The sequence below is a fragment of the Aeromonas sp. 6P genome, from assembly GCF_051919525.1.
In the GTDB taxonomy this organism is placed as follows: domain Bacteria; phylum Pseudomonadota; class Gammaproteobacteria; order Enterobacterales; family Aeromonadaceae; genus Aeromonas; species Aeromonas veronii.
In genome coordinates this window covers 2831736-3062421 of the sequence record NZ_JBQBEO010000002.1, presented here as the reverse complement: position 1 = coordinate 3062421, position 230686 = coordinate 2831736, and the positions used below count along the sequence as shown (strand labels likewise).

Sequence of the window (230686 nt, the reverse complement as noted above, 5' to 3'; positions counted from 1 at the left end):
ATCCCCGTTTGTTCAACGCCAAGGGGCAAAAGCTGCAACTGGCCATCAGCGCCCCCCTGCTGCAGGTGGTGGCCACCGAGCAGGGGATGAGCGCGCAGCTCTGCCCCGATGCGGCCGCCCGCGGGGCCCATATCATGCCGCTGGCGCAGGACCTGTGGCAGCTTATCCTCACCCCGCAGCCGCTGCTCGACCGCTTGCCAGCGCTCGAATCCATCCCGCTGCTGCCCGCCGAGGGGCTGGCCGAGCTGCAACGCACCCTGGACGCCATTCCCGAGCTGCCCTGGCATAGTCAGGTTGCGGGGCTTAGCGGCAACGCCGAACTGGCTCCCTGGCCGGGCATTCCTTCGGTGCAACTGGATTGGCAGGATGGTCAGCTGTCGGTCAAGCTGGTGACCCGTTTTGAGGATCTGCCGCCCCAGCCCCTTGGCAAGGGGGAGGCGATCGTGCGGCAGGGGATCAAGGCGTATCACTACTGGCAGCGGGATCTCGCGGCCGAGAAGCTGCAGGCCCAGTTGCTGCGCAATCAATTGCCCATCGGCCTGCCCGGCAGCGAGTGGCTGCTGCAGGGGGAACAGGCGCTGGCGCTGGTCAATGCCCTGCCCGAGCTGGTGGATGCCGGCGTGGTCATTCACTGGCATCAGGACAGCGCCCGCCTCAAGAGCCTCGATGAAGCTGCCCTCAGCCTGCGCATCGAGCGGCGGCAGGACTGGTTCCAGGTCGAAGGGGCGCTGGCGCTCGATGAGCACCAGATCCTCGACTTGCGCCTTATTCTGCGCCAGATGACCCCGGGGCAGCGCACCGTTCAGCTCGACGAGAAGACCAGCCTGATGCTGAGCGACAAGCTGGTGGAGCGGCTCACCATGCTGGGGGCCATGCTCGATGAAGAGCAGCGCATCAACAACAAGCTGGCCTATCCGCTCACTCGCCTGCTCTCGGTCATTACCACCGAAGGGGATGCGGCGTGGCAATCCCTGCAGCAGGAGTGGCAGCAGGAGGTCGATTGCCCTGATGAGTTGCTCACCTCCCTGCGAGACTATCAGAAAGAGGGGGTGCGCTGGATGGCGACCCTGGCCCATCACGGTTTTGGTGCCTGTCTGGCCGATGACATGGGTCTGGGCAAGACGCTGCAGGCGCTTATCGTGCTGCGGATGCGCCAGCACCTTGGCCCTGCGCTGGTGGTGGTGCCCAAGTCAGTGGTCACCAACTGGCAGGAGGAGGTGACCCGTTTCGCCCCCGAACTGGATGTGGTGGTGTTCGAGAATCCGGCCGAGCGGGAGGGGATTATTCGCGAGGCCAAGGCCGGTCAGGTGATCCTCATCAACTACGGCATGCTTGGCAGCCTGGCGGAGGCGCTCAAGTCCCGTCGCTGGTCCAGCATGGTGCTCGATGAGGCCCAGCAGATCAAAAACGCCGGTACCCAGCGTGCCAAGCTGTTGTTCCAGCTCGACGGCGATTTTCGCCTCGCCCTCTCCGGCACCCCCATCGAGAACCATCTGGGGGAGCTGTGGAGCCTCTTCACCTTTATCAACCCGGGGCTGCTCGGCAGCCTTGGCGAGTTCAAGCGTCGCTTTGGCAAGGCGGTCAAGGATCCCCAGCACATGGCCTTACTGCGGGCGGTGATCAGCCCCTTCATCCTGCGCCGTCTCAAGCAGCAGGTGCTGACTGAGCTGCCGGACAAGACCGAGATCATCCACCACATCAGCCTCTCCCCCGAAGAGCGCCAGCTCTACGAGGCGACCCGGCGGGAAGTGGTGCAGCAGGTGCAAAGCGCCGATGGCCGCGCCTTGATGCATGTGCTGAGTGGCCTGACCCGGCTGCGCCGTCTCTGCTGCTCGCCGGAGCTGGTGATGCCCGAGTGGTCGCAGACCAGCAGCAAGCTGGACGAGGCGATGGCCCTGCTGGAAGAGGCGATCGACGGCGGTCATCGGGTGCTGGTGTTCAGCCAGTTCGTTGATCTGCTGAGCCTGCTGCGGGCCCGCATCGAGCAGAAGTCCTGGGACTACTGCTATCTGGATGGGGGCTGCTCCGCCAAGTCCCGTCAGGACTCCATCCTGCGTTTTCGTCATGAGGAGGTGCCGCTGTTCCTCATCAGCCTCAAGGCGGGGGGGACCGGCCTCAACCTCACCCAGGCCGATACCGTGCTGCACCTCGATCCCTGGTGGAACCCGGCGGTGGAAGATCAGGCGAGCGATCGGGCGCACCGGATGGGCCAGACCCAGCCGGTGACCGTGTACCGGCTGGTGTGCGAGCAGACGGTGGAGGAGAAGATCGTCGCTCTGCACGACGAGAAGCGGGCGCTGGCCGATGGCCTGCTGAGTGGCCAGTCCGAGGTGCGCGGGCTGGATGTGGAGAGCCTGCGGGCCCTGCTGATGGGCTGATTGGCGACGCCACCTTTCATACCGCCTATCGAGACAGAAAAGGGGAGAACATCCAGAGATGTTCTCCCCTTTCTCGTTTGGGACGCAGATATGGGGTACTCGTTTATCGCGGCAAGGCGGCCCAGCTATCCCTGATCCAGCTATTTCTGATCCAGTCACCCCTGATAGAGATAGAGGTGCAGCCGCTCGATGATGGGCTCGCCGCCAATCTTGCGATCTCGCCGCGCCTGCCGGCTCTTGGGGGGGTAGTTGCCCAGATGGGTGACTGCAGGCGGGGTATCCGAGCAGAGCAGCAGAGGCAGGCTCGCCTTGATCTGCTGCTTGCGCGGGGTGCGCTCCAGCCAGAGCAGGTTGATCATCGGGTGGGTCTTGACCGGGCGGCGGATCCGCAGCTCGGCATCGGCGGGCAGACGGCGAATGTCGTACACCTCCTGATCCACCATCTTGCTCCACTCCTCGTTGTTGGAGAGGGCCGGTATGTAGCGGCGGCTGCGCTCCAGCATCTCAAGCACCTGCTCGCGACTGAGGCGATTGATGGTCTGCTTGTCAGCCCAGGTAAAGCCGAGGGATTGCAGCTCACCTGTCAACAGGGTCAGCTTGCGGTAGACCTGCAGGGTGATCACGCCGGGCAGGGCAGTATGTACCAGCTCGAACTTCTCGTCCCGTCCCCCCGCCTGCTGCACCAGCGCCTTGAAATCGAGTTTGTGCTGGTTGATTTGGTCGATCAGCGGTTGCAGCAAGGGGGCTGCGGCGGCAGGAAAGCGCAACCAGCCGGGCAGCCGATGAGTCGCCTTGGTGGAACAACCGGGACGGGCGCTGTGGTCCCGATAGGCGGCGAGGGTGGCCGCCAGCGCGGCTTCACCGTTGAGATAGCCCACCTCAATTTGCTCGATCGGGTCGTGCTCTTCCCCCTGTGCAACCGGGGGGAGGGGATAGACATGAGCCTCCTGCAGGTCGAGCTGGCAAAGCAGATCGGCCAGCTGGTTGAGAGCGGCTTCAATGGCGGCCATCTGTTGACGCAGGGCGGCGGTCGGGGTAAAGGTATCCATCGATGATCCTGTGGTCTGACCCGCTGTTGACGACATCAGGTATGACATCGCTGCGGGTAGCAAAACTACTGTATAAATAAACATACCAGCATGCGGTTGGAGTGCCAAGAGGCACTTTGAGGAGGGGGCAATGTGCGCCTCTGAATGGGGATGTGGTGATGGTTTTATTTATGTTTCAGGGTGTTAAATAAAGATCGCCACAAGATCATTAAATTAACAATCACGTGTAACTCCGCTGTTGCCAGCTGTTCACACCCTGTCCATCCCTGCATATGTAAAGCAGTAAAATGCATATATAGATGGGTGCCATGCAGCACAATATGCTGCGGGCCGTTGATGGTCGAATAGTGACTTAATTATTCTTTATAAATCAAGGCATTAAAATTGTATCAGTCAGTTTTTTACTATTAGTTTTCCTAATGTAACGTATCAAAATTCGTCAATTGAGTCGGCCCTGCTCCCTGACTAAGCTTTGCGCATCAAATAAAGCCCAGTGCGTAAACAAATATTCAGAGGAGCCACATCATGGCCAACATGACTTATACCGAAACCGGTTACCAGCATTCCAGCCAATTGAATCTGGCTGCTCGCGTTAAAATGACCGTTCTGACCTGGCTGGAGCGCAGCCGCAGCCGTCGCCAGCTCTCCGAACTGCCTGAGTACCTGCTCAAAGACATCGGCCTGAACGAAGCTGACCGTTATCAAGAGACCACCAAGCCGTTCTGGCGTGGTTAATCAACCGGGCATGGATGCCTTGTTTTTCTGCTGAGTCGCTTGCTGCTCTGCCCCTGTGGGGACCAGCCGCCAAGTCTGTCACTGTCTGTTTTATCTCTCCCCGTTTTACGTTAATCCTTTTTCCTCTCCTCTTTATTCCATATCGCTACCGTCATTGCTGTCATCGTTCGATTGTTATCACACTTGTATCGTTAATGTTTGAATTTGTTTAAAAAACGATTTTAAGCCGCGATGCCTTGCGTATAATCCGGCCATAGTATTCCAGAGCGAGAGGGTGAGACGGATGATTCCCCAGCACGATTTTTTGGCCTTGACCCGCAGCCATGAGTGGCAGCTTGAGCCCTTTGAATTTGCCCTGCCCGATGGTGCACGGGTCAGCGTCTGGGATACGGGCGTGCTCTGTCTGGAGCCTGCCAGTGGCGCGGGCGACCAGCCGGGAGGACGCAAGGATATCGTCCTCTCCTGCGGTATTCACGGCAACGAGACAGCCCCCATCGAGATTTGCAACCAGCTGCTGAGCCGTCTGCTTTCAGGCGAGCTGAGCGCCCGTCATCGGGTGCTGTTCCTGTTTGGCAATCCGGCGGCGATGAATCTGGGGCTGCGGGAGGTGGAGGAGAACATGAACCGGCTCTTCTCCGGCGCCCACAGCAAGGGGGAGGGACTCTGCAATCGGGAGCGGATCCGTGCCATGCGTCTCGAGCAGTATGTGAGCCGCTTCTTTGCCGATCCGGCTCGTCCTCGTTACCACTACGATCTGCACACCGCCATTCGCGGTTCGCGCCACGAGAAGTTCGCCGTCTACCCCTTCCCCCACGAGCGGCCCCACTGCCGCGAGCAGGTGCAGTTCCTCGGTGCCTGCGGGGTGCGTACTATTCTGCTCTCCGCCAGCCCGACCACGACCTTCAGCTACTACAGCTCCCGCCAGCATGGTGCCCACGCCTTTACGGTGGAGCTGGGCAAGGTGCGCCCGTTTGGTGAGAACGACATGACCCGCTTTATCGAAACCCGTCAGGCGCTGCAGGAGCTGGTCACTCAGGATGAGGTTGCACTGGAGCCGTGGCGGGCGGATGATTTCACCCTGTTTGCCATCGATCGGGTGATCACCAAAAAATCGGCGGACTTTCGCTTCCTGTTCACCAGCGATGTCGACAACTTCACCGAGTTCCCGCAAGGGTTCGTGCTGGCCGAGGATGGCGAGCTGCGCTACACGGTCGAGAAGCCGCGTGAGGCGGTGGTCTTCCCCAATGCCAATGTGGCGATCGGCCAGCGCACCGTGCTGATGGTGGTGCCGACAAGGCTCTGGGAATAGCGGTGATAGTTTTGCCTGCAGAGCGGTGATGCATCCGCAGGCGGCGCCAAGCCATTGTTTTAGTCGGTGGCTCAGACACAGCAGCGGTTAGCCGCAGTAATAAAAAACGGGGCCAGTCAGATGACTGGCCCCGTTTTTTATCGGGTTCAAGTGGTGTGGCTTAGCTGTTGTTCTTCACAAACAGGGTCAGCTCCTGACCGGGCTTGAGGTAATCCCCTTTATCCAGCTGATTCCAGCGCATCACATCGTTGATGGCCACCTGGAAGCGAGCTGCGATGGAAGAGATGGAGTCGCCACGGCGAACCTGATACACCATCGATTTGTCGCTCTTCTTCCCTTGCTTGGGATAGACCACCAGCTTCATGCCTGGCTTGAGCGCCGACTTGGCAGTCAGACCATTCCACCTGGCGAGCTCTTCGTGGGAGACGCCGTGTGCCTGGCTGATGCTCCACAGGTTGTCACCCGAGCGCACCTTGTAACTGACCTTGGCCTTCTGGCTGCTGCCACGGCTTGCCAACTGCTGCGGTTTGCTGGCAGAGCTGGCCTTGCTGCTGACCTGACCGTGGGTCGGGATCACCAGTTGCTGACCGCGACGCAGGTTGTTGCTGCGCAGATTGTTGGCCAGCTTCAGCTCGTTCACGCTGACGCCATGATTCTGGGCGATGCGCGACAGGGTATCGCCACTGGTGACCTGATAGGAGCGGGTACGAATACGCTCGCTCTTGGGCAGATCGGCCAGTGCCAGCTCCAGGGTATCGGCATATTCTACCGGTACCAGCAGGCGGTAAGGGCCACGGGGCGACATCACGCCACGGCTCAGGGCCGGATTGACCTCCTTGAGCTGTGAGGTGCGCAGACCTGCCAGTTGGGCGGCCACATTCAGATCGATCTGGCTGCCGGTCTCCACCACTCGCAGCTTCGGCTCGTTGGCGAGCACCGGCAACTGGATATTGTACTTGTCCGCATTGCTGATCATGTCAGCCATGGCGAGGATCTTGGGCACATACATCCGGGTTTCGCGGGGCAGATCGAGCGACCAGTAGTCGGTCGGCTTGCCTGCGCGCTGGTTACGCTGGATGGCGTTGCGCACCCGTCCTTCACCGGCATTGTAGGCGGCCAGCGTTTGCAGCCAGTCACCGTCAAAGAAGCGGTTCAGGTACTCCAGATAGTCGAGCGCCGCATTGGTGGAGGCCAGCACATCGCGCCGTCCGTCATACCAGTTGTCGTGGCGCAGACCGAAGTTTCTGCCTGTCGCTGGCACAAACTGCCAGAGTCCGACGGCATTGCTGCGGGATCGGGCATGGGGATCAAACATGCTCTCGATCATCGGGACAGTAATAAGCTCCATTGGCAGCTCACGCCGTTCAATCTCCTCTACCATCAGATAGAGGTAGGGTTCAGCCCGGCTGGCAATGGTCGCCAGATGCTTATCATTGCGCAACAGCCACTCACGTTGCTGGCGGATGGGCGGATTGTCCGGAGTTTCCAGTTGCATATCATCGCTGATACGCACCCACAGATTGTCCGTATCTTCCATTTCGTCCAGCTGTTCATCGCCAAACAGGAAATGGGAAGAGTGTTTTTTATGCGCTTTTTTCTTGACCTGGGGGGACTTGATCGGCTCGATTGCCGTTAGCGCCCGGTCATCCTGATGGCTCAGGTTTTGGCAGCCGCTGAGCAACAGCGCTGCCAATAAGGCCGTTCGTACCTTCATCTCGTTCCGGTCATTTTTAGGAAAAACAGCCCGCATCATAAGGGGCAATGGCCCCCTGATCAAGGTTTGTTCAAAAAACGTCCTTCCACTGACGCAGGATGGTGAAGGTATCTACCGGATTTTCCACGCATTTTAGTCCATGTTTTTCAGCAGAAAATTTCACTGAATCCTGTTCGCAGCGCAGAAAAATGTTGAAAGTGCGTTCGTCACCCAGCCGGGTTGGCAGGCTTGGCAGCCCTTGTTGCCGTAGTTTGCTGATCAGCCCGATCTGGCGGCGGATCGCCGGGTTGTCCGGCTCGACCGCATAAGCAAAACGCAGGTTTGAGAGGGTGTACTCGTGGGCACAATAAATGAGTGTCTCATCGGGCAGGGCGGCGAGTCGTTGCAGCGAGTGGTACATCTGCTCCGGCGTCCCTTCAAACAGGCGGCCACAACCGGCCGAGAAGAGGGTATCGCCACAAAACAGCATGCCGTTGCCGTGGTAGGCGATGTGGCCGCGAGTGTGCCCGGGCACATGGATCACCTCGAGGGCGAGGCCGTGCCAGTTGATCTGATCGCCATCTTCCAGCCACTGACCGTGGTGATCCGGCATCGGGTCAAGTTTGGGGCCATAGAGCCGGGCGTGGGGGAAGTGGGCAAGCAGGTCGGTGACGCCCCCGACATGGTCGTGATGGTGATGGGTCAGCAGGATGGCATCGAGCACCAGCCCCATTGCCTCGAGCCGCTCCAGCACGGGGGCCGCATCGCCCGGATCGACCACCAGGCAGTGATTTTCGTGGCGGATCAACCAGATGTAGTTGTCATTAAAGGCTGGAACTGTGATCACTGGATACATGAGTCTGCTTCTCTTTAGGGAGGGTATCTTATATAACAGGATGGCGTTCGAAACCCCGAGTTGAGCCCTATTATGCAGGTGGCACGTACCGAACAACAAATCGAGATCCCGACCAGCTGGTCTGCATTGCCTATGGGGGACTGGGTGGCGGCCGAGATCCAGGATCGGCTCGACAACTGGTGTCCCAATCTGTTTGGGTATCATCTGCTGAAAATTGGCGCTCTGAGCGCTGAACTCTCCTGCAAACGCTCCTCCATTCGTCACCAGATCGGGGTCGCCCCCGGCGGGCGGCTGCTCGACATGTATGGCGACCCCCTCGATCTGCCGGTACGGACCGGCAGCGTCGATGCCTGCCTGCTGGCCCACTGCCTCGATTTCTCCGCCGATCCCCACCAGGTGTTGCGCGAAGCCGAAAGAGTGCTGACCGACGATGGCTGGCTGATCATCAGTGGCTATAACCCCATGAGTCTGGTCGGGATCGGTCATTGTGTGCCGTTCTTGCGGCGCAGAATGCCTTGGTCAGCACGGATGTTCACCCCGGGGCGGGTGACGGACTGGCTGCATCTGCTGGGATGCGAGGTGATGTTCGACGAGCGTTTCGGTTACTCGTTTATGGGTAAACAGAGCTGGCACAGTTGGTGGCGGGAGAGTATCGGGCGGGATTATTGCAGGGCATTTGCATCGGTATACGTGATTGCGGCCCGTAAAAGGCGCTTTCCACTGATCCCGGTGCGGCGGCGCTGGCAACTGCCAAAATCCCTCGCCACACCGGGAATGGCCCGTCAGGGCTGGTAGCCGGTATCCTCGGCCAGATCCTTGCCGCAGGCGGCCTCTCTGGCCAGCTCGTCGCACCGTTCGTTCTCCGGGTGGCCGGAGTGACCCTTCACCCAGAGCCACTCAATCTGGTGGCGACCCACTTCCGCATCCAGCTCCTTCCAGAGATCGACGTTCTTGACCGGTTGCCGGTTGGCGGTCATCCACCCTTTCTTCTTCCAGCCGATGATCCACTGGGTGATCCCCTGGCGGACATACTGGCTGTCGGTGGTGAGGCGCACCTTGCACGGTTCGTTGAGGGTGCGCAGCCCCATGATGGCGGCCATCAGCTCCATCCGGTTATTGGTGGTCAACTTGAATCCGGCGGAAATCTCTTTGCGGTGCTTGCCGTAGACCATCACGGCCCCGTAACCACCCGGGCCCGGATTGCCGAGGCAGGAGCCGTCGGTATAGACATCAATCTGTTTTAACATGAGCAATCAATCTGTTTTAACATGAGGCTTGGGGTAAACTAGCGAGTAAGTAAAGCCGAAGTTTGACATAGATTGGATCATGAACACACCCCAACTGAATCGCCAGATCATTCTGGATACTGAAACCACAGGTATGAATACGGCGGGTGGCCCTGTCTATCTGGGGCACCGCATTATCGAAATCGGCTGTGTGGAGGTGATCAACCGCAAGCTGACCGGTAACCACTATCACGTCTATATCAAGCCTGATCGTCTGGTCGACCCGGAAGCGATCCAGGTGCACGGTATCACCGACGAGTTCCTGCGTGACAAACCGTCGTTCAGCCAGATTGCCGATGAATTCCTCGAGTTCATCCGCGGCGCCGAACTGATCGCTCACAACGCACCGTTTGACGTGAGCTTCATGGACTACGAGTTCAGCAAGCTCGGACTCAACTTCAAGACGGCGGATATCTGCACCATCACAGATACCCTGGCGATGGCGCGGGATCTCTTCCCCGGCAAGCGCAACAACCTGGATGTGCTGTGCGATCGTTACGGTATCGACAATTCCCACCGTACCCTGCACGGGGCTTTGCTCGATGCGGAGATCCTGGCGGACGTCTACCTGCTGATGACCGGCGGCCAGACCAAACTCAATCTGGCCACCGAGAGCAACGAAAACGAAAACAATCAGGACACCAGCATTCGCCGGTTGGAGAGCAACCGACCTGCCCTCAAGGTGGTGCGTGCCAGCACCGAGGTTCAGGCCCTGCACGAAGCGAGACTGGATCTGGTACAGAAGAAGGGAGGAAGTTGTTTGTGGCGGCAATGAGCAAGTGGTGTGCCGGTCTGCTGTTGTTGCTCTCGCTGGGGGCGACGGCGACCGAGGTATTTGCCCCTTCTGATATCCCGCTGCTGGATAACCGCTTTCGCATCGATTACGGCGTGAAGGAGATCACCTTCATCATCAAGCGCAAGCCGGGCACCCCCTCGGTGATCCTGGTTCGCCCCGATGGCAGCAAGCTTTACGTGGGCAAGGTCAAACCTGCCGATGTGGGTTGGCTGGCGCTGCCGGAGCATGATCTCATTACCCTGCGCAATCCCATGCCGGGCCCCTGGCAGGCGATTGGCGAGGTGGATCCCGACAACCGGGTGCGCATTCTCTCCGATATCCGACTCGATATCGCCGCCCTGCCGATGCAGCTCTATCAGGGGGAGGTGGTCAAGCTCAAGGCGTGGTTGCTGATCAATGGTCAGCCGCCGAAAGATAAATACTATCTCTCTGATCTTGGCATGACCGTCAAGCTGCAATCGTTCAGCGATGCCGATAAGAAAGAGGTCGTGCTGGATCAAGTACTTGGCCACTATCGCGATGATGGCAAGGGGCTAGATGAGGTGCCAGGCGATGGCATCATGACGGCGGAAGTGACGCTGCAGGATATTCCCGGTGGCAAGTACCGCGCCATGTTCAGTACGGGCAATCAGGTGTTTGTCCGTGCCCGTTATCAGGATGTACTGCTTTACCCCTACCCGTTCAGCTATAACTTGTCGCCGCCTTCGGATGAGCTGGGTGCCAAGCTCTCACTGCTAATCGACCGTGATGAGCTGGATCCCGCTTCCGTGGTGGTCAAGGGGAGTGTGACCAGCAATGTGGGCGGCCTCTACGAGTTCAGCGAGACCGCCAGCGATCCCAAGCTTGATATCGATCTCTCCAACATCAAGGAGGTCGGTCAGCATGAGGTGAAAGCAACCCTCTATGGCACCACTCGCCTCGGCCGTGAGCTGAAAATCGAGTTGCCGGTGAAAACCTTCAATGTCTTTCCGCCACCGCCGCCTCCTGTAGAGGTGGTGTCGGCCGCCGCACCGGCCTCCAGTGCCGAGGCGACCCATGAAGCTCCGGCAGAGGAGGAAATGGGCTGGCTGATCTGGGCATTGGCGGGTGGTGGTGTGCTGCTGGCGGTATTGGGTGGGGTCGGGTTTGTGGTGATACAAAAACGGCGTGCCCTGAAGCGTGCTCTGGCCGCTGCGCAGGCCGAGAACCAGCAAGCCGGACAACCTGCTGCCAAGCTGGATCTCAATCTGCCAGAGCAGTAACCCTCGTACTTCTCGCTCTGAAGTGACGTGATGCCAGATATAGAAAACCGCCCTGATAAGCAGGGCGGTTTTTTTAGTTCATAAACAGAACATGCTGGCTATCAGTGTTCGCCGATATAGACATCCTTGTTCTGCTCGCGGATCTCGAGGAACTTGTCCAGATTGGCCATCATCAGCTCGACCAGCTGGGGGTCGAAATGCTGCCCCTTCTCCTCTTCAATCAGGGTCAGCACCTTGTCCAGCGGCCACGCCTTCTTGTAGCAGCGATCCGAACCCAGGGCATCGAACACGTCAGCCAGCGCCACAATCCGCCCCTCCAGCGGAATATCCGTCCCTTTCAGACCGCGGGGATAGCCACTGCCATTCCATTTCTCATGGTGATTGCCAGCGATGGTGGCACCAATCTGAAACAGCGCCAGATCGCTGCCGGAGAGCATATCCTGCCCGAGCTGGGCGTGGGTTTTCATGATCTCCCACTCTTCCGGTGTCAGCTTGCCCGGCTTGTGCAAGATGGCATCGGGAATTCCCACCTTGCCAATGTCATGGAGCGGCGAGGCACGTTTCACCAGCTCGCTCTGCTCTTCGCTCATGCCCATCAGGTGGCAGAACTGTTCTGTATAGAGCGCGACCCGCTTGACGTGCAGCCCTGACTCTTTGGAACGGGTTTCGACCAGTTCGCCGATGCGATAGATGATCTCCCGCTGGTTGTCGGCGATCACCTCATTGAGCCGGATATTCTCCAGCGCCACTATGATGTTTTCAGTAAACAGGGTCAGCAGACTGGTATCGATCTGGCTGAGCTGGCGGGTGGTCTCGATGTGGAATAGCAGGTGGTGGCGCGGATTCTGGCAGTAGAGCACCATCTGGGTGGCGTTATAGACGTTGCTGCGCTTGCTCATAGCCTGGCGCAGGATCTCCGGCGCTTCTGTGAGGAGCATGGCGGGATGGCCGGGGAGCAGGGGCTCCAATACTTGATCCTTCACCTCATAGGCGTATTGCTTGACGTCGTATATCTGGGTTTCCCCCAGATGGAGCAGGGCGCTGAGCTGCTCCTGGGCGCCTTCGACAAACTGGCGCAGGGCCCGTTTCTCAAAGATCCCCTTGGAGGCTTCGATGACTTTTTCCAGCCCCTGACGGTTACTCTCCAGGGTGCGGATATCCCGATAGGATCGCAGGCTGGCCCGCAGCAGGGTGCGCAGCTTCTGGGAGGTGAGCTCGGTTTTATCCTTGTAGTCGTTGATGTCGTAGTTGGTGACCACGTCATCTTCCGGCGCCTGGCCGGGTTGGCCGGTACGCAACACGATGCGTACCATCTTGTTTTGCAGATCTTCACGGACATATTTGACGACATCGAGGCCGGCGTGGTCGACCTCCATCACCACGTCCAGCAGCAACAGAGCAACGTCCGGGGTGGTGGCCAGCAACTCCTTGGCCTGTGCCGCGGAATAGGCATGCAGAAAATCGATGGGGCGATTGTCAAACTCGAATTTGTTCAAGGTGATTTTGGTGATGCGATGCACTTCAGGCTCATCGTCAACAATCATCACCTTCCAGCCCGCTTGCTGTGCGTCGGGGAGGGAGAGATCGTCATCATCAATAATCAGGATCTGGTCATCCATCATACAATCCTGTTTGGCATCCTGTGCTTACATTAACTGCTTCACTAAGGATAGGAAACTTATTGGGAAATAAAATTTGATCTCGAAAAACTATGGTCGAAATAAGCAAATGGAACCCTTTGTGACTATGGCGTTGTCCGGCTGCTTTCTTTGCCCAATCATGGAGCTAGCGTGCATAAAGCCTATTTCTGGATTGGGGGGTGGACGCGAGTGGTTGGGGATGTTTGAATCCAGCTTGTAGCTACTAGACGAGAAATAATCTTATTTGATAGTGATTCCTATTTGCGTGTAGCATGGGCGACACACTCAACGAGGAGCCCCATCGTGTCCCCATCTCTGCCTCCCAATCGCCCCCGTCTGCTGACTGTCAAAGCCATTACCCAGGTCACCCCCCATTTGCGTCGCATCACCTTTGGTGGCAGCGAACTGGCTGACTATCCCTTTACCTGCGGTGGGGCCCATATCAAGGTGATGCTGGCCCAGCCCCATCAGGTAGAGCCGGTGCTGCCTGCAATGACCCCGAGCGGCCCGCGCTGGAGTGACCCGGCGGACAAGCCGGTGATCCGCACCTACACCATCCGCGCGTTTCGCCGTGATGAGCAGGAAATTGATATCGACTTCGTGCTGCACGGTGAAGGCGGGCCCGCCAGCGCCTTTGCTACCCATGCCAAGCCGGGAGAGAAGGTGATCCTCTCCGGGCCGGGTGGCCCCAACCCCATGCTGCAATCGGCCGAGCATTACTGCCTGGTAGGGGATCTCACCGCCTTGCCCGCCATCATGGCGATGTGTGAGGTGATGCCTGCCGAGGCCAGAGGGGAAATTGCGATTCTGGTGCCGGATCAGGCCGATGCTCAGCCGTTGATGCTGCCGGTCGGGGTGCGCTGTCACTGGTTTGTCGGCGAGCCCGAGTCCAGCGGCCTGCTGGAGCATGTGATTGCTCTGCCGCTGGTGCGCGATGGCGGCTTCTTCTGGCTGGGTGGAGAAGAGGCGCTGGTGTTGCCGCTGCGCCGCCATTTTCGCTCCGTGCTCGAGGTGGATCGCCAGTCGCTCTACGCCGTGCCGTACTGGCGCCGGGGCAAGAGTGAAGAGGCCTATCATCAGACCCGTCACGATGTGATGGATAATTAAGCGGATGCGAAAGAATACCTGATTCACCCTTGCAAATAAAAATGATTTGCATTTAGTATTGCGCCGTCCGGGTATTCGTCCGGGCGGCGTTTTTATTTCCGTTGACACAAGAGCGCCCTGTTTTCACGTCGGTTTGGCTGCATGTTGTCAGACCCAACGCAAGGAGTCGTAAAGGGTGGTTAAGTACCAGACCCCCCTCTGTTCTGGCTGGGATTGTTCCTCCTGTTCATACTGCTTTCTCTTTCGCTCGCCACCGGTGCGGGCGTCTATGGTGCCCGCGAGGTGTTCGGCTACCTGATGGGTTACGCGCCTTGGGCGAGTGACGAGAAGCTCGCCATGGTGCTCAATACCTTGCGACTGCCGCGCACCCTCTGCGCCATGGTGGTCGGCGCCTCTTTATCTCTGGCGGCCTCCTTGTTGCAGAGCGCGACCCGCAACCCGCTGGCGGAGCCCGGTCTGCTCGGGGTCAACGCCGGGGCCGTCTTTGCGCTGGTGGTGGGGCTCACCTGGTTTGGTGTGGAGTCCGCCTATGGTTATCTGCTCTGGGCCGGCTTCGGCGCGCTGCTTGGTAACGTTATTGTGCTGGGACTTGGCATGATGATTGGCCGCTCCAATCCGCTGAAGCTAATTCTGGTCGGGGTGGCGCTCTCCGCCACCTTCGGCGGTCTCTCCAGCTTTCTGCTGCTCTCCAACAAGATGGTGCTGGAGCAGTACCGCTTCTGGAACCTCGGCTCCCTGTCGGCGGCCAATCTCGATGCCATCATAGCCGTGCTGCCCTTCGTGTTGGCGGCGTTTGTCATCACCCTGCTGCTCTGTCGCCAGCTGACCCTGATGCAGATGGGGGACAGTCAGGCCCAGGCGCTCGGGATCCGCCCAAACCGGGTGCGAATTGGCGTGCTGCTGGCCGCTACCCTGTTTACCGCCAGTGCCATCGCCATCGCCGGCCCCATCGGCTTTGTCGGCTTTCTGGCCGCCTACTGTGGCCGACTGGTAGAGCCGGTGAAGCTGTCGGTGCAGGTCTGTTTCTCCGCCCTGTTCGGCATGCTGTTTCTGCTGTTGGCCGACATTCTGGCGCGCTGGCTGATCCAGCCGTTCGAGCTGCCCAACGGGGTTATTCTGGCCCTGATTGGCGCGCCTGTACTGATCGCCATTGTTCATCGCGGGGGCTTTCGTACCCTGCTGACCGTCAAGTGAGGGGCTGATGCGCACACCTACCGATATGCTCTGCCTGCGGGCCGGCAACCGCTCTTTGCTGATCCATCTGCCCAGCTGGCGTTGGCTGGCTCTGCTGGCCATGGCGCTGCTGGCGCTTGCTCTGCTGGCCCTGAGCGTTGTCGGCGGCAAGCTCGGCTTTGCCGGGGTGGTCAACACCCTGCTGGGGGAGGGGACGCGGCTTGAGCAGCTCACCCTGTTCAAGATCCGGCTGCCGCGCATTCTTGGGGTGGTGGTGGCGGGGGCGGCCATGGGGCTCTCCGGCTGTCTGGTGCAGACGCTGGTGCGCAACCGGCTGGCCACACCCGACATGGTGGGGGTCAACAACGGCGCCTCTCTGGCCATCATCGTCTTCTCCCTCTACCTGACCGTGGGCAGCTGGCCCTGGTGGGCGGCCCCCATCGGCGCCATCTTCGCGGCGCTGGTGCTCTATGCCCTCTGCCGCAAACCGGGTGAGCAGGGCTATCTGTTCGTAGTGATCGGTATCGGCCTCTCCGAGCTGTTCGAGGCGCTCGGCCAGTTTGTGATGTCCACCCAGGCCCTGCTGCACCTGAGCTCCCTCTATTTGTGGAATATGGGCAGCTTTATCGCCGTGGGTTACAGCACTATCACCCCGATTGCCATCCTGTTGCTGCTGCTCTGCCCGTGGATCGTTTACCTCTCCCGCTCGCTGGCGGTGCTGCGCTTTGGCCCCGAGATGGCCAGAGGGCTTGGCGTCAACGGCGATCGGGTACAACTGGGCATTCTGGCCCAGGCCATTCTGGTGGCGGCGCTCGGCACCGCCATCGGCGGCCCCGTGGTCTTTATCGCTATGGCGGCCCCCATTCTTGCCTCCTGGCTGGTGAAAGACCGGGTGGTGCCGCTCTGGCTGGCGGCGCTTAGCGGCGCCCTGCTGCTGCTTGCCAGCGATACCCTGGTCCGGGTGCTGGCCAGCCCTCACGAGGTGGCGACCGGTATCATGACCCGCATTCTCGGCGGCCTGTTGCTGCTGTTTCTTCTTGTTAACGATCGCCAGAGGGCTGACTGATGACGCTCACCGTAAATCGCCTCCATTTCGCCTATCAGCAGACCCCCATTTTGCGGGACATCTCTTTCAGCGTGCCGAGGGGCAAGCTGGTGGGGATCGTCGGTCCCAACGGCTGCGGCAAATCGACTCTGCTCAAGCTGTTATCCGGCCAGATGAAAGCCCAACGCGGCGAGATCCTGCTCAAAGGCAAGCCGCTTGCCAGCTACCCCATGAAGGGGCTGGCGCGGGAGCTCGCCTATCTGCCCCAGCGGCCAACCCTGCCTGCCGGCATTCTGGTGGAGCAGTTGGTGCAGTATGGCCGTCACCCTCATCAGGGCTGGTTCAATCAGTGGGGTGAGGAGGATGCCCGCATGGTGCGTATTGCCTGCGAGCGGATGCAGCTTGAAAGCATCTGGCAGCAGAGCGCAGCGTCCCTCTCCGGCGGGCAGGCACAGCGGGCGTGGCTGGCGATGATCCTGGCGCAGGACAGCGACATGGTGCTGCTCGACGAGCCCACCAGTGCCCTCGATATCGGTCACCAGACCGAGGTGATGGAGGCGATCCATCGCATCACCGCCGAGGGCAAAACCGTGCTGCTGGTGATCCACGATTTGGCGATGGCGGCCCGCTACTGTGACGAGCTGATCGCCATCGGCGAGGGGACCATTGCTGCCATGGGCCCGGCCCGGGAGGTGGTGACCAAGGATCTAATCGACCGGCTCTACCAGACCAGTGTCGACATTCTGCATGCCCCCGGCGACGGGGCGCCCATTATCGTGCCCCGTCGCCACGAACATGGCCGCACCCTGCGTTCGGCGAGTTGATTCATATTGGCCTGTTCTGTGGGCCCAACGAGTATATTCACGCGGCCGATTATCCGGGCCGTGCAACGAGAAGGAGTGAGATGATGAAGCGTTTTGCCGCCCTGGCAGCAGCCATCCTGATGCTGGCCGCGCCGCTGGTTCAGGCGCAGGAGATGCGTGAAGTGACTGATGCGTTTGGCCAGAAGGTGCAGGTGCCAGTCCAGCCAACGCGGGTGGTGGTGCTGAGCGAGCTCGAACTCGACAGCACCCTGACCCTGGGGCTGACCCCCATCGGCGCCGTCAATGGCCGTGGTCAACCCACCTTGCCTCGCTATTTGCTGAACAAGGCGGGCATGGGGATCCAGGTGATCGGTGATCTCGACAGCCCCAATCTGGAGTCGCTGATTGCGCTGGAGCCCGACCTTATCCTGACCGGCCAGACCCGTCCCGAGCTGCTGACCTTGCTGGGGGAGATCGCGCCGACCGTGGTGACCAGCAAGTGGGGTGAGCCGTGGCAGGATAGCTTCCGCCGCACCGCCCACACCCTCAACCGCGACCAGCAAGGGGATACTTTCTTGCTGCAGTATGCCGAGCGGTTGACTCAGGCCCGCAGCAAGCTGGCCAAACATCAGGGGGAGAGCATCAGCATAGTGCGCTGGAACCCCAAGGGGCCGAGCTTTATGTATCAGGGCACCTTTGCCAGCAGCGTAGTGGAGTCGATGGGGCTGGTGCGTCCGAGCAAACAACAGGGGACTGGCGCGCCCCACTCACCGGCGCTGAGTCTGGAGTCTCTCAACCTGCTGGATGCTGACTGGCTGGTGGTCGGTACCCTGAGCGCCACCGGTGATGCGGTGGATGCCATGCGTCAGGCGGAGCAGACCCCGGCGTTCCAGCAGCTGCCGGTGATCAAGGCCAAGCGCTTTGGCGCCGTGGACGGGTCGCTCTGGACCTCCAGCGGTGGCCCGCAGGCGGCCCTCAAGGTGATTGAGGATGTGGAGCAGTTGCTGGCAACGCGCAGCTGAGCCCATCGCGCACTTGAAAAAGATTGACCAAAAGAAGAGGGAGGCTGATGCCTCCCTCTTGTGTTGTCACTGTCTATCGTGACCTTTTCGGCGAGCCAGAGCCGTTTATTGCGGTTGGATGGCTGTCACTGTGAGCTTGCCGCTCTGGCTTTCGGCATGAAAGTGGATGGCATCCCCCACCTTGAGCCCCTTGAGCTGGGCTGGATCTGCCACTCGAAAGACCATGGTCATGGGGGGCATCTTGAGATTCTCGATCGCCTCGTGCTTGATGCCGACCTTGCCGCTCCCCTCATCGAGGCGGGTAATGACCCCCTTGGTCATCACCATTGCGGCCTGTTCGTTCATCTCACCCGTCTGACTCATATCGTGCCCTTCATGGTGCATCATCTCCTCGGCTTGCAGGCTGGTGTGGGTGGCAAGGCCAAGCAGCAGGGTCAGGGTCAGCGTTTTGTAGTTCATGATGGTTTCCTCATCGTTCAGTCAATATGGATCGTGAAATCGGGTTATTCGGATTGCGGGTTCGCGCTCTTGCCAAGGCTGCGACTGCGCCACAGGTAGTAGGCCGCGGGCAGCACCAAGAGGGTCAGCACCAGCGCGCTTACCATGCCGCCAATCATGGGGGCGGCGATGCGCTGCATCACTTCGGAGCCGGTGCCGTGGCTCCACATGATGGGCAACAGGCCGGCGATAATGGTCACCACCGTCATCATCTTGGGGCGCAGGCGCAGGGCGGCGCCGTGGATCACCGCCCGGTGCAGGCCCGCCTTGTCCGGCTTGCCGCTGGCCACCAGGTCATCCCAGGCGTGGTTGAGGTAGACCAGCATCAAGACGCCGGTCTCCACCGCCACCCCCGCCAGGGCAATAAAGCCAACCCCGACCGCCACCGAGAGGTTGAAATCGAGCAGCCAGAGGGTCCAGATCCCGCCCACCACCGCCAACGGCAAAGTGGCGAGAATGAGCAACACCTCCTGAACGCGGCGAAACGCCAGATAGAGCAGCAGCACGATAATGGCGACCGTGAGCGGCACCACGTAGGCGAGGCGCGCCTTGGCCCGCTCCATGTATTCGTATTGGCCAGACCAGGTGAGGGCGTAGCCTGCCGGCAGCACCAGCTGTTTGTTCACCTCGACCTTGGCCTCATCGACGAAGGAGCCGATATCGCGGCCGCGAATATCGACGTAGACCCAGCCGTTGAGCCGCGCGTTTTCACTGCGCAGCATGGGGGCCTCGTCGCTGATGTAGACCCGTGCCACATCCGCCAGCGCTATACGCGCACCGCTTGGCGTCACCACCGGCAACAGCTCGAGGCTGGCCACCGAGTCGCGATAGCTCTGGGGGTAGCGCAGGTTGATGGGATAGCGCTCGCGCCCCTCGATGGTCTGGCCCACCTCCATGCCGCCCACCGCGGTGGCGAGCACCGCCTGCACGTCGGCGATGTTGAGGCCGTAGCGGGCTGCTTTGAGCCGGTCGATATCCACCTTGACGTAGCGGCCACCCGCCACCCGCTCGGCGTAGACCGATGAGGCGCCCTCCACCTTGCCAACGATCTGTTCGAGCTGTTGGCCGAGCTGCTGGATCACCTTGAGATCCGGCCCTGCTATCTTGATTCCCACCGGGGTCTTGATGCCGGTGGCCAGCATGTCGATGCGGGTCTTGATGGGGGGCACCCAGGCGTTGGTGAGACCGGGGAAGCGGATGAGGGAGTCGAGCTCCTCTTTGAGCTTCTCCGGGGTCATACCGGGGCGCCACTGGTCCCGGGGCTTGAGCTGGATGCTGGTTTCCATCATCACCAGGTCGGCGGGGTCGGTAGCGGTTTCGGCGCGCCCCGCCTTGCCGAACACGTTTTGCACCTCGGGCACGGTACGAATGAGCTTGTCGGTCTGCTGCAAAATCTCCCGCGCCTTGCCCACCGAGATATTGGCTGCGGTGGTGGGCATATACATGATGTCCCCCTCGTCCAGCGGCGGTATGAACTCGGAGCCGAGGTACTTGAGCGGCCAGAAGCCCGCCACCGTCACCACGGCGGCGACAGCCAGAGTGGTTTTTGGACGGGCCAAGACGGCTTTGAGCAGTGGCACATAGCCCTGGCTTAAGCCACGGTTCAGCGGGTTGGCCTGCTCCGCCAGCACTTTGCCACGGATGAAGTAACCCATGATCACCGGCACCAGCGTGATGGCGAGCGCGGCCGCCGCCGCCATGGCGTAGGTCTTGGTGTAGGCGAGGGGGTGGAACATCCTCCCCTCCTGCGCCTCCAGCGCGAACACCGGCAGGAAGCTGATGGTGATGATCAGCAGGGAGAAGAAGATGGCGGGCCCCACCTCGATGCTCGCCTCTGTGATGATGCGCCAGCGGTTCTTGTCGGTGAGCGCCTCCCGCTCCATGTGTTTATGGACGTTCTCGATCATCACGATGGCGCCATCCACCATGGCGCCGATGGCGATGGCGATGCCCCCCAGCGACATGATGTTGGCGTTGATCCCCTGCAGATGCATCACGATAAAGGCCACCAGAATGGCGATGGGCAGGGTGATGACCACCACCAGTGACGAGCGCAGGTGGAACAGGAAGGCCAGGCAGACCAGTACCACCACCGCGAACTCCTCCAGCAGCTTGCCGGAGAGGTTGTCGATGGCGCGCTGGATAAGGTCGGAGCGATCATAGACGGTAACGATCTCCACCCCTTGTGGCAGGCTGCTCTTCAGCTCCGCCAGCCGCGCCTTGACCCCGTTTATGGTGTGTTGGGCATTCTCGCCATAGCGCATGACGATGATGCCGCCCACCACTTCCCCTTCACCGTTGAGCTCGGCGATGCCGCGCCGCATCTGGGGGCCGGTGAGCACATCTGCCACATCCCCCAGCAGCAGCGGGGCACCGCGCACATTGGTACCGAGCGGGATCTGCTTCAGATCCTCGACGCTTTTCAGATAGCCATTGGAGCGCACCATGTACTCCGCTTCCGCCATCTCGATGACGGAGGCGCCGGTCTCCTGATTGCCCTGCTTGATGGCGGTCTCGATAAGGGAGAGCTGGATGCCGTAGGCGCGCAGCTTGTCCGGATCGACCCGCACCTGATACTGGCGCACCATGCCGCCGACGGTGGCGACTTCGGAGACCCCCTCAACCGTCTGCAACTCGTACTTGAGGAACCAGTTCTGCAGCGAGGTGAGCTGGCCGAGGTCATGCTTGCCAGTTCTGTCCACCAGCGCGTACTGATAGACCCAGCCCACCCCGGTGGCATCGGGGCCGAGCTGGGGACGGGCGGAGGCGGGCAGATTGGGCGCAACCTGGCTTAGGTACTCCAGCACCCGGGCGCGGGCCCAGTAGAGATCTGTGTTGTCGTCAAACAGCACATAGACGAAGGAGTCGCCGAAGAAAGAGTAGCCGCGCACCGTGGTGGCCCCCGGTACCGCCAGCATGGCGGTGGTGAGCGGGTAGGTGACCTGATCTTCCACCACCTGTGGCGCCTGGCCCGGATAGGAGGTCTTGATGATCACCTGCACATCGGAGAGATCCGGCAGGGCGTCCACCGGGGTCTGTTTGACCGACCAGAGCCCCCAGGCGGTGAGCATAAGGGTCAATAGCAGCACCAGAAAGCGGTTGCCTACTGACCAGCGAATAATCGAGGGGATCATGGCTTGGCTCCCATATCGTGCTGGCTATGGTCCATGCCTTCCATCTCATCCGCTGCGGGTTTGGCTGAGTCGCCGATAGCGGGCGCTTGCTCCTGATGGATGGTAGTGATGCGGTACTCATCCCCCTCCTGCATCACTTGCAGGTGCAGGGTCTGCCCCTCGACCAGCTTGCTGATATCGACCCCGTCGGCGACGGTGAACTCCATCTCCATGGCGGGCCACTGCCACTCGGGGATGGGCTGGTGGGAGACCATCAGGGTTCGGTTGGCCAGATCGATGCTTTCAACCTCGCCCTGGGTCCACACCTGGGCGGGGCGCACCGCCGTCATACGCTGGAAGTCCGAATCGATGGCCGACTCGGAGTCGAGCAGGAACTGGGCCGAGCTGACGATGTTATCCCCAGCCTCTACCCCTGCCTTGATGGCAACCTTGTCGCCAAACTGGGGGCCGAGAGTGACGGCGACCGACTTGAAGTTGCCATCCCCAAACGCCAGCACCAGCCGATCCTGACTGCCGGTGCGGATCACCGCTTCGCTCGGCACCACCAATTGCGGCTCTCCCTGCCCGGTGCGAATGCTCACCTTGGCAAACATATTGGGTTTCAAAAACTCGTCCGGGTTGTCAAAGCGCAGCCGCACCTTGAGGGTGCGAGTAGCGGCATCGAGGGTCGGATAGAGGTAATCCACCTTACCTTGCCAGCTGCGGCCGGGGGCATAGTCGAGGGTCATGGTGACCGGATCCCCCACTTTCAGCTGGGCGGCTTGACGCTCGAACACCTCGGCACTGACCCATACCTGCTGGAGGGGGCTGATGTTAAAGAGCGCCGCAGCGGGCTCCACATACTGGCCCTCGCGCACCTTGAGCTCGGAGACATAACCGCTGCTGGGGGCGTAAATGCTGATGGTTTCGCGCACCTGACGACTGCGTTTGAGGGCCGCTATCTGATCCGCCGGCACCTGCAGGGACTTGAGCTTGCCCTCGGCGGCGCGCAGCAGCAGCGGGTTGGCGGTGTTGAGGGCCAGCAGGTATTCGTGCTGGGCGTTGACCAGATCTGGCGCGTAGAGCTCGTAAATAAGGCTCCCCTTGCTCACCTGCTGCCCTTCACTCTTGATGGCGAGGGTGCGGATCCAGCCCGCCATGCGGGCGTTGATCGCCTCCAGCCGATCCTCGTCATACCCGACATAGCCCACCGTCTCGATCTGCTGGTGGATAGGCAGTCGCTCGACCTTGGCCAGTCGCACCCCCAGGTTCTGCTGGATCTCGGGGCTGATGGTGACTGTGCCCGGCGAGCCGTTTTTTTGTTCCTCATAGACGGGGATAAAGTCCATCCCCATGTTGTCCTTGGCCGGGCCGTCGCGCTTGTCGCGGGGATCCATGGGGTTGACCCAGTAAAGGGGCGTCTTCTCTTTGGCGCTTGCGCCATCGGAGGTCTGTTTGGCGGCCCAGTAGCCGCCACCGGCGCCAAGGGCGAGCAGCAGGGCCGACATCAGGACGGTCTTGTTCATGACTGGCCTCCGGCGCGGGTCTGCATGCAGAAAGTGCAGGAGGATAAGGCGCCCGCAAAGGCAGCAAGCTTGGACGGTGAAAAGTGGGCTGGTGACATAATACGTCTTCTCTTTTGCAGGCCGCCGGTCGGGTGAGGTGCAAGGCATCACCAAAGGGGCTGGCGGCAAACGGGGCGCAGCTGTATCAGTGCGCACGGCTCCCTGTGAGCGGACCGGTTTGGCCGGGGCACAGGGTCAGGCAAGGCGGCAGAGAACGGGCAGTTGAAGCTTGCCTGTGCCGCAAGAGAAGGACTTTCTAGTGGCGTAACACCGACAGCATCAGATGTCGGCGCGGCCAGGAAGGAGGGTGAGTACCGCGCGAGCGCAGGAAGGGATCCCGCAACCAGTTATCAAGCAGTGACGCTGCGACGTTGTTGCCAAGTAGCAAGGGAAAGAGCAGCAGAGCGACCAGTACCCCAAGCAGAGTCATCGCGCCGAAGGAGGGGGCATTGATGCCTGTCTGCATCTGGCACTCATCGCCCATGGTTGACCCCTCGCCTCCCTGATGGCAGGAGAGGGGCATGACATCGCCCGGGTGATCCATAGCGGGCATTGCATGAGAGATATCGCCATCCGCCATCGCCATGGATGAATCTAACATCACCATCGACTGGGCGCTGTTTGGGGTCGGTTCGGAGGAGAGGGGAGAACCATGCCAGCTGATGCAGAGGGTCAGATTGCAGACGAGCAGCAGCGCCAGCAATAGCCGGGCCAGAGCAACAGAGGGCAATCTTGCAGCAAGCTGGGTGAGTGACAATCCGGGCATCCTTAGGGAGCAGATGGCGGGACTGTAAACCTTGCCACGAGGTGAAGGTCAAGGCTTCTGCTGGCGCTGCTGTTGCAGGTAGAGGTCACTGTACTTTTCCAGCAACTGGTCTATCCATTGACTCATGCCGGGCGCTTGCAACATGGGCTCCAGTTGTTCGAGGGTGTCAAGATGGGTGGATTGCAGTGAAACAGAAATATAGAGCTCACCGCGCTGCAGTGGCCACTGCAGATCAGCCAGCCCGCTGTCCGGGTAATTGTCGCTCAGAAACAGGCGACCGGAAGAGCGGCCATAAGGAACGAAGTCGACCCGGTCACTGGCCAGCAGGCCAAATACCTGCTTGAGGGAGTTGACCCTGTAGATGCGGGTATTCTTTTGCAAAAAACCATCCATCTCGCTGCCAAGGCTGACGCCTATCATCATGGCGCCCCGCAGTCCGGTCAGATCCTCCCGTCGTTGCAGCAAGCGGCTGCCGGGTTGGCGCACGAATACCGCCATGTCATTGATGGCCATGGGGGTTCGGGTAAAGCGGGAGTAGTGCGCTCTCTCTTCGTTGCGCAGCGCACAGATATTGATGTCGACCTCTCCTTTCGCCACTTTCTGCTGACAGCGGGCCCAGGGGCCCACATAGGAGAGATCCACATTGAAACCCAACCGTTGATAGAGGGTACTGACGACTTCGGCACAAACGCCGATGATCTTGCCATCGCTCAGCCAGTTCCAGGGGGGATAATCGTGATGACCACAGGCGGAGAGGGTAGTGGTCGTCAAGGTCGTCGCGAGCCAGAGCTGAGCCAGCATATCCGGATCCTGTGCAAAAAAGTCTCGATGTGTGTCATTGAAGCACACCGCAGACAAAAAAATACCCCCGCACGGGCGGGGGTAGTTTGTTATCGGTGGAACGCTTGGGGAGAGCGTTACTGCTTGGCGCGCTTTTCCGATCCTCTCATGATGAGCCGGAAGAAGAGCGGGATAAAGAAGATGGCGATAAAGGTGGCCGCCAGCATGCCGCCGATGACCGGCCAGCCGAGGGCGTGACGGCTTGCCGCACCGGCCCCGCTGGAGGTGACCAGCGGCACACAGCCGAGGATGAAGGCGAGCGAGGTCATCACGATGGGACGGAAACGCAGGCGCGCCGCCTCCAGTGCCGATTCGATGAGGCTCATCCCCTCTTCGTGCTTCATCACCGCGAACTCCACGATCAGGATGGCGTTCTTGGCGGCAAGGCCGACCAGGGTCACCAGCCCGATCTGGAAGTAGACGTTGTTGGTCAGCCCCACCAGCCAGGTGGCGAGCAGGGCACCGAACAGGGCGAACGGTACCGCGGTGATCACCGCAAACGGCAGGCTCCAGCGCTCATACTGGGCGGCCAGAATGAGGAAGATCATCACGATACCGAAACCAAAGGCCATGCCTGCGCTGCCTGCGGCCGCTTTCTCCTGATAGGCGGAGCCGGTCCACTCCAGCTTGGCGTCGTTGCCAAGAGCTTCATTGGCGACCTCTTCCAGCGCGGCGATGGCTTGACCCGAGCTGTAGCCTGGGGCGGGCTGGGCCATGATCTTGGCGGCCTGGAAGATATTGAAGCGTTCGACCAGTTCGGGGCCGGTGGCATCACGCACCGTCACCAGACTGCTCAGCGGGATCATCTCCCCCTTGTCGGAGCGGACATAGACGTTGCGGATGTCGCTCTTCTTGGCGCGATAGTCTGCCTCGGACTGCAACTGCACTCGGTAGGTTCGGCCAAACTGGTTGAAGTCGTTGACATAGACCTGGCCGAAGGTGGCCTGCATGGTGTCGAACACCGCGTTGATGGGCAGCCCAAGCGCCTTGGCTTTTTCGCGATCCAGATCGAGATAGACCTGCGGCACGTTGGCGCGGTAGGTACTGGTGACGCTGGCAAACTCCGGGCGCGCCTTGGCTGCTTCGAGGAAGCGCTGTACTTCGCCGGAGAAGGCCTGGGCGTTGCCGGTGCCACGGTTCTGCAGATAGGCCTCAAGGCCACCTGTGGTGGACATCCCCTGAATGGGAGGCGGGTTGAAGGAGGCGACAAAGCCATCCGCCAGCCCCATCAGGCTCAAGCCCTGGAAGGTCTTGGCCAGCGAGAAGGAGTCCTGTCCGGCCCCCTGACGCTCACTCCAGTCCTTCAGGGTAATGAAGGTCATGCCGCTGTTGCTGATGATGGCATTGGAGAGAATGTCAAAGCCCGAGAAGGTGATCACATCCTTCACATGGGGGTTGGCCATGGCGATCTTGTCGAACTGATCCGCCACCGCCTGGGTCCGGCTCATCGCGGCCGCATCCGGCAGCATGACGGCGGAGATGAGGTAGCCCTGATCTTCGTTCGGTACCAGTTCGCCCGGCACTTTCAGGAAGAGGCCGTAGATGGAGAGGATCAGCACGGCGATGATGGCAAAGGCGACCCCCACCCGACGGTTCAGGAAGGCCACACCCCGTACATAGCCGCGGGTCAGCTGGTCAAATTTTTCGTTGAACCAGACGAAGAAGCGGGCGGGTTTGTGGTGTCCCTCTTTCAGCAACACGGCACAGAGGGCCGGGGAGAGAGTCAGTGCCACCAGACCGGAGATAGCGACCGAGACTGCGACCGTGATGGCGAACTGCTTGTACATCACCCCGGTCATGCCGCCCATAAAGGCGACTGGCAGGAACACGGCGCAGAGTACCAGCACGATGGCGACCACCGGACCGGAGACCTCCTGCATGGCGAGGATGGCAGCCTCTTTGGCGGAGCACTTCTTCTCGCTCATGATCCGCTCGACGTTCTCCAGCACCACGATGGCGTCATCCACCACGATGCCGATGGCAAGCACCATACCAAACAGGGTCAGCAGGTTGATGGAGAAACCGAGCACCAGCATGCCGGCGAAGGTCCCGATAAGTGACACCGGCACCGCAATACAGGGGATCAGGGTGGCGCGGAAGTTCTGCAGGAACAGATAGACCACCACGAACACCAGCACGATCGCCTCGAACAGGGTGTGTACCACCTCTTCGATGGAGATCTTCACGAACTCGGTGGTGTCGTAGGGGATCTGGTACTCGATATCCTGCGGGAAGCGCTCCTTGAGTCGCTCCATGGTGGCGTGTACCGCATCGGCAACCGCGACGGCGTTGGCGCCCGGCTGCAGATAGGTGGCGATACCGATGGCCGGTTTGCCGTTGGCGCGGGCGACCAGATCATAATCCTTGCCCCCCAGCTCGACCCGGGCGACATCGCGGACCCGGATCTTGGAGCCATCGGGCATGGAGCGGACGATGATGTTTTGGAACTCCTTCACATCCTCAAGGCGCCCCTTGGTCTGCACCGTGTAGGTGAAGTCGATGGGGGCCGTGGTGGGTTGGGCACCGATCTTGCCCGCCGCGAACTGGGTGTTCTGCTCGCGAATGGCGCCGATCACGTCGCTCGGGGTGAGCTCGAGCTGGGCCAGTCGATCCGGCCGCAGCCAGATACGCATCGCATAGTCGGTACCGCCAAACAAGGTAGTATCACCGATGCCGGGAATCCGCTTGAGCTCGTCGATGATGTTGAGCAGGGCGTAGTTCGACAGATAGGTGGTATCAAACGAGCCGTTCGGTGACTGGAGGGTGACCACCTGCAGGATGGAGGTCGATTTCTTCTTGACCGTCACCCCCTGCTTTTTCACCTCTTCCGGCAGCTGGGCCATGGCAGCCGAGACCCGGTTGTTGACGTTGATGGTGGCCTGATCCGGATCGGTGCCGATCTCGAAGTAGACGTTGAGGTTCATCTGGCCGTTGGAGGCCGACCCCGATTGCATGTAGATCATCCGCTCGACGCCGTTGATCTGCTGCTCCAGTGGCGCTGCCACGGTCTGGGAGATCACCTCCGGGGTTGCGCCCGGATAAAACGCCGTGACCGAGACCACCGGCGGGGTGATCTGGGGATATTGCTCGATGGGGAGCGCTCGCATCGCCGCCAACCCGCCCAGCACGATAATGATCGAAATCACGCTGGCGAAGATGGGGCGTTCTATGAAGAACTTGGAAAACATACGGGCTCCTTACTTGGCCGCAGACTGGCTGACCACCTTGCCGGTGATCGCCTTCATCTCGTCGGCAGAGACAGGTTTTACCACGGCGCCGGGACGAGCCTTCATCAAGCCTTCGACGATATAGCGCTCACCTGCCTGCAGGCCGCTCTCGATCAGCACGCCGGAGTCGACTGCCGCGCCCAGGGTCACCGGACGGGGCACTACCTTGTTGTCGGCATCGACCACCATCACCATGCGGTCAGCCTGGGACTGGACGATGGCGCGCGGCGGCACCACGATGGCATTTTTGCGGGTGCCCAGATCGATGGTCATGCGGACAAACTGGCCGGGCAGCAGTACTCCGTCCTTGTTGTCGAAGATGGCGCGGGCACGGATGGTGCCGGTTTGGGGATCGACCCGGTTGTCGGAGAAGTTGAGCTTACCCGCCTCCGGATAGAGGGAGCCATCGGCCAGACGGATATGGGTGCGCCAGGTGGTGGCATCCTTCGCCTCAATCACCCCTTTCTTTACCGAGTTTTCGAAGTTGAGGCGATCCTGCTCCGAGTAGGAGAAGTTGACGTAGAGCGGATCAAACTGGGTGATGGTAGTGAGCAGGCCGTTGTCGCCGCTGGTGGAGATAAGGCTCCCCTCGGACTGGGAACTCTTGCTCGCCATGCCGTTGATGGGGGCGGTCACCTGGGTGTAGCTGAGGTTGAGCTCCGCCTCTTTCACCTTGGCCTGAGCGGCCTGATGACTGGCGATGGCCGCTTCATAGTTGGCGATGGTGTCGTCATAGTCCTTGCGACTCACCACCTGACGCTTGAAGAGGGGAATGATGCGATCCCGATCGGCACGGGCCTTGTTGAGACGGGCCTGCTCCTGAGCCAAAGTCCCTTTGGCCTGCTCCAGTGCCACCTTGTAGGGCTCCGGGTCAATCAGAAACAGCTCCTGACCGGCGGTAACCGGCTGGCCTTCCACATAAGTGCGCTTGAGCAGGATGCCACTGACCCGAGAGCGCACATCGATCTCGCGAAAACCGGCGGTCTCTCCCACCATCTCGGTGGTGAGCGGCACATCGGTCAGCTTGACCTCGGCGACCACCACAGGGACGGCGGGCATGGTCTGGGCCGTCTGGGTCGTCTCGCCGCCACAGGCACTCAGACCGCTGATCAGCGCCAGGGTCAGCAAGCTGCGTTTGTAAACCTCTCTTCCGGCATTGGACACCTTCATCATCACACTCCTGTTGGATCGATTTCGGCTGCTGCGTTCAGCATGTTTCTCCATACACATCATTAACTTCATGATTAAAAAAACAACTTCTTTATGATTGGAATGGGAGATGATAGGGCGGCAACCTTGAACACAACCTTCTCAAAGTGGCAATTAGGGTTGCCGATTGACGAAAAAAGCCTGACTTTTCCGATATGGGTGGGGGGCTTCGGGGATGTTCATCCCGGGCCAGGGCTCTTCGCAACCGTATCACGCCAGCCACTCCTTGCTGCAAAAAATAAGGTGCCATAAGGCACCTTTTCTGGATGGGTTTTTTACGCCCTTTTATCGCGGGCAACCGCGAGCCGCTTCACAGTTTAGGAATTCGTCGCAGCTCATCGGTTAATCTTGCGCCGAATCAGGCGAAGCAGGCCCAGATGGGGGCGTGGTCGGAGGGTTTCTCGATGCCGCGCAGCTCGTAGTCGATACCGGTCTCGGTCACCTTGTCCTTGAGGGCGTCGGAGGCCATGATGAGGTCGATGCGCAGACCGCGGTTCTCGTCAAAGCCCTTGGAGCGGTAGTCAAACCAGGAGAAACGCTCGCACTCGGTGGGATTGGCGGCGCGGAAGGTGTCGGTCAGGCCGAACCCTTTCAGTCGCTCCATCCATTCGCGCTCGATGGGCAGGAAGGAGCATTTGCCATCCCGCAGCCAGCGCTTGCGGTTCGCCTCGCCGATGCCGATGTCGAGATCGGTGGGGGAGATATTCATATCCCCGATCAGCACCAGCTGGTCGTCCGGGGTGTGGTTGGTCTCGAGGTAGTGCTGCAGATCCTCGTAAAACTTCTGCTTGGCCGGGAACTTGGTCTCGTGATCCTGGCTTTCACCCTGCGGGAAGTAGCCGTTCATCACCTTGATGAGGGAGCCGTCTTCGCGCTCGAAGGTGGCCATGATCATCCGGCGCTGGGCCTCTTCGTCATCGGTGGGGAAGCCTTTCTCCACCTTGACCGGCTTCTGCTTGCTCATGATGGCGACCCCGTAGTGGGCCTTCTGGCCGTGAAACTCCACGTGATAGCCCATGGCCTCCACATCGGCCAGCGGGAAGGCTTCATCGTGCACCTTGATCTCCTGCAGGCCGATCACATCGGGCTGGTGCTTGTCGATGATGGCTTGCAGCTGGTGCAGACGGGCGCGCAGGCCGTTGATATTGAAAGAGATGATCTTCATGTCCGGGATGCTCATGTCATTTTTATTAGTGGCTATTGGACTAGGAATCGGCGGTGGATGCAAGTTTGGCCGCGGGCCTACATCAGTGGCAGGCACCGCGGGGTGGGCAGAGGTGTCAGCGGGTCATCTTTTTGACGAATACCACCACAAACAGCGCCAGCGTAAAGCTGCCGGTGAAGGCTTCGAAGGCGGCGAAGATCCTGGAGAGGCCGACCGGAGTGAAGTCGCCGTACCCCAATGTGGTGAAGGTGACCACGCTGTAGTAGAGGCATTCGAGCAGGAAGATGGCATTTTGCTCGAGCGGGGCACCGGGCTGGTAGATGAGGTGCTCGCCTTGAAAATGCAGTCCGCAGAAGAAGTAAAAAATGCTGCAGATAAAGATGAGCAGCAATGAGAAGAGCACCACCCGCATCGGGGCCTCGCCATAGCCGCAGAAGAGATCGACCACCCAGGAGGTAAAACGCTGGGTCGACCAGAACGGCAGTTGCAGGCGGCGCATGGTGAGCTCCTGCTGGATATAGTTGCCGGACATGGTGAAGATCCCCTGTGCCTCGGAGGCTTTGCGCAGATCCCGGTAGGTCTCTTCCGCCTCCTTGAACCAGATGCGCGCCTGTTTGGGATCCCGTTCGCGGCGCCCCTTGCGATCCTGCATCACCCGTTTGCCGGTCTGCATGTTGTCGAGCCGGGTGTTGTGCCAGCGGATGCCGAGCAGGTTGACGTCATCGAGGGTGGCGCACTGGAGGTTGGCATCACTGAGATCGGCCTTCATCAGGCTGCCGCCCTTCATGCGCAGGCCGTAGAGGTGACCACCGCGCAGGTTGGCGCGATAGAGGTTGCACTGCTCCAGCAAAAATCCCTGATCGGACTCCTTGTTGACCAGATTGAGGCCAGCCAGATTGGCCCGTGACAACTGCAGGCCGTGGCAGAGTCCGCCAGCGCGGACGTACTGTTCAAGCGCCTCGGCGGTGTGAGCTCCCTGATGGGTATGGTGGGGATCATGCCAGTGGCAGAGATCGTGCTCGCCAGCCTCTTCACTGCAGTGGCGGCCATCGGCCACCAGATAACGACACATCGCCATCTTCATTTCCCTCGCATTGCCGAACTGGTTTCAGCATAGGCGGGGAAAGGGGGGCGCGGCGGCGTCTTAGCTGAACTGGTTGAACTCCTGACGCAGCTTGCGAAAACGCTCCTGCTGGGCCGGGTTGAGGGGGATGCCGTCGAGCACGTCCAGGGTGTCTTTGCACTCGGCACCAAATTCCGGACTCTTGCGGTTTTTCTGCATCAGTTGCAGCAGCACCTGGATCTTGTTGAGAGCCGCACCGGTATTGGCGGGGGCGCGGCGCAGGGCCTCGCGAAAATGGCCGAGGGCCTGCTCCAGCTCGCCGCTCTGATAGGCCTTGATCCCCAGATCGTTGAGCTGCTGGTAGCGCTGACGCCGCTCCAGCACCGTCTTGTCATCCCGGGTTGCCTGAATGCAGGTGGTGAGCAGCCGATCTTCGTCCTCCGCCAGCAGCCCTTGCAGGCTTTCGGCATATTCAAACTCGCCGAGCTGGTAGAGGGCAAGGATGGTCTCGCCAAGCAGGGCGGGGGGCATGGTGGCCGGTTCATCGAGCCAGTTCTGGTTGGCGCGATAGAGCATCTTCTTGCCCTTGAGCAGCTCGCCCAGCGCAATCTGCACCCGGGCCTGACAGATCTGCTCGAACACCGGGTAGTTGAACTCCGACATCATCAACGAGTCGCGGATGCGCGACAGGGCGGAATTGACCTGCTTTTGCAGGTTGGCGATGTGGTAGCTGTCGTTGCTGTTGAGGGCGTAGAGGGTCAGGGTCTGGATATAGGCCCCCAGATAATGGGGCGTGCGGTGAATGGAGTTGCGGGACAGGTCGATCAGCGACATCAGTACATCCTTGGCCTGGGCGTAGTCGTGGCGCTGCAGGCACACCTCCGCCAGTCGTCGGGATAGTTGCACCGACTGGGGGGAGATGTCCACCGCCCGTCTGAGCTCCTGCTGCGCCTGCTCGTCATTGCCAAGGGCCAGCAGGGATTCTGCCAGCCAGAGGTGAGCCTCCACCATCAGTGGGGTATTTTTGAGGGTCGCCTGCAGATGGCTGACCGCCTCTTCGTGGAGCCCCAGGGTGTTGCACGCCTTGCCCAGCGTCAGGCGGGCCCAGCTGTTCTCCTGCCCGGCCAGCAGCTGGCGCATCAGGGCGCGCGCCTCCTGCGCCTGACCCAGCTTGAGGTGGGTATCGGCCTGCAGGCAGCGGCAGTAGTTGGCAAAACGGGGCACCGCATCGGCCCGCTCGGCACAGGCGGTAATGAGGGCTGCCAGATTGTCATCGGCCAGCGCGGTAAAGACGCTGGCCAGGGCGTTGCGCCGGGCGAGGGCACGCTTCAAGCGAAACGAGAACTGCTCCTGAGAGAAGGGCTTCATCAGGTATTCGTCGGGCTCGGCTTCCAGCGCGCTCAGTACCATGGCGCGGGAGCTGTCGCCACTCACCATGATCACCACGCTCTGGGGCGGGATCAGATCTTTGTCGCGCAGGCTTTCGAGCAACTGGCGGCCATTCTCGCCAACCCCGAGATCGTAATCGATGAGATAGATGTCGAAACTGCCCTTCTGGCAGCGGCGCCGCGCATCCTCGGCGGTATTGGAGTAGGTGATGTTGCTGATACCCAGATTGAGCAGCATCGCCTTCATCATCACCTGAAACGAGCGCTGCTCATTGACCATCAGAATGCGTTGTGGCTTTGCTGGGCTCTTTTTTTCTGGCTCTTGTTCAGGTGTCTGCATCTGTCTGGGTCGAGGCGCTGCGGGCTGATGGGAGAAAGTGTGCCACCAAAGCGCCCGAAGAGGCAATTGGCCAAGTTGTCGATTGCGAACCATCTCCGTTTGTCCGCCTTTTGCCCGCGATGAGTGAAAGAAAAAGGCCCTGTTGCCAGGGCCTTGAACTTACCGTTTTTTTTCTGCCAGATAGGGAGCAAATTGCGGCGTGTACTCGGCCTTGAACCCCTGTTCGGTCTTGATGATGAGATAGACCGCCAGCTGGTGCTGTTTGGCAAATGCCAACCCCGCTTCAGGCCCCATCACCATCAGCGCGGTATCGAGGGCATCGGCCTCCAGCGCGGTCGGGGTGATCACGCTGGCGGAGACCAGCTTGTGGGTGACCGGCTGGCCGGTGGCGGGGTCGATGATATGGGAGTAACGCTGGCCATCCAGCTCGTAGTAGTTGCGATAGCTGCCCGCAGTGCTGAGCGCCATGCCGTTGGGGATGACGATATCGGAGAAGGCCCCCGGCTGATCGGAAGGTTCGACGATGGCCACTTTCCATGGCGAGCCCTTGCTGTTGTTGCCCTTGCTGCGCACCGCACCGGCCACTTCGATCAGATAGTTGTGTACCCCCTTGCCCTCGAGCAGGGTGGCGATTTCATCCGATGCCGCCCCTTCGCCAAGGGTGGAGAGGTCGAGATAGAGATCCGGGATCGTTTTTTCGAGCAGGAAGTGATCCCCTTGCGGGGTCAGGCTCAGCTTGTCGATCCCTACCTTGTGGCGGGCGGCGGCGATGGCTGCCTCATCGGGCCGCTTGACCGGCCGTTTGTCCGGGCCAAAGCCCCACAGATTGACCAGAGGCCCCACGGTCACATCCAGCTTGCCGTCGGTCAGCTTACCGGCATCAATCCCCTGCTGGACTATGATGGCCATGGCGGGCGGGATGGCAAACGGGGTGTTGGCGGGTCCCTGATTGAAACGGGAGATGAGCGAGCCCGGATCGTAGGTGGAGATCTCCTTGTTCATCCGGGCCAGCAGGCTCTCTACGTCGCTTTTGAAGGCGGGCTCCCCACCGGGGTAGCTATCGCTCAGGGTCACCACATAGTAGGTGCCCATGGTCTTGCCCTGAATACGGGTCTGGGCAGGCGGGGTGGGCTGGCAGCCGGCCAGCGCCAGCAGCAGGGTCAGCAGCAGGCCGCGCAGGGCCGCCACGGGGGTTATCGCAATCATCCGGCGCTCTCATCTGGAGAAGGTTCATATCGGGGCGCTAGCTTAGCCAAGGGGCGCCCGCCGGGCGAGCCCTGATAGGGGCAATCGGAGGGAAAAGAGCAGAAAAAATTAAACAGTTTTGAACCTGTGGCGGGAGCGGGTCGTATCGTCCATCCGTGAGGGAGAGAGTGGCGAGTAGAGCACCGTCTGGTGACCTGGCCCGCAGCTTTGGCCAAAAGCCATAGCCGATTGAAGACAATTGAGTAAAATGAAGGTCGATTTAGACGGCATCTTTGCGAAGCGTTCACCGCATCCGCCAAGTCGTTGCCATCCATTGCCAATCAAAGGAGAAGATGATGAAAAAGGCGATTACCCTGCTGTTTCTGAGTACCCTGGCTGCCCCCGTGCTGGCGGATGAGTGTGCACTGGTCATCGAAGGCAATGATGCCATGCAGTACAACCTCAAAGAGATGAGCGTGCCGGCCACCTGCAAGGAGGTGACGGTCACCCTGAACCACACCGGCAAGCTGCCTGTGACCGCCATGGGTCACAACTGGGTGCTGGCCAGCACCGCCGACTATCAGACCGTGGCGACTGCCGGGATGAGCGCCGGGGCCGAGAACGGCTATCTGCCCAAGGATGATCCCCGTGTGCTGGCTCACACCAAGCTGATCGGCGGCGGCGAGAGCAGCAGCGTCACCTTCAAGACCGACGGTCTGGCGGGCAAGGATCTCACCTTCTTCTGCTCCTTCCCCGGCCACTTCGCCATGATGAAGGGCTCCTTCAAGGTCAACTAAGGTGCTGACCGGCATCGAGCCGGTTGCCTCAAAAGCCGGGATTTCCCGGCTTTTCTATTGAGCTATATATCTGACAGAATTGGCTGGCATCAGACGAGGTTTTTGTTCTAAAGACGCTGGAAGATACACGGAAATGCAATTAGTAAAATTGGTTCTCAGTTGTTGTTTACTCTTGGTGTGTACCATCGCCTTGGCAGCAGAACCTCCGGTAAAGAAAAGTCGTAGTGGTATATGTCATCCGAAAGGGGGGACTTATTACAACCGAACCAAGCATTATATCCCTTATGACACAATGCAAGCATGCCTCGACAGTGGAGGGCGGCACCCAAACGTTAATCAAATTAGAGCCAGAGTGAAAACTCAGACAAGTCATAGCATTTGACATTTTTGGTAGCGCATTTTTTCGCCTCGGATTTTAGCCATTCAAATGCAGCTTTTTTATGGCCTTGGCCTTCAATCAAAATGATGACATTTTGTTCAGGAGCTTTGTTTGCGCTTTGTAAAAAGAAAGGAAATTTACGGTCTACAGAGCCGGAAACTTGTTGCTGATGAGGTTCAATACGAGTTAACCCATCAATTGGATGGTTAATTACAAAAGCACTGATTGCTTTAAGCCCATAGAGATCCTCGTAAGGAACTCTGCATTTGAATGTTTTGGCGTTAACTAATTTATTATCCTCAACATAACCAAATTCATTCAAAATCTCTCTAATTCTTTTCTGTAGTTGTTGATTACTTTTTTCTTCTTCAGTGGTGAGTTCTGGTGGTGCTTCGAATCCATCAAGTGTGTATTGCATAGGATCTCTCATCACAAAAGCTATGAGAGACCCATATTACTCCGAGATATATAACTTTCAATATTCGTGAGTAATTTTTAACCGCGGCAGATCCTATTTGAGAACATCCTGCAGGGTAAAGAAGGCGATGGAGGTCTTCTTCTGGCATTCGAAGTGAATGCTCTCTTCCCCGGTCACCACCAGCGTCTCGTTGATGGCCACCTCTGTGCCCTGCACGGCCAGCTGGCCGTTCAGCAGATGGCAGAGGTAGGTCTTCTCTGGCTCGAGGGTAAGGGTCAGCGGGAAGGGGAGGTTCAGTACCCGCACGTTGGCGCTGATGCGATCCGGATGGTAGATAAGCCCCAGATCGGTCACCTCTTTTTTCAGCAACTCGCAGTGGGTCTCCTCATCGCCGCTAAAGTGCGCCGCCTCGAAGGTGGCGTAGGGGTGGCCGTTGAGCACAAAGCCTGCCCCGCTCACCGGTAGCAAAATGCGCTGATAGCCGGGAAAGGGGGAGAAGGGGCCCGCGCTCTTGATGGGGGCCGAGCTCAGTCGATAGTCAAAGTCGAGTTTGGCAAGGCTGCTCCCCTTGGGGGAGATGAGGATCTGGCTGGTAGTGCCCTGCTGGTTTTTCCAGGGCATCTTCTGGTGGTCAGACTCTTTAATCAGGGTGATCACGGGCACTTCCTCACGATAAAAAAACGCAGGGAGCCGGGGACATCAGCCCCGGCTCCCTGATAGAGATTGGCGATGGTAAAGGCGGTCAGCCCTGACCATCCAGCGCAGCCAGCCGCGCTTCCATGGCGGCGAGACGGCTCTTGAGCTCGTTTACCTCCTGCTCCAACTCGCTCAGACGGTCGGCGGCAGGGGAGGCATAGGCCGCGGCGGGGGCGGCATCCATCATCGCCTGAATATCCACTTCGCCGCTGAACAGGTGAGCGTAGCGGGATTCGCGCTTGCCCGGTTCGCGCGGCAGCTTGACCACGTAGGGGCCACGCTCGATGAGTTGAGTCAGTACCGCATCTACCTCGGTGACATCATCGAAGCTGCAGAGGCGGTTGGTGCGCGAGCGCAGCTCCCCCGGGGTTTGCGGGCCGCGCAGCAGCAGTTCGCAGACAATGCCAAGTTCCTGTGCACTGAATTTCAGCTCGCCAAATTCGGTGTTGCAGAATCTGTGCTGATAGCGGGGCACCCGGGCGTTGAAGCCTGCAGTGTTGACCACCAGCCGCTTGCGGATCAGCTCGTCCACCACGGCGCGGATATCGAGCTCGGAGAGCTCCAGCACCGGCTCGCGGTTGCTCTTCTGGTTGCAAGCGTTGACCAGTGCATTAAGGGAGAGGGGATATTGATCCGGGGTGCAGATCTCTTTTTCAATCAGACAGCCGATGACGCGGGCTTCCAGCGGGCCAAGTACTAACTCCATTTCCTACTCCCTTCCAAATCGAGACATCAAGAGCCCCTATCTTAGTCATGGTCCGCGCCGCGTCTAGCGTTGCGCGCCATTTTTGCGAGCTGATCAGGGCGTTGGCGAAAGGCTCGCCAACGCCACAGACCTCCGCTTTTTATCGCTGCCCCTGATAGAAGCGCGCCTTATTGGCATACATGGCGTCGTCCGCCACCCGGCTCAGCTCCGCCAGCGGGGTCTGGTCGCTGCTGCTCCAGCCGATGGCAAAACGCAGCGGGAAGCTGTGCTCCCCATGCTGCACGATGGCGTGCTGCTGGCTTGCCTCCAACCTGCCTGCCAGCAGCTGGCTGGCGAGGTGATCCGCCTCCGCCAGCAAGACGAACTCGTCGCCGCCGATGCGGAAAATCTTCTCATCCTGACGGCAGAGGGTGCGCAGCTGGCGAGCCATCTGGATCAGCAGGGCGTCGCCAGCCTCGTGCCCATACTGGTCGTTGGTACGCTTGAGGCCGTTGAGATCGAGCATGAAGAGGGCGAGGTGACGCTCCGGATGGCGCGCCAGCACTGCTTGATAGTGGTGGAAGGCCTCTTCGAACGCCTGCCGGTTGGGCAGCCCGGTGAGGTTGTCAGTGCGTGCGACCCGCGCCAGCTCGTCGGTGAAGAGGCGCCCCTCGATGCCCACCGCCAACTGCTTGGCAAACAGCCGCAAGATGGCCCTGTCTTCGGACTCCAGCCCTTCTGCGCTCACCATCAGATAACCAAACAGCACGCCACTTTGGCTACCGGGCAGAGTCATGATCTTCCAGAGTGCGTTATCCCACTGGCATTCGGAGTGTTTGACCTCCTCATCCATCAGTTGAGCCAGTTTCTCCTGCAGGGCATCCCGCAAGGGGGCATCGACCCCCTGGGTCAGGGAGTAGTGAGGCTGACCATCGCGGCGGATCACCAGCCCCCAGCGGTGGCCGGGATAGAGCTGCGAGAGCTGCAGCAGGGCGGAGCTGGCCAGCTCGGCAATATCGATATCCAGCTGCTGGTGCAGACCGAACTGCAGCCAGGATTGCAGGATATGGCGGCTGCGCTCCTCCCGGCTCAGGGCCGAGCGCAGGGCGGTCGTTTGCGAGGCAACCTCTTGCTCCAGTTCGTCGTTGAAGCCGAGCAGCCGCTGGTTGAAGGCCTCTTTCTCGCTATTGGCCTGTTGCAGTTGTTCATTTTGTTGATAGAGCGCCCGCACCTGATCCGAGATGGTGCTGGCCATCTCCTGCAGCAACTGGCGCACCTCGTCGTACTCCACAAAGCGCAGCGGTGCCTGCCGTTGCTGGTAATTGCCCTTGCCATAGCTGCGCACCAGCGCGGCCAGCGAGCGCAGCGGTCGGGTGAGCCAGCGGGTGAGCCAGACGCAGCCGATGGCCACCAGCAGCAACATGACGGCGATGCTGACGGTCAGCAGCTGTTGGGATTTGTTGAGCTCGCTGACCCTGTCATTGCTGTAGCTGTAGAGGGTGATGGTGGGGGTGATCTCCTGCTCCAGCTGGGGCCAGCCAATGGCCAGGGGCTGCGCCATCTTGCTTGGCTCCCTGTCATCCATGGCGTTGGCGCTCTGGTGAGCCCCTTCGTAGAGACGGTTCTCGCCCTGGGAGATCACCAGATATTCGCTCCCCTTGAGATAGGGTTCCAGCAACTGGGCCATCTGCCGCCAGGGGAGAATGGTCATCACGAAGCCGGAAGGGGTCTGCATCACCCCTGCGCGCTGGTGGTTGCGATAGATGGGGGCCACCAGCGCCAGCCCGCCGCTGCGGTTTTGCTCCATGTCGTCGACCAGCACGGGATCATCGACGGGCAGCAGCAGATGCTTGCCCTGTTTTGCCTCGCGGGTCTTGCCCCAGGCCATCAGCTGCGGCATCAGGTTGCTCGACTCGAGGTGGGAGGCCTGGCCATTGATGTACTCCACCACCAACCCCTTGTCATCGATGAGGTAGGCCGAGGTGAGCAGGCTGTTGGATTTGACAAAGGTGGCCAGCGCCAGCCGGGCATGGCTGGAGAAGAGAAAGTTGTCGAGGGCCTGATGGAGTACCCGATCCTGGCTGAGCTGATTGAGCTGGGTGCCGATCAGCTCGCTGCGAAAGCGGGCCTCGCGGGTCATGCTGGTGAGGGCTCGCTCCAGCTGCGACTGCTCGCTCTGGGCGATGATTTGGTGCTGGCGGATCAGCAGCACAGTGCTGGCCAGCAGCGCCGGCAGCAGGGCGACGGTGAACAGGATGATGATCAGGGTCGGGCCGAGCCGAAAGGTGCGATGTTTCATGGTGCTTTGACCTGCCGGTACTGCTGATCGGCCAACTGCTGCATATAGCGGGCGGTGTCGGCGGCACTGATCCCCTCTTTAAAGCGCTCGAACCCTTTCTCCATCGCTTGCCAGGCGATGGACATGGCGCTGTCGGAAGGCATGGGGGTACTGAGGGTGAACTGCTCCAGGAGCACTTTTTCCTGAGGCGTGGGACGGCGGCTGATGGCGGTAAAAGCCTGCTGATTGACCGGCAACAGCGCCCCCTGATGATAGATGAACTGCTGAATATCCTGACGCTGGATAAAGGCCATCAGTGCCTTGATGACGGGCTGGCGATCTTCATCATCCATCGCCCAGCGGGAGGCTCCCATCACGTAGGCGCCGCTCATGGAGTGCATGGGATGGCTTTGCCAGCGGGGCAGCAGGGCGACGCCCAGCTTATCCCCCATATTCTTCACCAGATCATTGAACGCCCAGTCCCCATTGATGAGGTAGGCGCTCTTGCCCTCATTGAAGCGGGCGAGGGCGGTGTCATAGTCGCACTCGGGATCGACCCACTGTTCGCTGGCGACGGTGCGGTAGGCCTCCAGCGCCTGCACCATGGCCGGGCTGTCGAGGGTGATGCGCCCTTCGGTCACCGGCGAGCCGCCAAAGGTGTGTAAAAAGGCGGCGAAGTAGTACATGTCGTGATAGGGCCAGCTGACGGGGTAGACCCCCTTGGCCTTGAGGGCCGGGGTGATAGCAGTCAGTTGCTGCCAATAGCTCACCGGAGTCGAGACCAGCGCCTTGTTGTAAAACAGCATCAGATGGTTGCCCTGCATCATGGGCATGCCCCAGCGTTGCCTATCCAGGGTGACATAACGCAAGGCGCTGGGCATCAGCGCGGGGGAAAACCACTCGGCCGGGAGTGGGGCGAGGGTCATCTGGCGATAGAGGCCGATAAAATCGGAGGGGATCAGCATCAGATCGGGCAGCCCCCTTGCCTGAGCCGCCAGCAGGAGATCCGCCTTGATCTTGCCCGGCTCAATCTGGGTGACCCGTACTCTGTGGTGCCCCTCCTGATTGAAGCGGGCGATCACGTCGTCGATCACGTAACCAGCTTGCTGGGAGTGCCACAGCTCCAGTTCAGGCTCCTGGGCCTGCAGGGGGTGGCTCAATGCGAACAGGCAAAGCAGCAAGAGATGATAAAAAGATCGTTTTCTGCTCATGTTATCATCACCGTTATTCCCTGAATTCCAAGGGAAAAATGTAACAAACTACCGGCAAGATCGGTAGGCTCGGGTGTCAACTAATTGACTGAAACAACAAAAAGCCCGGCGCGTGGGCCGGGCTGGGGGATAAATTGCTTATCCGCATATTCTTCGAGGCATCTATTGTGGATGTTGTTTGAGGATGTCGTATATCTCCTCTTTCAGTTTGAGTTTCTGTTTTTTCAGATCTCTCACCTCGGCGCTATAGTCGCTGGCGTGATGCTTTTCCAACTTTCTAATCTCCGCATCCAGGTCGTTGTGCAAGTCAAACTTCTTCTGGAAATGGACATCACTGCTCTTCAGTTTCGAGATGAGTTCTCTGTACTCTGGGAACATGTAATGGAGCCTCCTTGGTTTCGTTTGATTGTGCCTGTAAGACCAAAGCTACCCCTTAGTGCCGGGGATAAATGTGATCCTGATCGGATTTGGGGGCAATGATTTGGAGTATTCGGCGGGATATTTATAACTTGTTGAATCAAAACAAGATAAGTGATTTATCAATCTGAATGGTGAGCCAAACTGTGCGACAAGTCACAACAGGGGCAGTGTTGGCGTGAGGGGGGTAGGATCAAAAAAGGGGCCGACTGGCCCCTTTTATGGATGCAGGCAACGTTACTCTTTCTCTTCGTCCGCCTGCTCTTTTTTCTTTTTCTTCTCGGGCAGCGGCTTGCCGTCGCGGTGGATCACCTTGCCCGCTTCAAAGCCAATCTGGGCGGCCAGCTCCTCCAGATCCGCCGACTTGGCCTGATCCCCGATGGCGTAGCGATAGTTGGCGATGGAGAGTTTGTCAGCCACCGGCGTGCCCGGGACAATAGGCTCGCGCCAGCCCTGGCCGATGTGGGCCACCAGGGTGCCGTTCATCAACAGCTCGCCGACGATCTCCTGGGTCGGATTGCCCTTGCCGTAGGTGAGACCCTGCGGGTGCTTCTTGCCGACCAGCGGCTCGTTGCTGGCGGGGATCAGCTTGGTGCGGATCAGCCACTTGGGCTTTTTGGTGTTGCCCACCGCCTTGCCGGTCTGGTACTCGTTGATCTTGATGGTCTTGATCATCTGGGCCATGAAGTCCTTGGTCAGCGCCTTCTGGGCGTCGCTGGTTTCATCGATGGCGATGGGGGCCACATACCAGGTCTGGGTGGCTTGAGCCTTGGGAGCGGCAGGGGCAGTTTGCGCCATGGCCAGGGGGCTGAGCAGGATGGCAGCCAGCAAGAGTCCTATCTTCTTCATTGTGATTCCGCTTTTGTTTCAACAAGAATTTTGTTTTGCCAGCGACGACTGCGCCAGCGCCAGAACATGGCCAGACCGCGCACCCACTCGTCGCAGGCCAGCGCCAGCCAGATACCGACCAGTCCATAACCCTGCATGATACCGAGGAAATAGGAGAGTGGCACGGCAATTCCCCACATGGAGAGCAACGCCATGTAGAGGGGGAAACGGGCATCCCCGGTGGCCCGCAGGGCGTTGATCACCACCAGATTGAAGGTGCGGCCGGGTTCGAGGATGAGGCTGATAAGAAACAGTTGCGCCACCTGGGTGATGATGTTGGCATCATCGGTAAAGAGGCTGATGATGGTGCGGCCATTGAGGGCCGCCGCCACGGCGATGACGCAGGTAACTGCCAACCCCAGCTTGAGGCTCTTGAGCAGCTGTTGATAGGCGCGATCGAACTGCCTGGCACCTGCCAGATGACCGATGATGATCTCGTTGCCAAGGCCGATAGAGAGGCCAAACAGCAGGATAAACAGGCAGATCTGGAAGAAGTAGGACTGGGTCGCCAGCGCCTTGTCACCCAGCAGTCCGACAAAGGCTGTCACCACCATAAACTGCAGCATCCAGGAGAGGTTCTCTCCTGCCGCAGGCAGGCCGATATGGAGCACCTTGCCCAGCATCTCCCGGCTGGGGTGGACGATATCACGCACCACCAGTCGAATGCCGGTCTTACGGGCTACCAGCCACACCAGCAGCACCACGCCGATCAGGCGGCCCGCGACCGTGCTGATGGCGACACCGGCGACGCCAAGTTGGGGCAGGCCGAACCAGCCGTAGAGCAGCAGCAGGTTGCCGACGAAGGTGATGAGGTTGACGATGAGGGTCACATACATCGCCTGACGGGTGTGGCCGTGAGCGCGCAGGGTGGCAGCCAGACAGAGGGCCGCGGCCTCCGGTAACAGGCAGAGACCGATGATCTGCAAGTAAAGCGTCCCGTCGCTCATCAGATTGGCAGGCAGGTTCATCAGCGCCAGCATGGTGCTGGCCCCCGCCATCACGCCGATGGCCGCTACCAGACCGATCAGCAGATTGAAGCCGATAGCGGTGTGGATCACCACCCGACTCTTCTCCCGATCGCCCGCCCCCAGATACTGGGTGATCACCACGCTGGTACCGATACTGACGAAGCTGAACAATGTGATGGCGAGATCGAACACCTGATTGCCGACCGCCAGCGCCGCCACTCCCTGATAGGAGACATGACCCACCATGAAGGTATTGAGGGCGCCCGTCAGAAAGTGCAGGGCGAGATCGATAAAGAGCGGCCAGGTCAGCGCAAAGAGGGTGCCCGGGCCTGCGTGGGATTGAGATTGCATGGCATGTCCAACAGCTGGGAGGGCACGGGGGAGTGCCCTCTGGGGGCGCATTTAACACCAAGGCCAAGGCCGGTGCAATCCTTGTGCAGGATTGCATCGGCCAGGGGATCAGGCTGGCGTGGCGCCCGCCTCCTGTTCGCTTGGCAGGGTGAGGCGAGCCGAGTCGGGCAGGGCATCATCCTGCGGCCAGTTGGAGCGGATGACATCAGTGGTGCTCTCCACCACCGCATCATCCTTGAACACCGGCTCGCGGTAGCAGCGGGTCAGGCGCAGCGCCTGATACATGTCGGGGCAGAGGATGATCCCCTCATCGCCTACCCGCACGCCCGCCTGCTTTAACCAGTGAGTCATCTGGCCGTGGCGACCCGCCATCACCATATGGATGCCGCGCCGTTTCAGCTCTTTGTGCAGCTCTCCCACCATGCTCATCACGCTGATGTCCTGATGGGTGAAGCAGGCGACCGCATCGATCACCAGACACTTGGGAGCTCGGGGATCCTGCACCAGCAGGGCCAGCACCCGCCGCTTGAAATAGGGGGCATTGAAGTAGGTGAGCGGCGAGTTGAAGCGATAGACCAGAATACCCGGGATCGCCTTGGCCTGTTCGTTGTCTCCCAAGGTGCGCACCACCCCTTCATCATCCATGCCGAGTAGTTGATCGGTGGGACGCATCACATTGCGCAGGAACTGGAACAGCCCCAGCAACACGGCGAGGGTGATCCCGGGGATCACCCCCATGGTGAGCACGCTGATAAAGGTGACCAGAGCCAGCCAGAAGGCGGAGCGATCGGAGTGACGCAGGGCCCAGAGGCCACGAAAATCGGTGAGCGACAGGGAGGCCACCACCAGCACCACCCCGAGGGCAGCGGTCGGGATGTATTGCAGTGGCGCAGTCAGATAGAAGGTGATGAGGGCGATCACCGCAGCGGCGATGATAGAGACCAGCTGGCTCTTGCCGCCGTTGGCATCGTTGACCGCAGTGCGCGAATCCGCCCCGCTGATGGCAAAGCCTTGCGAGACTGCGGAGGCGAGGTTCGCCATACCGAGGGCCCGAAACTCTTTGTCTGCGTCGATTTCGTAACCGTTTTTGGCTGCAAAGCTGCGAGCGGTCAGCATCATGGAGACGAAGCTCACCATGGCCAGGTTAAGGGCGGGCAGCACCAGCTCCCGCATCAGACCGGGGGGAAATTCCGGCATCTGGAACGCGGGCAGGCCGGAGCCCACCGTCCCCAGGGTGGCAATATCAAACTGGCCGAGATTAAAGCCCCACACCAGCGCAGCGGTTACTACCATGGCCACCATGGAGGAGGGCCATGCCGGTTTGTAGCGCTTGGCCAGCAGCAGGGTGAGCAGGGCCACCAGACTCATGGCCAGAGTGGGCAGATGGGTCTGGGTGATATAGGTAGCCCCGCTGGCGATCCGCTCGATGAGGTAACGTTCGCTGAAAGTGAAGCCGAAGATCTTGGAGAGCTGGCCCACCATGATGGTGATGGCCACACCATTGAGCAGCCCCATCAGGATGGGTCGGGAGAGAAAGTCCGCCAGCACTCCCAGCTTGAAGCGGCTGGCAATCAGGCACCAGAAGCCGGTCATGGCGGTCATGGTCATCACCAGTTGCCAGTGACGGGTGGGGTCGCCTGCGGCCAGCGGCGTCACCACGGCGGCAATGACCGCGCAGGTGGCGGCATCGGGGCCGACAATCAGCTGGCGGGAGGTGCCAAACAGGGCGTAGACCAGCATGGGCAGGATGCAGGAGTAGAGACCGACGATGGCACCCACCCCGGCAAGCTCGGCATAGGCGATGGCGACGGGCAGCGCCACGGCCGCCACCGAGAGTCCGGCGCGAAGATCTGGCATCAACCAGGCGCGCTGGTAATGCAGCAGGGCGGCGAGGCCCGGTAGCCAGCGTTCGAGAGAGAAGAAGTCGCGCATTATTTAACCCATTGAGTTACAACCAGCTTTTCCCCTAGTGTGCCCAAGGTTATCGAAAGATTGCAATCAGGTTATGGCCAGTTTACCTGAAGGTCAGGCCAGATAGCCTGCCAGCGTTTCTCCTTGATGCGCTGGGTAAAAATCTGTTTGTCCTGACGACATCTGGGGTTGGCACTCACTTGCAGCGACCAGTTGATGGTAAAGCCGTAGGGGGCGAGCCACTCGAACTCGCCATCTCGGGTGAGGCGTACGCCGATGCAGGTGGGCACCTCGACCCAGTGGCTGAGCGCCTCAAGGCTGCTGGCAAACGGCGCTACCAGCTGGCGAGTGTGCATGCGGGCCTGATTGCGCACTTCCCACTGCTGGCCGGGCAGGCGTTTGGCGAGCCAAGCTTCGTGCTCCGCTTCGGCCAGCCCTTGCGGGTCGCTTTTATCGAGATAGATAAGGTCGATATCGTTGAGCGGGGTGGGCGCCGCCTTGTGGTGAAGGTGATCCCAGATGAGGTTGCGGATAAAACCGGCTCCCAGCGCCCAGTCGGGCAGATTGAGCTCGGCCGCGGCTTGCAGGCAGGCCATCCGCTGCGGATCGGCCCGCAGCAGGGCTTCTGTTTTGGCTTGGAATTGCTGTTCGAGGACGGTGTTCAGAGGTTCAGTTGTTGGCATTGCGGCGTAACCAGACATCAATGTAGCGGCAGCTCGGCACTATAGTGAGTCCCTCCGCCTGAGTCCAGTTGAAGAAGGCACGCGCCAGCTGATCGGCAATCCCCTGCACCCGCAGCTCGGGGGGCACGAAGGTGCTGTAGGCGTCGATGGTCTTGGCATCGAGCCGCCGGTAGCGCAGTCTCGACTCTTTCCCCTCCACTATACAGATGAACTGCTGCTGGTTGGCCTGATGGATGATGTCGCTCATGGTGGGCACCTCTGGCATAAAGTTGGGTCTCTCGGCACAACATAACTGTTAGCCAAGGTATAGAACAGATAATGAGAGCCCGTGGTCAATATCATCCCCCTTTGACAGAGGGCGCATCGATATCGCGATGCAGATCAAGGTGCCCGATGGTGAGTCGGGCACCGCGTTAGTGTCAACACAAGAGTGTTGGCAAAGGGGCGGGATCAGGCCCAGGCTCGCTCCAACAGAGTGAGTAACTGCTCACGGTCGGCGTCCTTGCGATTGAACAGAAGGGCGCCGTCGTTGATCGCAAGATCGCGGATCTCGGTCAGTAGCGAGCGATCGCTTACCCCTGCCTCGCTCATGGTGCGCGGCAGGCTTGCCACAGCTTGACCGCTTGCCACAAGGTGTCGCGCAGGGTGCGAATGGCTGTGATGGTCGCCTCCGCCCGCTGATGGGCCGGGGTGGCAGCAAAGCGCTCTGCCCCCACCAGCGGCAACAGCAGCCGGGCCAACTCGCTATCCACCTCGGGGCGGTTGTAGTCGAGCACGGTCGGCAAAAAGAGGTTCATGCACAGCCCGTGGGGCAGATGGCAGCGGGCTCCCAGACTGTGGCCGAGGGCGTGCACCAGCCCCACCATGGAGTTGGAGAATGCCATGCCAGCCAGCGTGGAGCCTTCCGCCAGTTGCAGCCGCAGCTGTTTGTTTTGCGGGTCGTGGATGATTTGCGGCAGGGCGCTGGCGATCTTCTCCACTGCCATCAGGGCCAGCGCATCGCTCACTGGGTTTTTCGCTGTGCCGATAAAGGCTTCGATGGCGTGGGTCATGGCGTCCATGGCGGTGGCGGCGGTGATATTGAGGGGCAGCCCCTGGGTCAGGCGCGGGTCGAGCACCGCCAGCTGGGGAAGCAGGAAGGGGGAGGTGAAGGGCACCTTGCGCCCGCTCGCCTCATCCTTGATCACTGCAACCAATGTCACTTCTGATCCTGTGCCCGCCGTGGTGGGCACCACCGCCAGCGGCTTGAGGGGACGGGTCAGGCAACCGGCACCCGAGTAGTCGAGCAGATGCTCCCCCCCCATGGAAGTGAGAATGTTGACTGCCTTGGCGGTGTCGATGACTGAGCCGCCCCCCAGCGCCACCAGACTGTCGCAGTCGAGCTCACGATAGCGTTTGGCGATCCGCTCCACCACGGCGGTGGAAGAGTCGGCCGGGATCTCGTCCCAGATGGCGGCGACCGGCAGCTCCCCTTCGGCCAGCACATTGGCCAGCAGGGTGGCAAGGCCGGTAGCATTGACCCCCTTGTCGGTCAGCAGCAGCGGGCGACGGGCCCCGAGGCTGGCCAGCTCGCTGGCCAGCTGCTCCAGCGCCTGTTCACCGGCCAGCAGTTTGACCGGGCAGAAGAAATCGTAATAGCGGCTCATTTCAAGGCTCCTTGCGCGTTAGCCGGTCACCAGACCCAGATAGATGTTGCAGGCCCGGCCGATCTTGTTGGTCGGGGCGGGATAGTGGCGCAGCAGCGGCCGCGCGATAAAGGCGGGCAGGATCAGGGACTGCAACTGCTCAAGCCCCCGTACCAGATGCATGGCAACGGTCAGGTCTCCCTCCACCAGCAGCCGGTTTTCGCCAAATGCCTGATTGACCCCGAGCCGAAAACTCAGGGCGCGAAAGGCGATATTGGGATGCTTGAAGCGCACCCGTAGCGGATGGATGGTGGCATGAGGGGCGACTGGCGCGCCGGGATACCAGCGCCCCCCCTGCTTGTGCATGTTCATGGCATAGCCGATGCCGCCCACTTCGAGGCGAATAGCCAGCCCGTCCGGCAACGGCGCCAATTCGCGGCGTACCGCCTCATCGGTGCGGGCGGCGCGGCAGAGGGTACGACCCACCACCCAGAGCAGAGTGGTGATCCAGAGGCGGCGGCCAAGGGCTGCCGCAGGTTCAAACATCCGTGTTTGCATGAGGATTGGCTCCTGAGATGGCTGACCAGAAGAGGGCGAACGCACTGGCTTGCCAGTAGTCGTCCTGTCCCAGCTCCGGTTGATCGACAAACAGTGATGCGCAGGCGAGGAACTGGCCCTGACACACCTCCAGCAACAGTGGCGCGGGGGCCTGCATCAGCTCGCCGCTGGCCTGCCCCTTTGCCAGCAGGGCAGGCAGAAAGCGCAGGGCATCGTTCAGGATCTGGCTGCGGGCCGGTCTGGCCAGCAGCGGAGAGTGAAAGAAGCCCAGCACAAATTTGAGCTCATTGGGGTTAGCCTGCATCCACTCCATCGCCAGCTGCCAGTAGTGGCGGGTCTGGTCGTACAGCGGCAGGGCGGGATCCGCTTCATGGATGGCGCTCCCCATCCGGGTTTTCACATCCTGATAGAGGGCGAGGATCAGCGCCTCCTTGCTCGGAAAGTGGTGGAACAGAGTACCGTTGGCCACCCCGGCCGCCTTGGCGATACGGGCGGTGGCAGCTCCCTGCAGGCCATCTTCGGCGCAGAGGGCGAGGGCGGCATCCAGGATCTGGCGGCGCTTGTCGGTCATGTTTTGTGGCTGCGGGATAGCCTGGTTCATGGTCATCTCCATCAGCGCAGGAAGAAGGCCATCATCAGCTTCTGGATCCAGCTGTGGTAGGGGGGATGGATCAGGGAGCCGGTGGTGAACTTGCCGCGGGTCAGCACGGTTTTTGCCTTGGAGAAAGTAAGAAACCCCTCGTGGCCGTGGTAGTGGCCCATGCCGGAGGCGCCGATGCCGCCAAACGGCACATCGTCGGCCGCCACCTGAAACAGGCTCTCGTTGATCGCCATGCCGCCGGAGTGGGTCTCCCGGGTCACTCGCGCCTGCAACTCGGGGTCGAAGCTTATCAGATAGAGGGCCAGCGGGCGGGGCCGCTCGGCCACATAGGAAAGCGCCTCCTCCAGGGTGTCGTAGGGGATGAGCGGCAGCAGCGGGCCAAAGATCTCCTGCTGCATCACCTGACACTGGCCCGGCACCCCGGTCAGCAGGTGGGGCACCAGCAGGCGACGCTGGTCGTCGCGGGCCGGGTTGCCACAGGGGTGGAGCTGGGCACCCGCCTGCTCGGCTTCATCCAGCCAGCTGACGAGACGTTGATACTGGCGGTCGTTGATGATGGCGCCGTAGTCGGCACTATTGAGCCCCTGTGGGTAGAGCTTGCTGAAGTGGCGGCGATAGGCGGCGATAAAGTTATCCACCTCGCTGCGGGGCAGCAGCACATAGTCGGGGGCGACGCAGATCTGCCCGGCATTGAGGCTCTTGCCGAAGATCATCCGCTCGACCGCGGTGGCGACCGGCATGTCGGGGGCGATAAGACAAGGGCTCTTGCCACCCAGCTCAAGGGTGAGGGGGGTGAGCTGGGGCGCGGCGGCGGCCATCACCAGCTTGCCCACCATGGTGGAGCCGGTAAAGAGCAGGTGATCGAACGGCAGTGAGCTGAACGCCGCCGCCATCTGGGCATCCCCTTCGATGATGGCGATCTCGTTTTCGTCAAATACGCTGGTGAGCATGGTGCGCAGCACGGCATTGGTATGGGGAGTGAACTCGGAGAGTTTCAGCATCGCCCGGTTGCCCGCCGCGATGGCGGTGATGAGGGGGCCAAGGCTCAGCATCACCGGAAAGTTCCACGGCACGATAATGCCGACCACCCCGAGCGGCTGGAAGTGCACCTCTACTTTGGCGGGGGCCAGCAGCAGGCCGGTGTGACGGCGGTGGGGCTGCATCCAGCGCTTGAGCCGCTTCTGGGTGTAGTTGATCTGCATGATGCAGGGCAGCACATCGGCGATCAGGCTGTCGTAGTGGCTGCGCTGGCCATAATCTGCTGCCAGCGCCTTGCACAGCGGCCCCTTGTGGGCGAGCAACGCCTGTTTGAGTTTGGTCAGCTGCGCCCGGCGCTCGGCCAGGGTAGGCATGGGATTAGCCAGACTCGCCCGCTTGAGCCGTGCCAGCTGATCCGGCAGGGACAATTTGATGGCGAGGATATCCTCAGGAGTGTGTTGAAGCTGCGCTGCACCCATGTTGTTCTCCGCATGAAAAATGACCGACTGATTAGTCGGTCTAAATCTAGTTGTTTGTTACCGGAATGTAAAGCTGGCAAGCTCTCTCCCGTTCACCTCGAGCCAGACGCAAGAGAGAACTGTGTGTCTCCCCACACTTTTGTGGTTTGCTCGTTGGTGACTTATCTAATAAGGGGTAGTTTTTGGCTATTAACCTACACGGAGAGAGCACTATGACCAGGGAACTGAACAGCTTGTTGGCCCGGCTTGAAGATGTGGTTGAGCGGATGCCGGATTGCTTCAACACCTACGAATTCGCCCAGAAGCTGGCATTGCAATATCAGCCGGAATTCTTTGCCGCGGGCCACTCTCTGGCCGAGCACGAGGGCAAGGTACTGCGGGTGCTGCACCAGAAGATCGCCGAAGCGCTGGCAGGCAGCGAGATGGTGATTGAAGGGGCACTGCTCCCCTGCGTCACCCCTTGGGGGGAGAAGGCGACCTCACCACGCTGGCACCGCAAACACTGAGGATCCGGTCAGGCAGATCACTGCCAGATAGCAGATAACGAACAACGATAAAGGGCGCGGCGCTGGCAACAGGGCCGCGTTTTTTATGCTAATTGTCGCCAGCAGCGCCCCCGCTGCCGGGAGCAAAGGCCCGCTCTGTGATCCCATGCCGGGATACGAGGCCGTCAGCCGGGTAGACTCTCCCTTTTGTCGCAGGGTTTGTCACCGTAGGAATTTATCATGACCCATAAAATCATTCTGGATACCGATCCGGGTATCGACGATGCCATGGCCATCCTGTTTGCCGAGGCCCACCCCGCCATCGAGCTGCTCGCCATCACCACAGTTTTTGGTAACGCCACCATCGACAATGGCACCCGCAACGCCCTCTGGCTCAAGCAGAAGTACGGCATGAAGGCGGATGTGGCCAAAGGCGCTGCCGCCCCGCTGCTACGCGAGCCGGTCGGCCCCACCACCATAGTCCACGGCCCGAGCGGCTTTGGCGACATGGAGGCGGGAGAGGTGACTATCGCTCCGGATCCCCGTCCCGCCTGGCAATATATTGTCGAGGCGGTCAAAGCCGCGCCGGGGGAGATCACTCTCGTCACTATCGGCCCGCTGACCAATCTGGCGCTGGCGCTACAACAGGCGCCCGAGATTGTCTCGCTGGTGAAACAGGTGGTGGTGATGGGGGGCGCCTTTGGCGTCAACGGCCATCGCGGCAACGTCACCCCCTATGCCGAAGCCAATATTCACGATGATCCCGATGCCGCCGACCGGGTCTTTACCGCCGATTGGCCTGTGGTGATCATCGGGCTGGATGTGACCCAGCAGAGCTTCTTCAGCAGCGCCTATCTGGATGAGCTCAGGGACAAGGCGGGGGAGCCGGGCCGCTTCCTGTGGGATGTGAGCCGCTTCTACCTGCGCTTCTACTCCGAGAAGCTGGGGCTCTCCGGTTGCCACGTTCACGATCCGTCCGCCATCGCCTATGTGATTGATCCGACCCTCTTTACCCTGCGCGAGGGGCCGGTACGGGTGATCACCAGCGGCCCGGCCATCGGCCACACCCTGCAAAAGTTCGATGGCAAACGCCACTCCCACGATGACTGGGCAGCCTATCGTCCGCAGCAGGTCGGGGTGGCGGTGCGCGATGAAGCCTTGCTGGCGCTCTATCGCGAGACGCTGGTGGGCTGGGGCAAGGATTGCTGAGCAAAGGGGCGCTATTGCGCTGAGGCGGGGGCTGTGATCGGCGCCAAACAATCGGAGCGCACGGCCGCTTATACTGCCTGATATCAAGAGCTTGGGAGGGATGAAGATGGCCTGGATTTCCTTGATAGTTGCGATTGCGCTGATCTGGTGGTTGATGAAGCTGGGGCGTGGCGCCCTGTTCGAGATCCGTCTTGCCCCCGGCAAGGTAGTGGTCAAGCAGGGCAAGGTGTCACCCGCCTTTATTGAGCATGCCAAGCAGATCCTGCGCCACGACACGGTGCGCGGTCGCATTGTGGGGCAGCGTGATGGCGATGGCGTGAAGCTGATCTTCTCCCGCTCCATCCCCGAGCCGGTGGCCCAGCGTTTTCGCAATATCTTCCCCTATGGCGATTACCGCCAGCCAACGGCGCCACTGCCGGGGCCAAAATCCCGCAAGGGATAAGCACCGGAACCTGGTTCATCAATAGCAAACGGGCCTCCAGTGGAGGCCCGTTTTTTATGGCACTTGGCCAAGAGAGAGCTGGCAGCCCTTACTCCTTGCCGTGCAGCTCGCGCTGGGCCTTGACCGCCGCCGCCTTGACGGCGGTGCCTTCATTGCCCCAGGAGGCGCGCAGGGTGTTGACCAGCTCGGCGAGCCGCTCGTCATCCATGGTCCAGCCATAACCCGGCATGTGGTAACCCAGATGGCCGTGGGTGACCGGGGTCTCGGCGCCGTGCAGCAACACGTTGATCAGGCTCGACGGATCGCTCGCCAGCACGGTGCGGTTGTTGACCAGCGAGGGGATGACGTGGTCATTGCCCTGGCCGTTGACCCCGTGACAGGTGGAGCAGTACATGGCGTAGTCCGCCTTGCCGCTGGCACTGGCGTAGGCGCGGGCCCCTTTCTCCGCCACCGGTTCATCTTTCAGATCGGTGAGATAGGTGGCGATGCTGGCCAGATCGGCGTCGCTGAAATACTGGCTGCTGTGAGTGATCACTTCCCCCATGGGGCCCGCGACCGCTTCATGCTGGCTGCGGCCGGTTTTCAGCAGATCGATCAGCGCCTGCTTGCTGTAACGGCTGCCGCGAATGTCGGGGGCATACCAGCCATCCAGCGCCGCCCCGCTCAGGTAGACAGGGTCCGCCTCGGTAAGCGCTTTCTCCTGCATGCCAAGCCCGCGCGGAGTGTGGCAGCTGCCGCAGTGACCGGCGCCCTGCACCAGATAGGCGCCACGGTTCCACTCTTCGCTCTTGCCCGCCACCGGGGTGAAGCGGCTGTCATCGTGGTAGACCCAGTTCCAGCCCATCAGCGGCCAGCGCATGTTGAGGGGCCAGGGGATGTCACTTTCCTTGTTGGCGATGGCCAGCGGCTGTACCTCCTTCATCAGATAGTGATAGAGATCTTCGAGATCCTTATCGCTCATCTTGGCGTAGGCGGTGTAGGGCATGGCCGGATAGAGGCGATGACCGTCGCGGGCCACCCCTTCACGCATCACCTTGATGAACTCCGGCAGGCTGTAGTTGCCGATGCCGTGAGTCTTGTCGGGGGTGATGTTGGTGGCAAACACGGTGCCGATGGGGGTCGGGAACCCTTTGCCGCCCGCCAGCGGCTTGCTGGTTTCGCTGGTGTGACAGGCGGCGCAATCGCCGAGCTTGGCCACGTATTCCCCCGCAGACATGGCGGGGGCTGCGTTGGCGGCAAGGGCGGGCAGGGCCAGCAACAGGGCGCTGGCGGTCAGTGACAGGGCGCGGCTCATTGGGCACCTCCCTTGCTCATGGCAACCAGCTCGTTGACGGCGCGCCACGCTTCGTCGATGGCGGCGTGGGCGTAGGGGCTCCAGCCTGCATCCGAGTTGGCGATGGTGATGTTGCCGATCGGTTGGCGACCCAGTTCAATCCATTTTTCACACTGCGCTTCGTCATCAAACAGGGTGTTGGTGACATAGGAGTAGCCGTGAGACCAGCGGTTGACCGTGATGGCGAGGATATCCTGCTCATGGTTGAAACCGGCGCTGCCGAGCATCCCCTGCAACTGCTCGCGGATCATCTGTTCATGCTGCTCGAACGGCATGCCGAGGATCATGGCGCGCCCCTTGCGGGACTGCTCGCGGGCCGAGAGGCCGCTGCCCGGCAGGGTCGGCACATAGACCATGTGCAGGCACATCGGCTGATCCGGGCTCTTGGGATGCTCGTAGCCACCCATGCTGACCGGATAGTCGAGCTTGACCCGGCTGTAGGGTGCGGCGGGGGAGTAGACCTCGTGTACCCCTAGCTTGACGAAGGCTTGCCAGTTCTTGATCACCACCTTGGTGTAGACCAGCGGCGCCTTGGCATTTTGGCGCAGCGCCTCCTTCTGGGGCTCCGGCATCTCGGGCACCATGTAGGGGATCATCATGTTGTAGCCAGCCATGATCGACTGCTTGGCCCGCACCCGGTGCAGTTTCCCCTCCTTGATGTAGGTGACATCCACCGCCAGCTTGCCGTCGGCGAGGCGCACGTTTTTGGCCTGCAGCGCCGTGCTGCCAAGGCGCAGTTGCACCTTGTGCTCCGGCAGGTCGAGTTTGCTGTAGTCAAACTTGGCCAGCACCACATCCTGCATGGTGTGACCCGGCGCCACCTGCGGAATGAGCTTGCGTACCATCAGGCGGGTGAGACCGGCGTTGCCATCGGGGAAGTGGAAGATGTAGGGGTCGTCCAGCTCCGCCTGCTCCTCGGCATCCAGCGGCGTCAGATTGAGGCCGTCGAACCCCGGCAATGCGCAGAGGCGCGCATCGGCGCAGGCGGTGGCGTCGATGCCGACCGCCTGGAAGTCGTTGGTGCGCTGCTGGAAGTAAGTGATCGCCCGCTCGCTGAGGCCCACTTTATCGCGCAGGAAGGTGGTGTAGCTGTTGCGAGTCACCCACTTATCCTGCTGCTCGCGGGTCATGCCGCTCAGGTAGTCGATCTTCGATTCGTGCAGGGCCAACAGGGCGGCCTTGTCGGCATCATCGAGGGGGAAGTCACCGATAAACTCTGCCAGCGGCCGACCGTTCAGGCGATCGCGCGGGATGTCATCCGCCACGTTGTGACCCGGATCGCCGTTCACTATCTTGTTGACGCCAAAGTGCTTCTCGTCGAAATAGACGCCGCGGCTCAGCCCCAGATCCGGATAGAAGGTCTGCTGGAAACCGGCGGCCAGCTCGTCGATGTTGACCTCCAGCGCCTTGAGCAGCCCGAGCGCCACCGGGCTGTAGACCGAACGCGGTGATTGCAGGGACTCACTGCCGCCGTAACCCAGACGCAGGCCATCGGGGGTGGTGAACTCGTTGCGCTTGGCGTGGCCGCCGAAGTCATCGTGGTTGTCGAGCAGCAGGATCTTCTTATCCGCGCCGAGCAGTTGCTGATAGAAGCAGGCAGCGGCCAGACCGCTGATCCCGGCGCCGACGATCACCAGATCGACCTCTCCCTCTAGGGGAATATTGGCAAAATCATACTGCTTGCCATCACGGGCGATGCTGTGGGCCGGTTCGAAAGAGCCCGGGTGGTTACCGCGCAGGCCGGTGAGGGCGGGCGGGTAGGCCAGGGTTTTATCCGCCAGCGTGCTGCCGCCTTCGGCAGCTTTGAGCAGATTGATAGGGGCGACGCCTGCCGCAATGGTGATGGCAACGCCGTTGAGAAAATCTCTGCGTGTAATACTCATGGCTATCCCTGTGTTAGGAGAAGTAATGAATAAGTGGATTCATTATGGGAGGGAGACACAGATCCTGTTCAGGATTGGGCGCCGAATCTACCGCTATCCTCACGCTGAGTCCATACGATTGCTAATGGATTATTAAGCACCATTTTCCTGCTTGTGACGAGAGTGATGCGCTGATGGGGGTGATTTGCCCTGTTGCAGGGCAAATTATCTTCCGGAACGGTCGGTCAATCATTGCCGCAGCTGATTAGTTTGGGAGGCGTTCGGGCATCATTGTCGATTCGGGGGGATGATCGCGCTAAGCTCTTAACTACTTGTTTTATCGACTCTCTTTTTATTCATAGGCATAAAGGCCACTCAGGAGGCGCAATGAACTGGTATATCTCGGTCCTCAAGCAATATGCGGTATTCAGCGGGCGGGCCCGTCGCACCGAATACTGGATGTTCGTGCTGTGCAACGTCATCGTCATGCTGTTGCTCGGCATGGTGGACAAGCTGATTGGCGGCGACAATGAGCTGATAAGCTCCATCTATTCGCTTGCTGTGCTGCTGCCATCGCTGGCGGTGGCGGCCCGTCGTCTGCACGATACCGACCGCAGCGCTTGGTGGCTACTGCTCGGGCTTATCCCCATTATCGGCACCCTGGTGCTTATCTACTTTATGGTTTGCAACGGTCAGCAGGGACCAAACCGCTTCGGTGATGATCCCAAAGCGGCCCCCTCGCAGGGCTTTATCGTCAGCTAACGGGCGCGGCTTGGCCAATCATCGGTCAATAAAAAGAGAGGGAGGCATCACGCCTTCCTCTCTTTTTCGTTTTGATGGCCGATCAACGCTCAATCAGCGGGGCTGAGCGGTAGCTCCACATGCCGTAGGTGCGCAGGGCGTCGCGGTAGATGCCGAGCAGCTCGCTCTCGCTCGGGGTGGCCAGCTCCTCGAGGGGCTTGTCAGGGTAGCTGACGCTCGCCACCTTGATGTTGGCTGGGCCAATCTGGTCGCAGGCGATTTCCAGCACCGTCTGACCGCGGCGCACATGGCTGGCGGAGCTTACCAGCACCGCATAGTCAATCTGGTGGCGGGCGAGGGCATAGGCGCTGTAGAGGGCGTTGTCCACCGTGCTGGTGGCGTAGTTCTCTTCAATCAGGCGGCTGCGGTCGATGCCGTGGTTGGCCAGCCAGTCAGCCATCAGCTTGCCCTCGGTCTGGCGGTTCTGGGGCACGCCGCCGGTCAGGATGATCAGCGCTTCCGGGTCGGCCTTGGCCAGCTCAAGGGTGGTTTGCAGGCGGCCCAGCAGGATCTTGTCCATGCTGCCGTCGGGATTGAGGGCGTAGCCCAGGGTGACGATGGCGCGTTTGCCCTCCCTGCTGGCCTTGACCTGATCCTCGGTCAGTTCGGTCTGCAGCGGGGCGGCGGTGATCCGCTGCACCCGGGCGATGATCTCCTCCAGATCGGCGGCGCGGCCACTGTTGCGATCCGCCACTTTCGCCAGATAGCTGCGGGAGGCATCCTTGTTACCCTTCACCAACTGCCAGATGGCGAGATAGCTGTTGATGTCGAGATCATCGGGGGCGACGGCCTGCGCCTGCTCCAGCAAGGTGATGGCGCGGCTCAGGTTGCCGTTGTAGATCTGGGCGTTGGCAGCCGAGATGAGCAGGTCGGTGCGGTAGGGTTCCAGCTGGTAGGCGGCCAGCAGCCGCTCGGTCACCAGCTCCATATTGCTCGGCATCTTGGCGGTAAAACCGGCGTGGGAGATCTTGGCAGGCGACTTGTAGATTTGCAGCGCTTCGCCGAGCAACATGTCCACCGCCTGGCGTTTGCTGACCAGGGTATTGAGGTCGTGCTCCATTTGCATCGAGCTCTCGGCCGCTTGCAGGGCGAGGGGCGAGAGCGCCAGCAGGCCGCCGAGGGTGAGGGCAAGAAGGGTCTGTTTCATCAAAAGGTCCTCTGTCGGGCTGAATCGCGCCGTGGCGCAGCGATTTGCGGGCCGATGGGATAAGGCAAATGTGCGTCAATTCAGTCTGTTAGTGCCAAAGAGAGGCAATATACCAGTTAACGGCGTGGCAAACTGTGAGTCGGGGCGGGTCGTCGGGCGATGCCACACCTGTGGCCGCAAAAATGGCCGCAATGGGTCAGCAGCCATCTGAAAGGGGCAGGGGGGGCGTGACTCCCCCTGCTGGGAGGGGCGCGGGCCCCTCCCTCTATCGCGATGTAAGACTGATGGCGTCTCAATCTATCTACTGATGAGTATTCGCGGTCAGTTCCACATCTGGGAGACGCGGGCTTCCAGCGTCTCTTGCTGCTCTTCGGGCATATCGCTGAAGAAGTTGAGTTGGGTCTGCTCCTCCACCTCGCGTACCGAGACCCGGTAGTCGGCGATCTGGCTGATGGGCACCTCTTCCTGCGGCATGATAAAGGCGATGGCCTGCAGTCTGGTTGGGTCCATCACGATCTTGTAGTAGGCGCTCGGGATCGCCACACCCTGACCGATGGACTCTTCAGAGCCGGTAAAGATGGGGCCGGTGATCACCTGCACATCCTTGCGGGAGACCGCCCACTTGTTCACCTTGTCCTCCAGCACGCGCCACGCCTTCTGGTTGAGCACCCCGATCTGCGGTGTCATGTTGCTCAGCAGGAAGCTCTCTTTCATGGTGTTCTTGTTCGATTTCATGTCCCCCGCCGGGGCCTGATGGCCACGGTCGTAGCCCGAGCCCTTGTAGTCGGAGAGGGTGGCGCGATAGGCAACCGGGATCTCCCTGTCCTCGGCGAAGGCATCCTTGCGGGGCACTGTGCCCTGTGCGCTCTGGGCGGTCATCCGGTAGGAGACCCAGTCCGCCACCTTGTAGTCGTAGTTGTAGCCGACCGCATACCCTTCACGGCAGAGCTTCTGATCCGATTCAGAGGGCAGACCAAAGCGCACGTGGTCGCCACACGTCCAGTGGGCTGCCAGCAAGGGGGTGGCAGTGAGGGTGAGGGTAACAGCTAGAACCAATTTATTGATTTTTATCATTTTTATGATGCTCCAGTTTAGTAGGCGGAGCCATTTGACATGAGATCTGACCAGCGCTTCAATTGCTGTTTTTTTACACGTCACCGTTCTGTGACGGCTCGCCAAGATCCGTGATGTGAGTAGTTAATATGTTTTAAATCAGTGGCTTGGTCGGTGGGATGATGTGCGGTTGCTCGGCAGGCAACGAAAAGGGGCCCGTGATGGGCCCCTTGTGATGAGCTGTCTGACTGCTATCAGGCGGCGTTTGCCTTGTTGCCCAGCGTGCGGGCCAGCAGTGCTTCCGGATTGTGAATCGCCTCCTTGGTCTTCACATCGATGACTTCGATATCAGTGAAGCGCTCGCGGTTCTTGATAGCCACGTCGTGGGCGAAGATGACGCAGCGGGCGTTGGCGACATCCTTGGCGGTAATGCGGTTGATGATGCCGTTGGCGCCCTGGGTCTCGACCTTGATCTTGATCCCCTGCTTGGCGGCGGCCTTCTGCAGGCTCTTGGCGGCCAGGAAGGTGTGGGCAACGCCAGACGGGCAAGCAGTGATGGCCAGTACGTCTGCTTCCCCTTCCGCTTCAATGACTTCGAAGCTGGTTTGGGGGGCGGTCACGTCATCTTCTTCGCTCACCGGCTTTTTCAGCAGGTTGACGATGATGGCAGTGGTCAGGGCGCCGAGGATGGTACCCAGGATGTAGCCCATCTTGCCTTCAACAACCGGCAGGACAATCCAGCCACCCCAGGGGGCGTGGTTGATACTGTGCATCATGAAGCCGGTGATGTTGCCGACGATGCCGCCTGCGACGATGGCCGGGATAACTCGCATGGGGTCAGCAGCGGCGAACGGGATAGCACCTTCACTGATACCGATCATGCCCATGATGGCGGCCGCTTTACCGGATTCACGCTCCTCTTTCTTGTAACGCTTCGGAGACATGAAGGTCGCCAGTGCCATACCCAGCGGCGGTACACAGATGGCGATACCGACGCCGCCCATCAGCCAGGGCTGGGTGTTGACCTGAGTCTGGGCAAACAGGGTTGCAACCTTGTTGACCGGGCCGCCCATATCGAAGGCGGTCATACCACCCAGAATGGCACCCAGCATCACTTTACCTGAGCCCGCCATGCTGGAGAGCCAGTGGTTCATCCCTTCCATCATGGCGGCGATCGGGGCACCGATCCCCCACATCACGATGCCACACACCAGGAAGGTACCGATCAACGGATAGATGAAGATGGAACCAAGGGAGGTCATGGAGTCAGGCAGCTTGATCCGTTTGAGCTGATTGACCACGAAACCTGCGATAAAGCCCACCAGAATGGCGCCGAGAAAACCGGTCTGATAGTGCTGTACGGCAATCCAGGAGCCGATCATGCCCGGGGCCAGGCCCGGTTTGTCAGCCAGCGAGTAGGCGATGTAGCCGCCCAATACGGCAGTAAACAGGGTCAGGCCGGCGATACCCATGGTCGCCATATCCTTGAGGAAGCCCGCTTCCGGCACGGCGCCCTTGCCGCTCATCATGACCGACAGGGAGAGCAGCACACCGCCCGCCACGATAAAGGGGATCATGTGGGAGGTACCAAACAGCAGGTGCTGCTTCATGGTGTTGAGGCGATCCTTGAAGGTGCGATCGGTGGGTTCAACCGGAGCAGTGGCAGCCGGTTTGGCGGTTGGCGCCGTTTTTTCTGCTTTCGGGCCTTGCTTGAGCAGGGTCAGGGCTTGCTCGACGGTAGTGGCCGCCTTCATCTGCTCGATAAAGCCCGGCTCCAGCAGACGGGTAGATAGTTCGGCCAGCACTTCGATGTGGTGGTTGGCGCCGCCATCCGGGGAGGCGATCATGAAGATCAGCTGGGTCGGCTTGCCATCTTCGGCGCCGTACTCGATACCCTGACGGCTGACACCGATGGCAATGGCCGGACGGCTGACCGCCTTGCTCTTGGCGTGGGGCAGGGCGACACCCTGCTCGAAGCCGGTGCAGTCCAGCTGTTCGCGGGCCCAGATATCCTTGACGAATTGCTGTTGATCAGACACGGCGCCATCGCGCGCCAGCATCTGTGCCATCTCGTCGAACAGAGCCTCCTTGCTGGTGGCCTTCAACTCCAGGCAGATGAGTCTGCCGTTGGTCATGGTGGGTAACATATTACACTCCTGGCTCCGTTGCCGAGCCGCATGATGGGGGGAACAATTGACCTGGATATTGTTCTCCCGTTGGCGCGGTGCCGAAATCGGACAAATGTGCCGTTTACTGGATTTTTGTGCTGGCAAGAATGAGCTGTGATTCTCATCTCGTTTTGGCGTGATGATTGAATTCGATGTGAATATTAATTTAATTATTTGGTATCAATCACTTACTTTTGTTTCGTTCGTGCGAAATCTTATCTTAGTGTCCAGGTCGATGATGGGTTTTCTGTGATGGAATGGATATTTGTGTGATTTGTTATGGGTCAATAGTGTGAGCTGGTTGGCAAATAGCAGGCGCCTCAAGTGATTTTATTGTCATTAATTGGGAGGGAGATAACTCTGTGAGTATGGTCAACCGTGTTGTCAAGAGATGAAAGGGGATGGATGGGGATAAAAAACAAGGGCCATCATTGATGGCCCTTGTGCATATTCGAATGGGGCATAGCCTCAGGATGTGCCCGTTAGCAGCTGTTGCCGGCGCGGGCGACCCGCCCTTCGGCCAGCAGTTGATAACTGCCAGTCGCTGCAGGAATAAAGGCTGATTGCCCTTTATCCAGACGCAGTGACTGTTCGCCTTGCTTGAGGGTCACTGTGTCATCGATGGCAAACAGGATCTCGGCGCTGGCAGTGGTGAGCTGATGCTCGCCAGCCGGGTAGACGCTGAAAGTGAAGTCAGGTACCGGCACGTCGAAGTGCTGTACCGCACCATCACAGCGGGGGGCCAGCAGGATCTGGTCATCCGGCTTGGGCAAGCAGCGGGTGCAATCCAAGAGCTCTGCCACGTCGATGTATTTGGGGGTGAGGCCGGCGCGCAGCACGTTGTCGGAGTTGGCCATGATCTCGAGGCCGGTGCCGCGCACATAGGCGTGCGGGGTACAGGCATCGAGGAACATCGCCTGACCTGGCTCAAGCGTCACCACGTTGAGCAGCAGCGGCGAGAATAGGCCCACATCTCCCGGGTACTGGGCCGCCAGACTGGTGATGAGGGCAAACGTCTCCTCATCCTGATGGGCGGCGGCATAGGTTAGCAGCCCTTCCAGCGCCTCCTCCTTGCGTGCCCCTTCCAGTACCAGCAGCTGGTGGAAGAAGTGCTGCAGGCCGGCTTCATTCTGGCTGGCGGCAAGGGCTGCGGTCAGATCGGCGATGGCCGCCAGATTGACCCGCTCGAACAGTGCCAGAATGGCGGGAATGGCGCGAAAACCGTTCATTGCCTGATAGGGGGTGAGGGCAAAGACCAGCTCCGGCTTGTGGTTCGGGTCCTTGTAGTTGCGATTGGCTGCCTTGGCATCGATGCCGGCAGCCTCTTCCTTGGCAAAGCCCGCTTCGGCCTGAGTCTTGCTCGGGTGCACCTGAATGGAGAGCGCCTGCTCGGCGCAGAGCACCTTGAACAGGAAGGGGAGTGAGCCGAAACGAGCCTGGGTAGCTTCGCCCAACATGGCGACGGGGTTGGCGTCAATCAGGCTGGAAAGCTTCACGGTCTCGCCTGCCAGGGTCACTTCGGAGCAGCCATTGGGGTGAGCACCCATCCACAGTTCAGCTTGTGGTTTGCCTTCGGGATTTTTGATGCCAAACAGCGTGGTCAGGGAATCACGACTGCCCCAGACATAATCCTGGATCGGGTTGCACATTAGAAAAAACGGCGGGTAGCTCATGGATGGCTCCTTGTATCAGAACGATTTTTTGGAAATTTCAGTCTGGCGCGGACTATAGCATGGCAGGGGCAGCGCACCGCAATCGGTTGCTCTCTGCATCTTGATCAGGATCATTCATGAGTATCATCTTTACCCAGCTGTTGGACGGCTTTCTAAGTGAGGGGGGCGGCTTTGAGAAGGTGTTGTTTGCCTCTGACAAAGGGGTGCCTCCCTGCTTCAGTTATCAGGTCAATTTTCCGCGTCTCGAGCTGGTCTTCAGCGGCCACTATCTCAACCAGATCTGGTCCCCGGAAGGGGATGTGCAGTCGGTACAGATGGGGCCACGGGAGGCGATGTACATTCCCCCCAACGGCTGGAACAAGCCGGATTGGGACAATGATTGTTCCGTGCTCAGCCTGTTGTTCGGCAAGCGTCAGATAGGGTTCAGTCTGGTGAGCAAGCACAAGGGAGACACCGGCTTCTTCGATGTGCAGAAGCACAGTATTCAGGCCGGTGCCGGACGGGCGCTCGATCATATACTGCTCTCGCTCAACACCCTTGCGCAGGAGCCGATAAGGGCACCGATGGACAATCACCTGCTGCAGGCGCTGCTCAGTTACTCACGGCAGTTGCTGGTGGAGTCGGAGAACGGTCGTCCTCGTGGCTCCGATCTTTTTCACGGCATCTGCATCTACATTCAGGAAAATTTCCACCGCCCCATCAGTCGCGAATGCATCGCCGCCCGCTTCAATCTCTCCCCAAGCCATCTCTCACGCCTGTTCCGCCAGCAGGGGCACATGCGGCTGGCGGACTACATCAGCTGGGTGCGGCTGGAGCGGGCCAAGTTCATGCTGAAAAAGTATCGCTTCCGTCTCGAAGAGGTCGCCAATCGCTGCGGGTTTACCGACGTGAACTACTTCTGCCGGGTGTTCAAACAGAAGACCGGCTTGACCCCTTCCCAGTATCGTTCCCTGAGTCAGCCGCAGGCGGTGGCCAGCGAGCTGGAGGGATAACTGGGCGGGGTCGGAGAGGCGTGGTGACGGCGCACTGGCGGGTGGCTACCTCTTTGGTCTGACATGCTTTCTTGTCGTTTTATTATGAAAATGAATGGGCTAAGATGGCCGCGCGCAACAAACAAGTTGATAACAAACGGAAGTTAGGAGATGCCGATGGAAAGCAAAGTAGTAATCCCGACCCAGGGTCAGAAAATCACAGTCGATGCCAACGGCAAGCTGCAGGTTCCCAACCATCCGATCATTCCGTTTATTGAAGGGGATGGCATCGGTGTTGACGTAACCCCTGCCATGTTGAATGTGGTGAATGCTGCGGTCGAGAAAGCCTACAAGGGCGAGCGCAAGATCGCCTGGATGGAGATCTATACCGGCGAGAAATCGACTCATGTCTATGGTGAAGGTGCCTGGCTGCCGGCCGAAACCCTGGATTTCATTCGCGAATACTGCGTGGCCATCAAGGGCCCGCTGACTACTCCGGTCGGTGGCGGTATTCGCTCCCTCAACGTAGCCCTGCGTCAGGAGCTGGATCTCTACATCTGCCTGCGTCCGGTTCGTTACTACGACGGCACCCCGAGCCCGGTGAAGCGTCCTGATCTGACCGACATGGTGATCTTCCGCGAAAACGCCGAAGACATCTACGCCGGTATCGAGTGGAAGGCCGACAGCGCCGAAGCAAACAAGGTGATCGCCTTCCTGCAAAACGAGATGGGCGTGAAGAAAATTCGCTTCCCGGAGTCCTGCGGTATCGGCATCAAGCCGATGTCCAAAGCCGGTACCGAGCGTCTGGTGCGTGCCGCCATCGAGTATGCCATCGACAATGATCGCGACTCCGTGACCCTGGTGCACAAGGGCAACATCATGAAGTTCACCGAAGGTGCCTTCAAGGATTGGGGTTATGCTCTGGCTCAGAACGAGTACGGTGCCCAGCTGATTGACGGCGGCCCCTGGTGCTCCTTCAAAAACCCGAAAACCGGCAAGACCATCGTCATCAAGGATGTCATCGCCGACGCCTTCCTGCAGCAGATCCTGCTGCGCCCGGCCGAGTATGACGTCATCGCCTGTATGAACCTCAACGGCGACTACATCTCCGACGCGCTGGCCGCTCAGGTAGGCGGTATCGGTATCGCGCCGGGTGCCAACATTGGTGACGGCGTGGCCCTGTTCGAAGCGACCCACGGTACTGCACCGAAGTATGCCGGTCAGGACAAGGTCAACCCGGGCTCCCTCATCCTCTCCGCCGAGATGATGCTGCGCCACATGGGTTGGGTCGAAGCGGCCGATCTCATCATCAAGGGGATGGAAGCGGCGATCCGAAACAAGACCGTCACCTATGACTTCGAGCGTCTGATGGAAGGGGCCACCCTGCGCTCCTGCTCCCAGTTTGCTCAGGACATGATCGACCAGATGTAATCTGCTGCTTGCCAGAAACGCAAAACCGGCGCCATGTGCGCCGGTTTTTTATCGTGAAATAGTGCAGGGGCTTATTGCGCCTGCTCTACGTGTTGCTGATAGCGTTGCTGCCATTTGCTGGTTTCTGCTTCATCACCCTGGGCCTTCCAGAAGGCGCAGATGGTGTTGGCAAGTTCCGAAGCCATCGCGTGATCTCCGTCACGTCGACTCATCAGATAATCTCCCAGCCAGCTTTGATATTGTTTCATTACCCGATCTCCTTATCTCATGTGCCCTTGAGGGTGCCCACCTTGACGGAAGCCTGTCGGCTGATCCTGGGGGGAACATCATCAGGCATGATGGTGCAAAGTCACGACCCGGGCAGAGAGCCCGATGGGCCATCTGGCGGCGAACGTGACGCGAGATGTCAAAAAATGAGCGCCATTTTAGCACAAACTGACCAACTTGGGGAAATTGTCGCCATGGATTGCGACAGAACTGTCCCATCCCCTTGTTCCCAAAACAGAAAACCCGCCGTGATGGCGGGTTTATTTGCAGATAAATGTGGCAAAACAGCCTAGATCTTGGCGCTGGCCAGGTACTTTGCCATCTCTTCTGCGGGCACCATGCCGCCGCCGGTGGCCCACACCAGATGGGTGGCGCGGGCCATGGTTGCCGCGTCCAGTCCCTGCGCGGTTTGCCATGCCGGATCGGCGGCTACACGCCACGGGCCAGCCATGCCGGCCAGCGCCGAGGGTTCCAGCTTGATCTGCTCATCGCGCGCCAGCAGTCCCAGCAGGTCATACATCTCCTGATCGCTCAGGGTGTAGAAGCCATCGAGCAGCCGCTCCATGGCGCGACCGACGAAGCCGGAGGCGCGCCCCACCGCGAGGCCGTCGGCCGCGGTGAGGTTGTCAATGCCCAGATCCTGCACCGCAATGGCATCGTGCAATCCGGTGTGGACCCCCAGCAACATGCAGGGGGAGTGGGTCGGCTCGGCAAACAGACAGTGGACATGATCACCGAACGCGAGCTTGAGACCAAAGGCCACCCCGCCCGGGCCGCCGCCCACGCCACAGGGCAAATAGACAAACAGCGGGTGGTCGGCATCCACCTTGATGCCCATCTTGTCGAACTGCTTTTTCACCCGCTCGCCCGCCACCGAGTAGCCGAGGAACAGGGTGCGGGAGTTCTCGTCATCGATAAAGAAGCAGTTGGGATCCCGCTCGGCCTCTTTGCGCCCCTGTTCCACCGCAACCCCGTAATCTTCGGCATATTCGACCACGATGGCGCCATGTTCACGTAGTTTGCGTTTCTTCCACTCCCGCGCGTCGGCAGACATGTGGACGGTGACGGTAAAGCCCAGCTTGGCGCTCATGATGCCGATGGACATGCCAAGGTTGCCGGTGGAGCCTACCGCGATGCTGTACTGGCTGAAGAACTGGCGGAACTCGTCCGTGAACAGTTTGCGGTAGTCATCTTCTTCCCGCAGCAGACCAGCCTTGATCGCCAACTGTTCGGCGTGAGTCAGCACCTCGTAGATACCGCCACGGGCCTTGATGGAGCCTGAGATGGGCAGGTGGCTGTCTTTTTTCAGCAGCAGCCTGCCGGTGACCTCAACCCCGTAGCGCTGGTTGAGCGTAGCCTGCATCGCCGGAATGGCTGCGATGTCGGACTCCAGAATACCGTTGCTGGCGCGGGTCTCGGGGAAGGCTTCGCACATGTAGGGGGCGAAGCGGGCCAGCCGAGCGGAAGCGTCTGCCACATTGTGGTTATCGAGCCCCACATAGGGCAGACCGGTAGCCAGAGTGGTGGTGTTGGGGTTGAACCAGGTGACTGGCTCAAGCGCGATCAGGGATTGCACCAGTGGAAATTGCGCTGTGAGCTGTTGTACGTCGATGTTTTTCATAGTGTTCTCGGTCTTGTTACAAGATAAAGGAGAGTAGGAAGGTACCGGCCAGCGCCATCAGGGAGGCGACAAAGGTGGCGGTGGTGTAGTACTTGAGCGTTTCGTTCAGGGTGGCGCCGCAATACTGCTTGACCAGCCAGAACAGAGAGTCAGTCACCATGGTGCAGCCAATGGCACCGGAGCCGATGGCCAGGGTCATGATCTCCGGGCTGATGTTCGGGTAATGCACCATGATGGGGGAGACGATGGCGGTTGCGCCCATCATGGCGACGGTGGCGGAGCCCACGGCGGCGTGCAGCACGATGGCAACCAGCCAGGCGAGCAGAATGGGGTGCATATCCAGCTGGGAGAGGATGGTGGCCAGGCTATCGCCCAGCCCGCTTGCCTTGAGCACCCCGTTGAAGGCGCCACCGGCACCGATGATGAGCAGAATGTTGGCGATGGAGGAGAAGCACTCCTCGGTCTTGTTAAGCAGTCCCTCCATCTTCATTTGCTGGCGGATCCCCAGCACGTAGTAGGCGGTGAAGGCTGCGATAAACATGGCGGTGATGGGGTTGCCGATAAATTCCAGCACGGTATAGAGGTGGCTGGCGTGGTCCATATTGAGCTCGGCGACCGTCTTGGCCAGCATCAGCAGGATGGGCAGCAGCACGGTAAAGAGCGAGGCGCTCAAGGTCGGGAGAGTGGCCTCATCGCGCGCCTTGATGTCGGCAAAGGCATCGGGTACCCCCTTGAACGGGAGCCGGTTGCCCAGCAGTTTGAGGAACAGGGGGCCGCCGATAAGGGAGGCAAAGAGGCCGACCGCCAGACCATAGACGATGACGGAACCCACATCGGCGCCCAGCTGATTGGTGACATAGAGGGCAGCAGGGTGCGGCGGTACGATGCAGTGCACGGCCATCAGGGCGGTGCAGAGCGGAATGGCCAGCTTGAGCAGCGAGGTGTTGGTCTTGCGGGCGATGGAGAAGGCCAGCGGTATCAGCAGCACCACGCCGACTTCGACAAACAGGGTGATGCCACATACCAGACCAACCAGCACCATGATGACATCCGGCGAAAGCCAGCGGCATCTTTGCAGGGCGAGGCCGATGCGCTCCGCCGCGCCCGACACCTCCATCATCTTGCCGAGTATGGTGCCAAGACCGATGACGGCGGCGAGAAAGCCTAGCGTGCCGCCAATGCCCGCTTCCATGGTGCTGACCATCTTGAGGGGCTCCATCCCCATCAGGGTGCCCACATAGAAGCTTGCCAGCAGCAGGGCAAGGAAAGGATGCACCTTGCCCTTCACTATGGTGACCACGATAAGAACGATGCTACTTAGCAAGGTAGCGATGACCCATACCTCTGAACTCATACTGCGCCTCGACATCTGTTGTGTGTGATTGTTTATGCGCTTATTGAATGAAAATGGGGCGGGGCTGACAAATGATGAAATCGACTACTTGGGTGATCTGAGGTGATGCAAAGGCGCTACATTGGTCACAATTTATCGAAATCACACTCTTTGGGTCTTTTGGTTTCATCTTTAAGGGGGCCTGTGGGTGTATCATCGGTGGCCATTGCGAAGAGGGGGATGAATGTATAACGGGGATAATTACATATCGCGCAACAAGCTGCTGAGTGGCTACCAGCTGGCCAAGCTGCACACCTTCGAGGCGGCCGCCCGCCACGGATCCTTTGCCATGGCAGCTGATGAATTGTCGCTGAGTCCCAGTGCCGTGAGTCACCGGATCAGCGCGTTGGAAGAGGAGCTGGGGTTCAAGCTCTTTGAACGTTTTCACCGCAAGGTGGTACTGACGGCGGATGGGCAGCGGGTGTTCTGGGCGCTCAAATCCTCGCTGGAGTTTATCAATCAGGAGATCCTGGAGATCAAGAATCAGGAGCTCTCCGGTACCCTGACCATCTATTCGCGTCCCTCCATCGCCCAGTGCTGGCTGGTGCCCAGGCTGGCGGATTTCTCCCGCCTGCATCCGCAGATCGAGCTCAATATCATCACCGGTAACGAGAACATCAACCTGCATGGTTATGGCATCGATTTGACCCTCTATTTCGATGAGAAGAGCCCGGAGCGGCTTGCCATCCACCCGCTGATGGATGAGTTTATGCTGCCGGTCTGCAGCCCGGAATATGCCGAGCAGCACGGGCTTGTCGGCAATCCCGCCAACTTGTCCTTGTGCCGGCTGCTCCATGATCGGCAGGCATGGGGATTTGACTCGGATACTGATGAATGGAGCTGCTGGGCTCGCCACGCCGGGGTCAGCCTCGAGGCATGCCAGCTGAGCATGGGTTTTGATCGCTCGGATCTCGCCATCATCGCCGCCATGAATCACGCCGGGATCGCCATGGGGCGCAAGAATCTGGTGAGCAAGCGACTGGCACGCAACGAGCTGGTGGCCCCTTTTGCCGGGCTGGAGGTCAAGTGCGAGCAGCGTTATTACATGGCGACCCTGCCCAACCGCGAGTGCCCCAAGATCCAGGCCTTTATCGACTGGGCACAGGGGATGGCGGCCGAGATGGAATGAACCGAGGCCGGTGCGCAAGAGCAACATGAAGATGGTAAAGCGCGAGTGAACGAAGGTTGCGGTTTAACGTAGCGGGAAAATTGGGGGAGAGGGGTTGGCTGATGGTGGTTGGTCGCGAGTTGCCTTGCTGCCAACCGTGGCTGGCAGCAAGGCAACGGTCGGGATCAGGTGGTCTTTTCCAGATGGTTCTGGTAAATCTGCTGCCACTTGTCCAGTTCGTTTTCATCTCCCTGCTGCTGCCAGAACTCGCAGATGGAACTCGCCATCTCGCATGCCATGGCGTGGTCACCGTCACGGCGACTCATCAGGTATTGCCCCAGCCAGCTTTGATACTGTTTCATTGCACGATCTCCTTATCTATTTAACCCTTGATACTGCAGCTGTGGGCCACCCGTCCGGCAGTGTTGCGCCACACTCCACTTTCGCCGCGCGCTGCTTGTTATCGCCTCGCTTGTTGTCAATCAGGACAGAGAGCGTATGAGAAAAAGGCAAAAGTGTTAAAAATTGGCCACCACCTTATCACAAAATGGTGTGATATGCAGGCTTTGGGGCCAATTGAGTTATAAGCGTGGGTTGCTTGTCCCGACATAGCGACAGGGATTGACGGAGAGTATCGGCACGCAACTTGTACCGTAAGCAGGCGTTTGAGCGGTTACTGGGTCACCCGACGTGCCTGCCAGTAGCGGCTGTTCCAGTAGACGTTGTCGAGGCGGGAGCGGATCACTCCCTTACTGGTGGAGGCGTGAATAAACTCGCCGGCACCTGTGTAGACCCCCACATGGTACTGTTGCCAGCCGGTTTTGAAGAAGACCAGATCCCCGTGTTGCAGCCGGTAGCGATCCACCGGTTTGCCAATGCTGGCCTGAGATTCGGTGGTTCTTGGCAGGTTGAAGCCCAGCACCTGACTGTAGGCGAGCTGGGTGAAGGCGGAGCAGTCTAGCCCGGCACGGCTGGCGCCGCCCATGCGGTAGGGAACACCGCGCCATTGTTGGTAGAAGCCATCAAAGGCACTGCTCTGCCGGGGGGCCGGAGGCGGCTCCGGCGTGCTGGAACAGGCGGCCAGCAGCAGAGTCAGCAGGGATAGCAGCAGCTTGCGATACATCGGGCTCTCTCCACGGACAGGTCTACCAAACGAGACATTTATCGAACGCCATATCCTGCCAAATCGTTTTGGCGGTAGGGGGCGCGACAACTTTTCCATCATAAACAAGGATCTGGCTCCAGACCTAGTCTCCGAGAGGAAAAATGTGGTGGGGAACTGAAAAACGCCAACCCGAGGGCTGGCGTTTGTTGTCACTCGTTGTGGCTGATCAGCGGTTTAAGCAGCTCGGCCAGCTTGTAGAAGGTCTGCACCCGGGTGGTGCTGGGGCGCCAGACCAACCCGATTTCGCGATAGGAGGTCTCTCCCGGCAGCGGGATGGCCACCAGATCGGAGTTGGCAAGAATGCCTGCATCGATGGCCATCTGCGGCAGGAAGGTGGTGCCAAGACCCGCTTCCACCATCTGTACCAGGGTGTGCAGGCTGGTGGCGGCGAACGGGTTGATCTTGCTCTTGTCCCGCAGGCGACAGGCGCTCACTGCGTGCTCGGTGAGGCAGTGCTCCCGCTCCAGCAGGAAGATGCTCTGGTTGGGCAGCTCCTTGTAGTCGAACGGGGTATGCAGACCGGCCGCCATGCTGGCGGGCATCACCATGTGGAACGGATCCTGACCGACGGTCTTGCAGTGAAATCCACCTATCTCGATGGGCAGGGCGAGGATCAGCAAGTCGAGCTGACCCTGTTCCAGCTGCTTGAGCAGATTGCTGGTGGTGTCTTCACGCAGCAACAATTCGAGGTCAGGATAGGTTTTGCTGCACTCTTTCAGCAGCTTGCTCAGCAAGAAGGGGGCGATGGTGGGAATGCAGCCCAGACGTACCGTCCCCTGCATCACGCCACCCTGATGTTGCCCGAGCTCCATCAGATCCCGCGCATCGGAGAGCAAATTGCGAGCGCGCTCGACGATTTCCATGCCGACCGGGGTCATAATGAAGCTCTTGTGGTCCCGCTCCACCAGTTGCAGGTTCATCATGTCCTCCAGCGTCTGGATCCCGGTACTCAGGGTCGACTGGCTGACATGACAGGCCTTGGCGGCGCGGTTGAAGTTCTTGTGCTCATCGAGAGCGACCAGATATTGCAGCTGTTTGAGGCTGGGCCAACGTTGCATAGAAAAACCCGATTAATGCTATCTATTTAATTTGATTTAACTAATCTACCACCGGGTCTATAGTTTGTCGCTTGAATTAGATGGACTTGGCTCTAGGTAGCCCAATCCTCACCGGATTGTTCACTTCACATAAAGAGGAATTGAATATGGTATTGGTAGGCCGTCCCGCACCCGATTTTACCGCCGCAGCTGTTCTGGGTAATGGCGAGATCGTTGATTCATTCAACCTGTCATCCCACATCAAAGGCAAAGCTGCCGTTGTCTTCTTTTATCCGCTCGATTTCACCTTCGTCTGCCCGTCCGAGCTGATTGCCTTCGATCACCGTTATGAAGAGTTCCAGAAGCGTGGCGTGGAAGTGATTGGTGTTTCCATCGATTCCCAGTTCTCCCACAATGCATGGCGTAACACCAAAGTGGAAGATGGCGGTATCGGTCAGGTCAAGTACCCGCTGATCGCCGACGTGAAACACGAAATCTGCAAAGCCTATGACGTTGAGCATCCGGAAGCCGGTGTGGCGTTCCGTGGCTCCTTCCTGATCGACAAGAACGGTGTCGTTCGTCACCAGGTTGTCAACGATCTGCCGCTGGGCCGCAACATCGACGAGATGCTGCGCATGGTCGATGCCCTGCAATTCCACGAAGAGCACGGCGAAGTGTGCCCTGCTCAGTGGGAAAAAGGCAAAAAAGGTATGCAAGCCTCTCCGGACGGCGTTGCTAAGTACCTGTCCGAGAATGCTGACTCCCTGTAATCGGGTCGTACTCTCCTTGAAAAACCGGTGCCTTGGCACCGGTTTTTTTTATATCTGCGATTTATCTATCCCCTGACATTGCGGCCACACTCTTCTCGTTCCATCGTTCCATCGTTCCATCGTTCCATCGTTCCATCGTTCCATCGTTCCATCGTTCCATCGTTCCATCGCTATTCCAAGCAGCCGTTCGCTGGCGTACTCGTTGTTTCGAAATGAGGTGCTGATCCGAATGGCTGGGTGGGATATGCCGACAGACAATCGCCATAAAAAAAGCGCGCCACAGGCGCGCTTAGTTCACAAGCGAAGAAGTTATTCCTCAAAGATCCCGAAGTGATCCTTGGCGAAATTGACCCGCTGCTCCACGTTCATCTTCACCTGGCCCAGCTTCTCGATAGTTTTGAGATTGGGCACCAGGCCGCGACCGTTGGCGATCTGGATGGCAAGGCCGGGACGGGCGTTGAGCTCCAGCAGCATGGGGCCGCGGAACTTGTCCAGCACCATGTCGGTCCCGATGTAGCCCAGACCCGACATCTCGTAGCAGGAGGCGGCCAGGGTGAGCAGGGTATCCCAGTGTGGGACCTTGAGCTCATAGAGGTCGAGGCCGGTATCCGGATGGTGGCGCAGCGGATTGCCAAACTGCACCGCCCGCAGGGCACGACCGGTACGCAGGCACAGACCCACCCCCACGGCGCCCTGGTGCAGGTTCGCCTTGCCATCGGAGGCTGCGGTGGAGAGGCGCATCATCGCCATCACCGGGAACCCCTTGAAGATGATCACCCGGGCATCGGGTACCCCTTCAAAAGAGTAGCCGTCGAACACATCATCAAAGTTGATAAGGCCTTCGACCAGTGCCACGTCTGGCTTGCCGCCGAGCGAATAGAGCCCCGCCAGAATATTGGAGACATGGCGCTCCAGATCCTGACCGTTGGAGGCGCTGCCGTTGGGTTTATAGAAGAGGCCATCTTCCTGACGCAGGATCACCAGGATCCCCTTGCCGCCCGAGCCACGAGCTGGCTTGATGCAGAAGCCCGGCCAATCTTTTACCAGCTCGGTGATGCGACCCACATCGTGCTGGGCACGGATGGTACCGATCAGTTCAGGCACGGTGACCCCTGCATCCAGCGCAATTTGCTTGGTCTGCAGCTTGTCATCCACCAGCGGATAGAGGCTGCGCGGATTGTAGCGGCTGATGTAGGAGTGGTTGCGTTTGTTCATGCCGAGGATGCCTGATTGGGACAGGCTCCACGGGGTGGTGTATTTTTCCCAGAACCACATCGGTTACTTGTCCTTACCCGGGGTGACGCCAGATTTCATCTCGTCCACCAGCGGCTTGAAGCGCTTCAGTTCGCTCAGCTTGTAGCCGGTGTAGTTACCCATCAACAGCACGGTCGCCATCAGCACCAGCTGCAGGCCGAGGAAGTTGAAGGTGAGGTGACGGATCAGTTCATTATCCATCAGATAGGCGATGACGGCAACCAGCAGAGAGCCGCCGCCCTGGCGGAACACCTCTTTCGGGCCCTCTTCTTCCCACAGGATGGACATCCGTTCGATGGTCCAGGAGAGGATGATCATCGGGAAGAAGGTGATCTTCATACCGTCGGTCAGCCCCAGCTTGAAGGCGAACGCGGAGAAGATGCCGATCATCGAGATAACCATGATGATGATGGCCGATATTCGGGCGACCAGCAGCAGGTTAAGCCGAGACAGATAGGAGCGAATGATGAGACCGGTGCCGACGATCAGCAGGAAGCCGATGAGACCGGTGACCAGCGAGGTCTGGATAAAGGCGACCGCGATCAGCACCGGCATAAAGGTACCTGAGGTCTTGATCCCCACCAGAACCCGCAGGAACACCACCATCAGCACGCCGATCGGGATCAGCAGCAAGCCCTTGAACAGGGTCTGCTCTTCCAGCGGCAGGCTGTGGATGGAGAAGTTCATCATCTCTGATTTTTCGAACTTCTGCGCGAGAGCAACGCTCACCGGCTGCTCCTGTTCGATCATCGAGAAGCTGACACGGGAGTTGTGACCACCGGTCACGTCCAGCAGGGCGCCGGAGTTGTATTCCCACAGCAGCAGGTTGGCCGGACGACCCTGTTCACCGGTTTGCGGGTTGAACAGCTTGTAGTCGGTCGGGCTGTTGAATACTTGCAGGTAATCCACCAGCTCCTGACGACGGCGGCCATCTTCCAGATTCAGGGCATGCACCACGCGGGTGGGGACGTCAGCATTGTTGAGCAGCTCGGCGATCAGGTTGGCGCGGCTCTTGTGCTTTTTCAGCAGCTCGGCGTTCTGCTCCTGCTTCTCGATCTCCTTGATGATCTCGCGAGTCAGGGTGTAGCCGTCGGCAGAGCGCTCCTGCGCCCGCTCGAGGATCTGCTTCATCGCGGTGGCATAAGGCTCACTCTCGATCTGCTTCTCGATGGCAGGCGGCTGCGGATTGGCGGCCGGTTTGGCGTGGGCATCCGCCATCATGTCGACGCGGTAGTAGAGCTCCTGACGGCCGGAGGCGGTGCGGATGGACCACTCGGCGCGGGCATCGCCATCTTTCTCGACGAAGGAGAGGCCGTAGCCCGGGCTGGCTGCGTTCTCGTTCATCAGGGTGAAACCGGGCTGGGTGCCCGGAATAGCCAGGGAGGCGATCACCGGCTCACCGGTCGCCTCAAACTCCAGCTTGGCTTCGATGGACCAGATCTGGCGCTTTTCACCGGGCGTCAGCGGTACATCCAACGCGATATGGTGATAGATCGTCATCCCCAGGCCGACAATGTACAGCAGGGCTACCAGCAAATAGAACGGCTTACGGGAAACCATGGATTATTTCACATCCTTGAGCTTGGGTTTGGGTTGGATATATTCGCGGGCCACATCAACCACGGCGATGTCTTTCAAAAATTCGCGACCCAGCAGCACAGGGAAGGTCATGTCGCTACGGTCTTTCAGGGTAAATTCGGCTTTCTCGGTCATGTCGCCAATGCGCACGGCCAGACGCACTACCGGACGGCGGTCCAGATCGTCGGCAGAGGCCTGACGCACCCGCACATGGCGTACCAGCGGCGCTTCGATCTGGATCTTGTCGTCCACTTCCTGATGGCTCAGGAAGAAGCGCACCCAGTTTTTGCCGTTGCGCTCGAAAATGGTGATCTCCTGCGCACTGATGGAGGAGGTGGTCGCACCGGTATCGACCCGCGCCTGGAAGGCGTCGTTGGCTGCATCAACCCAGATCCACTCGGCTTCACCGACCATCAGTTTGCCATCGATGGTGTGACCCTGATTGGGGGCCGGGCACTTCTCGGTGGGGATGGCCATCGGCTTGGGCGGCTCGGAGGGGAGGGTGGCGAGCTTGTGGTCTACTTGCTTGACGGACTCTTTCATATTGGTGACATCTGTGTTGAGCTGAACCAGCAGGTGCTGTTGCTGCACATACTGCTTCTGTTGCTGTTCCATGGATGTTTGCAGGCGTTGCTCGCTCTGGCTCAGCTCGCTACGAAGCTCGGCCAGCGTCAGAGCAGGGACCTGAGGCGCTTTTTCCATATTGACACACCCGCCGAGACTAAGCAGGGAGAGCAGGGTCATTCCTTTTAATTTGCTTTTCATGTCATTCATTTAACTGTGCTTCCTGGAATTGGGTCAGTGTAACTTCCTGAATCGCCATCGGCTAGTCTTTGGCCTTGCGGGCAATCAGTACGGCACGTTTCGGCGCCGGGTGTCCTTCTACCGTGAGTGCCGGATTGTCTGGATCCAGATAGTCACTCAGGGATTCATTAATCATCCAGTCGGTACGACGCTGTTCGTCGGTGCTGGTCATATTCTCGTCTACTATCCGCACGTCGGTGAAGCCGCAGCGCTCGACCCACAGCTTGAGGGCGCGGCTTGAGGGAATAAACCAGACGTTGCGCATCTTGCCGTAGCGGTCGGTGGGCATCAGCACGTCGTTGACCCCGCCGTCAATCACTAGCGTCTCCAGCACCAGCTCGCCATCATCTTTCAATTGATTGCGCAACTGCTCGATGTGCTCGATGGGGGATTTGCGGTGATAGAGCACCCCCATGGAGAAGACGGTGTCAAAAGCACGCAGCTCAGGTAGCTCTTGAATACCGAGCGGCAACAGGTGGGCGCGCTGATCATTGCCCGCGAAGTGGCGAATGGCCTCGAACTGGCAGAGGAACAGCGGGCTAGGGTCGATGCCGACCGCCAGCTTGGCCCCTTCACCTACCATGCGCCAGAGGTGGTAGCCGCTGCCGCAACCCACATCCAGCACGTAACGCCCTTCGAGCGGGCTGATATGGGGCAGCACCCGATCCCACTTCCAGTCAGAGCGCCACTCGGTGTCGATGTGGATGCCGTGCACGGTGAACGGCCCCTTGCGCCAGGGCATGAAGTGGCGCAGCAGGCTCTCGACCTTCTTGCGCTCACCTTCGCCAAGGCTCTCGGCCGAGCCAATCTCGACCCGGCTTTTCAGCTCGATGTTGCCGGGGGGGACCACCGGCAGCTTGTTGAGGGCGCGGTTCCAGCGCGGCAGGTCGCCATGCTGGTTGTCATGTTGCCAGGCGTGCAACTGGGCGGGCAGGGTATGCAGCCAGTGGCTCAGCCGGTTTTTGGCAATCAGTTGATAGAAATTGGCAAAGTCGATCATGGCTGGGCGTCGCTGGATTTGATGGCAATCATGGAGCCGAAGTTAAAGCACTGGAACCAGAGATCCTGATGGACGAAACCGGCGTCCCGTAGGCGAGCCTGATGCACCGGCAGGCTGTCGGTGTGCATCACGTTCTCAAGGGCGGTGCGTTTCTGGCTGATCTCCAGCTCGCTGTAGCCATTGGCCCGCTTGAAGTCGAGGTGCAGATCGATGAGCAGCTCGTTGACTGGTTCATCTTCGAAGCGGAACTTTTCGCTCAGGATCAGGATCCCGCCCGGGCGCAGCCCATCGTGAATGCGCTGGATCAGGGCGGCCCGTTTCTCTGGCTCGACAAATTGCAGGGTGAAATTGAGCACCACCACGGAGGCGTTCTCGATCTCGATGTCGCAGATATCCGCCTCCACCAGCTCCACCGGCACCTCGGATTTGAAACCGGAGAGGTGGGCGCGGGCGCGCTCAATCATCGGGTGGGAGAGATCCACCGCGGTGATGCGGCAGCCGGACTGGCTGACATGGCGACGCATCGCCTGGGTCGCGGCGCCCAGTGAGCAGCCGAGATCATAGAGTCGGCTCTCGGGTTGGGCGTAGCGGGCGGCCATCATGCCGATGGCGGAGATGATGTTGCTGTAACCCGGCACCGAGCGCTGGATCATATCGGGAAACACGTCGACGACCTGTTCGTCAAAACAGAAGTCTCCCAATCGGGCGATCGGGGCGGCAAAAATTTGATCTTTGGTATGCATGCTGGCGCAACCTGACAGCCGGGACATCACCCGGCTGTATTGTTCAATTGAGTCGTTGGGTGACACCCATCAGAGTAGATTTATCACCTGTTTACGAACGGGTTGGCTGGTCGTGAAATCCTTTGGACCTGTCCTGTTCGTACGGGCCATGTTCCGGACCCTTACTTGGGGCGGTAGTGTAGAGGATTGATGCCCGTTTGTCTTGACGCCAGGGCTTGCCACGCCACAAAAAAGCACTTTTTTTGCAGCGAAACGATGGCCGCAGAATGGGTTGGCTAAAAGCGCAGCACTCCCTGCCGTGCGCGATCGTTTTCCCCCGGCCAGGGGGCCATCTCCTGCTCCAGCAAGCGGGTGATCTGACGGGCCAGCTCAGGTGCCTGGGCGTTGTCGGCAGTATGTATATAGAGGTAGAGATCTTTCCCCTCCGCGAGCCACTGGCGCCAGTGGGGGAGCCAGCTGGGCAGGAAGGGGTGATTGGCCGCCGGATCCGGAAGGCCGATAAAGCGCACCATGGGGGCGTTGGCGGTGGCCAGCAGATGTACCGGCAGGCGTGGCTTCTTGCCCTGGGCATCGACAAGGGCTGGCGTGGTTGCTGGCACCGAGAAGAGTGGCCGGCTGTCGAGCATCACCCGGTTCACACCCTGTTCCATCAGCAGTCGGTTCAATGCCCGCTCGGCCTCCCCCTTGGCGAAGAAGTCGTGGTGGCGCACTTCGAGGGCGTAGCGAAAAGCCCGCGGCAGCCGATCGATGAAGGCCGCCAGTCTGGCCAGCCCCTGTGGCCCGAAACGGGCGGGCAACTGCAGGGTGAGCAGACCCAGCTTGTCGTGCAGCGGGGCGAGCAGGCGAATAAAGTCGGCGACTTGCTTGTCTGCGCTCACCAGATCGCTCTGGTGGCTGATGGTTTGCGGAAACTTGAAGTTGAAACGAAAGTGATCGGGCACCGCATCGGCCCAGCGCTGTACCGTGTCCGGTGTCGGCAGGGCGTAGAAGGTAGTGTTACCCTCCACCGAGTTGAACACGGTGGCGTAGTGGGCGAGGTGTTCGGCAGGCTTGGCGCCAAGGCCCAGCAACTGGCCGGGCCAGCTGGGGTGGGACCACTGTGGCATGCCCAAATAGAGGCTCATGATGGCTATTCTCTTCGCTCTTGGTGCATTCGTGCCGATTTTTTGCCCGCTTTTTGCCATCGAGTGCAAAAAACTGGCGAAAGGAGGCTGCTGGCCATTTTACCCAAAAGGGGGTTTTCCTCTATAATGCCAGCCCTTTTGTTTTTCAATTTCTTGTGACCCATGCCTATCTACGAATATCGTTGCGACGTCTGTGGCCATGAATTGGCAAAACTGCAAAAGCTTTCCGATGCCCCCCTGACCGACTGTCCGGCCTGTAGCAAGCCGAATCTGGTCAAGCTGATATCGGCGGCAGGCTTCCGGCTCAAGGGAACCGGATGGTACGAGACTGATTTCAAACCGGGTAAGAAAAAGAATCTGGCCAGCTGTGAGACAGACGGTGCTTGCCAGTCGTGCCCGGCGGCCCAAGGTTAACCGTCTCTCTACAATTTCGAAGGAAGAAGTCCATGCGCTCTATCTATTGCGGACAGGTCAATGAGGCCCATGCAGGGCAGACCATTACATTGTGCGGTTGGGTTCATCGTCGTCGTGATCTCGGCGGTCTGATCTTTATCGATATGCGCGACCGGGAAGGGATCGTTCAGGTGTTCTTCGATCCGGACAAGCCGGATGCGTTCGCCCTGGCCTCCGAGCTGCGCGGCGAGTTCTGCATCCAGGTGACCGGCGTGGTGCGCACCCGTCCCGAGTCCCAGCGCAACAGCGACATGGCCACCGGTGCCATCGAAGTGTTCGCCCACGAACTCAACATCATCAACCGTGCCGAGCCGCTGCCGCTGGACTTCAATCAGGTCAACAGCGAAGAGATCAGCCTCAAGTATCGTTACCTGGATCTGCGTCGTCCCGAGATGGCCAAGTACCTGAAGACCCGTGCCAAGGCCAGCGCCTTCGTACGCCGCTTCATGGACGAGCACGGCTTCCTCGATATCGAGACCCCGATGCTGACCAAGGCCACCCCGGAAGGTGCCCGTGACTATCTGGTGCCGAGCCGCGTGCACAAGGGCAAGTTCTACGCTCTGCCGCAATCACCCCAGCTGTTCAAGCAGTTGCTGATGATGTCCGGCTTCGATCGCTACTACCAGATCGTCAAGTGCTTCCGTGACGAAGACCTGCGTGCCGACCGCCAGCCGGAATTCACCCAGATCGACGTGGAGACCTCCTTCATGACCGCGCCGCAGGTGCGTGAAGTGATGGAAGAGATGATCCGCAAACTGTGGCTGCACATCCTGAACGTGGATCTGGGCGACTTCCCGATCATGACCTTCGACGAAGCCATGCGTCGCTACGGCTCCGACAAGCCGGACCTGCGTCTGCCGATGGAGCTGGTTGATGTGGCTGACCTGCTGACTGCTGTCGAGTTCGCCGTGTTCGCGGGCCCCGCCAACGATCCGAAAGGCCGTGTGGCTGCCCTGAAAGTCCCGGGCGGTGCCGAGCTCTCTCGCAAGCAGATCGACGAATACACCAAGTTTGTCGGCATCTACGGTGCCAAGGGCCTGGCCTGGATGAAGGTCAACGAAGCGGCCAATGGTATCGAAGGCGTGCAGTCTCCGGTTGCCAAGTTCCTCTCTGACGCCATCGTGCGCGAGATCCTGGCCCGTACCGGCGCAGCCGACGGCGACATCATCTTCTTTGGCGCTGACAGCAAGAAAGTGGTCTGCGATGCCATGGGCGCCCTGCGTCTGAAAGTGGGTCGCGATCTGGGCCTGCTGGAGAACAGCTGGAAACCGCTGTGGGTTATCGACTTCCCGATGTTCGAGGAAGATGGTGAAGGTGGTCTGGCTGCCATGCACCACCCGTTCACCGCGCCGAGCAACATGAGCCCGGCCGAGCTGAAAGCCAATCCGGTGGGTGCTTACGCCAACGCCTACGACATGGTGATCAACGGCTACGAAGTGGGTGGCGGCTCTGTCCGTATCCACAACAGCGAGATGCAATCCACCGTGTTCGATATCCTGGGTATCACCCCGGCCGAGCAGCGCCTGAAGTTCGGCTTCCTGCTGGATGCCCTGAAGTACGGTACCCCGCCGCACGCCGGTCTGGCCTTCGGTCTGGACCGTCTCAGCATGCTGCTGACCGGCACCGAAAACATTCGGGACGTCATCGCCTTCCCGAAAACGACCGCGGCCGCCTGTCTGATGACAGACGCCCCCAGCCTTGCCAATGCCGCCCAACTGGGTGAGCTGGCGATTGCAACCACCGTCAAGGGCGACGAGTAAGCCGATACCGGCACCGGAGGCCGCCGCCGTGCGGCCTCTGTGTTTCCCTTGGGTTAGTCATGATCAGTGTTACTGACATTTAAAAAATAACGGAGAGTCTCTATGGCAGGTCACAGTAAATGGGCCAACATCAAACACCGCAAGGCCGCTCAGGACGCCAAGCGTGGCAAGATCTTCACCAAACTGATCCGCGAAATCACTACCTCCGCGCGTCTGGGTGATGCCGATCCCGCCAACAACCCGCGTCTGCGTGCTGCGGTGACTGCCGCCCTGACCAACAACATGACCCGCGACACCATCAACCGTGCCATTCAGCGTGGCGCCGGTGGTGGCGATGGCGAACAGCTCGAGACCATCGTATACGAAGGTTACGGCCCGGCTGGCTCTGCCGTGATGGTAGAGTGCCTGACCGACAACCGTAACCGTACCGTAGCCGAAGTGCGCCACGCCTTCAGCAAGTGCGGTGGCAACCTGGGCACCGACGGCTCCGTTGCCTATCTGTTCAGCAAGAAAGGTCTGCTGACTTTCGTGGGCGTAGACGAAGATGCTCTGATGGATGCCGCGCTGGAAGCGGGCGCCGATGACGTGGTCACCGAAGAGGATGGCACCATCGAGGTGTACACCACCCCGAACGACTTCGGTACCGTGCTGGACGGTCTGGAAGCTGCCGGCTTCAAGGCCCAGAGCGCCGAAGTGACCATGATCCCCTCCACTGAAGCGGAGCTGGATGCAGAAACTGCACCCAAGCTGATGCGTCTGATCGACATGCTGGAAGATCTGGACGATGTGCAAGAGGTGTATCACAACGGCTCCATCTCCGATGAAGTCGCTGCGACCCTCTGATCGCTGAATCGTGCTCTCCCGATGGCAGCCTGATGGCTGCCATTTTTTTATCTTTGCATCGTGGCAACTGCTGATGTGTCGGTTGAGCAACTGGTGCTGCAACTCTCTTCACTGACAGGATTTCCCGCTTTCTCTGCGCATTATCATTGCTCTATTCATGCCAGTCGGTTGGCCCTGTACGTACGCCAGTCGGCAGTTCTGCTGCGTTGCGATAGCGAGGCTCCGCTTATCCTGTTTATCACCCCTATAGCTCTTGAGATGGCGTTGACTGCTCACATCTGCCCGACAGGGTAATTGCTTTGCGGGTAGGGGAGAGGAGGTGATGGAGCGTGCTCTTGTTATCACTGGTGCCCATCAATACAGAGTGACAGGTTGGGATGTCGATAACGGATTGGCTGGGGCACGCTGGTTGGTTGGGAAGTTAGGGGCTGCACTTGCGCAATCGTCAGGGAGATGATGGCTGTGATTAGTAGCAGATAAAAAAAGCCCGCGCAGTGCGCGGGCTTGTTATCTCAGGACTGGTTATCAGGCCTTGGATTTCTTCTTGCCTTCAACCTTGGCTTCAACCGGGGCAGCAGTTACCGGAGCGGCTTCGGTGAACGGACGACCGTAGTAGGAGTCCAGCAGAACCTGCTTCAGCTCGCTGATCAGCGGGTAGCGCGGGTTGGCGCCGGTGCACTGGTCATCGAAGGCTTCGATAGCCAGCTGGTCAACCTTGGCCAGGAAGTCAGCTTCAGTCACGCCAGCTTCGCGGATAGAGGCCGGGATACCCAGGGTAGCCTTCAGCTCGTCCAGCCAGGTCAGCAGCTTCTCGATCTTGGCAGCGGTGCGGTCACCGGCAGCAGTCAGACCCAGGTGGTCAGCGACTTCGGCGTAACGACGACGAGCCTGCGGGCGGTCGTACTGGGAGAACGCAGTCTGCTTGGTCGGGTTGTCGTTCGCGTTGTAGCGGATGACGTTGCTGATCAGCAGGGCGTTAGCCAGACCGTGCGGAATGTGGAACTCGGCACCCAGTTTGTGAGCCATGGAGTGGCACACACCCAGGAAGGCGTTAGCGAACGCGATACCGGCGATGGTGGCAGCATTGTGCACCTTCTCACGAGCGATCGGGTCGTTGGCACCGTTCTGGTAGCTGGACGGCAGGTACTCTTTCAGCATTTTCAGGGCTTGCAGCGCCTGGCCGTCGGAGTACTCGTTAGCCAGTACGGAAACATAGGCTTCCATGGCGTGAGTCACGGCATCGATACCACCGAAGGCACACAGGGACTTCGGCATGCCCATGACCAGGTTGGCATCAACGATGGCCATGTTCGGGGTCAGCTCGTAGTCAGCCAGCGGATACTTCTGACCAGACACTTCATCGGTTACTACCGCAAACGGAGTGACTTCAGAGCCGGTACCGGAAGTGGTGGTGATACAGACCAGTTCGGCCTTCACGCCCATTTTCGGGAACTTGTAGATACGCTTGCGGATATCCATAAAGCGCATGGCCAGATCTTCGAACGCGGTGTTCGGGTGCTCGTACATCACCCACATGATCTTGGCTGCATCCATCGGTGAACCACCGCCCAGCGCCAGGATAACGTCCGGTTTGAAGGAGTTGGCCATCTCGGCACCCTTGCGAACCACAGCCAGGGTCGGGTCAGCTTCTACTTCGTAGAACACTTCCACTTCCATATTCTGTGCTTTCAGCAGGCTGACCAGTTCATCGGCGTAGCCGTTGTTGAACAGGAAGCGGTCAGTTACGACCATGGCACGCTTTTTACCTTCCAGGTCGCTCAGAGCGATCGGCAGGGAACCACGACGGAAGTAGATGGATTTCGGAAGTTTGTGCCACAGCATGTTTTCTGCCCGTTTTGCGACTGTCTTCTTGTTGATCAGGTGCTTCGGACCCACGTTTTCGGAGATGGAGTTACCGCTCCAGGAGCCGCAACCCAGGGTCAGGGACGGAGCCATTGCGAAGTTGTACAGGTCACCGATACCGCCTTGGGTAGACGGAGTGTTGATCAGGATACGCGCGGTCTTCATCTTGTCGCCGAAGTACTTGATGCGGTCAGCGTTGCGGTCCTGGTCGGTGTACAGACCTGAGGTGTGGCCGATACCACCGATGTTGACCATGTCACAGGCCATATCAACGGCGTTTTCGAAGCTGCTTGCACGGAACATACCGAGCAGCGGGGACAATTTCTCGTGAGCAAACTCATCTTCTGCACACAGCTTGACGCCTTCACCGATCAGGATCTTGGTATCAGCCGGTACAGTCACGCCTGCCATCTCGGCAATCTTGGTGGCTGGCTGGCCAACGATGTTGGCGTTCAGGGCGCCGTTGATCAGGATGACTTTACGGACCTTGTCAGCATCTTCTTTGGAGAGCACGTGGCCCTTGTGGGATGCAAAGCGCTCTTTAACCTGGTCGTAGATGGCATCAACAACGATGACTGCCTGCTCGGAAGCACAGACCACGCCGTTATCGAAAGTCTTGGACATCAGGATGGAGGCAACGGCACGCTTCACGTCGGCGGTTTCGTCGATAACGATAGGTACGTTACCGGCACCCACACCGATAGCAGGCTTACCGGAGGAGTAGGCTGCTTTCACCATGCCCGGGCCACCGGTGGCCAGGATCAGGTTGATGTCTTCGTGCTTCATCAGGGCGTTGGAGAGCTCAACAGACGGTTGGTCGATCCAGCCGATGATGTCTTTCGGTGCACCAGCGGCAACAGCGGCATCCAGTACCAGCTTGGCAGCGGTATTGGTGGAGTTCTTGGCGCGGGGGTGCGGGGAGAAGATGATGGCGTTGCGGGTCTTGAGCGCGATCATGGATTTGAAGATCGCAGTAGAGGTCGGGTTGGTGGTCGGAACGATACCACAGATGATACCTACCGGCTCGGCGATGGTGATGGTACCCATCTGATCATCTTCGCTCAGAATGCCGCAGGTCTTCTCGTCTTTGTACTTGTTGTAGATGTATTCGGAGGCGAAGTGGTTCTTGATAACCTTGTCTTCGATGATACCCATACCGGATTCTTCCACGGCCATCTGGGCCAGGGGGATACGGGCGTTGTTGGCGGCCAGGGCGGCGGCACGGAAGATATTGTCTACCTGCTCTTGAGAGAAGCTGGCGAATTCACGCTGGGCTTCCTTAACGCGGGCGACCAGTGCATCCAGTTCAGCCAAATTGGTTACTGCCATGTTTATCTCCTGATTATTTGAAAACTGTTTAGTAAGACGTTGGCAATGCCCGGCAATTATAGTCGCCCTGTCAAGACGGTATCGTTGCAACAGCTTTTTCACATGCCTTACTAAATCGCTTTCTGAGTCGATTATAGAGCGGGGCTGACTCAGAAAAACTTGATCTGGATCATGTGTAACAAAAGAACAAAAGAAATTTTATTTCACAATCCTTGTTTGACTGATGTTATCGGAATGTGCATCAAAGGGAAAGGCGAGAGACTTGTTAACGCAGGGTAATAAACCACATTTATCAAGTGGTTAATTTCAATCGAACATAGGATTGCAGAGCTATTTTGGCGGTATAGGTTAGCAAATATGAGTGAATCGGTTTCAAAATCACCGACAAACGCACTTTATTCCAGCGTTTGTTGCAAAAATGATTGTTGTTTTAATCCATGACTAATCCACTTTATTCCCCGAGGGGGCCATTTCTGCCCCCTTTCCCGGTTTTTGCATTGTGGCTCTCTTGCCGAGTCAATGAAGTGATGTCTGGCCTGAAATAGTGGGAAGGCAAAGCCTGGATCCTCTCGAGTCGCTCGGTCATTCGGTCTGTCATCGTCGGACTCTCTGGTCATGATTAAGCAGGCTTGCGCTCACTTTTCTGGCGCGTGTCGGGCGGTAGAAAGGGCTTTTGGCATCGGTTTATGCCAGTTAGCGCGGATGCATGAGATGAACTAACTAAAAAACCCTCAAAATGGTGAGATTATTTGATTGGTGCCCGCTCTGGCTATGATGTAAATTTACGCACGAAATTAATGGACTGGCCCGCTGGGCCCGAAACTCTATTGGAAGGCGCCTATGGCAGCAATTGACGTCTCGTTGTATCTGAAGTTTTTTGTCGGTTTGTTCGCAATTATCAACCCGCTTGGTTTGTTGCCGGTGTTTGTCAGTCTGACCAGCCACCATACCCAGGCCGAGCGGATGAAAACCAATACCACCGCCAATATCGCGGTGATGGTGATCCTGCTGGTCTCCATGTATATGGGGCAGCTGATCCTCGATGGGTTTGGCATCTCGCTGGCGTCTTTCCGGATCGCCGGTGGGTCGCTGATTACCCTGATTGCCTGGTCGATGCTGCAGGGCAAGCTGGGCGAGGTGAAGCACAACAAACAGGAGAAGGGCGAATTGGCGGTGCGTGAGTCTATCGCCGTGGTGCCGCTGGCGCTGCCGCTGATGGCGGGTCCCGGTGCCATCTCCTCGGTAATTGTCTATGCCAGCCAGAGCCACTGGCAGCAGCTGCTCGGCATGTCAGTTGTTGTCGTGGTCTTCTCTTTCTGCTCCTGGCTGATCTTCCGTGCCGCGCCGCTGCTGTTCAAGATCATGGGCAACACAGGCATCAACGTGGTGACCCGTATCATGGGTCTTATCATGATGTCGCTGGGTATCGAGATCATGGTGGCCGGTATCAAGGGGGTTTTCCCCAGCCTGATGTGAGCCAGCTCCGCTTTATGAAAGCCGGTCCTCGTGACCGGCTTTTTATTGGTTGCTTTTTGCCCGGTCTTTTCTAGAATCGGTCGTTTGTGTGAAAAATGAGCGCTTTGCCGGTGTTTTAATACTGAAAAAGCGCACGCCAGCTGATTTTTTGACCAGAAAATGACGATTACCCTGACAATATCTGTTGCATTATCGGAATTGGCAGGGAATTATGCTGGGAGCGGGTTTTAACCCCGTCACTTTAAAAAATGCATGGAATGTTCTTGTTGGAGTAGGGAAATGACTCATAAAAAAACAATGATTAACACATTGCTGATGGCTGCACTGTTTGGTGGCGTCAATGTGGCTCAGGCTGCCGATGTCCCGGCGGGAACCAAGCTGGCTGAAGTCCAGCAACTGGTAAAAGGCAACGGCTCAGAGCCTGCGACCCTTGACCCGCACAAGACCGAAGGAACGGTCGAATCCAATATCCTGCGCGACCTGTTTGAAGGTCTCGTTGCATCCGGCCCGAAAGGGGAAATTCTCCCGGCTGTGGCTGAATCCTGGGAAACCAAGGATAACAAGCACTACGTCTTCCACCTGCGCAAAGATGCCAAGTGGTCCAACGGTGACCCGGTCACTGCCCACGATTTCGTTTTTGCTTTCCAGCGTGCCGTTGATCCGAAAACCGCCTCTCCTTACTCCTGGTATCTGGAGATCCCGACTATTGCCAATGCCTCCGAGATCATCGCAGGTAAAAAGCCGGCTGATACGCTGGGCGTGAAGGCGACCGACGACTACACCTTCGAAGTGCAGCTCGAGAAAGCCATCCCTTACTTCGTCAGCATGCTCTCCCACACTACCACCTATCCGGTACCGAAGAAGGTGATCGAGAAGTTCGGTGACAAGTGGACCCAGCCGGAAAATATGGTATCCAACGGTGCCTATACCCTGAAGAACTGGGTGGTGACGAGCGCGTCGAAGTGGAGCGCAACAAGCACTACTGGAACGATGGCAAGACCGTCATCAACAAGGTGGTCTATCTGCCCATCCAGTCTACCAACGCCGACCTGAGCCGCTATCTGGCGGGCGAAGTGGACATCACCTATCAGATGCCCATCGAGCGCTTCAAGCAGATGAAGAAAGAGAAGCCGGACGAGCTGAAAGTGACCGGTTATGTTGGTACTTACTACTACCAGTACAACGTCAAGAAGAAGCCGTTTGACGATGTGCGTGTCCGTACTGCGCTCTCCTATGCCATCGATCGCAACGTGATCGCCGACAAGGTGATGGGTCAGGGTCAGACGCCGGGTTACACCCTGGTGCCGGACTTCGTCGATGGCTTCAAGCCGGTAGCGCCCGAGTGGTCGAAGATGACCCAGGCTGAGCGTGATGCCAAGGCCAAAGCGCTGCTGCAAGAGGCCGGTTTCGATGCCAGCAAGCCGCTGAAGTTCGAGCTGCTCTACAACACCGATGACAACCACAAGAAAGTGGCTGTGGCCGTGGCCTCCATGTGGAAGAAGCTGGGCGTGCAGGTGAGCCTGGTCAACCAGGAGTGGAAAACTTACCTGGAAACCAAGAAACAGGGTCAGTTTGACGTAGGTCGTGCCGGCTGGATCGCCGACTACAACGAAGCCTCGTCCATGCTGGATCTGATGCAGACCACCCACGGCAACAACGACGGCAAGTACTCCAATCCGGAGTTCGACAAGCTGATGGATTCGTCCCGTGATCAGGTTGATGTGGCGGCCCGTAACAAACTCTACGTCCAGGCTGAAGAGATCCTGGCCAAGGACATGCCGATTGCCCCCATCTACCAGTACGTGACTGCCCGTATGGTCAAACCCTATGTAGGCGGCTACCCGGCCAACCCGCTGGATAACCTCTACAGCAAAGATATGTACATCATTGCTCACTGATTTAAAGCAACAAGTCGCATAACAAGCAGGGCCCGCCGGACGGCGGGCCTTTATTACAACCGCGACCATTTGGAAGCAGTACAGGACAGGAAATGTCTATGTTGAAATTCATTTTTAAACGGCTATTGGAAGCGATCCCGACTCTGCTGGTCTTGATCACCGTCTCTTTCTTCATGATGCGTTTCGCCCCGGGTAACCCCTTTACCAGCGAGCGTTCACTGCCCCCCGAAGTCATCGCCAACATCGAGGCCAAATACGGGCTCGACAAACCCATTGGCATGCAATATCTCACCTACCTGGGCAACCTGGTGCAGGGTGATTTGGGCCCCTCTTTTAAATACAAGGATTTCACCGTCAATGATCTGGTGAGTCAGGCGCTGCCTGTTTCCGCCAAGATCGGGACCACGGCCTTCTTCTTCGCCGTGCTGCTGGGGGTCACCTTCGGCACCATAGCGGCACTGAAACAGAACACCATCATCGACTATCTACTGATGTCGTCGGCCATGGCCGGGGTGGTGATCCCGGGCTTTGTGCTGGCGCCCTTGCTGGTGCTGTTTTTCAGTATTCATCTGGGTTGGTTCCCTGCCGGTGGATGGCAGGGGGGTGGCATCCAGTTTATGGTGCTGCCGGTGTTCGGCATGATGATGTACTACATCTCTGCCATCTCGCGGATCATGCGGGGCAGCATGATCGAGACCATGAACTCCAACTTCATTCGTACCGCCCGTGCCAAGGGCTTGCCGCTGCGCCACATCATCCTGAAACACGCGCTGCGTCCGGCCATGCTGCCAGTGGTCTCCTATCTGGGCCCGGCCTTTGTCGGCATCATCACAGGTTCCGTGGTGATCGAGACCATCTTCGGCCTGCCGGGGATCGGTCAGCTGTTCGTCAACGGTGCCCTTAACCGTGATTACTCCATGGTGCTCGGTCTGACCATTCTGGTCGGCGCCCTCACCATCACCTTTAACGCTGTGGTCGATATTCTCTACGCCTTTATCGATCCCAAGATCCGTTACTAATTCGGGAGTTCATCATGGTTGTTTCAACTGAAAAACGCGATGCCGTCGAGGCGTTCGCGCAAAAAGTGGAAGTGGTGGAGGGGCGCTCCCTGTGGAAGGATGCCCGTCGCCGTTTCCTGCGCAACAAGGCGGCCCTGACCAGCCTGATCATTCTGACCATCATCGGTCTGGCGGTCATCTTTGGCCCCCATTTGTCCCAATACACCTTTGACGATCCGGACTGGGGCGCCATGCAGTCACCGCCGGATATGGAAGCGGGTCACTACTTCGGAACCGACAGCTTGGGGCGCGATCTGTTCGTGCGCACCCTGCTGGGCGGCCGTATCTCCCTGATGGTCGGCATCATGGGCGCCATGGTGGCGGTCATCATCGGCACCTTGTATGGCGCGGCTTCCGGCTTTATCGGCGGGCGGGTCGACAGCCTGATGATGCGGGTACTGGAAATCCTCAACGCCTTCCCCTTCATGTTCTTTGTCATCATGCTGGTCACCTTCTTTGGCCGCAATCTGGCGCTCATCTTTATCGCCATCGGGGCGGTGAGCTGGCTCGACATGGCGCGGATCGTGCGGGGCCAGACTCTCAGCCTCAAGAGCAAGGAGTTTATCGAGGCAGCCCACGTCTGTGGCGTCTCCAAGTGGAAGATCATCACCCGTCACATCGTACCGAACGTACTCGGTATCGTGGCCGTCTACGCCACCTTGCTGGTGCCGGGGATGATCATGTTTGAATCCTTCCTGAGTTTCCTGGGCCTTGGGGTTCAGGAACCGATGACCAGCTGGGGTGCCCTGCTGGATGAAGGCTCCAAGTCGATGGAAGTGGCCATCTGGCAACTGCTGTTCCCCGCCTGCTTTATGGTGGTGACCCTGTTTTGCTTCAACTTCCTCGGGGATGGTCTGCGTGACGCCCTCGATCCGAAAGATCGTTAATCGAGCATCGGATCGACAGGAAAGCATCACGAAAGATCGATAAGGAGTTTTTATATGAAGTTACTGGATGTGAAAGATCTGCGGGTCGAGTTCAAGACCCCGGACGGCAATGTGGTGGCGGTTAACGACCTCAACTTTTCTCTCTCTGCGGGTGAAACCCTGGGGATCGTCGGCGAGTCCGGCTCCGGCAAATCCCAGACGGCCTTTGCCATCATGGGGCTGCTGGCCAAAAACGGCATTATTACCGGTTCCGCCAAGTTTCAGGGTGAGGAGATCCTCAACCTGCCGGAGTCCAAGCTCAACAAGATCCGCTCCGAGAAGATCGCCATGATCTTCCAGGACCCCATGACCTCGCTCAACCCCTACATGAAGGTGCAGGATCAGCTGATGGAAGTGCTGATGTTGCATAAGGGCGTCAGCAAGGCGGAAGCGTTCGAAGAGTCGGTACGGATGCTCGATGCGGTCAAAATTCCCGAAGCACGCAAGCGGATGGGCATGTATCCCCACGAGTTCTCCGGCGGCATGCGTCAGCGGGTGATGATCGCCATGGCACTGCTCTGCCGGCCGCAACTGCTGATCGCTGACGAACCGACTACCGCACTCGACGTGACCGTACAGGCCCAGATCATGACCCTGATGAACGAGCTCAAGCGCGAGTTCAACACCGCCATCATCATGATCACCCACGACCTTGGCGTGGTCGCCGGTATCTGCAACAAGGTGCTGGTGATGTATGCCGGTCGTACCATGGAGTACGGCAAGGTAGACGATATCTTTTATCGCCCGAGCCACCCCTACACCGAAGGCCTCCTGCGCGCAATTCCCCGCCTCGATACCGAAGGGGAAGTGCTGCCCACCATCCCGGGCAATCCGCCCAACCTGCTGCGTCTGCCGACCGGCTGCCCCTTCCAGGAGCGTTGCCACCGGGTCAGCGAGATTTGCGGCCAGCAGTCACCGATCCTGACCCCGTTCAACGACGGTCGGGAGCGTGCTTGCCACTGGGTTTCGGATGCCATGAACAAGGGGGCCAACTAAATGGGTGCCGACAAAAAATTGCTGTTGGAAGTGTCTGACCTCAAGGTCCACTTCAGTATCAAGAGTGGCAAGGCGTGGCCCTGGGCCAAACCGTCCGACCTCAAGGCGGTCGATGGGGTGACCTTGCGTCTCTATGAGGGGGAAACCCTCGGTGTGGTGGGGGAGTCCGGCTGCGGCAAATCGACCTTTGCCCGCGCCATCATCGGTCTGGTACCGGCCACCGATGGCAAGGTGGTGTGGCTGGGTGACGATCTCACCAAGCTCGATCAGAATGCCCTGCGCGAAAAGCGTAAAGAGATCCAGATGATCTTCCAGGACCCGCTGGCTTCTCTGAACCCGCGCATGACCATCGGCGACATCATCGCCGAGCCGCTCATCACCTTCTACCCCAACCTGCCGCGGGAAGAGGTGAAAGAGAAGGTGCGCGCCATGATGAGCAAGGTGGGGTTGTTGCCCAACCTGGTCAACCGCTATCCGCACGAGTTCTCCGGCGGCCAGTGCCAGCGGATCGGGATTGCCCGGGCGCTGATCCTCGAGCCCAAGATGATCATCTGTGATGAGCCGGTGTCGGCGCTCGACGTCTCTATCCAGGCACAGGTGGTCAACCTGCTCAAATCCCTGCAAAAGGAGATGGGGCTGTCGCTTATCTTCATCGCCCACGACCTGTCGGTGGTCAAGCATATCTCCGATCGGGTGCTGGTGATGTATCTGGGCAACGCCGTCGAGTTGGGGACCCGCAAGGAGATCTTCGCCAACCCGTTGCACCCCTACACCAAGGCGCTGATGTCAGCGGTGCCGATCCCGGACCCTGAGCTGGAGCGCAACAAGGTGATCCAGATCCTGGAGGGGGACTTGCCCTCACCGATGAACCCGCCGTCCGGTTGCGTGTTCCGCACCCGCTGCCCGGTGGCTGGCCCCGAGTGTGCCAAGACCCGCCCCGTGCTGGAGGGGAACTTCGATCACGCGGTCTCCTGCCTCAAGGTCGACCCGCTCTGATGGGGATGTGTTGAACCTGCTTGCGGGGCTCCTTGATGGGGCCCCGATTTATTTTTGACGGCAGTGAAGATGCCTCTTGGCGTTATCATTTACCGCTGCTACTATCCGCGCAACAAGGGGAGTAACTTCTCGCCGGTTTGTCGTCATTACGGTGCACCCATTTCCTGCAGTGCACCCGGCAGCCGGGCAGCCGATGCAAATCTGCTGTAAGTGAGACCTTGCCGAGAGGCAAGGTGTATCTGCTCCAAACGCAAACCCACGCCTCTCGGTCGTGGGTTTTGTCGTTTTTGGGAGAAGTGAAAATGGGTGAATGGTGGATGTGGACCGGTTTCTTCAGCATAGTGCTGGTCCTGTTATGGATAGACATACGCTTTGTCGGTGGCGGCAAGTCACACAAGGTGTCCCTCAAAGAGGCGGGTGTCTGGTCCCTCATCTGGGTCAGCGTGGCGCTGCTCTTCAACCTGGCCATCTGGCTCTGGCTGGATCACAGCGCGGGCCGTGAGATTGCCAACCAGAAGGGACTGGAGTTCCTCACCGGCTACCTCATCGAGAAAGCGCTGGCAGTGGACAACGTATTCGTCTGGCTGATGCTGTTCGGTTACTTTGCCATTCCGGCCGAGCTGCAGCGCCGGGTGCTGCTGTACGGGGTACTGGGTGCCATCGTGATGCGTGCCGGTATGGTGTTCGCGGGCAGCTGGCTCATCGAGCAGTTCCACTGGATCCTCTATCTGTTTGGCGCTTTCCTGCTGCTGACCGGTGCCAAAATGCTGTGGGCGGCCGACAAGGAGCCTGATCTCGCCAACAACCCGTTGCTGGGCTGGATGCGCCGTCGTTTCAAGGTGACCGAGACCCTGGAAGGGGAGAAGTTCTTCGTCTGGCGGGACGGTGTGCGCTATGCCACCCCGCTGCTGCTCATTCTGGTGCTGGTGGAGGTGAGCGACCTCATCTTCGCGGTGGACAGTATCCCGGCCATCTTCGCGGTGACCACGGATCCCTTCATCGTGCTGACCTCCAACATCTTCGCCATCATGGGTCTGCGTGCCATGTACTTCCTGCTGGCGGGTGTGGCTGATCGCTTCGCCTTGCTCAAGTACGGTCTGGCACTGATCCTGATGTTTATCGGGGTCAAGATGCTGCTGCTGGATATCTTCAAGATCCCGACCGGCATAGCACTGGGCGTAGTCGCGTTGATCCTACTGGCATCCATGGGGCTGAGTCTGTTTGTGACTCGTAAAAAGGCCGCTTAAACGCAACATCATTTAATACCAAACAACAAGGGCTCCCGCGGGAGCCCTTTTTCATATCGCGTGATCAGCGTTTGATCTTCTTGGGGTTGGTGTAGCCCCAGATGGTGTACATGTCCGCCAGCAGGGCGCCGTTGTACTCCTCCAGATCCGCCTGTTTCACTTCGGCTTCACCCTGACGGCCAAACAGCACCACCTCGTCGCCGGGTTTCACCCCTTTCAGATCAGTCACATCCACCATGATGGTGTTCATGGAGGTCTTGCCGACCACCGGCACCTTCTGACCCTGGATCAGCACATAGGCTTTGTTGCTGAGGGCGCGGCGATAGCCATCGGAGTAGCCCAGCGGCAGGTTGGCGAGCCAGGAGTCACGCTTGAGGGTAAAGGTGCGGTCATAACCGACGGTGTTGCCCGCGGCATAGTGGTTGATCGAGGCGACCTGGGTCTTGAATGCCATCACCCGCTTGTACTCGGTGTGGGAGGGGATGGAGTCGCCGTAGAGCAGGCCGCCCGGGCGCACCATGTCGAAGTAGGCGTCCGGCACAGCCAGAGTGGCGAAGGAGTTGGCGGCGTGGATGGTGATCTTGCTGCGATCCAGCTTACCCGCTTCCAGCAGCCACTGGGAGTCCAGTTTGAACTGGGCCAGTCCCATCTTGACGTCCTCTTTCTCCTCAACCGGGAAGTGGGTCATGATGCCGACCGGGGTGATCCCCTTTAGCTTGAGCATAGCCAGCGTATCCTGCTTGGCATCGGCCAGACGCAGGTCGATGCCGTTGCGGCTCATGCCGGCGGAGTTGAGCGCGATATGCACCGGAATGGTGGTGTGGTGGCGCTGGGCGATCTCGGCGATACCCTGGGCACTCACCAGACTGCCGATCAGCTCCTCCATCTTGTAGGGCAGGGCCTGCTCTACTTCATCCGGGGTGGCAGCACGCACCCGCATCAGACGGCCGGTAAAGCCCTTCTCGCGGGCGACGCGCGCCTCTTCGTTGCTGGCGATGCCGATGCAGGGGATATTTGCCTTGACCACGGAGGGGACCAGCAGGTCGATGCCATGACCGTAAGCGTCGGCCTTCATGATGGCGCAGATCTGCGGGCCCTTGTCGCCGAGACGATCCTTGAGGGTCTGGATATTGTGCTCAAAGGCGCCCAGATCCACTTCCAACCAGGCGTTGCTGGCGGTTTGCTCCTGGCCGTTGCGATGATCTGTCGCAAGGGGCAGATAGGGAGCCGCAACGGCTTGGCCCGCGAGCAGGCCGAAGATCAGGGTAGCCAGCAGAGTTTTCTTGTGCATGGTGATTCCTTTTTGTTGTTCGCGTTGGATAGTTTGGACGGGGTCGGCCACATTGGTGGTGGTTTAACCACAACTTATTGTTATTATTATGATCTTTGTCACTCTCAACAGGCGCTGACTGGTTGGGAGTCTACCGCAACACGGGTTCGGCCGACACTCGTCAGGGGAATAAAATGGTCAATCTTGAGTTACGTTTGCCACCACCGCTGATCTTCCTGCTCTGTGCAGGGGCCATGTGGTGGCTAAGAGGGGAGAGCCAGCCCGGCATCTGGGCAATGACGCTGATGGCTGTGCTGGTCGTGGCGGGGACCATCATGGGCTTTGGTGCCCTGCAACGATTTCGTCACCACCAGACCACGGTCAGCCCCACCAAACCTCAGCACACCAGTCGTCTGGTGACCTGTGGCGTCTATCGTGTCAGTCGCAATCCCATGTATCTGGGGCTGCTTTGCTGGCTGGCCGCCTGGGGCTGTTATCTGGGTGGAAGTTGGGTCTGGGTTGGGCCAATCGTGCTGGTTGCCTGGCTGACCCGCTTTCAGATCATGCCGGAGGAGCGGCTGCTGCGCGCCCGTTTCGGCGACGAGTATGTGGTATATTGCCAGCGCGTTCGCCGTTGGTGCTGACTGGCTGTGAGCTGCGTGAGCTGAGGGATAAGTCGGGTCAGCTGTGCTGGATAAAGAGAACCCCGGGCGGGCCCGGGGTTCTCGAGGAACTGGTTAGAAAAAATCGCCCTTCTCGTCCTTGGTGGGTTCGAGGCTCCAGCCGGTGGCATCGCTGCTGCTGGCAATCTGCCCCTTCTCCTTCCACAGCTTGATCTTGAGGCGCAGGTTGTTGGCCGAGTCGGCGTTCTTCACCGCCTCTTCTTCCTCAATTACCCCTTCCACCACCAGATCGAACAGGGCACTGTCGAAGGTAACCATGCCGAGGGCCTTGGATTTCTCCATCACCTCTTTGAGGCCGCCAAATTCGCCGCGCTTGATCATGTCGCGGATGGTGTGGGTGCCGAGCATGATCTCCACTGCGGCCCGGCGGCCGCCATCGGTGGTTTTCACCAGCCGTTGGGAGACAAAAGCCTTGAGGTTGTTGCCCAGATCGTTGAGCAGCTGGGGGCGGCGCTCCTCGGGGAAGAAGTTGATGATGCGATCCAGCGCCTGGTTGGCGTTGTTGGCGTGCAGGGTGGAGATGGCAAGGTGGCCGGTTTCGGAGAAGGCCAGCGCATGTTCCATGGTCTCGCGATCGCGAATTTCACCGATAAGGATGACGTCCGGCGCTTGACGCAGGGTGTTTTTCAGGGCGGCGTGGAAGCTGCGGGTATCCACGCCAACCTCCCGCTGGTTGATGATGCTCTTGCGGTGGCGATGAACGAACTCTACCGGATCCTCGATGGTGATGATGTGGCCGCCGCTGTTGCGGTTGCGGTGGTCGATAAGCGCTGCCAGCGAGGTAGATTTACCCGACCCGGTACCGCCGACAAACAGTACCAGACCGCGTTTTTCCATGATGGTGTCGAGCAGCACAGGCGGGAGTTTGAGATCTTCAAAGCGGGGGATTTCGGTCTTGATGTTGCGGGCCACCAGAGAGACTTCGTTGCGCTGCTTGAAGATGTTGACCCGAAAGCGGCCGATCTGGGGCAGGGAGATGGCGAGGTTCATCTCCAGATCCTTGTCAAATTGCAGTTTCTGCTCGCCATCCATGATCTCGGCGGCGATCCGCGCCACTTCACCCGGCTCCAGCGGCGTTTCGTTGAGGGGGCGCAGGCCGCCGTTAAACTTGGCGCAGGGGGGCGCGCCGGTCGACAGATAGAGGTCTGAGCCATCCTGCTTGGCCAGGATCTGTAACATGTCTCGCAATTCCATTTTTTTGCCTCGTCGATCAATGAGATGCCATGAGCGGGATGATATTGAGTGTACAGCCTCAGGCGCCGGTCAGTTTCTCGCGAAAGACAAAAAAGACCGCCCCGAGAATGCAGAGCCCTGCCCAGAGATAGTCCCATTTCAGATCTTCCTTGAGATAGAAGATAGAGAAGGGGACGAATACGGTGAGTGTGATCACTTCTTGCAGGATTTTAAGTTGGCCCACGCTCATCACCGTATGGCCGATGCGGTTGGCGGGCACTTGCAGCAGGTATTCGAACAGGGCGATACCCCAGCTCACCAGGGCGGCAATGATCCAGGGTTTATGGTTCATGCTCTTGAGGTGAGCGTACCAGGCGAAGGTCATAAAGACGTTGCTGCAGAGCAGCAGACCGATACTGGTGAAAATCGGGTTCATAGGGTTCTCCTTGAAAATCCGGCGCATTTTATCCCTGAACCACGGGTTTTCATACGTGGTGCGGGAGGGTATTTTTAACCAACAGGATAAGCCGTGCGAGGTATGCGACGGGATGGGCAAGTTATGCGGGATAGTGTTGTTACTGTTATTTGCCATGCCGGTGCGTGCGGCCCCGACGCTGACGGTGGCCACCGATCTGTGGCCGCCATTTCGCATCCTGCAAGCGGATGGCCGGTTGCAGGGGCTCGACATGGACATCCTGCGCCGGTTGCAACAGGCGAGCGGCATTGAGTTGCAGGTACGGCGGATGCCGTGGGGCAGGGCGCTCAAGCAGATGCAGACCGGACAGGTCGATCTGATGATTGGACTGGCCCACACCCCGGAGCGGGCACAATTTATCGATTATCTGCAACCGGCCTACTACCAGTGCTGGCCCGCCTTCTATGGCAAGCGGGAGCAGGTGGCCCGGTTCGATCAATACAGTCACCTGCTGGGCGTCAAGGTGGGATTCGTGCTCAACTCCGCCTACTTTGAACCGTTCGACAGCGACATCCGGCTCGACAAGCACGGGGTCGCTACCGAGGATCAGCTGCTGCGGATGGTGCAGCGCGGCCACCTGCCGTTGATGATTGGCACCGACTGTCAGGTTGATTACGCCCTGAGCCGCGAGCCGGCCCTTGCCCTGGCCAAAGCCCCTTACCGGCCAGCCCGTCCCATCACCCTGTATCTTGGGATGAGCAAACGCTCACCCTATCAGGATCTCAAGTTGCCGCTGGCGCAGGCGTTGCAAACGCTGGTGGTCAACGGCGAGATCCAGCAAATCGCCAGACCCTATCAGCCTTGACCTCGGGTGGCACGGCGCTGTTATCATTCCCCCTCTCGATTCTCCTCCGCGGCCAGAGTGGCCAGCCGGGGGAGAAACCCTCTTTCGTTGCGGGGAACCTGCTTGTATCTCTCACTTGTTGCGCGTCAGCAGCGCTGGCAGCGGCGTTGGCTGCTTGGCCTCTTGCTGCTGACCCTGCTGCTTTTTCTCTTCTCCCTCGCGTGGGGTGAATTTGTGCTGCTGCCCTGGCAGCCGCTGGGGGAGCTTGAGCAGCGCATTTTGCTGGAGCTGCGTCTGCCGCGTGCCTTGCTGGCCTTGCTGGCAGGGGCGGCACTCGCCTGTGGCGGCGCCGTGTTGCAGGTGATGCTGCACAACCCGGTGGCCGAACCCGGTCTGCTTGGCGTCTCGAGCGGAGCAGGGCTGGCCGCCATGGTGGCGATGGCGGTGGCCAAGGCGCTCGGCGTCTATCTGCCTGGCTGGGGGCTGTCGCTGGCGGCCTTTGGTGGCGCCCTGCTGGTGACCATGCTGCTCATTCGACTGGCGCGCCGCGCCCGGCTCGGCCATGCCAGATTGCTGCTGTTTGGTGTCGCCATCGGCATTCTCACCAATGCCGCCATGACCTGGCTGCTCTATTTTGCCGACGACAGCTCGCTGCGCGAGTTCATGTTCTGGATGATGGGCAGCCTCTCCTATGGCAGCCAGCAGCTTGGCTGGTGGTGGCTGCTGTTGCCGTTCACCCTGCTCTGGCTCTGCCGCCAGGGCAAGGTGCTGCAACAGCTGCTGCTGGGGGAAACCCAGGCTCGCCTGATGGGGATGGATGTGGACAGGATGCGGGTGCGGCTGGTGCTGGCGGTCTGCCTGCTCACCGGGTTGGCGGTGTCGCTTTGCGGCGTCATCGGTTTTGTCGGGCTGGTGGTACCCCATCTGCTGCGGCTCTGTGGCGGCAGCGATCAGCGCTTCCTGCTGCCCGCCTCGGCGCTCGGCGGCGGGGCCCTGCTGCTGGCGGCCGATTTGGTTGCTCGATCCACCCTGAGCGCGGGGGAGTTGCCTATCGGCGTCATCACCGCCTCGGTGGGGGCGCCGCTCTTTATCTACCTGCTATTGAGGCAAACTGCCGATGGTGCTGCATGAATATCTGCATGATTTGGTCGGGGCGCGCAGTCTCCTTATTTACCTGTTGTTGAGGCAAGATGCCGATGTCACCCGCTGATCACATGCCGGTTTCTTCTGGTGCTACTGCGCCGCTGCTGGAGGCGCGCGAGCTCGCCATTGCCGGACGGCTCTCTCCCCTCAATATCCGTTGGCATGGCGGCCAGTTGGTGGCGCTGCTTGGCCCCAATGGCAGTGGCAAGTCGACCCTGCTCGGGGCGCTGGCGGGGATTTTACCCGCCGATGGCACAGTGCTGCTGGGGGGGGAAGTGCTTACTGACCTGAGTTGGCCCGAGCTTGCCAAACGGCGTGCCATGCTGCCCCAGCGTCAGCCCCAGCTGTTTCATATTCCGGTGTTTCAGGTGTTGAGCCTCGGGCTCAATGAGGCGGTTGCGCCCGCCAGACAGAACGAGGCGATAAATGCATTGTGCGAGGCATTGGAGCTGGAAGCTTTGCTGGCTCGTGACTTCAGCCGGTTGTCGGGGGGCGAACAGCAGCGGGTGCTGATTGCCCGCACCTTGCTGCAGATGTGGCCGAGCCTCAATCCGACCGGCAAGGTGCTGCTGCTGGACGAGCCGCTGGCGGGGCTCGACCTGCATCACCAGCTGGCGCTATTGCGGTTGCTGAAAACCCTGGCCGGGCAGGGCTTGCTGGTGGTGCTCGCCATCCACGATATCAATCTGGCCATCGACTGGGCCGACCGAATTCTCTGCCTGCAAGGGGGCGCGGTGGTGCGCGAAGGGGGTGTCGAGCTGGTGGATGAGGCGCTGCTGGCACAGGTATTCCAGATCCGCACCAACCGCATCGAAGCTGCGGGGCGCGTGTGGTTTATGCCCAGTTTGTGAGAAACAAGAAAGGCCCTTGGCGTCAGCCGAGGGCCTTTTTGAAGAAGACCACCCGCTCTGTTTCGCGGAAGCCGAGTAGCTCGTGCATGTTCTGCGAGGGTAAATTGTCGATAGCTGTATCGGAGGCTATTTCGCGGCAACCCTGCTCACGGCCCCACTGCGCTACCCGGACAATCAAGGCGCGGGCCAGCCCGCGCTGGCGCGATGCCGGTTGCACATAAATTCCTTCCAGATAGACCTCCGGGCTGCTTTCGCAGCCGTTCACGTAATCGTGGCGCAGGGCTGCATCGGCAAAGCCTACCGCCTGACTCTGCTCATCCAGCGCCAGAAAGGCGTTGAGATGTGCATTGGCCAACATCTCAACCCCTTCCTGCAGGTGGGCCGAAAGTGCGTGGTGCGGCCACAGCTGCTGGCGCAGGGTTGCCCACTGCGCCAGCAGAGTCTCGTCGAGGGGGACTATCTGCCAGCCGATATTCGTCATCGGGGCTCAGGCTTGCCGCTTGGCAAGGCGTACCAGTGCAGCCTCTGCCAGCATCGCCAGCAGGGTTTCGGTGTCGCTCCATGACAGGCAGGCATCGGTGATGCTCTGGCCAAAGGTGGCGGCGCAGCCGTTCTCCACATCCTGACGCCCTTCCACCAGGAAGCTTTCTGCCATGATGCCGGCGATGCCGGTACGGCCGCGGCGCAGCTGATCGCAGATATCTTGCGCCACCAGCAGCTGACGGCGGTGATCCTTCATGCTGTTGCCATGGCTGAAATCGACCACCAGACGCTCCGGCAGGCCCACATCGGCCAACGCTTCACACGCTTCATCGACACTGGCGGTGTCGTAGTTGGGTCGGTGGCCGCCACGCAGGATCACATGACCAAAGGGGTTACCGGCGGTGCGGTAGATGGTCATCTTGCCGTCCTTGTCCGGCGAATAGAAGATGTGGCTGTGACGGGCGGCGCGCACCGCATCGATGGCGATGCGGGTATTGCCGTCGGTGCCGTTCTTGAAGCCAACCGGGCAGGAGAGGGCCGAAGCCATCTCGCGGTGTACCTGGGATTCGGTGGTGCGTGCGCCGATGGCGCCCCAGGTGATGAGGTCGGCAATATACTGGCCGGTCACCATATCGAGGAATTCGGTGGCGGTTGGCATGCCGATCTCGTTGATGTCGACCAGCAGTTTGCGCGCCAGTTTCAGCCCTTCGTTGACGTCGAAGCTGCCATCGAGGCGAGGATCGTTGATCAGCCCTTTCCAGCCGACGATGGTGCGCGGCTTCTCGAAGTAGGTGCGCATCACGATGCAGAGGCTCTCTTTATACTGCTCGCGCAGGGCGTTGAGGCGTTGGGCATACTCGCGAGCAGCAGCGGGATCATGGATAGAGCAGGGGCCGACAATGACCAGCAGGCGCTGATCGTCTCCGGCCAGAATGGCTTCCACTTCGCGACGGGCATCCAGCAGATTCTGGGCAATGGTATCGGTGATCGGAAACGCGTGGGCAAGCTCGCTCGGAGTGATCAGTGACTCCAGGCGACGGGTGCGCAATTCATCTGTGTGAATGGACATACAACTCAAGTCTCGAGTGGGTGGTGTCAGCCGCAAGGGGCGAAAAAGCAAAGAGATAAAATAAAGCAAAAGTCCCCTGATTGAAACCTTGGGGGGCTCTGATAGGATGTGAGGCCAAAATCGATTCCAAATGAGGTAGTTAGCGTGGCAAAGCCAGGGGCAACCGGGGTCACCCGCATCATCAACGCAACCGGTTACAGCATGAAGGGGCTCAAGTCAGCCTGGATTAACGAGGCGGCGTTTCGGCAGGAGCTGATGCTGATCCTGTTGCTGATGCCGCTGGCCTTCTGGCTGGGGGATTCTCTCAACCAGATCCTGCTGCTTATCGTCATCAGCTGGCTGGTGGTAATTGTCGAGATCCTCAACTCTGCCATTGAAGCTGTGGTAGACAGGGTTGGCTCCGAGCATCATGAGCTCTCCGGTCGTGCCAAGGATTTGGGCTCTGCCGCCGTCTTTATCGCGTTGGCCCTGAACGCCCTGGTATGGGGCGCGTTGGTGGGCCGCAATCTGTTGGGGTGGTGGTAAGCCACTACGCTGCCTTTAGGTTCTGCTTCATAAAAAAGCCCGTCATCACGACGGGCTTTTTGCTGCGCAGATAAGGGCTTATCAGTGGAGGATCCGGGCACGGATGGTGCCGTTGATCTCCTTGAGCTTGGCGAGCGCCTTCTCGCTGTGCTCGGTCTCCACGTCGATCACCACGTAACCGATATGGCTGCTGGTCTGCAGGTATTGACCGGCGATGTTGATCCCCTCTTCGGCGAAGATCTGGTTGATCTGGTTCATCACGCCCGGCTGGTTGCGGTGAATGTGCAGCAGGCGGCTGGAGCCCTTGTGGCCCGGCAGCGACACTTCCGGGAAGTTGACGGCGGAGAGGGTGGAGCCGTTGTCGGAGTATTTGACCAGCTTGTTGGCCACTTCCAGCCCGATGTTCTCCTGCGCCTCATGGGTGGTGCCACCAATGTGCGGGGTCAGGATCACGTTCTCCAGCCCACGCAGCGGGCTTTGGAACTCTTCGTCATTGGACTTGGGCTCGACCGGGAAGACGTCGATGGCGGCGCCGGCAATATGGCCGCTCTTGATGACGTCAGCCAGCGCATCGATATCCACCACGGTACCGCGGGCGGCGTTGATGAAGATGGCGCCCGGTTTCATCATCCGCAGCTGCTCGGCACCGATCATGTTCTTGGTGGAGGCGGTCTCCGGTACGTGCAGGCTGATGACGTCAGACATATTGAGCAGCTCGACTATGCTTGGCACCTGAATGGCGTTGCCCAGCGAGAGCTTGTTCTCGATATCGTAGTAATAAACCTTCATGCCGATGCTTTCGGCGATGATGCCAAGCTGGGTACCGATGTGGCCGTAGCCGATGATGCCGAGCTTCTTGCCGCGCGCTTCCACCGAGCGGTTGGCCAGTTTTTCCCACACGCCGCGATGGCACTTGGCGTTTTTCTCGGGGATGCCGCGCAGCAGCAGCAGGATCTCGCCCAGTACCAGCTCGGCGACCGAACGGGTGTTGGAGAAGGGGGCGTTGAAGACCGGAATACCGCGGATCTGGGCCGCTTCCAGCTCGACCTGGTTGGTACCGATGCAGAAGCAGCCGATGGCGACCAGCTTGTTGGCGGCGTCGAGGACTTTCTCGGTGATCTGGGTGCGGGAGCGCAGCCCGATGAAATGGACGTCGCGGATCTGCTCGATCAGCTCCTCTTCGGAGAGCGAGGTCTTGAGATACTCCACACTGGTGTAACCTGCGGCACGAAAGGTCTCTACGGTGTTGGGATGAACCCCCTCCAGCAGCAGAACCTTGATTTTATCCTTGTCCAACGAAAACTTGGCAGTCATGACGATCCCTCTGTATGTGCAAACGTAAGTGCAGATTTGGTGTGCGAAGAAAACCGTAAAGTAGCAAAAACGTTTGGGAGAGGGAATATTTGTGACGAAAGTCAAATTCTTTGAAGTTATCAACGAATGTTGTAAACATCCGTATGCAACTTGTTGAGGGATAAATAAAAACGGCGCCATCAGGCGCCGTCATTTATTCACAGTGCAATGTTTGGGTCATATCCCATCCCGGGGCTCAATCAACGCCGCTGTTGCGTCAGGGCTGGCAGAGTGGCGCTGGCGAGGGAGGGAGGATGCCGCTGCACTGTGCTACCGGTGTCGGGATTACTGGGTAATCACGCCGTCCGGTGTACCGATCAGGACCACATCGGCGCCGCGCGCGGCGAACAGGCCGTTGGTGACCACGCCAACGATGGCGTTCAGTCGCACTTCCAGCGCCTTGGCGTCGGTAATGGCCATGCCTTTCACATCCAGAATGTGGTTGCCGTTGTCGGTGACCACGCCTTCACGCCACACCGGGTTGCCACCCAGTTTGCGGATTTCGCGGGCCACGTATTCGCGGGCCATCGGGATCACTTCCACCGGCAGCGGGAACTGGCCCAGCACGTCGACGGTTTTGGTGTTGTCGATGATGCAGATGAACTTGTCAGCGACGGCGGCAACGATCTTCTCGCGGGTCAGGGCTGCGCCACCGCCTTTGATCATATCGCGGGTTGCGTTGATCTCGTCGGCGCCATCCACATAGACGGAGAGGGCGTCGATCTCGTTGAGATCATATACGGTGATGCCGAAGCCCTTGAGGCGCTCGGTAGAGGCCACGGAGCTGGATACCGCCCCCTTGATCTCGTCCTTCATGGTCGCCAGCGCGTCGATAAAGTGGTTGACGGTAGAGCCGGTGCCCACCCCGACGATGGTGCCGGGAACCACATACTTGAGCGCAGCCCAACCGGCCGCCTTCTTCATTTCATCTTGAGTCATGATCGTTCCTTAAGAAAAAAGCGGGCGCATTATATCCAACCCGGTACCCCGTCGCGACCTTGTTGCTCACGTTCCGGGGCAAAAAGAGGGACTTTGTAAATCGTTTGCCTGTTTATTCTGCGTTTGCGCGCACAAAGCAGGGGCTGCCTGCCAAAAACAGCCTATTCAAAGCGCCAGCAGTGGCTCGGGGTGATGATCTGGGGCAGCGGCACATCCCACTCCTCTTGCGGGACCGCATCCACCTGCTGGCAGTCGTGGGCAATGCCGAGCGGCTTGGGCCCCAGCTTGTGCTCATGCCAGATGGCGAGAGTGCGATCATAGTAGCCGCCCCCCATGCCAAGACGATTGCCCTGGGCATCAAAGGCGACCAGCGGGGTGCAGATAAGATCGAGCGTGCTGTGGGGCACCACCTGCAGGATATCCAGCTCCGGCTCTTCGATGCCGTAGCGGTTGCGTACCATGGGGCTGGTGGCGGTATAGCGCAAAAAGAGCAGGTGACCCGGGGTAAAGGGGTGGAGCACCGGCAGGTAGACCTCTTTGTGCTGGGCCCACAGCCAATGGATGGTGGGCAAGGGGTTGATCTCCCCGTCATTGGCCAGATAGAGGGCAATGCGTTTGGCGGCGAGGATCTCGGGGTGTTGCTTGAACTGGGCCAGCAGCTGTTGGGCCGCCGCTTGCTGCTCGGCCGGACTCAGATTTTTGCGGCGTTGACGAACTAGTTGGCGCAGGGATTGACGTTCGGGTTGGGACTCATGCATGGGGAACCTCTGGTATAGCTGCGCATCGATGGCTTGAACGCGCTCTACCTTAGCACATTCACTCTTGACGTTAAGGGGGGCAGGGAAACCCCGTCCCGGACGGCTGATGCCCGGAACGGTGGGATAAATGCTGGCGGATCCGAGAGTGAGTCAACAAGGGCCAGGGTGTGGCCCCTGTTGATGGCATGTCGGCGCACCAGCCTCTGGTCTGTTACTTGTCAGCTTTGCCGCGCATCTGGTGCTTCACAAATACTGCAATGAGTGCCGCTACCGCGAGCGCTAATCCTGTGTAGAAACGCATGGATGTTATCCTGTTACTTGTCAGCTTTGCCGCGCATCTGGTGCTTCACAAACACTGCAATGAGTGCAGCTACCGCAAGCGCCATCGGGTAGAAACTCATGCTCACCACCGCCAACGGCGACAGGGCGAAGATGGATCCCAGCAGCAGCGCCTGTGCGCCCCAGGGGATCAGACCCTGTACCACGCAGGAGAAAATATCGAGCATGGAGGCGGCGCGGCGCGGGGTGACACCGTGGTGTTCTGCCAGATCCCGGGCCACCTTGCTGGCGACGATAATAGCCACCGTGTTGTTAGCGGTGCAGAGGTTGGTGAGGCTCACCACCCCGGCGATGCCGAGCTCGGCGGCTTTCTCGTTCTGTTCACCATTGTGCTCGCGAGTGAAACGGGCAATCAGGGCGCTGATGCGCTCGCTGATCCATGCCAGTCCACCCTGACGCTCCATCAGGGCGCCGAGGCCGCCGATCAGCATGGAGAGCAGGAAGATCTCCTGCATGCCGGTAAAGCCCTGATAGATATCCTTGCTGAACTGACCGATGGCGTAGCCGTTGATCATGCCCACCACTCCGGCGGCCAGAATACCGATCCCCAGCACCACAAACACATTCACTCCGGCGAGCGCCAGCCCCAGGATCAGCAGATAAGGCATCACCTTGAACAGCTCGATGGCGCTGCCGTTGGCCGGGGATTCACCCACTGAGCCCAGGGTCAGATAGAGCAGGATCACCGCGATGGCGGCAGGGGCGGCAATCTTGAAGTTCTCGCGGAACTTGTCCTTCATCTCGCACCCCTGGCTGCGGGTGGCCGCAATGGTGGTGTCGGAGATGATGGAGAGGTTATCGCCAAACATGGCGCCGGAGAGAATGGTACCTGCCATCAGTACCGGATCGATACCGGCCGCCTGCGCCACGCCCAGCGCGACTGGCGCCACGGCACCTATGGTGCCCATGGAGGTGCCCATGGCGGTAGCAATAAAGGCAGAGATGAGGAACAGTCCGGGCAACAGCGCCCAGCCGGGAATGAGGGAGAGACCCAGCGCCACGGTGGCATCAACGCCGCCGGTGGCCTTGGCCACGCTGGCAAAGGCGCCCGCCAGCAGATAGATAAGGCACATCGCCATGATATTGCTGTGGCCGACCCCCTTGAAGAAGGTCTCCAGATTGCTGTTGAAGCTCTCTTTGCCAAGCAGCAGGGCGAGCATCACCGCAGGCAGGGCAGCAACCGGAGCGGGCAGCTGATAGAAGGCGAATTCGACCCCCTGCAGTGTCAGCCAGGTACCGGTACCGATAAAGAGTGCGAGAAAAACCAGAAGTGGCAACAAGGCCCTGGCACTGGGTTGAGTCTGGATCATGTGTTCCTCTGAAATTGAACAATGACCTCCTGTCATAAACTGCTTTGTACCTGTATCGGATAGGGATAGGGGGAAAACAGGGCGGGCATCCTGCCGCATTGGGGTGCCCACAGTAGTGAGTCAACCTCGCTTGGTCAAGATAGACGTCCAGATGGATAGGTGTTTTTGTTTGATGATTCTGGTGTTATTGAGATATCCAAAGAATATTCGGAAAAAGAAGTTGGTGTTGTTTATTGTTCATTGCTGTTCTGGCGCAGTCCGCGGGTATCTGGGGGTATCGCGTGCTTTTAATAAGGAAAGAGGTAAACGATAAGGTCTCTGTATGCCATCTTGGGGATTTCTCCCGCTGCCAAACGTCAGCCGCACCTCTCTCTATCTCTACGTGAGCATGGTACGGATATTTCCAGAACGCGTGGACACAAGACCTGGGCTGTGTGGTTACTGTGTCAGTTTCTCCACCGCCTGAACGGCTGTCGCGAGAGCATCCTGTTCCAGCGTCAGCGGAATGTGGCCAATACCGGGCAGCAGGGTGACAGGCCAGGAGATGCCGAGACGTCTTAACTCAGGTTCAAGTTGATTTGTTTGGAAGGCTTCGTCATTTGCACCCGCGATCACGGCGCAGGGGCGTTGCACATTGCGCAAACTCTGCTGATAGTCGCGCTCTGGCTGAAAGTTCGAAGCAAGGTTGAAGGAGTAGGAGGGGGTCAGCAGGGATTTCGCCTCATCATTAAGGGCAAAGTTCAGCACGGTCAGATGGTTGAGTGCGGAAATATGGAAACCGTTGAGGATGCTCAGGGCGATGAGGCGAGGCAAGCCGACACGCACCCAGCCACCGCTGTTGGGCCGGTAGTTGGCGGCGGTGGGGCCGAGATAGGGGGAGAGCAGCAGATAGCTCTCGAACAGGGTTTGTCGCGCACTGCCAGCAACACGCAGGACAAAGCCACCCCCTGACGAGAAGCCGACGAGTGTTGCAGGCTTGCCGGGGGCCACCGACTTGATGAAATCTTCCAGATCGTCTTCAAGCTGGCCGATGTAGGCAATGGTGCCTTTGTCGCCCGATGCGCCATGGCCGCGAATATCGAGGGCGTAGGCGTCGTATCCCGCTTGCGAAAAGGCGTTCGCCATTTTGTGCATGCTTTGACTGCTGGCAGAAGATCCGTGAACCAGTACCACGCTGCCCTTGACCTTGTTGTTCTTCGTATTGCCCTCTGCGCCATAGTGCCGATAGGCCAGCTGCGTGCCGTCACGCGCCGGGTATCTTGAGAGAGGTGGCATGTTGCTCCAGCCACTCCCCTTGAAAGGGTCGTTGATGCTGGCCATCGCCGGTGCCGGACTCGGCCCGCCAAACAGCAGAGCCGCGGCCAGCATGACCAGGGTCAGTGATATCAACCCCACAGCAAACAGCAATCCTGCGCTCATTCTTGCACCTCGTTTGATATCGACACGGGCGTTGCCCTGATTTTGCTTATGCTGGCATTTCACTCGTTCGAACCTATCAGATGGCACCCGGTCTGCCAAATGATGGAGTGAGACGATGAAAAACGGCCTGTGACCAAAAGGAAGTTCTTGGCCAGCCAGCGGGCGCTGCCGTTGGCGAGTGCAGCAAGGAGTGGTGGCATCATGGCTTTTCAAACCCGGCGCGGGCTGGTAAAACGGTCTCTTTCCATAATTAAAAGAGATGAGAGGGTGGAGATGGACAATCCGATCCGTGTGGCCGTGATGGGCTGTAATGGTCGTATGGGCAAGGTGCTGCTGGAGGCCATCACCAACACCGATGGCGTGGTGGTTGGTGCTGCGCTGGAGCGGCCGGGCTCGGCGGTGATCGGTCTCGATGCCGGTGAGCTCAATGGGCTGGGCCATCTCGGTGTGGCCATCAGCGACAGTCTGGACAAGGTGCGTGACGAGTTTGATCTCATCATCGACTTCACCCGCCCCGAGGTGACCCTAGCCAATCTTGCTTTTGCGCTGGCCCACCACAAGCAGATGGTGATCGGCACCACCGGTTTTGACGATGCAGGCAAGGCCGCCCTGAAAGAGGCGGGCAAGCAGATCGGTATCGTGTTCGCCTCCAACTACTCGGTCGGGGTCAACCTGGTGTTCAAGTTGCTGGAGCAGGCCGCCAAGGTGATGGGGGATTATACCGACATCGAGATCATCGAGGGCCACCATCGCCACAAGGTGGATGCGCCGTCCGGTACCGCCCTCTCCATGGGCGAGGTGGTGGCCAAGACGCTGGGCCGGGATCTGAAAGAGTGCGCCGTCTATGGCCGCGAGGGGATCACCGGCGAGCGGGACCGCAACACCATCGGCTTTGCCACCATCCGCGCCGGCGATCTGGTAGGGGAGCACACCGTCATGTTTGCCGATATCGGCGAGCGGGTGGAGATCAGCCACAAGGCCTCCAGCCGTCTGACCTTCGCCAATGGTGCTGTGCGGGCGGGCAAGTGGCTCGGCCAGCAGGGTGCCGGTCTTTATGACATGCAGGATGTGCTCAATCTCAAGTGATGCCTCTGTGCGTACAGGTATTCAGTGAAGAACCCCGGCTTGCCGGGGTTTTTGCTGTCAGTTAGTCAGAGTTTGTATAAAAAGACACACTGCCTGCAATTTTTATCTGAATGCCTTATAAATCACACTATTGCTTTATCCGCCAGATTTTCCCTTCCTGAATGTCATCACCAGGTAACAGATTTGAGCATCTTTATGGCGGATGAAGCCATTTTTTTACACCAGCAAGAAAAGACTAAAAATTCAAACGCGGAAAAACGTTTTCCATTTTTCATGTTCACTCTTGTCATCATAAAAGCGTTAAATCTGTCATTAATGTTTTTTGTGTAAAAATTAATGTCATTGTTTTTATTGGTTTTTTTGTTTGTTTTTGTCGTTATCTCTGGCTTGGTGGCATCTTTTGGTGGTGGTTTTTCCTTTTCTTTCGTGGGAGGGGGTTGCAAAGCGATTTAGTGCATAGATAATGGGTAATGTTGCTTTTTTATTGAATTTAGATGCATTTCATCTGAGAAAAGACATTGAAATGCCACTTTTTTTAAGTAGAATGCGCCCAATTTGCCAGAAATCTGCCGGGTTCGAGTCCTGTCCAAGACCGGAACCGAGCCCGCAACACCCAGGTAAATTGCTGAATTTAAAGCTAAATAACTGGAGGTTGTCTTGAATCACACTGCATTGCTAGTGCTGGAAGATGGAACTGTGTTCAAAGGCGTGTCGATAGGCGCCGAGGGATGTTCCGTTGGTGAAGTGGTTTTCAATACGTCGATGACGGGCTATCAGGAAATCCTCACCGATCCCTCTTATTCCCGTCAGATCGTCACCCTCACTTACCCCCATATAGGCAACACCGGCACCAACAGCGAAGATGAAGAGTCCAGTCAGATCCATGCTCAGGGATTGATCATCCGGGACCTTCCGATACTTGCCTCCAATTTCCGCAATCAGCAATCCCTCTCCGAATACCTCAAGTCTCACAACATCGTTGGCATCGCCGACATCGACACCCGTAAACTGACCCGCATCCTGCGCGAGAAAGGCGCTCAGGCTGGCTGCATTCTGGCCGGGAAACAGGTCGATGAAGCCTATGCCCTCGAACAGGCCCGCGCCTTCCCCGGTTTGAAGGGAATGGATCTGGCCAAAGAAGTGACGGTTGGTGAGGCGTACAACTGGACCGAAGGGAGCTGGCAGCTTGGCAAGGGGCACGTCACCCCGGATGCCGACCAGCTGAAATACCACGTGGTAGCCTATGACTTTGGCGTCAAGCGCAACATCCTGCGGATGCTGGTTGACCGTGGCTGCCGCCTGACCGTGGTGCCTGCCAAGACCCCGGCCGCCGAGGTACTGGCAATGAACCCGGATGGCATCTTCCTCTCCAACGGCCCCGGCGACCCCGAGCCGTGCGACTACGCCATCGAGGCCATCAAGGCTTTCCTCAATACCAACACGCCGGTATTCGGCATCTGTCTGGGTCACCAGCTGCTGGGTCTGGCCTCCGGCGCCAAGACCGTCAAGATGAAGTTTGGCCACCACGGCGCCAACCATCCGGTGAAGAGCCTCGATGACAACACCGTCATGATCACCGCTCAGAACCACGGCTTTGCGGTAGACGAGAACAGCCTGCCGGATTGCCTGCGCGCCACCCACGTCTCCCTGTTCGATGGTTCCCTGCAAGGTATCCATCGCACCGACCGTCCGGCCTTCAGCTTCCAGGGGCACCCCGAAGCGAGCCCGGGCCCGCACGACTGTGCCGGTCTTTTTGACCACTTTATTGAATTGATTAAGCAGTATCGCGCCTAAGAAATAGAGGAAAGAGTTTCATGCCAAAACGTAATGACCTTCAGAGCATCCTGATCCTCGGCGCCGGCCCCATCGTCATCGGCCAAGCCTGCGAATTTGACTACTCCGGCGCTCAGGCGTGCAAAGCCCTGCGCGAGGAGGGCTACCGCGTCATTCTGGTCAACTCCAACCCGGCCACCATCATGACCGACCCGGAGATGGCAGACGCCACCTACATCGAGCCCATCACCTGGGAAGTGGTGCGCGAAATCATCAAGAAAGAGCGCCCGGACGCCATCCTGCCCACCATGGGCGGCCAGACTGCGCTTAACTGCGCACTGGCGCTGGAGAAGCATGGCGTGCTGGCCGAGTTCGGTGTCGAGATGATCGGTGCCACCGCCGACGCCATCGACAAGGCCGAAGACCGCTCCCGCTTTGACAAGGCGATGCGCAGCATTGGCCTCGAGTGCCCGCGTGCCGGCATTGCCCACAACATGGAAGAGGCGTGGGGTGTGCAGCAGATGGTCGGCTTCCCCTGCATCATCCGTCCCTCCTTCACCATGGGTGGCTCCGGTGGCGGCATCGCCTACAACACCGAAGAGTTCGTCGAGATCTGCGAGCGCGGTCTGGACTTGTCGCCGACCAAAGAGCTGCTCATCGACGAGTCGCTGATCGGCTGGAAAGAGTACGAGATGGAGGTGGTGCGGGATCGCAACGACAACTGCATCATCGTCTGCGCCATCGAAAACTTCGACCCCATGGGTATCCACACCGGTGACTCCATCACGGTCGCGCCAGCCCAGACGCTGACCGACAAGGAGTACCAGCTGATGCGCAACGCCTCCATGGCGGTGCTGCGCGAGATCGGCGTCGAGACCGGCGGCTCCAACGTCCAGTTCGGTATCAACCCGAAAGATGGCCGCATGGTCATCATCGAGATGAACCCGCGGGTGTCGCGCTCCTCTGCGCTGGCCTCCAAGGCGACCGGTTTCCCCATCGCCAAGATTGCTGCCAAGCTCGCCATCGGTTACACCCTCGACGAGCTGATGAACGACATCACCGGCGGTCGCACTCCGGCCTCCTTCGAGCCGGCCATCGACTACGTGGTCACCAAGGTGCCGCGCTTCAACTTCGAAAAATTCGCCGGTGCCAACGACCGTCTGACGACCCAGATGAAGTCGGTCGGTGAAGTGATGGCCATCGGCCGCAACTTCCAGGAGTCCCTGCACAAGGCGCTGCGCAGCCTCGAAACCGGCAAAACCGGCTTCGACCCCATGGTTGACCTCAATGCGCCGGACTCCCTGACCCGCATCCGTCACGAGCTGCAGGACGCCGGTAGCGACCGTATCTTCTACATCGCCGATGCGTTCCGCGCCGGTCTCTCCATGGACGGTATCTTCAAGCTGACCAAGATTGACCCCTGGTTCCTGGTGCAGATTGAAGATCTGGTGAAGCTGGAAGAAGAGGTGAAAGAGCGCGGCATGGCCGGTCTCGATGCCGACTTCCTGCGTGCCCTGAAGCGCAAAGGCTTTGCCGATGCCCGTCTGGCCAAGATCCTCGGTGTGGCCGAAGGGGAAGTGCGCAAACTGCGTGCCCGCCACAACATCTTCCCGGTCTACAAGCGGGTCGATACCTGCGCCGCCGAGTTCGCCACCAACACCGCCTACATGTACTCCAGCTATGACGAGGAGTGCGAAGCGGCCCCGAGCAACCGCGACAAGATCATGATCATCGGTGGCGGCCCGAACCGTATCGGTCAGGGTATCGAGTTCGACTACTGCTGCGTGCACGCAGCGCTGGCCCTGCGCGAAGACGGTTACGAGACCATCATGGTCAACTGCAACCCGGAGACCGTCTCCACAGATTACGACACCTCGGATCGTCTCTACTTCGAGCCGGTGACCCTGGAAGATGTGCTGGAAATCGTGCGCATCGAAAAACCCAAGGGTGTCATTGTTCAGTACGGTGGCCAGACCCCGCTGAAACTGGCCCGTGCACTGGAAGCCAACGGCGTGCCGATTATCGGTACCAGCCCGGATGCCATCGACCGCGCCGAAGACCGCGAGCGCTTCCAGTCTGCTGTCGAGCGTCTCGGCCTCAAGCAGCCGGAAAACGGCACCGTCACCGCGCTGGAGCAGGCGGTGCTGCTGGCCGAGCGTATCACCTACCCGCTGGTGGTTCGCCCCTCCTACGTATTGGGTGGCCGCGCCATGGAAATCGTCTATGACGAGCAGGATCTGCGTCGCTACTTCGCCGAGGCGGTGAGCGTCTCTAACGAATCGCCGGTGCTGCTGGACCGCTTCCTGGACGATGCGACCGAGCTGGACGTGGATGCCATCTGCGACGGCACCGATGTAGTCATCGGCGGCATCATGGAGCACATCGAGCAGGCCGGTATCCACTCCGGTGACTCCGGTTGCTCCCTGCCTCCCTATACCTTGTCCAAGAAGATTCAGGACGAGATCCGCGAGCAGGTGCGCAAGCTGGCGCTGGAGCTCGGCGTTATCGGCCTGATGAACGTGCAGTTCGCGGTCAAGGGCGATGACATCTACCTCATCGAGGTGAACCCGCGCGCCGCCCGTACCGTGCCGTTTGTCTCCAAGGCGACCGGTGCCCCGCTGGCCAAGATTGCCGCCCGCGTGATGGCCGGTCAGAGCCTGAAAGAGCAGGGCTTTACCAAAGAGATCATCCCGCCCTACTACTCGGTGAAAGAGGTGGTACTGCCGTTTGCCAAGTTCCCGGGGGTTGACCCGCTGCTGGGGCCGGAGATGCGCTCTACCGGTGAGGTTATGGGGGTGGGCAGCAGCTTTGCCGAGGCCTATGCCAAGGCGCAGCTGGGTGCCAACCACGCCGTACCGAAAGAGGGTCGTGCCCTCTTGTCAGTGCGTCACAGCGACAAGGCGCAGGTGGTTGACTTGGCTGCCAAGCTGCTGGAGCTGGGCTACGAGCTGGATGCCACTCACGGCACCGCGGTCGCGCTGGGTGAGGCGAGCATCAACCCGCGCCTGGTCAACAAGGTGCACGAAGGTCGCCCGCACATTCTCGACCGCATCAAGAATGGCGAGTACACCTACATCGTCAACACCGCCGAAGGGCGGGTGGCGATCCAGGACTCCAAGCAGTTGCGTCGCGCCGCCTTGCAGAACAAGGTGGCGTATACCACCACCATGAACGAGGCGTTTGCCACCTGCATGGCCATCAGCGTGGATGCCACCGCCAATGTCAACTCGGTGCAGGAGCTGCACCAGAAGGTGAAAAACCGCTAAGAGTTTGCAGCGGGCATCAGCCCGACTTGCCAGACGACCAACCCCCGCCAGCGATGGCGGGGGTTTCTTTTTATCTGTCGCTAAGCGTTCGGTTCGGGGCGGGTGAGCCATTGAGGAAGGTCATGAGTTCCGCATCGCAGACAACGGATGGCGCGTGGGGTGGTAAAAGCTGGCAAGGGGAGGGGATGCTGCGAGTGCGGGTTTCAACTGCGGCAGGCAATCCTCTACAATGGCCCCACTTTGCTTGTCAGTGCAGTGCCAGCGGCGCAGCCTGTAGGGCCAACAAAAATGGACATGCTTATGACCGCTTTGCCTTCCTGTCGTCTTCTTGCCTTCTGCTCAGCCTTGTTGCTGGCCGGTTGTGCCAGTGATCCCGCCTCCGCTCCCACCAAAGAGGCGAGCGTGAGCAACCCCAAAACGCCGCCTGCCATGCAGCCGCGCAAACCGGCGGATATGAAGAGCCGCATCGTGCGCTTCTTGCCCCGTCAGGTGCCGGACAAACAGGGGTGGGCCAACGACGTGGTGACGGCGCTCACCACCCAGGGGGTGACGGTCAATGATCACAATGTCTGTAGCGTGCTGGCGGTGGCGGAGCAGGAAGCCACTTATCAGGCCGACCCAGTGGTGCCGGGCCTTGGCAAGATCGCCTGGAAAGAGATCAACTCACGGGCCGCCAAGCTGCTGATCCCCGAATTTATGGTGCGGGCCGCGCTCTCCATCAACTCGCCCACCGGCAAGAGCTATGCCGAGCGGATCGACAAGTTGCGAACCGAGCGGGAGATGAGCGAAATTTTCGAAGACATGATCAGCATGCTGCCGATGGGCAAGACGCTGTTTGGCAACCTCAACCCGGTGCATACTGGTGGCCCGATGCAGGTGAGCATCGCCTTTGCCGAGGCCAACGCCCGTGGCTACCCCTATCCAATCAAGGATTCCATCCGCCACGAAGTCTTTACCCGTCGCGGCGGCATCTGGTTTGGCACCAAACATATCTTCGGTTATCCCGCCGACTACCCGGATACCCTCTACCGCTTTGCCGATTTCAACGCCGGCTGGTACGCCAGTCGCAATGCCGCTTTTCAAGCCGCCGTCAGCCGTTTGAGTGGCAAAACTCTGGCGCTGGACGGGGATCTGATCCGCTATGACTCGGATCTGCCGGGCAATACCGAGCTTGCCGTCTACACCCTCGCCAACCGGGTCAATATGAGCAAGCAGGCGATCCACCAGAGCCTGCGTAAAGGGGATACCGCCGAATTTGCCGAGACCGATCTCTACCATCGCATCTTTACCCTGGCCGACAAGCAAGCGGGCAAGCGACTGCCCCGCGCCATCCTGCCCGGCATTCAGCTAAAGAGCCCGAAAATCACCCGAAACCTTACAACCGCCTGGTTTGCCAAGCGGGTGGATGACCGAGAACAACGCTGCGTGCGGCAGATGGCGACGATTCGGTAAGACTGGGTTTGCTGCGAGACTAGTTGCAAAGCGGGTTGCCATTGTTAATGACAACCCGCATGCTTAATCGCCCCTTCCAATGGAGATCTTTGGCTCCCATCCAGTCATGAACGGTGGCGGCTCCTTCCGAGTGGCATGAGTTGTTACTACTTTTGCAGGATCAGCCGTGTTGGCGGCGGTCGTTGGCCTGGGCCAGTAGCATGCGGCTTTCACGCAGGAACTGGTCGGCATGCTCGCCGAAGAAACCGGAGACTTGCGAGAAGGCATCGATGAAACCGTCCCTGTCCCCTCGTTCCAGCAGCCCCAGCGCTTCACCGAAGTTTTGGTAGTAGCGACGGATCATCGCCAGATTCTGCGGTGACGACAAAATGATGTCGGCATAGAGGTGGGGATCCTGAGCGAACAGCCGCCCCACCATGGCGAGCTCCAGCCGGTAGATGGGGGAGCTCAAACTCAGCAGGCGATCCAGATTGGCCTGCTCCCGGGAGAGGTGCCAGCCATAGGCAAAGGTGGCGAAGTGACGCAGCGCCTGAATGAGGGTCATCGCCTCATCGTGGGCCTTGGCTTCCACCTGTTGCAAGCGGGCGCCCCAGATGGTCATCTGATCCAGCAGCCATTGGCTGGCGGCGGGGTCACGACCCTGGCAGCAGACGATCACCTGCTTGGCGAGACTCGCCACATCCGGCCCGAACATGGGGTGTAGTCCCAGTACCGGCCCTTGGTGCACCGCCAGCATATGTTCGAGCGGCGCCGCCTTCACGCTGGTGACATCCACCAGCAGGCTGTGGGCGTGCAGGTTGCCGAGGCGGTCGATGATCTGGCAGGTGATATCGATGGGCACCGCCACCATCACCAGACCGGCTCCGGCGAGGATCTCGTCAGCGCGCGGCCAGTCGGCTTGTTCCAGCGTCTCGACCCGATAGCCTGAGAGGCTGAACATATGGCCGAACAAGCGGCCAAGCTGGCCCTGACCACCGATGATGACCACCTTGCCAAGATCCGGCTTTATGCATTTGAAGCCGGTATCTTTCTCGCTGGCATAAGATTCACGCATCACCCGGCGCAGCACGTCTTCGATGAGATCGCCGGGCACTCCCAACTGCTCGGCCTCGGCGCGGCGGCGGGCCAGCATGCTCGCCTCCCTGTCCGGTGCATAGATGGGCAGGCCGTGGCGGCTCTTTACCTCACCCACTTCTCCCACCAGGGCCAGACGGGCGGCCAGCAGATCGATCAGCTGCTTGTCCACCGCATCTATCTTGTCCCTGAGTACATTCAACTCTTCAGCCATATCCAGTCCCTGCTGGCGCCGCGAGCGGCGGCGCCCTGAAATTCAAGATGCAACAAGGTATCACGGCGTGAGCGGCTTGATGCCACCAGCAGTGATACCTCGATTGTTCAATAGGTTACGCCAAGATACCACGGCTTACCGTGCAGTTCTGCCCTTGAGGGGGTCAGCCAGCTGGTTGTGGCAGCGGGCCAGCAGGGTGGCGGTGGTGTCCCAGTCGATGCAGGCATCTGTGATGGAGACCCCGTAGCGCATCTGCTCCTTAGGCTGCTCGCTGGACTGGTTTCCCTCGAACAGGTTGGATTCGAGCATCACCCCGATGATGGAGCGGTTGCCCTCCTGGATCTGGTGGATGACGTTGTCGGCCACCTTGGGCTGCAAACGGTGATCCTTGCTGGAGTTGCCGTGGCTGCAATCCACCACAAGGCTCGGCAGCAGGCCCGCTTTCTCCAGCGCCTCTTCCGCCAGCGACACGTTGACCGAGTCATAGTTGGGATGTTTGCCGCCGCGCAGGATCACGTGGCCATCCGGGTTGCCCTGGGTCTGCAGCAGAGCAACCTGGCCCTGCTGGTTGATCCCCATAAAGGCGTGAGGGGAGGAGGCCGCCTGCAACGCATTAATGGCAGTCCCCAGGTTGCCGTCGGTGCCGTTCTTGAAGCCGACCGGCATGGAGAGACCTGACGCCATCTCCCTGTGGGTCTGGGATTCGGTGGTGCGGGCGCCGATGGCTGACCAGGAGAAGAGCTCGGCCAGGTATTGCGGGCTGATGGGGTCGAGCGCTTCGGTGGCCAGCGGCAACTCCAGCTCCGCCAGCCAGCAGAGCAGCTCGCGGGCACGGTTCAGCCCCAGCTCCACATCGAAGGTGCCATCCAGATTGGGGTCGTTGATAAAGCCTTTCCAGCCGACTGTGGTGCGCGGCTTCTCAAAGTAGACCCGCATGACAATGTAGAGAGAGTCCTGATAGGCATCATGCAGCGCTTTGAGTCTGGTTGCGTACTCTTTGGCGGCGTCCATGTTGTGGATGGAGCAGGGACCACAGATCACCAGCAGCCGGTGATCGCGGCGGTGAATGATATCGGCGATGGTATTGCGGGCCCCTTGCACGAATGCCAGCGCCTTGTCGGAGATGGGTAACTTCTCCTTGAGCTGGGTAGGCGTGATCATCACTTGTTCGGACTGGATATGGATGTTGTTCAGGGGGTCTCTTTGCATGATTTCATTCTCTCTACTGTATTAAGCTAAAAGCGATTGTACCGATATGTTTACGTTGGTACCTGCTTTGTTACGCAGCCGCCCTCACCTTACCAAGGAAAAACAAACAATCAAGTGAAACTAGCGGGTTTACCGCTAAAAAGTCAGATAAAGGAGCTGCTATATAGCGCGAACAGGAATAATACAGAGGATTTTTCGGAGGGGTGATGGTTTTTGTGTAATTTAATGTTTACGGTTTGTGGGCGTAAAGGTTGCATTGTCCAGCTGTTTACCCACAGTAAATGGTATCTCTGGGAGACTGCAACGCGATGGCAATGATGGTGTGAGGTGGCTATCTGGTCAGCCATAGAAAGAGGGAGCCATCATGGCTCCCTTTACGGTAGGAAGGGGGATCCCGTCTGGCTGCGGATCAGCGCTTTTGTTTTCCCTGCAGCTCTTTGTTCAGGCGAGTGAGCATCCCCTGGGTGACCAGCACTATGCCCTGCTCGGAGCGGTGGAAGCGACGTGCATCTTCATCGGCGTTTTCACCGATCACCGTGCCTTCCGGCAGTTTGCACCCCTTGTCGATCACCACCCGGCGCAGTCGGCAACCGGCACCAATCTCCACACCCGGGAAGATAACGGCCTGATCCAGAGTGCAGAAGGAGTCGACCCGCACATTGGTAAAGAGCACCGAACTCAGGATGAAAGAGCCACTGACGATGGTGCCCCCGGCAAACATGGAGTTGATGGTCATGCCGTGCTGGCCGTTTCGGTCCTGCACGAACTTGGCGGGAGGAGTCATGTTCTGACTGGTCCAGATGGGCCAGTCCTGATCGTAGATATCCAGCTCAGGCGTGACGGAAGCGAGATCCATATTGGCCTCCCAGAAGGAGTCCACGGTGCCCACATCGCGCCAGTAGGGGCGGCGATCCGGACAGCAGCCGACACAGGACATGCCAAACGGGTGAGCGAATGCGGTGCCCTCTTTCACCACGCGGGGGATCACGTCCATGCCGAAATCGTGATGGGACTGCTCGTTGGCAATGTCCTCTTCCAGCAACTGATAGAGATACTCGGCATCGAAGATATAGACGCCCATGGAGGCCAGCGCGGTGTCGGCCTTGCCCGGCATGGCGGGCGGGTTGGCGGGCTTTTCGACGAAGGCATTGATCTTGCGATCATCATCCACCGCCATTACCCCGAAGGCGCTTGCTTCACTGCGTGGCACCTCGATGCAGGCAACGGTCACCTTGGCGCCCATATTGACGTGGTCGAGCAGCATGGCGGCGTAATCCATCTTGTAGATGTGATCGCCTGCCAGCACCACCACATATTTGGGGGCGTGATCGCGGATGATATCCAGATTCTGGTAGACCGCATCGGCGGTACCCCGATACCAGTTCACCTCATCTACCCGCTGCTGGGCAGGGAGCAGATCGATAAACTCGTTCATCTGGTAGCGCAGGAAAGACCAGCCCGATTGGAGGTGGCGCAACAGGCTGTGGGATTTGTACTGGGTCACGACACCGACCCGACGGATGCCGGAGTTGATGCAGTTGGAGAGCACGAAATCGATGATGCGGAATTTGCCGCCGAAATGAACGGCAGGTTTTGCACGGTTGTCGGTTAACTGTTTGAGGCGACTACCCCGCCCTCCTGCGAGTACCAAAGCCATGGTCTCGTTCAGCAACTGTCTGGATTTTGCTGTATTGGCAGGTTGTAACAACATCTCATATCCCTTTGTAGATAAATCACTACAATGTTGCCTCCTTTGAGCCCTCAAGAAAGTGCTTTCAGTCACATTTTATGGTTTCTGACGTAATAAAATGACCTTTTTGTTATTAAAAATGACGGGTTGATCCGTCATTGCTTTCAATATGGTCAGTTGTCAATTGAGGCGAGCCGAACGACAAAATGGGCGGCGAGAGAGGAGGGATGAAAAAGCCCCTGCCAATGGTTGGCAGGGGCCCGGTTTGTTGAGACCCGGTGAGCCGGGTCTGATTAACAAGGTTCAGGCTGCGTTGGCCAGTGGCTCCTCGCTCTTCTTCTGGTAGGCCTGCGGGGTGAGCCCAAGCAGCTCCTGCACGGTCGAGGCGACGGTAATGGAGGAGACGGTGCCCACCAGGATCCCGGCAAACAGGGTGAAGGAGAAGCCGTAGAGGGCGTCACCGCCAAACAGCAACAGAGCGCCCACGGTAAACAGGGTGGTGCCCGAGGTGATCATGGTGCGACTGAAGGTCGCCTTGATGGCCACATCGGAGCATTCGTGGATGCCCATCTGGGTACGCGAGCTCAGCAAATCCCGCAGCCTGTCCGAGATGACGATGCTGTCGTTGAGGGAGTAGCCGATCACCGCCATCAAACCGGCGATGATGTTCAGATCGAATTCGATCTGAAAGAGTGACAGCAGCCCCAGCGCCACGATAGCGTCATGGACCACCGAGAGCAGGATGCCGATGGCCTGACGCCACTCGAAACGAAACGCCAGATAGGCCGACATCGCCAGCGAAGCGACCAGTACCGCCAGCATCCCCTGCTGGAACAGTTCTGCACCCACCTGAGGGCCGACGATGGTGGTGCGCAGCAACTCGACCGGCATCCCCAGCTGTTGGGTCAGCATGGTGGCGAGATCTGCCGCGGGCCAGGGCAGTTCGTGGGGGGGCAGCTTGATCAGCCACTCGCCGGGAATACCGGCCGAGCTCAGCTCAACGGCTCCCGCCAGCGGGGAGACCAGCATGGCATTGAGCTCATGGGCCTCTTTCAGGGTCTGGATATGAAACTCCAGCAGGATCCCGCCGGTAAAATCGAGCCCCAGAGTGAGGCCGTTCACCAGCAAGATGGCGACGCTGGCCACGGTCAGCAGGATGGAAGCCCACAGGCCGATATAACGCCAACGGGTCAGCCCCATGGCAACGATCATTCTCAACATAATTCTCTCCTTGGCCAGCCAGCACCAGGCTGTTGGCCCATCACGACGTGTCGCGACACGCCGGGAAATAGTGTTCTGCTTTGGCCGCTCCGGCCATGTCCATGGCCGATGGCGCAGCCAAAGCCGCTCATCAGAGGGACAACTGTCTCTGTCCCGTTACACCTTCAGCGTGCGCTCGCTGCTGCGTCCCCACAGGGGGTTGATGATGGCGCGCGTCCCCCAGATCCCGGTGATCATGCTGGAGAGCAGACCCAGAATGAGGGTGATGGAGAAGCCCTGCAGCGGACCGGAGCCGATGGAGTAGAGCACTACAGCGCAGATGAGCGTAGTGATGTTGGCATCGAAAATGGTGTGGAAGGCGGAGCGATAGCCAAAATCGATGGCGTTGGCCAGTGAGCCCCCTTCTCGCAGACGGTCCCTGATCCGCTCGAAGATCAGCACATGGGTATCCACCGCCATGCCCACCGTCAGCACCAGACCGGCGATTCCCGGCAGGGTCAGCACGGCGCCCGGCAGCACCGCCAGCATGCCGACCTGCATCAACAGGTTGGCGACCAGCGCCGTGATGGCAACCCAGCCGAATTTGCGGTACCAGGCCATCATGAACAGCATCATGCCTGCCATGCCGAAGGCCAGCGCGGTGAAGCCCGCCTCGATATTCTGCATCCCCAGCGTCGGGCCAATACTGCGTTCTTCCAGGATCTTGAGAGGGGCGGTGAGGGCACCGGCGCGCAGCAGCATGGCCAGCTCTTGCGCCTCCGGCAGACTGCCAATGCCGGTGATGCGGAACTGGTTGCCAAGGGCGGTCTGGATGGTGGCGACGTTGATCACCTCGCTCTGGGCCCGCAGTTTGCCCTGGGCGTTGGTCTTGTACTCGGTGAAGACTGTCGCCATCGGCTTGCCCACATGCTGGCGGCTGAACTGGTTCATCTTGCTGCCACCTAGGGTGTCGAGCACGATATTGACCTGGGGTTGACCCATTTCGCCCATGTTGGCGCGGGCATCGACGATGTGCTCGCCGGTGAGTACCGGCTTGCGCGCCATGCCGACGGCCTGACCGTTGCGATCGGCGATATAGAAATGGCTGTCGGCTTTGGCCTCGTAGAAGGCCAGCGAGGCGGTGGCGCCGATCACCTCTTTCGCCTGTTTGGGGTTGTGTACTCCGGGCAGTTCGATACGGATGCCATCCTGACCCTGACGCACCACCGAGGCCTCGACGATGCCGAGTTCGTTGATCCGTTTTTTCAGGATCGACAGGTTCTGGGTCACGGCGTTGTTGACCAGCAGGGTGCGCTCAGCATCGCTCAGCACCAGTTTCAGATCATTGCCGGAGCGGGTCAGCTTCCACTGATCCTGACGGGTACCGGCACTCTCTTTGATGATAGAGAGCCAGCTATCCTGTTCGGCCACCTCCGGCAGGGTGACGGCTACGGCGCCCTGTGCCGTGCGCGTGACGCTGGCGCCGCGCAGATTGGCTTCGCGGAAGCGGGTGCGCAGGGTGTCCACCAGATTCTTGGTCTGATTGTCGATGACAAAGTCCACGTCCACCCCGATCAGCAGTTGGGAGCCGCCGCGCAGGTCGAGCCCCAGCTTGATGGGGTCGGCGCCGAGGCGGGTGATCCAGGCCGGCGCATTGGAGTGAAACTCCAGGGTCAGGGCGGCACTGTCGACCCCTTGCTGCTCCAGCAACTGCTTGGCTCGCTGCTGCTCGCCCTGACTGGCAAAGACCAGCTCGACCCGCTCAGGTTGCTCAAGGACCTTGAGCGGGGTCAGGTGTTTGTCACTCAGCAGCATCTGTTGTTGAGCGGTCAGGCGCTGCTGTCCGTGCAGGCCGAGGGAGGGCTGCTCACCGAAAAAGGTGGGCAGGGAGTAAAAGGTAAAGGTCAACAGCATCAACAGCAGTAGTGCGTACTGCCACTTGCTCATGCGGTTGAGAACGGTGCGATTGCTCTTTCTCATGGCAAACAAGCCTCTGTCAGGAGAATGGTGCCCGGGCCGATAGCAACAAGGCTCGGCAAGGCGCAAAAAATGGGATGCATCAGATGCGGATCAGGCAGCCGCCGGATCCGTCAGGAAGAGGAGATGAGCAAACAGTGGATGTGCCAGCCCCTCCGGGGTCAGGCGCTCAGATAGCTCTGGGTGAAGCGGTATTGCAGATGTTGGCGCTGTAGATGGCGTCGGTGGATCGCGCCAAAGCGATCGCGAAAACTCTGTTTGTGATAGAGCTCGGGTGCCAGCATTAGCCAGCCGAGCAGCAACAGCAGGATGGCCTGGGCCGACCAGCTCTGGATCAGCTCGTAGACCACACTCTTGGGCTGGTTGTCACTGCGCAGGGATTGTTCGAGACGCAGCAGGTGATTCTGATGGCTGCCGACAAACTTGATGATGCCATCATCGCTGTCGCTAAGCTGATTGAACACCTGAGTCTGCTGCTGTTCACTCTGGGGAGATGCGGGTAGCAGCGGGCCTTCCATTCGGGCGATGGAACAAAGCAGGGTGAGGGCGATAACCAGAGTTACCAGCACCAGTTTTACTTTGTCGATAAGGCGCAAAAGTTAATTCCCGATAAATAGGAAGGGCAAACTACCATAAGCGCCCGGTTTGAACAAGGTTGCTCGGGCGTAAGGTACCATTCGGCGCCGTTTGTCAGCTGCCGCTCATCTGCTTGAAGTCGCGGGCGTAGCCCTTGAGCAGGGAGTAGAGATGGGCCCGCTGGGAGATATCCAGCGACTGGCTCATGGCGCTCAGCCAGTTGACGGTACGTTGGCGCGACTGCTCGGTATAGCCGGTAAAGCGGCCATCCATCAGCCCATCCCCCTCGGCCAGCAGGTCAGTCAGCTCGCGGGTAAAGTCGGGACTCTGGCGCTGCTTCATCAGCCTGTCCAGCTCCTGGATCCAGGACTCCTGAAACTCGAGCCAGGGGGGCATGAGCTCGTATTGCCATTCGGCCCACTGGGCCACCAGTGGCGCCTGTGCCGGTTTCACCTCGCCAATCCAGAACTCGAGTCGCTTGTTCATCTTGTCGCGAAACTCCGCCAGCATCTGCTCTTTGGGCTCAGTGGCAAAGTCCTTTTGCCGCTCCTGTTGCCGCTTGATACGATCGGTCATAAAGTGGGCCACCTGCTCATCGGTCAGGGTGCGCGCCAGCCTGACCGCGCGGGGGATAGTGTTTTCCAGCGTGCGGGTCAGGCTCTGCTGCACCGCATCTAGGTTGGTCGAGATCTGCTCCGGCGTCATGGGGCTGGCCACCGCCTTGGCCAGTGCGTCGAGATCCTTGGCGTAGCGCGGCAGCTCGTGCTGGCGATGCCAGGCCATCAGCCCCTTCACTTCGCGGCTGAGCAAATCCTTTTGGGAGTAAGAGAGGGCAAAGTAGTCATCCAGTTGCCAGATGATGGCGGTATCGAGCCAGTAGTAGATCACCCGGGTGGAGCAGCCGGTCAGCAGCAGGCCGATCAGCAGCAGACCCCAGGTTTTCGGCTTGTGCCAGCGCACCTTGTTTATCATCTGTTACTCCAGTCGTTGCCGGTTGATGGCGATCAGGGTGTCATAGTCGAGTGAGGGCTGCTGCTCTGCCATCAGCAGGGCCCAGAGCAGGCCGATATAGTCGACCCAGGGTAAAAATGCCTCGCTCTGAAAATCGGGCCACTGGTGGCGCGGCAGGGCCTGCAGATAGTGCGCTTCCAGCTCGTCGCGCCGCTCGGCGGGCCACTCATGGGTGCGCTGGATGCTGGCGAGCTCAAAGCCGGGGTGACCTGCCGCGCCATACTCCCAGTCGATGACCCAGGGTTTGCTTCCCAACAAGTTAGCCGGATTGAGATCATGGTGGCAAGGGCGCCAGCAATCATTTGGCTCACTGCTGGCGAGCAAGCTCCGCTCCAGGGCGGGCAGCCAGGAGGGAATGCGGGCCAGTCGGGCGCGATAGCCCGCCGCGTGGGCTCGCACCGCCATCACTACCGCAGGCAGCGGCAGGCGATGGAGCTTGCGCAGCACCTCAGCCAGCAGACGGGGCTGATCGGCTTCCGGTGGTGCCGCGTGCACCCAGTTTGGCTCATCGCACCATTCGAGCAGCATCAGACCGCTGGCGGGATCGCCATAGTGGCAAGGCAGCGTCAACCCTTCTGCCATCGCTCCCTGATAAAGCTGCCACTCGGTGGGACGGTCGATGCCAAGGCGCACCGGGTCGGAGTGGCCCTGACGCAAAAAGTAACTGCGCCCCGAGGGGAGGCGCAGTCGATAGTTGCAGTTGGTCAGACCTAACCCGAGTGGTTCCAGCAGCCCCTCCCGCCAGGGGGCGGGTAGGCTGGCCAGTAGCGGATCACAGTTGCCTGTCACCAGGAGCCTGTTACCAGCCAAAGGTGGATTTCTTCGCCTGTTTGCGGATCTCTTTCTGGTCAGCCCACAGCAGTTCGCCGTTTTGCAGATCCATCAGGTTCATGGTCATCTGGTAGTAGACATCCTTCACCTTGCCATTGTCTTTGACGATGCTGGCGAGATTGCCATAGACCATGTAGCGGGCACCGGTCTGCTTGCCCAGACGCACCATGGAGGCTGGATCCACCATGCCGCTGCTCTGCTGGTATTCGAGCTGCTGCTTGACGGCGGCCACCTTGCTCATGTCGACGAAGCGGAACTTGCCGGCCCGCAGCAATTTGGTGCGGATGGTATCGGTGATGGCTTCGGTATCGATGTGCTCGGAGGTCTTGTTGCGGATAGAGTCCATAAACATCACCGGACGACCGCCTGCGGTGATCTCGCTGGTGGCAGGGGAGGCGAGCATGGAGTCCGCCATCTTGTCGGCGATGGCCTGCAGGTCGCTTGAGCCGTAATCGACGGTGACGGTTTCGGTTTCAGTGGGATCGCCATAGCTGACGGTGGTGCTGGAGCAGCCGCCCAAGAGCAATGCAGAGGTCAATATCAGCAGGGCATGATTCATTTTCATCAGTAGGATTCCTCAATCACTTCGCGTACGTAAATCCGGTAACCTTGCGCCGCCGGGCTGGGCGCCAGGGCCGAGAGGGTGCGGGTCTGATAGCCATGCAGTTTGATGGGTGTCCAGCCGCGGCCATCGCTGGCGACCTCCTGACCGGCCTCATCATACCAATAGAAGATATATTGCAGCTTGTTATCGCCGCGCTGGGTGCTGGCGGCGGCCACATTGACCTGCAGCAGGCCATTTTGCTGGCGGCGGCTCAGCTCGGTCAGGGTGACGTTGACGTTTTGATGCTGCTCCAGCGTGGGAGCACCGCCCGCCGGGCCATAGAGCGCCACGCCGGAGGTGTTGGTGGCGCAGCCGGTCAGCAGCGCGAGCCCGAGGGCCAACCCGTATGCTTTCATCTTGCTTTCCTTGATTGGAGGGATTGGGGCAGCACTGAGGGGCTGCCCGTTAATGGTCTTGCTCATATCTCTTTGTCATCGGCTCAGAGCGGCATCACCCGGGTGGTCAGACCGGCGCCGAGGCGCTGTACCCAGACCAGGGTGGTGCGTCCCTTGTGGATGGTGAGCGGCAATTGCCGCTGGGCTGCCCCCGCGCCCAGGGTGAGATTGATGTCACCTGCCGGCACCATCCCCTGCCAGCTCGATGCCTGAGCTGGCAGCGTCAGCCAGCTGCGGGTATCGGCCCGCTCGGAGAGGGTGTTGAAGATCCCCACCAGAATATTGCCCACATCCCCCCCCTCTTTGGCGGCGGTGCGGCGCATCTGCTCCTTGGCCACCAGTCGCAGCGCCTGGCGGGTCAGCATGCCGGGCAGTCGCTCTTGCAGATCTTTGGCGGCCAGTGCTTCTAGCCTGACCAGCTCGCTGGTCTGCTCGACCCGCTTGCCGAGCGTGACCGTGAGCGGCCCCGTATCGCTGGCCCGATTATCGTAATAGGGGATGGCGACGGTAAAGGTGCGAAAATCGCCGCGGGAGGTGGAGATGGGGAGCGGCAGGAAGAGTTCGCGCCGCGCCGGGATCAGGCCATCTTCAAACAGCACCACCAGTTGGCCCTGATTTTTAGCGGGGGGTAGCGCTTTGCGGCCTATCTTTTTCTCGGTCGCGCGGATCTCGTCCGGTGCGCCGCGCAGCACCGCCAGACGCAGCAAGGCATCCTGCAGGCTGCGGTTGTCCGGCGCTATCTGGTAGCCGCGCTGGTAATCGACCCAAGCGTCGTTGAGATCCCCCGCAGCCTCATAGAGCACGGCGGAAAAGTAGAAGGTGTAGGCGTTCTGGAAACCGTTCTTGACCTTGCCGATCAGCCGGTCGAGATCCGGTGCGCCGCGCGACATCAGCTGGCGCATCTCGCCTTCTGCTTCGGCCTCTTCGCTCTCATCCTTCGCCTTGCGCACCTCATCGGCTCGCCGTTTCAGGGCCTGCTCCTGCACCTGATTGGCCCGACGCACCTCCACCAGGGCGCCATCGGCATCACCCCGTTGCAGATAGTTGAGGGCCAGATAGTGATGCAGCATGGTGCGTTCGTAATCGGGAGTACGATAGGCCATCGACTGATCGTTGGTGAGCAGACTGCCCACCTGATCCAGACCGTGGCTCAGCCGGTATTCGGCCTGATTGTCTTCCCACTGAAGGCGGCTGTCGGCGGCGGTGAACGCCTGCTTGCTGCCCGCATCCTGACCGGCGAGCCAGGCAATGCGCCCCTGTTCGAGCCGATCCAGCACAAAGGTGTCATCCCCAAGAGTGGAGTCACGCACCTCGGGCAGCGCCTCGGCGGCATGACCCAGCAGCAGCTGGTTGCGCAGGGGCACCATCTGATCGGAGTAGGAGACGAACATATCCTGCCAGCGGGAGGCGCAGCCTCCCAGCAACAGCAGGGCGCCGCAGAGCAACAGGGCGCTGCGGCAGGTTGAGGCGTTGCGATTCATTACAGGTTGAGCAGCGGTCCCAGCGGCTGGCCACCGACCAGATGCATGTGGATGTGGTAGACCTCCTGCCCGCCGTGGCGGTTGCAGTTCATGATGAGGCGGTAGCCATCTTCGGCGATGCCAGCCTCGGCGGCCAGCTTGCGGGCCACGGTGAACATCCGGCCAAGGGCCAGTTCATGTTCGGCTTCCACGTCATTGACGGTGGGGATCAGCACATTGGGGATGATCAGAATATGGGTCTTGGCCTTGGGCTGGATATCCCGGAATGCGGTGACCAGATCGTCTTGATAAAGGATGTCGGCGGGGATCTCTTTACGGATGATTTTGCTGAAAATGGTTTCTTGCGCCATGGCTAACTCCCTTATATGAAACAGAAAATTGAACTAGAACCCCAAGCGGCTCCCGAAAGGGGGGCGAGCAGCACGCCAAGTGTGACACAAGCCGACATTTGACACAGCTGATGTCCCATTCCCTTCAGTTATTGTTAAAAATACCGATAGCCAGAGGGACGTCATCTGCAGCGCCTGTTCAGGGTGGTCTGCAGGGTATCAAAAGGACGGGGTACTCAGGCAAGGGACTTTTGCATATACAGCGGGACAATAATGAAACAAACAATGTCGGATCTCTCCATCTTGCAGCGAGTCTACCTTGGCTTCGCGATCCTGGTGGCCGTGATGGTGGCCAGTTCACTGCTCACATTTCGTAGTCAGGAGACCCTGGGGAACGCACTGGAGCAGGTTACCCAGCAGTCTATGCCGCTGGTGATTGCCAGCAGCCAGACCCAGATCACCCTGCTCAGCGCCAACAAGTGGCTGGGGGATGTGCTCACTGAGCAGGATCCCAAACAGCTGCCGGCCGAAGTGGCCGAACTGAAACAAGCCAAGGCTGCGGTGGGCAAGAGCCTCGACGTCTTGCGCCAGCAGGTGGCCCACCACCCCGAACTGCAAGGGGAGATGAGCAGCCTCAGCCAGCAGGTCGACAGCTACCTGCAACTGACCGATACCCTGCCCGGCGAACATGAGGCGCTGCTCACCCGGCTGCACAAGGTCAATCTGGCCAAGGGGCAGTTTCAGGTCAGTCTGCCCCAGTTCAAGAAGAGTCTGGGTGACATGATGGTCACCATCGACGACAGCTTTATCAAGATGCTCTCCGAGACCCTGACCACCAAGCTCTCCGCCATCGAACTCTCCACCATGGACGCCCTCAACCAGACCATTCCGGCTCCCATCGAAGGGGCGCTCAAGCGCAACAAGATGCAGATCGAGGGGTTCAACAGCACCATCAAGGATCTGCAGGGGGAGCTGAAGAACTTCGAGAACGACATGGGCCACTATGTTCACGGCTTCGTGCGCGACACCACCGCAAGCGAAGGCGTGCTCTCCCAGTATCTGGCGCTGATGAAGCAGCAGGAACAGATGCGGGAGAAGAGCAAGCAGGCTAGCGCTCTCATCGTCGAGATCCAGAACCGGCTTGAGCTGATCACCGGCCAGAGTCAACAGCTGATGAGTCAAAGCATTCAGCACGCCAAAGCCACACAGAGCCAGAGCACCCTGACCCAGGGAACCAGCATCGTAGTCGCCATCCTGATCGCCATGCTGGTGGCTTATACCTTGGGCAAGGCGATTCGCCGTCCGCTCAGGGAGTTGCTGCGGGTGCTGACCGAAGTAACCCAGGGCGACATGACCCAGCGCATCGGTTTTCAGAGCAAGAACGAATTCGGCCAGCTGGGCAGCCAGATTAACCTGCTGATTGCCCAGATGGGGGAGGTGCTGGCACAGCTTTCACAAGCGTCTGCCCAGCTTAACGATGCCGCCCACGGCAACCGCTATACCACTGAATCAGTGCGGGCGGATCTGGAGAAACAGCGGCAGGAGACCGCCTCGGTCGCCGCCGCCATGACCCAGATGGAGGCCTCGGTGCGGGAGGTGGCGCAGGCTGCCAACCAGACCCTGGAGCGGGTGCAGGATGTGGAGAAGGCCTCCGAGATGGGGCGCAAGGTGATGGCAGGCAATATCACCACCACTCATCAACTGGCGGGCAAGCTGCAACAGACCGGCAAGGTGATTGGTGATGTGAGTGCCATGAGCAGCCAGATCGGCAACATCCTCGATGTCATTCGCGGCATCGCCGAGCAGACCAACCTGCTGGCCCTCAACGCCGCCATCGAAGCGGCGCGGGCCGGCGAGCAGGGGCGCGGTTTTGCGGTGGTGGCGGATGAGGTGCGCAGTCTGGCGGGCCGCACCGCCCAGTCCACCAGCGAGATCCAGACCATGATCGAGAACCTGCAGCAGGGGGTTGCCAAGGCAGTGACCGTGATGCAGGAGTGCTCTCGCGAGATGGACAGCTGCGTGGATCAGAGCTCTCATGCCAACAACGCCATGGAGGAAGTGCAGGGGATTGTGGTGCTGATCAGCGACATGTCGAGCCAGATCGCTTCTGCCGCCGAGCAGCAGCAGGCCACCAGCGCCGATATCGCCACCAACCTCAACCGCATCTCCGATATCTCGGATCTCAACTATCAGGGGATCGAGCGGGTGGCCGAGACCAGCCAGCAGCTGGACTCCCTTGCCGAGCAGCAGGAGAGCCTGGTCAAGCGCTTCCGCCTGAGCGCCTGATGGTCGAGAGTTGAAACAACAAGGCCCCGCAGATGCGGGGCCTTCTCTTTATTGCGGCAGCGACAAGGGGATCAGGCGTAGGCAATCGCGCCCTTGCCGACCCCTTCATAAGCGACAATCTTGACGAACTTGTCGCCCACCATCTTCTTCACTTCGCGAGCGATGTAGCAGGCCAGCAGCTCGACCGTGGTGTCGGTGTCGATCATCTCCACCTCGGCGGTGGGGATGGCCAGCTGGAACAGCCCTTGCGGCGCCATATATTTGAAGCCGGTGTGATGCTCGCCAAGCTGGGCATTGGCGCGAGGGCTCAAAGCGAGCTCGGTCAGCGCCACCTTGTCCTCCTCGGTGCCGAGGTAGATATCGCCCCAGCGTTCGGCCCAGTTAAGCTCAAGCTCCTGGTCGCGCTCGCCATCGACGTGGATCTCGATGGGAGAGCGGTGGCCGTGGGCGATGCGCTGGCAGTTGCCATCGTGCTTTTTCAGGCCATGGCTGTAGTGGTAGAAGGCACCGGTGATCGCCTCCTGACGCAGAGTCAGGGAGAGATCCTTGATATTGCCCGGCAGCCGTTTGGCCAGTACCGCCAGCAGGTAGCGGGTCACCGACTCTTTATCAACTTGCGGGGCAGGGATAAAGGCAAAGCCCTGGGATGGGCAGCGCAGATGGATGGAGCGACCCGGGCGCAGCAGATCCACTGTGCTTTCGTCACCATCCAGTGTCTCGACGTGGATCAGCGGGCACTCGGTCGGCACCAGCAGCTTGTGGTCCACCTCTTCATCGATGATCGATTTGATCAGCTTCTTTACCCGGCCAAAGTCCAGCAGCATGCTCATTTCGTTGAGCTCACCGCTCATTTCGATATCTACCAGCCAGCTCTCGCCCACCATGCCGCGGCGTTCGCACAGGTAGCTGGAGTCGATCACGGTCAAATCTCTTACAAATAACTTCATCAGTCAGGCCTTGCTACAGAGAAAGGGCAGTTTTGCGCTATTATGACCCGCGATTATCGGCAAAGGAACTGGAACCCCCCATGAACAAACTGCTTATCAAGAATGCCACCCTGGTCAACGAAGGCCGCATCTATGCCTCCGATGTGTTGATCGAGGGGGAACGGATTGCCCGCATCGCCCCGGATATCGAGGCGCCCGATGCGCTGGTGATCGATGCCGCAGGTCGCCATCTTATCCCCGGAATGATCGATGATCAGGTCCACTTCCGGGAGCCGGGATTGACCCACAAGGGGACTATCGCCAGCGAATCCCGCGCCGCCGTCGCCGGTGGCACCACCAGTTTCATGGAAATGCCCAACGTCAATCCCCAGACCACCACCCTCGACGCCCTCGAAGCCAAATACCAGATCGCCGCCAACTCCTCCGTCGCCAACTACAGCTTCTATCTCGGCGCTACCAACGACAACCTTGAAGAGATCAAGCGTCTCGACCCCAAGCAGTCCTGCGGGGTCAAGGTGTTTATGGGCTCCTCGACTGGCAACATGCTGGTGGACAATCAGGAGACCCTGGCGGCCATCTTCCGCGAAAGTCCGGTGATGATCGTCACCCACTGCGAAGACACCCCGACCATCGCCAAGGCGGAAGAGGCGGCGCGGGCCAAGTGGGGCGAGAATGTGCCGATGGGCGAGCACGGCCGCATTCGCAGCGACGACGCGTGCTACAAATCCTCCAGCATGGCGGTGGCGCTGGCGAAAAAATACGGTGCCAAGCTGCATGTGCTGCATCTGACCTCGGCCAAGGAGCTGTCGCTGTTTACCGCCAGCCACGACCTGAGCGAGCTGAAGGACAAGAACATCACCGCCGAGGTGTGTGTGCACCACCTCTTCTTCAATGATGCCGATTACGAGACCCAGGGCAGCCTGATCAAGTGCAACCCTGCGGTGAAGAGTGCCGCCGACCAGCAGGCACTGCTGGATGCGGTACGTAACGACGTGCTCGACATCATCGCCACCGACCACGCTCCCCACACCTGGGAAGAGAAGCAGAACAGCTACTTCAAGGCGCCGTCTGGTGTGCCGCTGGTGCAGCACTCTTTGCAGGCGCTGCTGGAGCTCTACCACAACGGCGTGTTTACCCTGGAGACTATCGTCAAGAAGACCTCCCATGCGGTGGCCGAGCGCTTCCAGGTGCAGGATCGCGGTTATATCCGCGAGGGGTATTTCGCCGATTTGGTGCTGCTGGATCTGGGCAAGCCCTATGTGGTCAACGATGACAACATCCTCTACCACTGTGGCTGGTCGCCCTTCAACGGCTACCGCTTCCACAGCACGGTGGAGATGACGTTGGTGAATGGCCAGATCGCCTGGCAAAACGGGCAGGTGACTGACCAGATCCTGGGCAAGCGGCTGACCTTTAACCGCTGATTGTTCGCAAAGCAGGCGAACGCACCGTGGCCGAGGAATTGGCGGCGTTTCCCTGTTGACAGGGCAGGGTCATCTCCATAAACTCTGCCCCCGTCAGCCGAGCTGACTCCGTCGGTGTGTAGCGCAGCCAGGTAGCGCATCTGCATGGGGTGTAGAGGGTCGGAGGTTCGAATCCTCTCACACCGACCAAATTCCCCGGAAAAGGCCTTGTCAAACGACAAGGCCTTTTCTTTTGCCTGCGATTTGCCGCACAGACGCGAAGCCAGTGGTGATGCACGCTGGTCGTTGTTGGCGTGAGCAGATTGTGCAGCCACCGCGCTTTATGGTGTAGTAACGATTCTGTTGCTCATTGCCTGGCGAGGTCTCTCGTGTCTGCATCCGTATCTAAACCCTGTTGTCTGCTGATGCTCACCCTGCTGCTGGTGGGCTGCGCCACCCCTTACGAGAGTGAAAAGTCATTCTGGAACGGCCAGACCGGTTTCTCCCAGACCCGGCTTGGCCCGGACAAGTGGCAACTGGAGTTTGTCGGCAACGATCTGGTGGACAGGGAGACCGCCCGCAAATATGTGCTCAAGCGGGCAGGGGAGCTGGCACTGGCAGAGGGTTACCCCTGGCTCAAGGTCGATGAGCTGACCATTAACCGCGATGCCGTCAGGGTGACCCCATCACGGCCGATCTTCGACTTTGACGAAGATGAACCTGATCTCTTTATGGCCCAGATGCAGGTGCAGCATACCATTTCGGCGCTGCTCACTTTTCGCCTGTTGCCACGGGCACTCGATGAGCGAACTCTGAATGCGAAATATCTCGCCGAAATCAAAATAAACAGTGATTAATATTGGTTGTTTGCAAGATCCATATCACATACACCTAATGGCAGGATAAAATTCTGGATAAAGCCTCTAGATTTACCCCCTGCTTTTAGGCATTCTCCCAGCATACCAGCCGCCAGGAATCAACGGCTCGGATCACAAAAACGGACTGTAGTGGCTCCCACGCCACTGTTTACGGCTTGCACCAATCAAAACCGGGACTCCCCCATGAAAATGAATAAACTGACGGTCGCCATCCTCATCTCCATGATGTTTGGCATCCTCACCGGCCAGGGCTATCGGATGTTTGCCGCAGATCAGGCTGCGGATTTCGCCAATAACATCACGATCCTGACCGATATCTTCCTGCGCCTGATCAAGATGATCATCGCTCCCCTGGTCTTCACCACCCTGGTGGTCGGTATCGCCAAGATGGGCGACACCCGCACCGTGGGGCGTATCGGTGCTAAGACCCTCGGCTGGTTTATGCTGGCCTCCCTGATGTCCCTGAGCCTGGGTCTGGTGATGGTGACCCTGATGCAGCCGGGTGTGGGTCTTTCGCTCTCCCTGCCCAATGACACCGCCAGCTCGGGTATTGCTGCCGGTGCCATTACCCTGAAAGATTTTGTGACCCACGCCATCCCCAAGAGCGTGGTCGAGGCGATGGCCACCAACGAGATCCTGCAGATCGTGGTCTTCTCCCTCTTCTTCGGTCTGGCTGCCGCCGCGCTCGGCGATCTGGCCAAGCCGGTGGTGGTGCTGATGGCCAGCGCTGCCGAGATCATGCTGAAAGTGACCGGTTATGTGATGAACTTTGCACCGTTCGCGGTATTTGGCGCCATCGCCGCCATGGTGGCCAAAGAGGGGCTGGGTATTCTGGTCACTTACGGCAGCTTTATGGCCCAGTTCTATATCGCACTGGCCTGCCTCTGGCTGCTGCTGATCGCCATGGGCAGCGTCTTCCTGCGTGGTCGCGTCATCAAGCTGCTGGCGATGATCCGCGAGCCCATCCTGCTCGCCTTCTCGACCGCCAGCTCCGAAGCGGCCTATCCGAAGACCCTGGATCGTCTGGAGAAGTTCGGTTGTGACAAGCGCATCGCCAGCTTCGTGCTGCCGATGGGTTACTCCTTTAACCTCGACGGCTCCATGATGTACTGCACCTTCGCGGTGATGTTCATCGCCCAGGCGTATGGCATCGAGCTCTCCATGGCCCAGCAGATCACCATGCTGTTGCTGCTGATGGTCACCTCCAAGGGGATGGCCGGTGTACCGCGCGCCTCTCTGGTGGTGATTGCCGCCACCCTGAACCAGTTCCATATTCCGGAAGCGGGCATTCTGCTGCTGCTGGGGATCGACCACTTCCTCGACATGGGCCGCTCAGCCACCAACGTGCTGGGCAACGCCATCGCCGCCAGTGTGGTTGCCAAGACCGAAGACTGTCTGGGTGAAACCGTCGCGCTGGGCGAGAGTGAGCCAGCCAAAGCCTGATCACAACGCCATGAAAAATAAACAACAACGGCCCGCCAATGCGGGCCGTTGTTGTTTATGGCTCGTCTACACTGCTAGATAGTTTTCATCTGGAGTGTACGGTTATGAACATTGCTCGTCGGCTTCAACTGATAGCGCTGCTGGTTATGCTGGCGCTTGTTTTCCTCAGCTGGTTCAGTATCAACCGCCTTGGGGCTGGCAATCGAGATTTGAGCTATGTGACGGACAATACGGTGCCCAGTATTGCGCTGATCAAGGAGGTGCAGGCTGCGTTTTATGAGCTGCACTCCCGAGTGCAAAGTCACATTCTCAATACCGATGATGGCAAGATGCAGCAGATAGAAGCCGATATTGCCGAGCATCGCAAACAGATCAATTCGCAACTGGAGAAATATAAAGCAGAGATGCTCTCCAATGACGAAGACCGACGGCTGACCGACGATGATCAGCGCATTATTGCGCAATATTATCAGGAGATAGACAAGGTTCTGCAGCTCTCCAGACAAAACAAAAACGATGAAGCGCGAGACATGTTGGCAGGAGAGGCCACCAGAGTGTTCCAGCAGTTTGCCAAGGCAATCGAGCTTCACGTCAACTTCAATATGGATTTGGGACTGGCGCTCAAGAAGCAGGGCCAGGAGAATTATGACAACAGCCTGCAAACCCTGTTGTTTATCGCCGGTGGTGCCACCGTACTGACGATGGGGCTGTTTGTCTGGTTGTTCAATCAGGTGGCCAATCCCCTTCGCACCGCCATGGATACCCTGACCCGGATCCAGCGTGACCTCAACTTTACCCTGAGAGCAGATGTGAAACAGCAGGATGAGATTGGCCTGACCCTCAATGCGGTCAACCGGCTGCTCGATACGCTGCAACAGACATTTACCGAATTTTCCGTAGGCAGCTTGCAGATCAAGAGCACCGCCGAATCCCTCTCTCAGGCAGCGCAGCACCTGGCCAGCTCGGCTAATCAGGCCAATGATGCCACCAGTCTGATAGCCGCCGGTGTGGAAGAGATGACGGTCAGCATCACAGATATCTCCCAGCGTACTCAGGAGACGAGCCGCATCACCAATGAGTCAGGGCAACTGGCGACCGAGGGGGGCCGGACCATCGAGCGCACTGTTCATGCCATCAACGAGATCGCCGACTCGATCCGGCAGGCCTCGGCCGAGGTCATTGCGCTGGGTGAGGGCATTTCGCGTATTGGCGGTGTGGTCAACGTGATCCGTGATGTCGCGGGGCAGACCAATTTGCTGGCCTTGAACGCGGCCATTGAAGCGGCGAGGGCCGGGGAGTCCGGCCGTGGCTTTGCGGTGGTGGCGGATGAGGTGCGCAAACTGGCTGAGCGCACAGCCCAATCCACTCAGGAGATCTCCGCCACTGTAGAGGCGATCCAGCAGGAGTCGAACAATACGGTCTCCCGCATGCATCTGGTGGAGGAGAAGGTGAGTCAGGGGGTCACCATGGCGACAGAAAGTGGCGCCATTATTGCCGAGATCCGCAGTGCGTCGCACCGGGTGATGGAGCAGGTGGGCGAGATCACCAATGCCATCCGCGAGCAGAGCTCTGCCGCCGAGTCGATCGCTCATCAGGTGGAGCAGATTGCTCAGGTCGTGCAGCAGACCAGCAGCACAGCGGAAGAGACCTCAGCCGCCGCCGAGGAGCTCAATGTCACCACCGAGAGCATCCACCAGCAGATATCCCGCTATCGCATTCAGTAACGCCGACGGTTGTTATCCATCCGCTATCCCCGCCAGCCAGCTGGCGGGGATTTTTTTATATGGCTTGCTTAGAAGCCTGAGCCCGGTTGCTGCAAAAATGCCGCCTCTTCCGGTGTGCTGGTGCGACCCAGAATGTCGTTGCGGTGGGGGAAGCGGCCAAAGCGTTCGATGATCACCTGATGGCGGCGGGCAAAGTCGGCAAATCCTGCGAAGGTCGCTTGTGCCGGTGTGCCAGCCTGCTCGGCAGCCAGTGCCTCGAACAGGGCCACACTTCTGGCTTGTTGTTCGCGGGATTCGGCATGCTCCAGCGGCAGATAGAAGAAGACCCGCTCCAGTGGCGAGAGGGATTTGTCCGCCCCGATGGATAGCCCTTTCAGGCAGAGATCCCTTGCCAGCGGATCCTGGGCAAAGGCCGCAGGCGTGCCGCGATGGATATTGCGGGGCAGCTGGTCGAGCAGTAGGATCAGCGCCAGCCGACCGCTGGGAGCATCGGCCCAGTGGGCGAGGCTGCCCTTGGCTGCCGCCTCTGCCTGCGCGCCAAATTGCTTGGCCAGCAGGGCATCCGTTTCGCTGCTTTTCCCCCACCAGAGGGGGGCTTGCCGTGTGGCCCGCAGAACGTCATCGGCTTCGTCGCCAAACCAGAGAGCGAGCAGAGGTTGCCAGGGTTGCATGGGAACTCCTTGAGGTGATTCAGAGGGAACCAGGAACAAATGGCTCAGGGGTGCTGCCGAAACGGCGGCTTCTCGTTACACTGTGCCATCTTTTGCCCGAAAGACGTAACCCCCGATGGTGAGCACCGGATTCTTGGCTCGGCCGATGATGGCCTGCGATCGCCATGAGGTGGTCCTGTTGACCTTGGTGGTTATCGGGACGTACACCTCTCTCCCGGGGTTGTTCTCACTGATATAAGGAATCTTTGATATGGCCGGAACCAGTTTGTTGGCCCTGCTCGACGATATCGCCAGCGTGCTTGATGACGTGGCGCTGATGACCAAGGTCGTGGTGAACAAGCGCGAGACATTTTTCGGGAAGACGTTTCTCACTGATATAAGGGATCTTTGATATGGCTGGAACCAGTTTGTTGGCCCTGCTCGATGATATCGCCAGCGTGCTTGATGACGTGGCGCTGATGACCAAGATGGCGGCCAAGAAGACCGCCGGGGTGTTGGGTGATGATCTGGCCCTCAACGCGGAGCAGGTCTCCGGGGTGCGCGCCGAGCGGGAGTTGCCGGTGGTGTGGGCGGTGGCCAAGGGGTCATTTCGCAACAAGCTGATTCTGGTGCCCGCCGCCATCGCCATCAGTGCCCTGGTGCCCTGGCTTATCACGCCACTCTTGATGCTGGGAGGCGCCTACCTCTGCTTTGAGGGGGCCGAGAAGCTGGCCCACAAGTTCCTGCCCCATGAAGTGAGCGAGGGTGAGGCACATACAGCCCCCATTCCCGATGATCTGGTAGCCTTCGAGCAGCAGAAGGTAAAAGGGGCGATCCGCACCGATTTTATTCTCTCTGCCGAGATCATCGTCATCGCCCTTGGCACGGTACAGGGAGCAAGCCTCGCGCTGCAGCTCTCGGTAGTGGCGGGCATCGCCCTGCTGATGACCATCGGGGTCTACGGGTTGGTGGGGCTGATCGTCAAGCTCGATGACATCGGTCTGCATCTGCTGCAAAAGCCTGATGGCAGCGCCCTGCGCCGCGCGGTGGGGCAGGGATTGTTGGTGACGGCGCCCCGTCTGATGCACCTGCTGGCACTGGTCGGCACCATCGCCATGTTTATGGTGGGCGGCGGCATTTTGGTGCATGGCTGGCCCTTTGCCCATCACCTGATTGAAGGCGCAGCCGCTGTCGTTGCCACCCTGCCCACAGTAGGGGCCGTACTGGCGGCGGTGACGCCGACTCTGCTCAACGCCGTGGCCGGTGTGGTGGCGGGTCTGCTGCTGGTTGCCGTGATGACGCTGGTGAGCCGTCTTGCCCCGGCCAAGGGATAAGCGAGCTTGCGGGCTATGTTCTCTTTTTCCTCTCTTCATTTTTTGGCCTTCGGGTTGCCCGGTTTCGGACTTGCTGCCCGCAGGTCTGTTGCGCCTCCCGATAAAGGCCTTTGCGAGAAGTTATGTATCAACAACAGTGGAATAACGACCATATCTACCCGGGCCTCGACAGCACCGAGCTGGAAGCGGACATGCGCGCCGCCCGCCACGCGCTGGAAGAGCTGGCCAGCTATATGGCAGGTCTGGACGGGGGGCGCGACGATGACGCTGCGCTGCTGGATTTTTTGCGGGAAGTGCGGCTGCGCGCCCATGATATTCGCCATATCGGCTGGAACGTCGCCATTCTGGCCGCCTGCCGCGGCAGTCAGGATGCGCGGGATCCGCAGGCCAAACAGCTGGCGTCCCGTGCCCGCGCCCTTAATGCCGATCTGTTCAAGACGCTGGCGCCGGTGGAAGATCTGATGCTGGCGTTACCGGAAGAGAAATTCGCCGCGCTGATGGCGGATCCGCTGCTCGGCGAGGAGGCGTACCGCCTGCGCCACGAGCGTCGTTTGCAGGATCAGCGCTTGCCGGTGGCGGCGGAGCAGCTGGTGATCGGTCTGGGCACCGATGGTCTGCACGCCTGGGGCAACCTCTACAACGATCTGGTGGGCAAGATCCGTTTAACCATTGATGGCCGCGAGATGGGGCTGGCCGAGGCGAGCAATCTGCTCTCCAGCCCGATACGTGCGCTGCGTTTAGAAGCCTTTGATGCCATCAGCGCCGGTTGGGAAGGGGAGCAGGAGACGGTTGCCGCTATCCTCAATGCCCTCAACGGCTGGCGGCTGGAACTGGCCCGTCAGCGCGGTAAAACCCGTGTGCTCGATGCGCTGGATCTCTCCTGCCACCAGAGTCATATCGAGCGAGCCACCCTCGATGCCCTGATGAGCGAAACCTGGCGAGCCCGTGGGTTGGGCCAGCGGGCGCTGGAGCTGATGGCCGAGCGCCTTGGTCTCGACGATTTGGGGCCGGAGGATCTCTTTGCGCCGCCGCCAGCTTCCAGCAGCCGTGACATTCCTTTTGATGAGGCGATCGAGTTGATTGCCGATGCCTTTAGCCGATTCGATCCCGAGATGGGGGCATTTGCCCGCATGATGGCCGAGAAGGGGTGGATTGATGCGGCGCCCACGCCAAATCGCCGCACCGGCGCCTACTGCACCAAGTTTGCCGAACCGGTCGAACCGCGGGTCTTCGTTACCTATGCCGGCACCATGGATAACGTCATCACTCTGGCCCATGAGCTGGGCCACGCCTGGCACAACTGGGTCATTCGCGATCTGCCGATGAGCCAGCGCAGCTATCCCATGACGCTGGCCGAAACGGCCTCCATCTTTGCCGAGACTCTGGTGCGCAGCGCCCTGTTCGAGCAGGCAGAAAGTCCCGAAGAGCAGTTGGCGATCGCCTGGGCCGAAGCCGACGGTGCGGCCACCTTCCTGGTCAATATCCCGGCTCGCTTCGATTTCGAGCAGGCCTTGGTGGCCGAGCGGGCGCAGGGTTATGTATCCGCAGAGCGACTCAAAGCGTTGACCGACGAGGCGTGGGGACGCTGGTATGAGGGGAGCCTGACCCGCTATCACCCCATGTTCTGGGCGGCCAAGGCGCACTTCTCCATCGCCGGGTTTGGCTTTTACAACTACCCCTATCTGTTCGGTTATCTGTTCAGCCTCGGGGTCTATCAGCAGTTGATGAGCCGCAAGGCGGCGGGGGAAGAGGGCGTGGCCGAGGCGTATCGCGCCTTGTTGCGCGATACCGGCCGCATGAGCGCCGAAGAGCTGGTAGCCAAGCATCTGGGGCAGGATATCCGTGAGGCCGCCTTCTGGCAGGGGAGTCTGGCACAAGTAGCGCAGGCGGTAGAGCGCTTCGCGCAGTTGCCTGCCTGATTGGGTCAGCGGTGATATGAACAACAGGCCCCCGGACAGTCTCGCTGTCCGGGGGCCTGTTTGTTATGCCTGCTCTTGCTGCGGTTTGATGGGACCAACGAACAGAGGACGGGTCTGGTGAGTCAGATCCGGCTGATAGCCGTTGAAGAAGAGGTTGAGCAGCACCGAACTGATGGTGGCCAGCAGGATACCGCTATGAAAAAGCGGTTGTAGCTGCGCCGGAAGCTGCTGGAAAAAATTCCCGGAGACCGTCGGGATCATGCCAATTCCGAGACTGATGGCGACGATATAGAGGTTGTGACGGTTGCTGTTGTAATCGGTGCGCGCCAGGATGCGAATGCCGGTGGCCAGCACCATGCCGAACATCACGATACCGGCGCCCCCCAGCACGAAGGGCGGGATGGAGGCGACCAGCACCGACATCTTGGGGATGAGGCCAAAGGCGAGCAGGATCCCCCCCGACATCACGCAGACCCAGCGACTCGATACCCCGGTCACGCTCACCAGACCGATATTCTGGGAGAAGGAGGTGTGGGGGAAGCTGTTGAATATCCCACCAATAATGGTGCCGATGCCATCCACCCGCAGCCCGCGCACGATATCACCGCGCCTGGCCGGATGGCCGACGATGTCGCCAAGGGCCAGAAACATCCCCATGGATTCGATAAAGGTGATGAGCATGATCACCGTCAGGGTGGCGATGGAGATGGGATCGAAGGTGGGCCAGCCGAAGGCGAAGGGCACTATGGGGGCAAACCAGGCTGCCTCGCCGAGGCCATCGAGGCTCACTTCGCCTATGGCGATGGCCACCACGAAACCGAAGATGATCCCGAGCAGCACCGAGATATTGCTGAAAAAGCCCTTGGTGAAGCGGGTCACAAGCAGGATAAAGACGAGCACCAGAAAGCTGGTGCCGATATAGCGCAGGCTGCCATATTCCGGATTGCCCTTGCCCCCTGCCATCCAGTCGATCCCCACCTGCATGATGCTGATCCCGATGGAGGTGATAACCACCCCGGTCACTACGGTGGGGAAGAGCGGCATCAGCCGACCTATCAGCGGCACCAGCAAGGTCGAGATGATACCGGCGGCGATGGTGGCGCCGAAGATGCCCGTCAGCCCCAGATCCGGGTTGGCTCCGATGGCCAGCATCGGCATCACGGCGGCAAAGGTGACCGACATGATGACCGGCAGCCGGATCCCGGCAAAGCGGCCAATCCCGACACATTGCAGCAGGGTGACGATGCCGCAGCAGAAGAGATCCGAACTGATAAGGTAGGAGATTTGATCCTTGGGCAGCCCCAGACTGCCGCCAATCACCAGTGGCACCGCCACGGCGCCGGCGTACATCACCAGCACATGTTGCAGGCCCAGGGTAAAGAGTTGGCCCATGGGGAGCATGCGCTCCACTTCATCCACCGGGCGCTTGCGCGCACCCGGTCGGGGGGAGGGGGGATTGGTCTCGTTCATGAACAGATCACTCCTTGAAGCCCGCGCAACTGCTACAGGCAAGATAGTGAAAGCCGCAGCTTTCCCGGTCATTGATCTCGTGTATTGACAGAGGTGCCAGATCCCTCGGCAGTAGTGAGAGGGATCCGGTGCAGCACGGGTCAGTGCACAAAACATGCACAACGCCGCTCACGAGCGAAAACGTTTGGCGATAACGCCTTGTTTTTGCGGGATGAGTCACATACCGGCCAGATAAGTGTCCGGCTGCTGGCAGGGGAAGGAGGTGGGGGCATCTCAGATTGGTAAGGGGTTTATCATTATTGGTCTGGTGATCTCACTTTGATAGCCGGGCACCATAACGTTGCTCGCAATGCCCCCCTCTGCATGTGACGGCGCTCGCGGGCCGCAGGGCGCAATCGGGGGCGGGGGCGTGATCCAAAGCAAGAAAGTTGGATGTTTTGGTGGCGCACGGGGCCGCCGCTGGGGTAGTTTCGATAAAACCGACACAGATCCTGAGGTCTTATCCATGATCATCTATCTGCATGGCTTTGATGCCACCAGCCCAGGCAATCACGAGAAAGTGCTGCAGTTGCAGTTTATTGATGATGATGTGCGTTTCGTGCACTACAGCACGGTTCACCCCCGTCATGATATGAGCCATCTGCTCAAGGAAGTGAAAAAACAGCTCGATATGAGTACCGATCCCAAACCGCTGATCTGCGGCGTGGGTCTTGGTGGCTACTGGAGCGAGCGGATCGGCTTTCTGTGCGGCATTCGCCAGGTGATCTTCAACCCCAACCTCCATCCGGAAGAGAACATGCAGGGCAAGATCGACCGGCCGGAAGAATATGACGATATCGGCACCAAGTGTGTAACTGAATTTCGTAAGAAAAATTCAGGAAACTGCCTGTGTATCCTTTCCGTTCAGGATGAAGTGCGCGATAATCGGGACACTGAACGTGAATTGAAGAACTATTACGACATCGTGTGGGATGAGCGCGAGACTCATAAGTTCAAAAATATCTCGCATCATCTGCAGCGGATGAAGGCCTTCAAAGAAGCCTGATCCATCACGTCGACCGATTTCGTTTTAGGGAGCCAATGGCTCCCTTTCGTTTTGAGGAACCGAGGAAAATCATCATGATGAATATTGTCGTTGTAGGCGGCGGCGCCGGTGGCCTGGAGCTGGCCACCAGTCTGGGTCGCAAGCTTGGCAAGAAGAACAAGGCCAAGATCACTCTGGTCGATCGCAACCGCACCCACCTGTGGAAACCCCTGCTGCACGAAGTGGCCACCGGCTCCATGGACGCGGGCATCGATGCCCTGAGCTACCAGTCTCACGCCAAGAACCACGGTTTCGACTTCCAGCTCGGCACCCTGACCGACATCAAGCGTGACGATAAACGCATCGTGCTGGCCCCGATCCACGACGACAATGGCGACATCGTGGTCAACGAGCGCGAACTGCCCTACGACTATCTGGTGATGGCCATCGGTTCTGTCTCCAACGACTTCAACACCAAGGGCATCAAGGATCACTGTATTTTCCTCGATAGCCCCTCCCAGGCGCACCGCTTCCACAACAGCATGATGAACCGCTTCCTGCAGTTCGCCACCGAATATAAGCCGGGCGACAAGGTGAAGATTGCCATCGTCGGCGGCGGCGCCACCGGCGTCGAGCTCTCTGCCGAGCTCTACAACGCGGTCGAGCAGCTCTACGCCTACGGCTTCAAGAACCTCACCACCGATAGCCTGAAGGTGACCCTGGTGGAAGCGGGTCCGCGCATTCTGCCAGCTCTGCCGGAGCGCATCAGTGGCGCAGCCCATCAGGAGCTGGTTAAGCTGGGTGTGGACGTGCGTACCGCCACCATGATCACCGAAGCGACCAGCGACGGCCTGCACACCAAGGATGGCGAGCTGATTGAAGCCGACCTGATGGTGTGGGCGGCCGGTATCAAGGCACCTGACTTCATGAAGGATATCGCGGGTCTTGAGACCAACCGCATCAACCAGCTGGTGGTGAAAGAGACCCTGCAGACTACCCGTGATGAGAACATCTTCGTTATCGGTGACTGCGCCGCCTGCCCGCAGCCGGATGGCAAGTTCGTGCCGCCGCGTGCCCAGTCTGCCCACCAGATGGCCAGCCAGGCGTTCAAGAACATCCTGGCCAAGATGAACGGCGGCGAGATGAAGCCCTACCTCTACCACGACCACGGTTCGCTGGTCTCCCTCAGCCGCTTCTCCACCGTGGGCAGCCTGATGGGCAACCTGATGCGCGGCTCCATGATGGTGGAGGGCTACATTGCCCGTCTGGTCTACATCTCCCTCTACCGGATGCACCAGATCGCCCTGCACGGCTACGTCAAGACCGGCCTCATCATGCTGGTGGGTCGCATCAACCGGGTACTGCGCCCGACCCTGAAGCTGCACTAAGCCGGGATTTGCCACAATTCTGAATACCAAAAGGAGAGGCGATGGCCTCTCCTTTTTTATGGGCGCAGATCAGGAAAGAGAGCGTTACTTGCCCAGATAGGTACGGTCGAAGAAGGTATTGACCCAGTGGGGGCGGTAGATGGCCAGCACCGTCATCGCCATGCCGTTGAGCAGCGCTTCGGGGAACAGCAGCAGTGGCCAGATGGAGAGGTAATCCGCCGTGATGGTGTGCCAGGGGTAGCTGTGACTTAGCCCCATCAGCAATGCGCTGGCGGCCACCTTGACCGAGATGGTGATGGCGCCGCCGAGAAAGGCGGCCACGAAGATATAGACAAAGAGATGGCGCGGCAGCCAGGCCCAGCTGGCCAGAAACAGCAGCCAGCTGGTGGCTACCGGCAGGGCGATGCCAACCAGTGCCTGCCAGCCAAAATCGGCCAGATTGGTGACACCAAAGTAACCGAGCACCAGCATGGTCAGGCAGGGGGCGAGCAGTGCCAGCCGCCAGCCCAGCAGCAGGGTGAGAGAGGTGAGCCCGAGAAAATGGACCTCCAGTCCCTCATGCAGACCGGCCCTTAGATACCAGAGCGGCACCAGCGCGATGGCACTGCCCAGCAGCAGGTGCTGATAGAGGGGGTTGTCATGGAGGGTCTGCCACAGGGAGCGACGCAGGCTGAAGGCCAGCAGTACCAGCCAGATCAGGAGGGCGGCGAGTTGTCCTTCACTCATCTTGTCATCCATTCATGCAGTAGAGTCCGGGCGGCCTTCCCGACCGCCCATAGCAGAGCAGGCTGACGAGTCAGCCTGCTTTTACCATCAATATTTGACGTTGTTGTGGTACTTGCCGAGGATGCCCTTGACCCGTTCCATGGTCTCCTTGCTGGGGGGCTTGATCCCGCTCAGCTCGTACGGGTCTCCCAGCACGTCCCACTTGTGTTTGCCCAGCTCATGGTAGGGGAGCAGCTCCACCTTTTCCACGCTATCGCCCAGCTCGGCGATGAACTGACCCAGCCCTTCGGCGCTCTCGTCGTCATCGCTCCAGGTCGGTACCACCACGTAGCGGATCCACATGGTCTTGCCTTTGGCTGCCAGATAGCGGGCAAACTCCAGGGTGTATCTGTTGCTGACGTGGGTCAGCGGAATGTGTTTCTCGTCATTGATCTGTTTGATGTCGAGCAGCACCAGATCGGTCTGGTCGAGCAGCTTGTCCACCTGTTCGTCGAGATGACGGACGAAGCCGTTGGTGTCGAGACAGGTGTGGATCCCTTTCTCTTTGCAGGCGGTAAAGAGTTCGGTAATGAAAGCCGGTTGCAGCATGGCTTCACCGCCGGACGCTGTCACACCACCGCCGGAGGCATTCATGAAGTGGCGATAGCTGGTGATGTCACTCATCAACTCCGGTACGGTCACTTCGCGGCCACCTTCGGTATCCCAGGTATCGCGGTTGTGGCAGTACTTGCAGCGCATCAGGCAGCCTTGCATGAATACGATAAAGCGTATTCCCGGGCCATCGACAGTGCCGCAGGTTTCGACGGAATGGATCCGGCCAACGGTGCCGTGAGCTCCGGCTGGCTGGCTGATTTCAACGGCAGGGATCCGATTAATGACAGACATAAACAACTCCAACGATTCGAGCAGGCCGTTATTTTATTACATAAACCCCTATTGATCCTACACCTTTAGTCCGGCGCCCGGCTGCCAAGCAGCTGCTCCAGCCCCTTGACGGTGAGCGGCCGACTGGTGAGAAACCCTTGATAATGCTGGCATCCCAGTGCTTTGAGGATGGCCAGCTGCGCCTCCTCTTCCACCCCTTCGGCGGTGACGGTAAAACGGAAGACTTGGGCCAGATCGAGTATCGCCTTGACGATGGCTCTGTCCTGTTCGCTATGTACAAGGGTCTGAATGAAGCTTCTGTCCAGCTTCACCTCATCGGCGGGCAGATCCCGCAGATAGGCGAGCGACGAGTAGCCGGTGCCGAAGTCATCGATGGAGATGAGTATGCCGAGCTCCTTGAGCTGGCGCATTCTGGCAATACTCTCCTGCCGATTCTCCAAGACTACCGATTCGGTCACCTCCAGCAGCAGGCGGGAGGGGGGCACACCGGTGTCGCGCAAGATGTACTCCACCTGTTGTACGAAGCCCTGGGTGTGGAACTGGCGAGCGCTGACGTTGACCGACAGATGGGGGATCTGCAGGCCACGGTTGAGCCAGAAGCTGTATTGGGCGCAGGCGGTCTTCATCACCCAGTAGCCGATCTCGAGGATCAGGCTGGTCTCTTCGGCGATGGGGATAAACTCCCCGGGTGGCACCATGGTGCCGTCGCTGCGCTGCCAGCGCAGCAGCGCCTCGATACCCGACAGTGAGCCATTGTCGACCCGGTATTGCGGTTGATAGTGGAGTTGCAGCTCGTGATGACGCAGGGCATCGCGCAGCTCATTGGTGAGGGTCAGCCGGTTCTTTTCATGCTGGGCCATCGCCTCGGTAAAGAAGACGTAGTGGCCCTGACCGGCGCGCTTGGCCATGTGGGTCGCGGTGTCGGCCTGTTGCATCAGGACCAGATGATCCGTCTCGTTGCCGGAGAAGAGGCTGATCCCCACCGAGGCGCTGCAGTGCAGTTTGTGATCGCCGATGTCGAACGGGGTGCGAAACAGCCCCATCAGCTCGCGGGCGAAGTGCTCTGCCAGAATTTTGGCGGTGACTTCCCCTTGTCCCAGCTGGGTAAAGAGCAGGGCAAACTCATCCCCCGAGATGCGCGCCTGCACCAGATTGTCCTGGGGCAGCTCCCTGAAACGTTGCACCACGGCCTGCAGCAGCAGATCGCCGCAGGCGTGACCAAGGGAGTCGTTGATCGACTTGAAGTTGTCGAGATCCACCAGCAGCAGGGCGCCCCACTGGCCGTTGGAGGCGCTCAGGGTCTGCTGCAAAATATGGTTGAGGCTGCGGCGGTTGTGCAGACCGCAGAGATCGTCGTAGTAGGCGAGCTGCTCGATATGTCTGGCCGCCTCTTTTTCCTGGGTGATGTCGTAGAAGCTGCAGATAAAGTGGCTGAGCTCCCCCTGCTCATCCTTGACGCCGTTCACCATCAAGCGCACCGGAAAGAGGTGCCCATCCTTGTGCAGACAGCGCTCTTCACCGAGCCAGAACTCCTGCTCGTTGACGGTGCGGCTGACATCTTCCTTGAGATGATCCCCGTAGTAGGTGGGACGCAGCTTGCGAATGGAGTGACCGATCACCTCTACCTCGCCAAATCCGGTGATCCGGCTGAAGGAGTGGTTGACCTTGAGGATGATGCCGTTGTGATCCATCACAATCAGCCCATCGTGGGTATTAAAGGCTACCTCGGCCAGCCGCAGGGCATCGTCGGTGGCGAGGCGCTTGAGTTCGATGGCGGCCCGCTCGTGCTGGCTGCTCAATAGATCCAGAAGCTGTTCGGGCTCCTCAAGGGGGGTATCGAGCAGCAGGGTGATCTGGCCAATGGGGGCGCCGCTCTGGCCATGGAGCGGAATGCCGATGTAGGCGCTGGCATTGAGAGCAAGCAGCCGGGTCGCTTTGGGATAGCGTACGGGCAGATCTTCCACATAGATGGCCTGACCATGCTGGAACAGCTCCTGAGCGGGGCCGGGGTCGAGCTGGATGGGCTTGAGGGTGGAGCAGATCTCCTCGTTGATGACGCAGCGGGGGATGATCCAGAGATCCTGACCGCGGGGCTGGAACTCACCGATCCAGCCCACCCGGGCACCGCTGGCGCTCATGGCCCAGCTTACCAGCGTCTTGCAGTAGTCGATGCCGGTCTGCTGGTGCAGCTCGGGCGGGAGGGCCAGCTCGGCGCGGTGCTCTTCCGGTTGCGGCTGCCAGTGACCGAGCAGCTGGGCGCTGCTGCGCACCAGCTGCAACATCTCCTCGCTAAGCGGGGTGGGATCGAGATACTCCAGACTCAGCACCCCGAACAGCTTGTCCTGCTCCAGCAGGGCACCATCAAGGCGTGAGCGCACACCGGCACTGGTCAGATAGAGGTGATTGCTCAGCATCGGCTGGTGGGCCGCTTCCGAGAAGCTCAACGCTTTGCGGGTACGCAGGGCGCGGATATAGCGGCTGTCACCACGAATGGGGTAGAGCGCCTCGACCCCCAGGGTGAACACCGGGGTGAGTTGCTCGCTGCCGAGATCGCCATTGGCCTGATAGTGCCAGAGGATCAGCCGATCGGCCCCCAAACTCTCTTTAAGGGCCTCGAGCAGGGGCGCATACTGTTGCTGGCTCGCCATCTGGCTGAGGCGCGGCAGTTGCAATGCCAGATCGGCGATGGGCTCCTGACGAAGGTTCTGCAGACAGATCAGCCAGAAGCCATCCTGCTCGTGAGCGAGGGCGATGTGCCAGAGCTGGCTGGCAAAGCGCACGGTGATCTTGCCGCCATGGCCGTTGGCCAGCAGTTGCTCGATGGGCAGGCGCAGGGCATCGGGCAGCTGGGCAGGCCAGGGGGCACGCGGCTCATCGAGCCAGTAGAGCGGGGTTTGCATCACGTCGGTCAGGGCGACCAGCCGTTGACTGCGCAGATCCAGACGGAAAAAGAGTGGCGTCTGGAGGGCAGGAGGAAGATGACTGAGTGCGGTAGACGACATGAACAAACAACATCCTGTTAAGCAACCGTCGGGGTTGCAAGAATACTGCAAAATGGTGTGAAACAAAATTTCATTGAATTCTAAATTAGAAAAGTCTAATTTATTGCCCATTATCATGTATGAGGAGTCTTGCAGATGAAACGGATCCTGATTATCGGTGGTGTCGCGGGGGGCGCATCGGCGGCGGCTCGTGCTCGTCGTTTGAGTGAAGAGGCAGAGATCGTGATGTTCGAGCGGGGCGAGTTTGTCAGCTTCGCCAACTGCGGTCTGCCCTATCACATCGGGGGCGATATCCCCGACCGGGATGCCTTGCTGCTGCAGACTCCCCAGAGCTTCAAGCGCCGTTTCAACGTCGATGTGCGGGTCTTCCACGATGTGATTGAGATCGACAAGGCGGGCAAGACCTTGCTGGTGCGCAACCTGCAAACCGGTGAAGAGCAGCGCGAGCATTACGATGTGCTGCTGCTGAGCCCGGGGGCGGCGCCGATCCGTCCTCCTTTCCCCGGTATCGACAGCCCCCATGTTTATACCCTGCGCAACATCCCGGACATGGATCGCATTCTGGCGGCTCTGCATCACGATCAGCCGCGCCACGTCACTGTGGTGGGCGGCGGCTTTATCGGGCTGGAGATGATGGAGGCGCTGCATCAGCGCAAGCTGGATGTCACCCTGCTGGAGCTGGCCGATCAGGTGATGGCGCCGGTGGACAAGGAGATGGCCAACATGCTTCATGCCCGCATTCGCGAAGAGGGGATCGACCTTCGCCTGCGCACCGGCCTCACCGCCATCGAGAGTCTGGATCTGCCTGCCGAGAAGACCTCCGCCGTACCGACCGCCAAAAGCGGTGGCCTGCGCCTGACCCTCAATGACGGTTCCCATCTTGATACCGGTCTCTTGATCCTAGCCATCGGCGTCAAGCCGGAAACCCTGCTCGCCGCCAAGGCGGGGCTGGAGCTGGGCCCACGGGGCGGCATCAAGGTCGATGCCGGGATGCGTACCTCGGATCCCTTTATCTATGCGGTGGGGGATGCGGTGGAAGAGATAGATTTTGTCACCGGCGAATCTGTGCTGATCCCGCTGGCGGGCCCGGCCAACCGGCAGGGGCGCATCGCCGCCGACAATATGCTGGGCCGAAGCGAAACCTACAAGAAGACGCAAGGGACCGCCATCTGCAAGCTGTTCGATCTGGCGGTGGCCAGCACTGGCCTCAACGAGAAGCGACTGGTGCAACTGGGATTGCCGTTCGAGAAGGTTTATGTCCATCCGGGCAGCCACGCCGGTTACTACCCGGGCGCACATCCGGTCAGCCTCAAGCTGCTGTTTGCCCCGGATGGCAAGATTTATGGCGCCCAGGCCATCGGCAAGGATGGCATCGACAAGCGCATCGATGTGCTGGCGGTGGCCCAGCGCGCCGGTCTCACCGTGTTTGACCTGCAGGATCTTGAGCTCACCTATGCGCCGCCGTTCGGGTCGGCCAAGGATGTGATCAACATGGCCGGCTTTGTGGCAAGCAACCATCTGAAAGGGGACACCCTGCTCTGCCACGTGGCCGAGGTGCAGGCTCGTAACCCCCATCAGTTGGTGGTGGATGTGCGCAATGGCCCGGAGCTCGACAAGCTGGGCCGCATTCCGGGGGCACTGCATATCCCCCTCGACGAGTTGCGTGGTCGCCTCCATGAGTTGCCCAAAGAGAAAGAGCTGCTGATCAGCTGTCAGGTCGGGCTGCGCGGCCATGTCGCCTGCCGCTTGCTGAGCCAGCACGGCTTTAAAGTGAAGAATCTCTCCGGCGGCTTCAAAACCTGGCAGATGGCTACCACCGAGTAACCGTTTTATTTCTGTGCCTGTTTGCCCCTCTCCCTTGTGCGTGCAAGATGAGGGGCTTTTTGTTTCTGCTTTTCGCCCTTCTTGCATTCCCCTCGTTGCTGCAATATTTCGACACACTTTATTTCCTGTGCCGGACAAAATTAACGTTTTGTTCAGGGGATGGGTGCTATAACCCCTGCCTCGTTCATGATGAACCGTGTAGTAGGGAGAGTGACATGCTGGATATGCTGATGGCCATTTGGCATCAGGATTTTGACGCCCTGGTTCAGATGCAGGCGGTACCCCTGCTGATCAGTTGCCTGATGCTGGTACTGCTGCTGGAGTCCGCATTCGTCTTCCTGCCCCTGCCGGGGGACAGTCTGGTACTGCTGGCCGGTGGGTTGGTGGGCATGGGGGTGTTTGGCCCCGAAGTGACTCTTGTCTATCTGCCGTTGGCTGCTGGCATAGGTTCTGTGCTCGCCTACTGGCAGGGACGGGCACTGCAGCGCACCCGCTTTATGGATCATATCGAACGGATGTTGCCTCCCGACAGCCTGCCCAAGGCGACCCGGCTGCTGAAAAAGTACGGTTTTCTGGCGATGTTCTCCTCCCGTTTTATCCCGTTCGTGCGGGTACTGACCCCCATGCTGATGGGGATTGGCCGCCTGAGCGTGCTGCGCATGTGCGTGGCCAGCTTTGCCAGTGCCTTTATGTGGGCGCTCTGCCTTAGCCTAGTGGGCAAGCTGGCGATGAATACCCCCTTCTTCCTCCACCACAGCGAACTGTTGACCCGGGCCCTGCTGATTACCTCGCTGGTGCTGTTTCTGGCGGCCGTCATGGCCATCCTGTTTCGCTGGTTCAAAGGCGGAGCAAAAAACGAGACCAGCCACGACTAGATGACAACCCTTGCCGCACTGGATCAGTGGGCAAGGGGATTCTCGTGCAGTAGGGGCGCGGAAATGTGCCCATTCGGGTAATGAGCTTTGTGTCGGGTGAGCAGGATGCCTTATCCTGTTTGCTGCCACGCTGCGCTTGCAGCGCTCCAACTCGGGATGGAACCTATGCGCCTCTTCGACTCTCCCTCTGCGTCTCACCGCTCTACCGCCGGAACCGGCGCTCTGCGCCGCCGCTGGTCAACCCTGCTGCTTTGCGGGATGGTCGGTTTGCTGTTGGCCGGTTGTGGCCCCGACAAGCCTGTCGCCAATGGGCCGACTATAAAGCCTGCCGCGCAGCAGGAAACGGGCGCCCCAAGCGCCGTGGTGCAGGCAAATGCCCGCCAATATCGCGATGCCCCGGCGCTGGCGCTGGTCTTCTCTGGCCCCTTGGCGCCGAAGGCCAATTGGCAGAGCTGGCTCGGGGTCAGTGAGGGGGGCAAGCAGGTGCAGGGGGAGTGGATCCTCGCTGAAGATGGTCGCACCCTCTATTTCCCGAACGTGCAGCCCGATAAAAGCTATGAAGTGAGCCTCAAGGCGGGGCTGGGCCCATCCCCCCAGAGCTGGACCCTCAAGACCCGGCCGCTGGAGGCGGGGGCTTCGTTTACCGCCAGCGGCATGGTATTGCCGCTGCGTAAGGAACTTCGCTTGCCCATCAGCGCTGTCAACGTGGATGAGGTCAATATCGATTTCTTTCGGGTCGATGCGGAATATCTGCCCCGTTTTCTGGCGGAATATCGCCCCGGTGCCGGCATGGGGAACTGGGAGCTTGAGCAGATCACCCAGCGGGCCAAGCGGGTATTCAGCGGCCGCTATGCGCTGGAGCTCGATGCCAACCGGCGCGAGACCCGCCTCATCAATGTGAAGGAGCCGCAGCTGGCTGAGGCTGGCGTCTACTTTGCGGTGATGTCGCCCCTTGGCAACTACGACTGGCGCAAGGAGACCACCTATTTTGCGGTGAGCGACATGGGGCTCAGTGCCCGCCGTTACCGCGATCAGCTGGAGGTGTTCGTCAGCTCCCTGGCCAGCGCCGACCCGCTCAAGGATGTGCAGCTCTCCCTGCTCGACGAGAAGGGTAACCGGCTGCAGGTGCAAACCACCGATCCGCAGGGCCATCGTCGCTTCGATCAGGTGCAGGGGGCCCGCTTGCTGCTGGCCGAACAGGGCAACCATCTGGCGGTGCTGCGCCTCGATGGGGCGGCGCTCGATCTCTCCACCTTCGATCTCGGCACCCAGCCCTGGCAGGCCCAGCAGTTGTATCTGTTCAGTGGGCGCGATCTCTATCGCCCCGGCGAGCGGCTCGACAGCGAGATTTTGCTCAAAGGGCAGGATGGCCAGCTGCTGCCGGGCATGGCGGTGGAGCTGGAGGTGAAGCAGCCGGACGGCCAGCTGCTCGAACAAAAGCGGCTGCTACCGGACAATCTTGGCGCGGCCCACTACGGTCTGCGCCTGCCGGACGATGCGCCGCTCGGGCGCTGGACCATTAACCTCAAGACCGCCGCTGGTAGTCGTTTCGAGTGGCCCTTTTTGGTGGAGGAGTTTTTGCCGGAGCGGCTCAAACTGCAGCTTGGCAAGGGGCCGGATGGTGAAGTGACGGATCTGGGCGCCTCCCTCACCCTGCCGCTGCAAGGGGACTATCTCTACGGTGCACCGGCGAGCGCCACCAAGGCCAAGGCGGAGGTAAAGATCAGCCGCGCCACCATGCCTTTTACCCAGTGGCAGGAGTTCACTCTGGGTGACGTGCTGCTTGCCGAGCAGGCCAAGGATCTCGAGGCGCGCAGTCTCACCCTCAATGAGCAGGGGCAGGGGACTTTTTCGCTTGCTGATGAACTCGATGGGGTGCGCGCCCTCGGGCCGCTGGAGGTGGCCTATCGGGTGTCGCTCGCCGAGCCCGGTGGCCGCGCCGTCAATCGCAGCCGCACCCAGTATGGCTGGCCCGCGGGCAGCCAGTGGCCGGCGCTCAAGGCCGACTTCGTGGCGGATCGGGTAGAGGGGGGTAAGCCGCTCCCCTTCCAGATCCTCAACCTTGATGAGCAAGGCCAGCCGGTGGCGGGGGCGGTGAAGGTGCGCCTTATCAACGAGTACCGCGACTACTACTGGCATTACGCCGATGGGGAGGGGTGGAAGTACGAGTTCAACAGCCAGCCCTATCTGGAACAGGAGCAGACCCTGCAGCTGGATGGCAAGGGGCCGACCCCGCTCACGCTTCAACTGGCGGCGGGCTGGTATCGATTGGAGGTGGAGAACAGTCAGGGCCATCAATCGAGCCTGCGGGTGGAAATAGGCAGTTATGCCTGGGGCGGTGGTGGCGAGCAGGCACGGCCTGACAAGATTGCCATCACCCTCGACAAGCGCGCCTATCAGGCGGGTGACAAGGCCAAAGTGACGCTGGTGGCCCCGCGCCCCGGCAAGGGCTTGCTGCTGGTGGAAGATGGCGACGGTCTGCGCTGGTGGCAGCGTATTGAACTCAAGGGGGCCGGTGGCGATGCCAAGGATGCCCGCGGCGAGTTCGAGATCCCGGTCAGTCCCGAGTGGCAGCGCCATGACTTGCATATCTCGGCCCAGATCGCCGCGCCAGACAGCGCCTCCAAACCGGCTGGCAAGCAGCAGGGGCAGAGCCTGCGCTCGGTCGGACTGGTGCCGCTCACCCTGGACCGGGAAGCGCGCCGTCTGCCGCTCACCCTGAGCGCGCCTGATACAGCGGTGCCGCTTACCCGGCTGGAAGTGACCGCAACCTCCACCCCCAATAGCCAAGGGCGGGTGGTGCTGGCGGCGGTGGATCGGGGCGTGCTCAACATCAGCGACTACCAGCCTCTCGACCCGTTCGAGATCTTCTTTGGTCGCAAGCGCTTCGCCCAAGATTTGTTCGACAACTACGGCCAGGTGATCCCGCCGCAGGATGGCAAGCTGGCCCGCCTCAACTACGGGGGCGATCGGGCGCCGCTGAAAAAGGGTGGCGCGCTGGAGAGCCGGGTCGAGATAGCCGCACTGTGGAGCGGCGTGGTGAGCTTTGACCAGCAGGGCAAGGCAGTGATCCCGCTCGATTTGCCCAACTTCAACGGCGAACTGGCACTGATGGCGCTGGCCTGGAACGAACAGCAAGTCGGCGAGGCCGAGCGCGCCGTCAAGGTGGTGGCGCCCTTGGTGGCCGAGATTGGCTGGCCGCGCTTTGGCGCGAGAGGGGATGAGACCCGTGCGCTGGTGCAGCTGCGCAACATGAGCGGCGAGGAGCAGACCCTCTCCCTTGCCTGGACCCTCAATGGTGGGCTCAAGGCAAACGGCGAGCTACCCCGCACCCTGGCCCTTAAAAATGGCGAGGAGCAGTGGCTGACCCTGCCGCTCACCGTGACCGGGGCGAGCGGTGTGGCGAGCCTGCAGTTGGCGGCCAGCGGCAAGGATTTTGCCATCAGCCGCGACTGGTATCTGCCGCTGCGCTCCCCCTGGCCTGCCGAAACTCGCCAACGCTACCAGATGCTGGCCCCCGGCCAGCAGATGAGCTTTGCGCCAGCTGAGCTGGCTGGGCTGGATCGCGCCAATCTGCAGGGGCTGCTCAGCCTCTCCGGTACTCCCCCCTGGGATCCGGCAGCCCAGTGGCAGGCGCTGGCCGACTACCCCTACGCCTGTCTGGAGCAGACTCTGTCCCGTGCCTGGCCTTACTTGCTGACCACGGCCGATGAGCGGGCCGCCTGGAGCAAACCCGCAGAGGGCAAGAAAGCGGCGAGCGAGGCGGATGTGCAACGCGCCCTGCTGCAACGGCTGCAGCGGTTGCAACTGCCAAGCGGCGGTTTTGGCCTGTGGGATGGTCGCTCCGACGAGGAGCAATGGCTCACCGCCTATGCCGCCGACTACCTGCTGGCGCGCAAGGAGGCGGGCGACGCCGTGCCGGAGGCAATGCTCAATCAGGCGCTGAACCGGCTGCAGAGCTATCTCACCGACAGCCAGTATGGCGAGCGCTGGAGCAGTGCCCCCGAGCACAGCCGGCTGGCCTATCAGGCCTACAGCGCCTATGTGCTGGCCCGGGTGGGCAAGGCGCCGCTCGCTACCCTGCGCCTTATCTGGGAGCAGCAGGCCGATCACGCTCGCTCCGGTTTGCCGCTTTTGCACCTCTCGCTGGCGCTCTCGGCCATGGGGGATGAGCAGAATGCCGCCAAGGCCCTCAGCCGGGCATTGGCGACCGAGCGCGGGGATGACTATCTGGGTGATTACGGCTCACTGCTACGCGATGAAGCCCTTGAGCTCTCCTTGCTGCGTCAGCACAAGCTGGCTGCGGAGCGCTGGCTTGATCTCAGCGCCAAGGTGGCCGATACCCTGGCTCACCGTCAGTGGCTCAGCACTCAGGAGCGGCTTGCCCTGTTGCGACTCGCCCGCTTCGATCCGGCCGCCGACTGGCAGGCCAAGGTGACTTCCTCTCTTGGCAGTGGATCCCTGAGCGGTTCGGCTCCGCTGCAGCAGAGTGCCCCCGAGGCACTGGCCGCGAGCACCGTCACCAACGAGGGCAAGGGATCCCTCTATGTGCAGCGCACTCTGGTCGGTTACCCCGAACAGGCACCGGCACGGATCAGCAAGGGGATGAGTGTGACCCGCAGCTGGTTCAACAGCGACGGTCAGCTGTTTGATCCCGCCAAGGTGAAGGTGGGCGATCTGGTGGTGGTGCGGCTCAACGTCAGCAGCGAGTCGGCGGTGCCCGATGCCCTGCTGGTGGAGATGGTGCCCGCCGGCTTCGAGCTGGAGAACCCGGCCCTTGGCAACAGCATCAAGCTGGAAGAGCTCTCCATTGAGGGGAAACCGGCGTGGCAGAGCGAGTGGAACGACTATCTCAAGCATCAGGAGTTTCGCGATGACCGCTACACGGCAGCGCTGGATCTGAGCGAGGGGAGCAACCAGCAGCTGGTCTACCTGATGCGGGCGGTGACGCCGGGTCGCTATCAGGTGCCACCGACCCAGGTAGAGGATATGTACCGGCCTGAACTGCGGGCTGTGGGTGAGGATATCCACGAGGTGCGTATCTCTGAGTAACAAACCCTCCCTTGAGCGGGTTCGCCCGCTCACTTTTTGGCAGCATGGTTGGCTGAAATTAGGTCGCACTGGCCGCGCTGGCTGGCGCTGGCTGGGCCGTCTGCCGCGCTGGCTGCGTTTCTCGGTGCTGGGAGTTGTCGCACTGCTGCTGTCATTGCTGGCGTTGGATCGACTCTTCCCGCCGCCGCCACTCGACCCCGCCTATGCGCGGGTGGTGCTCGACATGAAGGGGCGGCCGCTGCGCGCCTTTGCCGATACCAGCGGCGTGTGGCGCTACCCCGTGACCCTGGAGCAGGTCTCCCCCCGCTATATCGAGGCGTTGCTGGGCTACGAGGATCGCTACTTCTGGCGTCATCCTGGAGTCAATCCGGTGGCCATGGTGCGCGGGGTCTGGCAGTGGCTGCGCTATGGGCGGGCTGTGTCGGGCGGCTCGACCCTCACCATGCAGGTGGCGCGTCTTATCGAACCCTACCACAGGAGCGTGCCCGGCAAGTTGCGCCAGATGGCCCGTGCGCTGCAACTGGAGTGGCACTACGACAAGCGCACCCTGCTCACCGTCTACCTCAATCGGGCGCCGTTTGGCGGCAATCTGGAGGGGGTGCAGGCGGCAAGTTTTGCCTATCTCGGCAAGAGCGCCGCCAAGCTGACCTATGCCGAGGCGGCGCTGTTGGCGGTGCTGCCGCAGGCCCCCAGTCGCAACCGGCCGGACCGCCATCCCGAGCGGGCCCGCACCGCCCGTGACAAGGTGATGCAGCGGCTGGTAGCGCAAGGCGTCTGGCCCGAACAGGTGTGGCTGGAGGGGCGTATCGAGCCGGTGCTGGCCCGCGGTCACTTCACGCCGATGGAGGCGCCGCTCTTTGCCCGTCTCGCCGCCGACCATCAGGCCGGGGCGCTGGTGCACACCACCATTGATGGCGATCTGCAGCGCTGGTTGGAGGGGCGGGTGGCGAGCTACATTCGCCGCTTCCCCGAGCAGACCTCAGCGGCGTTGCTCTTGGTAGATAACAAAACCATGGCTGTGCGCGCTTATGTGGGTAGCGCCGAGTATGGCAATTTGCGCCGCCACGGTTATCTCGACATGGTGCAGGCAATCCGCTCTCCCGGCTCCACCCTCAAGCCCTTTATCTACGGTCTGGCGATGGATGAAGGGTTGGTGCACTCGGCCTCCCTGCTCTCCGATGCGCCGAGGCTGGGATCTGACTATCGCCCCGCCAACTTTTCCGGCGCCTTTCAGGGGCCGGTGACCCTCGCTCAGGCACTGCAGCAATCCCTCAACGTGCCGGCGGTGCAGGTGCTGGAGGCGCTCGGGCCCGACAAGCTGGTCAGCCGCCTCGACAACGCTGGGGTGCGGCTGGCGCTCTCCGACAAACCCAATCCGGCCATTGCGCTGGGGGCGGCGGGCATTCGACTCGAGCAGCTGGTGGCCATCTACAGCGCACTGACCCGGCAGGGGCAGGTGGCAATGCCGGTCTGGCTGGCGGGGCAGCAGGCGGTGTCACGCCCCTTGCTGAGCCCGGGAGCGGCCTGGATCATCTGGCAGATATTGAGCGCGCAGGGACGGGCGGACCAACCCTTTGCCAGCGAGGCGACCGGCCGGGTCAACAGGCTGGCCTGGAAGACCGGTACCAGCTATGGCTATCGCGACAGCTGGGCGATGGGGGTCTCCGGTCGCTGGACCATCGGCGTCTGGCTGGGGCGCCCCGACGGTACCCCTATGCCCGGTTTTTACGGCCAGAGCGCGGCGGTGCCGCTGCTGCTTTCGGTCTACTCGCGACTGGCTGACAACAGCCCTCTGCCGGCACAGCCCAACACGGTGAGCGAGGCCGAGATTTGCTGGCCGCTGGGGCGCAAGGCGAACGCGACCCTGCCTGAAGCCTGTTTGCAGCGCCAGAGCGCCTGGTTGCTGGAAGGGCGCGATCCTCCCACCTTGCCGGATCCCATGGACTGGCCCTCGCCGCTGCGGCAAGTTGCACTCACTGCCGAAGGCAAGCCGACGCTGACCCGTTGCCCCGATGCGGCACAATCCGGTTTTCGGGCACTCTGGCCGTTGTCGTTGGAGCCTTGGCGGTCCCCCAGCGAGCGGCGGCAGTCGCTGCTCGCCAGCAGTTGTGCAGGGGAGGGGCAGAGCGCCGAGCTGCAGGCCCCCATTCGCATCGTGGCGCTGGGGGAGGGCAACCTTATCCGCAGCCAGCGCTATCGGTTGCAGCCCAAGGTGCTGGGCGGTGTCGGCAAGTCGGCCTGGTTTCTCAACGGCCAGCGACTGCGCTGGGACGGGGATCAGGTGCTGAGTGTGGCGGGTCGTTATCAGCTGGTGGTGGTGGATGAAGCGGGCAACAGCGATCGTATCGAGTTTCGCGTGGTGCATCCTGACAGTGATGCCGGCACCATCACCCGTTGATCGTTTTGCCGACAGCCATTGAGGTGAATGTAATTAACTATTTGAAATGCATCAATATTTGATTGGATGAATTAATTTATGAATAATTACGAGTTCATTCAAATCCAATCGGGAGTTCTCTTTTGCTGCGTGTTCTGTGTCCCTTGCTGGTGCTGATGAGTTCGGGTTGTGCCACAACCGATCATGGTGATCACCATGTTTCTCCTGAACGTACCGGGTTCTATTCACCTTTCGAACCAGCTTCCGAGAGTTTTGCGCGTTGCTATCAGAAACAGTTTGCCTGTACCCCTTCCAATATCCGCCGTGACAGGGCGATGGAGGCGCGCAGGAAGGCGCAAGAGCGGGCCAATCATCGTGGTGATGATTGGTAGGCCGCAGATAACGAGAGGGGTTGGCAAATGCCAACCCCTTTTTCATTCCGCCCATTCAGCCCGGTTGGCGCAGATGGCCGAGCCGGGTGAAAAAGTGCTGGCTCTTGCGCTGGTGAAAGTGGCTCTTCTTGATGGGATGGAAGATGAGGTTGCTTTCGGGGTGGCTCGCCTTTAACTGGTGGAGCATGGCTACGGCGGGCAGGCTGGTGCTGACCAGGGTGGTGAGTGGCATGCTGAGGGTCTCGGGCCCGAGCAGTTGATTGAGCCCTTGCTGAGCCTGCTCAAGGCGGGTCAGGGCCGCCGGGTCGGCATAGCCGCTACCCAGCATGGCGAGCAGGTTGTCGATGGCCAGATGAAATTCGGCCAGCTGTTGGCGAAAGCCGCTGCGCCCGCGCAGGGCAATCAGCTCTGCAAACGGAATGTCGGCCAGGTGAGTGGGCACTTGCAACGGGATCTCGAGGTGGAAGCAATCCTGACCACCGCGATTGTGGTAGCGGGATTCGAGCAGATGGAGCAGGCGGTCGAGATAGTCGTGATCGGTAATAAGCGCCCCGTCATTGGCGAGTGCCCACTCACGGGCGAGACGCATGGAGAGCAGGTTGGCAAAGCGCCGCGCCATTCTGATCCCCCCTTCATCCCGGGTCGCAAAGCCGTGAGTAAGGCAAAAGCCGTGCAGCCGCTCCAGCCCCGCCTGATCCGGGCAGAAGCAGTCGTGGTTGGCCTCCTGACGCCAGCGACCAATCAGCTCCTTGTTGCCAAACACCTTGTGGCGGACGAAATCGGGGGCCACCAGGCCGCTTATCTGGTTCTCCAGTTGCGGGGTAATGGCGGCAAAGAAGGCGGCATCGGGCCGCTCGGCCAGCAGATCGGTCTGCTGTTGAAGGGTATCGAGCAGGGCGGTGAGACCGCTCTTTTCGCTGACGGTGAAGACGAAGGCGAGCCGCTCCAGATAGAGCAGGGCAAATTTGAGCCAGAGCTCGTCACGTACCTCCATGCCGGGGTAGTAGATATAGGTCTTCATCGGATCAGTCTGTTGTCAAAAATCTGGCGAGGCGCAGGGTCGGGAATATACGCAAGATTGGCGCTGCACGGCAAACACTGCGTGGGGGAATGTGAGCAAACGCTCATCCAGTAGGCGCTGGCCACAAAGTTCTGATATAATTCGCGCCCTTAAATCAAGGTCACCCGAGTCATTACCATGAAGTTCATTATCAAGCTGTTCCCGGAAATCACCATCAAGAGCAAGTCGGTTCGCCAGCGCTTTATCAAGATCCTGCAGGGCAATATCCGCAACGTCCTGCGCCGCTTCGACGACGATGCCCGCGTACGGATGGATTGGGACAAGCTTATTGTGAGCTCTCGCAATGACCAGTTCCGCGAGCAGGCTATCGAAGCTTTGGCCTGTATTCCGGGCATTCAGGCCTTCCTCGAGGTACAAGCCAGCAAGTTTACCGATCTGCACGACATCTTCGAGCAGGTGAAAGCCGTATGGGGCGACCAGCTCAAGGGCAAAACTTTCTGCGTGCGCGCCAAGCGCCACGGCAAGCATGAGTTCTCCTCCCTCGAGGTTGAGCGCTATGTGGGCGGTGGACTGAACCAGCACTGCGAAAGCAATGGTGTGCGCCTCAAGAACCCGGATGTGAAGATCAACCTCGAGATCGACGGCGAAGAGCTCTTTATTGTCAGCGCCATCCATCAGGGCCTGAGCGGCATGCCCATCGCGACCCAGGAAGATGTGCTGAGCCTGCTCTCCGGCGGTTTTGACTCCGGCGTGGCGTCGTTCCAGTTCATCAAGCGCGGCTGCCGCGTGCACTACTGCTTCTTCAATCTGGGCGGTGCGGCCCACGAGATCGGCGTCAAGCAGGTGGCCTATCACCTGTGGAACCGTTTCGGCTCCTCCCACCGGGTACGTTTCACCGCTGTGGACTTCGAGCCGGTGGTTGCCGAGATCCTCGAGAAGATCGACAACGGTCAGATGGGCGTGGTGCTCAAGCGGATGATGATGCGTGCTGCCGCCAAGGTGGCCGATGAATTCCAGATCCCGGCGCTGGTGACCGGTGAGTGTGTGGGTCAGGTCTCCAGCCAGACGCTCACCAACCTGAACGTGATCGACCGGGTCACCGACAAGGTGATCCTGCGCCCGCTTATCACTTGGGACAAGCCGGATATCATCAACGAAGCCCGCCGTATCGGCACCCTGGAGTTCGCCGAGACCATGCCGGAGTATTGCGGTGTCATCTCCAAGAAGCCGACCGTGAAGGCCGATCTGACGCGCATTGAAGAGGAGGAGGGCAACTTCGACTTCGCCATTCTGGACAAGGTGGTCTCCGAGGCCCGTTACCTCGATATCCGCCGTATCGGTGAAGATACTGCCGCTGAAGTGCAAGAGGTGGAAACCACCCAGGTGCTGGGCGCTGACGAGGTGATCCTGGATATCCGCTCTGCCGATGAACACGACGAGAAGCCGCTGGTGGTGGAAAATCGTGAAGTGCTGCATATCCCCTTCTTCAAGCTGGCCACCGCCTTTGGCGATCTGCCCAAAGAGAAGACCTACCTGCTCTACTGCGATCGCGGTGTGATGAGCAAGCTGCAGGCGCTGTATCTGAAAGAGAAGGGCTTTGACAACGTCAAGGTGTACCGCCCGTAAGCGTGTTTTTTACCTTCAATAAAAAAATCCGGCCAATGTGCCGGAGTTTTTTATTTCACAGAGTGAGCCCTGACTATCAGGGACAGGGAACCGGAGTGAAGGAGTCTTGCCCCTGGCAACGCCAGCCCATTTCCGCCTCCCGCATCTGCCACAGGTTGTTGCTGCGATAGAGGGTCAGGATGTAGATCATGTCGCTCTTGCTGCCGTCGAGGGCGACCGAGAGTACCAGATCATTGTCCAGTTGCTGGGCATGGATGCGACTGGGTGTGTCACCATGACCGACGAATCGCAGAGCGACCTCACGGTAGTCATTGACCCAGTTTTGCTGTTGATGGCTTGCCTGGCGTATCTGCTGGTTGAACTGCTGCACCGGCGCCGAGGCCAGTCGTCCAAATACCACTTGTGCTTCGGCGTGGGCTGCCGTCACGTTCGCCAGGAGAAGGGTGGTAAGCATACCGATTTTGCGCATGAGAAGTTCCGGCTAACAACGACTGCTTCTATGACAACAGAAAAGCCTATTTGGTTCAACGCGCGGCCCACAGCGACATGATGACGCTGTGGGCCTGCTCTCAATTGCGTTGCAGCGAGAAGGTGGGCAGCGACAGATGCCAGTAGATAGCAGCTACTCGCAGGCCAAACACGGCCGTCATGCAGATGAGCATGGCCGTTACCCTGTCCATGTTCGCCTCCAGCGCCAGGGTATAGAGAATGCCGCCGAGGATACAGGCGGTGGCATAGATCTCTTTTTGCAGCACCATGGGCACCTCCCGCGCCAGTACATCGCGGATCATGCCACCGGCTACCCCGGTCATGGTGCCCATAATCACGGCAATCAGCCCCGGGGTGCCGAAGTTGAGGGCCTTCTGGGCACCGATCACGGTAAAGAGGGCCAGCCCGAAGGCATCCGCCACCGGCAATACATACCAGGGCATCCTGCGGGGCAGCTTGACCATCCACATACCGATCAGCGCCGTCGCAATGACGACCCAGATATAGAGGGGATCGCGCACCCAGAACACGGGGGTGGCTCCCAGGATCATGTCACGGATGGTGCCGCCGCCGATGGCAGTGACCGCCGCCAAAACCATGACGCCAAACCCGTCCATTCTGAGTCGGCCAGCCACCAATACCCCTGAAAACGCGAATACCGCAGTACCAAACATGTCGCTGATGTAAACAATCTGCTCAACCAGTGTCTGCATGGAGAACAACTCACGCCAAATTGTTGATGGGGCCGCGATTTTAGGGGCTGGTGAGCCTAATCGCCAACAGTGCTCGACAAAATTGAGAGTCGGGACGGATTTTTTCTCGCAGCACGAACCGTTAGTGTCTCGTTTGCCCCCTGCCGTTGGCGAGCTTCAGAATGTTGAGTCTGTCACTGGTTTTGGCCCGATTTTTTCCTTAAGTATCCCCCCGACCCGCCGATATATAAGGTAAGCGGCGTTAATGCGATGAAGCGTTGAAAAAAAATGCTAAAGACATCCAAAAACGAGCCGTTAAATAAGACGCATCGGGCACAGAAAATAATAAAGCCAGAGCAAATAGAAGAGTAAATTTAATAGCTTAGGAGAATAGTCATGGGCCTTTATATCAACACTAACGTTTCATCACTCAACGCTCAGCGTAACCTGATGAATACGACCAAATCACTGGATACTTCCTACACTCGACTGGCATCTGGCTTGCGTATCAACAGTGCCAAAGATGATGCCGCGGGTCTACAAATCGCTAACCGTTTGACCTCTCAAATCAACGGGTTGGATCAGGGTAACCGCAACGCCAACGACGGTATCTCTGTAGCTCAGACTGCTGAAGGTGCGATGGATGAGATTACCGCAATGCTACAGCGGATGCGCACCTTGGCCCAGCAATCAGCCAATGATTCAAACAGTAAGGATGATAGAACTGCCTTGCAACAAGAATATAAACAGCTCTCTACAGAAATTAATCGCATTGCCGGTGATACCACTTTTGGTGGTCAAAAAATATTAGCAGGTGGTTATAAAGGAACTTTCCAAGTCGGAGCTGAGGCTGGGCAGACCATTTCATTCAAAATGACCAATTCGTTCAAGCTGACAGGGATTGCAGAGATGACCAAGGGGAAAGCCGTAATTAAAGCAGCCTCTACAGCTACTGTGGCTGATGCTTGGGCTGTAACTGCTTCTACCGGTAAGGTCACGTGGGGTGATATTGACGATATATCGGGGTCGACAGGATCTAGCGCCCAGTTGGCGTTAGCAAACTTGGATTTTATGATTGGGGCGGTAGATAGCAAACGAGCTGAGTTGGGTGCGGTACAGAACCGCTTCGATTCAACCATTCGCAACCAGGCGAATATCTCTGAAAATGTCAGTGCAGCCCGTTCACGTATTCGTGATGCTGATTTTGCGACTGAAACCGCCAACCTGACCAAGCAAAATATTCTGCAGCAAGCTGCCTCGACCATTCTGTCGCAGGCAAACCAGCGCCCACAGTCTGCTCTGTCTCTGCTGCAAGGCTAACAAAAGAAAACAGGGCGGTTGTTCAGGCCGCCCTGGTCAAGAGATGGAACAAAGGGGTGTTCGGGTCGCACTCTGTTCTATCGGGAGAGATATAATTCTCTACTAGTAATGCCAAGTGTTGTCCAGCTGTGTAGTTCTGTCACGCTTGGTCATATTCTCCTGAGCATATGCTCATCTTTAGGCCGGTTTACCGGCCTCTTTTTATTGTGTCGCCAAGTTGACGTCACTCTATTAGTTCTTAGCATTAACCGTGCCAACACATCTTATCTCTTAACGCGGGCCCTCATCCGCTGCGAGCTGCATGGTGATGTTGCTCAATTCATGAACTTTTGCCGCCTGCCGGAGAAAATTTGCCGCTTTAGGCAACAATTTTCCTAAAGCTTGTATCTGCGCTGCCGTTAACCAAAGTGAAGCAATCGAGGGGTGTTCGGAATCCAACGTTTGCACTACTGCGGGTGCCCTGTTCGTTCAAACAGACACCCGCCTGAAGAGCCAGGACTGTTCAACCTGCTCTTCAAACGGTGGGACGTCGTGTTGTTTAGACGACGCAACCCGCAGTCGCATGTTCTTCGGGAGAATTTATTATGGCCATGTACATCAACACCAATACGTCATCACTGAACGCTCAGCGTAACCTGATGAATACCAACAAATCGTTGGATACTTCCTATACCCGTTTGGCATCTGGTTTGCGCATCAATAGCGCCAAAGATGATGCTGCCGGTCTTCAGATCTCAAACCGTTTGACCTCACAGGTCAATGGCTTGGATCAAGGGAATCGAAATGCAAACGATGGTATCTCTGTAGCTCAGACTGCTGAGGGCGCGATGGATGAGGTGACCAGTATGCTGCAGCGGATGCGCACGCTGGCTCAACAATCAGCAAACAGCTCCAACAACAAAGATGACCGTACTGCCTTGCAGCAGGAGTATAAGCAACTGACAACCGAGATTAACCGTATCGCCGGGGATACAACCTTTGGTGGTCAAAAAATACTCAATGGTAGCTATAAAGGAAGTTTCCAAGTCGGTGCTGATGCGGGTCAAACCATTTCATTCAAGATGACCAACTCCTTCAAATTGACCGGGATCGCAGAGATGACCAAGGGGAAAGCCGTAATTAAAGCGGCTTCTACTGCAACTGTCGCTGATGCTTGGACTGTAACTAATTCTACTGGCAAGGTTACTTGGGGTGATATTGACGATATCTCGGGTTCTACGGGCTCTAACGCGCAGATTGCGTTGGCGAATTTGGACTTTATGATTCAGGCCGTCGATAGCAAACGCGCCGAGTTGGGGGCGGTGCAGAACCGCTTCGATTCTACCATCCGTAACCAGGCTAACGTATCTGAAAATGTCAGCGCTGCTCGTTCTCGCATCCGTGATGCTGATTTTGCAACAGAAACTGCCAACTTGACCAAGCAGAATATTTTGCAGCAAGCAGCATCCAGTATTTTGGCGCAAGCCAATCAGCGTCCACAGTCTGCACTCTCTTTACTGGGTTAAGAGTCGGCACTGGAGTGATAGATAGAGGAGAGATAAGATGACGAATGAACTTGGAAGCCTGTCATCTGCTAGTGGCTCTTCTGTACTGTCGAAAGATAAGAGCGGCCATTCGGCCGCTCTACCACTTTCTGGCAGGCCGGCAGAATCGTTTAAAGGGCAGTCAGAAGAGCAGCTTGATGTTCAGAAAGAGATCAAACCGACTTCTCAATCTATGACATTGAGTGATGAAGAAGCTGAAGTTCAGGTACAAAAATTGCAGGAGTTTGGGCGATCACAAGGATGGACTGTGAATTTTAGTTTGGAGCGAGAGTTGAACGAAGTGGTCATCAAGGTAGTTGACTCTGACTCCAAGTCAGTCATACGCCAGATACCGAGTGAGGAACTGATCGCGCTAAGCAAGCGAATTAGAGAGTTGAGTGAGGAACACTCTAGCTCATCCCCCAGGGTTGGACTGTTGCTTGATCGTGAAGTATAAAACCATAAGTACAGTGGCTAGGAGAGGATAAAATGGCAACAATCACATCTGCAGGTGCCGGATCAAATCTTGATCTGGAGAGTGTTATCGCTGCTAGCCTCAATGCACGTAAGGCTCAGATTCAGCAACCCATCATTACCAAAAGAACCAATGCACAGGTTGAATTGTCAGGTCTTGGTCAATTCAAGTCTGCAATTAGCTCTTATGTTACTAGCCTCAAAGAGATGTCAAAATCAGATGCTTTTAACAAAAGAGCTATCAATATAACTCAGGATAAAGATAACCCAGTCCTAAAAGTAGAGAGTAAAACCGGTGCAGCTAATGGGCAGTACAATGTAACCGTCAATAAATTGGCTACAACGAGCAAATTTGAAGGGACATTCAATAACTCTACGGATCCATTGGTGACTCAAGATGGCACGCTTACATTCACCGCCGGTGCAAAAACGTTTAATGTAGATGTGAAGGCTGGCGATTCTCTTCAAGCGATCCGTAAACGGGTCAATGAAAATGGCAATAACTTTGGTCTGAATGCCAATATTATTAACACCTCTGATGGTAAAGCAAAGCTGGTTATTGACTCTGGTATTAGTGGTGCAGGTAAAGATTTGCAAATTACGGGTAGTACCGCAGGGTTGACAACCTTTGCCTCATCTTTAACCAAAACTCAGTCCGCAGAAAGTGCCGAAATTTCTGTTGATGGTAATACGTTAACGAGTGATAGTAACATGTTTGATGGCACTATCATGGGATTAAAAATGACAGTTCTGAGGGTGTCTGATAAAGACACTTCGGGTGTAGCAAAGTCTAATAAAGTTGATGTCACAACGGATAAAGATGGCATCAAGGAGATGGTAAAAAATTTCATTAAAGGCTATAACGAACTGGTTGTTAAAGCAGACTCGCTAGGTAAACGTAATTCTGTCGTCGCAGGTGTAACACAGAATGATGGCGGTGCATTAGCAGGGGACTCAATGACCCGTAGTGTCGTCAACCTTATGAGTAATACGCTTATCACTCCATCAGAGTCATCCAAAGAGTTTTCAACAATATTCCAACTTGGCATCAAGATGGATAATAAAGGGGTTCTTTCTCTTGATGATAAAAAATTTAGTGAGGCATTAGATAAAAATTTTGAACAAGTAGTGGCAGTATTTGGGGGCGAGAAGGGCGTTGCTGGTAAGTTGGCTACATCTCTGGAAAGTTATTCCAAAAGTGGCGGTTTGGTTGCACAACGAGAAGACTCACTAAATATAGAACTACGTTCTCTGGCAAAAAAAGAGAGTGACGCTGCTGCCGAACTTGTCAAATATGAGACCAGCTTACGCGCAAGATATGGTGGGTTGGATAGCTTGCTAGCAAAAATGAATCAATCCGCAAGTTATCTTAAAAATATTCAGACATCTAACAAAACTAGCTAATACGTGATTTATCTGTGACTCTTGTAATATAAATGAGGTTGTTATGTATCATAAGAGCATAAAAGCATACACCAGTCAAAATCTGCAGGCAGAGATGGCTGTTGCCGATCCTTATCGAGTTATCCAGCTGATGTTGCAAGGTGGTATAGAGCGGTTATCACAGGCCAAAGGTGCGATAGAACGCAAGGACTATGAGGGGAAATCCATCGCTATTTCCAAGAGCTTAGCAATTATCAATGGATTACAAGATGCCTTGGACCTTTCATATGGAGATATACCAGAAAATCTTTTTGCTTTATATGAATATATGAAATCTAGATTGTTTGATGCTAGCCGAGATATGGATTCAGCCCCTGTTGATGAGGTTGCTATTTTGCTTGGGACCATAAAAAGTGCATGGGATTCAATCCCCGTGGATGATCGGGTTAAAGCATTAGCTCAGCAGGCATCATTATGAGTGATGTTCAACATCTTTTTCATCTAAGCAAGCTTTTAGAATCGGCAATTAAATCACAAGATTTGCAATTGGCGCATGAGTTGGCGGATCAGCGCCTTGTATTATTGGATGGAATATACCATTCCAAAAAATACTCGCAGGAGTTGATTAATGCAGTCAGTGTTATTTTGAATAATGAACCGCTCCTCACGAAAATGATTTTAGATGAAAAAAATGAGATAAAGAAAAAGCTATTATCCGTTATCGCTTCAGATAAAGCGAGTCAATTATACAAGTCTCATTCTAAAAAGTAGGGTGAAAATGGATTTCCAAAAAAGCATTAGTGAAGTTGAAAAAGAAGTTGCGCGTCTAAAAATTCAGAGTGAGCAAGAAAAAGCAATGATTGAAGTGCTACCGATTCGTTTTGATAAAAACATGGAAGCATTTAAAAAGTACATGCCGGGGCTATATAAACGGTTTAATGATTATAAATCTGAGAGAGCATTTAGATTTTATTGCAATGAGAATGGGGTGCCAAACTTATTGTGGCTGGATGATAATGTATCGCTATATGGACATGATCCATTTTTGGAATGTAAAGCGCAGGTGGATAGTGTTTTACATTGCAATAATGCAATTCAGACAATAGAATTTTCTAGAGAAGATAATCCACTTGATTTCATTCATGTGAATTTCATGAATGAAATGTTGGAGCAACAAAGCCTTTTAGCTGACAGGCTTAAACCTATCTCAACGGCTGGTGATGTCATCCCGCTCGTTATTATGTTTGGTGTCGGATTGGGATATCAGATTTCATATCTTTTTGAACAGTGCCAGCCAAAGGTTTTCTTTATCGTTGAGCCAGATCTAGATTTGTTTTACGCCTCTATTTTTACTTTTGATTGGTTTTCTTTATTTGAATATATTGACAATGAAAATATTAATATTCATGTTTTTCTTGGCCAGACAAATGACGAAATAATAAACGACATAGCGCCTGCTATGGCGAAATTTGGTTCATATTTGGCGGCCGCTAGTATCGGATTTTGGCATTATAAAAGTGAAAAAATAATTGATTTAATAAAGAGAGTAAAGCAAGAGTTTTTTATATTGGCTAGCGGTTGGGGTTTTTTTGATGACAATATAATCGCAATGTCTCATTGCATCGAAAACGTCAAAAATAATATCCCATTTTTGGTGAAAGACCGGTATGTTGATGAAAAGTGGAAAAATACACCCGTTTTTATTGTTGGTAATGGCCCATCTCTCGATAATTCAATTGATACGCTGAAGTATCTACAAAATAGTGTAGTTATTATCAGTTGTGGCAGCGCACTTTCAGCATTGCATAGAGCTGGAATAAAGCCAGATATTCATGTTCAGGTTGAGAGAACCAAACTTGTCCCGGATACACATGCTTTATTGAATGATGATGATTATTTACGAGATATATTATTTCTTAGTGTGGATGTTATTCACCCTAATTGCATGACGCAGTTTGATAAGGTTGGATTAGCATTTAAGTTATTTGAACCAGGTCCATTTATATTAAAGCGTGACTTTGAAATTGCTAGATTACGCGACACGCTCAGAGCTGCTAACCCTCTTGTTGGAAATACGGGGTTAGCAACAGCATGTCGACTCGGATTTGAAAATATTTATCTTTTTGGCATAGACAATGGTTATGTCAGCGATCAGCACCATCACTCTAAACTAAGTTTTTATTTTGATGATGATGGAAAATCAAAAGAGAAACTATCTCTCTTGATTACGCAAAAAAGCAAGCATCTTGTACCTGGTAATTTTGGTGGGGATGTTGAAACAACGAATATGATGATCAACTCCAAGTTGGTAATGGAAAGTTTGATAAAGGTATATAAGCAGGTTGATATATTCAATTGTTCAAATGGTGCGGAAATTAAAGGTACTAAACCGACAAGAGTCAGTGATATCATTGTAGATAACGTGGTTGTTGATAAAAACGAATTAAAATCACATATCATAAATCATATTTACCAGCCAATGAATATTTCAACCGCGGATTTTGTTGGCAGGATCAATAGTGAATTTTTCGATGAGTTGATCGATAAAATGGTATCCGAATGGGAAGTCGATTTTTCCTCTCGGGAGAACATACTGCAGTGTATGATGAGACAATATGAGTATATGTCAGCCATTCGAAATAGTGGATATAACCATATATATCGATGTGTTATTGGTTCGTTATACTATTCATATAGCGTTATTTTGTCTACTTTGTATCGGTATGAGGAGTCTGATGACTTATATAAGGTAATCAATCTTATGATTTTTATTATGAGACAGTACTTTATTACCATGAAAGAAAAATACAAAAATGCATTAACAAGCATAGATAATAAACAGCACGGTTTACTAGATTGAGAATGAGATGCAGCCCTATCTTGGGCTGCGTTTTTATTCTTTGATATGGTCATTGATCTTGCTAAGCAAGACAGCTGACGTCCAACCGGTCGATATTTTAAAATGACCTAGCGTTTCGCTTTCAATAATGAATCCATTTTTAATAAAGGCATTGATGGATGCATGATTGTCGCCATATGCACCTGCTGTAATTTTGTGTATATTAAGCTGCGAAAAACAATAATCGGTTGCTATCTTGATGACCTCTGTTGCAATACCTCTTCCCCAATAATTTTTATCTCCTATCATTATTCCTAGCACGATGCTGCTATTTTTTTTGTCAATGATTGATAATTTCACATTTCCAATGTGTTTATTTTCTGTAAGGTCAATAATAGCCCAAAAAAGACCTTCTCTATGGTTTTCCATATAATAGTTGGTTAGTTTTTCGATATCCCACTTAATAAATCTAGACTCAAGATAACGATTTACTTCTGGATCATTCAGCCATGAGCAGTAAGTGTTATTAATATCTGATAGTTCAAGTCTTCTAATGCCAATTACAATTTTTTTTTGATGTGAACTAATTTCACTTGAAAGTATGATATTAGAATTCATCATATCAACCCTCTATTTTGAAATTTTCAAGTCAGAAAAACAGACTGCTTTACCTCGATGAATATCATGGAGAGTTGTTTTTCCCAATACTTGTGGCAATGATTCAGGTGGCAACCCATAGCCTGGCCGGATCCGTCGGATGTGTTCCGGCTTTATGATGGTGCCCGCAGGGATGTCGGTAACAAAATACAAAGAACGACGAAATCTCAGGTTTGCCTGCTCAGCCTGGTTGTCACCACTTTCTCCTGATCCTAACGCTTGCCAGCAGAGTTTTGCCTGGCTGCAGAGCTCTTTAAGTTCACGTGGTTCAAGTGAGAACTCGGCATCCGGGCCGCCATCAGCGCGAGCCAAGGTCAGGTGTTTCTCGATGGCCACAGCGCCCAATGCTATTGCCAGCTGAGCGGCGGTATTTCCCAGCGTGTGATCAGAGAGACCAACGGGTACTGAAAATGTCTCTGCCAAGCGGGTAATCCGCTTGAGATTGATATCAGCAAGAGGGGTTGGGTAGCCACTGACACAATGAAGCAGCAGGATCTGTGAGCAACCATTTTCACGCAAAATGGTCATTGCCTTGGCAATTTCATCTTCAGTTGACATGCCAGAAGAGATAATGACCGGCTTTCCTTGCTGAGCTATGTAACTGAGCAGGGGAAGATCGGTAATTTCGAATGAGGCAATTTTGTATGCGGGAGTACCCAGCTCCTCCAAAAAATCAACAGCACTCTCGTCGAAGGGCGTGGAGAAAATAGTCAATCCGCGTGACTTTGCTCGTTCAAAGAGAGGCTGGTGCCATTCCCATGGGGTATGGGCTAGGGTGTAGAGATCGTAAAGGGTATGGCCATCCCATAAACCGCCCTGAATATGAAAATCCGGTAGATCACAGTCGATTGTCATGGTGTCAGCTGTATAGGTTTGCAGCTTGATGGCATCAGCTCCCGCATCGGCAGCCGCATCTACCAGCGCCAGTGCCCTCTCCAGCTGGCCATTATGGTTGCCGGATAGTTCAGCAATGATGTATGGCGGGCTATTTGGGCCTATCTCGCGGCCATTAATAGTGAACTGAGGCATGAAACGTCTCCTTGGGAGAAAAATGAAACCAGTTCTGTGAGCTACTGCACTGATATCCAATTGACCGGAAGAGTGCCAGAGAGCCCTGGTTTTCAGGGCTGATATAGGCGTGAAAGGTGAACCAAGGGAAAAGTTGGTGCAACAGATTAAGAGCCCGTTTGCCATGCCCTCGTTGGTGTTGCTCGGGGTCAACGTAGATAGAAACTTCGTTATACCTGTCTGGCTCACAGGCTTCATCCAGCCTCACGACGGCGCAAGGACCTGTGGCTGACATAACCTTGAACAGCCAGCGCTGAGGGTTCTGCAAAGCTCCGTGTAACCAGATTTGATGTTCACTGAGGGGAGGACAATCGGTATTTCGGCTATAGCGGCGAGTTACCGCATCCTGTTGCCATTGCCATATCCACTCTGCGTCTTCTTCTGTGATTGGCTGCAGCCAGTATGAGTGCTGCTGCGATGTGAGCTTCTGCAACAAACGCTGTGCTCCCGTGCCATCACAGAGTGCGGCGCTATGTTTGCCGAGTTGCTGCAAGGTCTCTTGATTGGGCCAGTGAAGTAACAGCTGTTGTAGCAGTTGCTTATTATCAAGCATCCTCAGATCGCCAAGCCATATCACGGCATTTGCCTGTGCTAGCCGTCTGGCATTTTCCAGTTGGTTGTCGGCAAGAGTGAATAGCAGGGTAGGCAGAGCCAAGGTAGCGCGCTCCCAGCAACTGGTTCCTCCAGCACCGATGGCGAGATCGGCCTGCAACATCAATTCGGCCATGTTGTTTGCATCGAGGTGCAATTTGACGTGATGGCGACTTTTTGCCATGACCTCTTTAAGTGTATCGATATGAGGGGCTTTGCTTGCCAATACCAGATCAATTTCCAATATAGGGATGGGCAGTTGATCTATCTGGGGCAGAATGCGGGATAGATGATTGTCACTGTCCATTGCTCCGAGGGAGAGCAGCAGTCGTCTGATCCTTTTATTTGACGCTCTTCTGGCAAGCGCGACAGGCCGTAGCCTGGCAAACTCTGGTCGCAGTGGCGCATAACCTGGGCCTAGCAGAGGCACTTCTTCAAACAGGCTTTCGCTATAGTCGGCAGGTTGCCGGTATGGGGTCATATCAAGCAACCGGGTTGCTTCATGAGGTCTGTCAGCCAGATCGTCGATAACCAGTTGTTGGGGGAAGAGGGCCGCCAGCGGCTGCTCCCAACGGCGATCCAGCTGATAGTGATCCACAATCAGCCAATCACTGCCTCCCCACCCCATGGTGGCGCGATAGAGCGAGCGCCAGTCAGGTTGTGCGGGAAGCAGCGTCAGACCATGTTGGCGAGCAATGACTTGAGTGCCATCAAAGCCAGGCAAATCGGCACAAAAGAAGTGGCACTCGTCACCTCGGCTGGCTGCAAGATCAGCGATGCTAAGGCACCGCATGAGATGGCCTGCGCCTATTGTCGTACTGGCATCACATCGGAACAGCAACCGCATCAGCGTACTCGGAATACGGGTTGAATGGACTCGCCATCAAGCGCACTGGCCAGTGTCAGATCTCTATCGTGGCGAATGAGCACTGGCAGTATGTCGCGATAGGCGGCCAGCAAAGCGGCCACATCCTGTTCGCTGTGGGCCAGATTCATATTGTGACTGCCAAGGGTGAGGAGCCCTCGCTTGCACAACTCCTGGATCAGATAGCTCTTGAGAAGCCAGGTAGAATGGTTTACTGAATCCGCAACCAGCAGAAAGCTCCAGCTCGGGTGTCCGGCGGTTTGCAGCCAAGCTGGGGCATCGATCTCTTTTAGCAAGCTATCGAGCCCATCCAGTACCTGTTGTCCCCGCTCTGCGAGCCTCTTTGGTACATCCAGTTGCCGCATCTTTTTGATGACGGCGTTGGCCGCAGCGAGGGCAATTACATCCCCGCCGAAGGTGCCGGAGAAGAAGATATCTTCCATCCGTTTCATATATTGGCGGCGGCCAACAACGGCGGAAATCGGGAAACCATTGGCCATGCCTTTGCCGAACGCAGCAAGATCCGGCGTCACACCAAAGAGGCTCTGTGCCCCGCCCAAGTGGTAGCGAAAACCGGTAATGGTCTCATCAAAGATGAGTAGTGCGCCATGGGCATCGCAGAGTTGGCGCAGACCAGGCAGAAAATCCGGGGTTGGCCAGGTTACATTCATCGGTTCCAGAATGACGGCTGCAAACTCGCCCGGGTGAGCTTCCAGCAGGCACTGCAGCGAGGCAAGATCGTTGTAGTCAAATCTGTGGGTCAGCTCTCTCACGCACTCGGGGACCCCCAAATGGCGGGTGGTTGAGCCGATGTACCAGTCTTGCCAGCCATGATAGCCACAGACTGCTACCCGCTCGCGGCCTGTGACTGCTCTGGAGAGCCTGATACAGGCTGAGGTGGCATCAGTCCCGTTTTTGCCAAAGCGAACCATTTCGGCGCAGGGGATCAGCTCAATGAGCTGTTCAGCGACTTCAGTTTCCAGCCGGTGGGGAAGGGAGAAGATCGAGCCAAGACTGAGTTGCTCTATTACCGCTTCATTCACATCCGGATCGCAATATCCAAGACTGATGGCCAGTAGGCCGCTGGCAAAATCAAGATACTCGTTGCCATCTACATCCCAAACATGCGCCCCATTGCCGCGCTCGATAAAGAGTGGGGCGGCGCCATAGGGGAAACAGAGGCGACTTTTGGAGAAGGTTTGGGAGCCGAGTGGAATGCTGTTCCGCACGTGCCGAGAGAGCGAGTGAATGTTGATAACGTGAGGTCATATATGATTCTCCTTGGCCAGCGAATTAGCCAATCCTTCGTTGCGCTTGTGCCGGGTATTAAGTGTTGTCAGCTCCGGCTGCTGCGCCAGCAGGGCGAGGATATCGTCGGTCGTAAAGGTTGGGTTGGCAGGATAGAGAGCCTGATAAATTCGCTCTACCAGTTCAAAGTCGGCAGGCTCATCGACAGTCCAGCGCAGGTGGGCCAGCGAAGGCGAGCGCTGCAGTTCGCCGATAGAAAACTGTTCGGAATGACAGCGAACGTAATAGGTGACATGTTCCCGCTCGGTCTGCGTGGCGGCCTTTTCCTGCAAGGTTGCCAGAGTCGCTCCACTCATGATCTCGGCATCCAGCCCATCCGGATAACTGGGATTGCCGCAGTTGCTGCTGTAGTCGAACTTGCCCGAGAGATGAAGGGCTATCAGCTCGTCTATTACCATAGGGTCAGCCATGGGCAGTCACCGGTGAGACGTACAACATGGGTCGGACTGTAGGGTTGGGCCGCCAGATAGAAACGCAGCAACACATCGTCAAGAGGACCGCAGAAACAGGGGATATTCAACCTCTCGCACAGCTCGGCAATGGCGCGATCTTCCGACTGATCGCTGGTGGCAACCAACAGTTTATCCAGCAGCTTGCTCTGTTGCAGCCGTTCAATCTGCCTTGCCAGCATGGGTTCGCCCAGCAGTTCCTTTAGTACCTTGTTGGGCAGGCGGGAAGAACTGGTTCTGGCCTGCAGAATACCCAAGATCATCGTGTTCTCCAGAGTCCGGGGTTGATAAGTTCCTGTTCCATAGACGCCAGGTGTGCGATATCGGCCTCGTAGCACTCGTGCTGTACTTGACTGGCCGCAACGATGGCGGCCAGCTCTTGGGCATGACAAACACCGACAACAAAGCGGCTCACCTGTGGTAGGGCTGTCATGATGGAGAGGGCTCTGCCAAGCGGGGCCATCGAGGGATGCCAGTGGTCAAACCGTTCAAGTGCGGTAGCGAAACGCTGAAAATAGTCAGGTCGCTGCGCTGGTTGCATCAATAACAGGCCCTGTAAAAAGAGCGAGCGAACATGGATTTCACACCCCATATCTACCAGTTTGTCGAGCCATCCAGTGCGTAAAAAGCGTTGATCGAGCAAATTGGCAGGTAATTGCACCAGTTCCAGAGGATAGCCAGCTGCGCTCCAGGTATCGAGCTCCTCCGGGGAGTAGACGGAGATCCCGAGTTTTCCGATCGCGCCCTGTTGCTGCAAATCGGTGAGTAACTCGAACAAGGCAGGTGAGGCATCTTGGCTACGGTGCAGCAGCAAACCATCGAGTCGTTTTCGCCCCAGCCAATGCAAGCTGTTGTTTAGCGCTGCCTTAACATCGGACAGCGGTAGCCCTGGTGCCAGCTTGTCGATGAGATTGAAGTCGGTGATATCTCTTTGCCCCAGCCTCTGCTCGGCATTGCCATAGGCTTGCGCCGTATCCAGGGTATCGATACCTGCTTGACGAGCTAACGCAATGATCGCGTCGAGTTCCTCATCGCTGACTTGTCCGTCGTGATTGCTGATCCCGTAATCCAGACCGAATTGCACTGTGCCCAGAGCTAGCCGCATAGTGCCTGCTCCAGCGCATCTACGACCTGTTGCTGCTCTGAGAGAGTCAGAGCCGGGAACAGTGGAAGAGATATTGCTCCCTGATAGTAGGCTTGTGCGCCCGGATAGGCTGCTGGGTCATGTCCCAGCCCACGGTAGTAGGGCTGGGCTGGGATAGGAATATAGTGAACGTTGACGCCAATGCCGGCAGCACGCAGGCGGGCAAACACCTGATCGCGTTCAGCCACCTGAATGACATAGAGGTGATAACCGCTCTGGCGATTATTACTCTGCTGCAACGGCTGGACTGGCAAGGGGGATAACAGCGCGTCATATCGCCTGGTAAGTTCACGACGCTGGGTAATGAACTGATCAAGACGGCTCAACTGACTAAGCCCTAGTGCCGCCTGAATGTCGGTCAAGCGATAGTTGAAGCCCAGAAGTTGTTGCTCGTAATACCACTCTCCGGGAGAGGGCATGAGCAGCGCTTGCGGATCTCGAGTGATTCCATGGCTGCGATAGAGTCGCAATTTGTCGGCCAACACCTGATCCCTGGTGGTGACAGCACCTCCTTCTGCGGTCGTAATCGGTTTGACCGGATGAAAGCTGAAGACCGTCATATCGCTGTGACGGCAACTACCGATAGGTGACCCCTGATAGTGGGCACCCAGTGCATGGCAGGCATCCTCGATCAGAATGATTCCGTACTGGCGACAGAGCGCACCGATCTCTTCGAGATCGCAGGGCTGTCCGGCCAGATGTACAGCAATCAGCGCTTTTGGAAGGGAGTGGGTGCGCACAGCTTGCTGCAGTTTCTTATCTAGTGCCACTACATCGAGGTTACCGGTAGCAGGGTCAACGTCGACAAAATCAACGTTGGCATTGCAGTATCGAACGCAGTTCGCCGAGGCAACAAAACTGACCGCAGAAACCCAAACTGTATCTTGGGCGCCAATATCCAGTACTGCGCAGGCCAGATGAAGCGCAGTGGTGCCGTTACTGCAAGCAACCACATGCGGCACTTGGCAGTAATCGGCCAGTCCTTGTTCGAAAGCGGGAACGGCTTGGCCTTGGGTCAGATAATCAGATTTCAGTACGGCAACGACGGCTTCTATATCGGCATCGCTGATCGATTGGCGTCCATAAGGGATCATTCGGACAACACCTGCTGGTTCATGCTCTGTAGTTCAGCTATCGACAGAAAATGCTGATTATTTAGAGAATTGTATTCAAAACCTGGAGTAACCAGCGTGGCTGTTTCGCCCAGAGCATTAATGCTGAAATCATTGTTGCGGCTATTGAAGCTGATGCTGGGTGCAATCACGTAGTAATCGTTGAACTCATAAGTGTGGAAAGAGTCGTCAGCCGGACACATCACCTCGTGCAGCTTCTCCCCCGCACGGATGCCGATGATCTCCTGCTTAAGGGTCGGAGCCATGGCTGCCGCCAGATCGGTGATCTTGACCGACGGGATTTTCGGCACGAACAGTTCGCCACCGCGCATACGCTGGAAGTTGCTTAGAACAAAATCTACGCCTTGCTGCAAGGTCAGCCAGAAGCGGGTCATCTCGGGGTGGGTGATAGGCAGCGTACTGGCGCCGCTCTTGATCAGATTGTCGAAGAAGGGAACTACTGAGCCCCTTGAGCCGACCACGTTGCCATAACGTACCACCGAGAAGATGGTCGGGTTCTTGCCCGCCATATTGTTGGCAGCGACAAAGAGCTTGTCAGAACAGAGCTTGGTTGCCCCGTAAAGGTTGATCGGGTTGGCAGCCTTGTCGGTCGAGAGTGCAATGACCTTCTGCACGCCATTGTTGAGCGCGGCCTTGATGACGTTTTCGGCTCCTCCAACGTTGGTCTTGATGCACTCCATCGGGTTGTATTCGGCAGCTGGCACTTGCTTGAGCGCAGCGGCATGCACCACAAAGTCGACATCGCGCATCGCCATATCGAGGCGCTCGGCATCGCGAACATCGCCGATAAAATAGCGCATGCAGGGATGGTTGAAACACTGCTGCATTTCAAACTGCTTGAGCTCATCACGGGAGTAGACGATCAGTCGTGCGGGTTGGTAGCGGGATAGCACGGTTGCGATGAATTTCTTGCCAAATGACCCCGTGCCACCGGTAACCAGGATTGTTTTTCCATTAAACATGACGGTGTCCCATGATGAAAATTGGTATCTATAGAATTCTAAAGCACTTTTTATGCCATTTGCAGACGTATATTGGCAGGCGTGATCTGAATGGCTGTTTTTTGGCTACTTGCTGTTGGGTTGGGTAATAGCTTGGCAAACCTGTTCCACTGCATTGAGGGCTCTCGGGGTGAAACGGTGCAGCTCATCCGAGTTGATTAAATCGAGTCGCTGATGCTGCACCGCGTCGAGATTAGGCCACTTCTGCCAGTGACGCAGAGCGTCAGGATCTTGACTCCCCGCGAGGATCAGCGATGGGTTGGCTCTGATCACCTGTTCCATGTCCACTTGAGGGTAAGGGGTCTTGGCATTCGCCATGATGTTGATCCCGCCGCAAAGTTCGATGGCCTGAGCTGGCCAGGCATTGCCACTGACGCTGGTGAGCGGCGGGTACCAGAGTTGGTAGAACACCTTGACGCCGGTTGGTTGGCCATAGCGCTGTTGCAGGGAATGCAGACGCGCCAGATAGCGATCGGCGGCTTCGTTGGCACTTTTCTCAACACCCAGCAATTTGCCCAGCGCCCGCATCTCGGTGGCCAGCGAGGCAAAATCGGTAGGCTCAGAGTAGAAAACCGGGATACCCAGCTGCTCCAGCGGGGCCAGCATGCGAGACTGGGCCGAGCGCCAGCCGAGGATCAAGTCCGGCTTTTGTGCCAGCAGGGCCTCGACATTGATGCTGCGATAATTGGCCACCTTGGGCTTGTTTTTCACCTCGGCGGGATAGTCGGAGGCATCGTCGATGGCCACCAGCTTGTCACCGGCACCGATGTCATAAAGCAGCTCGGTAAGATGGGGTACTATGCTCACCACCCGGCTCGGAGTCGCGGCAAACAGAACACCGGGCAACCAGGCCAGCAGCGCGCAGGGCAGCCAAGTCGGCAATCGCAACCATCTAACCATGAAATAACCCCGCCACAGTGACAAGCAGCGCCAGCATCAACCAGCCCCAGCCAATTGCTTGCAGAATATTGAGGACCTTGCGTGGTGACTCTCCACCGGGGTCACCACTGTTGCCAAGTACTGGCCAGCGTTGCAAGGTTCCCTGATAGTAGCGAGGGCCGCCAAGGCGGATCCGGCACTTGTCAGCAAGTAGCATCAGCAGCATCCCGATGGCGGGATTGGGCCAGATCGCACCACTTCGCAGCAGTTGAGTGGCCTGCTTGAGCCGTGGCAACAGGAGTGGCAGCCCCAGCAGCAGGATGGTGGGGGCATTGAGCCCCTGATAGAGCGCGCTGGCGGCGCGACCAAAGTGGTCGAAGGCGGGATCTTTGCGACTCCAGCTCTGATTCATCAGCTGCACCAGCCGCCAGAGCAGGGCGCCCTGTACGCCAGCCAAAGCAAATCCCAGCAGCGGGCCAGCCCATTGGCCGACCAGACGCAGGGCGCAGCTCTCCGTCACCGCTTTGGCGAGTCCCATGGCCGAGAGTTTGCCTGTCTCCCGTTTGAGCCAGGGGGCAGACTGCAATCTCGCCAGCGGCAGAGTTTCCTGGGTGGCGAGCGAGCGGGTGGCATGGGCGAGTTCGCGCAGCGGACGGGATTCGAGCATCAGCAGCAGGAACAGCAGGTCGAAGATCGGCTCGCTCAGGGCCAGATTGCGCAGCGACCAGAGCCCGGCAGCGCAGGGGAGCCAGACTACCAGCATTGCCAACAGGCCGGCCTGCATTTGCTGGCCGGGTGAACCATCGGGTCTGTGTACCTTGTGCCCCAGCCTGGTCAGCAGGGGCGTGACGGCCGAAAGACGCAGATGGGATGGCCACGGGATCACCGCCTCCAGCAGGGCAGCCCCCACCAGAATGGCCGCCATCGTCGAGAGGATGGCGTCGGCCATCAAATCAAGCGAGCCGGTCTCGATCACAGCTTGCCGAGCATCTTGATGATCACTTCGGCGGAGTGCTTGCCGGCCACTTCGATGAAGGCATCGAAGGATTCAACCTGTTCCTTGCCAGCGATATCGGACATGGCGCGTACCACCAGATAGGGCACTTTGAACATGTGGCACACCTGACCGATGGCGGCACCCTCCATCTCGACCGCCAGCATCTGCGGGAAATCGGCGCGAGCCTTGGCGATGGCGTCCGGTTTGCACATGAACTGATCGCCGGTGCAGATAAGGCCGACCTTGGTCTGGTGCTTGCCCTGCTCGGCGATGCAATCCTGAGCGACCGCGATGAGTTTCTCGTCGCAGGGGAAGGCGGCGGGTTGCTGCGCCATCTGGCCCATCTCGTAACCAAAGGCGGTCACGTCCACATCGTGGAAACGCATCTCGCTGGCAATCACCACATCACCGATGTGCAGATCCTGGGCAAAGCCGCCCGCAGAGCCGGTATTGATGACGCAGTCGGGGGCGAATTTTTCCAGCAGCAGGCTGGTGGCCACGCTGGCGGCGACCTTACCGATACCGGAGCGGGTCAGGATCACCTCTTTGCCTGCCAGCATCCCTTGATAGAACTCGCAGCCGCCCAGTTGCAGGGTGGTGGGGTTGCTCATCTGGCTGCGCAGCAGGGCCACTTCTTGCTCCATGGCGCCGATAATACCTACTTTCATTGCTGACCTCGTCTTGATAGCCGTGTGGCTGAATTTAAGTTGCTGTAGATCATAACAAAAGATGGCGTCGGCGCCGAGAGGCACAAGCGAAAGGAGAGATGAAACGCGGCGCTCCATATGGGAGCGCCGCAGGTGACAAAAAGCATTGATGAGATAGGAGGGGGGCCTTTAGCCGAGCGCGGTGTCGAGGGTCATCATCAGGGCAAAGCCTGCCATCAGGCCGAGGGTGGCATAGGTCTGGTGACCGTTGCGGTGGGTCTCCGGGATCACCTCGTGCGAGACCACAAACAGCATGGCGCCGGCGGCGAGCCCAAGTCCGATGGGGTAGGCGATGGCAAGGCCGCTGGAGAGCCCGACCCCGAGCAGGGCGCCAACCGGTTCGAGCAGGCCGCTGGCGATGGCAACCAGCACCGCCACCGAGGGGCGAAAACCGGCAGCGCACATGGCCAGCGCCACCGCCAATCCCTCCGGAATATCCTGCAGTGCGATGGCAGTGGTAAGCGGCAGCCCCACCGACATATCCCCCTGCGAGAAGCTCACCCCGATGGCCATCCCCTCCGGCAGGTTGTGCAGGGCGATGGCAAAGACGAACAGCCAGACCCGGGAGCAGCTCTCATGGCCGGGGCCGCAGGGGCCGGTTTTGTCATGCTCGTGCGGGGTGAACTGATCCAGTCCCAGCATCAACAGTACCCCGAGGGTCATGCCGACCACCACCACGGCGGCGGCGCTAAAGCCGTTGCCGGTGATCCCCTCGGCGGCCTCCAGCCCAGGCAGCAGCAGGGAGAAGGCACTGGCCGCCAGCATCATGCCGGCGGCAAAGCCCAGCATGGTGTCCTCTACCTTTTGCGGCACCGAGCGCAGAAACAGGGCGGGCAGGGCGCCGATGGCGGTGGCGGCAAACCCGGCGGCACCACCGACAAGGCCGTAGCGCACGCCGCTGGTCACCTCGCCGGTAGCGAGCATGATGAGACTCTGCAACAGCAGCAACAAGACGGCAGCCAGCGCGATAAATAGGCCGAGAGCAGTGAGCGGGCGACTTTGCATCTGGCTGCGCAGTTGCTGTGACCAGGATAACGGAGGAAGAGCTGAGAGATGGTCCATGGCATGGCCTCGAGTGTGCAAAGTGGATGGTGGCATTACATCCACTTGGCCGCCCCTTGTCTATGTCTGCAAGGCGATTGCCGCTATCGAAAAATGGCGTCAGGTGAATATGAAGTTTTTTGTGATCCGGCTCCGATTGTTGGTTTTGTTAAGTTGCTTTTAATTTTTAAAGAAAAGTGAGGGCGTGGTCGCTTTGTGCTAGAGTGCGCGCCTTTGCGGAACTCTACCTTCCCGGTGTTCTGCATTTTTTCCCGTCAGGAAGGTCCGGGGATTTGCTCATAGGGACGTGATCGCCACACTCCATTCGCCTGTCAGCAGTAGAGGATCACCCGCCACTATGTTTTACAAGAATCTCTCCATCGGCAAAAAGATTGCCGTGGTTTTTGCGGTCATTGCCGCAGTCAACGTTCTCTTCGGTGTTTTTCTCTCCAGCGAATTGCGCGGTGTGCGTGATCGGGTGCTGAACTTTACCGACTCTACGCTGCCGAGTGTCCTGTCGGTTGAAACCCTGCTCTATGACGTCTCCTATGTCCGTCGTGCCCAGTTCGCCTTGCTGATGGTGAACGATGCCGCTGATCTGCAGGCTCGCCGCAGCCGGATCCAGCAGAATATCCAGAAAGTAGACAACGCATTTCACGCCTATGAGGCGACCGTCGGTGCTGATCATGAGCGTCAGGTGTTTAATCAGGCCAAACAACAGTGGCTCAGTTACCAAGGTGCAGTGAACGAGTTTGATCAACTGCTGGTACAAGGACAACAAGAGCAAGCCAAGGCACAGTTATTTGCCTCGAATGCGGCTTTTGGATCTTTGGAGCGGGCTGTTAATGCTCTGATCGATGTGAACCTCGGTTTTGTGAAGGAAAACCGCAGCAGCTTGCTTGGCAGCGTCAGCATGGTGACCACTTTCGCCATGGTGAGCATTGGTGCTCTGCTGGTGTTCATGGTGGTGATGACCTGGTTCCTGACCCGCCAGATCTGCCTGCCGCTGCAAGCGGTAGTGGCTCAGGCCAACGCCATTGCCGCCGGCGATCTGACTCATCAGCTGGAGCGTCAGCATATCGGCCGCGACGAGCTTGGCATGCTGGCCAAAGCTTCCCTCAAGATGCAGGACAACCTGCGTGGTCTGATTGAAGAGGTGGTGGCTGCGGTTACCCAGTTGGGGGCGGCGATTGACGAAGTGAGTGCGGTTTCCGAACAGTCTGCCAAGGGTATTCAGAGCCAGCAGCAAGAGATTTCGCTGGTGGCGACAGCCATGACCCAGATGAAGGCGACCGTTGCTGATGTGGCGGGCAATACAGAGCACACCTCTGAGTCTGCCAGTGCAGCTAATACCTTGGCCCGCAAAGGCAACCAGGATGTGCAGCGTTCGCTGGTGGCGATCACCCGTGTGGCTGAAGAGATTGAGCAGGCTGGCACGCTGGTGGCCGAACTGGAGCGTGAATCCGCCCAGATTAACGTAGTGGTCGATGTTATTCGCAGCATTGCCGATCAGACCAATCTGTTGGCTCTCAATGCCGCCATTGAGGCAGCCCGTGCCGGTGAACAGGGCCGTGGCTTTGCGGTGGTTGCCGATGAGGTGCGCACCCTGGCGGGCCGCACCCAGGCCTCGACCGGCGAGATTGTGGCCATCATCGAAACCCTGCAGGCGCGCGCCAATCAGGCCAAAGAGGTCACTGGCCAGAGCTGCGAAATGATCCGCCAGTGTGTGGATCAGAGCGAGCAGACCGGTATCGGCATCCAGCAGATTGAAGAGGCGGTCGCCCAAATTGCCGACATGGCGATCCAGATTGCCAGCGCCTGCGGCGAGCAGGATGCGGTCTCCGACGAGCTGGGCCGCAACGTCGAGCGGATCAACGAGTCCGCCAACGAGGTGGCTCTGGGCGCCGATCATACTGCCCGTGCCTGTCTGGAGCTGAGCCAGCTGGCGGTGGGTCTGAAGCAGACCATCGGTCGTTTCCGCCTCGCCTGATAAAGGGGCTGGCGTACGCCGGCCTCTTCATTCATAAAAGTCGGGGCGCTTTGCCTGCCCTCACGACACCCGGCCATGTGCCGGGTGTTTTTTTATCTGGCGATGGGTACGAGGCCAGATGGTTGGGGCTCTTCATAAGAGGATGAAGGTCTGGGCGAACAGGGCGGTCAGATAATTATCCCGGCCTGTGCGCGGTGATATTCAAGAAGGTTGGTTAAGGCGTATTTGCTAATGAGAGAAGGGCGACGAACTGTTTTGGGGATGGGGAACGGGGCGAGCAGTTGGGGCGTATGCTACGGGGAAGAAGAGCATAAGCAGTTGGTTGGAATGCTCTGACAGGGTATATCGCAGCAATAAAAAAACCGGCTTGCGCCGGTTTTTTTATCTGTCTGCTCGAAGGCTGGCTTATTTGGCCAGAGACTCCGGCAGCTCTTCGCGGATCTTGCCCAGCATCTCTTTCAGGACGCGCGGGTTGGCAACCACGATGTTGCCGGAGTTTTCGTAGTTGTGGCCACCAACGAAGTCGGTGACGATGGCGCCGGCTTCTTTTGCCAGCAGCTCACCGGCAGCGGTGTCCCAGGGCTTGAGGCCGATTTCCCAGAAACCGTCGACACGACCGGCAGCCACATAGGCCAGATCCAGTGCGGCAGAGCCGGAGCGACGGATGTCGGCACATTCGATGAACATGCTCTGGAACATCTTCAGGTAAGGCTCGATGTGATGCTTCTGCTTGAACGGGAAGCCGGTCGCCAGCACGGTGCCAGCCAGCTCTTTGGCCTTGCCGACACGAATGCGGTAGCCGTTCAGCTGGGCGCCGCTACCACGGGTAGCAGTAAACAGCTCGTCACGGATCGGATCGTAAACAACGGCTTGTTCAGTCTTGCCCTTGACGCGCAGGGCGATGGAGACGGCAAAGTGCGGAATGCCTTTGACCAGGTTGGTCGTGCCATCCAGTGGGTCAATGATCCATTGGTAGTCCGGATTGGTACCGGCAATCTCACCAGACTCTTCAGCCACAATGCTGTGCTCCGGGTAAGATTTTTTGATGGTGTGAATGATGGCCGCTTCGGCTTCACGGTCAACGTTGGTCACGAAGTCATTGCTGCCTTTTTGGATAGCCTCAATGTTCTCGGGCTGGGAGAAGGCTTTTACTACAACTTGACCGGCGTTGCGCGCAGCGCGCACGGCGATATTCAGCATCGGATGCATAGGTTCACCACTGGATGTTAAAGAACGGGGGATAAAAGGACGCGGTATGATACCAGTATTTTGTGCGATGGCAACTGTTATCCCCCTACGACCAATTGATTACCACTGCCAGATTTGACGGCTCCAATATAGACCAGATCTGCGCTAGTCTTATCCCAGCAGCCGGATACAGGCTGTCATGAGCATAGGGATGTGAACCATGAATTTGTCATTAGTGAGTCAAAATGTGTCTACTGCCAGCGAGGGACTGCTGGCCATTTTACGATCGTCACCCGAGTACGGTGATCACTTTGCCCACATCACCGTGACCCCCCTGGCCCAGTGGCAACCGGCCAAGACGGAGATCCTGCTGATCGACGGTGATGCGCCCTGGCAGGATGCCGGATTTGCCCGGGGAGAGGATGAGACGATCGGTTTGCCGGTCTTGCCGCTGCTGATCCGCAAGGGGGACAAGGAGCTGACGGTCTGCGGGCCGGATGTGCGTGACCCCCGTTTCTATTTTGTCTCAAACGGCATCGTGCTGGATGAGTCGGAGCTGGCCGAGCCTGCCTGCAGCCGGGTGCTGTTGCGCAAGCTGGAGTCCTACTTCCCGCTGCTTTCCCGCCTGATCATGCTGCGCCAGCGCAAGCCGGTCGCCGTGATCAACTAATATCTACCATTGCCAGAGCGCACCAGCGGCGCACCGTGGCCTTATTTGGCCTATGGTGCGCCGCTTTTTAATGGTCTGGAGCCGGTCACTTGTTGCAAGATGAGGTGGCTATGGTGTTGCACCCTGTTAAAACTGTGCAATTTGGCTATGACCAACAAGGAGTGAATCATGATCGATTTTTACACCGCCGCGACCCCCAATGGTTTCAAAGTGGCGATCGCCCTCGAAGAGCTGGGTTTGCCCTATCGGGTCATTCCTCTCGATCTCTCGGCGCTGGATCAGAAGAAGCCCGAGTTTCTTGCCATCAATCCCAATGGCCGCATTCCGGCCATCGTCGATCGGGATAACGACGATTTCGCCGTATTCGAGTCGGAGGCCATCCTCATATATCTGGCGGAGAAAGCAGGCAAGTTGCTGCCCGCTGATCCCAAACGCCGCTCTCAGGCCATCCAGTGGCTGATGTTCCAGATGGGCGGGGTAGGACCCATGATGGGGCAGGCCAATGTCTTCTACCGCTATTTCCCCGAAAAGATCCCCGCCGCCATCGAACGTTACCAGAAGGAGGGGCGCCGTCTGTTCGAGGTGCTCGACAGCCATCTGGCCCACCACGAATATCTGGCGGACGAGTACAGCATCGCCGACATTGCCACCTGGCCCTGGGTGCGTATTTATGACTGGAGCGGTATCTCCATCGAGGGATTGCCCCATCTGCAAGCCTGGATGGATCGCATGGCAGAGAAGCCTGCCTGCCAGAAGGGGATCACCATACCGCCGCGTAAGGAGCAGCCCGATGAGCTGATCAAGCAGGCGCAACAGATGGTAACTCGTTGATTTTTAACTGCTGACGGGGCGAAGTGCCCCATAATATTAGAAAAACTAAGGCAAGCCGATTATAAAGATTCGTTCGTTTTTTGTGAGCTGAATCACTATGATGCCCCCATACCACCAAACGTCCTGTGCGGTGGCTTGGCGGGCTCCCCGCCTACTGTTTCCAACACTGTTTTTGATTGCATCACAACCTCTGTGATCAGATTCCTCTGGGCCATTTTGTGCCAGAGGGGCGGCAGCATTTTTTCGATTTTTTGGGACTGATATGGATCGGCACAGTTTTTATCCGTTGTTTTTATTGACCATTCTGATGGTCGCTGTGGGCCAGATGACCCAGACCCTTTATGTTCCCTCCATTCCCATGATGGCGGGGGACTTCAATGTGGCCTCGGGCCAGTTGCAGGCGGTGATGGCCTGTTACCTGATCCCCTATGGCCTTTCCCAGTTTGTCTACGGGCCGTTGTCGGATCGCATCGGCCGTCGCCCGGTGCTGATCGTCGGCATGATGGTGTTTCTGGTGGGCACCCTGATCATTCAGGTCATCCCCCATTTTGCCGCCCTGCTGGTGGGTAGCTTTATTCAGGGGCTGGGTACCGGTGCCGGTGGCGCCATGAGCCGTACCGTGATGCGCGATCGCTACAACGGCGCCGAGCTCAACCGCGCCAACAGTCTGGTGAGTATGGGGGTGATCTTCTCCCCGCTGCTGGCACCGGTGCTGGGGGGATGGCTGACCGAGCTGTTCAACTGGCGCGCCGGTTACTGGTTCCTGTTCGGTTTTGGTGCCGTAGCCACCCTGGCGATCATGGCCTGGTTTGGCGAGACCCTGCCTGCTGCTGCCCGTCAGCCACTGCGCGTCGGTGCTGCCTATCGTCATGTGCTGGGCAACCCCAAGTTTCAGGGCAACCTGCTCTGCCTAATGGCGACCTTTGCCGGTTTGGCAGTGTTCGAGGCTGCGGCCGGTGTGCTGCTGGGCGATGTGCTGAAACTGAGCGCCCGTACCGTGAGCGTGCTGTTCGTGCTGCCGCTGCCCGGCTATCTGTTCGGGGCCTGGCTCTCTGCCAAGCTGAGCTTCCGTTTGACTCAGGGCAAACTGATGCGTCTGGGAATCGCCTTTCTTGCGCTCGGCTCACTCATCATTCTGGTGCCGGGGCTGTTCGGGGTGGTGAGTGCCGCCTCGCTGGTTGGTGGTGCGGCTGTCTACTTCATCGGTAGCGGTATTCTCTACCCGACCGCAACTTCCTGTGCCATCGAGCCCTTCCCGGGTCAGGCCGGCACCGCGGGGGCCATTCTCGGCGGGATGCAGAATCTGGGGGCGGGTGTGGTGACCCTGCTGGCCGCCGGTTTCCCGATGACTGGACAGGTGACCCTGGGGGCCATCATGACCCTGATGGTGCTGATCGTGGCGCTGAGCTTTGTCTGGTTACGCCACCACGGTTCTCCTCACGAGCAGATGGCCATCTAAATTTGCTTGCCAGTTGCAAAACAAAGCCCGCCTTTTGGCGGGCTTTGTCGTTATGGCTGTGTCCGTTTCACACCTTGTCCCATTGGGTTCTCCATTTATTGGGGGGGAAAGGTGTAAACCATATTCAGGACGGGACAGTTCGTTGATCATCAGGCAAAGAAAAAGCCCGTCACGCTGGTGACGGGCTTTTGCTGTTGGTACCCCGAGATGCCGTTGCCGGTTTGGGCCCTTGAACCGTCGGTTCAAGGCGGGGATCGGATCTGACCGCAGGCTTCTCGGTCGTGCCGAGCATGCGCAATAGCCAGAAGGCAGATCCCCTGTTTGGTATGAATATCGGCTCGGGGACTTGAACCGGCTGACAAACATCCCAGGGAATTTTAAAACGGTTTGCGATTAGGGCTGTTGCCCCTCTTCGCTGGAATCACCATATTGTCCGTGCTCGATCAGGGCCGCTTCGATGGTGCGCTGCAGCATCTTGATCCGCTTGTCCATGGTCTCAGAGTATTGGTGGTTCTTCTCTTTTTCAAGGCAGAGCTCATGACAGAAATTGAGCGCAGCCATGATAGCCAATTGTTCGTTGCTGGAGACTTTGGAGCGTTGACGCAGGTCGATCAACTTGTCGGTCAGCTGCTCGGCGGCCTGGCGCAGGGCATCCTGCTGTCCCAAGGGACAGGATACCTTGTAGGGACGTCCCAAAATGACGATTTCTACGGCCTCTGTGCTCATGCCTTCCTCAATACGGCGGAGCTGATTTCCGCCTTTATCCACGTGGACAACTGGGCGGGACTATATAGCGCAGATGCATAAGTTTCAAGGCCTTGCTGGCTCTGCAAGAGGGAGAATGCTAGGATCCTGACCATTAATTCTGCAAATTTGACTGAACTTTGAGCGGATCCTCGATGAGCAAAACGAACCCCCTTAAATATGCGGCAGTGGCCGACATCATGGAACAACATGAACTGATGGCCAGCGCAGTAGAGGCCCATGGTGTGATCTGCGGTCTGGTGTGCGGCGGTGTGGCACTGGACGACAAGAGTTGGCTGCCCCATTTCAACGATCTGGTGAACGACGGTTTCGGCCTGCCGGCCCCGGTGCGCCAGGTGATGACCGATCTTTATCACAATGTGGTCGAGAGCCTGATGGCCCAGAAGGGCGTCGAGCTGTTGCTGCCAAGCGATGATGCTCCCCTCGACGAGCGCATCGATTCGCTGGTGGACTGGTCACAGGCGTTTCTGGCCGGTTTCGGTGTGGTGCAGCAGGAGCTCTCCCGCGCGTCGGAAGAGCTGCAGGAGATGATCCAGGATATCGCCAGCATCACTCAGGTCTCTGCCGAGTTCGATCAGGAAGATGACGAGAACGAAGCCTCCTTCCTGGTGCTCTACGAACACGTCAAACTGGGTGTCATGATGGCCTTCGAAGAGTTTGGCAAGCGCCCCGATACCCCGAGCGCGCCGCCGACCCTTCATTGAGGTGCGGGTCAACGAGACCCTTACTGAATCTGCAAGAGCGCCTGATGGCGCTCTTTTTTATTTCCTTGTGGTAGCTAACCCTGTGAGGCGCAACCGGTTTTTTGCCGGTGACCTCGCATTCGGCCAGCGGCTTTGTGATAGCATGAGGCCACCTTTTTCACTTCTTCCTCTCTGCTTATGTCTCAATCTGATGTGCGACAGGTCGATGTCACCCTGGTCGGCGGTGGAATGAGCGGTGCCGTGCTGGCCCTCTCGCTGGCAGCCCTGCTTCGATCCGATGGCTCCCCCCTCGAGATCCTGCTGCTGGAGGCAAGCGTCCCCGAACAGCACACCCATTCAGGGTTCGACGCCCGCGCCATTGCGCTTTCGGCCGGTACCTGTGATGCGCTGTTGCGACGCGGACTCTGGCCGCTGTTTGCCCCCCATTGCGCCCCCATTACCCAGATTCATGTCTCGGATCGGGGCCACTTCGGTCAGGCTCGCCTGTCGGCTGCCGAATACGGTCTGCCAGCGCTGGGCCAGGTGATCGAGCTTGCCGCTGCCGGTCATGAGCTGCAATGGGCGATGGCGGCCTCTCCCAATATCCGGGTCTGTTGTCCGGCCCGGGTGAGCGAGATTGCGCCCGATGAGGAGAAGGTGACCCTCACCCTCGAGAGCGGTGAACAGATTGAGACCCGCCTGCTGGTGGCGGCAGACGGCGGCAACTCCTTTGTGCGTCAGCACTTCAAGTTGCCGGTGACCCGCCACGACTTTGAGCAGCACGCCATCATCGCCACGGTCAAAACGGCGCAAGACCCTGAGGGACGCGCCTTCGAGCGTTTTACCGAAGGGGGGCCGCTGGCCCTGCTGCCGATGCAGGAGGGGCTCTCCTCGCTGGTATGGAGCGTCGGGCAGCATGAGGTGGATGAGCTGATGGCCCTCAATGAGGCGGCGTTTCTTGCCCGTCTGCAGCAGGCCTTTGGCTGGCGACTCGGCCGCTTCGAGCGATGCGGCGTGCGTCACGTCTATCCGCTCATCCTGACCGCCTGCGACTACCCGCTGGCCCAGCGCACCGTGCTGGTGGGTAATGCCGCCCACGCCCTGCACCCGATTGCCGGACAGGGCTTCAACCTCGGGATGCGGGATCTCGACCTGCTTACCGGCGCCGTAGCCAAGGCGTTGGCAGAGGGGGAGGATATCGGCAGCTTCCAGGTACTGAGTGGCTACTGGCAGCAGCGTCAGCGCGATCAGGAGCAGACCGTCTGGCTCACCTCTTCGCTGGCCCAGCTCTTCTCCAATGGTCACGATCCGCTGGTGGCGGGGCGCAATCTGGCGCTCACCCTGATGGGGCGATTCCCGTGCCTCAAGGCGCCGCTTGCCTCGCGCACCCTGGGCTTTGTCGCTGATGTGTGCGGCAACTAGCCAGCACTTGTTGAGTGGAACCTGTTGACCGGAAGATGGTGACCGCCATTCGTTGATCAAAACCTATTGAATAAAGAGGTGATGCCTGCGGGCGTCACCTCGCTGGCCAGCCGGTCAGCCCTGAAAGGATGAGATGATGCAGATGCAAAATGTGGATGTGGTGATTGTCGGTGGCGGCATGGTGGGGCTGGGGCTCGCTGCGGCCCTGAAACATAGCGCCCTCAAGGTGCTGGTGGTGGAGGGGCAACTGCCCGATCCGCAGCTGGGGGAGGTGGCCGATAACCGGGTCAGCGCCCTGAGTCTGGCCAGCCAGCAGATCCTGCGCCATGTCGGCGCCTGGGACGGCATTGAAGCGCGCCGCCTGCAGGCCTACGACAAGATGGCGGTGTGGGAACAGGACAGTTTCGGCCATATCGACTTCGATGCCGCCAGCCTGCGTCAGGCCAACCTCGGCCACATCGTCGAGAATCGGGTGATCCAGCTGGCGCTGCTTGAGGCGATTGAAGGTGCCAGCAATATCCAGTTGCTGACCCCCGCCAGAGCCAAGAGCCTGCAGAGCGGCCCGGCGGGCGCCCTGCTGCTCCTTGAAGATGGTCAGGCCATCTCGGCCAAACTGGTGGTGGCTGCCGATGGCGCTCACTCCTGGGTGCGCCGTCAGGCTGATATCCCGCTCACCAGCTGGGATTATGGCCACCACGCCCTGGTGGCGACGGTGCGCTGCGCCGAACCCCATGAAGCTGTTGCTCGCCAGATCTTCACCCCGGATGGCCCGCTCGCCTTTTTGCCGCTGTGGCAAGAGAACCTCTGCTCCATCGTCTGGTCGCTGCCTGCGGCCCGCGCCGAGGCGCTCTGCGCCTGCGATGATGAGCAGTTCAATCGCCAGCTTACCGCCGCCTTCGATGCCCGGCTCGGTCTGTGCAAGGTGGAGGGGCCGCGCAGCGCGATTCCTCTTACCGCCCGCTATGCCCGCGACTTTGCCCGCGAGCGGCTGGTGCTGGTGGGAGATGCCGCTCATACCATCCACCCGCTGGCGGGGCAGGGGGTCAACCTTGGCCTGCTGGATGCTGCCGCGCTGGCGGAGCAGATCTTGCAAAATCATGCCGCGGGCGAGGATATCGGCCTGCTCGCCAACCTGCGCAGCTACGAGCGCTGGCGTAAGAGCGAAGCGGCTCGCATGCTGGCGGCGATGGAAGGGCTCAAGCGGCTGTTCAGCGGGGCCAACCCGCTCAAGAAGCTGGTGCGGGGCGTGGGATTGCGCGCGGCCAATCTGCTGACGCCCTTCAAGGAGGGGGTGATCCGCGCCGCCATGGGGCTGGAGGGAGAGTTGCCCGCATTGGCCCGTCCTGACTGGGCTGTTGCTGCGACCAAGGGCAGTGCCATGCAGGCCAAGGGTGAAAAAAACTAATATTACTCGCCGTTTTTGACAACAAAAGTAATCCGACAAGGCTGATGACCCGTTTTGGGTGTCAGCCTTTAATTTTGCTCTGGAGCGAAACGTTTTTCCGCAAATTGTGACGAAACGGTAAAAATCAAAATTTAATCTCGCCTGAGTCGGCTTATGGCTGTTTTTATCACTGCATTTATCTTAGTGTCTGGAGTCAGTTTTACGGGAGGGGATTAGTTTTTTTTGAGCGGCACGCTCGCCTGCTTGTCATATAATCCGCTCCGTTCAAGGAATCCCTCTTGCCTGGCAAGGGCAGGAGCGAGCACACACTTTTGGATCCGGTCGCTTTTTGCTGTACGTAGTGCAGTCAGATCGGTGGCGCGGGTCGCAAGGGTGGTCGCCAAAGCGAAAAGGCTTTTTGCTAAGGAAAGAATGCGATGATCCAGACTACTGTACTGCATCCCAAACACCTGGAAGCCGGCGCCAAGATGGTGGACTTCCACGGTTGGGAAATGCCCATCAACTACGGCTCCCAGCTGGAAGAGCACCACGCGGTGCGCAGCGATGCCGGTATGTTCGATGTCTCCCACATGACCATCGTCGATTTGACCGGCGAACGGGTCAAAGCCTTTCTGCAACACCTGCTGGCCAACGACGTGGCCAAACTCACTGCCCCCGGCAAGGCCCTCTACAGCGGCATGCTCAATCCGGAAGGCGGCGTGATCGATGACCTCATCACCTATTACCTAACCGATACCTTCTACCGGCTGGTGGTCAACTCCGCTACCCGCGAGAAGGATCTGGCCTGGATCCGCCATCACGCCATCGATTTCGATGTCACCGTGACCGAGCGTCCCGAGCTTGCGATGATTGCGGTGCAGGGCCCCAACGCCAAGGTCAAGGCTGCTGCTGTGCTGAGCGCCGCTCAGCGTACCGCCGTGGTGGGGATGAAACCCTTCTTCGGCGTGCAGGCTGGCGAGCTCTTTATCGCCACTACCGGTTACACCGGCGAAGATGGTTATGAAATCGTGGTGCCGCAAGAGAAAGCCTGCGAGCTGTGGCAAGCGCTGCTGGATAACGGCGTTGCCCCGTGCGGCCTCGGTGCCCGCGATACCCTGCGCCTCGAAGCGGGAATGAACCTCTATGGTCAGGATATGGATGAGTCAGTCTCTCCACTCGCTGCCAACATGGCCTGGACCATCGCCTGGGAGCCGAGCGATCGCAACTTTATCGGCCGCGACGTGCTGGAAGCGCAGAAAGCGGCGGGCAACCAGCCCAAGCTGGTGGGTCTGGTGATGGAAGAGAAAGGGGTGCTGCGTGCCGGTATGCCCGTTACCTTCACCGCGGCAAACGGTGAGAAGCGGGAAGGTGTGATCACCTCCGGCTCTTTCTCCCCCACCCTGGGCTACAGTATTGCCCTTGCGCGGGTGCCCCGCGATATCGGTGAGCTGGCCGAGGTGGAGATCCGCAAGAAGCTGGTCACCGTGAAGGTCACCAAGCCCGCTTTCGTCCGTAACGGCCAGAAGCTGGTTTAATACCGTTTTGGGGGAGGGCAGTGCCTCCCCCATCCCTTTTCATATTCGTTTTTAAACGCGACTCAAAGATCAAAGGAAGCACAAATGAGCCATATCCCGAGCGAACTGAAATATGCCACTTCCCACGAGTGGATCCGTGTTGAAGCCAACGGCGAGGCCGTGGTTGGTATCACCGAGCACGCCCAGGAGCTGCTGGGTGACATGGTGTTTGTCGAGCTGCCGGAAGTGGGCAAGCAGGTCAGTGCCGGTGACGACTGCGCCGTGGCCGAGTCGGTCAAGGCGGCCTCCGATATCTACAGCCCGGTGAGCGGCGAGATCATTGCCGTCAACGAAGAGTTGGAAGGGAGCCCCGAGCTGGTCAACTCCGACCCCTACAGCGCTGGCTGGCTGTTCCGCATCAAGCTCGATGACGAGAGCGAACTGGCCAACCTGCTGGATGCCGAAGGCTACCAGAACGTGGTGGACGAAGAGTAATGCCCCCGGGCCCTGCCAACACAGCAGGGCCCCTTTGTATGACCGCCAGCCGGGCAAGCACCGGCCGGTGGAAGGGTGAAGTCGTCCGCGCCTGCCGTTTGCCACCCTAGGAGCCCAGGGGGCAAACGGGCCGGTTCGCAACAAGGCGATCCCCTCTTGATGCTGCCGCAGCATCCGGTGCCGCATCCTGTCTGCGGGACCCAGAACATGAGTGGAGTCGGTATCTGCCGACGATCAGGAACATCAGGTCTTGGTTATCAGGATGTCATGCCAGGACTTATTTATCAGGAAATAGGGAAATGACCCAGTCACTGTTTGAACTCGAGCAAAAAACCGATTTTGTCCGCCGCCATATCGGCCCGGGCGAGGAAGAGCTGCGCCAGCTGCTGGCGACCGTCGGGGCCGAAAGCCTGGACGATTTGATTGAACAGACCGTGCCCGCCGCCATTCGCCTGCCGGGTCCGCTGGGGATCGGTGCCGGCATGACCGAAGTAGAGGCGCTGGCCAAGCTCAAGGGCTATGCCGCTCAGAACAAGATTGCCAAGAGCTACATCGGCATGGGTTATCACGATACCCATGTGCCCCACGTCATTTTGCGCAATGTGCTGGAAAATCCGGGTTGGTATACCGCCTACACCCCCTATCAGCCCGAGCTGGCACAGGGCCGTCTCGAAGCCCTGCTCAACTTCCAGCAGCTGACGCTGGATCTCACCGGCATGGATCTGGCGAGTGCCTCCCTGCTGGATGAAGCGACCGCCGCCGCCGAGGCGATGGCGCTGGCCAAGCGGATGGCCAAGTCCAAATCCAACCTCTTCTTCGTGGCCGATGATGTGCACCCGCAGGTGATCGACGTGGTCAAGGAGCGCGCGGTTCACTTTGGTTTCGACGTGGCGGTTGGCGCCGCGAACGATGCAGTGAGCGAAGAGGTGTTCGGTGCCCTGTTCCAGTACCCCACCACCACAGGTGAGGTGAAAGATCTGCGCGCTCTGATTGCCGCGGTACAGGCCCAGAAAGGGCTGGCCTGCGTCAGCGCCGATCTGCTCTCTCTGCTGCTGCTCAAGTCCCCGGGCGAGCTGGGTGCCGACGTGGTGTTGGGCTCCGCCCAGCGCTTTGGCGTGCCCATGGGCTACGGTGGCCCCCACGCCGCCTTCTTCGCTACCCGCGATGCCTACAAACGTTCCATGCCGGGCCGTATCATCGGTGTCTCCAAGGATGCCCGCGGCAAGGCCGCGCTGCGCATGGCGATGCAGACCCGCGAGCAGCATATCCGCCGCGAGAAGGCCAACTCCAACATCTGTACCGCTCAGGTGCTGCTGGCCAACATGGCGAGCTTCTACGCCGTCTACCACGGTCCGGTGGGGCTGAAGACCATCGCCTCCCGCGTGCACCGTCTCACCACCATTCTGGCGCTTGGCCTCAAGGCCAAGGGGGTGGCCCTCAAGCATGCAAGCTGGTTCGATACCCTGACCGTGCAGACTGCTGACAAGGCCGCGCTGATCGCCAAGGCCGAGGGGCTCGGCATCAACCTTCGTGCAGACCTAGATGGCGCGGTAGGGGTGTCACTCTCTGAAACCACCACTCGCAGCGATGTGGCCGAGCTGTTCGATCTCTTCCTCGGTCAAGGCCATGGCCTCGACATCGAGGCCCTCGACAAGGCGGCCCAGGCCCATCACGCCATCCCGCAGGATCTGCTGCGCACCGATGCCGTGCTGACCCACGAGGTGTTCAACAAGTACCACTCCGAAACCGAGATGCTGCGTTATATCCACCGTCTCGAAGCCAAAGATCTGGCGCTCAACTACGCCATGATTTCGCTCGGCTCCTGCACCATGAAGCTCAACGCCACCGCCGAGATGATCCCGGTGACCTGGCCCGAGTTCGGCAAGTTGCACCCGTTCGCCCCGCTGGCACAGGCCAAGGGCTACCAACTGCTGCTGGCCGACCTCGAAAACTGGCTGGTGAAGGTGACCGGTTACGATGCGGTCTGCATGCAGCCCAACTCCGGGGCGCAGGGCGAGTACGCCGGTCTCTTGGCCATCAAGAAGTACCACGAATCCCGCGGCGAGGGGCATCGCGACATCTGCCTGATCCCAGCTTCTGCCCACGGCACCAACCCGGCCTCTGCCCAGATGGCGGGGCTCAAGGTGATCGTCACCGCCTGTGACAAGTCCGGCAACGTGGATCTCGACGATCTGCGTGCCAAGGCGGCCGAGGCGGGGGATCAACTCTCCTGTCTGATGGTGACCTATCCCTCCACCCACGGGGTGTATGAGGAGACCATCAAGGAGGTGTGCGACATCGTTCACCAGCACGGTGGTCAGGTCTATCTGGACGGCGCCAACATGAATGCGCAAGTCGGGTTGACGGCGCCGGGCTTTATCGGGGCGGACGTCTCTCACCTCAACCTGCACAAAACCTTCGCCATTCCTCACGGTGGTGGCGGCCCGGGCATGGGCCCCATCGGCGTGAAGAAACATCTGGCACCGTTCGTGGCCGGTCACGCTGTGGTCAAGACCAACAAGGAGAGCCGTGATAACGGCGCCGTGTCGGCGGCACCGTTTGGCTCAGCCAGTATCCTGCCCATCAGCTGGATGTATATCGCCATGCTGGGTGACGAGGGGCTGAAGAAATCCACTCAGGTAGCGATCCTAAACGCCAACTATCTGGCCAAGAAGCTGGGTGACTCCTTCCCGGTGCTCTATTCCGGGCGCAACGGTCGGGTAGCTCACGAGTGCATTCTGGATATCCGTCCGCTCAAAGAGGCTTCCGGCATCAGCGAGATGGACGTTGCCAAGCGGCTGATGGACTACGGCTTCCACGCACCGACCATGAGCTTCCCGGTAGCGGGCACCCTGATGGTCGAACCGACCGAGTCGGAATCCAAGCGCGAGCTGGATCGTTTCGTCGAGGCGATGACTTCCATCCGCGCCGAGATTGCCAAGGTGCAGGAGGGGCAGTGGAGCCTCGCCGACAACCCGCTGGTCCATGCGCCGCACACGCAGGATGATGTGATGGATGCAGAGTGGTCCCGTGGCTACAGCCGCGCCGAGGCGGTCTTCCCGTCCGACGCCGTGCGCGCCGCCAAGTTGTGGCCCTCTGTGAACCGCATCGACGATGTCTACGGCGATCGCAACCTGTTCTGTGCCTGTATCCCGACTGAGGATTACGCCAAGTAAGTGGCGTCCAGGAGCAACAGTTAAGCCGCATAAACAACAGGGCCACCCAGACGGGTGGCCCTTCGTTTACATGGACTTTATCTGCATGCTGCTATCCGAATGTCCGGCTTAAGTCCTTGAGCTGGCTCGCTTTGCTCTGCAAATTGGCACTGGTTTCACTCACCTGATCGATTTTGAGACTGTTATCGTGAGAGAGCGAGGATATCTGGTTGATATTGCGACTGATCTCCTCGATGACCGCTTGTTGCTCGGTGGCTGCGGCGGTGATCTGGTTGGAAAAATCAGAGACCTTGTCTATCTCGACCACAACCTGATTCAGGTTGCCGGTGCTTGCCCGGGTGGTGGCGAGGCAGGCGTTGGTTCTGGTCACATTGAGATGCATCATCTCTTTCCATCCCCCCAGGGTTTGCTGGATATGGCCAATGCTGTTCTGGATCTGCTCTGTTGCCTTGTGGGTTCTGGTCGACAGGCTGCGAACCTCGTCCGCCACAACTGCAAAGCCGCGTCCCTGATCGCCGGCCCGTGCGGCTTCGATGGAGGCATTGAGCGCCAGCAGGTTGGTTTGATCCGCAATACCGCGAATTTCGCTCATGATGGTGCCGATCCGCTCGGACTCGCTCGCCAGCTCGACAGCTGACTGGAAGGCTTGCTCCGCCTGGGTGGCCAGCGCCGACATCTCTTCTCCTGCTTCCGAAAGCTGGGTGCTGGTGGTGATGCAGTGGCTACGGGCCTCTTCAATCTGGCTGTTGCTGTCTTGAATATTGCGGTTGATCTCCTCGGCGGCCGAAGCCATCTGGGTGACGGCGGTGGCAATCTGCTGGATCTGCGTGTCTTGCGAAGAGATATCCTGGCTGGCCAGCGAGGCGGAGCCGCGCAGGTCATTGGCCATGGCATTGAGCGACGCGGTGGTGTCATCCACCCTGCCGAGTACGGTACGGATCTTCGCTTGCCCGAGTTTGATATGGAAATCGGCGATGCTGTGGGGGGCATCCCCCGAGAAGATAAGGCGGCTGATGCTGTCGTAATCCTGCTCGAGCTGCTGCAAGAATCGCGGCGTGAGGAAGAGAGGGTGGCGATTGAACCAGATTGTTGCCAAGAGGGGTATGATTACCCAGAGCGCCTGCAGCGGTGAGATCAGCCAGAGCGCGCTGATCACGCTGACGAGCAGCAGGGGGATGGTCATCATGGCCGGCGTGAGTTGACGCAGGCCCATGTGAATGGCAGAGCCGGTTTCACGGGCTTTAAGGGTTTTGTACATCTGGCTGGCACGCGCTTTGTGCTCTGCGGCGGGGCGGCAGCGGACGGATTGGTAACCCACCATCTTGCCATCTTCATAAATCGGGGTGACATAGGCATCAACCCAATAATAGCGACCATCTTTGCAGCGGTTTTTTACCATCCCTCGCCATGGTTTACCCGCCTGCAGGTGGGCCCAGAGATCGGCAAACGCTGCCTTGGGCATGTCGGGGTGGCGCACCAGATTGTGATGCTGCCCCAACATCTCTTCCAGGCGATAGCCTGCCACCTGACAAAACGCCGGATTGGCGTAGGTGATGTCCCCTTTGAGATCGGTCGTCGATACCAACTGGATATCGTCGGCAAATTCAACCTCGGTATCTGTGGTGTGAAGCGAGCTGGTTACCATGATCAGACTCCGGTTTCGGCGTAACGGAATACTTCGTCTGAGTATGGCAGAGGATGTTCATTTATTGTGTTGTTGCACATTAACTCTTGTGCTACTGCGTGGGGACGGGATGGGTCTCACATTTTTACAGCGCGGTTTGGCGAGGGGAGGCAAGCCAAGTAACATGGCGTGACTTATGGCTGTGAAGCGAGACAGGTAACGCAATGAAGTTGGATGCGATTTTATGGGATTATGACGGTACTCTGGTCAATTCGGTGCCGAAGAATATCGATATCACCAAGCAGATCCTGGCTGAGGTCGCCCCCCATCTGACCGGAGAACATCTGCCGCGCTATCTGCGCAGCGAAGCGGAATATCACCATGCCAATCACGCCGCCAAGAACTGGCAGGCGCTCTATATGGATTACTACGGTTTGTCGCGGGACGAGATGGTGCTGGCTGGCAGTCTGTGGGCCAAGCATCAGGAGATGAACCGGACCGAGGTGCGTTTTTTTGCGGGGCTGGAGGCGGTGATTGACCATTTCTCTGCCATTCCCCACGGAATTTGTTCGCAGAACTCCCAAAAGAATATTCGCCGGGTTCTGGAGCAGCATGGCGTGAACAGCCTGTTCAAGGCTGTGGTCGGCTATGATGACGTGCCCGGACAGCAGCAAAAACCTCATCCTTTCGGTGGCCTCAAATGTCTGGAGTCTATCTTCGGCCCAGCTAGGTGCCAGTCGCTGATCTATATCGGTGACCATGAAGCGGATGTGCAGTTTGCCCGTCATTTGCAAGCGGCGCTTGGCGAGCAGAGCCGTGTGATATCGGTGGCTGTCGCCTATAGCCGCGCGACCCCGGAGCGCTGGGAACACCAACCCGACCATATCGCCCGTGACGTCGAGGATCTGCTCCCCATCGTCGGGCAATATCTGTAACGCCGGTTGCAGATTGCCGTACGGAATAGACAAACGCCGATCAGTTGATCGGCGTTTGTCTATGGGAAGCCTGATGGTTTCACACTCAGCTGGCTTAACACCCTGTCTGTTTAATGATGGGCGACTTAAAACAGCAGTTGCGTCAGGTAGCCCATCAGGATCGCCATGCCGAGGATCACGGTAAGGAAGGCCGCAATCATCGGGGTTCTGAACATCGACTTGAGCAGGATAACCTCGGTCAGACTGGCACCGGCACTGCCGATGATCAGCGCCATGACGGCGCCCATTCCCATCCCTTTGCCCAGCAGTACCGACGCCAGCGGAATCACGGCCTCGGCACGGATGTAGAGCGGGATCCCGACGATGGCGCTGAAGGGGATGGCCAGCGGGTTGTCGGCGCCGGCATGGGCGGCGATCCACTCGGCCGGAATAAAGCCGTAAATAAACGAGCCGATGAGCACCCCCAGCAGCAGGAAGGGCAATACCGCTTTGAACTGCTGCCAGGCATCGATGCGAGCTTTGACCCAGGCGGTGGGGAGCTGTGGCGCTCTGGTCAGGGTTGCCGTGCCATCGCCGCAGCAGGAGAGGGTGGCCTGCTCTGCCATCTCTGGTTGCTGAGCCGGGCAGCACGCTGCCCCGTTGAGGGGTTTGATTGCGCGAATGGCACAGCGTTGGTTGTCACTGCAATGTGCTTGAGTTGTGGCGCGGGTCGCCGGGCTACAGTCGCTACCGCAAGAGGGGGTGGCCTCTTTGGGGTCGATGACATGGCGCTCGAACCCCAATCTGTCGAGTAGCATGCTCGCCATGACGGAGACGCTGGCGGCGATCACGGCGTAGAGCAGGGTCACTTTCCAGCCGAAGGTGGCCCACATCAAGCCGACGATGATGGGGTTCAGCAGTGGCGAAATAAACAGGAAGGTGAGGGTGGGGCCAAAGCCAGCCTTGGCCGAAAGTAGTCCTCTCAGCATCGGGATGGTGGAGCAGCTGCAAAAGGGGGTGACGGCGCCGAGCAGGGCTGAGAGCAGATAGCCCTTGCCATGGCGCGCCCCCAGCATCCGTTGGATCTTCTCGTCGGGGATCTTCTGGCGGATCAGGCTGACCCCGGCGCTAATGACCAGAAACAGCACCGACAGCTCGACAGCCAGAAACAGGAACATCTGGGCTGCATCGGTCAGCATGGTTAACCACTCATTCATTGTCGTATCCTCACTTGTTTTCTATATTTCCAAAATAACCGAAATAAATGATCGGTCAAGATATTTCTGGTATTATCGAAATATCAAATTCGTGGAGGGCACAGAGATGCAACTGGAAGAGGTCGCCAAGGCATTGAAAGAGCTGGGTCATCCGACCCGGCTGTTTATCTTCAAGCATCTGGTCAAGGCGGGAGAGCAGGGGCTGCCGGTGGGTGAGCTGCAAAAGCAGCTGGCGATCCCCGCTTCCACCCTCAGCCACCATATCGCGGCGCTGGTCTCGGTGGGGCTGGTGAAGCAAAACCGGGAGAGTCGGACCCTGCTTTGCGTCTCTCAATACGCGGTGCTGGAGGAGATCATCGCCTTTTTCCGCGATGAGTGTTGCGTCAACAGCCCGGAGCATCGGCAAGATCAAAGGCAAGAGCTGCCTTCCTGAGGGCTATGGCTGCTAGTAGTGCTGCGCGTAATAAAAAAACGCCGATCATGCGATCGGCGTTTTGCATTGTTTTTCTCAGCTGCGGGTATTAACCCAGATTGGCTGCAACCTTGCTTTGGGCCTGTCCCTTGCGCTTGATGACAAAGCCAATGCCCAGTACCACCAGCCAGGCGGGGATCAGTTCGACTGAGATGCGGAAATCGGGGGTCATGTACATGATCACCAGGATACCAGCCATGAACGCGAGGCAGAGGTAGTTGCCGAAGGGATACCAGAACGCCTTGAACTTGGGCTGGACGCCTTCTGCGACTTTGGCCTTGCGGAACTTGAGGTGCGCGAGGCTGATCATCGCCCAGTTGATCACCAGTGCGGAGACCACCAGCGCCATCAGCAGGCCGAACGCCTTGCCCGGCATCAGGTAGTTGATCAGCACGCAGAGCAGGGTGGCGATGGCCGAGACCGAGAGGGCAACCAGTGGCACGCCGCTCTTGTTGGTCTTGAGCAGGGCTTTCGGGCCGTTGCCCTGTTTGGCCAGACCGAACAGCATCCGGCTGTTGCAGTAGACGCAGCTGTTGTAGACCGACAGTGCCGCCGTCAGCACCACGATGTTGAGTACGGTGGCGACCAGATTGCTGTCCAGAGCGTGGAAAATCATCACGAACGGGCTGCCGCCTTCCACCACTTTACCCCAAGGGTAGAGGGACATCAGGATAGCCAGAGCACCGATGTAGAAGATTAGGATGCGGTAGATCACCTGATTGGTGGCCTTGGGAATGCTCTTCTCGGGGTTGTCCGCTTCGGCGGCGGTAATGCCCACCAGCTCCAGACCGCCGAAGGAGAACATGATCACCGCCATCGCCATCACCAGACCGCTGATGCCGTTGGGGAAGAAACCGCCCTGAGCCCACAGGTTAGTGACGCTCGCCTCGGGTCCGCCGGCACCGGAGAGGAGCAGATAGCCGCCAAAGCCAATCATGCCGATGATGGCGACCACCTTGATGATGGCGAACCAGAACTCCATTTCGCCAAACGCTTTGACGTTGGAGAGGTTGATGGCGTTGATCAGCACGAAGAAGAAGGCTGCCGACATCCAGGTCGGGATCTCGGGCCACCAGTACTGGACATAGATGCCCACCGCGGTCAGCTCGGCCATGCTCACCAGCACGTAGAGCACCCAGTAGTTCCAGCCGGACGCAAAACCGGCAAACTCACCCCAGTATTTGTAGGCAAAGTGGCTGAATGAACCGGCTACCGGCTCTTCCACCACCATTTCGCCGAGCTGGCGCATGATCAGGAAGGCGATAAAGCCGCCGATGGCATACCCCAGCAGGACCGAAGGGCCTGCCATCTTGATGGTTTGGGCAATGCCCAGAAAGAGGCCGGTGCCGATGGCGCCGCCCAAAGCAATCAACTGAATGTGGCGGTTTTTAAGGCCGCGCTTCAGCTCCTCACCGTCTTGTTTCAAATCCATGGGTCTGTCCTTACGTCTCTGTTGTCTCTGGTCGGTGTTGGGCTCATCCTGAGCAGGCCGCATTGCGTAGCCAAAACCTGACGAAATCTGTATTTATTTCGTTACGACATGCCATTTTCAATTTTTTAGTGTTGGCTGGCAACTGAAGCAGAATAGTGATAATCCGCCATGAATGCACCTATTTTCCATCTCTAATGGCCGTATTTTGTACCAAAGGCAGCTTTTTCATGATTTGAAGAGGCTTCTTGGTAGTTTTTGGTTGATGTTTGTGCAATCGAATTCTGTTTTGTTGACATTTTGTCTTGTTGGTGTGCTTTTGTGGTGCCAAGCCACAAATAGATGCAAATGATGCCAAACAAGCAAGAGTACAGGGAAGAGTGCAGGGAGTTGGAGTACAGAGAGCGCGAAAGCGTGCTGCAACAAGGGGTTGCCCGGGGTGTGCTGGTGGCGCTCTGGTTAGGGATTGCTGCCAGTCCGCTGTTGTTGCTGGTGGCCGCGATTATGTTGCTGGGTTGGCTGTTACTCGGTGATCAGGGATTGCTGCACTACTGGCAGTCGCTGTTGCTGGTGGGTGGGGTAACGGGGGCGCTCGTTGGCGGCTGGCTGGCGGAGCGGGTTCGCCTGCGCCACGGTTTGCTGGCCTTCTATGCCAGGTTGATGAACAACCCTGAGCTCAATCGTTAGTTAACGCTGGCTGTTTGCCGAGCGCAGCAGAACGGAATCGAATAGCGGCAACTGGCAGCAGGTGACAAGGGCACAACGGCAAGGTCGACAAGAAGAGGGATAAGCATTTGTGGTGCTTATCCCTTTTTTATCCACGCTTTTCACTGTCATCTATGTGAATTGCAGTTCGCCACAGCTGACTTTCGCCGCGACACTGTAATTTTTATCTTTTGTTGATGCCGATAGCTGTCAAGCTGGCTTAACAGAGCTGGCGGCGCAGACCGGTCGCCTCGAGGACCTTGGCGCTGATCTCCTCCACCGAGTGGGAGCTGGTATCCAGGAAGCGAATCGCCTCCTGGCGAAACAGTCGCTCCACGCAGGCCAGCTCCTGCTCGCACTGTTCGATGGAGGAGTAGCGGCTGTTGGCACGGCGCTGGTTACGGATCTCATGCAGCCGCTGCGGCGCTATGGTGAGGCCAAACAGCTTGTGACGGTTGGCCTTGAGGGGGGCGGGCAGCTCCAGCATCCCCATGTCCTGCTCGATAAAGGGGTAGTTGGCGGCGCGAATGCCAAACTGCAGTGCCAGATAGAGGCTGGTGGGGGTCTTGCCGCAGCGGGAGACCCCGATCAGGATGATGTCCGCCTCATCGTACTCCTTGGTGGTGATGCCATCGTCGTTGGCCAGTGCGAAGTTGACCGCCTCGATGCGATCGTCATAGAGCTTGCGGTTCTCCATGCCGTGGGTGCGGTGGAGGCGGGGCTCGGCTTTTACCCCCAGTTCCTGCTCCAGCGGGCTGACGAAGGTATTGAGAAAGTCGTGGCCGCACGCCTCCGATTTCAGTACCTCTTCCCGTACCAGCGGGTCGACGATGGTGTGAAACAGGATGGGGCGTACCCCGGTCTGGCGGAACTGCTCGTCGATCCGCATCCGTACCTGACGGGCTTTCTCCAGTGTCTCCACAAAGGGGATAGTGATCTGCTCGAAGGCCAGCGGAAACTGGCTCAGTACCGCGTGGCCGAACACTTCGGCGGTGATGGCGGTGCCGTCTGAAACATAAAATACGGTGTGCACGTAGGGCTCCTGTGATACCGCGGGTGGGGTCGCATGGGGTAAGGGGTGAGAAGTATCTCCCGAAACCATACCAGTTTTGTCAACCGGTCTGCTGTGCCCAAGTTGTGAAGTGGCTTGCAAACCTGAATCGTTATCTTTTTGTGTCGCCATTGTAGAATGTTCCGGTCATTCGACCATCCCCAACGCTTGCTCGGGGATTTTTTTGAAAATCAGTAGAAAACGTTTTCATGGTCGTTGGCAACAAAAGAAACAGACAATAACGCACCTGACTTACCCATAACCTCATCGATTAAATCGGGCGCACGAGGTGCTATGGCATCGGTGCCCACCAACCTGGAGACATCCAAGTGCAACAGTACGTGCTCTGGTACGAACAACTCGGAATGCAGGACGTAGAACGAGTTGGCGGCAAGAACGCATCCCTTGGCGAGATGATCAGCAACCTCTCTGGCGCCGGCGTATCCGTGCCGGGGGGCTTTGCTACCACCGCCTTTGCGTTTAACGAGTTTCTGGAGTCAAGCGGCCTCAACGGCAAGATCCACCATCTGCTCGACAATCTCGACGTGGACGATATCGCCGCCCTCAACCGGGCCGGTCAGCAGATCCGCGACTGGGTGATCGAAGCCCCGTTCCAGCCCGAGCTGGAGCAGGCTATCCGGGTTGCCTATGAAAAGTTGAGTGCCGGTGTCGAGGCCTCGTTTGCGGTGCGCTCCTCCGCCACCGCCGAGGATATGCCGGACGCCTCCTTTGCCGGTCAGCAGGAGACCTTCCTCAACGTACGTGGCATCGATGCCGTCATGACGGCGGTCAAGCATGTGTTTGCTTCCCTGTTCAACGATCGCGCCATCTCCTATCGGGTGCATCAGGGCTACGACCACAAGGGTGTTGCCCTCTCGGCAGGGGTGCAGCGGATGGTGCGCTCGGATCTCGCCGCCTCCGGCGTCATGTTTACCCTCGATACCGAGTCCGGTTTCAACGACGTGGTCTTTATCACCGGCGCCCATGGTCTTGGCGAGATGGTGGTGCAGGGGGCGGTCAACCCGGATGAATTCTATGTGCACAAGCCGACTCTCAAGGGGGGCCGCCCGGCGGTGGTACGCAAGACCCTCGGCTCCAAGCTTATCAAGATGACTTACTCTGACGATGCTGGTCACGGCCGTCAGGTGAAGATTGTCGACACCAACGAGGCTGAGCGTAGCCGCTTCTGCATCAGCGATGAGGAGGTGATGGCGCTGGCGAAACAGGCCCTCATCATTGAGCAGCACTATGGCCGCCCGATGGATATCGAGTGGGCCAAGGATGGTCAGGATGGCCAACTCTACATAGTGCAGGCCCGTCCGGAAACCGTGCGCAGCCGTCAGGAGGCCAACACCCTCGAACGTTTTGCCCTCAAGCAAGCGGGCAAGGTGCTGATCGAGGGGCGTGCTATCGGTCACAAGATTGGCGCGGGCCCGGCGCGGGTCATCTCTTCCATCAGTCAGATGGACGAAGTACAGCCCGGCGATGTGCTGGTCACCGACATGACCGACCCGGACTGGGAGCCCATCATGAAGCGGGCCTCCGCCATCGTCACCAACCGGGGCGGCCGTACCTGTCACGCCGCCATTATCGCCCGCGAGCTGGGCATTCCGGCTGTGGTGGGCTGTGGCAACGCTACCGATCATATTCAGCCGGGCCAGCGGATCACCGTCTCCTGCGCGGAAGGGGATACCGGTTTTATCTATGACGGCGAGCTGGACTTCGATGTGGCGGTGACCGAGGTGGGCAATATGCCGCGCCTGCCCATCAAGATCATGATGAACGTCGGCAACCCGGATCGCGCTTTCGACTTTGCCCAGTTGCCTAATGCAGGCGTAGGGCTGGCGCGTCTTGAGTTCATCATCAACCGGATGATCGGGGTGCACCCCAAGGCGCTGCTGGAGTTTGACCAGCAAGCCCCAGAGCTCAAGGCCACCATCGGCAAGATGATCGCCGGTTACGACAGCCCGCGTGAGTTCTACGTGGCCAAGCTGACCGAGGGGATCGCCACTCTGGGTGCCGCCTTCTGGCCGGAGCGGGTGATCGTGCGGATGTCGGACTTCAAGTCCAACGAGTACGCCAATCTGGTGGGCGGTCGTGGCTACGAGCCCCACGAGGAGAACCCGATGATCGGTTTTCGTGGCGCATCCCGCTACATCGCCGACAGCTTCCGCCCCTGCTTTGCCCTCGAGTGCGAGGCGATCAAGCGGGTGCGCGATGTGATGGGGTTGACCAACGTCGAGGTGATGATCCCCTTCGTGCGCACCGTGGGCGAGGCGGAGCAGGTGATCGAGATCCTGGCCGAGAACGGTCTGCGCCGCGGCGAGCGGGGGCTCAAGGTGATCATGATGTGCGAGATCCCGAGCAATGCCCTCTTGGCAGACAAGTTCCTCGAGCACGTGGACGGCTTCTCCATCGGCTCCAATGACATGACCCAGCTCACCCTTGGGCTGGATCGGGACTCGGGGCTGATTGCCCACCTGTTCGACGAGCGCAACGATGCGGTCAAGGCGCTGCTGTCGATGGCGATTCAGGCCGCGCGCAAGGCGGGCAAGTATGTGGGGATCTGCGGTCAGGGCCCATCTGATCATCCGGACTTTGCTGCCTGGCTGGTGGAGCAGGGGATCGATTCGGTGTCACTCAACCCCGATACCGTGGTCGATACCTGGCTCTATCTGGCGGAGCAGCATGGCGCCAAGTAAGCCACTATCAAAATGAGCAGCAGAAAGGGGGCCATAATGGCCCCCTTTGTTATCTGTGTGTCGCGACCTATTTCGGCTGCTGTTCGGCCCCCGACAGCTCGATCTGCACATTCACCCCTTCGCTCTTGAGCTTGGTGGCGATGGCGTTGAGATCGGTGCCCGATTTGGCCTCCAGCAGGGCGATACCACCACTGCTCTGTTTGAAGTTCAGGCCGTGGCGAGTCGCCAGCGCCTTGGCGCTGGCATCGTCAGCTTCCACCAGCAGGGTGCCGCTTACAGTCAGCTCCGGGCTGGCGGCCCCTTGCATCAACACGTCACCGCGGCGCAGGGTCTGTTGCGGGACCTTGCTGTCAAGGCTGCGGGCGACCCGCTTCTTGCTGCCGTTGTCGGGAATGAGGTAGGTCTGGCCGTTCACCTCTATGGTGCTGTACTGCTTGCCATCCATGGTGACGGACTCCTGGGCGCAGAGCTGTCCCGAGAAGGGGGCCAGCAGGGTTGCCAGAAGCAAGGTAACAGGTTTGTTCATGGTAATACTCCTAGCGTGTTAGCTGCGGTTGGCATCGTGACCCAGGACCCGCAGGGACCATGAGATCAGCTTGCCCGGTTGGCGATTGTTGCGCTCGGTCAGGGTGGTACGCTCACGGGTCTCGCGATTGAGCAGAGAGACCTGACGGGTACCGTTGGCAACGTCGGTCACTTCCAGTCGCCATGTGCCTTGCGCCGATTCGCCGTAGAACTTGTTGGATAGCATCCGCATGTCACGCAATCCCTTGGTTCGTACAAAGCCCAGCTGCTGCTGGTCGAGAGATTGGCCGACCAGGCTGTTGAAGGGGCTCAGCAGGATGCTGCGGGTGCCGGCGGGGGAGACCAGTTCGATCAGCAGATCGGGCAGACGCTGGTGATCCAGGCTCACCATCACCTGAACCGCTTCCACCGTCAATGGTGTCGCGATGCGGGTTGTGGAACGGGTCGGGCTGTTGCCCACATCCGGGATGGCGGCGGCACTGCCAGTGACATTGATCTTCTGCCATGGCAGTTGCACCAGCGGGGGCAGGGGCTGGTGATTGGCTGCCAGCTCAAGGGCCTTGTTGACGTCGATCAGACCAAAACCGTAAGTGGGGCTGAACCACATGCCAGCGGCATTGCGCTCCCACCCTTCCAGCCCTTTCACATCACGCACCTTGCCGGTGCTGCTGGTGTAGCTGACCATCACAGGTTTCTGTGTGGCATCGACCCGGGTTGCGCTGCGCGCCAGCAGATCCCGCAGGTCCCGCACCGACAGATCCGGGTAGGCGGACATCAGCAGCGCCATGGCGCCGGAGGTGCTGGGGGTGGCGGAGGAGGTGCCGTTCATCACGCCGTTGTAGTCGCAGCTGGCATCCAGTTGCGGGTTGCCGTGCAGCCGGTTGGTGCTGGGATCGTCGGTGCGGTTGTAACCCATGTCGCAGCCGGGCAGATCCGTGGTCACCATCGCCGGAGCGTCGGTACCGTACTCGCCACCGGTCGCGCTCAGGAAGATGTTGCTGCCGACGCTGGAGTAGGAGGATCTGACGCCATCGGCGTTGAGAGCACTTACCACCAGGTTCCAGAAGTTGCTGTTGGAGGGATCGAGATTGCTGTTTTCAAACGGCAATTTGGGGCCATTGCCGGTGCGGTTAAGCACATAGCCGCCCGCCGCTATCTTGTTGAAGCCGTTGCCGGCGGCCTTGATATAGGCCGCGCCCTGCGCCTTGAGGGTCTGCTGTTCAAACAGGCGATCAAGCTGGGATTGATCCAGAGAGTTGGCAGAGCGGGGATCCACCACACTCATGCCGTAGCTCTGGTTGAACACCCGGTTGTCGCGACTGGCATCGCTGTCGCCAAGGGCGTAGAGCCAATCTTTCTGCAACTGCTGGCTGTTGTCATCCAGCAGGTTGAACCCCTGCAGCTGGGCTCGCGGGGCTATCCCCTTGGTGCCGATGGCGTTGTCTACCGCCGCTATGATGCCGGAGACCGAGGTGCCGTGGGCCGTATCCGGATCGGTCGGTGTCGGGTCATCGCTGCCGGTCACCACGTTTTTCGAACCCGGACGCACGTTCTCCGCCAGATCCGGGTGGGCGATAGCCAGACCATCATCCACCACGGCCACATTGACTCCCTGGCCCAGCACGCCGGTGCGATGAGCCCACCAGAGGTTGAGATCATTGCCCGCTATGCCGCCACGGGCGCTGAATCCATCCTGTCCGCTGTTGAGCAGATACCACTGCTGATCCTGCAGGGGATTGGTACCTGGCAGGCAGCGCTCGGTGCTGCTGCGTCCGATATCCATGCCACTCTCCTTGCCGGTGAGCGGCGCACAACCTTCATTTGCCTGAACGAGCGCACTGGGCAGGGTCGACAGCAGTGCTGTGATCGCCAGTGCTAACGATGTTTGCTTCATTATTCTTTTAACTCCATCTTGGATCGCACCATCCTGAGTGCGACGGAAATCTATACACGGGTGGTAGGGGTTCAAAAAGAGCCATTTTCAAAAAACGCAATGAGGTTCAAAGAAATCCGATCTGGTTTATGGTAGGTATTCCAATGACGCTGGTTATGTGTTTTATTGAGAATGGTTCTCACCGCTCGCTACTGATCTTTTTATCTGTAATTCACTCCTCTCGCGACTCTCCTTCGCCGCAGCCATCTCGATTCGGGGCAATCCCGAGGGGGGCTCGTGCGCTCTTGGAAATAAACGGCATGGTGGTGTGTGCCAATGTGAGTGCAGCTATGCGTTCGGGTGAGCCTGCAAGAGTGATGAGGTGGGGGTGGGTCAGTGGTTTATTGCTTGGCGGCGGTGGATGGCTCTGTTATGGTAATTGAAATAGCCATCTGGATGGCTAGATTGCTGCGGTTTGAGGGGCTTAATCTCTGAGAGCCACCCCGCCGCAGTCCCATAGCTTGATGCGTACCTGACAGGGAGTCCCTATGCCGTTTCGTTCCTTTTTATCTTCTCCTTTGACTGCTTCCTTGCGCGCCACTGCTGGCGCCAGCACCTTTATTGCCGCGATGGCGGTCGGGAGCCTCTCTTTTTCCGCGGTTGCCGCCGATGCGTCCTTGCCGACCAAACAGGAGATTGTGATTGGTACTACGGTGGGGGATTTTGCCGACATGGTGACCGACTCCATCAAGCCGCAGCTGGAGGCCAAGGGGTATAAGGTCAAGCTGGTGGAGTTCACCGACTATGTGACTCCCAATATTGCTCTGGCTGACGGATCACTGGATGTGAACTGCTTCCAGCACAAACCTTATCTGGAGAGTTTTGCCAAAGATCGCGGCTTGTCGCTGGCACCCATTACCCAAGTGCCAACTGGCCCGATGGGGCTCTACTCCGGCAAGCTGGCGGCACTCGACAAGGTGAAAAAGGGGAGCACGGTGGCCATCCCCAACGATCCCACCAATCAGGCGCGGGCTCTGCTGATGTTGCAGGATCTCGGTTGGCTGACCCTCAAGGAGGGGATCAACCCGCTCAAGGCGAGCGAGTTTGATGTGGTGAACAATCCGCACAATCTCAAGCTGGTGTTGCTGGAGGCGGCGCAACTGCCCCGCTCGCGCGAGGATGTGGACTTCTCGGTGATCAACGGTAATTTTGCCGCCTCCAGCGGAATCCCGTTCACTGAAGGACTGTTTCTGGAGCGCAGCTACGATTTTATCAATTGGGTGGTGGTGAAAAGCGCAGATGCGGATCAGCCGTTTGCCAAAGATGTGGCGGCAGCCTACAACTCGGCGGCTTTCAAAGCCTATGCAGCCAAGCGTTTCGTCGGCTACAAGTACCCGCAAGGGTGGGGTGGCTAACTGTCGTGAACGTGGCCGGCTATACAACGAAAAACGCCCCGAATTCGGGGCGTTTTTTATGGTATCAAGCCATCAACGGGCGCTTCACTGGTTGCGATAGAAGCGGTTCAGCTCGTTCATCACCTGGATCATGGCGCCCATATCCGGGGTGCCGTGCTTGATCGGGCGATAGCTGTTGCGCTCCAGCAGTTCGAAGTCACCTTGCTTGTTGAAGTGGGTGATGGTCTCCCCTTCATAGATGGCGAAGTCATTCTGATCCCCGGCCAGCAGCCAGTTGCGCGGGCTGGTATCAAACAGCGAGCGGCCAACGCTGTAATCGCGCGCCGGATTGCGCACGCCCAGCATCCCCTGCATCAGGGTCGGCGCCAGATCGAAATGGCTGCTCGGTTGCTCCCGAACGTCACTGCCGCGCCCCGGCCAGGCCAGTACCAGCGGTACCTGCACCTGATAGGGTGAGTAGTTGCTGCCTGCGCCCCAGCTGTTGCTGCGGGTGTCGTTGAACTCCTGACCGTGGTTGGAGGTGATGACGACGATGGTGTTGCTGTCCATCCCCTGCGACTGCAATTTGGTCAGCATCTGTTCAAGCAACTGGTCGGTATAGAAGACCGAGTTCTTGTAGCGGTTCTCGAGTTTTTGCAGGTTCTCCGCCCGATAGGCGGTCGCCGGATTGAAGTTGGCGAGCTCCGGTTGGAACGGCCCCTTCATGGTGGCGGGTAACTGGTAGTCGCCTGGGCTCGAGAGATAGACCAGCGAGAACCAGGGACGCTCGGGAGAGCGCTTCTCCAGCCACTGTTGCCAGTCGGTCAGCAGCTTGCCATCGTCACTCTGCTCTGAGACAAACACCTGTTTGCGCAGACCGGCGAGGATGCTCTTGCGATACTTCTGGGCATCTTCCATCGCGCCGAACAGCCCGAACTGGTAATCCTGGCGCAGCATCTCATCGAACAGCACCGGCGGACGCTTGTCGCTGCTGATGTCCTTGTAGTAGTGACCGGGCAACCCGTAGAAGAGGCTGAACATGCCCATCAGGTCGTCGTTGCCGCCACTCAGGTGATTGCGGAACGTCAGATGCTGATCCGCATAGCGCTGCAGATTGGGCATGTTGATGTTGTTGAGCATGTCAAAGCGCAGCGAATCGACCACCACAATCAGCAGATTGTTGTGAGCCAGGGGGGCGTTGACGTTTAGCGGGCGCAGCGGATAGTGCATCCGGCTGTCGCTGTTATCCCCCTGGGAGGCCGCCTGCTTCTCGTACTGATCCAGATCCAGCCAGCCATGTTTGGCCAGGAAGGAGCGGGCCGTCATAGGGTAGGAGAGGGGGAAGTTGGCTCTCTGCATGGTGATCGGCTGATAGAGGGTCGCATCCGCCCAGCTGTTGACCACGTGGGTCAGAATAAAGCAGATCAGCAGGGCCAGCCCCACCTGATTGCCGTACTGGCGGCGCTTGCGCTTGTTGATCTTGCGCCAGACATAGGCCGACAGCAGCAGTTGCAGCAGGAAGATGGTGGGCACGGCAACGAAGATAATGCTCCAGATTGAGCCCTCTTCGGTTTGCGCCTGATCCAGCAGCAACTGCCATACCTGACTGTTGAGGTGGAACTTGAACAGCCGGAATACCTGGGTGTCGATCAGCAGTAGCACCAGCGCCAGTGTAGCGATGATGGCCGAGATGAACCGCAACGACTTCTCCTTGGGCAGCACGAAGCTGAGCGGGAAGATCGTCAACAGGTAGGTGACAAAACTCAGAAACGAGAAGTGGCCAATCCAGCTTACAACGAGATAGATCACGCCAAGCGTGGTCGATGGCCAGCTGATGGCACCCAGATAACGGGTGGCGATGAGCATGGCCAGAATAATGTTGAAGAAGGAGAACCAATGCCCCCAGGTGATCAGGCGAGAGACATTATCACGATAGGGGTTACCGGTTTCGACCATAGTGATCCATCTGCGTTGAGAAACGTCAAATCAACAGAGTCGGGGACTCAGTGTGCGTCGTGGCGATTATCGACCGATGCGGTCAGGGCCTGGACAAACTTTTCAGTGATGGCCTGGCGCTGGGCCGGTGCCATACCGTTGATGATATTGGTGGTCAGATTGCCAAGCACCATAAGGCTGAGATCTACCGGCGCTTTATGCTTTTCCAGCGCGGTGATCAGGTCGTTCATCAGGGCGTCAAATTGCTCGTTATTGTACTTTGATACGATAGGCATAATCTTCAGTTCATCTCGGTTCAAAGCGCCTTATAATACTTCACCCTTTCGGCTAACACTATGGCTTTGTGACATGAGTCTCGATATCGACAAGATCATTCTTCACTCCTTGCGCCAGGGCGGCGATGGTCAACCCCACGCCGATACCCGCAGCCAGACCCTGCCCCCTGATGAGGCGGTACAGGGACTGATGGCGGAACTGCATCGGATCTACAACGGCAAGGGTGGCAAGGGCTTTGGCTTCTTTGCCGACCCCGAGGCCGCCGTCGCCGAGCTGGCCGACGGTGAAGAGGCTCCCAAGCAGCCTTCACCCGCGTTTCGTATCGCCCTCGAACAGCTGCTCGACGAGCAGACCGAATTCGTTCCCTTCTCGGTCACCGTGACCCAGATGCTGGTCAAGCAGCTGGTGGAGCACGCCCTCGATGAGCAGGGGGTGCTGCTGTTTGCCAAATATAACTACGTCGGGGTCGATTATCTGCTGATTGCCCTGCTGGAGGGCAAGGAGAGCGTCACCGTCAGCGAAGCGCTGGAATTGCGCCATATCCAGTATCTGGATATCGGCAAACTCAATCTGGTGGCCCGCATTGATTTGACCGAATGGAAAACCCAACCGGATTCGCGCCGCTATATCACCTTCAGCAAGGGGCGCATTGGTCGCAAACTGGGCGACTTCTTTATGGATCTGCTGGGTGCCCGCGAGGGCATGGATGCCAAGGTACAAAATAAAGGCTTGCTGCAGGCGGTCGAAGGTTATTGCGACAGTCGTCAGCTGGAACCGACCGAGCGCAATGACTATAAAAAGCAGGTCTTCAAATATTGCACCGAACAGGCGAGCGCCGGTGAAGAGATCGAAATCAAGGAGCTGTCTGCAGAATTGCCCGGTGACGGTGACCTCGATTTTTACAGCTTTATTGGTCAGGAGTATGAACTGGAAGAGCGCTTCCCGGCGGATCGCTCTACTCTGCGTGGTTTGACCAAGTTTGTTGGCTCCGGCGGCGGTCTGACTCTGAGTTTTGAGCAGAAGTTGTTGAACAGCCGGATCTTTTACGATCCCCAGACCGACACCCTGACCATCAAGGGTGTGCCGCCCAATCTCAAGGATCAGCTGCTGCGCCAGTCGTAGTCATGCTCCCGAGTGTGATCAACTCGTCATTTCTGGCAAAAAAGAGACTCCGCCCCGGCGGGGTCTCTTTTTCATGCATCAAGGGGCTATTGGAGAAAGTGACTCGGTGTTTTGTTAACACATCCAGCATGAATAATGCACATGAAAGGGGTTTCACTTGTTTGAAAACCATTTCATGTTCGTATTTATATTTCATAATGGTAATTTAATTTCACTAAATGTAGTCGTTTATGCCGATAAATAGGGGGTTATTTCTATTTTAAGAAAATGTTTTCATGATTTTTTGGAGGTAATGACGTAATTGCATTTCAAAAATGCGAGTTGCGTCATGTGAGCCGTTTGCCGCTTGGGATAATATTCATCTCGCACACAATGCTCTTACAGCGCGGAACTACAACAAGGAAAGGCTCATGAAAAAGAAATTGCTGTCATCCCTGATCGGTCTGGCCACTCTTGGCGTCGCTTGCTCTGCTACTGCTGCCATCGATGAAGGCCAGCTGACCATCTGGATCAACGGTGACAAGGGATACAACGGTCTGGCTGAAGTGGGTAAGAAGTTTGAAGCAGAAACCGGCATCAAGGTAACTGTGGCTCACCCGGATCAGGTTGAAGTGAAATTCCAGCAAGCTGCCGCCACTGGCAATGGCCCGGACATCTTCTTCTGGGCAAACGATCGTTACGGTGAGTGGGTCAAAGCAGGTTTGCTGTTGCCAGTAACGCCGAATGCCGCAACCAAAGCCAAGTTTGACACTATGGCTTGGGATGCCATGACTGTCGATGGCAAAACCTATGGCTACCCGGTTGCCATGGAAGCGGTCAGCCTGATCTATAACAAGGATCTGCTGCCCGAGCCGCCGAAAACCTTCGAAGAGATCGCCGGTATCGACGATAAACTCAAAAAAGATGGTAAGCGTGCCATCATGTGGGCGTATACCTCTCCGTATTTTACCTATCCACTGATTGCGGCTAATGGGGGTTATGCCTTCAAGAAAACCGCGACCGGTTATGACGTCAAAGATACTGGCGTTAATAATGAGGGGACCAAAATCGGTCTGAATTACCTGTCCGATATGATTAAAAATGGTCATATGGATAAAGGCATTGACTATGGTGTGATGGATGCCAAGTTCAACAAGGGCGAAGTGGCCATGATGATCAACGGCCCCTGGGCCTGGAGCAACCTGGACAAGAGCGGCATCAAGTATGGCGTAGCGCCGCTGCCGACCCTGAACGGCAAGCCGGCCAAAGCCTTCGTTGGCGTGCTGGGTGCCACCATCAACGCCGCCAGCCCGAACAAGGATCTGGCTATCGAGTTCCTGGAAAACTACCTGCTGACCGATGCCGGTTTGACTCCGGTTAACGCCGACAAGCCGCTGGGTGCTGTTGCGCTGAAATCTTTCCAGAAGACCCTGGAGTCTGATCCACGTATCAAGGCGACCATGCTTAGTGCCCAAGCAGGTGAAGTTATGCCCTCTGTTCCGGAAATGACCCGTTTTTGGGGGGGGGTCGAATCAGCACTGACCAACATTACCTCCGGTCGTCAGAGTGTTGATGACGCTCTTGCTGCTGCCGCCAAGCGTGTTGTCCAGTAACTTAGCATTATCTCGGGAGGCCAATATGGCCTCCCGCTCTCTCAAGTCTCTCTTGGCGTTATAAAGGTTAATTGGCATGGAAGTAGTACCTTCTATCGAGTCATATGCCGGTCCGAAGGATAAGCACTCCTGGCTCAAGTGGACCATTGCGGCCTTGGTCGCCATTCTCAACGGCTACGCAGCCGTAATGATGTATGCCAGTGGCGAGTGGGTATTCGCGCTGCTGGATCTGGTGGTGGTTTCCACCGGTCTGTATGTTTTCATGAACAAGAAGACCTATGCCCATCGCTACATCTTTCCGGGTGTAGCGGGCATGGTTGTATTTATCATTTTTCCGCTGGTTTACTCAATTGGCATTGCGTTTACCAATTATTCAGGTGTCAACTTGCTCTCCGTGGAGCAGGCGCGGGACTACCATCTGAAGAAAACCTACAAGGTGGCGGGCGGTGAATTCGATTTTACCCTGCTGGGTGGCGACAATGGCCAGTTTCAGCTGCTGCTGACACAGGATGATCAATCCTTTATCAGTCAACCCGTTATTTTGATGAACAATAAGGATCGTGAGCAGGCTGTTCGCGAAGGGAAGGTTCAAACCACGTCGCAAGTGGTTGAATTGCAACCGCTGGTTGGTGATGTGGAGCGCAAGGCGGCACCAGTTAGGGCGATCGTAGAGCATCGTGTGCATTTAAGTTCGCTGGATTTGGTTATGCCGGAGGGGGACGCTCATCTTACTTTGAGTGGTTTGCGCAAATTTGCCGCCCAGAAGCCGCATTACACTCGCTTGGTTGAGGGTATCAAACTTCAGTCTGGGGTGGTGATCAAAGACAGCAACCTGCTGCGCGACAACCAGAGCGGCGAGCTGATGCTGCCCAACGGCGAGACCGGTTTCTACCAGTACATCGACGATCAGGGCCAGTTTGTCGGCAAGGGCATCGCTCCGGGCTTTGTGGTCAGCGTGGGTTGGAAGAACTTCGCCCGCATTGTGACTGACCCGGGTATTCAGGCGCCGTTCCTGCAGATCTTCGTCTGGACCGTGATCTTCTCTGCCTGTTCCGTGGCGTTCACTCTGGCCATCGGTATGGTGCTGGCCTGTCTGGTGCAGTGGGAGTCGCTCAAGGGGCGCGGCTTCTATCGGGTCATGTTGATCCTGCCCTACGCGATTCCGGCGTTTATCTCCATCCTGGTGTTCAAGGGGTTGTTCAACCAGAACTTCGGTGAGATCAACATGTTCCTGGAAGCGGCCTTTGGCATCAAGCCGGACTGGTATACCAATCCCATGCTGGCCAAGGTGATGATCCTGATCGTCAACACCTGGCTGGGCTACCCCTACATGATGATCCTCTGCATGGGCCTGCTCAAAGCTATCCCGGAAGATCTCTATGAAGCGTCCGCCATGGACGGTGCCGGTCCGGTGCAGAACTTCTTCAAGATCACCGTGCCGCTGCTGATGAAGCCGCTGACCCCGCTGTTGATTGCATCGTTCGCGTTCAACTTCAACAACTTCGTACTTATCCAGTTGTTGACCAACGGTGCTCCGGACATCATCGGTGCCAGCACTCCGGCCGGTACCACCGACCTGCTGGTGAGCTACACCTACCGGATTGCGTTCCAGGGATCGGGTGGTCAGGACTACGGTCTGGCCAGTGCCATCGCCACCGCCATCTTCCTCATCGTAGGTGCGCTGGCGCTGCTCAACCTGAAATTGTCCAAAGCCGACAAACAGCTGTAAGGAGGCTTCAACATGGCAATCGTACAACCCAAATCAGTCAAATACCGGGTGTGGGCAACCCACCTGGTCATGTGGGGCTTCCTGGCGCTGATCATCTTCCCGTTGATCATGGTTATCGCCATCTCGTTCCGTAACGGTAACTTCGCGGTAGGGGAGATCATCCCCTCCAATCCGACCCTGGATCACTGGAAACTGGCGCTGGGCATCTCCATCACCAACGCCGACGGCAGCATCACGCCGCCGCCGTTCCCGGTGCTCACCTGGTTGTGGAACTCCATCAAGATTGCCGGCATCACTGCCCTGATGATCGTGACGCTCTCCACCACCTGTGCCTACGCCTTTGCCCGTCTGCGTTTTCGTGGCAAGTCCACCATCCTGCAGGGCATGCTGATTTTCCAGATGTTCCCAGCAGTGCTGGCACTGGTGGCCATCTACGCGCTCTTTAACAAGATTGGTGACTACATCCCCTGGCTGGGTCTCAACACCCACGGTGGCCTGATCCTCGCCTACATGGGCGGTATCGCCCTGCACGTCTGGACCATCAAGGGCTACTTCGAGACCATCGACTCCTCTTTGGAGGAGGCGGCGGCCATCGATGGTGCGACTCCGTGGCAGGCATTCCGCCTGATCCTGTTGCCCCTGTCGGTGCCCATTCTGGCGGTGGTGTTCATTCTGGCCTTTATCGGTTCCATTACCGAGGTGCCCATGGCCTCCATCCTGCTGCAGGATGTGAACAATCTGACCCTGGCGGTCGGAGCCCAGCAGTATCTCTATCCACAGAACTACCTGTGGGGTGACTTTGCCGCAGCCGCTGTGCTCTCCGGCTTCCCCATCACAGTGGTGTTCCTGCTGGCACAGCGCTGGCTGGTTGGCGGTCTGACTGCCGGTGGCGTGAAAGGTTAAGTTTATGGCCGGGGGAGCCGACTCCCCCCGCTATCACGATTTGCAAAGATTCAAGAGCGGAGCTCGTCATGGCTGAAGTAGTACTCAACAACGTTCGCAAAAATTACGACCCGGCTGTTCACAAGGACACCCTGCGCAATATCAACCTCTCCATCAAGGAGGGCGAGTTCATCGTCTTCGTCGGCCCGTCCGGCTGCGGCAAATCCACCCTGCTGCGGATGATCGCGGGTCTGGAAGACATCACCAGCGGTGAGCTGACCATCGGCGGTCGCTACATGAACGACGTGCCGCCGGTAGAGCGCAACGTGGGCATGGTGTTCCAGTCCTACGCCCTCTATCCGCACATGAACATCTACGAGAACATGGCCTTTGGTCTGAAGCTCAAGAAGATGGACAAGGATAACATCCACAAGCGGGTGATGCGTGCCGCTGAAATTCTGGGTCTGGAGCCGCTCTTGGAGCGCAAGCCCAAGGCACTCTCCGGTGGTCAGCGCCAGCGGGTCGCCATCGGTCGCTCCATCGTGCAGCAGCCGCAGGTGTTCCTGTTTGACGAGCCGCTCTCCAACCTCGACGCCGCGCTGCGGGTCAAGATGCGGATCGAGATCGCCAAGCTGCACAAGGAGCTCAACTCCACCATCATCTACGTGACCCACGATCAGGTGGAAGCGATGACCCTGGCTGACAAGATTGTGGTGCTGAGTCCGCTCAAGGCCGATGCCGCCAGCAACCTGGAGCAGTTCGGTTCACCGCTCGACCTCTACCACAACCCGGACAACAAGTTTGTGGCTGGTTTTATCGGTTCGCCCAAGATGAACTTCCTGGCTGCCGAGCTGATGGAGATTGGCGAGCAGGAGTGCGTGGTCAAGCTCTCTACCGGCGACAGCGTGCGGGTGCGGGTCGATGCCCGTCGTGGCGCGGTGGGTGACAAGGTTGAGCTGGGTATCCGCCCGGAGCATCTGGTGCCGCTGAGCCACGCCCATGCCGACAGCAAGCTGAGCGGCGTGGTGCAGGTTGCCGAGCATCTGGGCGCCGAGTCCTTCGTCTATATGGATGTGGATGGTCACGACTTTACCGTCAAGACTACCTCCGATGTGGATGTGGCGACCGGCCAGAGCTACAGCGTGGGTATCCCGGCTGAAGCCTGCTATCTGTTTGATGCCAAGGAGCAGGCGTTCCCCCGCACTGCCAAGTACATCCGTACCTGATCGCGGTTTGGTGCAAGTTTTCCGTATCTTCAATGCCTTTTTGCCGGTCTTGCGACCGGCTTTTTATTGCCTGCCGTATGGCTAAACCGGCAGGCGCGGTGGCAGGGCTCAGCCCTCGAGTTCGGCAGTAATATCGGGGACAAAGGTCTGGCTGGTCAGGGGCGGGCGTTCGTACCCTTCGGTCTTGATCGGGGGGAGCTTGATGGGCTCGTAGTGGATCGCCTCGTAGGGCACCTTGCCCAGCAGATGGGCGATGCAGTTGAGGCGGGCACGGCGCTTGTCGTCCGCCTCCACCACGAACCAGGGGCTGTCCTGGGTGTCGGTGTAGGTGAACATGTCATCCTTGGCGCGGGAGTATTCGACCCAACGCGAGCGGGACTGCAAGTCCATCGGGCTGAACTTCCAGCGCTTGATGGGGGTGTTGATCCGCTCCTTGAAGCGCTTCTCCTGCTCCTCATCGGAGACCGAGAACCAGTACTTGATCAGGGTGATGCCGGAGCGGATCAGCATCCGCTCGAACTCGGGGCAGGCGCGCAGAAACTCGCGATACTCGGCGTCGCTGCAAAAGCCCATCACCCGCTCGACCCCGGCGCGGTTATACCAAGAGCGGTCAAACAGCACTATCTCGCCAGCGGCGGGCAGGTGGGCGACATAGCGCTGAAAGTACCACTGGGAGCGCTCGCGGTCCGAGGGGGCGGGCAGTGCCGTAACCCGGCAGACCCGGGGGTTGAGGGGCTCGGTGATCGCCTTGATGACCCCCCCCTTGCCGGCAGCGTCCCGTCCCTCGAACAGCACTACCACCTTGAGCCCCTCCTGCTTGACCCACTCCTGCAGCTTGACCAGCTCCTCCTGCAGGTGGGCGAGGTGGTGTTCATAACATTTCTTGTCCAGACGTGGCCGCTTCTTGCTCTTGTCCTTCGGCATCTTCTTCTCCTCTTTGAGTCCCTTCTTGCCGTCACTTCAGCTTGCACCAGGGAGAGTCGACTGCCAAGGGGGACGTGATACACTGCCCGCCCATCGCTGGCAACAGGAGATAACATGAAGCATTTTATGGAGATAGCGGGCCGCCGGATGGCCTATCTGGATGAAGGGCAAGGGCCGGTGCTGCTGTTTGGTCACAGCTATCTGTGGGACAGCGCCATGTGGGCGCCGCAAATCGAGGCGCTCAAAGGGAGCTATCGCTGCATCGTTCCCGAGCTGTGGGGCCACGGCGATTCCGATCTGCTTCCGGAAGGCGCCTGCACGCTGGCAACCCTGGCACGCGATCATCTGGCGCTGCTCGATGCCCTCGGGGTTGACGAGTTCGTGCTGGTGGGCCTCTCCATCGGTGGCATGTGGGGTGTGGAGCTGGCGCGCATGGCCCCAGCTCGCCTCAAGGGGCTGGTGCTGATGGACAGTTTCGTTGGCCTCGAGCCGCAGATCACCTGCGAGCGCTACCTCGGCATGCTGGCGATGATCGAGCAGCTCGGCACCATTCCGGTGCCCATCGTCGAACAGGTAGCGCCGCTCTTTTTTGCCAATCAGCCTGATGAGGCGCTGATGAGCGGTTTCAAGGCGCGCCTTGCCGCCTGGCCAAAGGATAAGATTGCCGCCATGGTCGCGGTGGGCCGCAGCTTTGTGACCCGCGAGGATCGCATCGAGTGGCTGGAGGAGATCACCACTCCTGCCTTGGTGATGACCGGCTGCGAGGACAAGGCGCGCCCGGTGCTGGAGGGCTATCTGATGGCCGAGGTACTGGGCTGCCCGTTCAGGGAGATCCCGGCAGCTGGCCACATCTCATCGCGGGAAAATCCGGCCTTCGTCAATCAGCAACTGAGCGAATTTCTGGCAGCGCTGTAAGCCTGAATGGGCAGCCTGAAGATGGTCGTGAAAAAGGGAGCCGAGGGCTCCCTTTTGTTTGTTCGTATCTCACGGCGCATCACCGTTACCAGATATAGCCCAAGGCAAATCCTGCATAGAGTTCGCCGTCGTGCTGGACGATGGGGCTGTTTTTAATGTCCCGATCATACAATTCGTAGTTCATGGCAAACATGCCAATCCAGTTGGGACTGAAGCGGTAGCTGGTGATGAGGGCCGCCATGGGAGAGAGGGTTGACCCTGTATCCCAGGCTGGACGCTGGGCGGTGGCCTCGCTCTCGGAGATGCCGCCGAAGTAGTAGTTGGCCATCTTGTCGCTGCGCAGCATCACCCCCATCCCCGGCATGATGAGCAGGTTGTCGCGCTGGATGGGGAAGTCGGCCCACAGCAGCAGCTCCTGACCCTTGCTGCGGCCGGTGATATCGCTGTTGGCCCGCACGGTCAGCAGGGCGTAGGGGGTGATGATGTTGCCACCGATCCCGCCTTCCAGCTGCCATTTGCGCTGTTCCATGCCGCTGAAGGCGGGAGAGTCCTCGGGATCCAGATTGCCAAAACGCACCCGGCCATAGCCATACAGGGCCACGTTCTCATCTTTGTGGAAGTAGTAGCGCGCCCGATCGCCGAGAAACATGAACTGCTTGCCGAAGTAGATAAAGCCCGGGATCGCGTAGGTGGCATTATCCTGCGCCTCATAGCGGGCCTGTCCCCCGATGAGCGCCGCACCGGCGACAAAGCCTTGTGGCACCGGACTGGTGGGGCTGTCGCTGGTGAGTAGATCCATGGAGCCAAGGTCGATATCGGCGCGGGCGGGCAGGGCGGCAGCGAGGAGCAGGGCCGTCAGCCCTGCCGCTCTGATTTGACGAAAAAAGGTCATGGACACTCCGTTGTCACGATTGCATGGGAAGTGGGTTATTTTGCGGCGCTCGGCAGATCTTCGCGTTTCGGCCAGGCATTGATCACCGCCTTGACCAGGGTGGCGAGGGGAATGGCGAAGAAGACCCCCCAGAATCCCCACAATCCGCCAAAAACCAGCACGGCTATGATGATGGCGACCGGATGGAGGTTGACTGCCTCCGAGAAGAGCACCGGTACCAGCAGGTTGCCATCGAGGGCCTGAATGACCAGATAGGCCACCATCAGCCAGGCGAACTCCGGAGTGAGGCCCCACTGGAACAGGGCGACCATGGCCACCGGCACCGTCACCACGGCGGCGCCGATGTAGGGGATCAGCACCGAGAAGCCGACAGCGACCGCCAGCAGCACCGAATAACGCAGCCCCATCAGGGCGAAGGGGACATAGGTGGCAATGCCGACGATGAGTATCTCGATCACCTTGCCGCGGATGTAGTTGATGATCTGGTTGTTCATCTCGACCCACACCCGGTTGACCAGGGTGCGGTTGCGCGGCAGGAAGCGGCGCAGGCTGCCCATCAAGACCCGCTTGTCTTTGAGCATGAAGAAGACCATCAGCGGCACCAGGATCAGGTAGATCATGATGGCCACCACGTTCACCAGCGAGCTGAGCGAGGCGCTCACCAGATGCTCGCCGCCACTGAGAATTCGCTGGCGGATGTTGTCGATAACGGTCTCCACCAGACTGACGTCGATGAGCTCGGGATAGCGGTCAGGCAGGGTGCGGACATAATCCTGAGCGTGAGTCAGCATGGCCGGCGCCTCTTTGGCCAGATTGATCCCCTGACTGACCAGGGTCGGGATAAGGCCCAACAGGGCTGCGACCGCCACCGTAATAAATAGGATCAGAATGACGCTGGTGGCCAGGGTGCGCGACAACCCCGCCTTTTGCAGCCGGGCCACCGGCCACTCCAGCAGGTAGGCCATCACCAGCGCCACCAGCAGGGGGGCCAGCAGATCGCCAAACAGCCAGATGATGGCAAAGCAGAAGACCAGCAACAGGAAGAGGGTAACGGCATCGGGATCGGAGAACCGGGTCTGATACCAGCGCTTCAAGACTTCTAACATGACTGCATCCTTACACGACAGGGGCTCAAGATGGCTGTGTCGCCCCGACAACCAGCTGCAAAGAGAGGGTATTATCCGGCTCCGGGGTGAGAATGACCCCATGGCCAAGACGCTGCAGATAGGCCGGAATATCCTGCTGTGAGCCCGCATCGGCCAGCCGAATGGTCACGGTTTGACCGCTTTTGGCCTCCCGCAACCAGAGCTTGAGCCGGATCAGCGGCTCGGGACAGCGCCAGGGGGTCAGGTCGAGATATTCCATGGGGGCTCCATCACGCAGATGGCCGCTATTATGGCCGTGATAAGAGCATGAAACAACGCTTGTAGCCCTTGATGGGCAAGGGTATTCTGCCGAGGCCCTTTCTGATGGAGATAGAGATAACGTGGCACGCTTTTCCCCCCTGATGGCATCACTTCCCCTGCTGGCTTCCCTGATGGGCGCCACGTTTCATGCCGAGGCGAACAATCAGCTTCCCGATATAGGTACCGCCGGGGTATCGGCCCTGCCCATCGAGCAGGAGGTACGCTACGGCAACGCCTTCATGCGCTTTGCCCGTGCCGGTTTGCCGATCATCGATGATCCCGTGTTGAGCCAATATATCGACGATCTGGGGCAGCGCCTGCTCTCCAACGCCGATGGGGTGCGTTTCCCGTTTACCTTCTTCCTCATCAATGACCCCAGCATCAACGCGGCCGCCTTCCTTGGCGGGCGGGTCAAGGTGCACACCGGCCTGTTTCTCTACGCCGACAGCGAGAGCGAGCTCGCCTCGGTACTGGCCCACGAAATCACCCACGTGACCCAGCGCCACATCGCCCGCTATATGGAAGCGCAGGCAAGCAGTTCGGCGGTGACCCTGGCCGGTCTGGTGGGCTCCATCGCGCTGGCAGTGATCAACCCGACCGCCGGTATTGCCGCGTTGCAGACCACGCTGGGTCTCTCCATGCAGTCTGCCATCAACTACACCCGCGACAACGAATACGAAGCGGATCGGATCGGCATGAAGACCCTCTACGATGCCGGTTTCGATCCCATGGGGATGGCCAACTTTTTCCAGAAACTGGCTGCCGAGTATCGCTATGCCAGCAAGCCGCCCGAAATGCTGCTGACTCACCCGCTGCCGGAGACCCGGATCAGCGAGGCGCGTGCCCGGGCGAGCAGCTATGGCCGCCGCGATCTGCCGCCGAGCCTCGACTTCTGGCTGGCCAAGGTGCGCATTCAGGTGCGCTATGGCACCGATACCCCGCAGGGGATGCTGAGTTACTTCGATAGCCGGATCCAGAAAGGGGATTATCCGCTCAAGGATGCCGCCATCTACGGCAAGGCGTTGGCGCTGATCCAGCTCAAACGCACCGACGAAGCGGACACGCTGATGAAGGATCTGGCGACCCGTCATCCGGAAGATCTCTTTATCGTCGATGCCCAGACAGACATCGATCTGGCCAAGGGGCGCAGTGCCCAGGCCATCGCGCGCCTCGAGAAGTTCCGCAGCCAGATGCCGGACAACGAGGTGGTGGTGGTCAACCTTGGCAACGCCTATCTCGAAAGCGGCAACTACAAGAAGTCCATCGCCATCCTCGACCCCTATGCTCGCGCGCATGAGGAGAACAATCTGGCCTGGAACCTGCTTTCCGACGCCTATCGCAAGGCGGGTAGAATGACCGAGCTGCACATGGCGCGGGCTGAAATCCTCTCCCTGCGCGGTGATTATCAGGCGGCTATCGACGAGCTGATTGTGGCACGTGGCACCACCAGCGACCGGATGACTCTGGCCCGACTGGAGGCGCGTATCACCGAGCTGGAGCGGGCCAAGAAGGATCTCGACAGCCTCAAGGGGTGACGAGAGGCTATTGCCAACAACAAAGGCGCACTCTGGTGCGCCCTTGTTGTTTATGGTGAGTCAGAGAAACAGCTTTGAGCGCTGTGGGCCGCTCAGTTGCCCGGATGCTTGATGGATGCCTTGAGGGCGTCGATCTGCGATTGACCCAGTTCACCAACCAGTGTTTGCTTGAGTTTGCCCTCACTATCGAGCAGGTAGCTGGTAGGCAGCCCGCTTGGGCGAGGGAAGGGGAGCCTGGCATCCTCATTGGCAATGAGGAGCGGCACCTTGATGTGGTACTGGGCGGCCAGCTTGTCCAGCTCTGCCGGGGTGATCGGGTCGTAGTTGATCGCCACTACGGCGATCTCTCCCTCGGCAGCCAGCGCGTTGAGGTGCGGCATCTCCCGCAGGCAGGGGGCGCACCAGGGGGCGAAGTAATTGACCAACAGCGGCTTGCCGGCAAAGTGGTCAAGGGCCACAGTTTGCCCCGCTGCGTCGGTAAATTCGGGGGCGGGCGTGCAGGCGCCCAGCAGGCCAGCCACAATCAGCCAACAAATTCGTTTCAATTCCTTTCCACTGCCGCTTACCCTGACCATCACTTTCCCCTACAATAGCGCCGTTTCTTGTCCCATCTTGCGATTAATCAGGGAGTTACCATGAGCGAGACCCAAATCTACCACAATCCGCGCTGCTCGAAGAGCCGTGAAACCCTGGCGCTGCTGGAACAGCACGGGATCGCCCCTGATGTAGTGCTCTATCTGGAGCAGGCCCCGAGTGAAGAGGAGATCCGCAAGCTGCTGACCCTGCTTGGCTTTAGCGACCCGCGCCAGCTGATGCGCACCAAGGAAGATCTCTACAAGGAGCTGGGCCTCGGCGAAGTGAATGGCGACGACCTTATTCGTGCCATGCACCAGCATCCCAAGCTGATCGAGCGCCCCATCGTCATCAAGAACGGTCAGGCCCGCATTGGTCGCCCGCCGGAGCTGGTGCTGGAGATCCTCAAGTGAGCACCCGCTTTGCTCGTCTGCTGACCCTAGTCGGCTTCTTTGGTCTGCTGGGCTGGGTCATCCTTTGGCATCTGTGGCTCTCGCCCCATCCCGACCTCAACCCCTGGCTGTTGCCGGTGATCTGGACGGTGCCGCTGCTTTTCCCCCTCAAGGGGATAGTGCAAGGCAACCCCTACACCCATGCCTGGGGCAACTTCGTGCTGATGCCCTACTTCCTCCATGCCCTGACCCTGATCACCACGGATGAGGGGGAGCGTTGGCTGGCGGTGGTGGAGCTGGTCTTCACCACTCTCGCCTTTGTCGGCACCATCTATTACGCCCGACTGCGTGGTCGGGAGCTGGGCTTAAGCATTCGCAAAAAGAAAGACGAAGCCAACTGATGACAAATGCCCCGCAAGGGGCGTTTTTTATGGCTCTGTCCCAATTACGTGTTGAAAGGCTAATCTTGAAGTAGGCCATCACCTTGAGGTCTACCATCATGGATACCCCAGCCTTTCAACACCTTTTGTCCCTTTTTCCCAGTTAACCCTGCGCCAGCGCCGTGTTGCTCAGCAGGAGCTCACTGCACCCCACACCATTACCTCGCTCAATACTCAGTTACCGGCATGCAGTGGCTGCCCCCATTGTCAGGCCGATGTTACCCAGCTGGCGTCTTGGGGATGGAGTCGGGGGCTGCGCCGCTACCGTTGCAAACTGTGTCTGCGCACCAGCACCGTTCTGACCAAGACGCCCTTGGCCAGATTGCGTAAAGCACAGTGCTGGGAAGACTACGCGCAAGCCCTCATCGAAGGACTGACTGTCCGCCAGGCTGCGCGGCGCTGTGGGGTCAGCAAGAACACCGCGTTCCTCTGGCGTCACCGCTTCTTGCGCGCGATGGCAACCCATCAGGCCACCCGGGAAGAGGGCATCGTTGAGGTTGATGAGACCTTCTTCCTTGAATCGTTCAAGGGGCAGCGGGGACTGCCGCGTCCACCACGTCATCGCGGTGGTAAAGGTCGAACTCGTGGAACCGGGCCAGATTACATCCCGGTGATGGTGGTACAAGACCGTGCAGGCCACCATGCAGATTTCCAGTTGGAGAAAATAGATGCCGAGACGGTCATCGCGGTGTTGAAGCCGTTGGTGTCACCGGATGCGGTGCTGTGTAGCGATGGGGCGGGTGTGTATGCCTGTTTCAGCAAAGAGCACGGGGTAACCCATCAGGTGGTGCGCAATCGTCAAGGCGAACGGGTGGTCGGTGCGTATCACATCCAGCATGTAAATGGATATCACCATCGGTTGAAAGAGTGGATGGAGCGGTTCCATGGCGTGGCGACGCACTACCTGAAGAACTACCTGGGTTGGCGCAGGATGCTGGAGCGTTACGGAAAAGGCGTAAATATCAAAGCATGTTTGCATGAGGCGCTGGGGCGCCCTATGCAACACGTAATTGGGACATAGCCTTTTTTATGGGGAAGCAGCTCTATCCAGAGGGATCACTGTGCCCCTTGCGCTGCCCGATATTGGGCCAGCTGCTGCTGGCTAAAGTCCATCAGCGCGGGATAGAAGCGCAGAAATCCCGCCTCGCATGTTTGCCACTGCGATTCATCGAGGGTCAGCAGCGCCTCTCCCAGTTGTACTGGGCGGCGCAGTCGGCGGCCGATGCCATTTAGCGCTTGCCCCAGCCCCTCCCTGTGGCGGTAGGAGGCGATCCAGTTCTGCTCGGCCATCCGCTTGAGGGGAAGCGGCAGTCCATCCGGCAGGCGTGGGTGATCGGCCAATAGCTGATCATAACTGCGTTGAAGGAAGCGGGGCAGGGGTTCGGTACTGAACAGCCCCCAATGTTTGCTCAGCCAGTGGTCGTAGATCATATCCACCACTATGCCGCCAAAGCGGCGCCAGGGGGCCTCGAAACAGGCGACGGCCGCCTTGTGCTCGGGGTGGCTGTCGGTGAAGGCATCAATTTTGCGGTGCAGCCAGATCCCCTCATCGAAGTGGGCGGCAAGCCCCGTGGGCAGCACTCCCTTGATAAAATCACCCAGCAGATTGCCGGTGAGGGAGCTTCGGGTGTGGGCAGCCAGATGGAGATGGGCCAGAAAATTCATGGAAAAGTCGCTTCGCAGAGGGACAGTGCCGCTGAGCCTAGCGGATCCGCTTCCCCTTGCCTATGGCTGCCATGACATCGTGATCGGCAGGAAGGGCTTTCACCGGACCGCCAATAGTGGGTAAATAGGGTTTTGCCTCGCGACATTTCACCGGATTGAGAGAAGGAGTAGCCATGATGTTGACCCTGATTGAGGGGGCCGAGATCTTCAGCCCCACCCACCTTGGCCAGCAGGATCTGCTGGTGGCCGATGGCCGTATTGCCTGGATGGGCAAGGGGTTGACGGTGCCTGCAAACTGGCCGCTGAATCGGGTCGATGGTCGTGGCAGTTATCTGGTGCCCGGGCTGGTGGATCCGCTGGCCCATATCACCGGCGGTGGCGGTGAGGGTGGCTTTGCCTTTCGCACCCCGGAACTGGCGGCGAGCGAGGCG

195 protein-coding genes, 1 tRNA gene, 1 other RNA gene and 4 pseudogenes (2 of these 201 only partly in view) are annotated in these 230686 nt (G+C 58.7%); 89 read left to right on the top strand and 112 right to left on the bottom strand.

Features of this window, described 5'->3' with window-relative positions:
- Positions 1-2378, top strand: a pseudogene (locus ACTG2J_RS14105) (SNF2-related protein); it begins 1497 nt to the left of the window's first position.
- Positions 2379-2533: 155 nt separating this feature from the next.
- Here the strand turns inward: ACTG2J_RS14105 and ACTG2J_RS14100 are convergent.
- On the bottom strand, positions 2534-3427 hold the full coding sequence (locus ACTG2J_RS14100; protein WP_439997617.1) for a DNA replication terminus site-binding protein: 894 nt from the start codon (positions 3425-3427) through the stop codon (positions 2534-2536).
- Positions 3428-3952: 525 nt separating this feature from the next.
- Between ACTG2J_RS14100 and ACTG2J_RS14095 the strand changes: the two genes are divergently transcribed.
- Positions 3953-4162, top strand: a complete 210-nt coding sequence (locus ACTG2J_RS14095; RefSeq protein WP_042083987.1) for a DUF1127 domain-containing protein — start codon at positions 3953-3955, stop codon at positions 4160-4162.
- A 283-nt stretch (positions 4163-4445) separates the two neighbouring features.
- Positions 4446-5471, top strand: a complete 1026-nt coding sequence (gene astE, locus ACTG2J_RS14090) for a succinylglutamate desuccinylase (RefSeq protein ID WP_439997616.1) — start codon at positions 4446-4448, stop codon at positions 5469-5471.
- Between the two features lie 160 nt (positions 5472-5631).
- On the opposite strand, the gene ACTG2J_RS14085 is transcribed toward astE, so the two are convergent.
- Complete coding sequence (locus ACTG2J_RS14085; RefSeq protein WP_439997615.1) at positions 5632-7185, bottom strand: LysM peptidoglycan-binding domain-containing protein; 1554 nt, start codon at positions 7183-7185, stop codon at positions 5632-5634.
- A 70-nt stretch (positions 7186-7255) separates the two neighbouring features.
- Entirely contained in the window at positions 7256-8020 is a 765-nt protein-coding gene (gene gloB, locus ACTG2J_RS14080) for a hydroxyacylglutathione hydrolase (RefSeq protein WP_139741345.1), read from the bottom strand.
- Between the two features lie 72 nt (positions 8021-8092).
- On the opposite strand from gloB, the gene ACTG2J_RS14075 reads away from it, so the two are divergent.
- Positions 8093-8815, top strand: a complete 723-nt coding sequence (locus tag ACTG2J_RS14075; RefSeq protein WP_005361718.1) for a methyltransferase domain-containing protein — start codon at positions 8093-8095, stop codon at positions 8813-8815.
- Here ACTG2J_RS14075 and rnhA read toward each other — a convergent pair.
- Positions 8803-9267: a ribonuclease HI gene (gene rnhA, locus ACTG2J_RS14070; RefSeq protein WP_005353268.1), complete on the bottom strand. Its 465-nt coding sequence runs from the start codon at positions 9265-9267 to the stop codon at positions 8803-8805. The genes ACTG2J_RS14075 and rnhA overlap by 13 nt on opposite strands.
- A 79-nt stretch (positions 9268-9346) precedes the next feature.
- Here rnhA and dnaQ point away from each other — a divergent pair, with 79 nt between their 5' ends.
- Both dnaQ and ACTG2J_RS14060 read left to right on the top strand, forming a co-directional pair.
- Entirely contained in the window at positions 9347-10081 is a 735-nt protein-coding gene (gene dnaQ / locus ACTG2J_RS14065) for a DNA polymerase III subunit epsilon (RefSeq protein ID WP_021231229.1), read from the top strand.
- Complete coding sequence (locus ACTG2J_RS14060) at positions 10078-11343, top strand: TIGR03503 family protein (protein WP_031227836.1); 1266 nt, start codon at positions 10078-10080, stop codon at positions 11341-11343. Before dnaQ ends, ACTG2J_RS14060 begins: the two co-directional genes overlap by 4 nt.
- 101 nt (positions 11344-11444) lie before the next feature.
- Here the strand turns inward: ACTG2J_RS14060 and ACTG2J_RS14055 are convergent, their stop codons facing one another.
- On the bottom strand, positions 11445-12962 hold the full coding sequence (locus ACTG2J_RS14055; RefSeq protein ID WP_021231227.1) for an HD domain-containing phosphohydrolase: 1518 nt from the start codon (positions 12960-12962) through the stop codon (positions 11445-11447).
- 324 nt (positions 12963-13286) lie between these two features.
- On the opposite strand from ACTG2J_RS14055, the gene ACTG2J_RS14050 reads away from it, so the two are divergent.
- The 5 genes from ACTG2J_RS14050 to ACTG2J_RS14030 all read left to right on the top strand — a co-directional run bounded on the left by ACTG2J_RS14050 (position 13287) and on the right by ACTG2J_RS14030 (position 18133).
- Positions 13287-14090, top strand: coding sequence for a siderophore-interacting protein (locus tag ACTG2J_RS14050; RefSeq protein ID WP_252655536.1), 804 nt, complete (start codon positions 13287-13289; stop codon positions 14088-14090).
- A 198-nt stretch (positions 14091-14288) separates the two neighbouring features.
- On the top strand, positions 14289-15284 hold the full coding sequence (locus tag ACTG2J_RS14045) for a FecCD family ABC transporter permease (RefSeq protein WP_289813596.1): 996 nt from the start codon (positions 14289-14291) through the stop codon (positions 15282-15284).
- Positions 15285-15291: 7 nt separating this feature from the next.
- Complete coding sequence (locus tag ACTG2J_RS14040; RefSeq protein ID WP_416003933.1) at positions 15292-16329, top strand: FecCD family ABC transporter permease; 1038 nt, start codon at positions 15292-15294, stop codon at positions 16327-16329.
- Positions 16329-17132: an ABC transporter ATP-binding protein gene (locus ACTG2J_RS14035; protein WP_076495127.1), complete on the top strand. Its 804-nt coding sequence runs from the start codon at positions 16329-16331 to the stop codon at positions 17130-17132. Before ACTG2J_RS14040 ends, ACTG2J_RS14035 begins: the two co-directional genes overlap by 1 nt.
- Before the next feature lie 83 nt (positions 17133-17215).
- Positions 17216-18133: an ABC transporter substrate-binding protein gene (locus tag ACTG2J_RS14030; protein WP_021231222.1), complete on the top strand. Its 918-nt coding sequence runs from the start codon at positions 17216-17218 to the stop codon at positions 18131-18133.
- A gap of 105 nt (positions 18134-18238) precedes the next feature.
- Here the strand turns inward: ACTG2J_RS14030 and ACTG2J_RS14025 are convergent, their stop codons facing one another.
- The 11 genes from ACTG2J_RS14025 to ACTG2J_RS13975 all read right to left on the bottom strand — a co-directional run bounded on the left by ACTG2J_RS14025 (position 18239) and on the right by ACTG2J_RS13975 (position 34513).
- Positions 18239-18592, bottom strand: a complete 354-nt coding sequence (locus ACTG2J_RS14025) for a copper-binding protein (RefSeq protein WP_167573184.1) — start codon at positions 18590-18592, stop codon at positions 18239-18241.
- A 44-nt stretch (positions 18593-18636) separates the two neighbouring features.
- Entirely contained in the window at positions 18637-21765 is a 3129-nt protein-coding gene (locus ACTG2J_RS14020; protein ID WP_252655542.1) for an efflux RND transporter permease subunit, read from the bottom strand.
- On the bottom strand, positions 21762-23270 hold the full coding sequence (locus ACTG2J_RS14015) for an efflux RND transporter periplasmic adaptor subunit (protein WP_252655543.1): 1509 nt from the start codon (positions 23268-23270) through the stop codon (positions 21762-21764). The genes ACTG2J_RS14020 and ACTG2J_RS14015 overlap by 4 nt, the downstream gene beginning before the upstream one ends.
- Before the next feature lie 295 nt (positions 23271-23565).
- The gene (locus tag ACTG2J_RS14010) at positions 23566-24066 is read right to left on the bottom strand and encodes a hypothetical protein (protein ID WP_252655544.1); all 501 of its coding nucleotides are present in this window, start codon (positions 24064-24066) and stop codon (positions 23566-23568) included.
- A 57-nt stretch (positions 24067-24123) separates the two neighbouring features.
- Positions 24124-24876, bottom strand: coding sequence for a substrate-binding periplasmic protein (locus tag ACTG2J_RS14005; protein WP_103250615.1), 753 nt, complete (start codon positions 24874-24876; stop codon positions 24124-24126).
- A 116-nt stretch (positions 24877-24992) separates the two neighbouring features.
- On the bottom strand, positions 24993-28103 hold the full coding sequence (locus tag ACTG2J_RS14000) for an efflux RND transporter permease subunit (protein WP_139473795.1): 3111 nt from the start codon (positions 28101-28103) through the stop codon (positions 24993-24995).
- A gap of 9 nt (positions 28104-28112) precedes the next feature.
- Positions 28113-29312 carry an efflux RND transporter periplasmic adaptor subunit gene (locus ACTG2J_RS13995; RefSeq protein WP_031227697.1) on the bottom strand — a complete coding sequence of 400 codons (1200 nt, stop codon included), beginning with the start codon at positions 29310-29312 and terminating at the stop codon, positions 28113-28115.
- Between the two features lie 397 nt (positions 29313-29709).
- A complete protein-coding gene (gene xthA, locus ACTG2J_RS13990; RefSeq protein WP_005337776.1) occupies positions 29710-30516 on the bottom strand; it encodes an exodeoxyribonuclease III in 807 nt (268 codons plus the stop codon).
- Between the two features lie 115 nt (positions 30517-30631).
- Positions 30632-31594 (bottom strand): ion channel, encoded by a 963-nt coding sequence (locus ACTG2J_RS13985; protein WP_371178041.1) that lies wholly within the window; start codon positions 31592-31594, stop codon positions 30632-30634.
- 66 nt (positions 31595-31660) lie between these two features.
- Complete coding sequence (locus ACTG2J_RS13980) at positions 31661-33307, bottom strand: tetratricopeptide repeat-containing response regulator (RefSeq protein WP_005361691.1); 1647 nt, start codon at positions 33305-33307, stop codon at positions 31661-31663.
- A 159-nt stretch (positions 33308-33466) separates the two neighbouring features.
- On the bottom strand, positions 33467-34513 hold the full coding sequence (locus ACTG2J_RS13975; RefSeq protein WP_439997614.1) for an FAD:protein FMN transferase: 1047 nt from the start codon (positions 34511-34513) through the stop codon (positions 33467-33469).
- A 335-nt stretch (positions 34514-34848) separates the two neighbouring features.
- On the opposite strand from ACTG2J_RS13975, the gene azu reads away from it, so the two are divergent.
- Together azu and ACTG2J_RS13965 are read left to right on the top strand one after the other, a co-directional pair.
- Complete coding sequence (gene azu / locus ACTG2J_RS13970) at positions 34849-35289, top strand: azurin (protein ID WP_005337768.1); 441 nt, start codon at positions 34849-34851, stop codon at positions 35287-35289.
- Between the two features lie 133 nt (positions 35290-35422).
- Positions 35423-35671, top strand: coding sequence for a hypothetical protein (locus ACTG2J_RS13965; protein WP_439997613.1), 249 nt, complete (start codon positions 35423-35425; stop codon positions 35669-35671).
- Here ACTG2J_RS13965 and ACTG2J_RS13960 read toward each other — a convergent pair.
- From ACTG2J_RS13960 to ACTG2J_RS13890, 15 genes and pseudogenes are all read right to left on the bottom strand, one after another.
- Positions 35631-36086 (bottom strand): PD-(D/E)XK nuclease superfamily protein, encoded by a 456-nt coding sequence (locus tag ACTG2J_RS13960; RefSeq protein ID WP_181221700.1) that lies wholly within the window; start codon positions 36084-36086, stop codon positions 35631-35633. The genes ACTG2J_RS13965 and ACTG2J_RS13960 overlap by 41 nt on opposite strands.
- Positions 36087-36179: 93 nt before the next feature.
- Positions 36180-36743 carry a HutD family protein gene (locus ACTG2J_RS13955; RefSeq protein ID WP_439997612.1) on the bottom strand — a complete coding sequence of 188 codons (564 nt, stop codon included), beginning with the start codon at positions 36741-36743 and terminating at the stop codon, positions 36180-36182.
- A gap of 85 nt (positions 36744-36828) precedes the next feature.
- Positions 36829-37488 carry a YceH family protein gene (locus ACTG2J_RS13950; protein WP_064336484.1) on the bottom strand — a complete coding sequence of 220 codons (660 nt, stop codon included), beginning with the start codon at positions 37486-37488 and terminating at the stop codon, positions 36829-36831.
- A 139-nt stretch (positions 37489-37627) separates the two neighbouring features.
- Entirely contained in the window at positions 37628-39766 is a 2139-nt protein-coding gene (locus ACTG2J_RS13945) for a diguanylate cyclase domain-containing protein (RefSeq protein ID WP_439997611.1), read from the bottom strand.
- On the bottom strand, positions 39763-40956 hold the full coding sequence (locus tag ACTG2J_RS13940; protein ID WP_439997610.1) for a sugar ABC transporter substrate-binding protein: 1194 nt from the start codon (positions 40954-40956) through the stop codon (positions 39763-39765). The genes ACTG2J_RS13945 and ACTG2J_RS13940 overlap by 4 nt, the downstream gene beginning before the upstream one ends.
- Positions 40957-41118: 162 nt before the next feature.
- Entirely contained in the window at positions 41119-41334 is a 216-nt protein-coding gene (locus ACTG2J_RS13935; protein WP_005337763.1) for a YdcH family protein, read from the bottom strand.
- Positions 41335-41610: 276 nt separating this feature from the next.
- Positions 41611-42222, bottom strand: a complete 612-nt coding sequence (locus ACTG2J_RS13930; RefSeq protein ID WP_005337761.1) for a hypothetical protein — start codon at positions 42220-42222, stop codon at positions 41611-41613.
- Complete coding sequence (locus tag ACTG2J_RS13925; protein ID WP_439997609.1) at positions 42219-43580, bottom strand: MATE family efflux transporter; 1362 nt, start codon at positions 43578-43580, stop codon at positions 42219-42221. The genes ACTG2J_RS13930 and ACTG2J_RS13925 overlap by 4 nt, the downstream gene beginning before the upstream one ends.
- A 108-nt stretch (positions 43581-43688) precedes the next feature.
- Positions 43689-45512, bottom strand: a complete 1824-nt coding sequence (locus tag ACTG2J_RS13920) for a SulP family inorganic anion transporter (protein WP_439989523.1) — start codon at positions 45510-45512, stop codon at positions 43689-43691.
- Between the two features lie 71 nt (positions 45513-45583).
- Entirely contained in the window at positions 45584-46174 is a 591-nt protein-coding gene (locus ACTG2J_RS13915) for a nucleotidyltransferase family protein (protein WP_439989524.1), read from the bottom strand.
- Positions 46161-46421, bottom strand: coding sequence for a GNAT family N-acetyltransferase (locus ACTG2J_RS13910; RefSeq protein ID WP_439989525.1), 261 nt, complete (start codon positions 46419-46421; stop codon positions 46161-46163). The genes ACTG2J_RS13915 and ACTG2J_RS13910 overlap by 14 nt, the downstream gene beginning before the upstream one ends.
- A gap of 203 nt (positions 46422-46624) precedes the next feature.
- Positions 46625-47820 (bottom strand): annotated as a pseudogene (locus ACTG2J_RS13905) (iron-containing alcohol dehydrogenase).
- Positions 47821-47838: 18 nt separating this feature from the next.
- Positions 47839-48357 carry a hypothetical protein gene (locus tag ACTG2J_RS13900; RefSeq protein ID WP_005361659.1) on the bottom strand — a complete coding sequence of 173 codons (519 nt, stop codon included), beginning with the start codon at positions 48355-48357 and terminating at the stop codon, positions 47839-47841.
- Positions 48338-48958 (bottom strand): TetR/AcrR family transcriptional regulator, encoded by a 621-nt coding sequence (locus ACTG2J_RS13895; RefSeq protein ID WP_265783596.1) that lies wholly within the window; start codon positions 48956-48958, stop codon positions 48338-48340. The genes ACTG2J_RS13900 and ACTG2J_RS13895 overlap by 20 nt, the downstream gene beginning before the upstream one ends.
- Positions 48959-48969: 11 nt before the next feature.
- Complete coding sequence (locus tag ACTG2J_RS13890) at positions 48970-50415, bottom strand: coniferyl aldehyde dehydrogenase (RefSeq protein ID WP_439997608.1); 1446 nt, start codon at positions 50413-50415, stop codon at positions 48970-48972.
- 212 nt (positions 50416-50627) lie between these two features.
- On the opposite strand from ACTG2J_RS13890, the gene ACTG2J_RS13885 reads away from it, so the two are divergent.
- The 3 genes from ACTG2J_RS13885 (at position 50628) to ACTG2J_RS13875 (ending at position 52551) form a co-directional block, all read left to right on the top strand.
- A complete protein-coding gene (locus ACTG2J_RS13885; protein WP_005353197.1) occupies positions 50628-50921 on the top strand; it encodes a hypothetical protein in 294 nt (97 codons plus the stop codon).
- A 219-nt stretch (positions 50922-51140) separates the two neighbouring features.
- A complete protein-coding gene (locus tag ACTG2J_RS13880) occupies positions 51141-52109 on the top strand; it encodes a nucleoside hydrolase (RefSeq protein WP_005337734.1) in 969 nt (322 codons plus the stop codon).
- A 106-nt stretch (positions 52110-52215) separates the two neighbouring features.
- Positions 52216-52551 (top strand): DUF3634 family protein, encoded by a 336-nt coding sequence (locus tag ACTG2J_RS13875; RefSeq protein ID WP_005353195.1) that lies wholly within the window; start codon positions 52216-52218, stop codon positions 52549-52551.
- Between the two features lie 88 nt (positions 52552-52639).
- Here ACTG2J_RS13875 and ACTG2J_RS13870 read toward each other — a convergent pair whose 3' ends face one another.
- Both ACTG2J_RS13870 and ACTG2J_RS13865 read right to left on the bottom strand, forming a co-directional pair.
- Positions 52640-53845 carry a c-type cytochrome gene (locus ACTG2J_RS13870; RefSeq protein ID WP_042656989.1) on the bottom strand — a complete coding sequence of 402 codons (1206 nt, stop codon included), beginning with the start codon at positions 53843-53845 and terminating at the stop codon, positions 52640-52642.
- The gene (locus tag ACTG2J_RS13865; RefSeq protein ID WP_439997607.1) at positions 53842-55767 is read right to left on the bottom strand and encodes an NAD(P)-binding protein; all 1926 of its coding nucleotides are present in this window, start codon (positions 55765-55767) and stop codon (positions 53842-53844) included. The genes ACTG2J_RS13870 and ACTG2J_RS13865 overlap by 4 nt, the downstream gene beginning before the upstream one ends.
- 366 nt (positions 55768-56133) lie before the next feature.
- Here ACTG2J_RS13865 and ACTG2J_RS13860 point away from each other — a divergent pair, with 366 nt between their 5' ends.
- A complete protein-coding gene (locus tag ACTG2J_RS13860; RefSeq protein ID WP_005337730.1) occupies positions 56134-56508 on the top strand; it encodes a DUF805 domain-containing protein in 375 nt (124 codons plus the stop codon).
- Between the two features lie 82 nt (positions 56509-56590).
- On the opposite strand, the gene ACTG2J_RS13855 is transcribed toward ACTG2J_RS13860, so the two are convergent.
- The 4 genes from ACTG2J_RS13855 to manA all read right to left on the bottom strand — a co-directional run bounded on the left by ACTG2J_RS13855 (position 56591) and on the right by manA (position 62588).
- Positions 56591-57694: a YdcF family protein gene (locus ACTG2J_RS13855; protein WP_064341888.1), complete on the bottom strand. Its 1104-nt coding sequence runs from the start codon at positions 57692-57694 to the stop codon at positions 56591-56593.
- Positions 57695-58015: 321 nt separating this feature from the next.
- A complete protein-coding gene (locus ACTG2J_RS13850; protein WP_064341889.1) occupies positions 58016-58768 on the bottom strand; it encodes a DNA/RNA non-specific endonuclease in 753 nt (250 codons plus the stop codon).
- A 233-nt stretch (positions 58769-59001) separates the two neighbouring features.
- Entirely contained in the window at positions 59002-60894 is a 1893-nt protein-coding gene (locus tag ACTG2J_RS13845) for a PTS fructose transporter subunit EIIC (protein ID WP_113739199.1), read from the bottom strand.
- Between the two features lie 503 nt (positions 60895-61397).
- The gene (gene manA, locus ACTG2J_RS13840; protein ID WP_439997606.1) at positions 61398-62588 is read right to left on the bottom strand and encodes a mannose-6-phosphate isomerase, class I; all 1191 of its coding nucleotides are present in this window, start codon (positions 62586-62588) and stop codon (positions 61398-61400) included.
- Positions 62589-62704: 116 nt separating this feature from the next.
- Here manA and ACTG2J_RS13835 point away from each other — a divergent pair, with 116 nt between their 5' ends.
- Both ACTG2J_RS13835 and icd read left to right on the top strand, forming a co-directional pair.
- Positions 62705-63580: a helix-turn-helix transcriptional regulator gene (locus tag ACTG2J_RS13835; RefSeq protein ID WP_439997605.1), complete on the top strand. Its 876-nt coding sequence runs from the start codon at positions 62705-62707 to the stop codon at positions 63578-63580.
- A gap of 156 nt (positions 63581-63736) precedes the next feature.
- Positions 63737-64990 (top strand): NADP-dependent isocitrate dehydrogenase, encoded by a 1254-nt coding sequence (gene icd, locus ACTG2J_RS13830; protein ID WP_005347179.1) that lies wholly within the window; start codon positions 63737-63739, stop codon positions 64988-64990.
- Positions 64991-65061: 71 nt separating this feature from the next.
- Here the strand turns inward: icd and ACTG2J_RS13825 are convergent, their stop codons facing one another.
- From ACTG2J_RS13825 to dsdX, 3 genes are all read right to left on the bottom strand, one after another.
- On the bottom strand, positions 65062-65238 hold the full coding sequence (locus tag ACTG2J_RS13825; RefSeq protein ID WP_005337712.1) for a hypothetical protein: 177 nt from the start codon (positions 65236-65238) through the stop codon (positions 65062-65064).
- Positions 65239-65546: 308 nt separating this feature from the next.
- Positions 65547-66878: a D-serine ammonia-lyase gene (locus tag ACTG2J_RS13820; protein WP_439997604.1), complete on the bottom strand. Its 1332-nt coding sequence runs from the start codon at positions 66876-66878 to the stop codon at positions 65547-65549.
- Between the two features lie 16 nt (positions 66879-66894).
- Complete coding sequence (gene dsdX, locus ACTG2J_RS13815; RefSeq protein WP_439997603.1) at positions 66895-68232, bottom strand: D-serine transporter DsdX; 1338 nt, start codon at positions 68230-68232, stop codon at positions 66895-66897.
- A 223-nt stretch (positions 68233-68455) separates the two neighbouring features.
- Between dsdX and dsdC the strand changes: the two genes are divergently transcribed.
- On the top strand, positions 68456-69400 hold the full coding sequence (gene dsdC / locus ACTG2J_RS13810; protein ID WP_005353168.1) for a DNA-binding transcriptional regulator DsdC: 945 nt from the start codon (positions 68456-68458) through the stop codon (positions 69398-69400).
- Between the two features lie 164 nt (positions 69401-69564).
- Here dsdC and ACTG2J_RS13805 read toward each other — a convergent pair whose 3' ends face one another.
- The 3 genes from ACTG2J_RS13805 to ACTG2J_RS13795 form a co-directional block, all read right to left on the bottom strand.
- Complete coding sequence (locus ACTG2J_RS13805; protein ID WP_005337704.1) at positions 69565-69741, bottom strand: hypothetical protein; 177 nt, start codon at positions 69739-69741, stop codon at positions 69565-69567.
- Positions 69742-70052: 311 nt separating this feature from the next.
- Complete coding sequence (locus ACTG2J_RS13800) at positions 70053-70502, bottom strand: C40 family peptidase (protein ID WP_005337703.1); 450 nt, start codon at positions 70500-70502, stop codon at positions 70053-70055.
- A gap of 191 nt (positions 70503-70693) precedes the next feature.
- Positions 70694-71602, bottom strand: coding sequence for a hydrogen peroxide-inducible genes activator (locus ACTG2J_RS13795; RefSeq protein ID WP_005337702.1), 909 nt, complete (start codon positions 71600-71602; stop codon positions 70694-70696).
- A gap of 146 nt (positions 71603-71748) precedes the next feature.
- Here ACTG2J_RS13795 and ACTG2J_RS13790 point away from each other — a divergent pair, with 146 nt between their 5' ends.
- Entirely contained in the window at positions 71749-72351 is a 603-nt protein-coding gene (locus tag ACTG2J_RS13790) for a peroxiredoxin C (protein WP_005337701.1), read from the top strand.
- Positions 72352-72660: 309 nt separating this feature from the next.
- On the opposite strand, the gene ACTG2J_RS13785 is transcribed toward ACTG2J_RS13790, so the two are convergent.
- From ACTG2J_RS13785 to ACTG2J_RS13760, 6 genes are all read right to left on the bottom strand, one after another.
- Positions 72661-73626, bottom strand: coding sequence for an alpha-L-glutamate ligase-like protein (locus ACTG2J_RS13785; RefSeq protein ID WP_005337700.1), 966 nt, complete (start codon positions 73624-73626; stop codon positions 72661-72663).
- A 3-nt stretch (positions 73627-73629) separates the two neighbouring features.
- Positions 73630-75165, bottom strand: a complete 1536-nt coding sequence (locus tag ACTG2J_RS13780) for an inactive transglutaminase family protein (RefSeq protein WP_439997602.1) — start codon at positions 75163-75165, stop codon at positions 73630-73632.
- A 3-nt stretch (positions 75166-75168) separates the two neighbouring features.
- Entirely contained in the window at positions 75169-75957 is a 789-nt protein-coding gene (locus tag ACTG2J_RS13775; RefSeq protein WP_005337698.1) for an ATP-dependent zinc protease family protein, read from the bottom strand.
- A gap of 52 nt (positions 75958-76009) precedes the next feature.
- Entirely contained in the window at positions 76010-76987 is a 978-nt protein-coding gene (cmoB, locus tag ACTG2J_RS13770) for a tRNA 5-methoxyuridine(34)/uridine 5-oxyacetic acid(34) synthase CmoB (RefSeq protein WP_429116083.1), read from the bottom strand.
- A complete protein-coding gene (gene cmoA, locus ACTG2J_RS13765; RefSeq protein WP_335829049.1) occupies positions 76984-77730 on the bottom strand; it encodes a carboxy-S-adenosyl-L-methionine synthase CmoA in 747 nt (248 codons plus the stop codon). The genes cmoB and cmoA overlap by 4 nt, the downstream gene beginning before the upstream one ends.
- A 275-nt stretch (positions 77731-78005) precedes the next feature.
- Positions 78006-78854, bottom strand: coding sequence for a DUF72 domain-containing protein (locus tag ACTG2J_RS13760; RefSeq protein WP_113739206.1), 849 nt, complete (start codon positions 78852-78854; stop codon positions 78006-78008).
- 162 nt (positions 78855-79016) lie between these two features.
- Here ACTG2J_RS13760 and ACTG2J_RS13755 point away from each other — a divergent pair, with 162 nt between their 5' ends.
- The 3 genes from ACTG2J_RS13755 (at position 79017) to ACTG2J_RS13745 (ending at position 81910) form a co-directional block, all read left to right on the top strand.
- Complete coding sequence (locus ACTG2J_RS13755; protein ID WP_005337686.1) at positions 79017-79268, top strand: FmdB family zinc ribbon protein; 252 nt, start codon at positions 79017-79019, stop codon at positions 79266-79268.
- 32 nt (positions 79269-79300) lie between these two features.
- Entirely contained in the window at positions 79301-81067 is a 1767-nt protein-coding gene (aspS, locus tag ACTG2J_RS13750) for an aspartate--tRNA ligase (RefSeq protein WP_005337684.1), read from the top strand.
- A 102-nt stretch (positions 81068-81169) separates the two neighbouring features.
- Positions 81170-81910: a YebC/PmpR family DNA-binding transcriptional regulator gene (locus ACTG2J_RS13745; protein WP_005337681.1), complete on the top strand. Its 741-nt coding sequence runs from the start codon at positions 81170-81172 to the stop codon at positions 81908-81910.
- 525 nt (positions 81911-82435) lie between these two features.
- Here ACTG2J_RS13745 and adhE read toward each other — a convergent pair.
- Positions 82436-85102 carry a bifunctional acetaldehyde-CoA/alcohol dehydrogenase gene (adhE, locus tag ACTG2J_RS13740; RefSeq protein ID WP_439989530.1) on the bottom strand — a complete coding sequence of 889 codons (2667 nt, stop codon included), beginning with the start codon at positions 85100-85102 and terminating at the stop codon, positions 82436-82438.
- An 840-nt stretch (positions 85103-85942) separates the two neighbouring features.
- Here adhE and ACTG2J_RS13735 point away from each other — a divergent pair.
- The 7 genes and pseudogenes from ACTG2J_RS13735 to ACTG2J_RS13705 all read left to right on the top strand — a co-directional run bounded on the left by ACTG2J_RS13735 (position 85943) and on the right by ACTG2J_RS13705 (position 93699).
- Complete coding sequence (locus ACTG2J_RS13735; RefSeq protein ID WP_005337678.1) at positions 85943-86578, top strand: YchE family NAAT transporter; 636 nt, start codon at positions 85943-85945, stop codon at positions 86576-86578.
- 279 nt (positions 86579-86857) lie between these two features.
- A pseudogene (locus tag ACTG2J_RS13730) lies at positions 86858-88476 on the top strand (ABC transporter substrate-binding protein).
- A 98-nt stretch (positions 88477-88574) separates the two neighbouring features.
- Positions 88575-89495, top strand: coding sequence for an oligopeptide ABC transporter permease OppB (gene oppB, locus ACTG2J_RS13725; RefSeq protein WP_005337672.1), 921 nt, complete (start codon positions 88575-88577; stop codon positions 89493-89495).
- Positions 89496-89509: 14 nt separating this feature from the next.
- Positions 89510-90421: an oligopeptide ABC transporter permease OppC gene (gene oppC, locus ACTG2J_RS13720; RefSeq protein WP_005337670.1), complete on the top strand. Its 912-nt coding sequence runs from the start codon at positions 89510-89512 to the stop codon at positions 90419-90421.
- A 54-nt stretch (positions 90422-90475) separates the two neighbouring features.
- Complete coding sequence (locus ACTG2J_RS13715; RefSeq protein WP_005337668.1) at positions 90476-91456, top strand: ABC transporter ATP-binding protein; 981 nt, start codon at positions 90476-90478, stop codon at positions 91454-91456.
- A complete protein-coding gene (gene oppF / locus ACTG2J_RS13710; protein WP_005337666.1) occupies positions 91457-92452 on the top strand; it encodes a murein tripeptide/oligopeptide ABC transporter ATP binding protein OppF in 996 nt (331 codons plus the stop codon).
- Positions 92453-92754: 302 nt separating this feature from the next.
- Positions 92755-93699 (top strand): TerC family protein, encoded by a 945-nt coding sequence (locus ACTG2J_RS13705; RefSeq protein ID WP_005337664.1) that lies wholly within the window; start codon positions 92755-92757, stop codon positions 93697-93699.
- A gap of 64 nt (positions 93700-93763) precedes the next feature.
- On the opposite strand, the gene alr is transcribed toward ACTG2J_RS13705, so the two are convergent.
- Positions 93764-94990 carry an alanine racemase gene (alr, locus tag ACTG2J_RS13700; RefSeq protein WP_429205839.1) on the bottom strand — a complete coding sequence of 409 codons (1227 nt, stop codon included), beginning with the start codon at positions 94988-94990 and terminating at the stop codon, positions 93764-93766.
- Positions 94991-95163: 173 nt separating this feature from the next.
- Here alr and ACTG2J_RS13695 point away from each other — a divergent pair, with 173 nt between their 5' ends.
- Entirely contained in the window at positions 95164-95613 is a 450-nt protein-coding gene (locus tag ACTG2J_RS13695; RefSeq protein ID WP_439989531.1) for a methyltransferase family protein, read from the top strand.
- A gap of 93 nt (positions 95614-95706) precedes the next feature.
- On the opposite strand, the gene tapW is transcribed toward ACTG2J_RS13695, so the two are convergent.
- Positions 95707-96846 (bottom strand): type IVa pilus ATPase TapW, encoded by a 1140-nt coding sequence (gene tapW, locus ACTG2J_RS13690; protein WP_139473595.1) that lies wholly within the window; start codon positions 96844-96846, stop codon positions 95707-95709.
- A gap of 58 nt (positions 96847-96904) precedes the next feature.
- Positions 96905-97261 carry a DMT family protein gene (locus ACTG2J_RS13685; protein WP_005337656.1) on the bottom strand — a complete coding sequence of 119 codons (357 nt, stop codon included), beginning with the start codon at positions 97259-97261 and terminating at the stop codon, positions 96905-96907.
- A gap of 112 nt (positions 97262-97373) precedes the next feature.
- On the opposite strand from ACTG2J_RS13685, the gene ACTG2J_RS13680 reads away from it, so the two are divergent.
- From ACTG2J_RS13680 to ACTG2J_RS13670, 3 genes are all read left to right on the top strand, one after another.
- A complete protein-coding gene (locus ACTG2J_RS13680; RefSeq protein WP_439989532.1) occupies positions 97374-98105 on the top strand; it encodes a substrate-binding periplasmic protein in 732 nt (243 codons plus the stop codon).
- Between the two features lie 102 nt (positions 98106-98207).
- Complete coding sequence (gene btuC, locus ACTG2J_RS13675; protein ID WP_439989533.1) at positions 98208-99215, top strand: vitamin B12 ABC transporter permease BtuC; 1008 nt, start codon at positions 98208-98210, stop codon at positions 99213-99215.
- A gap of 65 nt (positions 99216-99280) precedes the next feature.
- Positions 99281-100078, top strand: coding sequence for an ATP-binding cassette domain-containing protein (locus ACTG2J_RS13670; RefSeq protein ID WP_439989612.1), 798 nt, complete (start codon positions 99281-99283; stop codon positions 100076-100078).
- Between the two features lie 22 nt (positions 100079-100100).
- Here the strand turns inward: ACTG2J_RS13670 and aac(6') are convergent, their stop codons facing one another.
- On the bottom strand, positions 100101-100559 hold the full coding sequence (gene aac(6') / locus ACTG2J_RS13665; protein WP_113739211.1) for an aminoglycoside 6'-N-acetyltransferase: 459 nt from the start codon (positions 100557-100559) through the stop codon (positions 100101-100103).
- Between the two features lie 6 nt (positions 100560-100565).
- Positions 100566-101630, bottom strand: coding sequence for a 3-deoxy-7-phosphoheptulonate synthase (locus ACTG2J_RS13660; protein ID WP_005353109.1), 1065 nt, complete (start codon positions 101628-101630; stop codon positions 100566-100568).
- 144 nt (positions 101631-101774) lie between these two features.
- Here ACTG2J_RS13660 and ACTG2J_RS13655 point away from each other — a divergent pair, with 144 nt between their 5' ends.
- The gene (locus ACTG2J_RS13655) at positions 101775-102155 is read left to right on the top strand and encodes a diacylglycerol kinase (RefSeq protein WP_005337641.1); all 381 of its coding nucleotides are present in this window, start codon (positions 101775-101777) and stop codon (positions 102153-102155) included.
- An 81-nt stretch (positions 102156-102236) separates the two neighbouring features.
- Here the strand turns inward: ACTG2J_RS13655 and serA are convergent, their stop codons facing one another.
- The 5 genes from serA to ACTG2J_RS13630 all read right to left on the bottom strand — a co-directional run bounded on the left by serA (position 102237) and on the right by ACTG2J_RS13630 (position 108273).
- Complete coding sequence (gene serA, locus ACTG2J_RS13650; protein WP_162628365.1) at positions 102237-103469, bottom strand: phosphoglycerate dehydrogenase; 1233 nt, start codon at positions 103467-103469, stop codon at positions 102237-102239.
- 324 nt (positions 103470-103793) lie between these two features.
- A complete protein-coding gene (gene rpiA, locus ACTG2J_RS13645; RefSeq protein ID WP_005353106.1) occupies positions 103794-104447 on the bottom strand; it encodes a ribose-5-phosphate isomerase RpiA in 654 nt (217 codons plus the stop codon).
- Positions 104448-104608: 161 nt separating this feature from the next.
- Complete coding sequence (locus ACTG2J_RS13640) at positions 104609-105205, bottom strand: 5-formyltetrahydrofolate cyclo-ligase (protein ID WP_005337635.1); 597 nt, start codon at positions 105203-105205, stop codon at positions 104609-104611.
- A 314-nt stretch (positions 105206-105519) separates the two neighbouring features.
- Positions 105520-106854, bottom strand: coding sequence for a Na+/H+ antiporter NhaC family protein (locus ACTG2J_RS13635; RefSeq protein WP_005361588.1), 1335 nt, complete (start codon positions 106852-106854; stop codon positions 105520-105522).
- Positions 106855-107292: 438 nt separating this feature from the next.
- Positions 107293-108273, bottom strand: a complete 981-nt coding sequence (locus ACTG2J_RS13630) for an alpha/beta hydrolase (protein WP_113739214.1) — start codon at positions 108271-108273, stop codon at positions 107293-107295.
- Positions 108274-108546: 273 nt separating this feature from the next.
- On the opposite strand from ACTG2J_RS13630, the gene dapB reads away from it, so the two are divergent.
- From dapB to ACTG2J_RS13610, 4 genes are all read left to right on the top strand, one after another.
- Positions 108547-109359 (top strand): 4-hydroxy-tetrahydrodipicolinate reductase, encoded by an 813-nt coding sequence (gene dapB / locus ACTG2J_RS13625; RefSeq protein ID WP_005347132.1) that lies wholly within the window; start codon positions 108547-108549, stop codon positions 109357-109359.
- Between the two features lie 657 nt (positions 109360-110016).
- Positions 110017-111153 (top strand): glutamine-hydrolyzing carbamoyl-phosphate synthase small subunit, encoded by a 1137-nt coding sequence (carA, locus tag ACTG2J_RS13620; RefSeq protein WP_005337628.1) that lies wholly within the window; start codon positions 110017-110019, stop codon positions 111151-111153.
- Positions 111154-111173: 20 nt separating this feature from the next.
- Entirely contained in the window at positions 111174-114398 is a 3225-nt protein-coding gene (carB, locus tag ACTG2J_RS13615) for a carbamoyl-phosphate synthase large subunit (protein ID WP_113739215.1), read from the top strand.
- A gap of 300 nt (positions 114399-114698) precedes the next feature.
- Complete coding sequence (locus ACTG2J_RS13610; RefSeq protein ID WP_113739216.1) at positions 114699-115850, top strand: DUF1615 domain-containing protein; 1152 nt, start codon at positions 114699-114701, stop codon at positions 115848-115850.
- A 160-nt stretch (positions 115851-116010) separates the two neighbouring features.
- Here the strand turns inward: ACTG2J_RS13610 and tyrA are convergent, their stop codons facing one another.
- From tyrA to hinT, 12 genes are all read right to left on the bottom strand, one after another.
- Positions 116011-117138 carry a bifunctional chorismate mutase/prephenate dehydrogenase gene (tyrA, locus tag ACTG2J_RS13605; protein ID WP_113739217.1) on the bottom strand — a complete coding sequence of 376 codons (1128 nt, stop codon included), beginning with the start codon at positions 117136-117138 and terminating at the stop codon, positions 116011-116013.
- Between the two features lie 135 nt (positions 117139-117273).
- Positions 117274-118347, bottom strand: coding sequence for a 3-deoxy-7-phosphoheptulonate synthase (locus tag ACTG2J_RS13600; RefSeq protein WP_113739218.1), 1074 nt, complete (start codon positions 118345-118347; stop codon positions 117274-117276).
- Between the two features lie 409 nt (positions 118348-118756).
- Positions 118757-120058, bottom strand: coding sequence for a glucose-1-phosphate adenylyltransferase (gene glgC / locus ACTG2J_RS13595; RefSeq protein ID WP_005334047.1), 1302 nt, complete (start codon positions 120056-120058; stop codon positions 118757-118759).
- Between the two features lie 282 nt (positions 120059-120340).
- Positions 120341-121258, bottom strand: a complete 918-nt coding sequence (gene secF / locus ACTG2J_RS13590) for a protein translocase subunit SecF (protein WP_005334046.1) — start codon at positions 121256-121258, stop codon at positions 120341-120343.
- Positions 121259-121414: 156 nt separating this feature from the next.
- Entirely contained in the window at positions 121415-123217 is a 1803-nt protein-coding gene (gene secD / locus ACTG2J_RS13585; protein WP_113739219.1) for a protein translocase subunit SecD, read from the bottom strand.
- Between the two features lie 158 nt (positions 123218-123375).
- A complete protein-coding gene (locus tag ACTG2J_RS13580; protein ID WP_005334044.1) occupies positions 123376-123810 on the bottom strand; it encodes a hypothetical protein in 435 nt (144 codons plus the stop codon).
- Positions 123811-123904: 94 nt separating this feature from the next.
- Complete coding sequence (locus tag ACTG2J_RS13575) at positions 123905-124762, bottom strand: DUF6279 family lipoprotein (RefSeq protein WP_113739220.1); 858 nt, start codon at positions 124760-124762, stop codon at positions 123905-123907.
- Between the two features lie 3 nt (positions 124763-124765).
- Positions 124766-125590 (bottom strand): phosphotransferase, encoded by an 825-nt coding sequence (locus tag ACTG2J_RS13570; protein WP_237672026.1) that lies wholly within the window; start codon positions 125588-125590, stop codon positions 124766-124768.
- Between the two features lie 10 nt (positions 125591-125600).
- The gene (lpoB, locus tag ACTG2J_RS13565; protein WP_005334041.1) at positions 125601-126197 is read right to left on the bottom strand and encodes a penicillin-binding protein activator LpoB; all 597 of its coding nucleotides are present in this window, start codon (positions 126195-126197) and stop codon (positions 125601-125603) included.
- Positions 126197-126592 carry a YcfL family protein gene (locus ACTG2J_RS13560; RefSeq protein ID WP_076492143.1) on the bottom strand — a complete coding sequence of 132 codons (396 nt, stop codon included), beginning with the start codon at positions 126590-126592 and terminating at the stop codon, positions 126197-126199. The genes lpoB and ACTG2J_RS13560 overlap by 1 nt, the downstream gene beginning before the upstream one ends.
- 83 nt (positions 126593-126675) lie before the next feature.
- Positions 126676-128112 (bottom strand): COG3014 family protein, encoded by a 1437-nt coding sequence (locus tag ACTG2J_RS13555; RefSeq protein WP_439997601.1) that lies wholly within the window; start codon positions 128110-128112, stop codon positions 126676-126678.
- Complete coding sequence (gene hinT / locus ACTG2J_RS13550; RefSeq protein WP_113739222.1) at positions 128112-128462, bottom strand: purine nucleoside phosphoramidase; 351 nt, start codon at positions 128460-128462, stop codon at positions 128112-128114. Before hinT ends, ACTG2J_RS13555 begins: the two co-directional genes overlap by 1 nt.
- 252 nt (positions 128463-128714) lie before the next feature.
- On the opposite strand from hinT, the gene ACTG2J_RS13545 reads away from it, so the two are divergent.
- Positions 128715-130727, top strand: coding sequence for a methyl-accepting chemotaxis protein (locus tag ACTG2J_RS13545; protein WP_113739223.1), 2013 nt, complete (start codon positions 128715-128717; stop codon positions 130725-130727).
- Between the two features lie 71 nt (positions 130728-130798).
- Here the strand turns inward: ACTG2J_RS13545 and ACTG2J_RS13540 are convergent, their stop codons facing one another.
- A complete protein-coding gene (locus ACTG2J_RS13540; RefSeq protein WP_236354169.1) occupies positions 130799-131674 on the bottom strand; it encodes a 6-pyruvoyl trahydropterin synthase family protein in 876 nt (291 codons plus the stop codon).
- Between the two features lie 80 nt (positions 131675-131754).
- On the opposite strand from ACTG2J_RS13540, the gene ACTG2J_RS13535 reads away from it, so the two are divergent.
- From ACTG2J_RS13535 to ACTG2J_RS13515, 5 genes are all read left to right on the top strand, one after another.
- Entirely contained in the window at positions 131755-133098 is a 1344-nt protein-coding gene (locus ACTG2J_RS13535) for a dihydroorotase (RefSeq protein ID WP_139731895.1), read from the top strand.
- 112 nt (positions 133099-133210) lie between these two features.
- Positions 133211-133287, top strand: a tRNA-Pro gene (locus tag ACTG2J_RS13530).
- A 215-nt stretch (positions 133288-133502) separates the two neighbouring features.
- Entirely contained in the window at positions 133503-133934 is a 432-nt protein-coding gene (locus ACTG2J_RS13525) for a CC0125/CC1285 family lipoprotein (protein WP_439997918.1), read from the top strand.
- A 204-nt stretch (positions 133935-134138) separates the two neighbouring features.
- On the top strand, positions 134139-135398 hold the full coding sequence (locus ACTG2J_RS13520) for a dicarboxylate/amino acid:cation symporter (protein WP_439997600.1): 1260 nt from the start codon (positions 134139-134141) through the stop codon (positions 135396-135398).
- A gap of 104 nt (positions 135399-135502) precedes the next feature.
- Positions 135503-137122, top strand: a complete 1620-nt coding sequence (locus ACTG2J_RS13515; protein WP_005334016.1) for a methyl-accepting chemotaxis protein — start codon at positions 135503-135505, stop codon at positions 137120-137122.
- Positions 137123-137190: 68 nt separating this feature from the next.
- On the opposite strand, the gene ACTG2J_RS13510 is transcribed toward ACTG2J_RS13515, so the two are convergent.
- Positions 137191-137793 carry a DUF924 family protein gene (locus ACTG2J_RS13510; protein WP_439997599.1) on the bottom strand — a complete coding sequence of 201 codons (603 nt, stop codon included), beginning with the start codon at positions 137791-137793 and terminating at the stop codon, positions 137191-137193.
- A gap of 250 nt (positions 137794-138043) precedes the next feature.
- Between ACTG2J_RS13510 and ACTG2J_RS13505 the strand changes: the two genes are divergently transcribed.
- The 3 genes from ACTG2J_RS13505 (at position 138044) to ACTG2J_RS13495 (ending at position 141025) form a co-directional block, all read left to right on the top strand.
- Positions 138044-138184, top strand: a complete 141-nt coding sequence (locus tag ACTG2J_RS13505) for a hypothetical protein (RefSeq protein WP_021231002.1) — start codon at positions 138044-138046, stop codon at positions 138182-138184.
- A 1-nt stretch (position 138185) separates the two neighbouring features.
- Positions 138186-139106 carry a DUF808 domain-containing protein gene (locus tag ACTG2J_RS13500; protein ID WP_042053196.1) on the top strand — a complete coding sequence of 307 codons (921 nt, stop codon included), beginning with the start codon at positions 138186-138188 and terminating at the stop codon, positions 139104-139106.
- A gap of 122 nt (positions 139107-139228) precedes the next feature.
- The gene (locus ACTG2J_RS13495; protein ID WP_439997598.1) at positions 139229-141025 is read left to right on the top strand and encodes a M3 family oligoendopeptidase; all 1797 of its coding nucleotides are present in this window, start codon (positions 139229-139231) and stop codon (positions 141023-141025) included.
- 63 nt (positions 141026-141088) lie between these two features.
- Here ACTG2J_RS13495 and ACTG2J_RS13490 read toward each other — a convergent pair whose 3' ends face one another.
- The gene (locus ACTG2J_RS13490) at positions 141089-142495 is read right to left on the bottom strand and encodes a nucleobase:cation symporter-2 family protein (RefSeq protein ID WP_439997597.1); all 1407 of its coding nucleotides are present in this window, start codon (positions 142493-142495) and stop codon (positions 141089-141091) included.
- 505 nt (positions 142496-143000) lie between these two features.
- Here ACTG2J_RS13490 and ycfP point away from each other — a divergent pair.
- Both ycfP and ACTG2J_RS13480 read left to right on the top strand, forming a co-directional pair.
- Positions 143001-143540 carry an alpha/beta hydrolase YcfP gene (gene ycfP, locus ACTG2J_RS13485; protein WP_005334000.1) on the top strand — a complete coding sequence of 180 codons (540 nt, stop codon included), beginning with the start codon at positions 143001-143003 and terminating at the stop codon, positions 143538-143540.
- 74 nt (positions 143541-143614) lie between these two features.
- Positions 143615-144907: an NAD(P)/FAD-dependent oxidoreductase gene (locus ACTG2J_RS13480; protein ID WP_019445491.1), complete on the top strand. Its 1293-nt coding sequence runs from the start codon at positions 143615-143617 to the stop codon at positions 144905-144907.
- A gap of 84 nt (positions 144908-144991) precedes the next feature.
- Here the strand turns inward: ACTG2J_RS13480 and ACTG2J_RS13475 are convergent, their stop codons facing one another.
- From ACTG2J_RS13475 to ACTG2J_RS13465, 3 genes are all read right to left on the bottom strand, one after another.
- Positions 144992-145633: an energy-coupling factor ABC transporter permease gene (locus tag ACTG2J_RS13475; protein ID WP_113739230.1), complete on the bottom strand. Its 642-nt coding sequence runs from the start codon at positions 145631-145633 to the stop codon at positions 144992-144994.
- An 87-nt stretch (positions 145634-145720) separates the two neighbouring features.
- Positions 145721-146518, bottom strand: a complete 798-nt coding sequence (gene pflA, locus ACTG2J_RS13470) for a pyruvate formate lyase 1-activating protein (protein ID WP_080768686.1) — start codon at positions 146516-146518, stop codon at positions 145721-145723.
- A gap of 65 nt (positions 146519-146583) precedes the next feature.
- Complete coding sequence (locus tag ACTG2J_RS13465) at positions 146584-149520, bottom strand: sensor domain-containing phosphodiesterase (RefSeq protein ID WP_113739232.1); 2937 nt, start codon at positions 149518-149520, stop codon at positions 146584-146586.
- A 135-nt stretch (positions 149521-149655) separates the two neighbouring features.
- Between ACTG2J_RS13465 and ACTG2J_RS13460 the strand changes: the two genes are divergently transcribed.
- The 4 genes from ACTG2J_RS13460 to pbpC all read left to right on the top strand — a co-directional run bounded on the left by ACTG2J_RS13460 (position 149656) and on the right by pbpC (position 159669).
- Positions 149656-151344, top strand: a complete 1689-nt coding sequence (locus ACTG2J_RS13460) for an FAD-dependent oxidoreductase (protein ID WP_113739233.1) — start codon at positions 149656-149658, stop codon at positions 151342-151344.
- A 215-nt stretch (positions 151345-151559) separates the two neighbouring features.
- Complete coding sequence (locus ACTG2J_RS13455; protein WP_005353037.1) at positions 151560-152219, top strand: DedA family protein; 660 nt, start codon at positions 151560-151562, stop codon at positions 152217-152219.
- Positions 152220-152384: 165 nt separating this feature from the next.
- Positions 152385-157271, top strand: coding sequence for an alpha-2-macroglobulin family protein (locus ACTG2J_RS13450; RefSeq protein WP_439989539.1), 4887 nt, complete (start codon positions 152385-152387; stop codon positions 157269-157271).
- The gene (pbpC, locus tag ACTG2J_RS13445; RefSeq protein WP_162628370.1) at positions 157237-159669 is read left to right on the top strand and encodes a penicillin-binding protein 1C; all 2433 of its coding nucleotides are present in this window, start codon (positions 157237-157239) and stop codon (positions 159667-159669) included. Before ACTG2J_RS13450 ends, pbpC begins: the two co-directional genes overlap by 35 nt.
- 426 nt (positions 159670-160095) lie before the next feature.
- On the opposite strand, the gene ACTG2J_RS13440 is transcribed toward pbpC, so the two are convergent.
- Positions 160096-161061 (bottom strand): hypothetical protein, encoded by a 966-nt coding sequence (locus ACTG2J_RS13440; protein WP_113739236.1) that lies wholly within the window; start codon positions 161059-161061, stop codon positions 160096-160098.
- 177 nt (positions 161062-161238) lie between these two features.
- Between ACTG2J_RS13440 and thiI the strand changes: the two genes are divergently transcribed.
- Positions 161239-162687: a tRNA uracil 4-sulfurtransferase ThiI gene (gene thiI / locus ACTG2J_RS13435; RefSeq protein ID WP_113739237.1), complete on the top strand. Its 1449-nt coding sequence runs from the start codon at positions 161239-161241 to the stop codon at positions 162685-162687.
- A 76-nt stretch (positions 162688-162763) separates the two neighbouring features.
- On the opposite strand, the gene ACTG2J_RS13430 is transcribed toward thiI, so the two are convergent.
- Positions 162764-163156, bottom strand: coding sequence for a hypothetical protein (locus ACTG2J_RS13430; RefSeq protein ID WP_005333978.1), 393 nt, complete (start codon positions 163154-163156; stop codon positions 162764-162766).
- A 100-nt stretch (positions 163157-163256) separates the two neighbouring features.
- Positions 163257-163889, bottom strand: coding sequence for a trimeric intracellular cation channel family protein (locus tag ACTG2J_RS13425; protein WP_005333975.1), 633 nt, complete (start codon positions 163887-163889; stop codon positions 163257-163259).
- Positions 163890-164264: 375 nt separating this feature from the next.
- Between ACTG2J_RS13425 and flaA the strand changes: the two genes are divergently transcribed.
- From flaA to ACTG2J_RS13390, 7 genes are all read left to right on the top strand, one after another.
- Positions 164265-165188, top strand: coding sequence for a flagellin A (flaA, locus tag ACTG2J_RS13420; protein WP_113739238.1), 924 nt, complete (start codon positions 164265-164267; stop codon positions 165186-165188).
- A gap of 584 nt (positions 165189-165772) precedes the next feature.
- Positions 165773-166693 carry a flagellin B gene (flaB, locus tag ACTG2J_RS13415; protein WP_113739239.1) on the top strand — a complete coding sequence of 307 codons (921 nt, stop codon included), beginning with the start codon at positions 165773-165775 and terminating at the stop codon, positions 166691-166693.
- 37 nt (positions 166694-166730) lie between these two features.
- Entirely contained in the window at positions 166731-167168 is a 438-nt protein-coding gene (locus tag ACTG2J_RS13410; protein WP_113739240.1) for a flagellar protein FlaG, read from the top strand.
- Positions 167169-167200: 32 nt separating this feature from the next.
- Entirely contained in the window at positions 167201-168589 is a 1389-nt protein-coding gene (fliD, locus tag ACTG2J_RS13405) for a flagellar filament capping protein FliD (RefSeq protein ID WP_113739241.1), read from the top strand.
- A 43-nt stretch (positions 168590-168632) separates the two neighbouring features.
- Positions 168633-169046, top strand: coding sequence for a flagellar export chaperone FliS (gene fliS, locus ACTG2J_RS13400; protein WP_113739242.1), 414 nt, complete (start codon positions 168633-168635; stop codon positions 169044-169046).
- Positions 169043-169339 carry a hypothetical protein gene (locus ACTG2J_RS13395; protein WP_113739243.1) on the top strand — a complete coding sequence of 99 codons (297 nt, stop codon included), beginning with the start codon at positions 169043-169045 and terminating at the stop codon, positions 169337-169339. The genes fliS and ACTG2J_RS13395 overlap by 4 nt, the downstream gene beginning before the upstream one ends.
- A gap of 7 nt (positions 169340-169346) precedes the next feature.
- On the top strand, positions 169347-171428 hold the full coding sequence (locus ACTG2J_RS13390) for a motility associated factor glycosyltransferase family protein (RefSeq protein WP_113739244.1): 2082 nt from the start codon (positions 169347-169349) through the stop codon (positions 171426-171428).
- Between the two features lie 33 nt (positions 171429-171461).
- Here the strand turns inward: ACTG2J_RS13390 and ACTG2J_RS13385 are convergent, their stop codons facing one another.
- The 13 genes from ACTG2J_RS13385 to ACTG2J_RS13325 all read right to left on the bottom strand — a co-directional run bounded on the left by ACTG2J_RS13385 (position 171462) and on the right by ACTG2J_RS13325 (position 183268).
- Positions 171462-172028: a GNAT family N-acetyltransferase gene (locus ACTG2J_RS13385; RefSeq protein ID WP_113739245.1), complete on the bottom strand. Its 567-nt coding sequence runs from the start codon at positions 172026-172028 to the stop codon at positions 171462-171464.
- 9 nt (positions 172029-172037) lie between these two features.
- Positions 172038-173093 (bottom strand): pseudaminic acid synthase, encoded by a 1056-nt coding sequence (gene pseI / locus ACTG2J_RS13380; RefSeq protein ID WP_113739246.1) that lies wholly within the window; start codon positions 173091-173093, stop codon positions 172038-172040.
- Positions 173074-174570: a UDP-2,4-diacetamido-2,4,6-trideoxy-beta-L-altropyranose hydrolase gene (pseG, locus tag ACTG2J_RS13375; RefSeq protein WP_113739247.1), complete on the bottom strand. Its 1497-nt coding sequence runs from the start codon at positions 174568-174570 to the stop codon at positions 173074-173076. The genes pseI and pseG overlap by 20 nt, the downstream gene beginning before the upstream one ends.
- Positions 174570-175817: an aminotransferase class III-fold pyridoxal phosphate-dependent enzyme gene (locus ACTG2J_RS13370; protein WP_439997596.1), complete on the bottom strand. Its 1248-nt coding sequence runs from the start codon at positions 175815-175817 to the stop codon at positions 174570-174572. Before ACTG2J_RS13370 ends, pseG begins: the two co-directional genes overlap by 1 nt.
- A 36-nt stretch (positions 175818-175853) precedes the next feature.
- The gene (locus ACTG2J_RS13365) at positions 175854-176306 is read right to left on the bottom strand and encodes a hypothetical protein (protein WP_439997595.1); all 453 of its coding nucleotides are present in this window, start codon (positions 176304-176306) and stop codon (positions 175854-175856) included.
- Entirely contained in the window at positions 176288-176608 is a 321-nt protein-coding gene (locus ACTG2J_RS13360; RefSeq protein ID WP_439997594.1) for a cytidylyltransferase domain-containing protein, read from the bottom strand. The genes ACTG2J_RS13365 and ACTG2J_RS13360 overlap by 19 nt, the downstream gene beginning before the upstream one ends.
- Complete coding sequence (locus tag ACTG2J_RS13355; RefSeq protein ID WP_113739250.1) at positions 176605-177450, bottom strand: aldo/keto reductase; 846 nt, start codon at positions 177448-177450, stop codon at positions 176605-176607. Before ACTG2J_RS13355 ends, ACTG2J_RS13360 begins: the two co-directional genes overlap by 4 nt.
- Positions 177441-178583, bottom strand: coding sequence for a UDP-4-amino-4,6-dideoxy-N-acetyl-beta-L-altrosamine transaminase (gene pseC, locus ACTG2J_RS13350; RefSeq protein WP_113739251.1), 1143 nt, complete (start codon positions 178581-178583; stop codon positions 177441-177443). The genes ACTG2J_RS13355 and pseC overlap by 10 nt, the downstream gene beginning before the upstream one ends.
- The gene (gene pseB / locus ACTG2J_RS13345) at positions 178580-179584 is read right to left on the bottom strand and encodes a UDP-N-acetylglucosamine 4,6-dehydratase (inverting) (protein WP_439989540.1); all 1005 of its coding nucleotides are present in this window, start codon (positions 179582-179584) and stop codon (positions 178580-178582) included. Before pseB ends, pseC begins: the two co-directional genes overlap by 4 nt.
- Positions 179585-179689: 105 nt before the next feature.
- On the bottom strand, positions 179690-180523 hold the full coding sequence (locus tag ACTG2J_RS13340; RefSeq protein ID WP_162628371.1) for a cobalamin-binding protein: 834 nt from the start codon (positions 180521-180523) through the stop codon (positions 179690-179692).
- The gene (locus ACTG2J_RS13335; protein ID WP_201989190.1) at positions 180516-181478 is read right to left on the bottom strand and encodes a cobalamin biosynthesis protein CobD/CbiB; all 963 of its coding nucleotides are present in this window, start codon (positions 181476-181478) and stop codon (positions 180516-180518) included. The genes ACTG2J_RS13340 and ACTG2J_RS13335 overlap by 8 nt, the downstream gene beginning before the upstream one ends.
- Positions 181475-182167: a 5'-methylthioadenosine/S-adenosylhomocysteine nucleosidase gene (gene mtnN, locus ACTG2J_RS13330; RefSeq protein ID WP_040067225.1), complete on the bottom strand. Its 693-nt coding sequence runs from the start codon at positions 182165-182167 to the stop codon at positions 181475-181477. Before mtnN ends, ACTG2J_RS13335 begins: the two co-directional genes overlap by 4 nt.
- A 168-nt stretch (positions 182168-182335) precedes the next feature.
- Positions 182336-183268 carry a ZIP family metal transporter gene (locus ACTG2J_RS13325; protein ID WP_047440409.1) on the bottom strand — a complete coding sequence of 311 codons (933 nt, stop codon included), beginning with the start codon at positions 183266-183268 and terminating at the stop codon, positions 182336-182338.
- 337 nt (positions 183269-183605) lie between these two features.
- Between ACTG2J_RS13325 and ACTG2J_RS13320 the strand changes: the two genes are divergently transcribed.
- The gene (locus tag ACTG2J_RS13320) at positions 183606-185237 is read left to right on the top strand and encodes a methyl-accepting chemotaxis protein (protein WP_439989541.1); all 1632 of its coding nucleotides are present in this window, start codon (positions 183606-183608) and stop codon (positions 185235-185237) included.
- Between the two features lie 405 nt (positions 185238-185642).
- Here the strand turns inward: ACTG2J_RS13320 and suhB are convergent, their stop codons facing one another.
- Positions 185643-186446, bottom strand: a complete 804-nt coding sequence (suhB, locus tag ACTG2J_RS13315) for an inositol-1-monophosphatase (protein ID WP_021230872.1) — start codon at positions 186444-186446, stop codon at positions 185643-185645.
- Positions 186447-186645: 199 nt separating this feature from the next.
- Between suhB and ACTG2J_RS13310 the strand changes: the two genes are divergently transcribed.
- The 3 genes from ACTG2J_RS13310 (at position 186646) to emrD (ending at position 189385) form a co-directional block, all read left to right on the top strand.
- Positions 186646-187095 (top strand): hypothetical protein, encoded by a 450-nt coding sequence (locus ACTG2J_RS13310; RefSeq protein WP_182963634.1) that lies wholly within the window; start codon positions 186646-186648, stop codon positions 187093-187095.
- 168 nt (positions 187096-187263) lie between these two features.
- Positions 187264-187926 (top strand): glutathione S-transferase family protein, encoded by a 663-nt coding sequence (locus ACTG2J_RS13305; RefSeq protein WP_439997593.1) that lies wholly within the window; start codon positions 187264-187266, stop codon positions 187924-187926.
- 262 nt (positions 187927-188188) lie between these two features.
- Positions 188189-189385 carry a multidrug efflux MFS transporter EmrD gene (emrD, locus tag ACTG2J_RS13300; protein ID WP_005333920.1) on the top strand — a complete coding sequence of 399 codons (1197 nt, stop codon included), beginning with the start codon at positions 188189-188191 and terminating at the stop codon, positions 189383-189385.
- A 195-nt stretch (positions 189386-189580) separates the two neighbouring features.
- On the opposite strand, the gene ssrS is transcribed toward emrD, so the two are convergent.
- Both ssrS and zapA read right to left on the bottom strand, forming a co-directional pair.
- A non-coding RNA gene (gene ssrS, locus ACTG2J_RS13295) (6S RNA) lies at positions 189581-189762 on the bottom strand.
- 16 nt (positions 189763-189778) lie between these two features.
- A complete protein-coding gene (gene zapA, locus ACTG2J_RS13290) occupies positions 189779-190111 on the bottom strand; it encodes a cell division protein ZapA (RefSeq protein ID WP_005333910.1) in 333 nt (110 codons plus the stop codon).
- Between the two features lie 173 nt (positions 190112-190284).
- On the opposite strand from zapA, the gene ACTG2J_RS13285 reads away from it, so the two are divergent.
- The 3 genes from ACTG2J_RS13285 (at position 190285) to ACTG2J_RS13275 (ending at position 193660) form a co-directional block, all read left to right on the top strand.
- Entirely contained in the window at positions 190285-190854 is a 570-nt protein-coding gene (locus ACTG2J_RS13285; protein WP_005333908.1) for a UPF0149 family protein, read from the top strand.
- Positions 190855-191031: 177 nt separating this feature from the next.
- Positions 191032-192255, top strand: a complete 1224-nt coding sequence (gene ubiH / locus ACTG2J_RS13280; RefSeq protein WP_113739260.1) for a 2-octaprenyl-6-methoxyphenyl hydroxylase — start codon at positions 191032-191034, stop codon at positions 192253-192255.
- A 136-nt stretch (positions 192256-192391) separates the two neighbouring features.
- On the top strand, positions 192392-193660 hold the full coding sequence (locus ACTG2J_RS13275; protein WP_113739261.1) for an FAD-dependent 2-octaprenylphenol hydroxylase: 1269 nt from the start codon (positions 192392-192394) through the stop codon (positions 193658-193660).
- 212 nt (positions 193661-193872) lie between these two features.
- Here the strand turns inward: ACTG2J_RS13275 and ACTG2J_RS13270 are convergent, their stop codons facing one another.
- The gene (locus ACTG2J_RS13270; protein ID WP_113739262.1) at positions 193873-194100 is read right to left on the bottom strand and encodes a hypothetical protein; all 228 of its coding nucleotides are present in this window, start codon (positions 194098-194100) and stop codon (positions 193873-193875) included.
- Between ACTG2J_RS13270 and gcvT the strand changes: the two genes are divergently transcribed.
- From gcvT to gcvP, 3 genes are all read left to right on the top strand, one after another.
- Entirely contained in the window at positions 194077-195174 is a 1098-nt protein-coding gene (gene gcvT, locus ACTG2J_RS13265; protein WP_113739263.1) for a glycine cleavage system aminomethyltransferase GcvT, read from the top strand. The two genes, ACTG2J_RS13270 and gcvT, sit on opposite strands and share 24 nt — an antisense overlap.
- Positions 195175-195258: 84 nt before the next feature.
- Positions 195259-195648: a glycine cleavage system protein GcvH gene (gene gcvH, locus ACTG2J_RS13260; RefSeq protein WP_005333898.1), complete on the top strand. Its 390-nt coding sequence runs from the start codon at positions 195259-195261 to the stop codon at positions 195646-195648.
- A gap of 299 nt (positions 195649-195947) precedes the next feature.
- Positions 195948-198824, top strand: coding sequence for an aminomethyl-transferring glycine dehydrogenase (gcvP, locus tag ACTG2J_RS13255; protein WP_439989542.1), 2877 nt, complete (start codon positions 195948-195950; stop codon positions 198822-198824).
- Between the two features lie 91 nt (positions 198825-198915).
- Here gcvP and ACTG2J_RS13250 read toward each other — a convergent pair whose 3' ends face one another.
- Positions 198916-200469, bottom strand: a complete 1554-nt coding sequence (locus tag ACTG2J_RS13250; RefSeq protein WP_100645568.1) for a methyl-accepting chemotaxis protein — start codon at positions 200467-200469, stop codon at positions 198916-198918.
- A gap of 203 nt (positions 200470-200672) precedes the next feature.
- Between ACTG2J_RS13250 and ACTG2J_RS13245 the strand changes: the two genes are divergently transcribed.
- The gene (locus ACTG2J_RS13245) at positions 200673-201383 is read left to right on the top strand and encodes an HAD family hydrolase (RefSeq protein WP_113739267.1); all 711 of its coding nucleotides are present in this window, start codon (positions 200673-200675) and stop codon (positions 201381-201383) included.
- Between the two features lie 125 nt (positions 201384-201508).
- On the opposite strand, the gene ACTG2J_RS13240 is transcribed toward ACTG2J_RS13245, so the two are convergent.
- Complete coding sequence (locus tag ACTG2J_RS13240) at positions 201509-202579, bottom strand: permease (RefSeq protein WP_439989543.1); 1071 nt, start codon at positions 202577-202579, stop codon at positions 201509-201511.
- Positions 202580-202685: 106 nt separating this feature from the next.
- Between ACTG2J_RS13240 and ACTG2J_RS13235 the strand changes: the two genes are divergently transcribed.
- Positions 202686-203012 (top strand): ArsR/SmtB family transcription factor, encoded by a 327-nt coding sequence (locus ACTG2J_RS13235; protein WP_005344826.1) that lies wholly within the window; start codon positions 202686-202688, stop codon positions 203010-203012.
- 88 nt (positions 203013-203100) lie between these two features.
- Here the strand turns inward: ACTG2J_RS13235 and ACTG2J_RS13230 are convergent, their stop codons facing one another.
- Positions 203101-204483 carry an amino acid permease gene (locus ACTG2J_RS13230; RefSeq protein ID WP_005352966.1) on the bottom strand — a complete coding sequence of 461 codons (1383 nt, stop codon included), beginning with the start codon at positions 204481-204483 and terminating at the stop codon, positions 203101-203103.
- A 387-nt stretch (positions 204484-204870) separates the two neighbouring features.
- On the opposite strand from ACTG2J_RS13230, the gene ACTG2J_RS13225 reads away from it, so the two are divergent.
- Positions 204871-205167, top strand: a complete 297-nt coding sequence (locus tag ACTG2J_RS13225) for a hypothetical protein (RefSeq protein ID WP_233267204.1) — start codon at positions 204871-204873, stop codon at positions 205165-205167.
- Positions 205168-205405: 238 nt separating this feature from the next.
- Here the strand turns inward: ACTG2J_RS13225 and ppsR are convergent, their stop codons facing one another.
- On the bottom strand, positions 205406-206218 hold the full coding sequence (gene ppsR, locus ACTG2J_RS13220; protein ID WP_005344832.1) for a posphoenolpyruvate synthetase regulatory kinase/phosphorylase PpsR: 813 nt from the start codon (positions 206216-206218) through the stop codon (positions 205406-205408).
- 347 nt (positions 206219-206565) lie between these two features.
- Between ppsR and ppsA the strand changes: the two genes are divergently transcribed.
- Positions 206566-208938, top strand: coding sequence for a phosphoenolpyruvate synthase (gene ppsA, locus ACTG2J_RS13215; protein WP_439997592.1), 2373 nt, complete (start codon positions 206566-206568; stop codon positions 208936-208938).
- Between the two features lie 67 nt (positions 208939-209005).
- Here ppsA and ACTG2J_RS13210 read toward each other — a convergent pair whose 3' ends face one another.
- Both ACTG2J_RS13210 and asp read right to left on the bottom strand, forming a co-directional pair.
- Positions 209006-209464 carry a serine protease chaperone gene (locus ACTG2J_RS13210; RefSeq protein ID WP_113739270.1) on the bottom strand — a complete coding sequence of 153 codons (459 nt, stop codon included), beginning with the start codon at positions 209462-209464 and terminating at the stop codon, positions 209006-209008.
- Positions 209465-209482: 18 nt separating this feature from the next.
- Positions 209483-211357: a serine protease Asp gene (gene asp / locus ACTG2J_RS13205; protein ID WP_439997591.1), complete on the bottom strand. Its 1875-nt coding sequence runs from the start codon at positions 211355-211357 to the stop codon at positions 209483-209485.
- Positions 211358-211965: 608 nt separating this feature from the next.
- Between asp and ACTG2J_RS13200 the strand changes: the two genes are divergently transcribed.
- Positions 211966-212751, top strand: a complete 786-nt coding sequence (locus ACTG2J_RS13200; protein ID WP_429011565.1) for a MetQ/NlpA family ABC transporter substrate-binding protein — start codon at positions 211966-211968, stop codon at positions 212749-212751.
- An 84-nt stretch (positions 212752-212835) separates the two neighbouring features.
- Here ACTG2J_RS13200 and ACTG2J_RS13195 read toward each other — a convergent pair whose 3' ends face one another.
- Together ACTG2J_RS13195 and ACTG2J_RS13190 are read right to left on the bottom strand one after the other, a co-directional pair.
- On the bottom strand, positions 212836-214686 hold the full coding sequence (locus ACTG2J_RS13195) for a DUF3413 domain-containing protein (protein WP_439997590.1): 1851 nt from the start codon (positions 214684-214686) through the stop codon (positions 212836-212838).
- A 47-nt stretch (positions 214687-214733) separates the two neighbouring features.
- Positions 214734-214961 carry a YejL family protein gene (locus tag ACTG2J_RS13190; protein WP_005333874.1) on the bottom strand — a complete coding sequence of 76 codons (228 nt, stop codon included), beginning with the start codon at positions 214959-214961 and terminating at the stop codon, positions 214734-214736.
- A 73-nt stretch (positions 214962-215034) separates the two neighbouring features.
- On the opposite strand from ACTG2J_RS13190, the gene yejK reads away from it, so the two are divergent.
- The 5 genes from yejK (at position 215035) to ACTG2J_RS13165 (ending at position 221513) form a co-directional block, all read left to right on the top strand.
- Complete coding sequence (gene yejK / locus ACTG2J_RS13185) at positions 215035-216084, top strand: nucleoid-associated protein YejK (protein WP_162628373.1); 1050 nt, start codon at positions 215035-215037, stop codon at positions 216082-216084.
- Between the two features lie 410 nt (positions 216085-216494).
- Positions 216495-217676 (top strand): maltose/maltodextrin ABC transporter substrate-binding protein MalE, encoded by a 1182-nt coding sequence (gene malE / locus ACTG2J_RS13180; RefSeq protein ID WP_439997589.1) that lies wholly within the window; start codon positions 216495-216497, stop codon positions 217674-217676.
- A 76-nt stretch (positions 217677-217752) separates the two neighbouring features.
- On the top strand, positions 217753-219405 hold the full coding sequence (gene malF, locus ACTG2J_RS13175) for a maltose ABC transporter permease MalF (RefSeq protein ID WP_439997588.1): 1653 nt from the start codon (positions 217753-217755) through the stop codon (positions 219403-219405).
- Between the two features lie 12 nt (positions 219406-219417).
- Positions 219418-220308, top strand: coding sequence for a maltose ABC transporter permease MalG (gene malG / locus ACTG2J_RS13170; RefSeq protein ID WP_041209357.1), 891 nt, complete (start codon positions 219418-219420; stop codon positions 220306-220308).
- A gap of 68 nt (positions 220309-220376) precedes the next feature.
- Positions 220377-221513: an ABC transporter ATP-binding protein gene (locus ACTG2J_RS13165; protein WP_268017587.1), complete on the top strand. Its 1137-nt coding sequence runs from the start codon at positions 220377-220379 to the stop codon at positions 221511-221513.
- A gap of 108 nt (positions 221514-221621) precedes the next feature.
- Here ACTG2J_RS13165 and ppk2 read toward each other — a convergent pair whose 3' ends face one another.
- Entirely contained in the window at positions 221622-222437 is an 816-nt protein-coding gene (gene ppk2, locus ACTG2J_RS13160) for a polyphosphate kinase 2 (protein ID WP_203976630.1), read from the bottom strand.
- A 114-nt stretch (positions 222438-222551) separates the two neighbouring features.
- Between ppk2 and ACTG2J_RS13155 the strand changes: the two genes are divergently transcribed.
- The gene (locus ACTG2J_RS13155; protein WP_439997587.1) at positions 222552-223352 is read left to right on the top strand and encodes an alpha/beta fold hydrolase; all 801 of its coding nucleotides are present in this window, start codon (positions 222552-222554) and stop codon (positions 223350-223352) included.
- A gap of 85 nt (positions 223353-223437) precedes the next feature.
- Here the strand turns inward: ACTG2J_RS13155 and ACTG2J_RS13150 are convergent, their stop codons facing one another.
- The 3 genes from ACTG2J_RS13150 to ACTG2J_RS13140 are packed head-to-tail and all read right to left on the bottom strand — an operon-like array spanning position 223438 to position 225609.
- Positions 223438-224244 carry a MipA/OmpV family protein gene (locus tag ACTG2J_RS13150; protein ID WP_041209361.1) on the bottom strand — a complete coding sequence of 269 codons (807 nt, stop codon included), beginning with the start codon at positions 224242-224244 and terminating at the stop codon, positions 223438-223440.
- A 35-nt stretch (positions 224245-224279) separates the two neighbouring features.
- On the bottom strand, positions 224280-225350 hold the full coding sequence (locus ACTG2J_RS13145; RefSeq protein ID WP_042029968.1) for an AI-2E family transporter: 1071 nt from the start codon (positions 225348-225350) through the stop codon (positions 224280-224282).
- Between the two features lie 25 nt (positions 225351-225375).
- The gene (locus ACTG2J_RS13140; RefSeq protein WP_439997586.1) at positions 225376-225609 is read right to left on the bottom strand and encodes a sulfurtransferase TusA family protein; all 234 of its coding nucleotides are present in this window, start codon (positions 225607-225609) and stop codon (positions 225376-225378) included.
- 121 nt (positions 225610-225730) lie between these two features.
- Between ACTG2J_RS13140 and ACTG2J_RS13135 the strand changes: the two genes are divergently transcribed.
- Positions 225731-227185, top strand: a complete 1455-nt coding sequence (locus tag ACTG2J_RS13135; protein ID WP_439997585.1) for a beta-barrel assembly-enhancing protease — start codon at positions 225731-225733, stop codon at positions 227183-227185.
- A gap of 92 nt (positions 227186-227277) precedes the next feature.
- Here the strand turns inward: ACTG2J_RS13135 and ACTG2J_RS13130 are convergent, their stop codons facing one another.
- Complete coding sequence (locus ACTG2J_RS13130) at positions 227278-227760, bottom strand: TlpA family protein disulfide reductase (protein WP_335863896.1); 483 nt, start codon at positions 227758-227760, stop codon at positions 227278-227280.
- A 60-nt stretch (positions 227761-227820) separates the two neighbouring features.
- On the opposite strand from ACTG2J_RS13130, the gene arsC reads away from it, so the two are divergent.
- The 3 genes and pseudogenes from arsC to ACTG2J_RS13115 all read left to right on the top strand — a co-directional run bounded on the left by arsC (position 227821) and on the right by ACTG2J_RS13115 (position 229611).
- Positions 227821-228171 (top strand): arsenate reductase (glutaredoxin), encoded by a 351-nt coding sequence (gene arsC / locus ACTG2J_RS13125; RefSeq protein WP_041209366.1) that lies wholly within the window; start codon positions 227821-227823, stop codon positions 228169-228171.
- Positions 228168-228551, top strand: coding sequence for a DUF2069 domain-containing protein (locus ACTG2J_RS13120; protein WP_019445364.1), 384 nt, complete (start codon positions 228168-228170; stop codon positions 228549-228551). The genes arsC and ACTG2J_RS13120 overlap by 4 nt, the downstream gene beginning before the upstream one ends.
- A 98-nt stretch (positions 228552-228649) precedes the next feature.
- Positions 228650-229611 (top strand): annotated as a pseudogene (locus tag ACTG2J_RS13115) (IS1595 family transposase).
- Between the two features lie 35 nt (positions 229612-229646).
- On the opposite strand, the gene ACTG2J_RS13110 reads toward ACTG2J_RS13115, so the two are convergent.
- Entirely contained in the window at positions 229647-230255 is a 609-nt protein-coding gene (locus tag ACTG2J_RS13110) for an ACP phosphodiesterase (protein WP_257688065.1), read from the bottom strand.
- 176 nt (positions 230256-230431) lie between these two features.
- Here ACTG2J_RS13110 and iadA point away from each other — a divergent pair, with 176 nt between their 5' ends.
- A protein-coding gene (gene iadA / locus ACTG2J_RS13105; protein ID WP_439997917.1) for a beta-aspartyl-peptidase crosses the window boundary here: on the top strand, positions 230432-230686 show its 5' portion. 876 nt of this gene lie beyond the right edge of the window; 255 of the gene's 1131 nt are visible here — the first part of the coding sequence; it begins with the start codon at positions 230432-230434; its stop codon lies beyond the right edge, outside the window.

What these genes read in the sequence shown, in the direction of transcription:
- ACTG2J_RS13915 (WP_439989524.1), bottom strand. Translation starts at nt 46,174, where the DNA reads ATGCCAACAACTGAACCTCTGAACACCGTCCTCGAACAGCAATTCCAA.
- ACTG2J_RS13355 (WP_113739250.1), bottom strand. Translation starts at nt 177,450, where the DNA reads ATGCGGCTAGCTCTGGGCACAGTGCAATTCGGTCTGGATTACGGGATC.
- dsdX (WP_439997603.1), bottom strand. Translation starts at nt 68,232, where the DNA reads ATGAGTTCAGAGGTATGGGTCATCGCTACCTTGCTAAGTAGCATCGTT.
- ACTG2J_RS13425 (WP_005333975.1), bottom strand. Translation starts at nt 163,889, where the DNA reads ATGCAGACACTGGTTGAGCAGATTGTTTACATCAGCGACATGTTTGGT.
- zapA (WP_005333910.1), bottom strand. Translation starts at nt 190,111, where the DNA reads ATGAGCACAGAGGCCGTAGAAATCGTCATTTTGGGACGTCCCTACAAG.
- malF (WP_439997588.1), top strand. Translation starts at nt 217,753, where the DNA reads ATGGAAGTAGTACCTTCTATCGAGTCATATGCCGGTCCGAAGGATAAG.
- ACTG2J_RS14085 (WP_439997615.1), bottom strand. Translation starts at nt 7,185, where the DNA reads ATGAAGGTACGAACGGCCTTATTGGCAGCGCTGTTGCTCAGCGGCTGC.
- rpiA (WP_005353106.1), bottom strand. Translation starts at nt 104,447, where the DNA reads ATGACTCAAGATGAAATGAAGAAGGCGGCCGGTTGGGCTGCGCTCAAG.
- ACTG2J_RS13145 (WP_042029968.1), bottom strand. Translation starts at nt 225,350, where the DNA reads ATGTTAGAAGTCTTGAAGCGCTGGTATCAGACCCGGTTCTCCGATCCC.
- gcvP (WP_439989542.1), top strand. Translation starts at nt 195,948, where the DNA reads ATGACCCAGTCACTGTTTGAACTCGAGCAAAAAACCGATTTTGTCCGC.
- ACTG2J_RS13430 (WP_005333978.1), bottom strand. Translation starts at nt 163,156, where the DNA reads ATGCGCAAAATCGGTATGCTTACCACCCTTCTCCTGGCGAACGTGACG.
- ACTG2J_RS14000 (WP_139473795.1), bottom strand. Translation starts at nt 28,103, where the DNA reads ATGTTTTCCAAGTTCTTCATAGAACGCCCCATCTTCGCCAGCGTGATT.
- ACTG2J_RS13440 (WP_113739236.1), bottom strand. Translation starts at nt 161,061, where the DNA reads ATGAAGACCTATATCTACTACCCCGGCATGGAGGTACGTGACGAGCTC.
- gloB (WP_139741345.1), bottom strand. Translation starts at nt 8,020, where the DNA reads ATGTATCCAGTGATCACAGTTCCAGCCTTTAATGACAACTACATCTGG.
- tyrA (WP_113739217.1), bottom strand. Translation starts at nt 117,138, where the DNA reads ATGGCTGAAGAGTTGAATGTACTCAGGGACAAGATAGATGCGGTGGAC.
- ACTG2J_RS13975 (WP_439997614.1), bottom strand. Translation starts at nt 34,513, where the DNA reads ATGATTGCGATAACCCCCGTGGCGGCCCTGCGCGGCCTGCTGCTGACC.
- ACTG2J_RS13775 (WP_005337698.1), bottom strand. Translation starts at nt 75,957, where the DNA reads ATGAATGACATGAAAAGCAAATTAAAAGGAATGACCCTGCTCTCCCTG.
- ACTG2J_RS13465 (WP_113739232.1), bottom strand. Translation starts at nt 149,520, where the DNA reads ATGTCGTCTACCGCACTCAGTCATCTTCCTCCTGCCCTCCAGACGCCA.
- ACTG2J_RS13695 (WP_439989531.1), top strand. Translation starts at nt 95,164, where the DNA reads ATGGTCAATCTTGAGTTACGTTTGCCACCACCGCTGATCTTCCTGCTC.
- oppC (WP_005337670.1), top strand. Translation starts at nt 89,510, where the DNA reads ATGGTTGTTTCAACTGAAAAACGCGATGCCGTCGAGGCGTTCGCGCAA.
- ACTG2J_RS13245 (WP_113739267.1), top strand. Translation starts at nt 200,673, where the DNA reads ATGAAGTTGGATGCGATTTTATGGGATTATGACGGTACTCTGGTCAAT.
- ACTG2J_RS13390 (WP_113739244.1), top strand. Translation starts at nt 169,347, where the DNA reads ATGGATTTCCAAAAAAGCATTAGTGAAGTTGAAAAAGAAGTTGCGCGT.
- gcvT (WP_113739263.1), top strand. Translation starts at nt 194,077, where the DNA reads ATGATCCAGACTACTGTACTGCATCCCAAACACCTGGAAGCCGGCGCC.
- ACTG2J_RS13910 (WP_439989525.1), bottom strand. Translation starts at nt 46,421, where the DNA reads ATGAGCGACATCATCCATCAGGCCAACCAGCAGCAGTTCATCTGTATA.
- ACTG2J_RS13805 (WP_005337704.1), bottom strand. Translation starts at nt 69,741, where the DNA reads ATGAAACAGTATCAAAGCTGGCTGGGGCAATACCTGATGAGTCGCCGT.
- ACTG2J_RS13305 (WP_439997593.1), top strand. Translation starts at nt 187,264, where the DNA reads ATGATCGATTTTTACACCGCCGCGACCCCCAATGGTTTCAAAGTGGCG.
- ACTG2J_RS13270 (WP_113739262.1), bottom strand. Translation starts at nt 194,100, where the DNA reads ATGCAGTACAGTAGTCTGGATCATCGCATTCTTTCCTTAGCAAAAAGC.
- ycfP (WP_005334000.1), top strand. Translation starts at nt 143,001, where the DNA reads ATGATCATCTATCTGCATGGCTTTGATGCCACCAGCCCAGGCAATCAC.
- icd (WP_005347179.1), top strand. Translation starts at nt 63,737, where the DNA reads ATGGAAAGCAAAGTAGTAATCCCGACCCAGGGTCAGAAAATCACAGTC.
- ACTG2J_RS13130 (WP_335863896.1), bottom strand. Translation starts at nt 227,760, where the DNA reads ATGGTCAGGGTAAGCGGCAGTGGAAAGGAATTGAAACGAATTTGTTGG.
- arsC (WP_041209366.1), top strand. Translation starts at nt 227,821, where the DNA reads ATGAGCGAGACCCAAATCTACCACAATCCGCGCTGCTCGAAGAGCCGT.
- ACTG2J_RS13515 (WP_005334016.1), top strand. Translation starts at nt 135,503, where the DNA reads ATGAACATTGCTCGTCGGCTTCAACTGATAGCGCTGCTGGTTATGCTG.
- ACTG2J_RS13340 (WP_162628371.1), bottom strand. Translation starts at nt 180,523, where the DNA reads ATGGTTAGATGGTTGCGATTGCCGACTTGGCTGCCCTGCGCGCTGCTG.
- ACTG2J_RS13960 (WP_181221700.1), bottom strand. Translation starts at nt 36,086, where the DNA reads ATGCAATACACACTTGATGGATTCGAAGCACCACCAGAACTCACCACT.
- gcvH (WP_005333898.1), top strand. Translation starts at nt 195,259, where the DNA reads ATGAGCCATATCCCGAGCGAACTGAAATATGCCACTTCCCACGAGTGG.
- ACTG2J_RS13890 (WP_439997608.1), bottom strand. Translation starts at nt 50,415, where the DNA reads ATGGGTGCAGCGCAGCTTCAACACACTCCTGAGGATATCCTCGCCATC.
- mtnN (WP_040067225.1), bottom strand. Translation starts at nt 182,167, where the DNA reads ATGAAAGTAGGTATTATCGGCGCCATGGAGCAAGAAGTGGCCCTGCTG.
- ACTG2J_RS13785 (WP_005337700.1), bottom strand. Translation starts at nt 73,626, where the DNA reads ATGTGGTTCTGGGAAAAATACACCACCCCGTGGAGCCTGTCCCAATCA.
- ppk2 (WP_203976630.1), bottom strand. Translation starts at nt 222,437, where the DNA reads ATGCCGAAGGACAAGAGCAAGAAGCGGCCACGTCTGGACAAGAAATGT.
- pseG (WP_113739247.1), bottom strand. Translation starts at nt 174,570, where the DNA reads ATGCGGTTGCTGTTCCGATGTGATGCCAGTACGACAATAGGCGCAGGC.
- ACTG2J_RS13545 (WP_113739223.1), top strand. Translation starts at nt 128,715, where the DNA reads ATGAAACAAACAATGTCGGATCTCTCCATCTTGCAGCGAGTCTACCTT.
- ACTG2J_RS13735 (WP_005337678.1), top strand. Translation starts at nt 85,943, where the DNA reads ATGGCAGCAATTGACGTCTCGTTGTATCTGAAGTTTTTTGTCGGTTTG.
- carB (WP_113739215.1), top strand. Translation starts at nt 111,174, where the DNA reads ATGCCAAAACGTAATGACCTTCAGAGCATCCTGATCCTCGGCGCCGGC.
- ACTG2J_RS13110 (WP_257688065.1), bottom strand. Translation starts at nt 230,255, where the DNA reads ATGAATTTTCTGGCCCATCTCCATCTGGCTGCCCACACCCGAAGCTCC.
- ACTG2J_RS13610 (WP_113739216.1), top strand. Translation starts at nt 114,699, where the DNA reads ATGACCGCTTTGCCTTCCTGTCGTCTTCTTGCCTTCTGCTCAGCCTTG.
- oppB (WP_005337672.1), top strand. Translation starts at nt 88,575, where the DNA reads ATGTTGAAATTCATTTTTAAACGGCTATTGGAAGCGATCCCGACTCTG.
- ACTG2J_RS14035 (WP_076495127.1), top strand. Translation starts at nt 16,329, where the DNA reads ATGACGCTCACCGTAAATCGCCTCCATTTCGCCTATCAGCAGACCCCC.
- ACTG2J_RS13745 (WP_005337681.1), top strand. Translation starts at nt 81,170, where the DNA reads ATGGCAGGTCACAGTAAATGGGCCAACATCAAACACCGCAAGGCCGCT.
- hinT (WP_113739222.1), bottom strand. Translation starts at nt 128,462, where the DNA reads ATGGCGCAAGAAACCATTTTCAGCAAAATCATCCGTAAAGAGATCCCC.
- xthA (WP_005337776.1), bottom strand. Translation starts at nt 30,516, where the DNA reads ATGAAGATCATCTCTTTCAATATCAACGGCCTGCGCGCCCGTCTGCAC.
- ACTG2J_RS13630 (WP_113739214.1), bottom strand. Translation starts at nt 108,273, where the DNA reads ATGAGCGCAGGATTGCTGTTTGCTGTGGGGTTGATATCACTGACCCTG.
- ACTG2J_RS13880 (WP_005337734.1), top strand. Translation starts at nt 51,141, where the DNA reads ATGACCCATAAAATCATTCTGGATACCGATCCGGGTATCGACGATGCC.
- ACTG2J_RS13195 (WP_439997590.1), bottom strand. Translation starts at nt 214,686, where the DNA reads ATGGTCGAAACCGGTAACCCCTATCGTGATAATGTCTCTCGCCTGATC.
- ACTG2J_RS13925 (WP_439997609.1), bottom strand. Translation starts at nt 43,580, where the DNA reads ATGCAATCTCAATCCCACGCAGGCCCGGGCACCCTCTTTGCGCTGACC.
- ACTG2J_RS13760 (WP_113739206.1), bottom strand. Translation starts at nt 78,854, where the DNA reads ATGAGCCTCTATTTGGGCATGCCACAGTGGTCCCACCCCAGCTGGCCC.
- ACTG2J_RS13835 (WP_439997605.1), top strand. Translation starts at nt 62,705, where the DNA reads ATGAGTATCATCTTTACCCAGCTGTTGGACGGCTTTCTAAGTGAGGGG.
- fliD (WP_113739241.1), top strand. Translation starts at nt 167,201, where the DNA reads ATGGCAACAATCACATCTGCAGGTGCCGGATCAAATCTTGATCTGGAG.
- ACTG2J_RS13150 (WP_041209361.1), bottom strand. Translation starts at nt 224,244, where the DNA reads ATGACCTTTTTTCGTCAAATCAGAGCGGCAGGGCTGACGGCCCTGCTC.
- ACTG2J_RS13520 (WP_439997600.1), top strand. Translation starts at nt 134,139, where the DNA reads ATGAAAATGAATAAACTGACGGTCGCCATCCTCATCTCCATGATGTTT.
- ACTG2J_RS13410 (WP_113739240.1), top strand. Translation starts at nt 166,731, where the DNA reads ATGACGAATGAACTTGGAAGCCTGTCATCTGCTAGTGGCTCTTCTGTA.
- ACTG2J_RS13250 (WP_100645568.1), bottom strand. Translation starts at nt 200,469, where the DNA reads ATGGTAACCAGCTCGCTTCACACCACAGATACCGAGGTTGAATTTGCC.
- oppF (WP_005337666.1), top strand. Translation starts at nt 91,457, where the DNA reads ATGGGTGCCGACAAAAAATTGCTGTTGGAAGTGTCTGACCTCAAGGTC.
- ACTG2J_RS13525 (WP_439997918.1), top strand. Translation starts at nt 133,503, where the DNA reads ATGCTCACCCTGCTGCTGGTGGGCTGCGCCACCCCTTACGAGAGTGAA.
- fliS (WP_113739242.1), top strand. Translation starts at nt 168,633, where the DNA reads ATGTATCATAAGAGCATAAAAGCATACACCAGTCAAAATCTGCAGGCA.
- ACTG2J_RS13555 (WP_439997601.1), bottom strand. Translation starts at nt 128,112, where the DNA reads ATGAATCGCAACGCCTCAACCTGCCGCAGCGCCCTGTTGCTCTGCGGC.
- ACTG2J_RS14075 (WP_005361718.1), top strand. Translation starts at nt 8,093, where the DNA reads ATGCAGGTGGCACGTACCGAACAACAAATCGAGATCCCGACCAGCTGG.
- ACTG2J_RS13980 (WP_005361691.1), bottom strand. Translation starts at nt 33,307, where the DNA reads ATGCAGACACCTGAACAAGAGCCAGAAAAAAAGAGCCCAGCAAAGCCA.
- ACTG2J_RS13945 (WP_439997611.1), bottom strand. Translation starts at nt 39,766, where the DNA reads ATGAAACATCGCACCTTTCGGCTCGGCCCGACCCTGATCATCATCCTG.
- ACTG2J_RS13670 (WP_439989612.1), top strand. Translation starts at nt 99,281, where the DNA reads ATGTCACCCGCTGATCACATGCCGGTTTCTTCTGGTGCTACTGCGCCG.
- lpoB (WP_005334041.1), bottom strand. Translation starts at nt 126,197, where the DNA reads ATGAAAATGAATCATGCCCTGCTGATATTGACCTCTGCATTGCTCTTG.
- ACTG2J_RS13365 (WP_439997595.1), bottom strand. Translation starts at nt 176,306, where the DNA reads ATGGCTGACCCTATGGTAATAGACGAGCTGATAGCCCTTCATCTCTCG.
- ACTG2J_RS14060 (WP_031227836.1), top strand. Translation starts at nt 10,078, where the DNA reads ATGAGCAAGTGGTGTGCCGGTCTGCTGTTGTTGCTCTCGCTGGGGGCG.
- ACTG2J_RS13310 (WP_182963634.1), top strand. Translation starts at nt 186,646, where the DNA reads ATGAATTTGTCATTAGTGAGTCAAAATGTGTCTACTGCCAGCGAGGGA.
- ACTG2J_RS13855 (WP_064341888.1), bottom strand. Translation starts at nt 57,694, where the DNA reads ATGAAACAGACCCTTCTTGCCCTCACCCTCGGCGGCCTGCTGGCGCTC.
- astE (WP_439997616.1), top strand. Translation starts at nt 4,446, where the DNA reads ATGATTCCCCAGCACGATTTTTTGGCCTTGACCCGCAGCCATGAGTGG.
- ACTG2J_RS13920 (WP_439989523.1), bottom strand. Translation starts at nt 45,512, where the DNA reads ATGCGCGACTTCTTCTCTCTCGAACGCTGGCTACCGGGCCTCGCCGCC.
- flaB (WP_113739239.1), top strand. Translation starts at nt 165,773, where the DNA reads ATGGCCATGTACATCAACACCAATACGTCATCACTGAACGCTCAGCGT.
- ACTG2J_RS13940 (WP_439997610.1), bottom strand. Translation starts at nt 40,956, where the DNA reads ATGAGCAGAAAACGATCTTTTTATCATCTCTTGCTGCTTTGCCTGTTC.
- pseC (WP_113739251.1), bottom strand. Translation starts at nt 178,583, where the DNA reads ATGATCCCTTATGGACGCCAATCGATCAGCGATGCCGATATAGAAGCC.
- ACTG2J_RS13845 (WP_113739199.1), bottom strand. Translation starts at nt 60,894, where the DNA reads ATGTTACCCACCATGACCAACGGCAGACTCATCTGCCTGGAGTTGAAG.
- ACTG2J_RS13795 (WP_005337702.1), bottom strand. Translation starts at nt 71,602, where the DNA reads ATGCAACGTTGGCCCAGCCTCAAACAGCTGCAATATCTGGTCGCTCTC.
- serA (WP_162628365.1), bottom strand. Translation starts at nt 103,469, where the DNA reads ATGACTGCCAAGTTTTCGTTGGACAAGGATAAAATCAAGGTTCTGCTG.
- azu (WP_005337768.1), top strand. Translation starts at nt 34,849, where the DNA reads ATGAAAAAGGCGATTACCCTGCTGTTTCTGAGTACCCTGGCTGCCCCC.
- ACTG2J_RS13900 (WP_005361659.1), bottom strand. Translation starts at nt 48,357, where the DNA reads ATGCAAACACGGATGTTTGAACCTGCGGCAGCCCTTGGCCGCCGCCTC.
- ACTG2J_RS13140 (WP_439997586.1), bottom strand. Translation starts at nt 225,609, where the DNA reads ATGGAATATCTCGACCTGACCCCCTGGCGCTGTCCCGAGCCGCTGATC.
- ACTG2J_RS13385 (WP_113739245.1), bottom strand. Translation starts at nt 172,028, where the DNA reads ATGATGAATTCTAATATCATACTTTCAAGTGAAATTAGTTCACATCAA.
- ubiH (WP_113739260.1), top strand. Translation starts at nt 191,032, where the DNA reads ATGTCTCAATCTGATGTGCGACAGGTCGATGTCACCCTGGTCGGCGGT.
- ACTG2J_RS13190 (WP_005333874.1), bottom strand. Translation starts at nt 214,961, where the DNA reads ATGCCTATCGTATCAAAGTACAATAACGAGCAATTTGACGCCCTGATG.
- ACTG2J_RS14025 (WP_167573184.1), bottom strand. Translation starts at nt 18,592, where the DNA reads ATGAACTACAAAACGCTGACCCTGACCCTGCTGCTTGGCCTTGCCACC.
- ACTG2J_RS13360 (WP_439997594.1), bottom strand. Translation starts at nt 176,608, where the DNA reads ATGATCTTGGGTATTCTGCAGGCCAGAACCAGTTCTTCCCGCCTGCCC.
- ACTG2J_RS13155 (WP_439997587.1), top strand. Translation starts at nt 222,552, where the DNA reads ATGAAGCATTTTATGGAGATAGCGGGCCGCCGGATGGCCTATCTGGAT.
- ACTG2J_RS14100 (WP_439997617.1), bottom strand. Translation starts at nt 3,427, where the DNA reads ATGGATACCTTTACCCCGACCGCCGCCCTGCGTCAACAGATGGCCGCC.
- ACTG2J_RS13680 (WP_439989532.1), top strand. Translation starts at nt 97,374, where the DNA reads ATGGGCAAGTTATGCGGGATAGTGTTGTTACTGTTATTTGCCATGCCG.
- ACTG2J_RS13875 (WP_005353195.1), top strand. Translation starts at nt 52,216, where the DNA reads ATGGCCTGGATTTCCTTGATAGTTGCGATTGCGCTGATCTGGTGGTTG.
- ACTG2J_RS13560 (WP_076492143.1), bottom strand. Translation starts at nt 126,592, where the DNA reads ATGAAAGCATACGGGTTGGCCCTCGGGCTCGCGCTGCTGACCGGCTGC.
- ACTG2J_RS13660 (WP_005353109.1), bottom strand. Translation starts at nt 101,630, where the DNA reads ATGTCCATTCACACAGATGAATTGCGCACCCGTCGCCTGGAGTCACTG.
- ACTG2J_RS13780 (WP_439997602.1), bottom strand. Translation starts at nt 75,165, where the DNA reads ATGGTTTCCCGTAAGCCGTTCTATTTGCTGGTAGCCCTGCTGTACATT.
- ACTG2J_RS13455 (WP_005353037.1), top strand. Translation starts at nt 151,560, where the DNA reads ATGCTGGATATGCTGATGGCCATTTGGCATCAGGATTTTGACGCCCTG.
- flaA (WP_113739238.1), top strand. Translation starts at nt 164,265, where the DNA reads ATGGGCCTTTATATCAACACTAACGTTTCATCACTCAACGCTCAGCGT.
- pseB (WP_439989540.1), bottom strand. Translation starts at nt 179,584, where the DNA reads ATGTTTAATGGAAAAACAATCCTGGTTACCGGTGGCACGGGGTCATTT.
- dapB (WP_005347132.1), top strand. Translation starts at nt 108,547, where the DNA reads ATGGACAATCCGATCCGTGTGGCCGTGATGGGCTGTAATGGTCGTATG.
- pseI (WP_113739246.1), bottom strand. Translation starts at nt 173,093, where the DNA reads ATGCCTCAGTTCACTATTAATGGCCGCGAGATAGGCCCAAATAGCCCG.
- ACTG2J_RS13230 (WP_005352966.1), bottom strand. Translation starts at nt 204,483, where the DNA reads ATGGATTTGAAACAAGACGGTGAGGAGCTGAAGCGCGGCCTTAAAAAC.
- malE (WP_439997589.1), top strand. Translation starts at nt 216,495, where the DNA reads ATGAAAAAGAAATTGCTGTCATCCCTGATCGGTCTGGCCACTCTTGGC.
- ACTG2J_RS14020 (WP_252655542.1), bottom strand. Translation starts at nt 21,765, where the DNA reads ATGATCCCCTCGATTATTCGCTGGTCAGTAGGCAACCGCTTTCTGGTG.
- secF (WP_005334046.1), bottom strand. Translation starts at nt 121,258, where the DNA reads ATGTTGAGAATGATCGTTGCCATGGGGCTGACCCGTTGGCGTTATATC.
- malG (WP_041209357.1), top strand. Translation starts at nt 219,418, where the DNA reads ATGGCAATCGTACAACCCAAATCAGTCAAATACCGGGTGTGGGCAACC.
- ACTG2J_RS13820 (WP_439997604.1), bottom strand. Translation starts at nt 66,878, where the DNA reads ATGAAAAACATCGACGTACAACAGCTCACAGCGCAATTTCCACTGGTG.
- adhE (WP_439989530.1), bottom strand. Translation starts at nt 85,102, where the DNA reads ATGGCAGTAACCAATTTGGCTGAACTGGATGCACTGGTCGCCCGCGTT.
- suhB (WP_021230872.1), bottom strand. Translation starts at nt 186,446, where the DNA reads ATGCATCCGATGCTGAATATCGCCGTGCGCGCTGCGCGCAACGCCGGT.
- ACTG2J_RS13865 (WP_439997607.1), bottom strand. Translation starts at nt 55,767, where the DNA reads ATGAGTATTACACGCAGAGATTTTCTCAACGGCGTTGCCATCACCATT.
- ACTG2J_RS13755 (WP_005337686.1), top strand. Translation starts at nt 79,017, where the DNA reads ATGCCTATCTACGAATATCGTTGCGACGTCTGTGGCCATGAATTGGCA.
- glgC (WP_005334047.1), bottom strand. Translation starts at nt 120,058, where the DNA reads ATGTTGTTACAACCTGCCAATACAGCAAAATCCAGACAGTTGCTGAAC.
- ACTG2J_RS14055 (WP_021231227.1), bottom strand. Translation starts at nt 12,962, where the DNA reads ATGGATGACCAGATCCTGATTATTGATGATGACGATCTCTCCCTCCCC.
- ACTG2J_RS13850 (WP_064341889.1), bottom strand. Translation starts at nt 58,768, where the DNA reads ATGATAAAAATCAATAAATTGGTTCTAGCTGTTACCCTCACCCTCACT.
- asp (WP_439997591.1), bottom strand. Translation starts at nt 211,357, where the DNA reads ATGAAGCAAACATCGTTAGCACTGGCGATCACAGCACTGCTGTCGACC.
- ACTG2J_RS13800 (WP_005337703.1), bottom strand. Translation starts at nt 70,502, where the DNA reads ATGTATCGCAAGCTGCTGCTATCCCTGCTGACTCTGCTGCTGGCCGCC.
- ACTG2J_RS13935 (WP_005337763.1), bottom strand. Translation starts at nt 41,334, where the DNA reads ATGTTCCCAGAGTACAGAGAACTCATCTCGAAACTGAAGAGCAGTGAT.
- ACTG2J_RS13860 (WP_005337730.1), top strand. Translation starts at nt 56,134, where the DNA reads ATGAACTGGTATATCTCGGTCCTCAAGCAATATGCGGTATTCAGCGGG.
- rnhA (WP_005353268.1), bottom strand. Translation starts at nt 9,267, where the DNA reads ATGTTAAAACAGATTGATGTCTATACCGACGGCTCCTGCCTCGGCAAT.
- cmoA (WP_335829049.1), bottom strand. Translation starts at nt 77,730, where the DNA reads ATGCATACCAAAGATCAAATTTTTGCCGCCCCGATCGCCCGATTGGGA.
- ACTG2J_RS13200 (WP_429011565.1), top strand. Translation starts at nt 211,966, where the DNA reads ATGGCGGTCGGGAGCCTCTCTTTTTCCGCGGTTGCCGCCGATGCGTCC.
- dsdC (WP_005353168.1), top strand. Translation starts at nt 68,456, where the DNA reads ATGTATAACGGGGATAATTACATATCGCGCAACAAGCTGCTGAGTGGC.
- ACTG2J_RS13510 (WP_439997599.1), bottom strand. Translation starts at nt 137,793, where the DNA reads ATGCAACCCTGGCAACCTCTGCTCGCTCTCTGGTTTGGCGACGAAGCC.
- ACTG2J_RS13825 (WP_005337712.1), bottom strand. Translation starts at nt 65,238, where the DNA reads ATGAAACAATATCAAAGCTGGCTGGGAGATTATCTGATGAGTCGACGT.
- ACTG2J_RS13240 (WP_439989543.1), bottom strand. Translation starts at nt 202,579, where the DNA reads ATGAATGAGTGGTTAACCATGCTGACCGATGCAGCCCAGATGTTCCTG.
- ACTG2J_RS13885 (WP_005353197.1), top strand. Translation starts at nt 50,628, where the DNA reads ATGACCAGGGAACTGAACAGCTTGTTGGCCCGGCTTGAAGATGTGGTT.
- ACTG2J_RS13965 (WP_439997613.1), top strand. Translation starts at nt 35,423, where the DNA reads ATGCAATTAGTAAAATTGGTTCTCAGTTGTTGTTTACTCTTGGTGTGT.
- ACTG2J_RS13285 (WP_005333908.1), top strand. Translation starts at nt 190,285, where the DNA reads ATGAGCAAAACGAACCCCCTTAAATATGCGGCAGTGGCCGACATCATG.
- ACTG2J_RS13275 (WP_113739261.1), top strand. Translation starts at nt 192,392, where the DNA reads ATGCAGATGCAAAATGTGGATGTGGTGATTGTCGGTGGCGGCATGGTG.
- tapW (WP_139473595.1), bottom strand. Translation starts at nt 96,846, where the DNA reads ATGGAATTGCGAGACATGTTACAGATCCTGGCCAAGCAGGATGGCTCA.
- ACTG2J_RS13505 (WP_021231002.1), top strand. Translation starts at nt 138,044, where the DNA reads ATGGCCGGAACCAGTTTGTTGGCCCTGCTCGACGATATCGCCAGCGTG.
- pflA (WP_080768686.1), bottom strand. Translation starts at nt 146,518, where the DNA reads ATGTCTGTCATTAATCGGATCCCTGCCGTTGAAATCAGCCAGCCAGCC.
- ACTG2J_RS13210 (WP_113739270.1), bottom strand. Translation starts at nt 209,464, where the DNA reads ATGAACAAACCTGTTACCTTGCTTCTGGCAACCCTGCTGGCCCCCTTC.
- ACTG2J_RS13790 (WP_005337701.1), top strand. Translation starts at nt 71,749, where the DNA reads ATGGTATTGGTAGGCCGTCCCGCACCCGATTTTACCGCCGCAGCTGTT.
- ACTG2J_RS14030 (WP_021231222.1), top strand. Translation starts at nt 17,216, where the DNA reads ATGAAGCGTTTTGCCGCCCTGGCAGCAGCCATCCTGATGCTGGCCGCG.
- aspS (WP_005337684.1), top strand. Translation starts at nt 79,301, where the DNA reads ATGCGCTCTATCTATTGCGGACAGGTCAATGAGGCCCATGCAGGGCAG.
- ACTG2J_RS13705 (WP_005337664.1), top strand. Translation starts at nt 92,755, where the DNA reads ATGGGTGAATGGTGGATGTGGACCGGTTTCTTCAGCATAGTGCTGGTC.
- ACTG2J_RS13685 (WP_005337656.1), bottom strand. Translation starts at nt 97,261, where the DNA reads ATGAACCCGATTTTCACCAGTATCGGTCTGCTGCTCTGCAGCAACGTC.
- ACTG2J_RS13325 (WP_047440409.1), bottom strand. Translation starts at nt 183,268, where the DNA reads ATGGACCATCTCTCAGCTCTTCCTCCGTTATCCTGGTCACAGCAACTG.
- ACTG2J_RS13635 (WP_005361588.1), bottom strand. Translation starts at nt 106,854, where the DNA reads ATGATCCAGACTCAACCCAGTGCCAGGGCCTTGTTGCCACTTCTGGTT.
- secD (WP_113739219.1), bottom strand. Translation starts at nt 123,217, where the DNA reads ATGAGAAAGAGCAATCGCACCGTTCTCAACCGCATGAGCAAGTGGCAG.
- ACTG2J_RS13575 (WP_113739220.1), bottom strand. Translation starts at nt 124,762, where the DNA reads ATGATAAACAAGGTGCGCTGGCACAAGCCGAAAACCTGGGGTCTGCTG.
- emrD (WP_005333920.1), top strand. Translation starts at nt 188,189, where the DNA reads ATGGATCGGCACAGTTTTTATCCGTTGTTTTTATTGACCATTCTGATG.
- ACTG2J_RS13995 (WP_031227697.1), bottom strand. Translation starts at nt 29,312, where the DNA reads ATGAAGGTGTCCAATGCCGGAAGAGAGGTTTACAAACGCAGCTTGCTG.
- ACTG2J_RS14040 (WP_416003933.1), top strand. Translation starts at nt 15,292, where the DNA reads ATGCGCACACCTACCGATATGCTCTGCCTGCGGGCCGGCAACCGCTCT.
- ACTG2J_RS13480 (WP_019445491.1), top strand. Translation starts at nt 143,615, where the DNA reads ATGATGAATATTGTCGTTGTAGGCGGCGGCGCCGGTGGCCTGGAGCTG.
- ACTG2J_RS13870 (WP_042656989.1), bottom strand. Translation starts at nt 53,845, where the DNA reads ATGAGCCGCGCCCTGTCACTGACCGCCAGCGCCCTGTTGCTGGCCCTG.
- ACTG2J_RS13165 (WP_268017587.1), top strand. Translation starts at nt 220,377, where the DNA reads ATGGCTGAAGTAGTACTCAACAACGTTCGCAAAAATTACGACCCGGCT.
- ACTG2J_RS13950 (WP_064336484.1), bottom strand. Translation starts at nt 37,488, where the DNA reads ATGGAGTTAGTACTTGGCCCGCTGGAAGCCCGCGTCATCGGCTGTCTG.
- ACTG2J_RS13600 (WP_113739218.1), bottom strand. Translation starts at nt 118,347, where the DNA reads ATGCAAAGAGACCCCCTGAACAACATCCATATCCAGTCCGAACAAGTG.
- ACTG2J_RS13475 (WP_113739230.1), bottom strand. Translation starts at nt 145,633, where the DNA reads ATGAGTGAAGGACAACTCGCCGCCCTCCTGATCTGGCTGGTACTGCTG.
- dnaQ (WP_021231229.1), top strand. Translation starts at nt 9,347, where the DNA reads ATGAACACACCCCAACTGAATCGCCAGATCATTCTGGATACTGAAACC.
- ACTG2J_RS13490 (WP_439997597.1), bottom strand. Translation starts at nt 142,495, where the DNA reads ATGAACGAGACCAATCCCCCCTCCCCCCGACCGGGTGCGCGCAAGCGC.
- ACTG2J_RS13460 (WP_113739233.1), top strand. Translation starts at nt 149,656, where the DNA reads ATGAAACGGATCCTGATTATCGGTGGTGTCGCGGGGGGCGCATCGGCG.
- ACTG2J_RS14015 (WP_252655543.1), bottom strand. Translation starts at nt 23,270, where the DNA reads ATGAACAAGACCGTCCTGATGTCGGCCCTGCTGCTCGCCCTTGGCGCC.
- thiI (WP_113739237.1), top strand. Translation starts at nt 161,239, where the DNA reads ATGAAGTTCATTATCAAGCTGTTCCCGGAAATCACCATCAAGAGCAAG.
- ACTG2J_RS13715 (WP_005337668.1), top strand. Translation starts at nt 90,476, where the DNA reads ATGAAGTTACTGGATGTGAAAGATCTGCGGGTCGAGTTCAAGACCCCG.
- ACTG2J_RS13985 (WP_371178041.1), bottom strand. Translation starts at nt 31,594, where the DNA reads ATGGCGATGTGTCGTTATCTGGTGGCCGATGGCCGCCACTGCAGTGAA.
- ACTG2J_RS13450 (WP_439989539.1), top strand. Translation starts at nt 152,385, where the DNA reads ATGCGCCTCTTCGACTCTCCCTCTGCGTCTCACCGCTCTACCGCCGGA.
- ACTG2J_RS13540 (WP_236354169.1), bottom strand. Translation starts at nt 131,674, where the DNA reads ATGAAGTTATTTGTAAGAGATTTGACCGTGATCGACTCCAGCTACCTG.
- ACTG2J_RS13235 (WP_005344826.1), top strand. Translation starts at nt 202,686, where the DNA reads ATGCAACTGGAAGAGGTCGCCAAGGCATTGAAAGAGCTGGGTCATCCG.
- ACTG2J_RS13535 (WP_139731895.1), top strand. Translation starts at nt 131,755, where the DNA reads ATGAACAAACTGCTTATCAAGAATGCCACCCTGGTCAACGAAGGCCGC.
- ACTG2J_RS13320 (WP_439989541.1), top strand. Translation starts at nt 183,606, where the DNA reads ATGTTTTACAAGAATCTCTCCATCGGCAAAAAGATTGCCGTGGTTTTT.
- manA (WP_439997606.1), bottom strand. Translation starts at nt 62,588, where the DNA reads ATGAGCTACCCGCCGTTTTTTCTAATGTGCAACCCGATCCAGGATTAT.
- ACTG2J_RS13500 (WP_042053196.1), top strand. Translation starts at nt 138,186, where the DNA reads ATGGCTGGAACCAGTTTGTTGGCCCTGCTCGATGATATCGCCAGCGTG.
- alr (WP_429205839.1), bottom strand. Translation starts at nt 94,990, where the DNA reads ATGCACAAGAAAACTCTGCTGGCTACCCTGATCTTCGGCCTGCTCGCG.
- ACTG2J_RS14005 (WP_103250615.1), bottom strand. Translation starts at nt 24,876, where the DNA reads ATGCTGGCTCAGCTCTGGCTCGCGACGACCTTGACGACCACTACCCTC.
- ACTG2J_RS13395 (WP_113739243.1), top strand. Translation starts at nt 169,043, where the DNA reads ATGAGTGATGTTCAACATCTTTTTCATCTAAGCAAGCTTTTAGAATCG.
- ACTG2J_RS13495 (WP_439997598.1), top strand. Translation starts at nt 139,229, where the DNA reads ATGTATCAACAACAGTGGAATAACGACCATATCTACCCGGGCCTCGAC.
- ACTG2J_RS14095 (WP_042083987.1), top strand. Translation starts at nt 3,953, where the DNA reads ATGGCCAACATGACTTATACCGAAACCGGTTACCAGCATTCCAGCCAA.
- cmoB (WP_429116083.1), bottom strand. Translation starts at nt 76,987, where the DNA reads ATGATCGACTTTGCCAATTTCTATCAACTGATTGCCAAAAACCGGCTG.
- ACTG2J_RS13895 (WP_265783596.1), bottom strand. Translation starts at nt 48,958, where the DNA reads ATGAACCAGGCTATCCCGCAGCCACAAAACATGACCGACAAGCGCCGC.
- yejK (WP_162628373.1), top strand. Translation starts at nt 215,035, where the DNA reads ATGAGTCTCGATATCGACAAGATCATTCTTCACTCCTTGCGCCAGGGC.
- ACTG2J_RS13930 (WP_005337761.1), bottom strand. Translation starts at nt 42,222, where the DNA reads ATGAAGAAGATAGGACTCTTGCTGGCTGCCATCCTGCTCAGCCCCCTG.
- ACTG2J_RS13640 (WP_005337635.1), bottom strand. Translation starts at nt 105,205, where the DNA reads ATGCATGAGTCCCAACCCGAACGTCAATCCCTGCGCCAACTAGTTCGT.